The sequence below is a fragment of the Bifidobacterium sp. W8110 genome, from assembly GCF_016101375.1.
Lineage (GTDB): Bacteria > Actinomycetota > Actinomycetes > Actinomycetales > Bifidobacteriaceae > Bombiscardovia > Bombiscardovia asteroides.
On the sequence record NZ_JACFQO010000002.1, the window covers coordinates 1 to 230686 of the forward strand.

187 protein-coding genes, 4 tRNA genes and 1 pseudogene (1 of these 192 cut by a window edge) are annotated in these 230686 nt (G+C 58.2%); 122 read left to right on the plus strand and 70 right to left on the minus strand.

Features of this window, described 5'->3' with window-relative positions; translation table 11 throughout:
* Positions 1–378 precede the first annotated feature (378 nt).
* The 5 genes from H3T88_RS03195 (at position 379) to H3T88_RS08650 (ending at position 8234) form a co-directional block, all read left to right on the plus strand.
* The gene (locus H3T88_RS03195; protein WP_198203547.1) at positions 379–1044 is read left to right on the plus strand and encodes an NAD(P)H-binding protein; all 666 of its coding nucleotides are present in this window, start codon (positions 379–381) and stop codon (positions 1042–1044) included.
* A 189-nt stretch (positions 1045–1233) separates the two neighbouring features.
* Positions 1234–1986, plus strand: coding sequence for a tyrosine-protein phosphatase (locus H3T88_RS03200; protein ID WP_198203548.1), 753 nt, complete (start codon positions 1234–1236; stop codon positions 1984–1986).
* 685 nt (positions 1987–2671) lie between these two features.
* Positions 2672–6955 (plus strand): Ig-like domain-containing protein, encoded by a 4284-nt coding sequence (locus H3T88_RS03205; RefSeq protein WP_198203549.1) that lies wholly within the window; start codon positions 2672–2674, stop codon positions 6953–6955.
* 46 nt (positions 6956–7001) lie between these two features.
* A complete protein-coding gene (locus H3T88_RS03210) occupies positions 7002–7940 on the plus strand; it encodes an aldo/keto reductase (protein WP_198203550.1) in 939 nt (312 codons plus the stop codon).
* Between the two features lie 42 nt (positions 7941–7982).
* Positions 7983–8234, plus strand: a complete 252-nt coding sequence (locus tag H3T88_RS08650; RefSeq protein WP_015021186.1) for a hypothetical protein — start codon at positions 7983–7985, stop codon at positions 8232–8234.
* A gap of 31 nt (positions 8235–8265) precedes the next feature.
* Here H3T88_RS08650 and H3T88_RS03215 read toward each other — a convergent pair whose 3' ends face one another.
* Entirely contained in the window at positions 8266–9111 is an 846-nt protein-coding gene (locus H3T88_RS03215; protein WP_015021187.1) for a nitroreductase family protein, read from the minus strand.
* Positions 9112–9322: 211 nt separating this feature from the next.
* Positions 9323–9679 (minus strand): DUF4235 domain-containing protein, encoded by a 357-nt coding sequence (locus H3T88_RS03220; protein WP_232347116.1) that lies wholly within the window; start codon positions 9677–9679, stop codon positions 9323–9325.
* A gap of 64 nt (positions 9680–9743) precedes the next feature.
* On the opposite strand from H3T88_RS03220, the gene H3T88_RS03225 reads away from it, so the two are divergent.
* From H3T88_RS03225 to H3T88_RS03240, 4 genes are all read left to right on the plus strand, one after another.
* Positions 9744–10451 (plus strand): histidine phosphatase family protein, encoded by a 708-nt coding sequence (locus H3T88_RS03225; RefSeq protein ID WP_227028590.1) that lies wholly within the window; start codon positions 9744–9746, stop codon positions 10449–10451.
* A 699-nt stretch (positions 10452–11150) separates the two neighbouring features.
* Positions 11151–12005: a carbohydrate ABC transporter permease gene (locus H3T88_RS03230; RefSeq protein WP_198203552.1), complete on the plus strand. Its 855-nt coding sequence runs from the start codon at positions 11151–11153 to the stop codon at positions 12003–12005.
* Complete coding sequence (locus H3T88_RS03235) at positions 12002–12838, plus strand: carbohydrate ABC transporter permease (RefSeq protein WP_198203553.1); 837 nt, start codon at positions 12002–12004, stop codon at positions 12836–12838. The genes H3T88_RS03230 and H3T88_RS03235 overlap by 4 nt, the downstream gene beginning before the upstream one ends.
* A 173-nt stretch (positions 12839–13011) precedes the next feature.
* Positions 13012–14352 carry an ABC transporter substrate-binding protein gene (locus H3T88_RS03240; protein WP_198203554.1) on the plus strand — a complete coding sequence of 447 codons (1341 nt, stop codon included), beginning with the start codon at positions 13012–13014 and terminating at the stop codon, positions 14350–14352.
* A gap of 238 nt (positions 14353–14590) precedes the next feature.
* On the opposite strand, the gene H3T88_RS03245 is transcribed toward H3T88_RS03240, so the two are convergent.
* Both H3T88_RS03245 and H3T88_RS03250 read right to left on the minus strand, forming a co-directional pair.
* On the minus strand, positions 14591–17092 hold the full coding sequence (locus tag H3T88_RS03245; protein WP_198203555.1) for a glycoside hydrolase family 31 protein: 2502 nt from the start codon (positions 17090–17092) through the stop codon (positions 14591–14593).
* A 164-nt stretch (positions 17093–17256) separates the two neighbouring features.
* The gene (locus H3T88_RS03250) at positions 17257–18276 is read right to left on the minus strand and encodes a LacI family DNA-binding transcriptional regulator (RefSeq protein ID WP_198203556.1); all 1020 of its coding nucleotides are present in this window, start codon (positions 18274–18276) and stop codon (positions 17257–17259) included.
* A 211-nt stretch (positions 18277–18487) separates the two neighbouring features.
* Here H3T88_RS03250 and H3T88_RS03255 point away from each other — a divergent pair, with 211 nt between their 5' ends.
* The gene (locus H3T88_RS03255) at positions 18488–19090 is read left to right on the plus strand and encodes a YesL family protein (RefSeq protein ID WP_198203557.1); all 603 of its coding nucleotides are present in this window, start codon (positions 18488–18490) and stop codon (positions 19088–19090) included.
* Between the two features lie 189 nt (positions 19091–19279).
* Here the strand turns inward: H3T88_RS03255 and H3T88_RS03260 are convergent, their stop codons facing one another.
* Complete coding sequence (locus H3T88_RS03260; RefSeq protein WP_015021195.1) at positions 19280–21040, minus strand: glycoside hydrolase family 13 protein; 1761 nt, start codon at positions 21038–21040, stop codon at positions 19280–19282.
* A gap of 419 nt (positions 21041–21459) precedes the next feature.
* On the opposite strand from H3T88_RS03260, the gene dnaK reads away from it, so the two are divergent.
* The 6 genes from dnaK to H3T88_RS03290 all read left to right on the plus strand — a co-directional run bounded on the left by dnaK (position 21460) and on the right by H3T88_RS03290 (position 28420).
* Complete coding sequence (dnaK, locus tag H3T88_RS03265; protein WP_024627812.1) at positions 21460–23358, plus strand: molecular chaperone DnaK; 1899 nt, start codon at positions 21460–21462, stop codon at positions 23356–23358.
* A gap of 1 nt (position 23359) precedes the next feature.
* Positions 23360–24085 (plus strand): nucleotide exchange factor GrpE, encoded by a 726-nt coding sequence (gene grpE, locus H3T88_RS03270; protein ID WP_232339225.1) that lies wholly within the window; start codon positions 23360–23362, stop codon positions 24083–24085.
* A gap of 145 nt (positions 24086–24230) precedes the next feature.
* A complete protein-coding gene (locus tag H3T88_RS03275) occupies positions 24231–25235 on the plus strand; it encodes a DnaJ C-terminal domain-containing protein (protein WP_198203558.1) in 1005 nt (334 codons plus the stop codon).
* A 52-nt stretch (positions 25236–25287) separates the two neighbouring features.
* Entirely contained in the window at positions 25288–25818 is a 531-nt protein-coding gene (locus H3T88_RS03280) for a heat shock protein transcriptional repressor HspR (protein WP_198203559.1), read from the plus strand.
* A 199-nt stretch (positions 25819–26017) separates the two neighbouring features.
* On the plus strand, positions 26018–27667 hold the full coding sequence (locus H3T88_RS03285) for a DEAD/DEAH box helicase (RefSeq protein ID WP_232347158.1): 1650 nt from the start codon (positions 26018–26020) through the stop codon (positions 27665–27667).
* A 96-nt stretch (positions 27668–27763) separates the two neighbouring features.
* On the plus strand, positions 27764–28420 hold the full coding sequence (locus tag H3T88_RS03290) for a GntR family transcriptional regulator (protein WP_198203561.1): 657 nt from the start codon (positions 27764–27766) through the stop codon (positions 28418–28420).
* On the opposite strand, the gene H3T88_RS03295 is transcribed toward H3T88_RS03290, so the two are convergent.
* Positions 28408–30531 carry a transketolase family protein gene (locus H3T88_RS03295; RefSeq protein ID WP_198203562.1) on the minus strand — a complete coding sequence of 708 codons (2124 nt, stop codon included), beginning with the start codon at positions 30529–30531 and terminating at the stop codon, positions 28408–28410. The two genes, H3T88_RS03290 and H3T88_RS03295, sit on opposite strands and share 13 nt — an antisense overlap.
* 219 nt (positions 30532–30750) lie before the next feature.
* On the opposite strand from H3T88_RS03295, the gene H3T88_RS03300 reads away from it, so the two are divergent.
* Entirely contained in the window at positions 30751–32163 is a 1413-nt protein-coding gene (locus H3T88_RS03300; protein ID WP_015021213.1) for an MFS transporter, read from the plus strand.
* A 100-nt stretch (positions 32164–32263) separates the two neighbouring features.
* Positions 32264–33364: a mandelate racemase/muconate lactonizing enzyme family protein gene (locus H3T88_RS03305; RefSeq protein ID WP_015021214.1), complete on the plus strand. Its 1101-nt coding sequence runs from the start codon at positions 32264–32266 to the stop codon at positions 33362–33364.
* 1164 nt (positions 33365–34528) lie between these two features.
* On the opposite strand, the gene H3T88_RS03310 is transcribed toward H3T88_RS03305, so the two are convergent.
* The 3 genes from H3T88_RS03310 to H3T88_RS03320 form a co-directional block, all read right to left on the minus strand.
* Positions 34529–34601, minus strand: a tRNA-Ala gene (locus H3T88_RS03310).
* 76 nt (positions 34602–34677) lie between these two features.
* Positions 34678–35364 (minus strand): VTT domain-containing protein, encoded by a 687-nt coding sequence (locus tag H3T88_RS03315; protein WP_198203563.1) that lies wholly within the window; start codon positions 35362–35364, stop codon positions 34678–34680.
* 265 nt (positions 35365–35629) lie between these two features.
* On the minus strand, positions 35630–35977 hold the full coding sequence (locus H3T88_RS03320; protein ID WP_198203564.1) for a hypothetical protein: 348 nt from the start codon (positions 35975–35977) through the stop codon (positions 35630–35632).
* 742 nt (positions 35978–36719) lie between these two features.
* Between H3T88_RS03320 and H3T88_RS08655 the strand changes: the two genes are divergently transcribed.
* The 17 genes and pseudogenes from H3T88_RS08655 to H3T88_RS03385 form a co-directional block, all read left to right on the plus strand.
* On the plus strand, positions 36720–36917 hold the full coding sequence (locus H3T88_RS08655; RefSeq protein ID WP_227028591.1) for a hypothetical protein: 198 nt from the start codon (positions 36720–36722) through the stop codon (positions 36915–36917).
* A gap of 567 nt (positions 36918–37484) precedes the next feature.
* On the plus strand, positions 37485–37985 hold the full coding sequence (locus H3T88_RS08660; protein ID WP_232347117.1) for a hypothetical protein: 501 nt from the start codon (positions 37485–37487) through the stop codon (positions 37983–37985).
* A complete protein-coding gene (locus H3T88_RS08665) occupies positions 37982–38191 on the plus strand; it encodes an ABC transporter permease subunit (protein ID WP_332461008.1) in 210 nt (69 codons plus the stop codon). Before H3T88_RS08660 ends, H3T88_RS08665 begins: the two co-directional genes overlap by 4 nt.
* A gap of 3 nt (positions 38192–38194) precedes the next feature.
* Positions 38195–38338 carry a hypothetical protein gene (locus H3T88_RS08670; protein WP_232347118.1) on the plus strand — a complete coding sequence of 48 codons (144 nt, stop codon included), beginning with the start codon at positions 38195–38197 and terminating at the stop codon, positions 38336–38338.
* Positions 38339–38402: 64 nt separating this feature from the next.
* Entirely contained in the window at positions 38403–38600 is a 198-nt protein-coding gene (locus H3T88_RS03335) for a hypothetical protein (RefSeq protein WP_198203565.1), read from the plus strand.
* Positions 38601–38726: 126 nt separating this feature from the next.
* Entirely contained in the window at positions 38727–38939 is a 213-nt protein-coding gene (locus H3T88_RS08675) for a hypothetical protein (protein ID WP_232347119.1), read from the plus strand.
* Between the two features lie 136 nt (positions 38940–39075).
* A complete protein-coding gene (locus H3T88_RS08680; protein ID WP_033511970.1) occupies positions 39076–39258 on the plus strand; it encodes a hypothetical protein in 183 nt (60 codons plus the stop codon).
* A 41-nt stretch (positions 39259–39299) separates the two neighbouring features.
* Positions 39300–39869 (plus strand): hypothetical protein, encoded by a 570-nt coding sequence (locus H3T88_RS08685; protein ID WP_232347120.1) that lies wholly within the window; start codon positions 39300–39302, stop codon positions 39867–39869.
* A 329-nt stretch (positions 39870–40198) separates the two neighbouring features.
* Entirely contained in the window at positions 40199–40426 is a 228-nt protein-coding gene (locus H3T88_RS03345; RefSeq protein ID WP_198203566.1) for a hypothetical protein, read from the plus strand.
* A 95-nt stretch (positions 40427–40521) separates the two neighbouring features.
* The gene (locus tag H3T88_RS03350) at positions 40522–42045 is read left to right on the plus strand and encodes an alpha-L-fucosidase (RefSeq protein WP_198203567.1); all 1524 of its coding nucleotides are present in this window, start codon (positions 40522–40524) and stop codon (positions 42043–42045) included.
* 213 nt (positions 42046–42258) lie between these two features.
* Positions 42259–42525 carry a hypothetical protein gene (locus tag H3T88_RS03355; RefSeq protein ID WP_015021222.1) on the plus strand — a complete coding sequence of 89 codons (267 nt, stop codon included), beginning with the start codon at positions 42259–42261 and terminating at the stop codon, positions 42523–42525.
* 212 nt (positions 42526–42737) lie between these two features.
* Positions 42738–43046, plus strand: coding sequence for a hypothetical protein (locus H3T88_RS03360; RefSeq protein ID WP_198203568.1), 309 nt, complete (start codon positions 42738–42740; stop codon positions 43044–43046).
* Positions 43047–43910: 864 nt separating this feature from the next.
* Positions 43911–44924, plus strand: coding sequence for an ABC transporter permease (locus H3T88_RS03365; RefSeq protein WP_198203899.1), 1014 nt, complete (start codon positions 43911–43913; stop codon positions 44922–44924).
* A gap of 37 nt (positions 44925–44961) precedes the next feature.
* A complete protein-coding gene (locus H3T88_RS03370; protein ID WP_232347160.1) occupies positions 44962–45882 on the plus strand; it encodes a carbohydrate ABC transporter permease in 921 nt (306 codons plus the stop codon).
* Between the two features lie 87 nt (positions 45883–45969).
* Positions 45970–46641: a YesL family protein gene (locus H3T88_RS03375; protein ID WP_198203570.1), complete on the plus strand. Its 672-nt coding sequence runs from the start codon at positions 45970–45972 to the stop codon at positions 46639–46641.
* A gap of 97 nt (positions 46642–46738) precedes the next feature.
* Positions 46739–48361: an extracellular solute-binding protein gene (locus tag H3T88_RS03380; protein ID WP_198203571.1), complete on the plus strand. Its 1623-nt coding sequence runs from the start codon at positions 46739–46741 to the stop codon at positions 48359–48361.
* A gap of 476 nt (positions 48362–48837) precedes the next feature.
* Positions 48838–49023 (plus strand): annotated as a pseudogene (locus H3T88_RS03385) (class I tRNA ligase family protein); the annotation flags it as partial.
* A gap of 181 nt (positions 49024–49204) precedes the next feature.
* On the opposite strand, the gene H3T88_RS03390 reads toward H3T88_RS03385, so the two are convergent.
* On the minus strand, positions 49205–50761 hold the full coding sequence (locus H3T88_RS03390; RefSeq protein ID WP_033511991.1) for a dolichyl-phosphate-mannose--protein mannosyltransferase: 1557 nt from the start codon (positions 50759–50761) through the stop codon (positions 49205–49207).
* A gap of 226 nt (positions 50762–50987) precedes the next feature.
* On the opposite strand from H3T88_RS03390, the gene rsmI reads away from it, so the two are divergent.
* On the plus strand, positions 50988–51941 hold the full coding sequence (gene rsmI, locus H3T88_RS03395; protein ID WP_198203901.1) for a 16S rRNA (cytidine(1402)-2'-O)-methyltransferase: 954 nt from the start codon (positions 50988–50990) through the stop codon (positions 51939–51941).
* Here the strand turns inward: rsmI and H3T88_RS08690 are convergent.
* Both H3T88_RS08690 and H3T88_RS03405 read right to left on the minus strand, forming a co-directional pair.
* The gene (locus H3T88_RS08690) at positions 51905–52366 is read right to left on the minus strand and encodes a variant leucine-rich repeat-containing protein (protein ID WP_232347121.1); all 462 of its coding nucleotides are present in this window, start codon (positions 52364–52366) and stop codon (positions 51905–51907) included. The genes rsmI and H3T88_RS08690 overlap by 37 nt on opposite strands.
* A complete protein-coding gene (locus H3T88_RS03405; protein ID WP_052108385.1) occupies positions 52363–52839 on the minus strand; it encodes a hypothetical protein in 477 nt (158 codons plus the stop codon). The genes H3T88_RS08690 and H3T88_RS03405 overlap by 4 nt, the downstream gene beginning before the upstream one ends.
* A 397-nt stretch (positions 52840–53236) precedes the next feature.
* Between H3T88_RS03405 and metG the strand changes: the two genes are divergently transcribed.
* The 6 genes from metG to H3T88_RS03435 all read left to right on the plus strand — a co-directional run bounded on the left by metG (position 53237) and on the right by H3T88_RS03435 (position 64949).
* Positions 53237–55108, plus strand: a complete 1872-nt coding sequence (gene metG, locus H3T88_RS03410) for a methionine--tRNA ligase (RefSeq protein ID WP_015021232.1) — start codon at positions 53237–53239, stop codon at positions 55106–55108.
* 225 nt (positions 55109–55333) lie between these two features.
* Positions 55334–58354: an HAD-IA family hydrolase gene (locus tag H3T88_RS03415; RefSeq protein ID WP_198203572.1), complete on the plus strand. Its 3021-nt coding sequence runs from the start codon at positions 55334–55336 to the stop codon at positions 58352–58354.
* A gap of 226 nt (positions 58355–58580) precedes the next feature.
* Positions 58581–60419, plus strand: coding sequence for an ABC transporter ATP-binding protein (locus H3T88_RS03420; RefSeq protein ID WP_198203573.1), 1839 nt, complete (start codon positions 58581–58583; stop codon positions 60417–60419).
* 29 nt (positions 60420–60448) lie between these two features.
* A complete protein-coding gene (locus tag H3T88_RS03425; RefSeq protein WP_198203574.1) occupies positions 60449–62356 on the plus strand; it encodes an ABC transporter ATP-binding protein in 1908 nt (635 codons plus the stop codon).
* A gap of 114 nt (positions 62357–62470) precedes the next feature.
* Positions 62471–63538: a glycoside hydrolase family 43 protein gene (locus H3T88_RS03430; protein ID WP_232347122.1), complete on the plus strand. Its 1068-nt coding sequence runs from the start codon at positions 62471–62473 to the stop codon at positions 63536–63538.
* 52 nt (positions 63539–63590) lie between these two features.
* Positions 63591–64949, plus strand: a complete 1359-nt coding sequence (locus H3T88_RS03435; RefSeq protein ID WP_198203575.1) for a glycoside hydrolase family 27 protein — start codon at positions 63591–63593, stop codon at positions 64947–64949.
* 6 nt (positions 64950–64955) lie between these two features.
* Here H3T88_RS03435 and H3T88_RS03440 read toward each other — a convergent pair whose 3' ends face one another.
* Positions 64956–66536 (minus strand): glycoside hydrolase family 43 protein, encoded by a 1581-nt coding sequence (locus H3T88_RS03440; RefSeq protein ID WP_232347123.1) that lies wholly within the window; start codon positions 66534–66536, stop codon positions 64956–64958.
* Between the two features lie 211 nt (positions 66537–66747).
* On the opposite strand from H3T88_RS03440, the gene H3T88_RS03445 reads away from it, so the two are divergent.
* The 8 genes from H3T88_RS03445 (at position 66748) to H3T88_RS03480 (ending at position 78512) form a co-directional block, all read left to right on the plus strand.
* Positions 66748–68919, plus strand: coding sequence for a family 43 glycosylhydrolase (locus H3T88_RS03445; protein WP_198203576.1), 2172 nt, complete (start codon positions 66748–66750; stop codon positions 68917–68919).
* Positions 68916–69998, plus strand: a complete 1083-nt coding sequence (locus H3T88_RS03450; protein WP_015021240.1) for a LacI family DNA-binding transcriptional regulator — start codon at positions 68916–68918, stop codon at positions 69996–69998. Before H3T88_RS03445 ends, H3T88_RS03450 begins: the two co-directional genes overlap by 4 nt.
* Before the next feature lie 157 nt (positions 69999–70155).
* Complete coding sequence (locus H3T88_RS03455) at positions 70156–72996, plus strand: family 43 glycosylhydrolase (protein WP_198203577.1); 2841 nt, start codon at positions 70156–70158, stop codon at positions 72994–72996.
* Positions 72997–73134: 138 nt separating this feature from the next.
* On the plus strand, positions 73135–74127 hold the full coding sequence (locus tag H3T88_RS03460) for a glycoside hydrolase family 43 protein (RefSeq protein ID WP_198203578.1): 993 nt from the start codon (positions 73135–73137) through the stop codon (positions 74125–74127).
* A 229-nt stretch (positions 74128–74356) separates the two neighbouring features.
* Positions 74357–75676 (plus strand): ABC transporter substrate-binding protein, encoded by a 1320-nt coding sequence (locus H3T88_RS03465; RefSeq protein ID WP_015021243.1) that lies wholly within the window; start codon positions 74357–74359, stop codon positions 75674–75676.
* A gap of 112 nt (positions 75677–75788) precedes the next feature.
* Positions 75789–76739, plus strand: coding sequence for a carbohydrate ABC transporter permease (locus tag H3T88_RS03470; RefSeq protein ID WP_198203579.1), 951 nt, complete (start codon positions 75789–75791; stop codon positions 76737–76739).
* Entirely contained in the window at positions 76736–77617 is an 882-nt protein-coding gene (locus H3T88_RS03475; protein ID WP_015021245.1) for a carbohydrate ABC transporter permease, read from the plus strand. The genes H3T88_RS03470 and H3T88_RS03475 overlap by 4 nt, the downstream gene beginning before the upstream one ends.
* A gap of 163 nt (positions 77618–77780) precedes the next feature.
* Positions 77781–78512, plus strand: coding sequence for a hypothetical protein (locus tag H3T88_RS03480; RefSeq protein WP_198203580.1), 732 nt, complete (start codon positions 77781–77783; stop codon positions 78510–78512).
* Positions 78513–79021: 509 nt separating this feature from the next.
* On the opposite strand, the gene H3T88_RS03485 is transcribed toward H3T88_RS03480, so the two are convergent.
* Complete coding sequence (locus tag H3T88_RS03485; RefSeq protein WP_198203581.1) at positions 79022–80086, minus strand: glycoside hydrolase family 43 protein; 1065 nt, start codon at positions 80084–80086, stop codon at positions 79022–79024.
* Positions 80087–80284: 198 nt separating this feature from the next.
* Between H3T88_RS03485 and H3T88_RS03490 the strand changes: the two genes are divergently transcribed.
* The 3 genes from H3T88_RS03490 to gndA all read left to right on the plus strand — a co-directional run bounded on the left by H3T88_RS03490 (position 80285) and on the right by gndA (position 85316).
* A complete protein-coding gene (locus H3T88_RS03490) occupies positions 80285–81241 on the plus strand; it encodes a TatD family hydrolase (RefSeq protein WP_198203582.1) in 957 nt (318 codons plus the stop codon).
* A gap of 174 nt (positions 81242–81415) precedes the next feature.
* On the plus strand, positions 81416–83737 hold the full coding sequence (locus tag H3T88_RS03495) for a KUP/HAK/KT family potassium transporter (RefSeq protein WP_198203583.1): 2322 nt from the start codon (positions 81416–81418) through the stop codon (positions 83735–83737).
* Between the two features lie 112 nt (positions 83738–83849).
* The gene (gene gndA / locus H3T88_RS03500; protein WP_198203584.1) at positions 83850–85316 is read left to right on the plus strand and encodes an NADP-dependent phosphogluconate dehydrogenase; all 1467 of its coding nucleotides are present in this window, start codon (positions 83850–83852) and stop codon (positions 85314–85316) included.
* A gap of 178 nt (positions 85317–85494) precedes the next feature.
* On the opposite strand, the gene H3T88_RS03505 is transcribed toward gndA, so the two are convergent.
* Positions 85495–86529, minus strand: a complete 1035-nt coding sequence (locus tag H3T88_RS03505) for a LacI family DNA-binding transcriptional regulator (RefSeq protein WP_198203585.1) — start codon at positions 86527–86529, stop codon at positions 85495–85497.
* A gap of 215 nt (positions 86530–86744) precedes the next feature.
* Here H3T88_RS03505 and H3T88_RS03510 point away from each other — a divergent pair, with 215 nt between their 5' ends.
* From H3T88_RS03510 to H3T88_RS03525, 4 genes are all read left to right on the plus strand, one after another.
* Positions 86745–87998, plus strand: a complete 1254-nt coding sequence (locus H3T88_RS03510) for an ABC transporter substrate-binding protein (protein ID WP_198203586.1) — start codon at positions 86745–86747, stop codon at positions 87996–87998.
* Between the two features lie 102 nt (positions 87999–88100).
* The gene (locus H3T88_RS03515; RefSeq protein ID WP_198203905.1) at positions 88101–89024 is read left to right on the plus strand and encodes a carbohydrate ABC transporter permease; all 924 of its coding nucleotides are present in this window, start codon (positions 88101–88103) and stop codon (positions 89022–89024) included.
* Positions 89021–89878 carry a carbohydrate ABC transporter permease gene (locus tag H3T88_RS03520; RefSeq protein WP_198203587.1) on the plus strand — a complete coding sequence of 286 codons (858 nt, stop codon included), beginning with the start codon at positions 89021–89023 and terminating at the stop codon, positions 89876–89878. Before H3T88_RS03515 ends, H3T88_RS03520 begins: the two co-directional genes overlap by 4 nt.
* A 128-nt stretch (positions 89879–90006) precedes the next feature.
* The gene (locus tag H3T88_RS03525; protein ID WP_232347125.1) at positions 90007–90891 is read left to right on the plus strand and encodes a family 43 glycosylhydrolase; all 885 of its coding nucleotides are present in this window, start codon (positions 90007–90009) and stop codon (positions 90889–90891) included.
* Here the strand turns inward: H3T88_RS03525 and gnd are convergent.
* From gnd to H3T88_RS03540, 3 genes are all read right to left on the minus strand, one after another.
* The gene (gnd, locus tag H3T88_RS03530; RefSeq protein ID WP_198203589.1) at positions 90881–91759 is read right to left on the minus strand and encodes a phosphogluconate dehydrogenase (NAD(+)-dependent, decarboxylating); all 879 of its coding nucleotides are present in this window, start codon (positions 91757–91759) and stop codon (positions 90881–90883) included. The genes H3T88_RS03525 and gnd overlap by 11 nt on opposite strands.
* Before the next feature lie 86 nt (positions 91760–91845).
* Positions 91846–92523: a gluconokinase gene (locus tag H3T88_RS03535; RefSeq protein WP_232347126.1), complete on the minus strand. Its 678-nt coding sequence runs from the start codon at positions 92521–92523 to the stop codon at positions 91846–91848.
* Between the two features lie 36 nt (positions 92524–92559).
* Positions 92560–94005: a GntP family permease gene (locus H3T88_RS03540; protein WP_198203590.1), complete on the minus strand. Its 1446-nt coding sequence runs from the start codon at positions 94003–94005 to the stop codon at positions 92560–92562.
* A 231-nt stretch (positions 94006–94236) separates the two neighbouring features.
* Between H3T88_RS03540 and H3T88_RS08695 the strand changes: the two genes are divergently transcribed.
* A complete protein-coding gene (locus H3T88_RS08695) occupies positions 94237–95013 on the plus strand; it encodes a FadR/GntR family transcriptional regulator (protein ID WP_198203591.1) in 777 nt (258 codons plus the stop codon).
* Positions 95014–95042: 29 nt separating this feature from the next.
* On the opposite strand, the gene pgl is transcribed toward H3T88_RS08695, so the two are convergent.
* The 3 genes from pgl to zwf all read right to left on the minus strand — a co-directional run bounded on the left by pgl (position 95043) and on the right by zwf (position 98400).
* On the minus strand, positions 95043–95834 hold the full coding sequence (gene pgl / locus H3T88_RS03550) for a 6-phosphogluconolactonase (protein WP_198203592.1): 792 nt from the start codon (positions 95832–95834) through the stop codon (positions 95043–95045).
* A gap of 80 nt (positions 95835–95914) precedes the next feature.
* On the minus strand, positions 95915–96922 hold the full coding sequence (locus tag H3T88_RS03555; protein WP_198203593.1) for a glucose-6-phosphate dehydrogenase assembly protein OpcA: 1008 nt from the start codon (positions 96920–96922) through the stop codon (positions 95915–95917).
* Positions 96919–98400, minus strand: a complete 1482-nt coding sequence (gene zwf / locus H3T88_RS03560) for a glucose-6-phosphate dehydrogenase (protein ID WP_232347162.1) — start codon at positions 98398–98400, stop codon at positions 96919–96921. The genes H3T88_RS03555 and zwf overlap by 4 nt, the downstream gene beginning before the upstream one ends.
* A 233-nt stretch (positions 98401–98633) precedes the next feature.
* Here zwf and H3T88_RS03565 point away from each other — a divergent pair, with 233 nt between their 5' ends.
* A complete protein-coding gene (locus tag H3T88_RS03565; protein ID WP_198203594.1) occupies positions 98634–99299 on the plus strand; it encodes an HD domain-containing protein in 666 nt (221 codons plus the stop codon).
* Here the strand turns inward: H3T88_RS03565 and H3T88_RS03570 are convergent.
* The 4 genes from H3T88_RS03570 to H3T88_RS03585 all read right to left on the minus strand — a co-directional run bounded on the left by H3T88_RS03570 (position 99278) and on the right by H3T88_RS03585 (position 104073).
* The gene (locus H3T88_RS03570; RefSeq protein ID WP_198203595.1) at positions 99278–100159 is read right to left on the minus strand and encodes a hypothetical protein; all 882 of its coding nucleotides are present in this window, start codon (positions 100157–100159) and stop codon (positions 99278–99280) included. The genes H3T88_RS03565 and H3T88_RS03570 overlap by 22 nt on opposite strands.
* 82 nt (positions 100160–100241) lie before the next feature.
* Positions 100242–101267, minus strand: coding sequence for an ATP-binding cassette domain-containing protein (locus H3T88_RS03575; protein WP_198203596.1), 1026 nt, complete (start codon positions 101265–101267; stop codon positions 100242–100244).
* Positions 101264–102499: an FtsX-like permease family protein gene (locus H3T88_RS03580; protein WP_198203597.1), complete on the minus strand. Its 1236-nt coding sequence runs from the start codon at positions 102497–102499 to the stop codon at positions 101264–101266. The genes H3T88_RS03575 and H3T88_RS03580 overlap by 4 nt, the downstream gene beginning before the upstream one ends.
* Before the next feature lie 101 nt (positions 102500–102600).
* Positions 102601–104073, minus strand: coding sequence for a DHA2 family efflux MFS transporter permease subunit (locus H3T88_RS03585; RefSeq protein ID WP_198203598.1), 1473 nt, complete (start codon positions 104071–104073; stop codon positions 102601–102603).
* A gap of 160 nt (positions 104074–104233) precedes the next feature.
* Between H3T88_RS03585 and H3T88_RS03590 the strand changes: the two genes are divergently transcribed.
* The 6 genes from H3T88_RS03590 (at position 104234) to H3T88_RS03615 (ending at position 114383) form a co-directional block, all read left to right on the plus strand.
* Complete coding sequence (locus H3T88_RS03590; protein ID WP_198203599.1) at positions 104234–107728, plus strand: SNF2-related protein; 3495 nt, start codon at positions 104234–104236, stop codon at positions 107726–107728.
* Between the two features lie 220 nt (positions 107729–107948).
* Complete coding sequence (locus H3T88_RS03595) at positions 107949–109760, plus strand: sialate O-acetylesterase (RefSeq protein WP_198203600.1); 1812 nt, start codon at positions 107949–107951, stop codon at positions 109758–109760.
* A 544-nt stretch (positions 109761–110304) separates the two neighbouring features.
* Positions 110305–111237: a carbohydrate ABC transporter permease gene (locus tag H3T88_RS03600; RefSeq protein ID WP_015021270.1), complete on the plus strand. Its 933-nt coding sequence runs from the start codon at positions 110305–110307 to the stop codon at positions 111235–111237.
* The gene (locus tag H3T88_RS03605) at positions 111230–112129 is read left to right on the plus strand and encodes a carbohydrate ABC transporter permease (RefSeq protein WP_110416764.1); all 900 of its coding nucleotides are present in this window, start codon (positions 111230–111232) and stop codon (positions 112127–112129) included. The genes H3T88_RS03600 and H3T88_RS03605 overlap by 8 nt, the downstream gene beginning before the upstream one ends.
* 153 nt (positions 112130–112282) lie before the next feature.
* A complete protein-coding gene (locus tag H3T88_RS03610) occupies positions 112283–112876 on the plus strand; it encodes a DUF624 domain-containing protein (protein WP_198203601.1) in 594 nt (197 codons plus the stop codon).
* A 145-nt stretch (positions 112877–113021) separates the two neighbouring features.
* Positions 113022–114383 (plus strand): ABC transporter substrate-binding protein, encoded by a 1362-nt coding sequence (locus H3T88_RS03615; RefSeq protein ID WP_198203602.1) that lies wholly within the window; start codon positions 113022–113024, stop codon positions 114381–114383.
* Between the two features lie 57 nt (positions 114384–114440).
* Here H3T88_RS03615 and H3T88_RS03620 read toward each other — a convergent pair whose 3' ends face one another.
* Positions 114441–115454: a LacI family DNA-binding transcriptional regulator gene (locus tag H3T88_RS03620; protein ID WP_198203603.1), complete on the minus strand. Its 1014-nt coding sequence runs from the start codon at positions 115452–115454 to the stop codon at positions 114441–114443.
* Between the two features lie 410 nt (positions 115455–115864).
* Here H3T88_RS03620 and H3T88_RS03625 point away from each other — a divergent pair, with 410 nt between their 5' ends.
* From H3T88_RS03625 to H3T88_RS03635, 3 genes are read left to right on the plus strand one after another with little or no spacing between them, the layout of a single operon-like run.
* Positions 115865–117712 carry an alpha-glucuronidase gene (locus H3T88_RS03625; RefSeq protein ID WP_232347127.1) on the plus strand — a complete coding sequence of 616 codons (1848 nt, stop codon included), beginning with the start codon at positions 115865–115867 and terminating at the stop codon, positions 117710–117712.
* A 13-nt stretch (positions 117713–117725) separates the two neighbouring features.
* Positions 117726–119360: a glycoside hydrolase family 43 protein gene (locus H3T88_RS03630; protein ID WP_198203605.1), complete on the plus strand. Its 1635-nt coding sequence runs from the start codon at positions 117726–117728 to the stop codon at positions 119358–119360.
* A complete protein-coding gene (locus H3T88_RS03635) occupies positions 119357–120127 on the plus strand; it encodes an MIP/aquaporin family protein (protein ID WP_015021277.1) in 771 nt (256 codons plus the stop codon). The genes H3T88_RS03630 and H3T88_RS03635 overlap by 4 nt, the downstream gene beginning before the upstream one ends.
* 82 nt (positions 120128–120209) lie before the next feature.
* Here H3T88_RS03635 and H3T88_RS03640 read toward each other — a convergent pair whose 3' ends face one another.
* The 5 genes from H3T88_RS03640 to H3T88_RS03660 all read right to left on the minus strand — a co-directional run bounded on the left by H3T88_RS03640 (position 120210) and on the right by H3T88_RS03660 (position 125643).
* Complete coding sequence (locus H3T88_RS03640; protein WP_015021278.1) at positions 120210–120626, minus strand: hypothetical protein; 417 nt, start codon at positions 120624–120626, stop codon at positions 120210–120212.
* A gap of 236 nt (positions 120627–120862) precedes the next feature.
* Positions 120863–123775, minus strand: coding sequence for a Spy0128 family protein (locus H3T88_RS03645; RefSeq protein ID WP_198203606.1), 2913 nt, complete (start codon positions 123773–123775; stop codon positions 120863–120865).
* A 93-nt stretch (positions 123776–123868) separates the two neighbouring features.
* Positions 123869–124603: a hypothetical protein gene (locus H3T88_RS03650; RefSeq protein ID WP_198203607.1), complete on the minus strand. Its 735-nt coding sequence runs from the start codon at positions 124601–124603 to the stop codon at positions 123869–123871.
* Entirely contained in the window at positions 124600–124860 is a 261-nt protein-coding gene (locus tag H3T88_RS03655; protein WP_198203608.1) for a hypothetical protein, read from the minus strand. The genes H3T88_RS03650 and H3T88_RS03655 overlap by 4 nt, the downstream gene beginning before the upstream one ends.
* Positions 124861–124935: 75 nt before the next feature.
* Complete coding sequence (locus H3T88_RS03660; protein WP_198203609.1) at positions 124936–125643, minus strand: hypothetical protein; 708 nt, start codon at positions 125641–125643, stop codon at positions 124936–124938.
* 532 nt (positions 125644–126175) lie between these two features.
* On the opposite strand from H3T88_RS03660, the gene H3T88_RS03665 reads away from it, so the two are divergent.
* Positions 126176–127426 (plus strand): MFS transporter, encoded by a 1251-nt coding sequence (locus tag H3T88_RS03665; RefSeq protein ID WP_198203610.1) that lies wholly within the window; start codon positions 126176–126178, stop codon positions 127424–127426.
* On the opposite strand, the gene H3T88_RS03670 is transcribed toward H3T88_RS03665, so the two are convergent.
* The 4 genes from H3T88_RS03670 to H3T88_RS03690 all read right to left on the minus strand — a co-directional run bounded on the left by H3T88_RS03670 (position 127413) and on the right by H3T88_RS03690 (position 131174).
* On the minus strand, positions 127413–128117 hold the full coding sequence (locus H3T88_RS03670) for a hypothetical protein (RefSeq protein WP_146210901.1): 705 nt from the start codon (positions 128115–128117) through the stop codon (positions 127413–127415). The two genes, H3T88_RS03665 and H3T88_RS03670, sit on opposite strands and share 14 nt — an antisense overlap.
* An 88-nt stretch (positions 128118–128205) precedes the next feature.
* Positions 128206–128574 (minus strand): TIGR02328 family protein, encoded by a 369-nt coding sequence (locus H3T88_RS03675; protein ID WP_015021282.1) that lies wholly within the window; start codon positions 128572–128574, stop codon positions 128206–128208.
* Positions 128575–128686: 112 nt separating this feature from the next.
* Positions 128687–129427 (minus strand): SDR family oxidoreductase, encoded by a 741-nt coding sequence (locus H3T88_RS03680; RefSeq protein ID WP_015021283.1) that lies wholly within the window; start codon positions 129425–129427, stop codon positions 128687–128689.
* Positions 129428–129851: 424 nt separating this feature from the next.
* Entirely contained in the window at positions 129852–131174 is a 1323-nt protein-coding gene (locus tag H3T88_RS03690; protein WP_198203612.1) for an MFS transporter, read from the minus strand.
* 153 nt (positions 131175–131327) lie between these two features.
* On the opposite strand from H3T88_RS03690, the gene H3T88_RS03695 reads away from it, so the two are divergent.
* Entirely contained in the window at positions 131328–132323 is a 996-nt protein-coding gene (locus H3T88_RS03695) for a glycosyltransferase (protein WP_198203613.1), read from the plus strand.
* Here H3T88_RS03695 and H3T88_RS03700 read toward each other — a convergent pair.
* Both H3T88_RS03700 and H3T88_RS03705 read right to left on the minus strand, forming a co-directional pair.
* Positions 132296–134332: a DUF6541 family protein gene (locus tag H3T88_RS03700; protein ID WP_198203614.1), complete on the minus strand. Its 2037-nt coding sequence runs from the start codon at positions 134330–134332 to the stop codon at positions 132296–132298. The genes H3T88_RS03695 and H3T88_RS03700 overlap by 28 nt on opposite strands.
* 18 nt (positions 134333–134350) lie before the next feature.
* A complete protein-coding gene (locus H3T88_RS03705; protein ID WP_110416780.1) occupies positions 134351–135274 on the minus strand; it encodes a glycosyltransferase in 924 nt (307 codons plus the stop codon).
* A gap of 217 nt (positions 135275–135491) precedes the next feature.
* Between H3T88_RS03705 and H3T88_RS03710 the strand changes: the two genes are divergently transcribed.
* The gene (locus tag H3T88_RS03710) at positions 135492–136238 is read left to right on the plus strand and encodes an SDR family oxidoreductase (RefSeq protein WP_198203615.1); all 747 of its coding nucleotides are present in this window, start codon (positions 135492–135494) and stop codon (positions 136236–136238) included.
* A gap of 17 nt (positions 136239–136255) precedes the next feature.
* On the opposite strand, the gene H3T88_RS03715 is transcribed toward H3T88_RS03710, so the two are convergent.
* Positions 136256–136876: an isochorismatase family protein gene (locus tag H3T88_RS03715; protein WP_015021290.1), complete on the minus strand. Its 621-nt coding sequence runs from the start codon at positions 136874–136876 to the stop codon at positions 136256–136258.
* A 352-nt stretch (positions 136877–137228) separates the two neighbouring features.
* On the opposite strand from H3T88_RS03715, the gene H3T88_RS03720 reads away from it, so the two are divergent.
* On the plus strand, positions 137229–137999 hold the full coding sequence (locus tag H3T88_RS03720) for a GNAT family N-acetyltransferase (RefSeq protein WP_232347128.1): 771 nt from the start codon (positions 137229–137231) through the stop codon (positions 137997–137999).
* A 26-nt stretch (positions 138000–138025) separates the two neighbouring features.
* On the opposite strand, the gene H3T88_RS08825 is transcribed toward H3T88_RS03720, so the two are convergent.
* Genes H3T88_RS08825 through H3T88_RS03735 form a run of 3 tightly spaced genes read right to left on the minus strand, consistent with a single transcriptional unit; the run spans position 138026 to position 140732 of the window.
* Positions 138026–139852 (minus strand): ATP-binding cassette domain-containing protein, encoded by a 1827-nt coding sequence (locus H3T88_RS08825; protein WP_198203616.1) that lies wholly within the window; start codon positions 139850–139852, stop codon positions 138026–138028.
* A complete protein-coding gene (locus H3T88_RS03730) occupies positions 139828–140298 on the minus strand; it encodes a hypothetical protein (protein WP_198203617.1) in 471 nt (156 codons plus the stop codon). The genes H3T88_RS08825 and H3T88_RS03730 overlap by 25 nt, the downstream gene beginning before the upstream one ends.
* Complete coding sequence (locus H3T88_RS03735; protein ID WP_198203618.1) at positions 140295–140732, minus strand: MarR family winged helix-turn-helix transcriptional regulator; 438 nt, start codon at positions 140730–140732, stop codon at positions 140295–140297. The genes H3T88_RS03730 and H3T88_RS03735 overlap by 4 nt, the downstream gene beginning before the upstream one ends.
* A gap of 617 nt (positions 140733–141349) precedes the next feature.
* Here H3T88_RS03735 and H3T88_RS03740 point away from each other — a divergent pair.
* Together H3T88_RS03740 and H3T88_RS03745 are read left to right on the plus strand one after the other, a co-directional pair.
* Positions 141350–141799 carry a MarR family winged helix-turn-helix transcriptional regulator gene (locus tag H3T88_RS03740; protein WP_198203619.1) on the plus strand — a complete coding sequence of 150 codons (450 nt, stop codon included), beginning with the start codon at positions 141350–141352 and terminating at the stop codon, positions 141797–141799.
* A 63-nt stretch (positions 141800–141862) separates the two neighbouring features.
* Complete coding sequence (locus H3T88_RS03745; RefSeq protein ID WP_198203620.1) at positions 141863–143296, plus strand: MDR family MFS transporter; 1434 nt, start codon at positions 141863–141865, stop codon at positions 143294–143296.
* A 606-nt stretch (positions 143297–143902) separates the two neighbouring features.
* Here H3T88_RS03745 and H3T88_RS03750 read toward each other — a convergent pair.
* The 5 genes from H3T88_RS03750 to H3T88_RS03770 all read right to left on the minus strand — a co-directional run bounded on the left by H3T88_RS03750 (position 143903) and on the right by H3T88_RS03770 (position 149558).
* A tRNA-Ser gene (locus tag H3T88_RS03750) sits at positions 143903–143990 on the minus strand.
* A gap of 128 nt (positions 143991–144118) precedes the next feature.
* Entirely contained in the window at positions 144119–144790 is a 672-nt protein-coding gene (locus H3T88_RS03755) for an SGNH/GDSL hydrolase family protein (protein ID WP_232347129.1), read from the minus strand.
* A 48-nt stretch (positions 144791–144838) separates the two neighbouring features.
* The gene (locus H3T88_RS03760) at positions 144839–146224 is read right to left on the minus strand and encodes a sugar porter family MFS transporter (protein WP_015021297.1); all 1386 of its coding nucleotides are present in this window, start codon (positions 146222–146224) and stop codon (positions 144839–144841) included.
* Positions 146225–146351: 127 nt separating this feature from the next.
* A complete protein-coding gene (locus tag H3T88_RS03765; protein WP_198203622.1) occupies positions 146352–147794 on the minus strand; it encodes a catalase in 1443 nt (480 codons plus the stop codon).
* A gap of 321 nt (positions 147795–148115) precedes the next feature.
* Positions 148116–149558: an Nramp family divalent metal transporter gene (locus H3T88_RS03770; RefSeq protein WP_232347130.1), complete on the minus strand. Its 1443-nt coding sequence runs from the start codon at positions 149556–149558 to the stop codon at positions 148116–148118.
* Positions 149559–149733: 175 nt separating this feature from the next.
* Between H3T88_RS03770 and H3T88_RS03775 the strand changes: the two genes are divergently transcribed.
* From H3T88_RS03775 to H3T88_RS03790, 4 genes are all read left to right on the plus strand, one after another.
* A complete protein-coding gene (locus H3T88_RS03775; RefSeq protein ID WP_198203623.1) occupies positions 149734–150435 on the plus strand; it encodes a metal-dependent transcriptional regulator in 702 nt (233 codons plus the stop codon).
* Positions 150436–150689: 254 nt separating this feature from the next.
* A complete protein-coding gene (locus H3T88_RS03780) occupies positions 150690–152447 on the plus strand; it encodes a glycosyltransferase (RefSeq protein WP_015021301.1) in 1758 nt (585 codons plus the stop codon).
* On the plus strand, positions 152435–153379 hold the full coding sequence (locus tag H3T88_RS03785; protein ID WP_198203624.1) for a glycosyltransferase family 2 protein: 945 nt from the start codon (positions 152435–152437) through the stop codon (positions 153377–153379). The genes H3T88_RS03780 and H3T88_RS03785 overlap by 13 nt, the downstream gene beginning before the upstream one ends.
* 20 nt (positions 153380–153399) lie before the next feature.
* Positions 153400–155412, plus strand: coding sequence for a DUF6020 family protein (locus tag H3T88_RS03790; protein ID WP_198203625.1), 2013 nt, complete (start codon positions 153400–153402; stop codon positions 155410–155412).
* A gap of 4 nt (positions 155413–155416) precedes the next feature.
* Here the strand turns inward: H3T88_RS03790 and H3T88_RS03795 are convergent, their stop codons facing one another.
* Positions 155417–156577: an acyltransferase family protein gene (locus H3T88_RS03795; protein WP_198203626.1), complete on the minus strand. Its 1161-nt coding sequence runs from the start codon at positions 156575–156577 to the stop codon at positions 155417–155419.
* Between the two features lie 158 nt (positions 156578–156735).
* On the opposite strand from H3T88_RS03795, the gene H3T88_RS03800 reads away from it, so the two are divergent.
* The 7 genes from H3T88_RS03800 to rplI all read left to right on the plus strand — a co-directional run bounded on the left by H3T88_RS03800 (position 156736) and on the right by rplI (position 162417).
* Positions 156736–157575 (plus strand): ABC transporter permease, encoded by an 840-nt coding sequence (locus H3T88_RS03800; RefSeq protein ID WP_033511263.1) that lies wholly within the window; start codon positions 156736–156738, stop codon positions 157573–157575.
* Positions 157575–158849: an ABC transporter ATP-binding protein gene (locus tag H3T88_RS03805; RefSeq protein WP_015021306.1), complete on the plus strand. Its 1275-nt coding sequence runs from the start codon at positions 157575–157577 to the stop codon at positions 158847–158849. Before H3T88_RS03800 ends, H3T88_RS03805 begins: the two co-directional genes overlap by 1 nt.
* A gap of 571 nt (positions 158850–159420) precedes the next feature.
* Positions 159421–160491, plus strand: coding sequence for a dTDP-glucose 4,6-dehydratase (rfbB, locus tag H3T88_RS03810; protein ID WP_415873728.1), 1071 nt, complete (start codon positions 159421–159423; stop codon positions 160489–160491).
* 139 nt (positions 160492–160630) lie between these two features.
* Positions 160631–160927, plus strand: coding sequence for a 30S ribosomal protein S6 (gene rpsF, locus H3T88_RS03815; protein ID WP_015021308.1), 297 nt, complete (start codon positions 160631–160633; stop codon positions 160925–160927).
* A gap of 123 nt (positions 160928–161050) precedes the next feature.
* A complete protein-coding gene (locus H3T88_RS03820; protein WP_015021309.1) occupies positions 161051–161668 on the plus strand; it encodes a single-stranded DNA-binding protein in 618 nt (205 codons plus the stop codon).
* Positions 161669–161704: 36 nt separating this feature from the next.
* Positions 161705–161953 (plus strand): 30S ribosomal protein S18, encoded by a 249-nt coding sequence (gene rpsR / locus H3T88_RS03825; protein ID WP_015021310.1) that lies wholly within the window; start codon positions 161705–161707, stop codon positions 161951–161953.
* 14 nt (positions 161954–161967) lie between these two features.
* Positions 161968–162417, plus strand: coding sequence for a 50S ribosomal protein L9 (gene rplI, locus H3T88_RS03830; RefSeq protein WP_015021311.1), 450 nt, complete (start codon positions 161968–161970; stop codon positions 162415–162417).
* 154 nt (positions 162418–162571) lie between these two features.
* Here rplI and H3T88_RS03835 read toward each other — a convergent pair whose 3' ends face one another.
* From H3T88_RS03835 to H3T88_RS03845, 3 genes are all read right to left on the minus strand, one after another.
* Complete coding sequence (locus H3T88_RS03835) at positions 162572–162919, minus strand: phenylpyruvate tautomerase MIF-related protein (protein ID WP_198203627.1); 348 nt, start codon at positions 162917–162919, stop codon at positions 162572–162574.
* A gap of 109 nt (positions 162920–163028) precedes the next feature.
* Complete coding sequence (locus tag H3T88_RS03840; protein ID WP_110417105.1) at positions 163029–163535, minus strand: GtrA family protein; 507 nt, start codon at positions 163533–163535, stop codon at positions 163029–163031.
* A 78-nt stretch (positions 163536–163613) separates the two neighbouring features.
* On the minus strand, positions 163614–164951 hold the full coding sequence (locus H3T88_RS03845) for an MFS transporter (RefSeq protein ID WP_198203628.1): 1338 nt from the start codon (positions 164949–164951) through the stop codon (positions 163614–163616).
* A gap of 214 nt (positions 164952–165165) precedes the next feature.
* Here H3T88_RS03845 and H3T88_RS03850 point away from each other — a divergent pair, with 214 nt between their 5' ends.
* Positions 165166–165822: a histidine phosphatase family protein gene (locus H3T88_RS03850; RefSeq protein WP_015021315.1), complete on the plus strand. Its 657-nt coding sequence runs from the start codon at positions 165166–165168 to the stop codon at positions 165820–165822.
* A 75-nt stretch (positions 165823–165897) separates the two neighbouring features.
* The gene (locus H3T88_RS03855; protein ID WP_198203629.1) at positions 165898–166764 is read left to right on the plus strand and encodes a hypothetical protein; all 867 of its coding nucleotides are present in this window, start codon (positions 165898–165900) and stop codon (positions 166762–166764) included.
* Between the two features lie 51 nt (positions 166765–166815).
* Here H3T88_RS03855 and H3T88_RS03860 read toward each other — a convergent pair whose 3' ends face one another.
* From H3T88_RS03860 to H3T88_RS03870, 3 genes are all read right to left on the minus strand, one after another.
* A complete protein-coding gene (locus tag H3T88_RS03860) occupies positions 166816–167868 on the minus strand; it encodes a DUF805 domain-containing protein (protein ID WP_198203630.1) in 1053 nt (350 codons plus the stop codon).
* A gap of 178 nt (positions 167869–168046) precedes the next feature.
* Entirely contained in the window at positions 168047–168835 is a 789-nt protein-coding gene (locus H3T88_RS03865; protein WP_198203631.1) for an ABC transporter permease, read from the minus strand.
* Positions 168832–169848 (minus strand): ABC transporter substrate-binding protein, encoded by a 1017-nt coding sequence (locus H3T88_RS03870; RefSeq protein ID WP_232347132.1) that lies wholly within the window; start codon positions 169846–169848, stop codon positions 168832–168834. Before H3T88_RS03870 ends, H3T88_RS03865 begins: the two co-directional genes overlap by 4 nt.
* 400 nt (positions 169849–170248) lie before the next feature.
* On the opposite strand from H3T88_RS03870, the gene H3T88_RS03875 reads away from it, so the two are divergent.
* From H3T88_RS03875 to H3T88_RS03930, 12 genes are all read left to right on the plus strand, one after another.
* The gene (locus H3T88_RS03875; RefSeq protein ID WP_198203633.1) at positions 170249–171253 is read left to right on the plus strand and encodes a LacI family DNA-binding transcriptional regulator; all 1005 of its coding nucleotides are present in this window, start codon (positions 170249–170251) and stop codon (positions 171251–171253) included.
* 347 nt (positions 171254–171600) lie between these two features.
* Positions 171601–173997 (plus strand): anaerobic ribonucleoside-triphosphate reductase, encoded by a 2397-nt coding sequence (gene nrdD, locus H3T88_RS03880; RefSeq protein ID WP_110417106.1) that lies wholly within the window; start codon positions 171601–171603, stop codon positions 173995–173997.
* A gap of 69 nt (positions 173998–174066) precedes the next feature.
* On the plus strand, positions 174067–174789 hold the full coding sequence (nrdG, locus tag H3T88_RS03885; RefSeq protein ID WP_198203634.1) for an anaerobic ribonucleoside-triphosphate reductase activating protein: 723 nt from the start codon (positions 174067–174069) through the stop codon (positions 174787–174789).
* 56 nt (positions 174790–174845) lie between these two features.
* Positions 174846–176372: a glutamate--tRNA ligase gene (gltX, locus tag H3T88_RS03890; RefSeq protein ID WP_015021323.1), complete on the plus strand. Its 1527-nt coding sequence runs from the start codon at positions 174846–174848 to the stop codon at positions 176370–176372.
* Between the two features lie 68 nt (positions 176373–176440).
* Positions 176441–176513: transfer RNA gene (locus tag H3T88_RS03895), tRNA-Glu, on the plus strand.
* A gap of 41 nt (positions 176514–176554) precedes the next feature.
* A tRNA-Gln gene (locus H3T88_RS03900) sits at positions 176555–176626 on the plus strand.
* 315 nt (positions 176627–176941) lie between these two features.
* Entirely contained in the window at positions 176942–178117 is a 1176-nt protein-coding gene (locus H3T88_RS03905) for an NAD(P)/FAD-dependent oxidoreductase (protein WP_198203635.1), read from the plus strand.
* A 53-nt stretch (positions 178118–178170) separates the two neighbouring features.
* Positions 178171–178401 carry a hypothetical protein gene (locus H3T88_RS03910; RefSeq protein ID WP_198203636.1) on the plus strand — a complete coding sequence of 77 codons (231 nt, stop codon included), beginning with the start codon at positions 178171–178173 and terminating at the stop codon, positions 178399–178401.
* Entirely contained in the window at positions 178398–179450 is a 1053-nt protein-coding gene (gene cydB / locus H3T88_RS03915; protein WP_015021326.1) for a cytochrome d ubiquinol oxidase subunit II, read from the plus strand. Before H3T88_RS03910 ends, cydB begins: the two co-directional genes overlap by 4 nt.
* A gap of 61 nt (positions 179451–179511) precedes the next feature.
* Positions 179512–181482 carry an ABC transporter ATP-binding protein/permease gene (locus H3T88_RS03920; RefSeq protein ID WP_232347133.1) on the plus strand — a complete coding sequence of 657 codons (1971 nt, stop codon included), beginning with the start codon at positions 179512–179514 and terminating at the stop codon, positions 181480–181482.
* A 19-nt stretch (positions 181483–181501) separates the two neighbouring features.
* Positions 181502–183361, plus strand: a complete 1860-nt coding sequence (cydC, locus tag H3T88_RS03925) for a thiol reductant ABC exporter subunit CydC (protein ID WP_198203637.1) — start codon at positions 181502–181504, stop codon at positions 183359–183361.
* A 261-nt stretch (positions 183362–183622) separates the two neighbouring features.
* A complete protein-coding gene (locus H3T88_RS03930) occupies positions 183623–185116 on the plus strand; it encodes a cytochrome ubiquinol oxidase subunit I (RefSeq protein ID WP_015021329.1) in 1494 nt (497 codons plus the stop codon).
* A 250-nt stretch (positions 185117–185366) separates the two neighbouring features.
* Here the strand turns inward: H3T88_RS03930 and H3T88_RS03935 are convergent, their stop codons facing one another.
* Positions 185367–186326, minus strand: coding sequence for a polyprenyl synthetase family protein (locus H3T88_RS03935; RefSeq protein ID WP_198203638.1), 960 nt, complete (start codon positions 186324–186326; stop codon positions 185367–185369).
* 228 nt (positions 186327–186554) lie between these two features.
* Here H3T88_RS03935 and H3T88_RS03940 point away from each other — a divergent pair, with 228 nt between their 5' ends.
* Positions 186555–188036 carry a serine/threonine protein phosphatase gene (locus tag H3T88_RS03940; RefSeq protein ID WP_110416809.1) on the plus strand — a complete coding sequence of 494 codons (1482 nt, stop codon included), beginning with the start codon at positions 186555–186557 and terminating at the stop codon, positions 188034–188036.
* Positions 188037–188063: 27 nt separating this feature from the next.
* Here H3T88_RS03940 and H3T88_RS03945 read toward each other — a convergent pair whose 3' ends face one another.
* Positions 188064–188852 carry an IclR family transcriptional regulator gene (locus tag H3T88_RS03945; RefSeq protein WP_044090872.1) on the minus strand — a complete coding sequence of 263 codons (789 nt, stop codon included), beginning with the start codon at positions 188850–188852 and terminating at the stop codon, positions 188064–188066.
* Between the two features lie 151 nt (positions 188853–189003).
* Between H3T88_RS03945 and leuC the strand changes: the two genes are divergently transcribed.
* The 9 genes from leuC (at position 189004) to H3T88_RS03990 (ending at position 201171) form a co-directional block, all read left to right on the plus strand.
* Positions 189004–190407, plus strand: a complete 1404-nt coding sequence (gene leuC, locus H3T88_RS03950) for a 3-isopropylmalate dehydratase large subunit (RefSeq protein WP_110416811.1) — start codon at positions 189004–189006, stop codon at positions 190405–190407.
* 52 nt (positions 190408–190459) lie between these two features.
* Positions 190460–191146: a 3-isopropylmalate dehydratase small subunit gene (gene leuD / locus H3T88_RS03955; RefSeq protein ID WP_015021334.1), complete on the plus strand. Its 687-nt coding sequence runs from the start codon at positions 190460–190462 to the stop codon at positions 191144–191146.
* Positions 191147–191259: 113 nt separating this feature from the next.
* Positions 191260–192222, plus strand: coding sequence for a CPBP family intramembrane glutamic endopeptidase (locus H3T88_RS03960; protein WP_198203639.1), 963 nt, complete (start codon positions 191260–191262; stop codon positions 192220–192222).
* A 167-nt stretch (positions 192223–192389) separates the two neighbouring features.
* Positions 192390–195077, plus strand: a complete 2688-nt coding sequence (locus H3T88_RS03965; protein ID WP_198203640.1) for a CPBP family glutamic-type intramembrane protease — start codon at positions 192390–192392, stop codon at positions 195075–195077.
* Positions 195078–195180: 103 nt separating this feature from the next.
* The gene (locus H3T88_RS03970) at positions 195181–196233 is read left to right on the plus strand and encodes a CPBP family intramembrane glutamic endopeptidase (RefSeq protein ID WP_198203641.1); all 1053 of its coding nucleotides are present in this window, start codon (positions 195181–195183) and stop codon (positions 196231–196233) included.
* Between the two features lie 139 nt (positions 196234–196372).
* Positions 196373–197704 (plus strand): UDP-N-acetylglucosamine 1-carboxyvinyltransferase, encoded by a 1332-nt coding sequence (murA, locus tag H3T88_RS03975; RefSeq protein WP_198203642.1) that lies wholly within the window; start codon positions 196373–196375, stop codon positions 197702–197704.
* Positions 197705–197718: 14 nt separating this feature from the next.
* Positions 197719–198612 (plus strand): lysophospholipid acyltransferase family protein, encoded by an 894-nt coding sequence (locus tag H3T88_RS03980; RefSeq protein WP_198203643.1) that lies wholly within the window; start codon positions 197719–197721, stop codon positions 198610–198612.
* Between the two features lie 113 nt (positions 198613–198725).
* Positions 198726–199727 carry an NAD(P)H-dependent glycerol-3-phosphate dehydrogenase gene (locus H3T88_RS03985; RefSeq protein ID WP_198203644.1) on the plus strand — a complete coding sequence of 334 codons (1002 nt, stop codon included), beginning with the start codon at positions 198726–198728 and terminating at the stop codon, positions 199725–199727.
* Between the two features lie 295 nt (positions 199728–200022).
* Positions 200023–201171, plus strand: a complete 1149-nt coding sequence (locus H3T88_RS03990; RefSeq protein WP_198203645.1) for a D-alanine--D-alanine ligase family protein — start codon at positions 200023–200025, stop codon at positions 201169–201171.
* Positions 201172–201260: 89 nt separating this feature from the next.
* On the opposite strand, the gene H3T88_RS03995 is transcribed toward H3T88_RS03990, so the two are convergent.
* Both H3T88_RS03995 and H3T88_RS04000 read right to left on the minus strand, forming a co-directional pair.
* Positions 201261–202082, minus strand: a complete 822-nt coding sequence (locus tag H3T88_RS03995; protein ID WP_198203646.1) for a mechanosensitive ion channel family protein — start codon at positions 202080–202082, stop codon at positions 201261–201263.
* Positions 202083–202162: 80 nt separating this feature from the next.
* Complete coding sequence (locus tag H3T88_RS04000) at positions 202163–202615, minus strand: GNAT family N-acetyltransferase (protein WP_015021343.1); 453 nt, start codon at positions 202613–202615, stop codon at positions 202163–202165.
* 201 nt (positions 202616–202816) lie between these two features.
* Between H3T88_RS04000 and H3T88_RS04005 the strand changes: the two genes are divergently transcribed.
* The gene (locus tag H3T88_RS04005) at positions 202817–203488 is read left to right on the plus strand and encodes a sugar O-acetyltransferase (RefSeq protein ID WP_373637641.1); all 672 of its coding nucleotides are present in this window, start codon (positions 202817–202819) and stop codon (positions 203486–203488) included.
* On the opposite strand, the gene H3T88_RS04010 is transcribed toward H3T88_RS04005, so the two are convergent.
* On the minus strand, positions 203448–204263 hold the full coding sequence (locus tag H3T88_RS04010) for an ABC transporter ATP-binding protein (protein ID WP_198203647.1): 816 nt from the start codon (positions 204261–204263) through the stop codon (positions 203448–203450). The two genes, H3T88_RS04005 and H3T88_RS04010, sit on opposite strands and share 41 nt — an antisense overlap.
* Positions 204264–204656: 393 nt before the next feature.
* Between H3T88_RS04010 and H3T88_RS04015 the strand changes: the two genes are divergently transcribed.
* The 4 genes from H3T88_RS04015 to H3T88_RS04030 all read left to right on the plus strand — a co-directional run bounded on the left by H3T88_RS04015 (position 204657) and on the right by H3T88_RS04030 (position 209217).
* Positions 204657–205685, plus strand: a complete 1029-nt coding sequence (locus H3T88_RS04015; protein ID WP_110416820.1) for a helix-turn-helix transcriptional regulator — start codon at positions 204657–204659, stop codon at positions 205683–205685.
* A 124-nt stretch (positions 205686–205809) separates the two neighbouring features.
* Positions 205810–206004, plus strand: a complete 195-nt coding sequence (gene rpmB / locus H3T88_RS04020) for a 50S ribosomal protein L28 (RefSeq protein WP_015021347.1) — start codon at positions 205810–205812, stop codon at positions 206002–206004.
* Positions 206005–206105: 101 nt separating this feature from the next.
* Entirely contained in the window at positions 206106–208583 is a 2478-nt protein-coding gene (locus H3T88_RS04025) for an ATP-dependent DNA helicase RecG (RefSeq protein ID WP_198203648.1), read from the plus strand.
* Positions 208584–208599: 16 nt separating this feature from the next.
* Positions 208600–209217, plus strand: coding sequence for an RsmD family RNA methyltransferase (locus H3T88_RS04030; RefSeq protein ID WP_015021349.1), 618 nt, complete (start codon positions 208600–208602; stop codon positions 209215–209217).
* Here H3T88_RS04030 and H3T88_RS04035 read toward each other — a convergent pair.
* The 6 genes from H3T88_RS04035 to trmD form a co-directional block, all read right to left on the minus strand.
* On the minus strand, positions 209199–210041 hold the full coding sequence (locus H3T88_RS04035; RefSeq protein WP_015021350.1) for a DeoR/GlpR family DNA-binding transcription regulator: 843 nt from the start codon (positions 210039–210041) through the stop codon (positions 209199–209201). The two genes, H3T88_RS04030 and H3T88_RS04035, sit on opposite strands and share 19 nt — an antisense overlap.
* Positions 210042–210225: 184 nt before the next feature.
* The gene (locus H3T88_RS04040) at positions 210226–211206 is read right to left on the minus strand and encodes an N-acetylglucosamine kinase (protein ID WP_198203649.1); all 981 of its coding nucleotides are present in this window, start codon (positions 211204–211206) and stop codon (positions 210226–210228) included.
* An 18-nt stretch (positions 211207–211224) separates the two neighbouring features.
* Positions 211225–211800, minus strand: coding sequence for an AAA family ATPase (locus H3T88_RS04045; protein WP_198203650.1), 576 nt, complete (start codon positions 211798–211800; stop codon positions 211225–211227).
* 7 nt (positions 211801–211807) lie between these two features.
* Positions 211808–213160 (minus strand): MFS transporter, encoded by a 1353-nt coding sequence (locus tag H3T88_RS04050; protein ID WP_099327363.1) that lies wholly within the window; start codon positions 213158–213160, stop codon positions 211808–211810.
* 123 nt (positions 213161–213283) lie between these two features.
* Positions 213284–213946, minus strand: a complete 663-nt coding sequence (locus H3T88_RS04055) for a bifunctional 4-hydroxy-2-oxoglutarate aldolase/2-dehydro-3-deoxy-phosphogluconate aldolase (RefSeq protein ID WP_015021354.1) — start codon at positions 213944–213946, stop codon at positions 213284–213286.
* Between the two features lie 1126 nt (positions 213947–215072).
* Positions 215073–216020 carry a tRNA (guanosine(37)-N1)-methyltransferase TrmD gene (gene trmD / locus H3T88_RS04060; RefSeq protein WP_198203651.1) on the minus strand — a complete coding sequence of 316 codons (948 nt, stop codon included), beginning with the start codon at positions 216018–216020 and terminating at the stop codon, positions 215073–215075.
* 281 nt (positions 216021–216301) lie between these two features.
* Here trmD and H3T88_RS04065 point away from each other — a divergent pair, with 281 nt between their 5' ends.
* The gene (locus tag H3T88_RS04065) at positions 216302–217705 is read left to right on the plus strand and encodes an MFS transporter (RefSeq protein ID WP_198203652.1); all 1404 of its coding nucleotides are present in this window, start codon (positions 216302–216304) and stop codon (positions 217703–217705) included.
* 29 nt (positions 217706–217734) lie between these two features.
* On the opposite strand, the gene H3T88_RS04070 is transcribed toward H3T88_RS04065, so the two are convergent.
* Positions 217735–218817, minus strand: a complete 1083-nt coding sequence (locus H3T88_RS04070; RefSeq protein ID WP_015021357.1) for a YdcF family protein — start codon at positions 218815–218817, stop codon at positions 217735–217737.
* 291 nt (positions 218818–219108) lie between these two features.
* Between H3T88_RS04070 and H3T88_RS04075 the strand changes: the two genes are divergently transcribed.
* Genes H3T88_RS04075 through H3T88_RS04085 form a run of 3 tightly spaced genes read left to right on the plus strand, consistent with a single transcriptional unit; the run spans position 219109 to position 222130 of the window.
* Positions 219109–219927 carry a (Fe-S)-binding protein gene (locus H3T88_RS04075; RefSeq protein ID WP_015021358.1) on the plus strand — a complete coding sequence of 273 codons (819 nt, stop codon included), beginning with the start codon at positions 219109–219111 and terminating at the stop codon, positions 219925–219927.
* Positions 219924–221429 (plus strand): LutB/LldF family L-lactate oxidation iron-sulfur protein, encoded by a 1506-nt coding sequence (locus H3T88_RS04080; RefSeq protein WP_015021359.1) that lies wholly within the window; start codon positions 219924–219926, stop codon positions 221427–221429. The genes H3T88_RS04075 and H3T88_RS04080 overlap by 4 nt, the downstream gene beginning before the upstream one ends.
* The gene (locus H3T88_RS04085; RefSeq protein WP_015021360.1) at positions 221426–222130 is read left to right on the plus strand and encodes a LutC/YkgG family protein; all 705 of its coding nucleotides are present in this window, start codon (positions 221426–221428) and stop codon (positions 222128–222130) included. Before H3T88_RS04080 ends, H3T88_RS04085 begins: the two co-directional genes overlap by 4 nt.
* A gap of 106 nt (positions 222131–222236) precedes the next feature.
* Here H3T88_RS04085 and rimM read toward each other — a convergent pair whose 3' ends face one another.
* From rimM to ffh, 5 genes are all read right to left on the minus strand, one after another.
* On the minus strand, positions 222237–222842 hold the full coding sequence (gene rimM, locus H3T88_RS04090) for a ribosome maturation factor RimM (RefSeq protein WP_110416829.1): 606 nt from the start codon (positions 222840–222842) through the stop codon (positions 222237–222239).
* Positions 222839–223072, minus strand: a complete 234-nt coding sequence (locus tag H3T88_RS04095; RefSeq protein WP_015021362.1) for an RNA-binding protein — start codon at positions 223070–223072, stop codon at positions 222839–222841. Before H3T88_RS04095 ends, rimM begins: the two co-directional genes overlap by 4 nt.
* Before the next feature lie 35 nt (positions 223073–223107).
* Complete coding sequence (gene rpsP, locus H3T88_RS04100) at positions 223108–223566, minus strand: 30S ribosomal protein S16 (RefSeq protein WP_045923945.1); 459 nt, start codon at positions 223564–223566, stop codon at positions 223108–223110.
* 171 nt (positions 223567–223737) lie between these two features.
* On the minus strand, positions 223738–224700 hold the full coding sequence (locus H3T88_RS04105; RefSeq protein WP_198203653.1) for an endonuclease/exonuclease/phosphatase family protein: 963 nt from the start codon (positions 224698–224700) through the stop codon (positions 223738–223740).
* A gap of 30 nt (positions 224701–224730) precedes the next feature.
* Positions 224731–226347 carry a signal recognition particle protein gene (gene ffh, locus H3T88_RS04110; RefSeq protein ID WP_198203654.1) on the minus strand — a complete coding sequence of 539 codons (1617 nt, stop codon included), beginning with the start codon at positions 226345–226347 and terminating at the stop codon, positions 224731–224733.
* A 407-nt stretch (positions 226348–226754) separates the two neighbouring features.
* On the opposite strand from ffh, the gene H3T88_RS04115 reads away from it, so the two are divergent.
* The 4 genes from H3T88_RS04115 to H3T88_RS04130 all read left to right on the plus strand — a co-directional run.
* On the plus strand, positions 226755–228065 hold the full coding sequence (locus H3T88_RS04115) for an ABC transporter substrate-binding protein (protein WP_198203655.1): 1311 nt from the start codon (positions 226755–226757) through the stop codon (positions 228063–228065).
* Positions 228066–228096: 31 nt separating this feature from the next.
* A complete protein-coding gene (locus H3T88_RS04120) occupies positions 228097–229032 on the plus strand; it encodes a carbohydrate ABC transporter permease (protein ID WP_024627639.1) in 936 nt (311 codons plus the stop codon).
* A 20-nt stretch (positions 229033–229052) separates the two neighbouring features.
* Positions 229053–229934 carry a carbohydrate ABC transporter permease gene (locus tag H3T88_RS04125; RefSeq protein WP_198203656.1) on the plus strand — a complete coding sequence of 294 codons (882 nt, stop codon included), beginning with the start codon at positions 229053–229055 and terminating at the stop codon, positions 229932–229934.
* Between the two features lie 99 nt (positions 229935–230033).
* Positions 230034–230686, plus strand: partial view of a glycoside hydrolase family 172 protein gene (locus H3T88_RS04130; RefSeq protein WP_232347169.1) — the 5' portion only. It continues 472 nt past the right edge of the window; the window shows 653 of its 1125 coding nt (coding positions 1–653); it begins with the start codon at positions 230034–230036; its stop codon lies off the right edge, out of view.

Sequence of the window (230686 nt, forward strand, 5' to 3'; positions counted from 1 at the left end):
TCCGAACCCGGAAGCTAAGACCCAGCACGGCAATGGTACTGCACCCGGAAGAGTGTGGGAGAGTAGCACACCGCCGCCACTACACCTACATAGGGAGGTCTCTTCAGGAGGATAAACCTGAAGAGACCTCCCTTTTTCCATATCTTCTCAGACTCAGGTCCGGTAATGTTGCATCCGTGCGCAAAGCCTCACGGGAAATAAGCGGCCACGATCAGGCTGAGCAAGAGAGGCTGCCCCTCACCAGCAGTCTGCAATCGAAGATTTGCAGGCACGGGCGCGGAAGCTCAGGCCGGTTTTACCGCCTGTCGTTTATGCCCACAAGATCTAGAATGAGAAGCAGCCGAATCATATACGCAAACACATATGCGAAGAAAGCGGATGAGCATGGGCAAACGAATCATTCTTGTAGGAGCCACAGGCCGAGTGGGCGCATCGACCTGCGAGGACTTGGTAAAAGCCGGCCACGAGGTGGTCGCCTGCGCTCGGGGAGCCTCGAAGATTCCAGCAGGCCGGCAGGTGGAGCCCATGACCCTGGACCTGCATGACCCGCTCTCCCAAGTCACCGACGCATTCCGCAAGTCGAATGCGGACGTCGTCGTCTTCACCGCAGGCTCACGTGGCAAGGACATCAATCAGATCGATGCCCTGGGAGCCATGAAGACCATAGAGGCCGCTAAAGCGGTCGGCATCACCAGGTACATCATGCTGGGGGCCATGTATGCAGCGGACTGGCTGCGCTGGGAGCAGCCACAGGTCAAACCAGCCATCGACGCCTTAGCCGACTACTACGTGACTAAGAACATGGCTGACCAGTACCTGATCAGCTCAGGTTTGGACTACACCATCATCGAGCCAGGCAGCCTCACCGAGCAGGAAGGCACAGGAACAATCCAGGTGGAGCCAGACGGACCCGGGCCCATACCGATTCCCGACGTGGCACAATGCCTGGCCGACTGCGTCGATCTCCCCCAGACCGCGAACAGGATTTACAACATCGTCGGTGGCAGCACACCCATCAGGCAGGCCCTCACTGCAAAGCAGTGAATGAAACCCAACCGAGTTCCTCAGAAGAGCCTCCCGTTGACAGACTATGGCGTGTCTGCACAGCATGGGGGATGGTACCTTGGTTGCAATGCTTGTTGCTGTTGATTGCGCGCTGGCATACTGAGTTCCCGTGTCCCTTCTGAAGGCAGGGTTTGCTTGGAGGCAGGGCGGATCTCGAGGAGGTCATTGATGAATATCACCAATTTTCGTGATCTGGGAGGCACCCGGACCATCCACGGCCGTCAGGTCCGTCCCTACAAGTTCATCAGGTCAGGACAGCTGGTCGGCCTGGACGAGGAGACCAAACAAGAGCTCGTCAACCGTTATCAGGTGACCCAGGTCGTGGACTTCCGCAGGCCCTTCGAAATACAGGAAAGCCCGGATGATCGGATTGACGGAGTAACCTTCACCAACATCGATTTGTTGGAGCAAAGCGGCACCAACAGTGCCAGTTTGGACGATTTCGCATCGTTGGGTTCGGCGGATCAGGTCAACGGCCACATGCTGAATGTCTACCATGACCTGGTCATGAATCCTGCGGCCCAGCAGGGGTATGGGCGCTTCCTGCGCATCGTCGTGGGCAACACCCAGGGTGCCACGCTCTTCCACTGCTTCGCCGGCAAGGATCGAACCGGATTCGCCGCGGCTTTGGTCCTCTGGCTGCTGGAGGTAGACGACGACCAGGTGTTTGCGGACTATCTGAAGACCAACGTGGAGCGGGTCGAGGCTAACAATCAATTGCTGGATCTATTCCGCGCCAAGGGCTTCGACCAGGATTCACTGGATGCACTACAGATTGCGCTCTGTGTCAAGAAAGAATACCTGGCCCATGCCCAACAGACCATGCTCGAGGCTTACGGGGACGTCTTCACCTATGCCCAGAAGGCTCTAGGGTTCGGGGCAGACCAGGTAGATGCCCTGCGCAGCAACTTGCTGGAATAAACTTATAAGGCTGGATAAGTGGAGACTTCACCATAGTCCCCACTTTGTATATCTGAATAGACTGCCTTCCAAACATGTTGTTCCCATTCTGCGGACTGTCACCGTCTTACATCTGCAACAAAACTCTGTCCTCCTTCCTTGTTTATTGAGTTCGTACTTGGGGAATGGTGAATGGTTCCTAGGCACTGGTCTTATCCTCGTTACGTGCAACTACCAACTGCAACAGATTGAAAGTTATCTGTTCTGAAGTGTGAGGCATCATACTATATATGAGGTAGTGCGGTAATCAAAGTTGAAACCGCATTGTGCTAGTGACAGGGGCCAACCGGTTCATAACGAAGCTCAGAGGTGAACAGATATGAACGTAAGCGGGAATAATCATAGAAATGCAGCAGAGCAAGCTTATTTGTCTGTCATAGGTGAGTCATTGCGACGGAGAATCCGAATATTGCCTGCGATCTTGGCGGCATTGGCCACCTTAGCTGCGCTGGTGCTGACCGGGTTGATGGGGCCGGTTCAGGCTATGGCGGCGGAGCCGTCCAGTGCTGCTGGAAGATCCTCAGTCGGCGATGCGCGACCCTTTACTTCTGTAGGTGTGTCAAAGACCGGTAAAACCTATTACGTTGATTCAAGTTATGGCAATGATGCCAATGATGGATTGGATTCGACGCGGGCCTGGAAGTCTTTGGACAAGATATCAGCCACGACCTTCGCCCCAGGCGACCATATCCTTCTTGAGTCCGGGTCTACCTGGCAGGGGCAGATACGCCCGAAAGGGGATGGTAGCGACACAGGAAAGATCGTTCTGGATTTCTATACCCGCCAGACAGATGGGTCTGCCTCGTATGAGGCGGCACGACGACCTGTCATCAACGGCGGCGGGACCTATGGCTCGGGCTCCTTTAAAAGGTATGTGTCAGGAGCGGTACAGCTGACCAACCAGGAATACTGGACAATTAGGAACCTTGAAGTCACCAATTCACCGGAACAGAAAGACCTTGAGGGCTATAAAAAGCACAGTGACGCCCAGAGGGTCGGAATACTCCTGCTGGGGTTCGGGTTGGACAGAATGCTTGAATCCGATACGGTCGAGAACTGCTATGTCCATGATGTTCAATCAGAGTACTATCTGCAGGCCAGACGAGAAGGTAAGCCGCAGACCCTGAAGGCCGTTGGAGGAATCATCGCTCTGGGACACTGGGTTGATCCGGACGGGCGGACCTTAGACGACGGAGTGACCAATACAGGCTTCCATAACCTGACCATACAGAACAATATCGTTCGGCGTGTCGGCCTTGAAGGCATACGAACCAAGGCGGACAGTTCCAATGACTCATCCCCTGGGCTCTTTGAGAAGGTCACCATCAGGAACAACTACCTGGAAGATATTGCAGGCGATGCCATCGTCATCTCAGAGAACAAGGCGCAGGGGCTGGTTGAGGGCAATACCGTGGTGCGGGCCTGCAACGCGGACTATGGAACCGAGAACTACGCGGCCATCTGGGCCATGGCCAGCAAGGACGTCCTCCTACAGTTCAACGAGGTCTACGGCAATACCCATGGGTATAACGACGGCGAGGCCTTCGACATCGATATGGGCTGCGACCGAATCACCTACCAATACAACTACAGCCACAACAACGGTGGCGGCTTCATGCTCCTCATGAGCAACCAGACCAACTCTGTCATCCGCTACAACATCTCGGTGAACGACGGGGCGGGGAACTCGGGCACGAATGCAGCCGGACCTGGTCACGGCTCCTATGATTACAAGGAGCAGAGTCTTTTCCATTACTGGATATCCGATCCTGGTGCCAGCATGCCGCAGATATACAACAATACCTTCTACGTGGGTGACGGGGTCTCGACATCCCTCTTCGGGGAGGGCAACTCCGGCGACAACTCCGGCACCATCGCTTACTTCACCAATAACATCCTCTACAAGACAGGTTCGGGGAGTCTGAAGTTCCTGGCAGCCTATCCGCCGGACGGCAGTCAGCCCATAGAGCACAGCCTGCACAATAATGCGGGCGACTTCATCAAGCACAACCTGATCTGGCCCGATACTGTTCCGACCGCTGCAAGTGGCGCTACTGTCGATGAGTTGAAAGCAGCAGGAAACGTTTTCCAAGCTCCGAAGCTGGATATCGACAAGAACACGGACGCAGCTAAGATTATCCGGGATCAGCTTGCTACAATCCTCTCCAACCCTGAGACTTCCCTTCCCTGGTCCAATCAGGTCGATCGGATGCGCGAACGGGCTTCTCTCTTCAAAATTCAGACAGAGAGCCCTGCAGTCGCTGCTGGTATCAGAATGGAGGGTGCGCCTAGTCAGGATATGTTCGGAGGCAGTACCAAGGACCGCGGCATCGATATTGGAGCCAATCAGATATCAAACAATGAGATTACGACCAGATACGAGATTCCGGAGACCAGGGTCAGCACTTTTGCTGGAGTTTATCCCGCATTGCCGGAGACCTTGAATGTCACTGTCAAGGAGTCATCTGGCGGATCCAACACCGAGAAAGTGACCAGCATGCCGGCCACCTGGGACCAGCTCAGCCTCAAGCAGTTCAGTCAGGAGGGTGAGTTTACCGTTACGGGCAGGATCCAGGGGATTCCCGATCTGGCCAAGGCCACTGTGACTGTAACAGGGCAGATGGGTTCGGGCAAGCTCAGGGATATCAGGTCCTTGGCTGATCAAGCGGCCACGGTCGAGCGGGGCTCAAGCGAAGCACTGGGCGCCAAGCCTGGAACCTCATCCAAGGCCAATGGCGACAAATACCCATTCGGTGTCTCCTATTCAAACAAGCTTGCTCTGAAGCTGAAGAATTCGTCTTCGGCCTCATACAACCGCCGTTTCTATGTCAAGGTCGATCCCTCTGCCTATCCCGGCCAGACCGACCAGATCAAGAAGGCCAAACTGCGGGTCTACCTGTTCAGGTTCGACATCAACACCAGTGCGGGGAGCAGCGACGCGGAACGTTTGAACAATACCGCTTTCAGCATTGACGTATACAGGACCGATCCGGGATGGGATCAGAGCACCCTTACCTGGGCCAACGGTCCTCTCAATAGCGAGGTGACCGAGGCCAACCATCAGCCGCTGGGGACCGGCGAAAATATCCCCGACTATGTCCAACTCCGGCCCGGCGCCCACCAGGTCTTCACCAACAAGGAGATCATTGACAATGGGTATGCCGTCGACATTGATGTGACCTCGATCCTTCGGAGTATGGGTGGTTCTCATTTGACGGGGCCGATTAGTTTACTTGTCGACATCCCGATGAGCGATACCCCCAACTTCAATCGTGACAATGGCGGATTTGATGCTTTCTCGGTGGAGGGGGCCAAGCAGGCCTATGCCGACTTCCAAAGCGGCCTGTTGACCGTGCCCGCCGATGTGAGCAAACCTACCGATGAACACAGTCTGGCGCCGCAGCTGCTTATTTCCGATACCTATATCACTTCGGTGCAGGACGTTTCGGTTACCGTTAAGCCCGGGCAAGTCCCGGATTTGCCTGAAAACGTCTTGGTCGGTTATTCCGATGGGAAGTTCATTCGGAAGGCTGTGAATTGGAAGGTCGACCCGGCCTTGTTGACTCACGACGGCGTGTATACAGTGCAGGGAAGGCTACAGGACGATACCACCATGGTAAAAGCCCAGGTCAAAGTTGAGTCCGATCCGATTGTGTCCTTCGAATCCCTGCCCGCCATGGATAAGCCTGTTGGACTGGCGCGCCAGGAGCTGGGAATGCCCACGACGGTCAAGGCCAGCCTGGCATCAGGGAAGCAGGTGGATTTGACCGTGACTGGTTGGGATGACGATCCCTCCAACTACACGGAGAATAGTGACCCTGGCACCTATCACTTCCCTGGCGGTGTCAGCCTGCCCATGGGTGTCAGCAACCCCTCGAATCTGAAACCCATTCAGGAGGTCCGTACCCACCCTAGGCCTGAATCGATTGAGCTGAAGATGAAGCGGCCCGAGGTAATTCAGGGCAGGAATGCACAAATTTACTTCAAGGTCCACACAGCAGCCCCCTTCACTGAACCGGATGACTGGGGCAAGGAGATCAGATGGACTGTTGCCCCGGGAGCTTCTAGTCGGCAGTTGCGGCAGAACCTCCCCGTTGTCGACCAAAGCGGGCAGGTCCGAACCAATCAGGACACGCCTCTTGGGACATACAGGATTACAGCAACCAGCATCCGGAATGCGGCGGTTGCGGCATCTGTCGAGATTCATGTGGTGTCCCCGGCTGATACCGCTTCTCTGACGCAGAAGGTGAATCAGGCTAAAGCCGTCAAGCCTTCTGCAGGCCACCAGTTCACGGTTGCCAGCGCAGCTGCGTTGAGGACGGCCCTGGCTGATGCAGAACGGATCATCAACGATCCTGATGCTTTGCAGGCCGAGGTTAATGAGGCTCTTGCCAACCTGAACGCAGGACTTCTGGGGTTGCGGGAGGAACCTTTGGGCACGGATGGTGGCACGGATGGTGACACGGTTGGCGGCGTGGATGGCGGCGCAGATGGTGACACGGTTGGCGGCGTGGATGGTGGCACGGATGGTGACACGGTTGGCGGCGTGGATGGTGGCACGGTTGGCGGCGTGGATGGTGGCACGGTTGGCGGCGTGGATGGTGGCACGGTTGGCGGCGTGGATGGTGGCACGGATGGTGACACGGTTGGCGGCGCAGATGGCGATGAAGACCATACCTCCGATGCCACTCATCAGCTTTCTAGTCCAGACCATTCCTCCGATGCCACCCATCAGCCTTCTGGTCCAGACCATGGTCGGAAAAGTTCCACCAGTTCTTCATCAGACACCGGGAATACGGTCCTCAGCGCGACTGGTGCTTCAGTTCGCCCTGCCATCCTGATGATCCTGGCACTGTTTGTCTCCTCCCTAGCAACCCTGGTTACGGCTATCTCCTGGCGTGAACACAACACTGATGAGCGCGAATCGTAGGGGCGCGACGATAGGATTGCATCAGTTGAATTTCTAAGGAAGAAACATGAAATATATGAATATTGGGGTCTCGGGTGTAAAAGCCTCCCGGGTGGCCCTGGGAGCCATGCGGATTAATACCAAGTCGCCCGAAGAAGCCGCCAAGATTGTGCAGACGGCACTGGATGCGGGAATCGACTATTTCGATACGGCCGATTGCTACCATAACGGCGAGAGCAGCAGGGTGCTAGGTCGGGCCCTGAAGGATCTCGGCGTCGACAGGTCTAGTATTGGCATCCAGACCAAGGTCGGCATCTTCCGTAATCCTGACAACGATGAAATCACACGGTATGACTTTTCTGCCAAGCACCTGATTGCGGCTGTTGACCAGGAGCTCGAGAACCTCCATACGGACTACGTTGATTACCTGCTCCTGCACAGACCGGATACCTTGGTCGAGCTGGACCACCTGGCAGAGGCCTTCAACACTATGCAGACTTCGGGGAAGGTTCGCCACTTCGGTGTCAGCAATGTCAATCCCATGCAGGTCGAGCTCCTTCAGAGCGGAGTCAGCCAGAGGCTGGATGTCAACCAGATTCAGTTCGGGCTGGGCCATACCGGCATGATTCAGCAGGAATTCCATGTCAATATGATTGACGGGCCCAGCCTGGACCATGACGGTGGGTTGATTGCCTACTCCCGACTGAGGCAGATGACCATCCAGGCATGGAGCCCCTTCCAGACTGGGTTCTTCGAGGGGGTCTTCATTGACAATCCCAAGTTCCCGGAGCTGAATGAATGTCTGGAGAAGGTGGCCGGGAAGTACGGCGTCAGCAAGAGTGCCATCGCTGTGGCTTGGATTCTTCGTCATCCCGCCGGCATGCAGGTTTTGCTTGGGTCTATGACCCCTTCCCGTATTGCCGAGATGGCCGCCGGGGCCGATGTGGAACTTACCGCCCAGGAGTGGTACGACCTCTATCTGTCCACCGGGAATGACCTCCCTTAAGGCGATTTCGGCGGGTCAAGAGGTTCAGTATCAAGGTATTCCATGCATTATTTCACTCCCAAACGATGTTCCAGCACCTCGAAAATCATGTATCACGACAAGGCGAAGGCGTTGCGAGCTGCTGATCAAAGTCTGATGGAGCGGGGTGCCCGGCTCTGGGTGTACCGATGCCAGTATTGCGGTGCATGGCATCTGACCAGCCATGAGCCGGGTTCCTATGCCCGGGTGCCCTTCAACCAGCAGTTGAAACCGCACTCGCGGAAGAAAGGGTATAAGCCCAGGCATGTGAAATGAGGGGACTTCTGGCCGCAATGGCGCTAGCAGGTCATCGACTCATATCGAAGCCTTGTGCCTGGATGGAGGGGAGCATGGGTTCATGGCCCTCTTTGGGGCTGCAGGATTTGTCGGCCATGATCTGACTAAAGGCCTTGCGAGGAGCGTCCATATGGCGCAGGTCCCGGTAGTAGAGCTTGACCGTTTCGTCGAAGTCCTTAAGGGCCCGGGCGGCCTCACCAGGCCTGTCGGACTGGCCATAGGAGTCGATGAATATCTGCGCGGGCCGGGGCATGCGGGGCTTCATGGGCGGATCCTGGTCAGGATGGCCAATGGCCAGACCCAGCACCGGGTAGACTAGGCGGGGCAGGTCAAGCAGGTCGATCAGTCCGTCTACGTCGTTGACGACGCTGCCCAGGATGACGGCTCCCAGGCCCAGCGAGTTGGCGGCTGTCTCCATGGCATGCAGAGCAAGAACGGCGTCGTTCTGGGATTGCAGGAAGGCATACCCTGTATTGAGTATAAACGAGTCCGTATCAATATCGACGCCTTCCTGTCGGGCCAGGTCAGCATTCCGGCGCTGGTCTGCGAGGAAGATGTATAGGAGGGGTGCCTGGGACACGTAACCTTGGTGCGCCATGTCGGCAATGGTCCGGGCTTTGTCGGAATCGGTGATGCGGATGGCGGACCATTCATTGAAGTACCGACTAGTGGCGGCATGCTGGGCCGCCTCCTCCAGAATGGCTATCGTGTCAGGGTCTATTGCCTCATTGGTGAAGGCCCGGATGGTCCGGCGGTTAAGCAGGGTGCTGATGGTCTGGTTGGGGACGGTTCTCTCGGATTTGGCGGATTGATCGCTCTTCCCGGCATCAGCGGGGGTCTGAATTGAAGTAGTCATGATGTCATTGTGACCATCGTAGGCAGGGAGACACAAGAACTGAGAAGATAATCTTGCTCTGAGAATAGTGACATATATCCAATCGGGCAGAAGTATTCCAGGTGGATCTGCTCAGATTGGAGAGGTGATATGCCGAATTGTGGAAGCCAGTCCATGCGCTGCCTTCGTAAATACTCGGCGGGCAGGTTTGCGGCAGCTTGGTTGGAGTTGCCTACTTATGGCGCTTGTCGATCAGAGTCTGGGATCCGCGTTCGATCAGCCCTGAAGCCAGGGTTGTCACGGCCGCCGAAAGTACCGCAAAGAGCAACCCGGCCGTTGCGCTTTCTTGATCGCCCTCCTCGGTGTCCATGTCACCATTGCGCTTGCGTACCAGACTGCTCCAGAACGCTTGGAAGAGCTTGCCGGCCAGCAACCCTGCGATGCTGGGAAGAGCGAACTTCAGCAACTTGTCCATAAGAGTCTCCTGATCAGATTCGGCTAAAGAACGCATCTGGCCCACCTTTTCATCTATACGGCTGAATGCGCCGACCAGTTGATCGGCCTGATTGTTCGGTTCTCGTTTTGCCATGTCCATATGGCCATTATTCCACGCTTCCGGGCCTTAATACCGCTCACTCGTGCATGATAAAATCATGGCCATGGTACTTGCAGCGTTTGCATCAGGCAAGGATGCCCTTGACAATGGATATGCCGTACTTCTGCGCCACGGGCAGACCGCATGGAGCGAAACGGGTCAGTACACCGGCAGGACGAATCTACCCCTGACAGCTGAAGGCAGGAACCAAGCAAAGGCAGCAGGCGAGCGTTTGGCAAGTGCTTTTCCAGAAGGATTCGATCCTGGATTTATTTTTTCCAGTCCCTTGCAGAGAGCCCGGGAAACCGCTCAGCTGGCTGGATTTAATCGGCTTACTGATATGCCTGAAATTATGGAGTGGGATTATGGCCGCGCTGAAGGGTGCCGACCAGCGCAGGTAAGTACTGAAATGAGGAAGGACTGGCGTCTTTGGGTCGACGGCCCCCAGGCCTTGCGTCGCTTCCCGGTCAAAGACTGGGAGACTGAACTGCCCTCTGGCGAGCGTATCAAAGTCCATGTCACGGAGGGGGAAACCCTCAATCAAGTGGCCCGACGCACACGCAAGGTTGTTGATCGGATCGAACCTGTTATCCGTGCCGGTGGGCACGTTCTTCTGGTCGCCCATGCACATGTTTTGCGCATTCTGGTTACCCAGTGGCTGGATCTGGAACCGAACAAGGCCCAGCTTTTGCGCATGGATACAGCTCACTATGGTGTTCTAAGCATCTACCAGAATCAGCGTGTCCTCAAGCAATGGAATGTCTGAGTCGAATGTTCAAGAGCTACTTGCTGCACTTGAATCCTCTTTGGTGCATGAACTGATATGGCTCGGCACCTCTTGGGGGAGCTATTTTGGTGTATCAATCGCTGGCACTGTTGCTTGAATCTTAAGCGTCTTGGTGATGCAAGAAGTTCACTGTAACTTCCGTATTTGCTTCTCAATCGCAAATACCAGCATCTGATTCATATGACCTACAGTCTGCTGTATTTGCAAACGTTATACTATAATTGCTATTTTATATCCGGCATCGGGTCAACTTTCTAATTAATAAGCGGATTTACAAAATGCCATCGTTTGCTTTTTCGGTATTTTCATGCATAATTAAATTGATGATGCGAAAGAGTGCCAGACAGGTTCAGACACCTGTTTAGCTGCTCCAAAAAAAGAAAGGTCTGATATGTAGGTAGTCGGATTCACGGATTATAGGATTCTGGCGGATGCGTATGTTCATTGGAATATTCTGGTCCAGGCTGCCGGTTTTCGTATCCAGATGACAATATCAGTATCGAAGAAGTATTGAAAATTGTGTGCACGGGGGTTCACGCGACTTTTGATTCTTGCTAATCACCCTGTGCTGTCTTTGAAGATATATTCCCTGGCAGTTGGGATTTGTTGGCTTCAGTCAGCAGTACTTGGGCGATTTAGAGACGCTGATTCATATCTCAATGAGGAGTATGGCTAAGAATGATTTCAATGGCCGGGAAAGCAGTCAAGAGGTGGTGGGCGTTATTCGCCTTGCCGACTTTTATAGCTTTCATCATAGGTTTTATAGTTCCATTCCTGATGGGAGTGTATTTAAGCTTTACCAGGTTCAGCACCGTAACCGATTCCCAGTGGGTGGGTCTGAGCAACTATGCAGCAGTCTTCAGTGACCCTGACTTTATTCATGCGCTTTGGTATACGGTGCTTTTTACCATTGTCACAACGGTTGTCGTGAATATCGCTTCTTTTGCGATTGCCTATATGCTGACGCGCGGAATTAAAGGATCCAACCTGTTCAGGTCGGTTTTTTTCATGCCTAATCTGATTGGTGGCATCGTTCTGGGCTACATTTGGCTTCTCTTGCTTAACGGAGTTCTGCAGACGTGGGGGAAGTCGATCACCTTCTCCGGAACATATGGATTCTGGGGGATGGTGCTTCTTGTTTGCTGGCAGCAAATCGGCTATATGATGATTATCTACATTGCCGGCATACAGGCTTTGCCTGGCGATTTAATCGAGGCGGCCGCCGTTGATGGCGCCAACAGATGGCAGACCCTTTCCAAGGTCGTTATCCCCTTGATGATGCCGTCCATTACCGTTTGCACTTTTTTGACAGTCACCAATGGTTTCAAGATGTTCGATCAGAATCTGGCACTGACTAATGGCGCCCCATCAAATAGTTCTGAGTTGCTTGCGTTGAACATTTACAGGACCTTCTATGGCCGTGCAGGCTTTGAAGGTATCGGGCAGGCAAAGGCAGTGGTCTTCTTCGTGATTGTGGCAGTCATTGCATTGGTGCAAAACAAGATCACGACCAGCCGGGAGGTAGAGGCATGAACGCACAGAGAAAGCATAATTTGTTATGGACCCTCCTGTTTGCCGCCATTTCGTTGGTCTGGATCTTCCCCATTGTTCTTGTGTTTATCAATTCCTTTAAGCAAAAAGCCTATATCTCTAGGAATGCTTTTTCCATACCCAAGGGCAAAGCTTTTGTCGGTTTGGAGAATTATCGTACAGGAATTGAGCAGACCAACTTATTTGTGAGTTTCGGCTGGACCATTGTGGTCACTGTGGGTGCTGTCTTACTGATTCTTGTTTGTACCTCAATGTGTGCCTGGTGGATTGTCCGAGTGAACAACTGGACAGCTAAAACGCTGTATACCCTGTTTCTGCTGAACATGATCGTACCGTTCCAAATGGTGATGTTCACACTCTCCAAACTGGCTGACATGCTCGGGTTCAATACGCCTTGGGGATTGTGGTTCATATATTTGGGATTTGGCGCAGGCTTGGCTGTCTTCATGTTTACGGGAGTGGTAAAAGGGATTCCCAAGGAGCTTGAAGAGTCGGCCATGATCGATGGGGCCAGCGTTCCGAGGATATTCTTCAGTATCGTTGTCCCGATAATGAGACCATCCATAATTTCGGTTGCCATCCTTGAGGCCATGTGGATTTGGAATGATTTCCTTCTTCCGTATCTGACTCTTGACATAAGCAAATACAAGACGATGAGTATTGCCATCCAATACCTCAGAGGCGGCTATGGCAGTGTGGACATGGGCGCTATGATGGCCTGCCTGGTCTTGGCCATCATTCCAATCCTTCTCTTCTATTTGCTCTGTCAGAAGTACATCATCAAGGGCGTTTTAGCTGGTGCAGTAAAGGGCTGACTCCTCAGAAAGCCAGTCTTTGCTTCACTGTTGTATCTGCAGGGCTGGCTTGGTCGCAGTTCTCCGATCGGGGGAAGAGTACCGCGAAGACCCTTATATTCCTGCGTGCTGCTGAAACTGTAACGAAAACCAAGTCGTACCAGCGACTGAAAAAGAAAAAGATAGGAAAGAAAATGCAAAAAGTTCGGCAAATCATCATCACTGCCGTCGCCGCATCCTTATGCGTAGGAATGACGACCGCATGCGGCTCCGGCGGTGGAACATCAGATAAAAATGCAGATGGCAAGGTCTATTACCTGAATAAGAAACCGGAACATGCCAAGTACTGGGAGAAACTTGCCAAGCAGTTCCAGAAGGAAACAGGCATCGAGACGAAAATTACGACGAGCCCCAATTACGATGAGACGCTTCGATCAGAGATAGCCAAGAGTGATGCCCCGACTATGTTCCAGGTGGACGGCCCGCCCAATCTTGAACAGTGGAAAAAGTACGGTACCGACCTTTCCGACACCCAGGGGTACAAAGAGCTTACTGATAGCAAGTTGGCTCTGAAAGCTGATGACAAGCCAGTGGCACTTCCCTTTGCCATCGATGCCTATGGCCTGATTTACAATAAGGCAATCCTGAACAAGTACTTCAAGTCATCGTGGGCGAGCGTAAAGTCTCTGTCCAAACTTAACAATTTTGAAGCGCTGAAGACCGTCGCCGACGAGGTCCAGGAGCATAAGGATGACCTTGGCGTCAAGGGAGCCTTTACTTCAGCAGGCATGGACGATACATCGGGATACAGATTTAATTATCAACTGCCCAGTGGTCCTCTTTTCTATGAGTACAAAGACAACAACTGGGATATGAACACGACCGTTCCTGCGGTGAAAGGAACCTACGTGCCGAATATGAAGAAGATCTGGGATCTGTACATTCATGATTCGACCGTTCCCGTGTCGGCCATTTCGGGTAAATCCATGTCAGACGCCACTTCTGAGTTTGCTCTTGGAGAGGCATTATTCCTTCAGAGTGGCACCTGGTCCTATACCGACATCTCTGGCCAGAGCGTCGAGGATTCAGATATCGGTGTTTTGCCTATCTATCTTGATGTTAAAGGAGAAGAAGATCAGGGTCTGAATACTGTTACCAGCAATTATTGGGTTGTGAACTCCAAGGCTCCCAAAGCCAACCAAAAAGCAACTAAGAAATTCATTGATTGGCTGATTACCTCTGATGCCGCCAGGACTTCCATTTCGCAGGACATGGGCTTCCTCACGCCTTTCAAGACGTTCTCTGGCAAGAAGTACGCTCCCAAGAACCCGATTTATACCGAATATACGAAGCTGAAAAAGGAAGGAAAATACGACGTGTATGGTGTCTGTGCAGTGACGCCTTCCCATCAATGGCAGAAGGATCTGGGAAACGCGATGCTGAACTATGCACAAGGAACAGGTGACTGGGATGCCGTTCAAAAGGTGTTCAGCGACAATTGGGCCAAGGAATATAACCTGGTTTACAAGCAGTAAGGCATGAAAAAAGACGGTGCTGCGTAAAACCTTACCGGGCTGCGTAGCACCATTGAGCCTGTCTGTGCCCCCCCCCCCCTCCCCCTAGTTTTCTTCAGTGGCATGGTCGGCTGCGAATTATGGCTGGTCGTTCAGTTCGGCTAGTGCGTGGTTAAAATCTGACAGGCGAGGATTTAAAACGGTGCCTGCCCAATCAGTTTGGGCAGGCACCGTTCGTTTATATAGGTTTGGATGATGATTACCTGGCCCGGGTCAACACCTCGGTAAGGGCGCTGAGCACGGCTTGCGGTATCACCGGGCTGGCTCCAGTTTCTTGGTCGCGCCCCGAGGCCTTGTCGACTTCGCCTACCGACATGAGCGAGGCTATGGAACCGCCCTTTTCGGCTTTGATGATGGAGTAGGCTTCCTCTAAGGTGGTGTATGCGATTTGGGCATCACGCAGTACGGCGAATGACTCGCTCACCACCGATTTGGAGGCTATGATGATGGGCCTGTCCTTGGAGGGAAGAATGCGTATGGTTGATGATGCAGGAATCTTCTTCACAGAGATGGACAGTGTCTCGGTTGCCTCATCGTAGTCGATTGTAGCTGCGCGGTCATTTCCGTCAACTATCACCCTGCATGTGCCTTTGGTGACGCCCCTGAATCTGATGGTCCAGTTGCGTTCAGTCGGCAACGCTGCAAGATTGCCCTTGGCGCCTGCTATTCTCAGCTCTGTCAATTTGCCGTCTTCATTCGACCATAACGTAGTAATTGATGTAGATGCGGCATCGGATGCTTGAGGACTTTCACATCCAGAATCTTCAAGGATGGTTAAGTGGTTACTGGCACCCGGAAAGACCAGGATATCTAGATCAACCGGATTGTCGGTGTCGTTGATGTTGCCGGAGCCTGTCTGCAGTTTTTGCATAGGGATGATAGCCCCCGCTTTAGCAAAGACCGGTATGCGGTCCAGCCCGCGCCAAACCTGCATATATCGGCCTTGCGCCGATTTGGCCTCATACCTTGAACCATCAAAGAAATCAAACCATATTCCTTGGGGGAACCAGACATCAGTGTGGGCTTTCTGCACATCATGGCTCTGTGGCTCAGTGATGGGTGAGACCATGAGTTCGCTGCCGAACATATACTGATTCCTGACCTTGTAAGCGGCGGAGGTTTCTGGATTATCCCAATACATTGGCTCCACGATGGGCAGCCCTTCAATCGCAGCCCTCCAATTCATGGTGTACAGATAAGGAATCAGACGGTGCCTAAGCCGCAAGGCCCGTACCATCGACTGCATGATCTCAGGGTGGTAATTCCAAGGCTCCTTGCTGTTGAAACTGGAATCGGTTGAATGAAGCCGGTTGATGGGGCTGAATACCCCAAGCTGATACCAACGAGCTTCTAGTTCCTCATCACGGTAACCGAACATGTGCCCGCCGATATCGTGGCTCCACCATCCATATCCGATGTTGCTGGCCGTTGCAGTGAAGTATGGCTGGAAATTGAGCGATTTCCACGAAATGACCGTGTCGCCAGAGAAACCGATCGGATATCTGTGCGAACCGGGCCCCGCATATCTTGAAAAGGTCAGAGCTCTGGTTCCTCTGCGTGAAGAGTCAAGGTAATGCAGATAATTGAGAATCCATAGAGGATCCAAACCTTTCTGTCTGGTTACCCCGCCCTGTTGCCAATCAAGCCACCAAAAATCGACGCCCTCATCTTCGAGGTCATGATGCAAAGCCAGATAAGCATGGACGAAATCAGGATTGGTCAAGTCGAAATCAATGGTCTTCTCGTTCTTGGGATCCAGCCCCATCGACTTGGCTGCCTTGGCGTAACCCTGCTCGAAAGGCCTGATGCCATCCCTTGGGTGTACGTTCAAGGTTGTCCGAATGTTTCGTTTATGGAGCTCTTTCAGGAAATCTGCATGGTCGGGGAAGAGCTCTTGATTCCATGTGTACCCGGTCCAACCGGATCCGTACTTGGTATCAATATCCGTCAGGTGCCAGTCCATGTCGAGCACTCCGACTGCGAGCGGGATGCCCTCGGCGTTAAACCGATCCATAAGTCTGAGGTATTCATCCGCCGAGTATGGATAATATCTACTCCACCAATTGCCAAGAGTGAAACGCGGTATTAGTGGTGTTGGGCCGCATAGCCGGTAGAAATCCTGGACGGCCTCCTTGTATCTATGCCCATATCCGAATATGTACAGGTCGACATTGGAGTTGGCCCTTGGACGGATTGTGCCGAATGGGTTCGTTGTGGATTGCGATGAGTGCGTACTCGGAATAACTTCATTGCTCCTGGAATCGTCGAGTATGGCCCATCCGTCGAAGGACGCGACTCCTGGATCGAGCGGCGCCTCGCCATTGACTCCATCAAGTGTTCGTCTAGTGCCGAGTAGGTTGCCTTCCTGAATGTCCTGATAATGCCAGGTGTTGTTGTGCGTGATAGGAACATTTTTGACAGTTACGCTCAGTCCCTCCTTGCTGAAAGGCTTTTTGTCATAAACCAGATGCATCTTGGCGGTATCCACAATCAGCCTATCGCCCTCGACGGTGGAGGTGTAATGAGGCTTGGCATCCCAATTGCGGTTTACTACTATTTGTGTCATCTCATCTTCGAAGTTACCGGAATCAGACCATTCAAGTCGTAGCAGGGAATCAGTAATGATGCCTATCCGCCAATGCTGTCCGGTGATAGTCGAGTCGGGATCCATCAAGGGATGGAAGGACGAACGACGAGACATGCAATGCTCCTTTGCTCAGCAGTTTCTTTATATCTGTCATTTTCCAGCATACTATGCAAACATATTCATACACCAATAAAGCTATAAATATGCTTAATTAGTTAATATAATGCTAACGTTTGCTATTTGGTGTGTATTTCTTTATCCTGAGTGGACGTTGATTGTCATGTGCGCTTTTTACAGACTGCTGTCGTTTCACGAAGTAAGAGGCGAACGGGCGGTTTTTCGTACGGTTCTTCCAATGGATCACCTTCAATCAGCGCCATCGTCTTTTTGGCCGCAGACTGTCCGTTGATGAAAGGGTCTTGGTGCAGTGTCGATAGGCCGATCTCGTCGGCGTAAAGACTGTCATCGAAACCAAGTATGGAAAAATCATCGGGAACCTTGATGCCATATTGTCTTAGACGGAAGAGCACCGGTATGGCAGATCGGTCACTTTCGAAGAAAGCCGCTGTGCACGACCTAGCATCAGAGGTGAGACGGCCCAGAATAGTACTGGTCAGATCCTGCCCGGGGTCGACCTCAAGCACGTAGGGGTTGATTGATTCGCTACTGGATTTGCAGGATCTGAGGAAGGCCTTTTTCCTGGCTTCAGAGCTGAAATGTAGGTTCTTTGACTCGTTAAGTACTGTGACGTAGGCGATGTGACGATGGCCGAGGGATATAAGGTGCTCTACACCTGCTTTTACCGCTTTGGCATCATCAATGGAAACAGTTGCGTTAAACCCCTGCTCGGGTGGCGTATTGATGCCGATGACAGGAACATTCATCTCGCTCAGTTTGGCCACTTCTTCTCCGACAATGTTGAAAGAGCAGACGATGACGGCATCGACATTGCGCCGCATGGGGAGTTCCTCGAAGAAAGCCTTGCGGGATTCCCCGCTGTTGATCCGGTAAATGGATATGTCATAGCCGGCGGTATGGAATACGGAATCCAGACCAGCAAGAATTTGCGAATTGAACCACTCGGTTGTCGGATCATTGGTGAGCACGGCGATTCTTAGGGATTGTCCTGATTTCAGGGCTGTTGCGGACCGTGATATGCGAAAATTCAAGGCGTGGGCAGCTTGCATGACTTTGGCCTTGGTGCCCTTGGCAACCAGATCTGGTCTTGCAAACGTTCTAGAAACAGTGGATACGGAGACCCCTGCTGCATCTGCCACATTCTGTATTTTGACAGTCATATTGTGCCCCATTTTGTGCGCCTGCAAAAATTGATACAAGTAAATGTTAGTTCACGACCTGCGTGGTAGAGCAACGATCCATGGAAAAGGGTCGTTTATCGGGTTGCTGCCATGGGGCTCGACGGATTGAATGTTGCTACAAACGAGGATGTAATATGAAAACGTTGCATATCCTGATATCTGCATTGAGTATGACCAGGCAAGGAGTGGGATGGAGTTCCTGTCACCTGATTCAAAATTGATGCGAGGTCTGTCTGATCTGGTCGATGCCATATGGATCAATGTCCTGATGCTGATAACCTGTATTCCAATAATCACCATTGGTGCAGCTTTGACTGCGGCTCATGTTGCCTCACGACGCTCGTTGCAAGGCCAGGGAAAGGTTACGGTCAATTACTTCAGAGCTTTCAAGGAGAATTTTTTTCAATCCACCCTTTTATGGTTCGTTTTCGGCCCGCTTCTGGCGGTTCTGGTTGCATCTTGGATATTTCTGCAGATCACACCCCTGCTCATTCCCAAATTCGGATTAAGTATCGTATGGCTTGTCGCCTTTGATTGGGTCTGGCCCTTGCAGGCGAGGTTCACTAATTCTGTGGGGCGTACCCTGCTTAATTCCTTGGTTTTCGGGTTTGCCTATCTAGGTGAGACCGTAGCCATGGTGTTGATTGATGTTGTTTATTTCGGTCTCGTGGCAGCTTCCTGGTTCTTCATGCCCCAAGGTTTGATCCTGCTCCTGATCCTGGGATTTGGTGTAATCACGATGCTTCATGTCCCGCTTACCGAGAAGGTGTTCGTCAAGTATGTGCAGGCTTAGCCGGCCGGGGCGCTTCAGCCTTACCAGAGGGTGCGTGGAGAGCGACAAGACCGATATGCAGAGCAAGATACCAGCATAAAATGCTGGAGGTTCTTGAAAATGAGGGCAACCTTGTCGAAGCGATGTGCCGCCACTCAGATGAATTCCGGTCAATTGGTGGCGGCTCTTCTCTCAATATAGGGGTCTCGCTTAGGCTTTAACTAGCCAAACACAGGTATCGGTTGGAATTTTACCTCCGGCAAGCGGTTCCGAGGAGATGACAACGCGACCTTCAGGGGCGTCCACAGGTTGATGTGTAAAATTGGTGATGCAGACCAGATGACCAGGCTTGTTGTCAAGAAGGGCCGAGCGCGTATAGGTCAATACCCCGTGGTTTTGATTAATGGATTCTATGGTCTTGTTGCCTGTGGCCGTCAGAAGCTGAGCCCTCAGTATGATTGCCGTACGGTATAGATTGAGCATTGAGCTCTTATCGTGACATTCGACATCAACCGCGAATTTCTTGAACCATAGAGGCTGTGGAAGATGAGGATCGTCGGCAATGGTGCCATCAGCCTTGGTTTTGGGAGAAAAGCCGAATGAGGCACCCTGCCCAAAGTTCCTGTTCCAATCAGCTGGCTCCGGTGTATCCTCGGAATTCCAAGGCAGGGGGACCCTGCATCCATCTCGTCCTTTTTCAGTAAATTCCCTACTTGATCTGAAGGCGGTTGGATCCTCCAGACGGTCCCATGGGATGTCAGCAACTTCAAAGAGGCCAAGCTCCTCTCCCTGATAAATGTAAAGGGATCCTGGCAGAGCCGCCTCCATAAGGAAACCTGCGCGTGCGCGACGATTACCGACAGCGCGGTTTTCCTTATAAGTCTGACCGTTTCGGAGCAGCCAGTCCTTTCCCAGTTGCTGGGTATCCAGATCCTCCGCTTGAGGAAGCGCATACCGTGTGGCGGAACGGATAATGTCGTGGTTGTTCATGACCCATGTAGTCGTGGATCCGGATTCCTTGGCCTCCTGCAGGCCCTCTTTGATTGCCGCTGAAAACGCCTGGCAATTCCAATCGGCCTTGGCGAATTCAAAGTTGAAGACCTGTCCCAATTCGTCCTCAGAGGCATAAAGGTGCTGGTGCTCCGGCACAACCCAGGCTTCTCCAACGGCGAAGCGATGAGGTTCGTACTCGTTGAACACCTGCCGCCATTCTTTATATATGTCATGCACTTCAGGCCTGTCCCAGAGCGGGTGCTCGTAATTGTGACTGGCTGATTGCTGCTGCACAGGCCAAGCGTCGAGTTCGGACAGAGGTTTACTGTCGAGGTCCTTGGCCAGCCCATGCGCAACATCGATACGGAATCCGTCGGCGCCATGGTCGGACCAGAAGCGGAAGATATCCTTGAACTCCTCGTGAACATCGCGGTTCTTCCAATTGAGATCAGGCTGCTCCTTGGCGAAGAGGTGCAGGTACCATTCCCCGTCTTCAACCTGCTCCCAGGCGGGGCCGCCAAAAATGGACATCCAGTTGTTGGGAGGGAGCTCCCCGTTTTTGCCTCGTCCTTTGCGGAATATATACCGATCGCGCTCAGCTGATCCAGGGCGGGCTTTTAGTGCCTGCCGGAACCACTTATGTTTGTTGGAAGTGTGGTTTGGCACGATATCCACGATGATTTTGAGGCCGGCCTGGTGTGCCGCTTCAACCATGGCATCGAAATCCTCCAAGGTTCCCAGCCTCGGATCGACGTTTTCATAATCAATGACATCATAGCCGCCGTCGGCCAGATCCGACGGGTAGAAAGGTGAGAGCCAGATGGCATCGATACCCAGCTCCTGCAGGTAGCCAATTTTTTCAGTCACACCACTGATGTTTCCGATTCCGTCCCCGTCAACGTCCTTGAAACTACGAGGGTAAACCTGGTACACAACCGCTTGCTTCCACCAGTCCTCGCTCAAGTTGTTCGTTGTCATGATGGGCATCCTTCCTGAAGATATTCACCAACCCAGTCAGCAATTAACTGATAATGATAACGATAGCAAATAGGTCAATACAAGCTGAAAATAGAATATCCCTTGTATGATAAGCAATATCTACCCAAGATTCTCTTTTTCTTAAGCAAAATATTGTGAGATATATTGATTATTTGCATACGTTTGCAAATCAGTTTAGAATTTAGCGCCTATTGCAAAATCGACCTGTCTGAGTGGGAATAATATTTGCCAGAAGAAGTTGAGTGATGTAGGCTCAAGTTTCGGAGTGGTCATGATGGCTGCTTGCCCGGGTCGACGGAAGCCGGCCATCGGGACCACGAACGAAGCGCGAGCGGAGAACGTGAACGTCGAGGTGCGGGGTCAGACCCTACGCCCCATTTCATCAGGAGGTAACGAGTATGGCACGTGCAGTTGGCATCGATCTGGGAACCACCAATTCCTGCATTGCAACCCTGGAGGGCGGCGAGCCCACGGTAATCGTCAACGCTGAGGGCGCGCGTACCACGCCATCGGTGGTGGCATTCAGCAAGTCCGGCGAGATTCTGGTCGGTGAAGTGGCCAAGCGTCAGGCCGTCACCAATGTGGACCGGACCATCAGCTCGGTCAAGCGCCACATGGGCACCGACTGGTCCGTCGAGATCGACGGCAAGAAGTGGACCCCGCAGGAGATTTCGGCCCAGATCCTCATGAAGCTCAAGAGGGATGCCGAGTCCTATCTGGGCGAACCCGTCACTGACGCGGTCATCACCTGCCCTGCATACTTCAACGACGCTCAGCGCCAGGCCACCAAGGATGCCGGCAAGATCGCCGGTCTGAACGTCCTGCGTATCATCAACGAGCCCACCGCTGCGGCCCTGGCCTACGGTCTGGAGAAGGGCAAGGAGGATGAGCGTATCCTGGTCTTCGATCTGGGCGGCGGCACCTTCGATGTCTCCCTGCTGGAGATCGGCAAGGATGACGACGGCTTCTCCACCATCCAGGTCCAGGCCACCAACGGCGACAACAAGCTGGGCGGCGACGACTGGGATCAGAAGATCATCGACTGGCTGGTCAGCGAGGTCAAGAACAAGTACAACGTGGATCTGTCCAAGGACAAGATCGCCCTGCAACGGCTCAAGGAGGCCGCCGAGCAGGCCAAGAAGGAGCTGAGCTCCTCCTCGTCCACCAGCATCTCCATGCAGTACCTGGCCATGACCCCTGACGGGACCCCAGTCCACTTGGACGAGACCCTGACCCGCGCGCACTTCGAAGAGATGACCTCCGACCTGCTGGGCCGCTGCCGCACGCCTTTCAACAACGTGCTGCACGATGCCGGCATTTCGGTTCAGGACATCGACCATGTGGTGCTGGTCGGCGGTTCCACACGTATGCCCGCCGTCAAGGACCTGGTCAAGGAACTGACCGGTGGCAAGGAAGCCAACCAGACCGTCAACCCTGATGAGGTTGTGGCCGTCGGCGCTGCCGTGCAGTCCGGCGTCATCAAGGGCGACCGCAAGGACGTCCTGCTGATTGACGTGACCCCGCTCTCCCTGGGCATCGAGACCAAGGGCGGCATCATGACCAAGCTGATCGACCGCAACACCGCCATCCCCACCAAGCGGTCCGAGGTCTTCTCGACCGCCGAGGACAACCAGCCCTCCGTGCTGATCCAGGTCTACCAGGGCGAGCGTGAGTTCGCCCGCGACAACAAGCCTCTGGGGACCTTTGAGCTGACCGGCATCGCTCCGGCCCCGCGTGGCGTTCCTCAGATCGAGGTCACCTTCGACATCGACGCCAACGGCATTGTGCACGTCTCCGCCAAGGACAAGGGCACCGGCAAGGAGCAGTCCATGACCATTACCGGTGGCTCCGCCCTGCCCAAGGACGAGATCGACCGCATGGTCAAGGAGGCCGAGGCCCACGAGGCCGAGGACAAGCAGCGTCGTGAGGATGCCGACACCCGCAACGCCGCCGAGTCCGCTGCCTACCAGACCGAGAAGCTGGTCAACGACAACAAGGACAAGATCTCCGACGAGGTGGCCAAGGAGGTCACCGACAAGGTCAACGCTCTGAAAGAGGCTCTGAAGGGCGAGGATATGGACAAGATCAAGAACGCCCAGAGCGAGCTGATGACCTCTGCCCAGAAGATCGGCCAGGCCCTCTACGCCCAGCAGGGCTCCGCTGACGGTGCAGGCGCTCAGGGCGCTGCAGGTGCCGCCGGTGCTGCCTCGGGTGCAGGCTCTTCCTCGTCCGCCGATGACGACGTGGTGGATGCCGAGGTCGTGGACGACGACGACAAGAAGAAGGACGGCGAGTGACATGTCGGCCTTCGACAAGGATGATGCCGGGCCACTGAAGGGTGACCCGGCCGCCGCCGGCGGACCGGACGGGAACGAGGCCAAGGCCTCTGACGCCGCCTCGACGCCCGACCAGGAAGCGGCTCGCGGACGTCACGCCGACAAGGGCGCAGCAGACGGGAGCCAGGCGGCCGGACAGACCACGTCGGATTCCTCCGCCAAGGATGCGTCGTCAGCGGATGCTCAGGCTGATGACAAGACTGATGCCGACTCGGCCAAGGAGGAGAGCACCGACAAGGGATCAGACGGGCTGACTCCTCTGGGCCAGGCCAAGAAGGAGGCCGCCGATTATCTGGAGGCCCTCCAGCGCGAGCGGGCCGAGTTCGTCAACTTCCGCAACCGTGCCAAGAAGGAGCAGGACATCTTCCGCCAGCATGGCATCGTGGATGTACTGACCGCCCTTCTTCCGGCCCTTGATGACATTGACCGGATCAAGGAGCACGGGCAGATGGACGACTCCTTCCAGGCCGTGGCCAAGAAGATCGACAAGACCTTCGAGAAGTTCGGTGTTGAGAAGTTCGGTGAAAAAGGCGAGGACTTCGACCCCACCAAGCATGAGGCCATCCTGCACAAGCCGGACCCCGATGCCAAGAAAGAGACCGTTGACACAGTGGTCGAGGCAGGCTATCGGATCGGCGACAGGGTGATCCGGGCCGCAAGGGTAGTGGTGACCTCGCCCGGTCAGTAGCAGGGACGGTGATTGCGGACCTTCCGCAGGCTGAATCGGCGCCTTCGCATGCGGCGGCTGGTGGGTATGGTCCTGCCCGCCGCCGCACGCGAAAGGGCGGATTCCAATTCGATATATTCGTAGCTTATGAGGAAAGGAGACATGGATGGCTGAGAATGAATGGCTGAGCAAGGACTATTACAAGGTCCTTGGTGTCTCCAAGGACGCCAGCGAAGCGGAGATCACCAAGGCCTACCGCAAGCTTGCCCGCAAATACCATCCCGATCTCAATAAGACCAAGGAGGCCGAGGAGAAGTTCAAGGACATCTCCGAGGCCTACGACGTGCTCAGCAACAAGGAGCAGCGTCAGAAGTACGATGCCATCCGCCAGTTCGGCATGGGGGGAGCCCGGTTCGCCGGAGGCTCAGGCCAGGGTGGCTTCAACACCGATGCATTCTCGGACATCTTCGGCTCCATATTCGGCGGGGCCGGGGCGCCGGGAGGCACCCGCATCCGTTTCGGCGATGGTTCGGGACAACCCGACTTTGCTGACATCTTCTCCTCCTTCGGTGGGGGTGCCGGCGGTGGCGGTCGGACCGCTTACCAGGAGGCCAGGCCCAGGCCCGTCAAGGGCGAGGATCGCAATTCGAAAATCGGCCTGTCCTTCCGTCAGGCGGTCAAGGGGGCTACGGTCTCCCTGAGCGTGGGTGGCAAGCGTTTCAAGACGCATATCCCCGCTGGGGTTCGCAACGGCCAGCGGATCAGGTTGGCCGGCAAGGGTCGGCCCGGCAGGGACGGGGGCGCCAATGGCGACCTCTACCTGCAGATCAGCGTCCAGCCCAGCCAGCGGTTCACCATGAAGGATAGGGATCTGGTCATGACCCTGCCGGTGACGGTCTCCGAGGCTGCCCTGGGGGCCAAGGTCCAGGCCCGGGACATCGACGACCAGGTCGTCACCTTCAGGATTCCGGCCGGCTCCTCCAGCGGCGACGAGATTCGTATCGCCGGCAAGGGGGTTCAGGACAGGCGCGGCAAGGGCGACCTGGTGGGGCGGCTTGAGATTCGCATGCCCGGTCGGCTGGGTATGGCCCAGAAGAAGGCCATGCGCGACTTTGCCAAGTCCAGTGGCGACTTCGACGAACAGATCGCCGGAGAGCGCATGAAGATATGACGATCCGGATGCCGGATCAAGTCGGAGCGAAGAGCGGAGAGGAGTGATGATCATGGTCAGGGTGGATTCCGAGACCAGGCGGATCTATCTGGCCTGCGCTCGCGGCCTGGTGGCCGGGCACATCAGCCTGGATGCTGCCGACGATGCCGGTTTGGACATCGAGCTGCCGGTCTTCAGCGTCGGCCAGGTCGGGCAGTTGGCCAACATCCATCCGCAGACCCTGCGCCAATACGACCGGCTGGGTCTGATTGTGCCGGAACGCACCGAGGGGGGTGCGCGCCGTTACTCCCTGCGGGATCTGGACCGGCTGGGCCAGGCCCAGCATCTGAGCCAGGACGAGTCCATCAACCTGGCAGGTGTGACGAGGATCCTGGCCCTGGCCGAGGAGAATCGTCAGCTGAGGCGCCAGCTGCGCCGCTCCCATCAGTCACAGGGATCCAGTATGTTTGCCGCTGCCACCGATGGCCGGGTCGTCGAGGTCAGGCGGTCCAGCAGGGCCAGGCTCTGGCGGCAGGACACGACGCATGACGAGGCCGATCCGACTGATTCCAAATCGTTGATCGTCTGGAGCGTACGCTCCTGAAATGGGTGCGGGGCCTGTGCTATGGTGTACAGGTTGGCCGCTCGCCCAAGAGCGACGGCTGATTGTCGCCTGAATGCTTTGAGTACGGGGAAACCGCTTGCGCGAAATTCGTCATTCTCTGCTTTGCACGCGGCCTGCGAACTGTCGACCGACAGTACCGTTTTCCCTGTTGTGAAAGGTCATTGTGACTGCTTCATCCATGCCCGATTCCAATTCGTCCAATTCCGGCCAGTCTGCCGTAGAACCTATGACTTTTGACCAGCTGGGGGTGCCTGAGCCCTTGGTTCGCGTCCTGCGCAAGGACGGCAAGACCAGGGCCTTCCCCATCCAGCAGGATACCCTGCCTGATGCCCTGGCTGGCCGTGACATTCTGGGACGGGGCCGGACCGGTTCCGGCAAGACCCTGGCTTTCAGCATCCCTCTGGTGGCTCGACTGGCTGCCTGCGAAGGAGGACGGACCCGCCATGGCCGCGGTGGTGCCGCCGGTTCAGACAGTCTGCCCCGCCCACGCGGTCTTGTCCTGGCTCCCACCCGCGAGCTGGCCAATCAGATCGACGAGGTTCTCAACCCCCTGGCTCAGGCCTACGGCATGCGGACCTGCACCGTCTACGGCGGGGTGGGCCAGGGTCGTCAGGTCGATGCCCTGCGGCGCGGGGCCAAGATAGTGGTGGCCTGCCCGGGCCGTCTGGAGGATCTGCTCCGCCAGCGCAAGCTCAGTCTGGGGGAAGTGGAGATCGCCGTGTTGGACGAGGCCGACGAGATGGCCGACATGGGCTTCTTGCCAGCTGTGGAGCGGATTCTGGCCCAGGCTCGTCCGGGTGGTCAGCGCATGCTCTTCTCGGCCACCCTGGATCACGGTGTGGATGCCGTGGTCAAGCGTTTCCTCAAGGACCCCAAGATTCACGAGGTGGATTCCGCTACCCAGCATGTGGATCTGATGACCCACCACATCTTCCGCACCACCCAGGCAGCCAAGCACGATCTGGTGCGCAGGCTGGCCTCGGGTACAGGACGGCGCATCCTCTTCACCCGGACCAAGTTCCAGGCCAAGAAGCTGGCCAAGAACCTGATCGACAACGGCATTCCGGCTGCACAGCTGCACGGCAACCTTTCCCAAAACCAGCGCGATCGCAACCTGGAGGCTTTTTCCCGGGGTGAGGTGAAAGTCCTGGTGGCTACCGACGTGGCCGCCCGCGGTATGGATATCAGCGACGTAGACCTTGTGGTCCAAGTGGATCCACCGGCCGATCCCAAGTCCTTCCTTCACCGGTCAGGGCGCACGGCTCGGGCCGGTCGTTCCGGGGACGTGGTCACCCTGGTTCTTCCCGACCAGTGGCGTGACACCAGACGGATGCTGCGCATGGCCCATATCGATGCCAAGCCGGTTCAGGTGACTGCCGATTCGTCCGAGGTTACCGAGCTCGTAGGACCCGTGGCCAAGCCGGTACACGGCTGGTCCTTGCAGACCGAGCAGCCGCAGGCTTCCGCTGGTCGCCCTGCTCGTAGCGGGCGTGGCGGCCGCAGCGGACATCGGGGCCGTTCCCGCGCAAACAGGCGCTTTGATCGCGGCGGCCAGGCCCGGGCTGCAGGTCGAGATCGGGATCGCCGGCCTTCCCGTTCCAGGCGGTCAGATGACCGATCGGCATTCAATCGTGAGGATGGTCCCTTGGATGGCCGGACCAGAGGCCATCGTCATGCCGACAGTAGCGGGCGTGTCCATGGTCATGATAATGGACACGGCAACGGTCGCGCCGGCTCCCGTTTTGATGCAGACCGTCGGGGATTCCGCCGCGGTCATCGCCACCATCGCCGTGACGATAATCCTTTCCGCTCTGCTTCCCGGCGCTGATCCGTTTAGCGGCAATCATGATTCCCAAGCCTCGGTTGGCATAAAATCGGTATTGACGGCGTGCCTGGTCTCCAGCAGGGAAAAGAGGAGGATCCGATGTCAGTAAGTAAGCGCACGTTGGCCTACGATTACCTGCGCGATCAGATCGTCTTCTGCAAGATGAAACCTGGTGATCTGATTGACGAAAAGGCTGTGTCGGCCCAACTGGGATTCAGCCGCACACCTGTACGCGAGGCTATCAATAAGCTGGCTGAGGAGGGTCTGGTCCAGGTTTTTCCGCGCAAGGGGATCATCGTCAGCCAGCTTTCTCTTAAAGACCTCAATGACATGCTCGATAGCAGGATGCTGGTCGAGCCTTATCTCATGCATCAAGCTTTCGCTCATCTGGATGCCCAGACCCTGCGGAGCTACCGTGCGGCCGCCAATACCAGGCTGGAGCGTGGATCAGTCAAGCCGGTCTCCATTCAGGATGACTTCGATTACACTTTTCACATGTATTTCGCCAGGCAGGCAGGGAACAAGTACCTGCTTGCCTTCATGAGCACCCTGCTGGCATTGAGCCAGCGCACCCGTGTTTTCCTGCCTTATCAGGAGGGGAGGGACGAGGCTTCCTGCCAAGAGCATATAGCCATCATCGATGCAGCGCTCAATGGTGACGAGGAAGGCGCGGTGGAGGCCATCCGCGCCCATCTGAACAATTCGCGAATCAGCTATCTACAGGCCAGCAGGGTTCATGCCGATTACTTCCGCTGATAGCATCTTCTTCCGCACCGTCCGACCTTAAGCAGGGACGCGTGTGCTGCATCCACTACATGGTCAGCGGTGATGCCGTAGTCTATGAGATTGCTTTCGCCGTCTCCCTGAAGTCCGAAGTCCTCGACTGAAACAGCCTTGCCTGCGTCTCCCAGATACTGTTGCCAGGACAGGGCGAGTCCGGCTTCGACGCTTACTCGTGCTCGTATCTCCTCCGGCATGACCCAGCTGCGGTAATCCTGGTCCTGTTGCTCGAACCATTCCATGCAAGGCACGGAGACAACGCGGGCGCCGATGCCTTCGATCGCCAGGCGGTTGGCTGCCTCCAGAGCCAGCTGCACCTCAGATCCTGATGCCATGATCAGCATGTCCAAACGGTTCTCGGGCTCTTGGAGGATATATGCTCCACGGGATACACCTTGGCGGGCTCGAGCTGCGGTTGCAGCCAAGTTGGGCAACGGTTGTCTGCTGAGCACTATGGCCGTGGGATGCGTGTCGCTTTTTTCGAAGATGTGTCGATAGGCTTCTGCCGTTTCGAATTCATCGGCAGGGCGGACAACAGCCAGACGGGGGATGGCCCTCATGGCAGCAAGATGCTCGACTGGCTGGTGTGTCGGGCCATCCTGTCCAAGGGCGATTGAATCGTGGGTCCAGATGTAGATATTGGGAATGTCCATCAGAGCGGCCAACCGGACCGCCGGCCGCTCATAGTCGGCAAATTGGAAGAAGGTGCTGCCAAAGGGCCTGGTGTCCGAGTCCAACAGGATGCCGTTGGTAATGGCCCCCATGGCGAATTCTCGGACGCCGAAGTGGATCTGTCTGCCATAAGGATTGGCCTTTGGGAACTGGCGAGTGGCCCGACCGGCGGGAGCGAAGGAGTCCGCTCCTTCCAGATCAGTCATGCAGGCGCTGCCCAGGTCAGCGGATCCGCCCCAGAGTTCAGGCATGATCGGGGCGATGGCGTTGAGCACGCGCCCTGAAGCCTGTCGCGCCGGCACGGAATCTCCCACATGCAACTCGTTTTCAAGTTCATCGATGGCGCTGTCGAGCTCCTTAGGCGACTCGTGCCTACGGATGCGGTCGTAGAGAGCGGCCCGCTTGGGATTGTCCTTTCGCCACTGTCTATAGCGTTGATCCCAATCAGCGTGGGCTCGAACCCCGCGTTGCGCAGCCTGTCGGGCGTGCGCCAGAGCCTCCTCGTCAATGGGGAAGTCCTCATTGGGATCAAATCCAAGAAGGCTCTTCAGGTCAGCCAGAGCCTTTGCGCCCAAAGGCGAGCCGTGGGTGGAGGCATCATTGGTCAAACCTGGGGTCGGCCAAGCAATCAGGGTGTTGACCTTGATGAACTTGGGGCGATCGGTGATCTCGCCTGCTTGATCCAGGGCGCGGGACAGCGCAGACAGGTCTTCTTTGTAGCTACCGTCCGGCTGGACAAAATCGATGGAGTCGGTGTACCAGCCGTAGGCGCGCATACGTGCGCATACATCTTCGCCTAGGACCATGCTGGTGTCGCCTTCAATCTGGATATGGTTGGCGTCATAGATGACGGTCAGATTGTCCAAGGACTGATCTCCGGCTAATGAGCAGGCCTCTGCGCTCACGCCCTCCTCCAGATCGCCTTCTCCGCATATGGCCCAGATTCGATGATCAAAGGGAGAGGAACCCCTGGGGGCATCAGGATCCAGCAGGCCGCGCTGATAGCGCTGGCCATATGCGAAGCCTACGGCCGAAGCCAACCCCTGTCCCAGCGGACCGGTGGTCATCTCCAGACCAGGGGTGACACCCAGCTCGGGGTGGCCTGGAGTCCGTGTGTGGGCGCCGGACCGGTAGTTTCTCAAATCATCCAGCGTCAGGCCGTAGCCGGCCAGGAAGAGCTGAGTGTATTGAGCCAGGGATGCATGGCCGCCGGAGAGGATGAACCGGTCGCGGCCGGGCCAATGGGGGTCGGTCGGGTCATGCGTCAAATACCGCTGATAGAGGGCGTAGACGATTGGGGCCAAGGATATGGCCGAACCCGGATGTCCATTGCCGGCCCTCTCCACCGCATCAGCCGTCAGCACCTTGGCCATGTTGATGGCTCGTCGATCCAAATCATCCCAAGGCTTTTGCATGATTCTTTATCCGCCTTTCCAGGTGTGTTCGTGCACCGTTGGTCGTCTTCTGTGGTCAGCTTTCGCCAAGCCTCTTGGACGGCCCAAATTGACACCGCTGTCTTTCGCCTTTAATATATCAGTAATATATCAGTTACGCAATGAAGCACTGATTCTGGCATCGGGCAGGAGAACAGTCAATGGGCTCAGACCGAGCGCCGGAGCGAACAAAGGAGTCCAATGACGGATTTATCAATTTACCAGACCCTTGACAGGGCCAAGGCCATTCTGGACAGACAGGAGGCCAAGCACTCCTCGAGGGCCGGTTGGCTCATGGTGACGGCTCTGTTGATCGAATCCTGGGATATCTACTCGATGTCGTTCATCATGACCCACCTCAAGGATGTCTTCCACCCCAGCAGCTTTCTGCTTGGATTCGCGGCAGCCGGCACCCAGCTCGGTGCCATCGTCGGTTCCATCCTGGGCGGCTGGCTGACCGACCGGTTTGGGCGTCGCAACATCTTCTTGGCTTCCATGAGCATGTTTGCGGTCTGTGCCGTTCTTCAGGCGCTTTCGCCCAACATGTGGGTTCTGGCAATCATCCGCTGCTTTGCCGGCCTGCCTGTAGGGGCCGATGTGGCCAATGGCTTTACCTATATGATGGAGATCCTGCCCAAAGGCAAGCGCGAGATCATGGGCAACCGATGGCAGTTCATGTTCTCCCTGGGGATTTTATGCGCCATTCTGCTGGTCACCGCCTTTGAGCTGAGCAAGATGCCGGCCAACCTGACCTGGCGGTTCATCCTGGCTGTGCCCGCCATCCCTGCCGGCCTGCTTCTGCTGGTCAGGTCCGGCCTGCCCGAGACCCCCGTCTGGCTTGTGGAGCATGGTGATTTCGTCAAGGCCCGGAAGGTGGCCAACGAATACTATGGCAAGGATGTTTTGGCTGGCGTTTTGCCTGATCATGATATGCATATTCCCCAGCCCTCCTGGCGTGAGGCCATCTCGGACCTTTTCAGCGACAGCTTCAGTCGCAGGAGCACCATATTCGCCTGGATATCCTGCTTCGTCCAGGCGTTCGAGAACTATTCGTTCTCCTTCTATCTGCCTACCATCCTGGCCGGCCTGGGCATAGCGACCCTCGTTCAAAACAATATGGCCATGTTCGCCGTTTACCTGCTGGCCTCCATCTCCGCTTTCGTAGGACCTCTTACCCTGCCCAAACTGGGGCATAAGGGACTGAGCGAATGGGGCTTCGGCCTGGTGACCATCGGCATTCTGGTCATGGTCTTCGGCATCACCCGGACCAGTATGGCCATCATCATCACCGGATCGGGCATCATGCTCTGGGGCCATTACTGGTCTTCGGAGAGTGGAATGACCATCGCCTCGTTGGTGGCCAAGCCGGCCTATAGAGGAGCCGCTTCAGGTATTGCCTATGTCTTCGTCAAGCTGGCCTCCTTCCTGACCCTCTGGGTGTTCCCGACCCTTTATGACCGGCTGGGCGTGCCTAAAGCCACCCTGCTGATCGCTATCGGTCCTGTGGTGGCCTTCCTGGCCGCGGTCTTCATTCTGCCCGAGACCTTCGGTCACGCGGTCAATGCGGAGACCATACAGTCGGCAGAAGCCAAGGCGACCGGATCTAAAGACTGATTCGCTGATTGGAACGCTTTGTCTGTAAAGGATGGGCGCGTTTGGATCAACATGCGATGTGACGCTATGAAAAGGCGTCGATAAGAAAGGAATTATCACCATGTTCCAAGTACCGAAAATCAAGAAAATAGAACTGACGACCGCCCGGGTTCCGTTGCCGGAAGGCCCATGGGGCGACCAGATCCACCATGTCGAGAACATAGAGGTCGTCGTTGCTGATGTCACGGCAGACAATGGGATCACCGGCACGGGGTTCAGCCATACCTCCGGCTGGTGCGGGGCCACCATCGCCGCTCTGGTGAGGGAGATGATCCCCGATGTGATTGGCCTGCCCGTATCCCCTCGCGCGCTTTGGCTGCGCTCGTGGAAGTACATTCACGATGTAGGTGGGGCCGGTGTAACCACCCACGCCCTGTCCGCTTTGGATATCGCCTATTGGGATCTGCTCGCCAAGTCCCTTGACGTCTCTCTGTATGATCTGCTGGGCAAGGTGCGCGATCGTGTCCCGCTCTATGGGTCCGGCATCAATCTGAATCTATCGGCGGATGAGATTGTGGATCAGGTCAAGCGTTGGAAGGCCAAGGGATTCATCGCCGCCAAGGTCAAGGTGGGCAAACCCGACATCGAAGAGGATGTAGAGCGCCTGAAGGCCATCCAGGAGGCTGTGCCAGGCTTCCCCCTGGCGGTGGATGCCAACCAAGGATGGGATTTGCCGGCCGCCTTGCGTGCCTTCAAAAAGTTCGATGATCTGGATTTGCTTTGGATCGAGGAGCCATTGCCTTCAGACGATATTCTGGGGCATAGGATTCTACGTGAAAGGGTCAATACCCCGCTGGCCATGGGCGAGAACATATACAACCTCAATCAGTTCAATCAGTATTTTGAGCAAGGTTCCTGCGACTATGTTCAGGCGGATCTGGGCCGCGTGGGCGGTATCACCGGCTACCTGGATATTGCTGCAGCGGCCAGGGCCCACAATCTGCCCATGACGCCGCATTTCGTCTTCGAGCTCAGTGCCAGCCTCCTGTCGACCATTCCTAACATCTATGCTTCCGAGGTCACGGATGGCGGCACTTGGACGGATCTGCGGATCTTCAAATCCTCGGGGCATGTGGATGAGGATGGCTTCTGGGTGCCTCCCACTGGTCCTGGACATGGCATTCAGTTGGACAGGGACTATCTGGAGGATCATCGCTTCTGACGGCATCGTATGTTCTGTGCCAAGATAACGGGGATTCGCCCACGATGACCGAGCGTCATCTTGGGCGAATCCCCGATGTCCTGCCCAGTGACTTAATAGAACCATTCACGCTTTTCTTGTATGCAGACCCCGCGTGCCTGTGCTTAGGGGAAGCCGGCGGATTTATGCCAAGGTCTGACAAATAGCGAAAGAAGGCCCGAAGGCTGATGGGGATAGCCGTAAGCCTGATTTTTAGGCGTGAGGAGCCTGGCGACAGAATCTCACGTGAGTGCAAGCGCCGGTCGCTTGCACCTGAGCCAGCTTCATTCAGCCGATTCGCGCTTTGACAAGTATTCTCGTTCATTGGCCGGATCTGGCCCGATCTCCTGCGGTGAAGATACAGACAAAGCGGAAAGTTGAAGGACTCAACGGCGATTTCGTCTGCGGCCTGAGCCGCTGTGGCCTCAAGGGTATCCCTATGAAGGAACGTCGGTGGTTGGTGATTTGCCGTCTCTCGTCGGCCTGGCGAAGGATATCATCTCAAGTAAGCGGTCGGACCAACTTTCGCCTGGCCCTGAATCCTGTGTTGACGATGACTGTGCTCGAGAATGTTCTTATTTCTGCCCAGTTTGCTGGTTTGGGCATTGATGTGAGGCGAGCCGGATTTATTTTGCAGCTGCCGGGCCTTGCTAATTACTTGCTGATTGTATTCATGACTTTGTTCTGAATTTGTCTGGAAGGCAACAACTGAGAGCCGCTGTAGTGCATGTGACTCTACCTCCAGCCCAGGATTGTCTTCGCGGACGAGCCGATTGGAACTCTTGATTCGGCAAACGTTCCACTCGTCATTGGGCAACCGCGATTTCTGGCCAAGCGTGTTTCTGTTGCAATAATCGTGACACGCAGTTTGGATGCCGTAAGCGCATTTGACCCCCCCCCACCCTTGGTGGTTCATGAGGTCGTTTGACTCATCAGATTATGCAGCCCAGGGAGTATGAGCTTGGCTTTGCGTCGGCACATCGTCGTCCTTGCAATCTGTATGCCTAGCAGGGCAGAAAATGCACGCCTTTCAATAAGGGAGTCGGTTTGATGTGAATTAGGCAAGCACCTGCTGCAGGAACTGCCCAGACTCAAGGTCAATGCATGTGGAAAGCAGATTTACTACAGCGGAATCTCTTGCGAGAGTGGAGCTGAGGGTAGTCGAAACCCCGACCTCTTCGATGCGAACGAAGCGCTCTACCAACTGAGCTACAGCCCCATTCGTTGCCCGACCGTAGCCGAACAACAGAAACTCACTTTAGCGTGTGCCCTGGCCAAACGCAAAATATCACAGGTCAGACATCAGTCCGCCGTGGAGCTGGTTTTTCTGAGGGAGCTTTATGACCGAACCTGGCCTTGAGCAGACCGATGACCGTGGGCAGGACCGAAATGACCAGAATCAGGATGATGACCAGCTCGAAGTGCTGCTGGACTGCGGGGATGCCGCCGAAGAAATAGCCCAGGAGGGTGAAGAGGGTGGACCATATCAGGCCGCCCAGGATGCTGAATGGGGTGAAGCGCCTCCAGCGCATTCCGGAAATGCCCGATATGAAGGGCATGAAGGTCCTGATGAAGGGAAGGAAGCGTCCCAGGACCACGGCCAGGGGTCCCCACTTGTCGATCAGCCCCTCGGTCTTGGCGATTCGTTCGGGGGTCAGTGACTTCACGCGGCCGGAACGGACGATGGCCCGGCCGAAGAAGTGTCCGATGAAGTAGTTGCTCTGGTCGCCCAGGATGGGGGCCAGCCAGACGACGGGAAGGAGCACATCCAGGGCCATCCCGCTGGACGGGTCATGGGCGAAGACACCGGCGGCGAAGAGTAGGGAGTCTCCTGGCAGGAAGGGCATGAAAACCACGCCGGTCTCGATGAAGATGATCAGGAAGATGAACGCATATGTGGGTACCAGTCCCATGGCAATCCACCCCGCGATGGCGCTGCGCGGATCTTTGAGCAGGTTGATGAGCCAGTGTATGAATCCCATTTGTCAAAGACCGTCCTGTTGTATTGAAACGCAAACCGTTCCAATACTGTAGCAAGACTGCTCCACGGCAGGTAGGTCTCCAGTAGACCCTTGCGAGGAAGACACAACTGTGGCCCATAACGGCTGATGCGCAGACAATCCATATGAAGTGTGCCTTTGACATCAAGAGGGCCGGTGGCAGGGTGATGGCACCGTCCTGGCCGTGCCCTGCACATATTCCGTGTGGAAAGGGGGAGGCCAGCCATATACCTATTTCCTCACAGCCTTACAGGGAACCTTTCTTGTAAGTAGTTTTGGCGTCGCCCCTGGTTCCGCGCTCGAAACGGTCGAAGGCCTGCAGATAGATCAGTGATTTGACTAATGCCAGTCGGGAAAAGCCGAAGATGATGGCCGGGACCTGCAGGAAGGACGCGGAGTAGATGAGGAAAGCGAAGACCACGTAGATGGCCAGGAGGCAGATGGCGTAGAACGGGGTACCTATGGGAATCTCGACACAGAGTTTGAAAACCCAGTCTGTATTGGTGTAGCGGGATTGTAGGGGGTAGAAGAACTTGTATGAAAGGACTAGGAGCGCGATCCTGATGATCAGGATGATGAGGGCAAGGTAGGTCACTACCCCCCCCCCCCCCACCCAGCGTCGCGTGGATGATGAATGCGATGATGGACTGTCTGACCACCCGGACGAGGAGTTGCGGGTACTGCCTGCAGAGGAGGATGTCCTTGTGGTTCTCATCGCAAGACCGCGCCGTAGAGGGCGCTGCGGGCGAGGCCTATCGAGACCAGGGGTAATGCAGGTGAGGACGAAGAACAGGTTCAGGGTTGTGAATCTGAGTAGGGTGTTCAAGGAGAGTCAGAAGGGGCTTTCGAGGTTGAAGTGCATGATCCGCCTTTCCTCCCTGCAGGGTTGGCGACGTGCAGGCAGGCGAATGGGCCCGGCCATCCCGTGTAGCGCTGTCTCCTGCTCGGTCGGCTATAGGACCGTCTGCTGGACATGCCTGTCAGGAGGATAATCGTCTCTGACCAACCCTGGACAATCTGTCTGATTAATGGGCTGACGGTCCAATCCTGCCTCGTGTAGTGACATGCTTGGCAGCGGGCTGCGGTTTGACGGCTTTGTCAAATCGACGTACCAATCTATTTACAAATGTATAAATAAGACAACTATGATCTGCGCGGTGCCGAGACGTGGTAGAAATATGAGGTGCTGGCTGGTAATGCAAGGGAGCGGGCTTATGGGAAAAGACAGAAGGGTAGTATGTCAACTGTCGACATTCATTGAAAGCCACCCGGCGGCGTAAGACTAAACACCAAGGGACATAAGCGGCAGGAAGAAACACAGCATCAACCTTTTCCTCTTGACCGTCCCCTTTCTGATACTGTTCGTCCTCTTCAGTTACTATCCCCTGCTCGGCTGGGTATATGCCTTCTATGACTATCAGCCACCCATCCCACTGTCGGAGAGCGAGTTCGTCGGCTTCCAATGGTTCAAGATGATTGTCCAGAACCCTGCCCAGTTGCACGCGGTCGTCCAGGTCCTGACCAACTCTGCCTAACTTCATCAGCCGGGTCCTGGTCCACGCCGTGGCATTCGCCATGTTTTCCTCCGTTGGCATGGTCAATGAGCTCTTGCAGAACATCCGCCCGATTTCATAGCCTATCCATTTCCTGGATTCCGACAGCGGGGCCTACATCAAGATGCTCCTGTGGAGCCTGTGGAAGGGTCTGGGCTGGGGCTCATATCCGGCATCGACCCCGAGCTCTACGAGGCCGCCAGGCGGATGGAGCCAGCCGCTTCCAGCAGATCATCTATGTTACGGTCCTGTAGCTCATACCCACCTACCCAGTAATGCCGATGCTGAGCGTCTCCAACTTCCTCAGCAACGGGATGGACCAGTACTTCGTCTTTCCGCAACACCTTCAACCTCAAGCACATCCAGGTGCTTGGCCTCTACGTCTACAACACGGCATGGGCGAGAACAGCCTCTCTCTGGCTGCAGCCAAATCCATGCTGAAATTCTTGGTCAGTGTGGTCCTCCTGTTCCTGGTCAATTGGACCTCGAAGCGGAACCGTGGCGAGTCAATCATCTGGGTGTGAGGGGAAAACAACCATGAGAGACAGCATGACAATCGAATCGGAGGGCATCTCTCCTCTCCTGCGGCGGACCAGGGATAAGAAGATGTTCAATGTCTTCAACATCGCCTTCTTCATCCTCTTAGTCTTCATCTGCGTCCACCCGTTCTACTACCTGATCATCAACAGCATCTCCGACAACACCCTGAGTGCCGCCGGCAAGATAGCCGTCCTGCCCAAGGGAATCAACTGGAGTAACTATGCGGAGGTCTTCAAACAGGAGTGCCTGGGCACAGCCGCCATGGTCTCCCTGGGACGTACCGTGATCGGTGCCGCCCTGACCGTACTGGCCAGTGCCTTCCTGGGCTTCCTTTTCACCCAGGCGAGCATGTGGCACCGTAAGTTCTGGTATCGCTTCATCATCATGACCATGTACTTCAATGCTGGTCTGATCCCCCTGTTCATCGTGATGAAGAACCTGGGTCTGACCAACAACTTCTGGGTGTACATTCTGCCGACCATCGTGCACCTTTCAACATCATCCTGGTGAAGACCTGCATCGAGTCCATCCCCTCCTCCTTCCCGGAGGCGGCCGAAGTGGACGGCGCCGGCACTCTGACGGTCTTCTTCAAAATCGTCTTGCCCATCTGCACGCCGATTCTGACCACGGTGGCCATCTTCTCGGCCGTGGGGCAGCGAAACTCCTTCCAGGACACTTTGATATACATGACTGATTCAAAGCCTTACTTCCTGTAGTACTTGCTCTATCAGTACATCAACCAGGCAAGCTCTCTGGACACCCTGCAGACCCCGTCGTCGATCAGGATGACTGTCTCGGTCATCGTGGTCCTACCCATCCTCTTTATCTATCCGCTCTTCCAGCGTTACTTCGTCAAGGAGTGATCGAGAGGAGGTGCAATCCCGCCACCGTACGGGTCTGATTCCACGCGGTGGCCAGGAAGTGTTCATGTCGATTCATCAAGGAGGACAAATCGATGAGAGATGCAAGGCCGACAGTGGTCCCTTCAGTCCGCAGAAAATCAACCACTGGGTTGACCATCACCGCTGCCGAAGTCGTCGGCGGTGGCAGATTATCCGACCGCAAGTCGGCGGGCAGGGCCTGGAGGCCGGAAGCGTGGACCAGGAGGATCACGCAGGCCGTTGAGACAATCATATGAGCCATAAGGACGTAAGCGGAAGTCGGTACCATCCCGATGATCTGCGGTCCGCCGGCCTGCAGAAAGTGACAGGACGGGCCCGGGAGCCGGACAGTGTCTGGAAAGGGGAAACAATGCGAGCCAAGAAGCTGGCGGCGGTGGCTGCCGCTGTCTTAACCATGTCCATGGCCTTGGCGGGCCGTGGCGTCCGAGACAATTCTGCCAACGAGAAGGACGACGGGTCGCTCATGCAGGTGGAAGTCTTCGATGGGCTGGCAAACTACCAGGGCATCCAGAAAGGCTGGTTCGCCAAGATGGTCAAGGACATAAGTTCAACCCCAAGTTGAACATTGTGGCCCCCAATGTGGCGGACGGGGGCAACTCCCTCTTCAATACCCGTTCAACAGCCGGGAACCTGGACGACATCATCATCGCCGGCTCTGGCCAGGCGCCAAGCCGGTCAAGGTCCACCTGATTGAGGACATGACGCCGTACCTGAAGAATGCCAAGAAAATCAAGAAGTATAAGTCCGTCACCGATGCCCTCAACAAGGCGGCCGGGCAGACCGGCGGGGTCTGGAGCCTGCCCGGGTCGGTCACTTCTCTGCCGCCCCACGGAGACCTCCGAGGGGCTGGAGCCCACTTTCGGCCCTTATGCGCGGTCTGACATCCACAAGGAAATAGGCTATACCAGGATTGCCGACCTGGATGACCTGGTCAAGGCCCTCTAGTTCCTTTAGCAAGGCCAACCAGATGGGCCTGGCCGACCCCCAGTCCTCCACCCAGCGCTACGACTCCAGCATGTGGAAGTCCACCATCGACCGGTTCAGTAACTCCGCCCTGGACAAGGATCGGTCCGAGCATATGGACAGGGCCAAGACCTCCATGCAGTGTCTGGAGAAAGCGATCAAGCTCATGATCGCCCCAGGCTCCAGCTTCACCCAGTCCGATGAGTCTTCTCAGATCTCCACCTTGCGCGGTCAGGTGAAGACCGAAATCATCAACACCTCCTGGAAGGCAGTCTTCGCCAAGGAAGACAACGAGTTCAACGGTCTTATGGATGAAATACGCTCCAAGGTCGACGGACTGGGCTTCAAGCAAGTCCTGAATGTGGACATGAAGAACGCCAAGGATCAGAACACGGCCCATGTCAACGTCAAGAAACGGCTCACCAACTGCAGGCGTCGGAAAGCAGCTGATTCCACGCCAGACGGTAGGGCAGGGCAGCCTTGGCGACCCCTGCCCGCCGTCATGCATGTACTTCTGGGGAGCGTGTAGCCGGGCGGTGATCAACCACCTTCCGTCGCGCTCCCTTGCCATGCCGGTGGCACGACGGTTGGTTCCCCGGTCACCGCTTATGAATGCTGCCTCGGTCCCGATTAGGAGCCATGCCGCGGATGGCGGAGAAAAAATAGAGAAGGGAAACGGGGTGCGAGAGCGGCATGCTCCCATTTGGATAGAATTCGAGGATCGTCTTCTGCGGGGACTCGGTCACCGATGACAACCGTGGTTGCAAGGCCGTCCCCGTCAGCTGGGATTCCTTCGGCGGCGGCTATGCCAACCCGGTCCACGCCCTTCTTGCTACTGCCTACCACGACAGGGAACTTATGATTTTGAACGACGAGGTCAGCGGGGATGACATCGAGTTGATGGCAGCCCGATGGGACATGGACGTGCTCGACATGAAGCCCAACAGGAATGATTCGATGAGGGCCATGGTCGACCGGTATGCCGAGGTGGCCAGGCAGGTGGCTGACAACCACGGGGACACCTACGTGGACGACCAGGCCGCCATGGACAACTTTCTTGAGAAACTGAGTAGCTATATACTTTAGCGTGGATTGTTGCAACCTCAGAATCGAGGGGCATATGCTGGTGGCCAGGATTTCGCTCCAGGCCGTCGGCTTCGACTGGGAGAGGACCACATTCGATGACGAAAAGTGAACAGGAGCCCCGTCCCCTGCGTGAAGACGTGGTTGGGGCCGACGACCTTTCGCGGGTGGATGACGAGATTAGCCGTGGCGCTTTCAAGGCCGATTGGGCCTCTTTGTGCGCCATGGAGCCCCCCACTTGGTTTACCGATGCCAAGTTCGGCATTTTCACCCACTGGGGCCTGTACAGCATTCCCGCCTATCATAACGAGTGGTACTCGCGCAACATGTACATCAAGGGATACCCGGAGTTCGACCACCATGTGAAGACCTACGGACCCCAGAAAGAGTTCGGCTACAAGGACTTCATCCCTATGTTCAAGGTGGAACGTTTCGATTCCGACCAGTGGCTGGATCTTTTTCGCCGGGCTGGCGCCCGCTACTACATGCCCGTGGCTGAGCATCACGATGGATTCCAGATGTACCGCAGCGACCTGTCAGAATGGAACGCCTACGACAAGGGGCCACACCGCGACCTGATCGGTGAACTGCGACGGGCCACTCTGGATCAGGGCCTTCACTTCGCCCTGTCCGACCACCGGGCTGAGCACTGGTGGTTCATGGGCCACGGGCAGGAGTTTGATAGCGACGTGTGTCAGCCAATGAAGAAGGGCGACTTCTACTGGCCCGCCATGCCCGAGCCTGACGACCAGGATCTCTTTAGCAAGCCCTATCCCAGCAAGGAGTACCTGGACGACTGGCTCCTGCGGGTCTGCGAGGTGATCGACGCTTATCGGCCCGAACTCCTCTACTTCGATTGGTGGGTTCAGCACGAGGCGTTCAAGCCCTATTTGCAGCGCTTGGCCGCATACTATTACGACCGGTCCGTCGAGTGGGGTGTTCCGACCGCTATCTGTTACAAGATGGATAGCATGGCCTGGGGTTCAGGCATTGTGGATGTGGAACGCGGCGGCTTCGCCAACCCCACCCCCTTCGTCTGGCAGACGGACACTGCCATCGCCCGTAACTCCTGGTGCCATACGACCACCCTGGACCACAAGTCGGTGGCTGAAATCCTGGCCGCGCTCCTCGACGCGGTCAGCAAGAACGGCAATCTCATGCTCAACGTGGGTCCTTGCGCCGACGGATCCATCGATCCTGAGGAGGCGAGGATGTTGGAGTCCATCGGTCGGTGGATGGATGTCAACGGGGAGGGGATCTACGGGTCCCGCCCCTGGTGGGTCGCCCAGGAGGGCCCTACCCACCCGGCAGCGGGATCCTTCGCGGATCAGACTGAGGCCGTCTTCACTCCCGAGGATTTCCGGTTCACCTCGGCGTCAGGTGCCATCTACGCCTACCAGCTCAAGCCGTCCGCAGATGGACGGGCCCTGATTAAGGCTTTCGCCCCACGGGGAGAGGAGGGACCGATATTTCAGGGGATTGTCCGACAGGTCAGCCAGTTGGGTGCAGGACCGGTCAGTTATGAGCTGACAGACCGGGGGCTGGAGGTTCAGGGCCTCAAGGACCCCGCTGGGACCATGGCCACCGGCCTGCCCCTGGGCATCCGGATCGATGTGGAGTGAAATCCCTAGAGGGTTTCCGTCACCGGCCCGAGGACATAGTGACCGACAATAACAAGGAAAGATAGGAAAACAAGAAGTTCCTCAAGGGGGGAATGGCTGGTGCGCGACGGTTTCGACATCAAAATATGCGGCTAATATTTACCGTGCAGACGTCGAAGAGAAGAGGCTGATTCTCTACCCCCCCCCCCCCGGGGGACAATCAGGGACCCCGGCTTGATTGAGGTCGGCGAAGGTCTGGTCGACTTGGTCGTCCCTCTTGAAGCGCTCAAGGAGGGCGTGTGCGGGTTTCTTATTGATGATTCCCGCCTTGGCGGGGTTATCTGGGTCCTCCCACTTGTCTTCCTTATATCGACTCCGAGAACGACCTGCTCAGGGATGGTCATGGAGCAGGCCTACGACTCCTCTGAGGCCAACCAGTTCATCTATACGACCTGTACGGGGACGGATGCGGACGGGCACAACCTCCTCTTCTTTCCCTGATTCTGCGCCAACAATGTCATTTTTAATGCCCGCAGGCCGGAGATGGTCAAGCTCTTCTCTATCCTGAACGGAGAGGCTCTCAGCCTTTCGCACCCAGCCCACCGCTATTTCATAGGTCGCAACCAGAAGTTCTGGCAGACCATCAAGTCACTGAACTGGTGCCTGCCCAGAGGGTACGACCTGGGCCGCTCCCACCCATGTGGATGCTGTGCGTGTCGGCCATGGATGGCTTGCAGTACCGCTGGCTAGCCGACGGGTCAGCCGATCCGGTGGTCGAGTGGCTTGCCTTCTCCGACGAGCTCTTCTCCCCGGAGAAGTGGCATGGGTTTATGGACCCCAAAGACATCGACCCGGACTCAGAAGAATGCCTGGCCTCCTTCAGCCTTATCACGGGTGGGGGGGGGCAGTCGGTTCAGGACCGGCGGCTTCGACCAGACGACCCCTGCGGTGGAACAGCGGTCACCGAGGATGTCCACCGGCCGGAGGGAAGCAAATGGCCGCAGGCGAGAAAAGCGCCATGAATATGAAAGAAATGAAAGAGAGCATCAGCATGGGTCAAGAGGGCAAGTTCACCTTCCCGTCCGATTTCATCTAGGGAACGGCCACGGCCGCCTTTCAGGTGGAAGGGGCAGCACATGGGTATGGTAGGACGGATTCCATCTGGGGCGCATGAGGACCTCGCCGCCAAGAAGAGGGCCGACCTCTTCACCGACGAGGTCTTTCTGGCCCATGCCGGAAGGTTCCTTATCCGGAAAATGCCAGTCAGGCGGGGGGGGGGGCACTGACCGGTGCTTCGTGCAGGATGGTGACCTGGAGGCCATCCATCCGGTCTGCGGTCGGCAACGGCTCCGTGTAATCTGTGGGCCGCCCGCCGACCCTGACCATTTAATCAGGTCGGCAGGAGGGTGACTCTTCCCGTCGGCCTGATTGATGTGTTTGCTTTCCGGATTTCTGGATCCCTCATATCTGGCTTGGCGGTCACGTGTCAATTTGTCAGAACCCGTAAGGGACCTGAAAGGTCATCCATAGGGACAAGAAGAGGAGGGAGGCCAGCACGATGAGGCCTGGGATGATCGCCTACCAGCATCGATAGGTGGTCCATCTTGCAATCCGCACGAGCCAGTCGGCCTTGTAGCAGATGGCCGGCACCATCCAAGGAAGGATGACCCGCCTAAGTGGAGATGCTCCTGGTGGTGACCGGGTTCGTCGCTTTCCGCAGACGGACGCTTTCCATGTACACCTACAGGCGTCAAGGATTGAATTGACTTTTTTTACAACGTTAGATAAACTAACTTTGTCATGACGGCACAGTTGCCGAATGTGGATTCCTTCAGGTTCAAGGATTGAGCCGGATGGGAGCAATACTAGTCATAGAAGGGCTGAGCATGAACGGAACCGATGCAGAAGTCGACCGTCAGGCCAAGACTTCCGGTAAAACCGCGCGTCTCGCCTCCTCCAAACCCGCCAAGGCACATAAGACTCTTTCTCGCGGGGGGGGGGGGTATAAATCTTCCCTGAAGCGCTGTTGGCCCTTATGGGTCATGGTGCTTCCAGCCATGCTGTTCGTGGCCGTATTCAACTACGGCCCTATGTACGGCATTCAACTGGCGTTCAGGAAGTATGATTTTACCAAGGGCCTCACCGGAGGCGACTGGGTGGGCTTCCAGTATTTCAAGCAGTTCTTCGCCTCACCCATGTTCAAGCCCCTCATGGTCAACACGATCAGGATCAGTCTGTGGACTCTGGTCATGGGCTTCATCGCCCCCATCATCCTGGCTCTCCTGATTAACCAGATTCATTCCACCAAGGTCAAGAGCTTCGTACAGACCATCACCTACATGCCGCACTTCATATCTACGGTGGTGATTGTGGCCATGATCAACCTCTTCCTGACCCCCTCCACAGGTCTGCTCACCCGTTTCCTCTCCTTCCTCCACGTCGACAACGCCAACTTCATGGGCAGTCCCAGCACCTTTACGCCCATCTACTGGATCAGCGAGGTCTGGCAGCATATGGGCTGGAACTCGATTATCTACCTGGCCGCCCTCAGTTCGGTCGACGTGGCCCTCTATGAGGCAGCCAAGATGGACGGGGCAGGCCGTTTTCAGCTTATTCGTTACATCGATATACCCGCAATTTTGCCCACGGCCGGCGTCCTCCTGATCCTGAACATGGGCGGTGTGCTCAACGTAGGCTTCGAAAAGGTCTTCCTCATGCAGAACACCCTGAACCTGCCAGCCTCCGAGGTCATATCGACCTACACCTACAAGATCGGCATCCTGCAGAATCAATTCTCGTATTCCACAGCCATCGGCCTGTTCAACATGCTCATCAACTTCGTCTTTCTGGTCATCGCCAATCAGATCTCCAGGAGGGTGTCTCACACCGGCATCTTCTGAGGGGAAGGAAGACAACAATATGGAAAACACGCAAGACATGGCACGCTCCGGGGCCCGCAGGGTCAGACGGCTTATCGGGGGGAAGACGCTGGGAGACTGGCTGGCTGACCTGGTCATCGTCCTCATCCTGCTGCTGATAGTGGCCTCCATCCTCTACCCAATCTGGTTCATCATCATCGCTTCGGTCTCGGATCAGACCCTGGTCAACACAGGCCAGGTCACCTGGATTCCCAAGGGCATTTCGGCCTACGGCTTCCAGCAGATTCTCGGGGATGACAGGATCTGGAACGGCTACCGGAATACGTTGATCTACACTGTGGCAGGCACCGTCTTGAACCTGGTGGTCACCATGCCGGCGGCCTTCGCCCTCTCCCGGCCCGAGTTCAAGTGGCGCCGCCTGATCATGCTCTTCTTCACGATTACCATGTTCGTCAACGGCGGTCTGATCCCCACCTACCTCCTCTACAAACAGCTTGGTCTCCTGGACTCCTGGGCGGTCTTCGTCATTCCCCAGGCCCTGAATGTCTACAACCTGATCATCGCCCGGTCCTTCTTCGAGAGCTCCATCCCCGAGGACCTCCACGATGCCGCTCAGATCGACGGGGTGGGGTACTTCCGCTACTTTACGCGGATCGTCATCCCCCTGAGCTCCGCCATCATCGCCGTCATCGGCCTGTATTACCTGGTGCAGCACTGGAATGACTTCTTCACCGGCTTGGTCTACATACGCACCTACGACAAGCAACCCCTGCAGATCGTCCTGCGTGACATCCTCCTGTCCAACCAGGCTTTCCAGGGGGGGTCGGGCTCGACGGCCGGTGCCGGATATGGGCAGGAGTTCGCTGACCAGATCAAATACGGGGTGATCATCGTCTCCACCCTCCCTCTCCTGGTCATCTACCCCTTCATACAGAAGTACTTCAACAAGGGGGTCATGATTGGGGCGATCAAGGGCTGACCGCACCGGACCGTCCTACTGACGGGGAGCAAAGACAAGACGGATATGGGCCGGACAGCCATGGCTGTACCCGGGAAAGGAGGAAGCATGCAAAGATTCGCCCTCGGATACGAGCAGGCGGCCCGTTTGGTCCTGGTGGCCTTCATCACCAACCTGGCCCTGCTGGCACACACCATCATGGGGCTTGTCCTACTAGGCTTCTTCCCCTCCCTGGCCGCAACCTGCGGGGTTTTCAGAAGGTGGCTGACAGATGAGGACAGGGAGTGGGGGATCGCTCAGACCTGGCGGACCTTCCATCGTCTGTGGAAGAGGGAGCTCAGGGGGGCCAACATTTTCGGCTGGGCACAGGCGGCCATCTGGGCCCTCCTGCTGGGGGATTATTGGATCGTCAACTTTCACCGGACAGGCAGGGTCGGGGTTTTCGTCTCCGGCATCCTCTTCTGCCTCATGGTCTTCATGATTCTGGCCACTGCCCTGTCCTGGGTCCTATTCGCCCTCTACGACCAGGGGGTCGGTTGGATTCTGGTCAGGTCGGTCCAGATGGTTCTGGCGCGTCCCTGGATGAGTGTGGTCCTGGCTTTCGGTCTGGCCCTTATGGCCTTTGCCTGCTGGTCCTGGCCCGGCCTGGCCGTAGTCTTCGGGCCTGCCCTACCCTGCCTCCTGTCGTCGTCGGCGGTCTGGTTCTACGGCAGGCTCGACGGTTTTTCCGTCCGGATGCGCCGGGGCGCACAGGGCGAGATGGCAACGAAAGGAGAGTGACGGATCCGTCATTAAGTACACCGCCTGGACCGGTGCGATCGGCGCATGGGCCCGGGGTAAGCAGAGAAGTTCAATGTCGAACAAGGAGAAGCGAATCATGAGTTCGTTCGGGAAACACAGGTTCAGGAACCGTCTGGTGGCCATAGGGGCCATGACGATGGCCATGTCGATGATGCTGGCCGGTTGCGGCGGTTCCAAGGAGCCCACCACCAATGCCCAGGGCCAGCCGATCATCACGATAGCCGTAGCCAAGCACCCTCTGACCAAGAAGATATCCGAGATGAAGTGGCCCAAGCAGCTGGAGAAGGAGTGTGGCTGCGAAATCCATTGGCAGGAGGCGAGCTCGGACTGGGACCAGAAGAAGCAGGCCATGCTGGCGGCCGGCGATGTGCCCGACCTCATTCTCAAGGGGATCAACCTGGCGGACATAGCCACTTATAGCACGCTCTTCGAGGATCTGAGCCAGGACCTGGACAAGATGCCGAATGTCAAGAAGATGTTCAATACCGACCCCACGGCCAAGCAGGTGGTCTCCATGCCGGACGGGAAGATCTACATCCTGCCCGCCGTCAAGAAGGGTATCTGGCCCAAGGCCGTCAGCCACATGTACATCAACAAGCAGTGGCTGGACACGCTGGGCCTGAAGGTGCCGACCACCTGGGATGAGCTTGAGGAGGTGCTCAAGGCCTTCAAGACCAAGGACCCCAATGGGAACGGGCAGGCCGACGAGATCCCCTTTGACTTCCAGTCTCCCGGTACCGGGGGTTTCGGTGACTATCAGCCGACCCTCCTGCTGGGGAGCCTTGGCATCGTGACCTCGGTAGGTGGCGGCCAGGGCTACTATGCCGACAAGGGCAAGGTCAAGTCCTTCCTGACCGATGACCGTTACAAGGAGCTGATTCAGTACCTCAACAGGCTCTGGGGGGAGGGGTTGATCGCCAAGGACGCTTTCACCCACGACTACTCCAAGTCCCAGTCCACCGCGCGAGGACAGGGCGACAAGGCCAAGATCGGTTTCACCTGGGGGTGGACGGCCTCCGATCGCTTTGGTGACAAGTTGGCCAGTCAGTATGTGGCCATGCCCCAGCTGAAGGCCAAGGCCGACCAGAACCCGGATGAGCTGGTCTACGACACCCAGGGGGACCGGTTGGACTACAGCGAGTTCGCACTGGTGGTCTCGGCCAAGAGCAAGAACAAGGAGACCGCCATCAAGGTGGCTAATGCCTTCTACGGGCAGGACATGTCCCTGCAGATGCTCTGGGGTGATCTGGGCACGGATGTGCAGAAGACAGGGCCGGACTCCTATAAGGTCCTGCCGCCTGCTGACTCCACCAAGGACCCCTCCACCTGGAAGTGGACGGAGACCCTGGCTGATGACTCTCCCTACTGGATACGTCCGAATCTCAAGATCGAGCTGCCGGCGGATCTCGAGGAGGTCAAGGGCCAGGAGCAGCCTCTTGAGCCGGCTCTGGCCCATGTGGATCCCAAGTTGGATGTCATTCCGGGTGCCCTCAAGTATTCCTCCGAGGACCAGACCACCATGCAGAACAACAACACAACCCTGATGAACACCGCTATGACCAAGTTCGCCCAGTGGGTGACCAAGGGTGGTGTGGACCAGGATTGGGACAACTATGTGCAGACCCTGAAAAAGGCCAATTTGGATCAGAACATCAAGTTGGTGCAGAAGGCCTACGACCAGTATTACTCCAAGAACTGACGGATGCAGGCGTACCCTGGAGTCCTCCAGTTATCCAAGGAGAGTCTCCAGGGTCCGTCGGAACCCCGGGGCCACCAACTACACGATATGGTCCCCGGGAGGGCCGATGAGGCGGCCGGGTTGGCGACAAACCGCCGTCTGAGTTCAGGGCCGCCTCAGGCCATCCGTCAAAGCTCGGCTGTTTCTGTACACGGGTCTATGGCCGTCAATAGTCCGGATTCTCCGGTTCTTCTCTGGTTCCCCTCCGGTTGGACACTACCTATCCGATGCAGACTGAGGGCATGCATGGCATCCCCCCCCCCCCCCCCCCCAGAGGCTGTCGGATTCACGGAACAGGGGGGGCTGCCCGCCGGGCTCTGCCTTCTCCCGGTGGGTTGCCCTCTTGCGCCATTGGCCGACTGCCAGCGTTTTTGCTGGAGTGATCATGACCGGCAATCTTGGGAAGGTGATCCAGGAGCTCTTCCGCCAGTACCGGGGCCAACCTGGCTTTGCTGAAGACCCGCAGCGCCTGGCGCAGCAATGTGCTCAACTTCTCCCTGGGGCTGTTCAAGGAGGTCAAGCCGCGGGTCATCACGCGCGACATCGACTGGGGCATTCCCGTACCCGTGGACGGCTGGGTCGATGCTGTCATCGGCTATTTGTCGGCATCCATCGAATGGGCTCTGGTCTGAACTAAACGCTTTGGGCTGATCAGACGACTATGAAACCCAGGAGCGGATCTGGAAGGATTGCGGTCCGGGGTACGCGCAAATCATCAGCGATCGAGCTGTCTGAGTATGACGGTATCCAAACGCTGTTGCAAGGCGGGTCGGGCATCCTTGTCCGACCCGCCTTGCCTTTGTCTTAGATCCAGCTGGACAGCCACATGTGCATGCGCCAGAAGTCATAGGGGATGGGCATGGCGGTCCATAGCGGGTAGAAGAAGGCTGAGGTCAGGCCCAGCAGGGTTAGGCCCATGATCATGGTCTGCCGGTAGAGGACGCTGTCCGAGTTCTGCCGTAGCCAGTTGGCCACATAGCAGATTGCCAGGATCATCCAGGGCAGGATGACGATGGAGTAGAAGGTGAAGGTGGTCCGGTTCATGTATTGCATCCAGGGTAGCCAGCCGGCCAGCAAGCCTGCCAACACCCCCCAGATGCGCCAATCACCGTGCTTGACCACAACGGCGATGAAGATGGCCAGAATCACGCAGATGCTGCCCAGCCACCAGGTCAGGGGATTGCCCAGGGAGGTGACGGCGGCTACGCAGGGGGAGTCCTTGGCCAGTCCGCACAGGCCGGGGAAGCCCGTGATCTTCTGCCAGTAGAAGCTGGTGGGCCTGATCTGCAGGGGCCAGGTCAGGGGGTTGGCCATGTATGGGTGGCGGGTATGCAGGGTGGTGTGGAAGTGCCACATCTGCCGGTGGTATTCAGCCAGGGACCGTAGCCCCTCAGGCAACCAGGTCAGACCCTGGCCAGGGTGCTGGGCCGCCCAATTGTGCATGAAGGAATCGCCGTGCAGGAACCATCCCGTCCAGGAGGCCAGATAGGTTCCCGCCCAGACGGGGATCATAAGCAAGGCCGCCGGCAGCCCGTCCCTGAACACTGCACTCTGCAGCCAGGATCCATACCCTGCCTGATGGCGCTCCCATCCGTCCCAGAGCACTGAAATCAGGGCGAAGACGGCGAAGAAGTAGGCCCCTGACCACTTGGTGCCGGTGGCCAGCCCCAGCAGCAGGGCGGCGCCGGTACGCCACCAGGACCAGGCGATGAAGGGGCCGGTAGTGGCCACGGGCAATTCGACACGGCTTTCCTGCCCTGGATGCCCCTGTGACTGAATGACCTTCACCCGGTAGTGCAGACGGAAGTCTGCCTGATCCTTGGCCCAGGATTGTCGCAGCCTGGCCCGAGCCCAATCCCGATGGCCCATCAGGCACAGCCAGGCTCCCAGGACGAAGATCATGATGAAGTTGTCCAGCAGACCGGTACGGCTCATGACGATGCCCAGACCGTCGATGGCCATGAGGAAGCCGGCTGTCAGGGCGATGGGCAGGTTGTGGAAGAGGCGCAGGGCGACACGGCATAGCAGCAGGATGGCGATGGTGCCGGCCAAGGCAGTGGCCACTCGCCAGGCGAAAGGATTGCCGGCTCCACCGAAGAGCTTGAGACCAAGGGCGATGCACCACTTGCCTACCGGTGGGTGGACCACGTATCCGGCCTGGGGCAGCCAGCCGCTGGTGTGTCCCTGGGCGAAGATCTGGTCTATGGGAAGATCAAGCGGGCCGGCTGTTTTCGGCCAGTTGCGTGGCTCGCCGGTCATCAGCATGGTCCAGGCGTCTTTGACGTAATATGTCTCGTCGAAGACAATGGCGCGAGGACTGCCCAGCCGCACAAACCGCAGAAGCCCGCCCAGAAGCGCCATAAGTATGCAGGCCAGCCAGCCGCTTTCCCGATGGGAGAGCCGGGGAATCCAGTTGATCCCTCTCTTGGTATGCTGACCTTTGGGCCCGCTGAAGATGGACAGCATGGCAGGGCGACCGGACCGGTGGGCGGCGTGCCTACCGTGTCTGGAGGAGCGATGCTGCGAAGAAAGCCCTACCAAAGATGTCATCACCCCTAGATTAGGCCATACTAAAGGCATGAGCAGCATGAATGGCCGGAGCGATGGACATACACCGGGCGGAGAAAGTCATGAGGAGACGATTTCGTCCGGTGTTTCACGTGGAACAGTGGTGCTGGCGGCCACGCCAATAGGCAATGTTGGCGATGCCTCGACACGCTTGGTGGAGCTCCTGCAGTCGGCGGACCTGGTGGCTGCGGAGGACACGCGGCGGCTCTATGATCTGGCCAACCGGTTGGGGGTGCGCGTAGGCGGCAGGGTGTTGGCTTATCACGATCACAACGAGCGGCGAATGGCTGATCCCATCCTGGACCAGGTTCGCGACGGAGCCTGTGCGCTGGTGGTTTCGGATGCTGGCATGCCCACCATCAACGATCCGGGCATGGCCATCGTCAGGCGGGCCATCGAACGAGGCATACCGGTCACCTGTGCGCCCGGCCCCAGCGCCGTGCTGGATGCCCTGGCCCTCTCCGGTCTGCCCACTGACCGCTTCTGTTACGAGGGGTTTCTTCCCCGCCGACACCAGGAACGGCTGCGGCATCTGCGCACCCTGCGCAGCGAGGAGCGGACCATGGTCTTCTACGAAACGCCCCACCGCATTGATCAGGCTATGCAGGACCTTCAGGAGGTCTTCGGCCCCGACCGGCTCATGGCCCTCTGCCGGGAGTTGACCAAGGAGCATGAGCAGATCCGGCGGGGCACCATCGGCGACATTGTGCACTCCCTTCAGGAGGATCCTCCCAGGGGCGAGATGGTCCTGGTCGTGGCCGGCGCTTCCGCCCTGGAAGCCAGACGCAACGATCCGGATGCCATGGATGACCGGCAGCTGGCAGTCCTGGCTCGTGACCTGGCCCGATCCGAGGGCCTGCGGCTCAAGGAGGCCATCGCCAGGATAGCTGTCGAGCATCCCTTGGCCGATGGCAGCCTGCCCGATCGCAAAAGGATTTATGCCTTGGCCGTTGAAGAGGATAAAGAGGACTGATCCCCTTTCCCCTCTTCCAGCAGTACCTCCAGTGCCCTGCGTACACCAGGCCCGCCCAGCTGGGAGACGGCCTCCAGCAAGGCTGGCGAGGCGGCGGGATTGGCTACCAGCCATCGACGCAGCCGGGGCTCTTCCCGGGCGATGGCCCAGAGGATGCTCGGATCGGTCTCGGGGTCTGTGGCCATCAAGGCCGTTGGCACCAGGGGAGGCTCTGGCGGTGGGGTGTGCACCTGGGCCATTGGTTCCAGGCTATAAGGCTCGTCTTGGCTCAAATTGTCTTCTGCCGCGAGGTGCGACCGGTTACTGAGGGCGGTCATGAGTTGGGCCATGCGTTCAGCGGCGGAGAATCCACGACGGCCCCGATTCCGTTCCCGGTGTCGAAGATGGCCATGCCAGCGTCGGTCACCCCTCATCTCCTGATTCATAGAATCGCCCTGAGTCGTCTTATGGTCTCCAGTCCTTGGGCGTGGCCAGGCCAGCGCGGATTGGAGGATAGAAGTTCCTCGCAGGATCCACAGCTGACCTGATACCGCTCCATGAGCTCATGCAAAACCGCCATGGTCTCCTCCCCGTTGCATTGGCCCGAAGAATCGCAGGCCAGATCACAGGCCGTCCAGAGCGGCGAAGTCACCCAGAGCTTCCCAAGCTTCATCAGGTAACGGGCATCCAGCTGGCGCTGGTGGGGCCGCAGAGGCCTGCCGTGAACCGGAGTGCGGAAGTGGGAGTTGGAGATGATGTCCAGCGTATCGGGGAATTGGCCGTTGATCCATATCCAGAGCGCCAGCCCGCCGCATGCCGCTGCACCGTATGGGACCATGGGCGTGACGATGGAGGCGCGACCGTAGAGTCCCTCCGCCTGTTCGTTCAGGTAGCAGCATGATTGGTCCAGACAGGTCACGATTCCTTCATTCACCAGCAGCCTAAGACTGAGCGGACCGGGCAGATCCTCCGTTCGGATCAGACTGGGCAGCGGTTCGGGTTCAGGGGCTGGGGCCGCCAATTCGGGAGTAGTCGGACGGCCGCGGGTGTGTGTCGGCGCTGCCCCGGCTTGTAGTGGTCGACTTGGCGGCTTGGTAGTAGCTCTAGGGGGGCGGCTGGCGCCAAGGGCACTGGTAGGCGTCCACGTCGCTCCCCCGAGCGCGTGTTCTCGATTCATGGTTCGACTGTAAATGGTTGTGCCCGGGTTTGCCTGAGGGAGGGCCAAAATTTGTGTACTTGTGGATAATTTCCTTGCTCGGCTGCAGCCCTGTGGACGAGCAGGGGGATTGTAGGCCTGAGTCGATAATCTTGCTGGTATGAGTCATATCCTTGTTTCCGTCGCCTGGCCCTACGCGAATGGGCCCCGTCACATCGGCCACGTCGCTGGGTTCGGCGTCCCCTCGGACGTCTATGCACGCTACGAACGCATGAAGGGCAATGATGTCCTTATGGTTTCGGGGACTGATGAGCACGGCACTCCCATTCTTGTGGAGGCCGATGCCGAAGGAGTGGGCCCCCAGGAGATCGCCGATCGCTACAACCGGGTCATTGTCAAGGATTTGTGTGATCTGGGGCTCAGCTATGACCTTTTCACCAGGACCACGACCGGCAATCATGAGAAGGTGGTCCAGGAGCTCTTCCGCCAGTGCCGGGCCAATGGTTACATCTATGAGGGCCAGCAGAAGGTGGCTATCTCGCCTTCCACCGGCCGAACCCTGCCGGACCGCTATATCGAGGGGACCTGCCCCATCTGTGGCGCCGATGGCGCTCGCGGCGACCAGTGTGACAACTGCGGCAACGAGCTGGATCCGGACGAGCTGATCAACCCTGTGTCCAAGATCAATGGGGAGACGCCACGGTTTGAGGAGTCCAAGCACTTCTTCCTGGATCTTCCCGCTCTGGCCGAGGCCAACCTGGCTTGGCTGAAGACCCGCAGGGGCTGGCGCAGCAACGTGCTCAACTTCTCCTTGGGGCTGTTCAAGGAGGTCAAGCCCAGGGCCATCACGCGCGACATCGACTGGGGCATTCCCGTGCCTGTGGACGGCTGGGTCGACGACCCCAACAAGAAGCTCTATGTCTGGTTCGATGCCGTCATCGGCTACCTGTCGGCATCCATCGAATGGGCCCGCCGTCAGGGCGATCCCGAGGCCTGGCGCAAGTGGTGGAACGACCCCAAAGCCCTGGGCTACTACTTCATGGGCAAGGACAACATCACCTTCCACTCGCAGATCTGGCCCTCGGAGATTCTTGCATACAACGGCCAGGGCTCCAAGGGCGGGCAGCCGGGAGCCTACGGCGAGCTCAACCTGCCTGAGCAGGTGGTGGCCAGCGAGTTCATGACCATGGAGGGCAAGAAGTTCAGCTCCTCCAGGGGCATCGTCATCTATGTCAAGGACATCCTGGCACGCTATCCGGTCGATGCAGTCCGCTACTACATTTCCATCGCCGGACCGGAGACCTCGGACTCGGACTTCACCTGGGCGGAGTTCGTCCGGCACAACAACGAGGAGCTGGCCGCCTCCTGGGGCAACCTGGTCAATCGCGTGGCCAACCTGCTCAACAAGGACTTCGGCAGTATCCCCGCCGTCGAGCAATCCTGGCTGACCGAGGAGGATGGTGCCCTGCTGGATCGCAGTCTGCAGGCCTTCGATACTGTAGGATCCTTGATCGAGCACCATCGTCAGAAGGCCGCCCTTGTCGAGGCCATGGCTCTGGTGGGTGACATCAACAAGTACATCTCTGCCCAGGAGCCCTGGAAAATTAAGGATGACCAGAATCGACTGGCTGCCGTTCTGCATACTGCCGCCCAGGCCGTACTGGATGCCAACACGATGTTGGCCCCCTTCCTGCCCCATGCCTCTCAGCAGGTCTGGGAGACCATGGGCGGCAAGGGCACTTTCTCGCCCCTGCCCCGTGTCGAGGAGGTTGACGACCTGGATCGGTCCGACTTCCACTATCCCATCATCACCGGCGACTACCGGCTGGGGGAGACGGTCCATCCTTGGGCGCGCGAGCCCCTCAGGGACGGCACGCCGATCGATCGACCCACACCTATCTTCCCCCGCATTCCCAAGGAGGCCGTGCAGGAAGAGCTGGATCGCTTCCAGGAGCAGCTTGACCGCCGCAAAGCCAAGGAGCGCGCCCGGTTCGAGGCTGAGCAGGCTAAGCTGGGCGATCAGGGTAAGTAACAGTCGACACGCCTGGGACGGTATCCGTGATTCACAGAAAACTTTGAGGTTTTCGGGCACTTCCTCCAAGGTAGCGCTGGTTATATTTGTTCTGTCGGTTGAGGTACTGGCCGATGGGGGTCATGCGGCCCCGATAACTGAACCCCTTCTTCTCTCTCTTCTCGCCCGGCGGTTCTCAGAACCGCCGGGTTCTTTCGTCATGGAAGACTCATAGGATGAGAAACCATGAAAGTTGCCCAATTCGCCTGTGTGCTTTTCGACTTGGACGGGGTGCTGGTGCCCACGACCATCCTGCACAAGGCCGCCTGGAAGGCATTGTTCGATCAGGTCCTGCCCGGGAACGTCCCGGCCTATACGGAGCAGGACTACTACGCTTACGTGGATGGCCGGCCCCGCTATGACGGTGTCGACGCCCTGCTGCGCAGCAGGGGTATCGAATTGGACTGGGGCAGCCCCAATGACGATCCGCAGCTCGACACCGTCTGCGGATACGGCAATCGCAAGAACGTGACCTTTGAGCGGATGCTGAAGCAGAAGGGCATCGATCCCTACCCGGACACAGTGGATCTGCTTCGGCACCTGCGCGCTGACAAGAAACGTCTGGCTGTGGTATCCAGTTCGCGCAACACGGCCGAAGTCCTCCAGGCTGCTGGAATCGCCGGATACTTCGACACTGTGGTGGACGGCAATCTCAAGGACGAGATGGGTCTTCAGGGCAAGCCTGCCCCGGATACATACGCCTATGCGGCCAAGGTGCTGGGCCTGCGCAATGAGGATGCCGTTGTGGTCGAGGACGCCCTCTCTGGCGTGGCCGCGGGTCACGCGGGCAGGTTCGGACTGGTCGTGGGCGTAAACAGGGGCGCCGGCCGCGAGCAGCTGCTCAAGGCGGGTGCGGACCTGGTGGTGGATCAGTTGATCGAGCTGATCGACGACGATGCCAGCGAGCGTGGGCAGGGGGAAGACCCCAGTCTGGATGAGAATCGCTTCCCTGTGGAGGAGTGGGGGCTCAGCGAGGTCGGTCGGCCTGATGCGGTCAGTGCCACAGTCTTCTCGGTCACCAACGGCTCCGTCGGTGTCAGGGGCGAAGGCGGCGGGGAGCGGTGCCTGGGCAACGGCACCTTCCTAAGCGGTTTCCATGACACCTTCCGGATAGCCCATCCCGAAAGCGCCTACGGATATGCCAAGGTTGGCCAGCTGATTCAGGGAGTGCCCGACGCTTCGGATTTCACCCTCAAGGTGGAGGGGTTGCCCTTGGGTCGACCGGAGAAGACCACTCAGCGTCTGGACTTCCGAACCGGAATCGCGACCACCGCCAATCTGTATGATCTGGGCCATGGCATCCATCTGAAGACCGTGCTCACCCGCATGGTCTGCCTCTATGACCGCAGCCTGACCGTTTGCACGCTGACTGTTGAGTCACCCGACCGGGACATGGCTGTGGTGGTCGAGGGGCCGGTCAACGCCGACAACCCCCGACATGTCAATTCCAGCGACCCCCGCAAGTCGACCTTTGTGGACGGCTGTGGAATTCACGAGGTGCTGGACAATGCGGTCTACGGTGAGCTGAGTGCGGATTGCAGGGTCTTTCGCTGTAATAATTCACGGCTCAGTCTGGCCCTGGGCGTCCGGCAGTTCAGGGACGGCCGACCTGTCGAGGGATCCGGCTGGCGTATGGATGTGCCCAAGGGCGGTTCCACCCGTCTGGTCCGTTACGCTGTCTACCGCAGCCACCCCATTCTTCCGGCTGGTACCAGCGGCAACGGTCTGGTCGTGCAGACCCGGGGCGAGGGGACCAGGAATCTGGTCGAGGACTGCCGTGATCGGTTGGAGGAGGTCAGCACCCTCTCTCTGGATGAGCTGGAGCATCGCCAACGGGAATGGCTGGATCGGTTCTGGGAGCGGCAGGATATCCGCATCCAGGCCGATGATGGCGGTCGTACCCAGCAAATGGTGCGCTGGGAACTTTTCCAGTTGGCCCAGTCAACGGCCCAGATCGAGAACGGTGTGGGCGCCAAGGGTCTGAGCGGATCCGGCTACAGCGGCCACTACTTCTGGGACACCGAGATCTACATCCTCCCCTTCCTGATCTATTCGGCGCCTGCTCGGGCAAGAGCCGTCCTCCACTACCGCTACCTGATGCTGCCAGCCGCCAGGCGCAGGGCCTGCGCGCTCAACCTGAACGGCGCCCTCTTCCCATGGAGGACCATCGATGGCGAGGAGGCCTCCGCCTACTTCCCTACGGGCACGGCCCAATACCATATCGATGCCGACATCGCCTACGCGGTGGCCCAGTATGTGCAGGTCACCGGCGATGAAGACTTCCTGCAGGCCGAGGGCATCGACATCCTGGTTGAGACGGCCCGTCTCTGGATGAGTCTGGGGCGTTACAAGGAGGACGGCCGTTTTCACATCCACTGTGTGACTGGCCCTGACGAATACACGGTCCTGGTCGACGACAATCTCTACACCAATCAGATGGCCCGGTTCAACCTTCTGGCTGCTTACAAGGCCTACCGGCACCTGCTCGAGAAGCACTCCGACCTGATTGGCGCCATCCGTGAAAGGTTGCACTTCGACGACGCTGAGACCGACAAGTGGTCTCGTGCGGCCGAGGCCATGTTCGTCCCCTTCGACGATCAGGAGGGTGTCCATGCCCAGGATGCCCAGTTCATGCAACGCCCCCGCTGGCACTTCGGCCAGTTCACGGCCAGGCCCCTGCTGCTGCACTACCATCCGCTGGTCATTTACCGGCACAAGGTGCTCAAGCAGACCGACGTGGTCATGGCCCTCTACCTGCTCAGCTCCTGGTTCACCCCGGAGCAGAAGCTGGCTGACTTCGACTACTACGATCCGCTGACCACCGGGGATTCGACCCTGTCTGCAGCCTCCCAGTCCATCCTCGCCGCCGAGGTGGGGCATGATCAGCTGGCCATGCAGTACTTCCGTCGGTCCTTGTTTACGGACGTGGACGACCTGCATGCCAATACGACCGATGGCATCCACCTGGCCGCCTGCGGAGGCGTCTGGTCCAGTCTGGTCTGTGGTTTTGGAGGCCTGCGCGACACCGGTGGGACCGCGCTGAGCATTAATCCCCGCCTGCCTTCTTCTTGGCGCTCGCTGACCTACGAGCTGGAGGTGCGGGGCACCAGGTTCCAGGTTGCTGTAACGACAGACGGTGTCGATCTGAAGCGCTTGTCGGGACCGGAGCTGGACCTTCTGGTTCAGGGGCATCCCCGCCATATATGACCTACGGATTCCGGGCCTAGACACGCCCGGAATCCGGGGTTGCATCTGCTCCGGGCTCCAATAAAATAGGCAACGCTTGACGAATCCAGGGCGGACATGCGCGGCGTTGCAGAGGCGGGGAACATAGCCGGGCGTCATCATCGGTCAGTCACTCTCCCGGACGGTCACGGCAATGAGAAGAGACCAGATCAGCGAAGTTCAACAGGGAACGTGAGGGTGTCCTCCAATGTATGTCGATTCTGCGAAGAATCAGCACAGCAACAACCTTCGATGGATCCTCCCCTACTGCAGGCCGGACGCCGGTAGAATAGCCGCCGCCCTCCTGCTCTTTGCGGGGGATAAGGTCCTGGTCATGCTTATGCCCATTTTGGCGGGCATGATCGTGGATCAGGTCATCGGCCAGGGGCACGAGGACCGGCTGCCCAGGCTTTGTTTCGCCATGATAGCCGTCACCCTCGGGCGCAGCGTCTGCCGCTACGGCTATCAGATGTTCATGGAGCGTTTCGGTCAGAACACCATCTATCGACTGGTCAGCGACGAGTACGAGAAGCTCCACGACATGGACTTCACCTACTTCAATCACACCCGCAATGGCGACATCATGAGCCGGATGACCTCGGACACCGATGCCATCCGCCACTTCGTCTCCTGGGTCTCCTACAACATCCTGGATGCCGTCTGCCTCTTCGCCGGCTCCTTGGCCGTCATGTTCACCATCGAATGGCGGCTGGCCCTGGCCCTGCTGGCCGTGACGCCGTTCCTCTTCTACTTCACCTGGCAGCTTTCCAAGCACGCCCACCCGCTCTTCTATGCCATCCGCAACTCCCTGGCATCCCTTAATTCCATGGTCGAAGAGAACATCGAGGGCAACCGGGTGGTCAAGGCCTTCGTCCGCGAGCCCTATGAGACCGAGAAGTTCGATCGGCATAACGATGACTATATGCAGCGCAACATGGACTCCGCCCGCAACAGCCGCACCTATATGCCCTGGCTGGACGGCTGCTCCTACATGCTCCAGCTGATTACCCTGATTCTGGGTGGCTGGTTGGTCATCCGTCAGCAGATGACCCTGGGTGCCCTGGTCTCCTTCAACAGCTTCCTGTGGATGATTGACGGCCCGGTGCGCCAGTCCGGCTGGCTTATCAACGATGTGGAGCGTTTCAACGCCTCCTGTGTCAAGATCCGTCGGCTGCTGACGGCCGAGCCCAGGATCGTCGAGCGCAAGAACGCCCAGGCCGGTGTGGTCCAGGCGGCCAAGGTCCGCGCCAAGGTCAACGGCGAGCAGACCGGTGACCCGGTCAGGATTCGCGGGGACATCCGTTTCGACCATGTCAGCTTCGCCTTCCCTGACGACCCGGAGACCCCCATCCTCAAGGACATCGACTTCCACGTGGCGGCCGGCACCCGGCTGGGCATACTGGGGGAGACCGGATCGGGCAAGTCCACCCTGGTCAGCCTGGTGGCCCGCTTCTACGACCCAACCGTGGGCCATGTGCTCATCGATGGAATCGACGCCAGGCAGTGGCCTTTGGACCTGCTGCGGCGGCAGGTCAACATCGTGGCACAGGACACCTTCCTCTTCTCGGACACCATCGGCGACAACATCGCCTTCGGAGCTCACCGCGACGACGAGCAGTACGTCAGGACCATGGCCTCCATGGCCGGCGCTGACTCATTCATCAACCGGATGCCCGAGGGCTATGACACCGTGGTGGGCGAGCGCGGGGTTGGCCTGTCGGGTGGACAGAAGCAACGGCTCAGCCTGGCACGGGCCCTGGCTGACGACCCGGCCATCCTGATCATGGACGACACCACATCGGCCGTCGACATGGAGACCGAGGCCACCATCCAGCGGCATCTGCAGGAGATGGAGGGCACCAGGACCATGGTCACCATCGCCCACAGGATCTCCTCCATCAAGGATTCCGACCTGATCCTGGTCCTGGACCACGGCAGGATCGTGGAACGCGGGTCCCATGAGGATCTGGTCCACGCCCACGGCCGCTACTACCGGATATACCGCAAGCAGTTGGGGCTGCAATCCGGACAGTCGGCAGGATTCTGACACATCAGCAGGTTTGACAAGGTGAGACGATGAAGCAGCAAGAGCAACGTTCAGCTGGCACCGCTCGCAGGAACACCTTCCGCGAGGACGAGGACCTGGAAGAGCAGATCGACTTCGGTGACATCAAGCGCATAGGGGCCTATCTGAAGCCCTACCTGAGCCAGGGGGTGATCATCCTGGCGGCGGTCCTGTCCATGAGTGCCATCGCCGTGGCCATTCCCTACATGACCAAGACCATGATCGACACGGTCATCCCTTCCAAGGATCCGGTCCGGCTCTTTGCCTTGGGCGCGGTCTTCCTGCTGGCAATCGTTGTCTACGAGCTTCTCCTGCGCTACCGGACCGTGGCCATCACCCAGGTGGGCCAGCTCATGCTCAAGGACATGCGTAGGGACCTCTTCACCCACATCCAGACCCTGCCCTTCTCCTACTTCGACTCCCGGCCCCACGGCAAGATCCTGATCCGGGTGGTCAACTATGTCAACACCCTCTCGGATACCCTGAGCTCGGGTCTGATCAACGTCATTGCGGACATCTTCACCTTCCTGCTGACCCTGGTGGTCATGTTCGTCATCGACTGGAGGCTGACCCTCTGGTCCCTGGTCCTCATGCCCCTGCTGGTGCTCTACGTGCTGGTCCTCCAGCGCTTCCAGCGGCGGGCCTTCCAGCGTCTGTCCAACAAGCAGAGCAATCTGAACGCCTACATCCATGAGTCCATCGCGGGGGTCAAGACCACGCAGACCTTCGTCAGGGAGCGCGAGCAGTTCCGCACTTTCCAGGAGCAGCAGGGCCAGGTTCGCAGCGCCTGGATGCGGGCCGTGCACATCCAGTACCTGATGTGGCCAGGAGTGCAGAACATCTCCACCATCACCATCGCACTGATCTACTATCTGGGGGTCACCGGCCTGGGTGGTGTGCAGGTGACCACGGGCATGCTGATCGCTTTCGTCGGCTATGCCAACAACTTCTGGAACCCCATCATCAACATCGGCAACTTCTACAACCAGCTGATCACCTGCTCGGCCTACCTGGAGCGCATCTTCGAGACCTTGGACGTCCACCCGGAGATCGAGGACCGCCCCGGGGCCAGAGAGCTGCCACCGATCAAGGGCAGGGTGGACTTCAACGACGTGGTCTTCAAGTACGAGCCCGGAGGCCGCAACATCCTCAACCTGGTGGACTTCCATGTGCCGGCAGGCAGCACGGTCGCCCTGGTAGGGCCCACGGGCGCCGGCAAGACCACCATCGTCAACCTTCTCTCGCGCTTCTACGACGTGACCGAGGGCAGCGTCTGCGTGGACGGGCATGACGTGCGCGACGTGACCCTGGCATCCCTGCGCCGGCAGATGGGGGTCATGCTTCAGGACACCTTCATCTTCACCGGCAACGTGCGCGAGAACATCCGTTACGGCCGCCTGGATGCGACCGACCAGCAAATCGAGGAGGCCGCCAAGGCCGTCCATGCCCACGAGTTCATCATGGAGCTGCCCGACGGCTACGATACCAAGGTCGAGGAGCGCGGATCCACCCTCTCCGCCGGTCAGCGGCAGTTGATCGCCTTTGCCAGGGTCCTGCTGGCCGACCCCCGCATCCTGATCCTGGACGAGGCGACCAGCAGCATCGACACCCGCACGGAGGAGGCCCTCCAGGCCGGACTGGCCCATCTGCTCAAGGGGCGGACCTCCTTCGTCATCGCCCACCGGCTGTCCACCATCGAGAATGCGGACCAGATCTTCTATATCGATCACGGGCAGATTGTGGAGCACGGCACCCATCAGGAGCTCCTGGACAAGAGGGGCGCCTACTATCGGCTGCACGAGTCCCAGTACGCCATGATCCGCACAGCCAACGGCGATCAGGCGCAATCGGCACAGCCTGGCGATGATGCAGGACAGGATAACCAGGTTCGACAGGATTCGGCTGCCTCTGCTCAATAGCAGGCTGACCTATGTGTTGGTTCTGGTCTCTAGCTAGCAGAATTACATCGTTATAAAATCAGTAGCGACAAGTCAAAGCCGACAGGATCGGCAGCCAGGGCAAAGGAGCAGACCTTGAGCAATACGGTTCATAAGGACGTCGAAGGAGCCGACCCCTACGGGTATCTGATGGTGCACTTCATCGAAGACCCCCAGGGGTATGCCGAGCGCCTCTACTTCGACCTGTCCCGGGGTGACGACCCTCTGAAGTGGGATCCGCTGTACGGGGGCAGGCCGCTGCTGACCTCGAACCTGGGCACCACCGGTCTGCGGGATCCCTACATGGTGCGTGATCCGCGCAACGGCCGGATCTATGTCATGGCCACCGATCTGCGGGTGTTCGGCGGCGATCAGTCGCAGGGTAGCGGTTGGGAGCACTGGTCCCGCCATGGCAGCACCAAGCTGATGATCTGGTCCACTGACGACCTGATCCATTGGTCAGGTCCCTGGCCCTTGGATGTGTCCTTGCAGCAGGACGGCAGCAGGGTCCCGCTGGGCATGGCCTGGGCGCCGGAGTGCCTATGGGTGCCCGATTATGAGGGACCGGGACAGGGGGCCTTCGTCCTCTACTGGTCATCCAAGCTCTTTGACCAGGATGATCCTGACCATGCCGACCCCTCGGTCTACGACCGGGTGCTCTGGGGCTCGACCACCGACTTCAGCCAGGAGCATTTCCGCTATGGGGGAGTCCTTATCGATACCGGTCGTAATGCCATCGACACCACCATGGTCCAGTGCCCTCTGCCTGGGGGCGGCCTGCGCACCTACCGGGCCACCAAGGACAACGGCTTTGGCAGGGGCATCTGGCTGGACAGCACCGACGATCCTCGATGGTGGCTGCCACAGGCCCGGTGGACCACCATCCAGGAGCGAATCGGCGCCGGCTGGTGCGCCGATGGCAACCCCTCGGGTGTAGAGGGTCCGGCCCTCTATGCCGACCATGCCCGTAACCGTTGGTATCTGCTGGTGGATGTGATTCCTTCAGTGGGCTACAGGCCCATGGTCAGCGACGATCCGGACACCGGGTTCGACTATGCCCGGGAGCAGGACTTTCATCTGCGCCCCCATACCAAGCACGGCGGAGTCCTGTCCCTGACCCGGCAGGAATACGAACGTCTGCGCCCTCTGGCGCAGCAGAACTGAAGCAAAAGAACTGGGAAAGGAGCAAGATATGGACAAGGCCTGGAGACCACCTATGGGGTGGAATAGCTGGGACAGCTACGGGACCACCGTCACTGAGCAGGAGGTGCTGGACAACGCACAGGTCATGCGCGATAGGTTGCTTCCGGTGGGCTGGGATACGGTTGTCATAGACATCGCCTGGTACGACCCGACCGCCAGGGCCCATGGCTACAATGCCAAGGCGCCTCTGGTCCTGGACGACTACGGCCGGCAGCTGCCGGATCCGGTCCGGTTCCCATCGGCGGCCGAGGGTCAGGGGTTTGCCCCTCTGGCCGCTCGAATCCACGATCTGGGGTTGCGCTTCGGCATCCACGTCATGCGGGGCATACCCAGGCTGGCGGTCGAGCGGAACCTGCCCGTCCTCGGAACCTCTTATACAGCCGCCCAGGTGGCTGACACCACCCACGTCTGTGCCTGGAACCCCGACAATTACGGCCTGGACCAGTCCCATCCGGGAGCCCAGGCCTGGTACGACGCCCAGGTTGACCAGTTTGCCCGTTGGGGAGTGGACTACCTGAAAGTGGACGATATGCAGGCCCCCTTCATGGACCGTGAGATCGACGCCTATGCCCGGGCCATCCGCAATGCCGAGCAGGCCCATGGGCATTCCATGACCCTCTCCCTGTCCCCGGGTACCCGGGTGCCCACCACCCACCTTGGTTTCCTCCAGGATCATGCTCAGCTCTGGCGGATCTCGGACGATCTCTGGGATCGTTGGCAGGATCTTTATGCCCAGTTCGCCCGTCTGGCCCGCTGGGCTCCGCTGCAGAGCACAGGTCACTGGGCCGATGCGGACATGCTGCCCCTGGGGCATATCGGCCTGCGGGCCGAGCGGGGCGGGGACCGGTCCAGCCTTCTGACAGCCGACGAGCAGCGCACCATGCTGACCTTATGGGCCATGGGGCGTTCGCCGCTGATGGTGGGCGGCGACCTTCCCAGCAGCGATGAGGCCACCCTGTCCTTGCTGGACAACCCGGTCCTGCAGGAGGTTACCGCCGGCTCGGCCGACAACGGTGAGATCATCCGGGAGCCGGTCGAGGGCGGGGACGGCCAAGACAAGAAGGTCTTAGGCGAGGAGATCGTCTGGAGGGCTCTGGCCAGCGACTGGGCTGACGGAACCCCCTCGGCCCATGCCGACGGGGTCTATGCGGCTGTCTTCTGGACCGGGGATCGCCCCCGGCGGATCAGGACGGCCCTGTCCTCCCTGGTGGGACTGGATAAGGCGGACGGAGCCTGGACCCCGGTCGATTTGTGGCGGGACCGAACCACCGAGCCTGCCCAGATCAGCCTGGAAGGACAGGGTGTCGATCGGGAGCTGGTGGCTCTTGTGCCCGCACACGGCGTGGTCTGGGTGGCGCTGGATCCCCGCTGAGACTGCTCAGCGCTTGGAACCCCAGATGCAGACGTTGTCGCCCAGGGCGCTGAAGGTCATGACCGTCCGGTGATCCTTGTCCCTGGGTAGCCGGGCGAAGACCCCCTGGTAGGTCACGGTCCCGTCCTCCTCCTTGAGGTCCATGGACAGCCGTCCCTGGTCGTCGACCTGCCAGTGGCCCTGTCGCGCTCCGGTCACCTGGCCGCCGGGCTCCAGTCGGATGTCCACGGCCTTGACCACGCCCCGGTATCGGGTGCTGTGAGTGTCGGTCACCTTGCGCGGCCCCTTGAAGAAGATGGTCGGATCATGCTCCACCAGCTCATAGGTGCCGGCCTCGTCCTTGGCGCTGTATGGGCCGCCGGCCTTGGTGCCCATATACTCATAGGGGGCAGCCACCAGCCACCCGTCCGCTGTGGACATCAGCTGCCGGACCCGGATCTGATGCTCCTCCTTGCGGTCGGAGAATCTGGTGTGGTAGACCACGTAGTCCCGGCCGTCCTTGTCATGCAGGGCCGTGTTCCCGCCCTGCGAGACCTCGATGTCGCTCTTCTTGTCCCCGCTCCACTGGTAGGAACCCATCAGGCGGATGCCTGTCTTGCTGGTCCAGTTGTCGGCCTCGCCGCTGGTGGCGATGGCCGGGTTGCCCTGCTGATCCATGTAGGGGCCGGTAATGGAGTCCGAGCGGAACATCCGCATCTGGTAGCCGCCGGTCTGCACCAGCTTGCCATAGGAGAGGAAGAGGTACCAGTGGCCGTTGGTGTGCAGCAGCGCCGATCCTTCGCCTGAGTTGCCGAAGCCTCCGGCGAGTTTGTGCCCGTAGTAGGCGTCGGACTGGTTGGCCTGGGTGGGGTAGGTGGTGGAGTAGTCGCGCAGCCCGGTCTTGGGGTCCAGGCGGATCATCCAGATGCCGCCGAACCAGGAGCCGAAGCTCATCCACAGGCCACCCTGCCCGTCATCCTTGACACAGGCGTCAATCGCATTGATGCCGGTATCCGTGTAGGACTGGTAGCGGTCCAGCTTTGGGTCAGGGCCCAGCACCTTGGGAACGTCGGTGCTCATGTAATTGGCCCGGGTGAAGCCGGAGTAGACCACTGGTCCCACATAAGTCCAATCGCCGTCCACCCGGTCGGCGGTCAGCAGGACGATGACCGAACGATGCTCTGCCCCGTTCAGGCTCAGGTACATGCACCACTTCTTCATGGTGGCGTTGTAATAGACGTCGGGCGCCCACATGTTGCCGGTCACATCCGGATTGGAGGACTGCTTGGGCCAGTCCTTCCATATCTGTGCAAAGATCTTCTTGTAATCGCGGCTCAGATTGTTGGTGAAGGGGGTCCAGTTGACCAGGTCGGTGCTGCGGGCATAGGCCCGATGCGAGCCGAAGACGTAGTAGTTCTTGCCTGAGCGAACCACGGAGGGGTCGTGGACCGAGACGCGCTTGGGCTCCTGGGTGGCGGCATTTGTGCCGCTGGCCGATGGCTGCTGGTTAGAGCAGGCGCCCAGCGCTCCTGTCAGCAGCACCGCCAGACCCGCCGTCAGGGCAGTCAGGGCCTTCATGGCCCGTCCGGTGCGTTTGGGTCTTCTCATGGTTCCTCGCTTTCCGTGGAGGCAGTCCGATCGACATCGATGACGACCCGCGGCGTATGGCCGACCTTGCGGCTCGGTTCGAATGAGCGAACAACCCGGCCTCATCCATGCGGGCGTCGGGCGTCGGGGACTGATCTCCATGTATAATTTCTATCGTTAGAAACGATAGTCGTCGGCGTTGAAGCCGGCAAGCCGGATGGAAGGAATCGTCATGGGTGAGGATGCTCTGGACGGTGGACGAGATTTCGGGGATGGGGTTGCACTCATGTGTTACACCCGGCATCCCACTGATCGGCAGGAGGCCAACAACGAGGATATCGCCCTGAGCATGCACCTGGCGCTGCGCTCGCAGGCGAATGGCCATTGGGAACCCCTGAACGGCGACTATGGCATCTTCTTCGCTGCGGCTGTACCCACCAAGGCAGTGCCGGATAGTGCCCGCGGGGCCTGCACGGCCGGGGCCGCCCTGCCAGGCGAGGAGGCACCGCAAGAGGGCGAACACAATCCTGGACTGGACGCTCACCAGGCATCGCAGGCGGCCCAGGAACTTGCGGTGGTACCAGGGCAGGATCTGATCCTCAAGAGTCTGATCGACCCCTTCCTGCTGCCGCTGAAGGACGGCACCTTCGTAATTTTGGCCACTAGAGTGGCCAGGGGCGGTCAGCCGGACGGCTCCCAGGCTGACTCCTTCCTGATGGCTCTTTCGCCGGATCTGTTGACCTATAGACGACTGCCGCAGGTCCATATCCTGGGCGCTCATGGTGTCCACCGGCCCAGGGCGCGGCTTCTGGACGATGGCCAGGGCTGCCGGCTCTACTGGGACGACGACCGCGGACGGCTATGCACGGCCACGGCGGACGACCCGACGCGGATGGGCACAGTGACCGGCGTGAAGGTTCTGGAGGATGACGATCCCCTGGCCCAGGGCGACCCCCTGCCCCTGGATCGGCGGCGCGCCCTGGAGGAGGACTGCGGCATGAAGGGCATTCTGGCTGGCAACGTCGTGTCGGTCAACGCCGATTGCGAGCGTGGCCTGCTGGAACGCTTCGGCCGCATCTACAACACCGGCGTGAAGGTGGATCCGGTTCAGGTCCGTCGGGGCGACGGCCTGGAGTCGGTCCGGCAGGCCCGGGCGCGGCTCCTCTACAGCGACGGGTCCACCGCCTTGCGCGGGGTGGACTGGGACCAGGGCCAGTTGGATCGTCTGGCCGGTGACCTGGCCCAGGGTCGTCTGAATCCTGGAGCGACCAGGCTGATCGGCGGACGGGTCCGGCAGACGGCCTACCCTGTACCCTTCGCCCGGCAGCGTGCCGATCCCTCCATTTTCCGCTGGTCCTGGAGGGGCGAGCGCCTGTTCATGTTCATCGCCACTGAGGATGCGGATGGCAATTGTGTCGACCCCTTGAACGGGCACACGCACATGCCTCTGCGGGTTGCTGACACAATCGAGGGTCTGAGCGATCAGGCCGGGGGCCATGAAAAGGAAGTGGACCTGCTGCGCAGGGGCGATCGCAACAGCGAGGGCCGGGTCATGACCGGCTGCTTCTGGGCTCCGGAGATTCACCTGATTGGCGGCAGGCTCTCCATCCTCTTCATGCCTTGCTTCGATGGTCCGCAGACCAACCCGGACGGGACTGCCAACGATCGGGCCGGAAAACCGGACATGTGGACGGGCTGCTGCCACATCATGCAGTTGCGCCGCGACGACCAGGGCCGGGATCTGGACCCTCGCCGGCCTGAGAACTGGGACAGGCCCCGACCCATCCTGCGGGCTGAAGGCACCCCTCTCAACCCCATCCAGCGCATCAGCCTGGACATGACGGTCCTGCATGATACCGGCCGCTGGTATTACGCCTGGCAGCAGCTGGGTTCGGTCTGGATCGCCGCCTTCGACCCGGCCCGCCCCGACCGTCTGACCAGCACGCCGCGCCAGATCATCGTCCCCGAGTTCGCCTGGGATAACATGATTGCCGAAGGGCCCAACGCCGTGGTTCATGACGGCCGGATCTTCCTGATCTATTCCGGCTCCCTGGTGGGCATCGACTACACCACTGGACTGGTAACTGCACCGGCCGGAGTCGGCGCCGATCTATGCGATCCCGGTGTGTGGAAGAAGCTGGACTACCCATTGCAGAAGTCCGGGAAGTACAATGGTCACTGGCAGCTGGGCACCGGCCACGGCATGTGGTCCCAGGACGAGGACGGCACCATGATCTACGTCTTCCATAATGCCGAGCATGACCAGGACCGCTACCTTGGCCGCGACAGTCAGGTACGGCGGGTACATTGGTCTACTGAGGGGATGCCCGTATTGGATATGCAAACGGATGAGGAGCTCGACCCCACCCGCGCCACGGTAACCTTGGAGGTCAGGGTCTTATGAGTTTAGCCGCTTCCCCCGGCACCGGACGTGGTTCCACCCCGACCATGAAGGATGTGGCCCAGGCTGCAGGAGTGTCGGTCAAAACCGTTTCCAACGTGGTCAATGATTACGAATTCGTCTCCGAGGCCACCAGGGGCAAGGTCAATAAGGCCATAGAGGAGCTGGGCTACCGGGTCAACGTACCGGCCAGAAATCTGAGGCTGGGCTACACGGGAATGATCTCCCTGGCCATACCTGATCTGACCATGCCCTACTTCGCTCAGCTCTCTTCCCTGGTCATCGAGGAGGCCAAGAAACTGGGCATGAGGGTGCTGGTGGAGCCCACCCTCTACTCACGTGAGGGTGAAATTGAGTCCCTGCACGGCTCCCAGCGGTCCATGATCGACGGCCTCATCTACAGCCCACTGGAGCTGGGCATGGAAGACCTGGACCAGCTGCGGGTGGACTACCCCTTGGTGGTCGTGGGGGAGCGGATCTTCAGCGATCAATTTGATCATGTGGCCACGGAGAATGTGGAGGGTGCCAAGCACGCCACCGCCTATCTGATCAATACCGGCTGCCGTCGTGTGGCGGTCATCGGCACCCACCCCGGCGAAAAGCTGGGGTCGGCCGCTCTTCGCCTGGAGGGGTACAGGCAGGGTCTGGAGGAGGCAGGCCTGGACTACGATCCCCGGTTGGTAGCCCCATCGCGCATGTGGCACCGTATCGACGGGGTCAATGCCATGAACTCCTTGCTGGACCAAGGCATCGTCCCCGACGGGGTGGTGGCCCTGAATGACATGCTGGCGGCAGGGGTTCTGCATTCCATACAAATGCACGGTATGTCGGTGCCGGACGACATCTCGGTCATCGGCTTCGACAATTCGGACGATTCCCAGTATCTGTCGCCTTCGCTGACCAGCATCTCGCCCGGGCTCAAGGCCGTGGCAAGGCTCTCCGTCCGGGTCCTCAAGGACAGAATCAATGGGGTGCGTCCGCTGAACACCAAGGAAGGCCAGCACGTCTTCCGGAAGGTGTCCTCCTCGCTGGTGGTCCGTAAATCAACCCGTGCCTTGCCCGGAAACGAAATCGCCGTCTGAGTGCTGACGCTCTTTTGCGGGTTCTCTGGGTTTCTTGATTTCTAACGTTGTAATATACTGAAGAAGATCTCGAATAATTTGAGGCAGCATCGGCGGACCATGGAGGCCTGCCGGTCGGAGCGCGGTCGCTTCGATGCCGATATGGAAAGGTGTGAGCATGCGTCATCAATCGTCATCAGACGCGGGACGACGAAGCCGAGGAGGGGTTGCAGCGGCGGCCCTCGTGGGCATGGGCATGATACTGGCGGGCGGTACAGTTGCATCTCCAGCCTGGGCGGATCAGTCCCAAGCCGGCGGCGGAGCCACAGCCACGATGCCGACCAGTCAGCCGCAGCCCCTGCTTGGCTATGATTTTTCAGCTCTTGCCCCAGAAGCCAGGGAGGCAAAAAATACCGTCTCAGGCTCATCCTTTGGCCCGGCCCGCATCCTGGACGCCGATGGTCGGCCGGCCGGGGCGGTCAAGGCCGACGATGCGCTCCTGCTCGATGGATCCACCTATGTCAAGCTTCCTGATGGCATACTGAGCGGACACGCCAGCGCCACGGTGTCCATCCGCGTGCGCAACGACCGATTCAATGCCTCAGGCCCCTGGACTTATCTCTGGTCACTAGGGGGGACCGGCCAGCGGGCTGTCGGCTCCTGGACCGCCTCCACCCACACCTCCCTGTACACCTCCATCACTTCCAAGGCCAACGGCCAGGGTGAGACCTATCTGCCGGCATCCAAGAACCTGCCCGACAACCGCTTCTCCACGCTGACGGCCACCATCGATGGCAAGGACAACATGGTCCGGCTCTATATCAACGGTCTGCAGGTGGCTGAGGGCAAGGCCACGGTCAATCCAGCCGCCTTCGGCGACCACCATCACAACGTAATCGGCCAGTCCCGATACCCTGGCATAGGCGACGCGCTCTTCCATGGCGCAGTACAGTCATTCGCCGTCTACCCGCAGGCCCTGGATGCCGATCAGATCGCTGCCACGCTGCCCTCGGAGGACCTGGGCGAGCTGATTGACCAGCAGGCCACATCGCTGGCGGTCCCAGCCGCTGTGGACGGTGATTTCAACCTGCCGGTCTCAACTACTGTTGCCTCAGTGGTGTGGACCTCGTCGGCTCCCGGAACAGTCAGTGTCGATGCAGCCACCGGCAGGGCCCATGTGGTCCGCGGCAAGTGGGATGTCCCCGTTACGCTGACGGCCCGGCTGCAGGCGAGCAAGGCCTCGGGGCCCTCCCTGGACGCTGAGGCCATCCAGCAGGACTATCGGCTTATTGTCAGGGGCACCTCCAAGGACGGTCAGAATGCCTACTCGCGCGTCTCCGTGCATGACCCTTCCGTGGTCAAGGCCGGTGGGCGCTACTACATCTTCGGCTCCCACCGGGCCTGGGCCCGCAGCACCGACCTTAAGCATTGGGAGCCCTTCACCAACAATCTGAGCCGGGATTACCAGCGCATTCTGGATCCCATCTGGAAGGCATGGCCCAAGCAGTCCTCCAATCCGGATGTGACCGGCAACATGTGGGCGCCCGAGGTCTACTACAACGCCACCATGAAGAAGTGGTGCATGTACCTGAGCCTGAACGGGGGAGGATTCCCCTTCCAGAAGTCGGTCATCGTCCTGCTGACCGCCGACGACATCGAGGGGGACTGGAGGCTGGTGGGCCCGGTGGTCTACTCCGGTTTCCAGAAGTCCAACGTGGCGGCGACCGACGTTCCCAAGGTGCTGGGCCCCAATGCCGATCTGTCGCGATATGCCAGCCTCACGGATACGGGTATCAATGCGATTGACGCCTGTGTCAAGGATGACAGGCAGGGGGGCCTGTGGATGAGCTTCGGCTCCTGGTTCGGCGGCATCTGGATGATCCGCCTGGATCCCAAGACCGGGCTGCGCGACTACTCCACCACCTACCCCACCCAGGCCAACCAGTCCGACGCCTACTACGGGCACAAACTCGCCGGCGGCTTCGGCAACTCAGGCGAAGGAACCGCCCTGGTCCATCAGGGCGACTGGTGGTATCTGATGCTTTCTTACGGCGGACTGGGGCAGACCGGGGGCTATCAGATGCGGGAATTCCGATCCCGTTCCATCACCGGCCCCTACCTGGATCAGAATGGCAAAACGGCCGTCTACGAGCGTGAAATGAATGATCTGGATGCCAACCGGGGTCTGCGGATCGACTCCTCCCTCGCCCAGCCCGGACAGGAACAGGTGCTGACCTCCCAGGGGGGCAACGCACTTTTGATTGACGAAGATCGCGTCTTCAACGTCTACCACACTCGCTTCGTGCGCGCTGAGGGCAATCTTGAAGAGCACCAGGTCCGGGTCAAGCAGATGGTGCAGACCCCTGACGGCTGGTTGGTCATGACGCCCTTCGAATACCGGGATTCGGTGGGCAGGGTCTCCTCCAGCCAGGTGGTCGGCGACTACCAGGTGGTGGTTCATGACCCAGTCCATTACTATGCGGGATCTGGCTTGTCCAGTCCGGCCATCTACCGGTCGGTGTCAGTGAGTCTGCTGGCCGACGGTCGGCTGGGCGGCCAGGTGCAGGGCTCCTGGACGGCGACCGGCGGCGATCTGACCATCAAGGTGGACTCGGCGGATCCGGGCACTCTGTTGCATGGTCTCTATCGGGCCAGACTGGGCCGACAGCTTGATGAGCAAGGCCATCCGGTCGTCTTCTTCTCAGGGCTGGGCGGCGATGTCTTCACCGATGCCGGTGCCGATGTCTCCAAGACGGCAGGCGCCGCGGCCATCTGGGGTTCGCGTCCCCTGACCGATGCCAAGGTTCAGGAGGAAGTCGACAGTGGCAACGGTCATGCGACTGTTCCCGCCTCGAAGTCCACTCGTAAACCCGCAGGCTGGTCCGGCAAGGAAGGCAAGGCCGGTCGCCTGCCCTCGACTGGATCGGCCCTGTCGGCTCCCGTCGCGGCCGCATCTGCGGCCCTTGTATTGGGTCTGGGAGCACTGGTCTTCACTGCAATTCGCCGAGCCCGGGGCTGAACCCGAACGGGCGCTGCCGAAGCCGTCCTCCGCCTTCGCCTTCGATCGCCCCGGCGGAGGGTGAGCCGTCCAATAATATTCAACGTTGTATATTGGTCGTACAGACCAGTACCTTCGTCTTCGTGATAGGAACACATGATGAGCGCATACCACAATCCCCTGGTACTCCAGAGGGCCGATCCTTGGGTCATCAGGCACAAGGGCCTCTACTATTTCACCGCCTCCTACCCGGCCTATGACAGGATCATCCTGCGTGCCGCCGCCAGGCTGAACGACCTGCAGGCCGCACCTGAGCGCACCATCTGGCGCAAGCACGAGTCCGGCCCCATGAGCAAGTACATCTGGGCACCTGAACTCCACCGGATCAACGGGGCCTGGTACATCTACTTCGCGGCAGCCGAGCAGGACTTCGGTTCTGCTGATCTGCCCACCCACCGCATGTACGTACTGGAGAATACCGGCGAAGATCCCATGGATGGCGAGTGGACCGAGAAGGGGCAGATCCACACCCCGATCGATTCCTTCTCCCTGGATGCCACTACAGCGGTGATCGGGGGCAGCCAGTACCTGATTTGGGCCCAAAAGGATCCGGCCATCGAGGGCAATTCCAATCTCTACATCGCCCGCATGGCCAACCCCTGGACCCTGGCCACCGATCCCGTCCTGCTCTCCAAGCCCGAATACGACTGGGAATGCATTGATTTCAAGGTCAACGAGGGGCCGGCTGTCCTGCTTCACCAGGGTATGATCTACCTGACCTACTCGGCATCGGGCACCGGGGTCCCTTATGCGGTGGGCATGCTGACCGCCCGTGAGGAGGCCGACCTGCTGGATCCGGCCTCCTGGACCAAGAGTGACCATCCCGTCTTCAAAACGGCAGAGGAGAACCATCAGTACGGGCCCGGCCACAACTGCTTCACAGTCAGCGAGGACGGCCGCCGGGATCTGATTGTCTATCATGCCCGCAACTACACCCAGATCGAGGGGGACCCCCTCTTTGATCCCAACCGCCATGCCAGGGTGGGGCTGGTCACTTGGACCGACCATGGCCCGGACTTCGGGCGGCCTTTGCCTGACGACCGATGGACCCCGACAAGTCGTCAGATTCTGCCTCCCGACGGTAGTCATTGAGCGGCATTGCCGGGCCATGCCCGACACGCTTGTACATCGTTGGAGAAGCGAGTATTATATAATTTGCAACGTTAGAAAGATGTCGGTTTACAAAGGCGTGGGCTACGTTCACGTATCTGGGAGCGTGACCAAGCGATGCAAGCCATTGGACCAGATGGGCAGGACATGGCTGTTCAGGCCGCCATCGGTTCCTTTGTAACCGTTGCTTGATGTCGAAAGGACAGAGACAATGAAGGCAATCAGAAAGGCTGCGGTAGCCGCAATCGCGCTCGCCACGCTCAGCACCGTAGGGCTCTCGGCCTGCGGTTCCGGCAGTGGAGGCAAGGATGCCAAGGGCAAGGACGGCGTCACCAACATCGTCATGTGGCACGGATTCTCCGAGGCTGATGGCAAGACTTTGAAGAAGATCGTCGAGAACTTCAACAAGTCCCAGAAGCAGTACCACATCGATGCCCAGCTTCAGCCCTGGAGCACCATCGGCGAGACCATGGTCACCAAGGTCACCTCGGGTGACGGCCCCGACTTCGTCACCACCGGTGCCGACAACGGCCAGGGCTGGTCCATCGACGGCACCTTCCAGTGCGTGCAGGACTTCTATGACGATCCCTCCAACGAGACCAAGAACTACCTGCCCAACGTCACCAAGCAGACCGAGTTCACCATTGACGGCAAGAAGCAGCAGTGCGCGGTCCCCATGGGCTACGCGCCCTCCACCGTCTGGTACAACACCGATATGTGGAAGGCCGCTGGCCTGACCGAGCAGGACTATCCCAAGACCTGGGACCAGCTCCTGGATGTGGCCAAGAAGCTGACCAAGGGTGACGGTTCCCAGTACGGTATGGCCCTGTCCGACTCCGGATGGGCGGCCTTCATGAAGGGCAACGGCACTGGTCTATACGACACCAAGGGCAAGGTCACCATCAACTCCGAGCAGAACAAGGCCTTCCTGCAGAAGATGCGCGAGTTCTACAAGGGTGGTTATTCCAAGACCGGCATGGATGACACCGCTGCACGCGAATCCTTTGAGTCCGGCCAGTCGGCCATGGTCATCGTCGGCCCCTGGGAGGACCAGGCAGCCACTGACAAGGGCATCAAGCATGATCTGTTCCCCGTGCCCAACGGGGACGGCACCTATGTCTACCCCGACGGCAGGAAGGGCTCCAACACCGGTTCCACCGGCCTGTATTGGTGGGTCACCTCGCAGGTCAAGGACGAGGCCAAGAAGAAGGGTATCTACGCTTTCTTCAAGTACTACAACAACCATGATAACCAGGTCATGTGGTCCCTGGGCTCCGCCTATCCGCCGAACAACAAGACCGTGACCACCGAAGAGCTCTCCAAGCGCCCCCTGATCGCCAAGGTCTCCGAGAACACGGACAACTCCTACATCGGCATCGCCGGCCTCAAGGGCGGCTTCGGGGATATCTCGGCCACCCTGGATTCGGTGACCCAGAACACCGCTCGTACCAACGATGACATTTCCGCCTCGCTGTCCAAAGCCTCCAACAAGATCCAGAAGTATCTGGACGAGTACAAGGCTGAGGACTGATTGACCATCCACCCCTGAGGAACCGGTTTGGCGGCCAGTAGTGCCGCCGGCCGGTCCTCTCATGGCTGACCGTCGCCCGGGCCCGGCGTCCGGGCGGCACTTTGGAGTACTTATGTCCACTACCACTGGGATCCCACCCGCGCAGGGCGCCGACGCGGTCATCAAGGACAACAAGAAAACCCTTTCAAGGCGCAATATCCGAATCGGGCTGAGCTTCATAGCCCCGGCCCTGATCGTCCTGTCGGTCTTCGTTTTTTACCCGACCATCAAGACCTTCTTCACCTCGCTGACTACAGACCGCATCAACCGCAAGGGCATCTTTGTCGGTCTGCACAACTACGCCGAGCTTTTCACCAACGCGGACTTCTGGACCGACTTCCGCAACACGGTCGTCTACGCGGTCGTCTACGCGCCGCTGGTGGTCATCGTGGCCCTGGCCTTCGCCCTATTGCTCAATCGCAAGGACATCAAGGGGGTCGGCTTCTTCCGCACCTGCCTGTTCATGCCCTACATCATTTCGCTGACTGTGGCGTCCATCGCCTGGAGCTTCCTCCTCTCGCCCTCCCTGGGTCTGATACCCTACTGGGGCAAGGTGCTCTTCGGCATCCAGCACATGGATCTGCTGGGAACCAAGTCCACGGCCCTGGCCACCATCATCTTCATCACCGTATGGAAGAACTTCGGCTATTTCATGGTCATCTTCCTGGCCGGTCTGCAGGGGATCAACCCGGACCTGTACGAGGCGGCCTCGCTGGATGGGGCCAACGCCTGGCAGCGTTTCCTGCACATCACACTGCCCGGGTTGATGCCCACATTCAACTATGTGGTCATCTTCGGACTGATCGGATCCTTCCAGGTCTTCGACCAGGTCTTCATTCTGACCTCCGGAGGCCCCGACCGCGCCACGGAGACCATCGTCTATCGCATCTACACCGAGGCCTTCGGCAACGGCAAGATGGGCTACGCATCGGCCCTGTCCTATGTCCTGCTGATCATGACGCTGATCATCGGCATTATCCAGCTGGTCTGGAACAACAAGCATGAGAAGGAGGAAATCGGATGAGCCAGTCGACTCCTACCGCAATCGAGCACGATAAGTTGCTCAAGAGGGCCCATGCCCGACACATGGTGGCAAGGGTTCTGACCTACTTCCTGCTGATCCTGATGACGGTGATCATCATCTTCCCGCTGTTGATCGTGCTCATCACCTCCTTCACGCCCAACAAGCTGACCCAGACCTGGCCGCCCAAGGTGATTCCTTCCTCATTCACCCTGGACAACTACACCTCGCTCTTCCAGCGGATGCCTATCGGCAGGCAGCTGATGAACACGGTGATCTTCGCCGGAGCCGTGACGGTCTTCTCGGTCTTCTTCGACTCCCTGGCCGCCTATGGGCTCTCCAGGATCGACTTCAAGGGGCGCGGGTTCCTGCTGGGAATCCTGATCGCCACCATGATGATCCCTGGCATGGCCCTGCTGATCCCGGTTTACAAGTTGCTGGCAAGCATGGGGCTGGTCAACTCCTACTGGGGCATCATCATCCCCAGGCTGGCTGATGTGGGCGGCATCTTCCTGATGCGTCAGTTCTTCATCTCCCTGCCCAAGGATCTGGACAACGCGGCCCGCATCGACGGTGCCGGCGAGTTCCGCATCTTCTGGCAGATCATCCTGCCCAACGCCAAGTCCTCGGTGCTGGTGGTGACCATGTTCAACTTCATGGGCAACTGGAATGATCTGCTCTGGCCGTTGATCATGACCAGCCGCCCGGAGACCAGGACCATCACCGCCGGGCTGGCCATGCTGACCGGCCATGGCTCCTCGGTCACACCTTACGGCGTGGTCATGGCGGGCGCCCTGATCTCGGCGCTGCCCCTGCTGATCATCTTCTTCTTCATTCAGAAGAGCTTCGTGCAAGGCATCGCCATGACGGGCATCAAGTGACCGACGAGGCCGTCATCATCGGCACCAGGTACAGGGTTCCTTGAGGATGGACCTCTCTGTCTGGCGTCCAAGGGGCCGACGGGGGATAAGCAACCTCCGTCGGCCCCTTGTTCGTTCTGGATTTAGACTGGGCTGGTGAACGTCGCGGACGGGGAGGTCAGGCATGGATGAGCGTCAGGACGATCAATATGGGCTGAGCTCCGAGCAGGAGGATGCCCTAGGGGTTCTGGCATCGGCGGATCCTCACGCCGGACAGTCCAAATGGTCCATCCTCAGGCAATTGCCGCCGGATAAGCGTTGGCCCTACTTCGCCCAGCACTTCCTTCCTGGTATTCTCGCCGCTGTTCTGGTGCTGGCCCTTGTGGTCAGCCTGGTCGTCACCAGACTGACCAGGCCGCCGGACCCGCTTATTTCAGTGCAAGGCTTCAATATGAGCGCCCATGAGGAGGGGTTCGACCGTCTCAAACAGGGATTCATGCGCGACCGGGGAATCAAGGATGGTCGGCTGGTGGACATGGAGGCGACCATGACGCTGAACGGCCAAGGCTACGACGATTCGGCCAAGGCCCTGACCCGGGTCAGCGCAGGCCAGATCAACATGGTGATCGCCCCCGTGGGCATCTTTCCGACTCTATGCAAGCGCGGGCTGGTGGCCAAGCCCTCGCAAGGATTGAAGGGCGACGATCTGCGTCGGTTGGCTGGCCAGGGTGTTCTGGTGGATTCCAATGGCCGACAGGTATCGAATCCGTCCCATGCCATGGGTCTGGATCTCTCCCGCTCATCGCGCTGGCGGCAGGTGCCTGGTCTGCCCGATCATGCCATCCTAGGGCTGAGCAAGGTAGCCGACACCATAACCTACGTCCGGGCCTTCGTTGACTATATGGATTTCGACTGAGTTCCCGGATCCCTTTGAAGCGTGTTTGTGGTATGAATTCCCAGGGCGGATTCCCGCGCTAGCAGGTGGTAGCCCACGATCACTGCGCGAGGGGTTCGGCCCGAATCTTCCTGTCTTTCCTGCTGACGGACATGATCCAGCATCATGAAGATGGCCATCCGCACCATCTCAGCGAAAAGTGAAATCCAAGGCCACGATGGTCAGGGTGGGGAGGGAGTGGGCTCCGGTTCAATCCCGTCTCCGCAGGCAGCCAATTCGGGTGAATCTGCTGCTACGCCACCGAGGCTTCGTCCACTGGCGTGACCTGGGCTGTGCCCTGCCAGTGGGGGCGCCGGGAGGAATGACCTCTCCGGAGCGGATTGTGGACAGACACCGGGTGCTGCGCTGCCGGACATCGGACTCCATGACATGCAGAGGCATATAGATGGGGAGGAGGATTGCCTTTACCCTCATGTGGGCAAGGCTGACTGGTATGGAGCTGTATATGTACGAACCTGCAAAGAAGCGAGTCAGCGGGTCAGAGTCCGCTTCAGAATCCGATACTCGCTCTCGGTGATGGGCATAATGGAGCCGTGGCGCTTGGTCAGTCGGCCGAAGTTCATGTCGTTGACCAAGGTCCAGTCCTGCTGCCGTCGGGATGACAAATCCGCCGAGCGGAAGGGCAGGTAGCCCCGGCCCTCGGCGAACTGGTCGCAGATCAGGCCGAAGGGCATGGTCCGACCGTCGGGTACGGCGGCATCCGTATCGTTGTAGAGGAAGAGCTCGGGTCCCTCCAGATAATGCGAGGAGTAGCGTCCTTGGCCGAAGATGTCGGTCAGATTGGATAAGTAGGACCAGGCCTGGTCGTCGTCCGTACGCACCAGCTCATGGGTTACCGCATAGGGGTTACGGGTGCGTTCCAGGGTGATCTGGTCATCCTTGGAGGCCCGGTACCACCAGCCGTCGGGCGCCTTGAGCATGGTTGTGTCGATGATTCCGTTGCTGCGGTCGATCCACTTGACTGGACGTGAGAAGGTGATCAGGCCAGCGCTGGTGGCGTAATACATGTTGATGCCGTCGCCCAGCTCGTTGACCAGGTCGGCCGCGGCCGGATCCTCGGTGCTGTCGGCGGCAGCCGTGGCCCAGAAGACTATCCATCGCTTCCTGTCGGCATCCCAGCAGGCCTCCGGCGCCCAGGCCATGCCGGCCTTGGGAATGGCCGAGGCCACATCAACCAGGCGGGGTCTGCCCCAGTGGGCCAGGTCAGGCGAATCCCAGATGACCAGGCCGGTGGATCCGTCCACGGTGGCCCGGCCCTCCTGCCAGCCGCCCCTGTGGTAGACGGACAGGTCGGTGGCGATGATGTGGAAGAGACCGTCTGGTCCCCGGACGACATAGGGATCACGCACGCCGCCCTCGCCTTCGCTCCAGGTCAGCACCGGGTCTCCCTGGGCCCGCAGGTCATGCCAGTGCAGGCCATCGCGGCTGAGGGCGAAGTAGAGCTGCTCGTCCGTCTCGGCCTGTTCATGACCGGTGAAGTGGACGAAGAGGTAGGCGCTGGTAGCTTCGAACGAAGGTTGCCAATCCGTAGACATATTCCACCTTTCCTGCTTACGGCAACGGTACCGCGGCGGCGGGGGACTGGCGGACGGACGGCGGATGCTTCTTCGCTCTTCCGTTCCTGCCGTTCGAGGGCCGCCATGGGTGATTTTAGCTGCCGGCGTTCCCTTTGTCGGCGCCACCCACCCGGGCGGGTCGTGGTTTGGGTCGCACGGGACTCTAGACTGTGGACCATGAGCAGGCATCATCGCGACCGCAGCTGGGCTCCCGACCCGGAGCCCCTGCCCGAAGGCATTGGAGTCATCGACGATCACACCCACATGGCCTCTGTTGTTCCTTTCGCCCAGGAGATGGACCGGCAGGCCAGGGAGCGCGGGCAGGATCCGGTCCCCGTCCGCACGGTCGACCAGCAGCTGGAAAGGGCTAGGGCCGTGGGCGTGGTCGGGACCATCGACGTGGGCTGCGAGCTGCCTAACCTGCAGACGGCTGTGGACCTGGCCCTGGCCCATCCCGGGGTGGTTCACGCAGCTCTGGCCATTCATCCCAATGAGGCCGTTCTGCATGGTCATCGAGGGGTGCCGGGACCGGACGGACTGCCACTGAAATATCAGCCCTGGCATGAGGTTTCTTTCGAGCAGGCGCTTGAAGAGGTCGCCCGCCTGGCTCGCGCATATCCTGACCAGGTGGTGGCCATCGGGGAGACGGGCATGGACCTCTACCGGACCGGTCAGGGGGCCGAAGAGATCCAGCGGCAGGCCTTCCGCGACCACATCGCCCTGGCCAAGGAGCTGGGTCTGCCCATGCAGATCCACGACCGCGATGCCCATCGGCAGGTCATCGAGACCCTGTTGGAGGACGGCGCTCCCGAGTGCACGATCTTCCACTCCTATTCGGGGGATGCGCAGATGGCCCAGGTGGCCGCCGAACACGGTTGGTATCTGAGCTTTTCGGGAACGGTTTCCTACAAGGGCAACGAGGGAATCCGCCAGGCCCTGTCCGTGGTCGGCATGGACCACATCATGGTGGAGACTGATGCACCCTACCTGAGTCCTATGCCCTACCGGGGACGCACCAACTCCCCATACATGATTCCTTATACCCTCCGAGCCATGGCCGATGCTTTGGGTTGCCCCCTGGCCCAAGTGGCCAAAGCGACGGCGGCCACCACGCGCCGGGTTTATGGCTTGTGAGGGATGTCCGACGGACGCTGCCAGGCGGTATTAAGCTAATGGTGTGTCGCGGTCTGAATCGCCCCTGCCGAGTGTGGGGGGAGAGTGCTACGGTTGTCGTCGCACGTGTGCGCGAACAGCAACATACGGCACCCGGAAGTAGATGAGTGAAGGCATTGGCCGATGGAGGGCTCTATGGCGGATGAGCGGCATGAGTTGGCGGCTCAGGATGATGGCAGGGGCGCTGACGAACCACCCCGGTTATCCAGCGAAAAAGCGGCGAAGCCGACGGCGGCCTCCCGTAAGGGTCGGCTGACGAAGGAGTCGATACTTCCCCCGGAGAGCTTTACCAAGGCCCCAAAGATCTCGGCCAAATCCCGCACGCGCGAGGAGGAGAACGAGCTCAAGCGGGTCCGGCGCGAGGCCCAGCGTGCGGCCCAGCGTCGCCGCACCCCGCCAAAGGGCCCTCTGGGCCGCTGGTGGCGACGGGTGCAGTCCTCGCCTGACAGGATCAGCCTGGGCATGTGCATCGTGGCCCTGGGTGTGGTCTACGGCGACATCGGCACCTCGCCCCTGTACACCATGCAGGCCTTCGTGGCCGGGCAGGGCGGCATGGCCCGTGTGGACAGGGCTGCAGTGCTGGGCATGCTCTCCCTGGTCTTCTGGTCCATCACGCTGATCACCACGGTCAAATACGTTCTGGTGGCCATGCGCATCGACAACAAGGGCGAGGGCGGCATCTTCGCCCTGTATACCCTGGTCCGGCACTACGGCAAATGGCTGGCCATTCCTGCCATGGTCGGTGGCGCAGCCTTCCTGGCTGACTCGGTGCTGACTCCGGCGGTCTCCATATCCTCGGCAGTCGAAGGCCTGAAGACCATCCCCGTCCTGACTCCGATCTTCCGCGAAAACGGAAACCTGACCATGGTCATCACCTTAGTGATCATCCTGATTCTGTTTGCGGTCCAGTCGCGCGGAACGGAGCGGATCGGCAAGGTCTTCGGAAGCGTGGTCATGGTCTGGTTCGCATTCCTGGCCCTGATCGGCATCTACTGCATAGGCAACGACTGGTCCATCTTCGAGGCCCTGAATCCGGTCTACGGGATTCGCTTCCTCTTCAGCCCGCAGAACCCGGTGGGTCTGACCATCATGGGCACGGTCTTCCTGTCCACCACGGGAGCCGAGGCTCTCTATTCCGACATGGGTCACGTGGGTCGGGGCAACATCTATGCCACATGGCCCTTTATCAACGTCGCCCTGGTCTTCAACTACTTCGGCCAGGGGGCCTGGATCCTGCGCAACAGCGACAATAAGGCCCTGCAGGGTGTGGACGGGCTCAACCCCTTCTTCCAGATGATGCCCACCACCGTGCGTTACGTGGCTGTCCTCCTGTCGGTGACGGCCGGCGTCATCGCCTCGCAGGCCCTGATAACGGGTGCATTCACCATGGTCTCGGAGGCCACCGGCCTCAACTGGATGCCGCACCTGCAGGTGCGCTACCCGGCGCGGACCCGTGGCCAGCTCTATATCCCAACCATCAACTGGGTCCTGTGCGCGGCCACGCTGACGGTGCTGGCCATCTTCAAGGATTCCGAGCACATTTCTGCCGCCTACGGATTGGCCCTGACAGTGACCATGATCACCACCACCGTTCTGCTGGCCGACTATATCTGGCACGACGGCAAGCGGGCGCTCTCCCTGCTCTTCGCTGCTGTCTTCCTGGCCATCCAGATCCTCTTCTTCATGGCCTCCATGGCAAAGTTCATGCACGGCGGCTGGTTCACCATGCTGCTGACCGCGGCCATCCTCTACATCATGTACACCTGGGATGTGGGCACCAAGGTGGAGCGCTCACAGCGTCGGCATATGACGGCAAAGGAGTGTCTGCCCGCCCTGGAGATGCTCCACAACGACTTCCGCGTCCCCTATTACGCGGACAATCTGGTCTATCTGACCTCGGACGCGGAGATGCGGCGGCTGGACACCGATATCTTCTTCTCCATCTTCGCCAACCGGCCCAAACGGGCTCGCGCCTGGTGGGCGGTCTCGGTCCAGACCACGGATGCTCCCTACACCCGCAAGTATTCGGTGGAGAATTTCGGCACCAACTACCTCTTCCGTGTGCGCATGAGGCTGGGCTTCAAGGTTGACCAGAATGTGGCCACCTACCTGCACCAGATCATGCATGAGCTGATCGACAGCGGCGAACTGCCCAAGCAGCCATCCATCTACCCCAAGGTGGACGAGGATCCGCAGATCGGCACAGTCACCTACGTGCTGGTCCACAAGGCTCTGATGCCCGAGTCCAAGATCGACTCCCGCGGTGCCTTCTCGCTGAAGGTCAAGTACGCCATCCGTAAGGTGGCGGGCTCGCCGATCAAGTGGTTCGGTCTGGCTCCCTACAACCCCATCGTGGAGGTGCAGCCCCTGTTCGTTTCCACCAGGGCGGTTCCCAAGCTGACGCGAGTGGTTCTGCCTTCCCGCAAAATCAAGGGCGGCAAGCATCACAAGGACTGAGTGAGTGGAATCTCACCCTATGGATCCTGGCCCAAATCGGGTCCGGGCCATAGAATTGACGGCATGGAACCTGGTGCCCGGCCTTTCCGGGCTACCGTCGAAAGGTGATGTGATGACACAAGCTCAAGCCAATATCGGAGTCGTGGGTCTGGCCGCCATGGGCGCCAGCCTGTCCAGGAACCTGGCACGGCACGGCAATACCGTAGCGGTTTACAACCGTCACTATTCGCGCACCGAGACCCTGATCAATGATCATGGCCAGGAGGGGCGGTTTGTCCCGGCCAAGACGTTGCAGGAGTTCGTGGCCTCGTTGACCAAACCCCGCACCGCCATCATCATGGTCAAGGCCGGTGATCCCACCGACCAGATGATCAACGACCTGGCCGACCTGATGGAGCCGGGGGACATCATCGTCGACGCCGGCAATGCCTACTTCAAGGACACCATCCGCCGGGAGAAGGCCATCCGCGCCCGTGGATTGCACTTTGTTGGCTGCGGTGTCTCCGGCGGCGAGCAGGGCGCACTCCTGGGGCCCTCCATGATGCCCGGTGGAACCGATGAGTCCTGGAAGACCCTGGGACCCATCCTGGAGTCCATCGCCGCCAAGGTCGACGGCGAACCCTGCGTCACCCATATCGGCACAGACGGTGCGGGTCACTTCGTCAAGATGGTCCACAACGGCATCGAGTACTCCGATATGCAGGTGATCGCCGAGTCCTATGACCTGATGCGTCGCGGTCTGGGCATGGAACCCGAGGCCATCGCCCAGGTCTTCGAGGAGTGGAACAAGGGGGATCTGAACTCCTACCTGGTGCAGATCACCGCCGAGGTACTCCATCACACCGATGCCGCCACCGGCAAGCCCTTCATCGACATCGTCACCGATCAGGCCGGCATGAAGGGCACCGGTACCTGGACTGTGCAGACCGCACTGGATCTTGCCGTGCCCGTGACCGGCATTGGTGAGGCCGTCTTCGCCCGGGGACTTTCCTCTTCGCCTGAGCTGCGCAGCCAGGCTGCACAGGAGGGACTGAAGGGTCCGCAGCCCAAGGCCGTCATGGCCGATCTGGCTGCCGACCCCGAGGCCCGCAAGTCCTTCATTGAGGACATTCGCCAGGCCCTCTATGCTTCCAAGATCGTGGCCTACGCCCAGGGATTCAACGAGATGCAGGAGGGAGCCCGGGTCTATGGCTGGAAGCTGGACATGGGCGCCATCGCCCGCATCTGGCGCGGCGGCTGCATCATCCGGGCCAAGTTCCTGAACCGGATCTCTGATGCCTACGCCTCTGGCCGTGAACCGGGCTCCCTGCTCTTCGACCCCTTCTTCAAGCAGGCGGTCGAGCAGGCCCAGGATTCATGGCGGCGTGTCGTGGCCGGCGCCACCCAGGCCGGCATCCCCATCCCCGTCTTCGCCAGCTCCCTGTCCTACTACGACGGACTGCGTTCCGATCGGCTCCCCGCCGCCCTGATCCAGGGGCAGCGCGACCTCTTCGGCGCCCACACCTATGGGCGCGTGGATCAGCCGGGTGTCTTCCACACCCTCTGGGCCGAGGACAAGTCAGAAATCAAGCAGGAATGAGTAGCAGAATGTCGGCATTTCCTGTGGATTGATCCCGTCATGAGCGATTGCCAATCATAGGTCAGGGCCTCGGCTCAGGCAGCGCTCTGGTTTCGGATGCTCCCCTGGCTCTCTTCGGAGAACCAGGGGAGCATCCGTGTTGCGATGGATATGCGTGGAGTGTGTGCTTTTCGGACTCTTACCGGCCAAGCATGGTGGATTCGCGCACTTCCAGGTTGAACTTGGCTGTTTCTCTCCTGGGTTTGGATTGTCTGTCGGGATGGTTGAGATCATGTAGCAGAATGGAGACCGCCTTGCGGGCCAGATCCTCTCGATCCGTGCTGATTGTCGTTAAGGAAGGAATATAGGAAGCGCCTTCGTTGATGCCATCGAAGCCAATGACTGCCACATCTCTCGGAACGGAGATTCCGCAATCATACAGTCCCCGAATCATGCCCAGAGCCATCGAATCCGTCAAGCAGAACACCCCATCGAAGGGGAAGTCGCCCTGATCGGCCAGGTTATGGGCCAAGGATCTGGAGGCATTTTCGTCCCAGGGACTTAATCCTATGAATGCATCCGGAGACAGCATCCTGCCACTAGCTTCAAAGGCTTCCTGACAACCGATCAATCTTCTGGCTGCAACGGAGTTTTTCATGGAGGGTTTTCCGAGAACGGAAATGTCTGCTCCTACCACTCCAATGCGTCGGCATCCCTGGGCGAGCAGATGGGTTATGGCCGTCCTTGCGCCTTCCCGGCCGGCGGTCTCGACACTATCGAAGATGGGATGGGCCGAGTGATCATCAAGCAAGACTATCGGCTTGCCGTGGATCAAGGCTTTCATCTCCTCGTTTGAGACATTGCCTGGACTGAATATGGTTCCATCGCAGAGTTGGCTGGTGACCCGCTGCAGAATAGAAACCTCGTCCTCTCTGGAGTTAGTGGTCTGTTGGATGATGGCTTGCATTCCGTGTGCGTTGATTTCCTTGGAGATTGCGGCACTCATCTGGGAGGGGTAGGACTTGTCCAGTTCGAATATCGCAACCCCGACAACCCCGTTTCTTCCGGACCGAAGGCTTCTGGCTGAAAGATTGGCAGAATAATTGAGTTTCTTCGCGGCGGCTATGACCTTCGACCTGGTTTTTTTCGTGATACGGCTATCGCCTCTGAGGGCATATGAGGCAGTGGCTCGCGACACATCGGCCTCCCTGGCCACGTCACTCATTGTTACCATGTTGCGCACCATTCCAGTATTTCCGGTTTCACATTTGTTTCAACGCATAAAAGTGAACCGTGTTATGCCATATAGCAATGGTAGTACATTCATGATTTGACACGATTCAATTCAAATGATATATCTTTTTGTAGCGGAATTGAATCGTGTCAAAAATGCTGGTTTCGGAGTTGAATACCACAAGGATTGCAGAAGATTGATTACAAGGAGGAATCATGAAGCTGAGCAAAGCACTGAAGCAATTGACAGTTGCGGCCCTGACCGGTGCCATGGTGGCGGCGATGGGAGCCTGTGGTGGAGGAGGTGAATCCAATGCCGGCAAGACCAAGCTGTCTTTCCTGTCATGGAGCAATGAGCAGACTATGAGACCGTATATTGACGAGTTCGAGAAAGAGAATCCTGATATCAAGGTTGATTTCAGCTATTCGCCGCCGACCCCGGAGTATATTCAGACCCTGCAGACCAGACTTGTGGGTAATCAGGCTCCTGACGTGTTCATTATCACTTCCGAGAACAAAGCTGATCTGATCAAGAACGGGTATGTACGTGACCTGACAGATGAGCCTTTCATGAAAAACATATCGCAGGCCAACAAGGATTTCGTCAGCCACGACAAGAAAGTCTACGGCATGTCCCTTTCCTCCTGGGCGTCGGGCATCATCTACAACAAGGAGCTCCTGGCCAAAGTCGGCGCTAAGAGTGTTCCCGACAACTGGGATGATTTCCTCAAGCTCTGCGAAAAGCTCAAGAAAGCCCAGATCACCCCATTCTTGGAGACCATCGCTGATGGTCCCAGCCGAATCCCTGATGCTTTTCTGGGCTCCGAATTTGCTCAAAACAACGTTGATGTCACTTCACTGATCGACAAGCGTCCTCAAACCCCGGGCGCAGACCAGAAGGAGGCTGTCAAGGCGTGGATGAAACTCTACGATGAAGACTTGGTCACCAGAGATACTGTGGGCATCAGCGGGGATGACATGAAGACACAGTTCGTCAATGGACAGGTGGCAATGATCTGCACCGGTCCATGGGATATTCCTTCTTTTTCTGAATCTGACATCAAGTGGGGCATGGCCCCAATGCCCATGCTTGTCAAGGGGCAGATAAACTACGCGCAAGGATCTCCCTCGCCTGCCTTTGCCATCTACTCCAAGCTGTCAGCTAGCAAACTCAAGGCAGCTCGTAAGTTCTTGACTTTCCTGGAAGGGGACTGGGCGCTCAAGGAAAGGGCAAAAAACGGTGATGCCGTTACTGTCGAGGGTTTCAAGTCAACGGTTAAAAAGGAATACCAGACCGTGTACGAGAAGAACGTCAAGACAGGTCGCTACTTCTTGGTCATGAATTTCTATGCCAAGCCCGATGTGCTGACTACGGTCCGGCAGTCGGAGACGCAGCAGCTGGTGCAGGGTTCTATTTCAGTGGATCAGTGGGCCAAGGCCATCGACGACAAAATGGCTTCAGTGAAATGAAATCCGAGTTGGTGAAAGTTGAAACAGTTGGTCCGAAATGGGTGACTTATGGTCCTTGATGATGAAATGCCAGTGGTGCGTGCCACGGCTGATAGTTTGAGTATGGATGATCGGCGGGAACGTGAATATGCTCATCGCAAGCGTATCCAAGGGCTGCGGGAAGATCTCACATCGTTTTGGTTCCTCCTGCCCATCCTGGCCGTTTTCATTATTCTCTTTGCAGTGCCCTTGGTGCAGACCATCATCTACTCGATGACCGACTTCAACGGCTACAGCATGAACATGCATTATGTGGGTTGGGAGAACTACCGTAGCGTGTTCACTGATTCCTCGACCATACAAGGCCTGGTGTTCACCATTCTGTACGCTGTGGCCCAGACGGTCCTGGTGACCATCTTCGCCATCCCCTTGGCCGTCACCCTGAACCGGAAGTTCTGGGGCCGCAACTTCGCACGCTCACTGTTCTTCTTCTTCAGCGTGCCATCGTTGGCAATCATGGGCATGGTCTGGAAGTACATTTTTTCGCCTATGAAGTCAGGTGTCATCAACACCATCCTGGGCGTCTTCGGCCTGGGGCCGGTGCCCTGGCTGTCCAACTCGACCCTGGCCCGGTGCTGCGTCATCTTCATCGCCGTCTGGGCACAGATCGGCTGGCATGCCACCCTCTACCTGGCTTTCCTGCAGTCCATTCCCGGAGACCTCTATGAGCAGGCCACAGTGGACGGGGCCAGCAGCCGCCAGCAGTTCGTCCACATCACCCTGCCCCAGCTGATTCCGGGCATCGTCACCTCAAGTTTCCTCCTCATGTCAGGTGGCCTCAAGGTTTACGATCTGCCCTACACCATGACCAAGGGCGGCCCCGGGTACTCCACCTATACGGTGACCCAGTCCATCATCCAGCAGGGCATCGGCCAGTCCCAGTACGGGTTGGGCTCGGCCCTGGCGGTTTTGTTCACCTTGGCTACGGCCCTCGTGGTCTTCGCTCAGATGGGTGCCGCCAGCCTGATTTCGAGGAGGTTCCAATGAGCAGCAGCAAGAGCTCGACTCTGACACTGAGCCAGCGGGAGCGGCGGCGTTCGGTGGTCAGGAGCGTGGTGGTGCTGATCATCGCCCTGATCTGTGCTGTGCCCCTCTGGTACATCCTGATCAACACCTTCAAGACCGTCCCCGACATGGCCACCAATCCCCTGGGCCTGCCCAAGCAGTGGACGTTGCGCAACTACACGCGGGCCTTCGCCACGGTGCCCATCGTCCGCAGCCTGGTCAACACCCTGATCGTCACCTTTTTCGGAGTCCTCTTCCAGGTGCTGATCGGAGCTTTGGCTGCCTACGGGATGATCCTGCGCAAGTCGATCTTCACCTCGGTCATCGGGGTGATCCTCATGATTGCCTTCGTCATTCCCGCCCAGTCCACTCTGATTCCCCTCTACCGGATGGAGTCCAGCGTGGGGCTTGTCAACACGCTCCTGGGTCTGATCGTCATGTACCTGGGCGGGGCGGTCTTCTGCTACTTCCTGATCGTGGGCTACATGCAGTCCCTGCCCTTCGAGCTCATCGAGGCCGCCAGGATCGACGGTGCCGGCCCCTTGAGGATCTTCTGGAGCATCGTGCTGCCACTGATCAGGCCCATCCTGACTACGGTGGTGGTCTTCCAGACCATGTCGACCTGGAACGACTTCATGACGGCCAACGTTTTCATCAGCAGCTCCAACCTGCGCACCATCGTCCTGCAGGTCTACAACGCAGTCGGCCAGTTCACAACTGATTGGCCCAGCTTCATGACCATTACGGTCCTGGCCCTGATTCCGGTCTTCATCTTCTTCATCTTCTGCCAGAAGTGGATCGTTTCCGGGCTGGTTGCCGGAGCGGTCAAGGGGTAAGGCGCCCAGTCGAAAGGTCGTAGTCAATGGCGGCGGTCGGAGGTTCCGGCCGCCGCACTCATGAAGGATCGGAGTCATAGTCCATGGAGGAATTCGCAAGCGCACATCAAGGATCGAAGGGGACGGGATTGGCGAGCAACCCTTTGCATCGCTACTGCGCGGACCCGGATCTGGTCATGATCGGGGACCGCTGGTACCTCTATTGTACCGAGGACGGTCTAGCTGGTTGGTCCTCGCACGCCTTCTACGTCTATGAATCCGGAGATCTGTGCCACTGGACTCGCCGAAAGATCTTGGACCTGGACCAGGTCCCCTGGTGGCATGGGAGGCAAGGTGCCTGGGCTCCCTGTCTGCTGGTGCGCCAGGAGCGCTGCATCCTGTATTTTGTGGCAGACGGGCAAATCGGCCAAGCTGTCGCTCCCGGCCCAACCGGCCCCTTCCGGGTGGCCCAGGAGCCATTCATCGCCCGAGGGGACTATGACTGCGTGCCCATTGATCCCTCGGTCTTTGTGGATGACGACGATATACCCTACCTGCTCTGGGGCAATGGCCGTGCCTACATGGCGCGGCTGAGCTCGGACGGCATGTGCCTGGAAGATGGCTCGGTGCGCTCCGCAGTACCCGACAATTTCCGCGAAGCCATCACTGTTTGCCGACGGGGAGACACCTACTATGCCTCCTGGTCGGAGAACGACACCAGGGATCCGAACTACCGGATCCGCTGGTCCAACGCGCCATCGCTGGATGGGCCCTGGACCGCACCCCAGATCCTGGTCAAGGCTGATTATGACAAGGGGATTCTAGCCACGGGGCACCACTGCATCACCCGTGTGCCGGGCCGGGATGATTGGATCGTGGCCTACCACAGGTTCGCCAGGGACGGCCAGGGCGACGGCTGTCATCGCGAAATCGTCTTTGCCCCCTTGGATTTCGCTGATGACGGTGCCATGGTCCAGGTCCGTCCGCAGGTGGGATCCTACTGGTACCCGGCCCGGGACCAGGTCACTCCCTGACGATGGGGTGGCCGCCGAAGGCGCTGCGCAGAGCGGAGACCACCTTCATGGTCATGGGATCCTCAATCTTGGAGGACTGACGGGCGTAGAGGGCCGAGGTGATGGCCGGTGTGGGCACCCCCAGCTCCAGGGCGTCCGCAATCATCCACTTGGTCTCACCGGTCTCATCGGCCTCGCCGGCGATCCCGCTCAGGTGCGGATCCTCCTTCAGGGCCTGGGCCAGCAGGTCCAGCAGCCAGGACTGGATGACCGAGCCCTTGCGCCAGGACTCCACCACTTCGCCTGGCTCCTTGATCAGGTCGGAGGCCTCCAGGACCGCATACCCCTCGGCCAGGGCCTGCATCATCCCGTACTCGATGCCGTTGTGGACCATCTTGGCATAGTGGCCCGCGCCGGTTCCTCCAGCGTGGACCAGGCCGTAGTCGCCCTCGGGCTTCAGGGTGTCAAGAATGGGCTGGATCCGGGCCACGTCCTGGTCAGATCCGCCGACCATCAGGGCGTACCCCTTCTCCTTGCCCCAGATGCCGTTGGAGGTGCCCACGTCCACCAGGCCTATACCCTTGGCGGACAGGGCTTGGGCGTGCTCCTGGTCCTGGGTGAAGCGGGTGTTGCCGCCATCCACGACCAGGTCGCCACGTTCCATCACCTCGCCCAGCTGATTGAGAGTGGACTCGATGGGCTTGCCGGCCGGGACCATGACCCAGATCACCCTGGGGGCCTCCAGCGCCTGGATCAGGGCCCCAAGGCTGCCGACATCCCTGCCCGAGTTCGGAGCGATGTCGTAGCCGATCACCTGGTGGCCGCCGGTACGTAGGCGGTCTGCCATGTTCTTGCCCATGCGTCCCAGGCCAATCATGCCAATCTTCATAGTGTCAGTTCCTCTCCTTGACTGCAACAGTGTGAAGTTGACCGCGGCGGTTGGTTCTCGGCCGCGGTCGGGCCGAATCGTCGGTGCTACTGGCGGGCTGCCTGCCGGGCACGCTCGGCCTGAACCTGGGCGGTGTGCGCCTTGACGTAGCTCTGAAGGCCTAGGGTGTCGATGACCTCTTCGGCCTCGATCTCAGGAGACATGCGCAGACCCACGTCGATGGTCAGGTGGACTTCGTCCGGTCCCAGGGGTTCCAGGTCATCGAACTGGGAGCGGAGCATCTGCGGCTTCATGAAGTGGCCCTTCCGCTTGGAGAGCCGTTCCATGATGGAGTCGTAGTCCCCGCTCAGGTGAATGAAGACTACCCCCGGCATCCGCAACCGTTCACGATAGATCCGCTTCAGGGCCGAACAAGTGACCATTCCGGGCACTCCTCGCCGCATGTGGTCCTCGATCCAATCATGGATACTGTCCAGCCAGGGCCATCGGTCCTCGTCGTTCAGGGGGATGCCGCGAGCCATCTTGTCGATGTTGGCCTGGGGGTGGAAGTCGTCGGCCTCGGCCATGTCCCAGCCCAGCTTGTTGCCCAGGTGCTCGTTCATGGTGGTCTTGCCGCAGCCGGCGACCCCCATGATGACCAGAATGGGGGTGCGGCCTTGGAAGTAGTCCGGGGAAACCGTGTTGTCCACTGCTGAGGGCACCTGCGGCTCAGGGTGTTCTTCTGCGCTCAGCGCGTCGGAGTTCTTCAACGTTGTGTCGACCATGTGTAACCTTTCTGAAAAGTGATTTGACAATGACGCTCAGGCAGTGATGGGCACAAAGATGCTGGCGACCATGACCAGGACCAGGACCACTACCGACAGCAGGCATTCAAGAACCGACCAGGTCTTCAGGGTCTCGCCGACACTCAGGCCGAAGTACTCCTTGATCAGCCAGAAGCCCGCGTCATTGAGGTGGGAGAGGAAGATGGACCCAGCGCCGATGACGATGACCAGGAGGGTAGTGGCCATGGAGCCTGCATGCATCATGGTCATGGCGTTGCTGAGGATGCCGGCCGTGGTCAGGATGGAGACGGTGGCCGAGCCTGTGGCGATGCGCACGAAGACGGCGATGACCCAACCCAGAAGGAAAATGGAGATGTTGGAGTTCTCTACAAAGGTACCGATGATTTTGCCGATGCCGGTGGAGACCAGAACGCCCTTGAAGCCGCCGCCTGCGCCCACAATCAGCAGGATGCCTGCCACGGCGGGAAGCGAGGCTCCCAGGGAGTCATTGACGGTCTTCCAGGAGATGCCCGAGGCTGCCTTGAGGACCAGCATGGAGACAATCAGCGCTATGGCCAGGGCCATGACCGGGTTGCCGATGAAGTTGATGGTCTGTGCCAGGCCGTCCGTGCGGTCCATGAACCCGGGAATGGCAATCTCGAAGATGGAGGTCAGCAGCATGAGGACTGCTGGCAGTAGGATGCAGCAGACCGAGAGACCGAAGGAGGGCAGCCGGGTCTCTTCCTTGCCCGCCTGTTCGCTCTTGGCCACGAAGTCAGCCGGGGCTTCGATGGGCACCCAGCGGGAGGCCAGTCGGGAGAAGGCCGGGCCCACGACGACCAGGGTGATCAGGGCGAAGGGGATGCCGAACATCATGGTCAGGCCTACGTTGCCGGTCTGCTTGAACTGGCTCAGGGCGGCCAGGGGACCAGGGTGAGGAGGCACACAGGCGTGCATGATGGACAGGCCTGCCAGGGTGGGGATGGCCACACGCATCAGTGGAAGCTTGGTGCGGCGGGCCACCAGAATGATGACCGGGACCAGAATGACCAGGCCAACCTCGAAGAACATGGGCAGGCCGATCAGGGCGCCGATCAGGGCCATGATCCAGGGGATGGTTGCGGGCTTGGACTTGGCGACCAGGGTGTTGACCACCTGGTCAGTGGCTCCAGTGTCCATGAGGACCTTGCCGATCATTGCTCCCAGGCCGATCAGAATGCCCACCGAGCCCATGGTGGAGCCGAACTCGCCAGTGAAGCTGGCCAGGGTGGCCACGGGACCGTAGCCGGAACCGATGCCGACCACCAGGGCGGCACCCAGCAGGGAGACAAAGGGATGGAGTTTGACGACAGTGACCAGGAAAATGAGCACCACCAGGCTGAGCACCAAGCTGATGCCCAATTGGGTGGTGTTCAGGGAAACGGCCTGACTCGCCGCCAGGGTTAGGTACCCGTCGGCTGTCGGCTGCGACGCTAAAAGCATGGCTACCTCTTCTCTGAGGGTGCGAACCATTCGGCATTATCAGCTTTCCGGCTCTTTTTTTGCATTACTTAATATCGACAGCGTGATATTAAGTATGCCTTAACAAACAATATCCTACACGAATCTGGGACGGATTGGAAGATGGCATGCTGAAAGCAGGGTTGAGCCTCTACTTGTTTGCTGAATCGTCTGATCGTTCTGAATACGGGACCGATTGCTAGAGTGGAATCCGTGGAAAGCGCGAGTAAGCCTGATGACGAAACGGCTACAGAAGGCACCCTGCATGACCGGCTGCTGGACCAGTGGGGGGCGGCCATCGTCGATGGCACTATCGCACCGGGCGACAGGCTGCCCTCACCGGATCTGGATAGCCAGAGGCCTTCGCGCACAGTGACTCGGGAGGTTACCAGTGTTCTTGAGGCCATGGGTCTGGTCACTGTCAAGCGCAAGGTCGGTGCCACAGTCAATCCTTGTCAACACTGGAATATTTATGATCCACAGGTGATCGAGTGGAGGCTGCGCGGACCCGACCGGGGGCGGGCCCTGCATGAGCTGTCCGAGCTCAGGGCATGCGTGGAGCCCATGGCTGCCCAGCTGGCGGCCGGCCATGCTGATCAGGATCAATGGGCGAAGCTGACGCGGGCCGCTATTGATATGGTGGCCAACGCTGACCGGGCCGACGGGCCGGACTATCTTCGGGCTGACGAAACCTTCCATCGAACCCTGCTTGAGGCATCGGGCAACGCTATGTTCGCGGCGCTGGGCGATGTGATTGCCTCAGTGCTGTCCGGGCGGACCCGGCATGAGCTTATGCCCAGGAAGGCCGATGAGAAGGCTCTTCGGCTGCACGGCGACGTGGCTGCGCTGATACGTCGGGGCGATGCAGAGGGGGCACGGCATGCCATGGAGTGGATCGTCGACGAATCCGACCGGGCTGTCGAGCAAATGACGAGAAAGGACTCCGAAGATTCCGTCCGTGCTGCGGGTAAGGAATCTTCGGAGTCCTGAGATCCGTGGAGGCTCTTGGTGCAGAAGGCTCAGTTCAGTTTCGAGGCGGCATCAGCGTCCAGGAGCCAGAGGGTCTCTCGGGTGCCCCTGGCATAAGAGGAGGGGACATGGGGATCGTCTGTGGTTCCCAGGGCGGCAGCGACGGCCGAAGCCTTCTCGGCAGTTGAGGTGAACAGCCAGACCTTGGGGGTCCGGTGGATGAATGGCGTGGTCATGGTGACCCTGAGCGGGGGCAGCTTGGGGGAGTTGTTGATGCCCGTCACCAGCAGATCGTCGTCCTGCAGCCTGACCTCGGGGCGGTCGGGGAAGAGGGAGGCATAGTGGCCGTCGGGGCCTACACCGAAGACGGCCAGATCCATCCGGCCCTCAGGGCCCAGTTGGTCGATGATCTCCTGCTGATACGTGGCTGCTGCCTGGGTCAGAGCCCGTTCGTTCTCCTCCTGGTCGGCGGCTTCAACCTGAGCTGGGCTGCGAGTGTCCACGGGCATGGAATGCACGTTGGCCTGCGGCAGCAGCCCCTGGTTGATCAGCGAGCCATACCAGGCCCGCCGTGCCTGTTCGTCGTTGCGGTCCGGGTCTTCCAGGCCCACGAACCGCTCATCGCTCCACCAGAGGTGGACCCGGCTCCAATCCACACTCCGGCTCAGGGGATCAGCGCCCATCAAGGCATAGACATCCGCAGCATCTCGTCCGCCGGTCAGCGCCAGGTCGGCCCTGTCCTGACGGGCCAGGAGGTCTCCCAGCTCCAGCAGGATGCGGGCTGCTGTAGCTTGGTTGAGCAGCTTGGTTGTGGCATAGGTAACGATTCGACGCTCGGTCATCTGATCCTCCTCGCATGCAGGTGATGCTTGCCTCAGCCTACACCCCTGCGTTTGCATATGAATTGAGTCGCTGCTGGGGTCTACTGGTGGTCGACCATTCCCCAGCCGGTGTGGATGACCTCCTGATAGACCTCATCAGGGTCCAAACGACCCAGTTCCTCGCTCATGCAGTCCACAGCGGTGCGCAGGGGCATGGAGATGGTCTGTGGGGCTTGGTCAGGCTGGTTGATTCGGGCCTGATCGTCATTGTGGCGCTCCATGCTCATGACTCCGTCAGGACGTTCGAAGTAGACACCGGTGACGGCCCGGGCCTGCGGGTCACGCTCAACGGTGACCGGCACCTTAAGTTTCAGTGCCAGCCAGGAGGCCAAAAGCTCCAATGGCAGGTAGTGGGCCTGGCCGGTCACCCTGACCGAACGGATGGGCAGATGGGGCGGCTGCTGCACCATGGATGTCAGCTGTGCCCGCCAGATGGTGATCCTGGTCCAGGACAGGTCCACGTCCTGATCGCGCGAATGGGCCAGCAGTCCAGCGAAGGCAGCCTGGCGATCGTCGGCTTCCATGGCATCGGTGATTCTGCTTGCGGCCATGGTCCCGATGGAATCCTGCGAGGGATCCAGGGGCGGATTGGTTGGCCACCAAACCACCAGAGGGGCATCAGGCACCAGGAGGGGGATGACCAGAGCATCGGAATGGTCCAGCAAAGCCCCCACTGGTCGCAAAACCACCACCTCGCCGGCGCCGGCATCCGAACCGAAGCGGATTTCGGCATCCAGTGTGCGCTCGCCGTCATGGTCGGTGTTCTTGTAGGAGACGCAATCTTCAGAGGACTGCGCTGCAGCGAACCTCTGGTCCGCTTCCTGCTCGGCCTGATGGTCTTCGGCGTCGGTCACCATGGCGATGACCCGGCAGGGGTGTTCACGGCTTGCTGCGTTCACGGTTTCCAGGGCCGTCTCCAGATGGGCCTGCTCGGTGACGATGACCAGGGTCAGCACTCTTCCCTGGGCGGCCTCTCCCCGCTCCACGTGGAGCTCGTCAATCTCCCGGGCGATGGCGGAGGTAGTGGTGTTGTTCAGTCTGACGATCATGGCATCCTCCAGTGGTATCCGTCGCGGGCCAGCATCAGATCTGCCTCCCGCGGACCCCATGTGCCGGCGCGGTAGGGCTGGGGCTGGCCCTGTCCGGCCCAGAACTCCTCGATCGGGTCCAGGATCTTCCAGGACAGATTGACCTCCTCGGTGGTGGGGAAGAGGGGCGGGTCTCCCAGGAGCACGTCCAGGATCAGCCGCTCGTAGGCCTCCGGGGAGGCCTCGGTGAAGGAACGCCCGTAGGAGAAGTCCATGTTGACGTCGCGAACCTCCATGGCCGAGCCAGGGGTCTTGGCCCCGAAACGCAGGGTCACGCCTTCATCGGGCTGTACGCGGATAACCACGGCGTTGGCGCCCAGTTCCCGGGTGGCCGTGGCCTCGAAGGGCAGGTGGGGGGCACGCTTGAAGACGATGGCGATCTCGCTGACCCGCTTGCCCAGGCGCTTGCCTGTGCGCAGGTAGAAGGGGACGCCGGCCCAGCGTCGGGTGTCTACATCCAGTCTGATGGCCGCATAGGTTTCGGTGGTGGAGGAGGGATCGATCCCGTCCTCGTCCAAGTAGCCGACCACGTGCTGGGAGCCCTGCCAGCCGGCCGTGTACTGGCCTCGGGCGGTGTGGGCCGCCAGATCCTTGGGAAGATGGACAGCGGAAAGAATCTTCGTTTTTTCAGCCGTCAGATCTGAAGCCGAGAAGGAGACCGGCTCCTCCATGGCCGTCAGGGCCATCAGCTGGAGGAGGTGGTTCTGGATCACATCCCGGGCTGCTCCGATTCCGTCGTAGTAGCCGGCCCTGCCGCCGATGCCCATGTCCTCGGCCATGGTGATCTGCACGTGGGAGACGTAGTTGGAGTTCCAGACCGGCTCGAACATCATGTTGGCAAAGCGCAGGGCCAGGATGTTCTGCACGGTCTCCTTGCCCAGGTAGTGGTCGATGCGGAAGACCGAATCCGGCTCGAAGACCTCGGAGACCACGCGGTCGAGCTCCTTGGCCGAGGCCAGGTCGTGGCCGAAGGGCTTCTCGATGATGACGCGGCGCCAGGCCCCCTGGGTTGAGTGGGAGAGCCCCGACTCGGCCAGCTGACGGGCCACCTGGGGGAAGGCCTTGGGTGGCACCGACATGTAGAAGGCATGGTTGCCACGGGTGCCCCGGACCCGGTCCAGCTCCGAGACGGTGGCCGACAGGTTGCGGAAGGCCTCGGCATCGTCGAAGCTGCCCTTGACGAAGCGCATGCCCTGGCTCAGATGTCGCCAGGTGGACTCGTTGAAGGGGGTGCGGCAGTGGGCGCGGACGTTCTCCTCCGCAAAGGCGACGAACTGTTGGTCGCTCCAGTCGCGCCGTCCGAAGCCGATCAGTCCGAAGCTGGCCGGCAACAGCCCCCGGTTGGCCAGGTCATAGACGGCCGGCAATAGCTTTTTCTTGGCCAAATCGCCGGTGACGCCGAAAATGACCAGTGAGCTGGGTCCTGCGATGCGCGGCATGCGCAGATCGCGCGGGTCCAGCAGGGGATTGTGCCAAGGCGCCTGTCGGCCGCCGCCCTCGTCGGGGGGAGTGGGCTGGTCGGCGGAGCGCGCAAGTGGTGAAGTGTCCATAGTGCTCCTCGTGAAATACCGTGGCTCCCAGTCTACTGTCGGCAGTAGAAGGGCAGGGCTGAATATCCGCTGAAGTGTGCATAAGCGTCGCAAAGGTCACATTTACGGATGGAATCCCTAGAATGGTCCGTATGATTCCCAATGTTCCCATGGCCGAGGCCCTGCACCGTCAGTACGCGCCCTCCCAAGCCGCCTATGAACTGATACACACCCACTGCCAGATCGTCGCCGCCCTAGCGGTGCGTATGGTCGATCAGGTCAACGAACACCTGTTGCGTGATGATGACCCTGAAAGGGTTCTGCCCGAGCGGCCCCTGGATCGTGATCTGGTACGCATAGGCGCCCTGTTGCACGACATCGGCACCTATCGGATCCTCAAGGATGACGGCTCCCAGGGTCGGCCCCTGACCTTCCAGGGCGATCGGTACATCGAGCACGGGTTGGAGGGCTACCGCCTGCTGCTGGGTGCTGGCGTGGACGAGTCGGTGGCCCAGTTCGCCCGCAACCATACCGGGGTGGGGCTGACCCGTCGCCAGGTGGAGGAGGAGCATCTGAACCTGCCCCCGGACGACTACCTGCCGGTCAATCCTGAGCAGGAGGTGGTCATGTATGCGGACAAGTTCCACAGCAAGCACCAGCCGCCTATCTTTGTCTCCGAGCCCACTGCCGCCAAGCGCACGGCCAAGTATGGTCCCGACAATCTGGCCCGGTGGAGGCAACTGGTGGCCCGGTATGGGGTGCCGGACCTGCAACCCCTGGCCAATCACTATGGCATGACCATCGTCTGATCCGGCTGTACCGGACCCCAGGAACTGCGGAAGCGACCGCCGAATTCCCGCAGCATCCACGGGTCTGGTTGATAAGGGTCGACTGGATTGGTCCGGCATGCCGCAACGGCTTTCAGGAAAGAGATCATCCCCTGCGATCCGTAAGCGTAAGGGGCTGCGCACCAGACCGGGTTTCCTTCCAGAACGAGAGGTCGATCCGATCCACGGAGGAAGGCCAGATCCACGCTGATCGGAGCAGGAGATTGACCCTCGGTTGCCTGGAGGGCGCAGTCCTCGGCGATTCTTCGATGCCTGGGGTTGAAGACGGCACCGTCAAAGACCGTGGTGATGGTCCGAGAATTTTCACCCTCATGCAGACAGTATCCGCTGGAGGCCGCAATCCGGTCCTTGTCGATGATGACCCGCCACTCCTCATGAATATCCGACAAGTGGGTCTGGATGCGAATCAGCGATTGCGCAGGTGCTGTTCGTAGGTCATGCTGCAGGTCTGCAAGGGTTCGTCGGGCTGCAGGAAGGCCCGATACCCGTCCGGCAGCCAGTTGCGACCAGGGGCGCTGTCCCAAGCCCGATGGCAGTCGGCGCCAGGTCAGGATGGTTTCGGCCGTCACGGTCAGAATCCTGCGTCCGGTCAGGGATTGATCCAGCTCATCCAGCCACAAGGTCGGTGGGGATGACAGGACCCAGGAAGGACGGCCATGCGAGGCCAGCCAGACGTTCTGGGCGATCAGCAGCCCTGGGGTGATCCATATGGCTTCCTTGACGCCGACTTCCTGAATGGGTCCGAATCCATGGTGATGATGCAGAATGACCCCTTGTTGCGGGCGTGGGCCCTTGCTGCACAAATTGATTTGCTCGGCCACGACCCGGGGTATCCACTCCTCATGGGTGATGACGGAACAAATCAGTGCAGTGCCGTCCGTCCCCGGCCCGGAAGGTTGGGGCTCAATCGACGATGAACCGGTCGTCGTAGGTGCCCTCGTCTACAGTGTCCGAACCGCCCGAGGTCAGGATGATCACGGTGCAGTCATGACGGCGGGAGACCCGTTTCAGGGTGGCCAGCAGGGTGTCCCAGTCACCCGGCTCAAGCCCCTCGGTGGGTTCGTCGGCGATGAGCACATCGCACTCGCAGCACAGGGCACGGGCCACGGAGGCCAGACGGAAGTCCAGGTGGCCCAGATCAGCGGTCGTCTTGTCCTGCAGACGCTCCGGGAAGCCCACCTCGTCCAGCAGGTGACGGGCCAGATTGTCCTTGGGTCCCAGGAAGGTGCGCCCGCTGGCATCCATGGTGTAGACAAGGTTCTGCACGGCGGTCAGGTCGTGCCTCAAGGCATCGGTGTCAAAAATGGCCCCGATCTGGTGGCCGCGATAGTCGGAGGCCAGCAACTGGCGCAGGTCCGTGCCTCGGAAGAGCACGCTGCCCTGCGTGGGGGCTCGCAGACCGGTTATCAGAGCCATCAGTGCGGCCCGTCCGGAAGGCGAGGTGGTCTCCACTGAGTAGATGCGGCGGCGCTGGAAATCCAGATTGACATCGTCCAGAATCTGTTCGGGGCGACCCTGGACCTTGCGCGTGTAATCCACGTGCTTCAGGGAAAGCACCGGGTAGCCGCCAGGAACCAGCACCCGTTGGTCACCGGTCTTCAACAGCGGGTCCTCTTCCTGGTCGCCATCAGGATCTTCGGCATCTTCATGCTCGATGACCACTTTGAAGGCAGCCAGCGAGACATCTTCTTCCGAAGAATCACCCTCCTCGGACTTTTCGTCTGTCAGGGTGGCTGCTTCTTGCTCGGATTCGGGCAGAGGTTCGGCGCCGGTGTTCTCGTCGGCTTTTTGATTGGTTTCGGCCCTTGTCTGAGCAGCTTGCTTCTGATCGGCCTGCTTCCGATCAGTCTTTGCCTGGTCAGCGGTCATGGTCGCAGCCTTTTCCTGGGACTCTTTGTTAGGTTGCTGGTTCGATGTCTTTTCGCTCATGCCTCGTCCTCCAGGTCGTTGGTGTATAGCTGGGCGGTTCTGAAGGCCGCTACCCGGGCGGCTGCGGCCAGAGCGAGAACCAGGCAGACGGCCAGGCCGATCAGGATCATCTTCCAGATCAGACCAGCATCAGGCATGCTGGCCAGGTTCCCCAGCCGGAAGAGCGACCGGCCCAGCGGCCGACTGATCAGGGTGCCCAGAGCCAGGCCCAGTGCCAGTCCGGGCAGGGTGAGCAAGAAGGTCTCCAGGGCGAACTGCCAGCCCAGCCGGGCTTTGTGGACTCCGATGGTGACAGCCATGCCGATTTCGTTGGCACGGCCGCGCAGCATGAGGATCAGGCAGCCCAGCAGAATCAGCCCGCCCAGCAGGCAGACCAGGATGATGGTGGTTCGCGCCTGGTCGGCAGCCTGGTGGACCGGCTCCATCCGCCGCTGGTAGTCCTTCAGGCCGGGGGAGTCGATGTCGTACTGCGAGGCTTTGAGCCCGTCCTTGCGCAGCTCCTTGATGAACTTTTGGTAGGTGCTCGGCGAATCCAGGACGAAGGCCACCAGCAGCTCATGGCCAGGATCACCGGGTTTGCTGGCCGTATCCAACCCCAGCATGGCAAAAGTGGGATAGGCCGTGTAGATGGCACGGTTGGCTGCCTGGTCGGCGGCCTTGCGGTAATGATAGATGCCCGAGACGGTCAGTTTGACCTGTTGATCCTGCTGGCGGGGATCCTTGATGGTCAAGGGATCGCCCACCTTGAGCTTGTTGGACTGTGCCATCTGCTTGGAGATAAGCACGGTCTGGGTGCCCGAGGCATTCTGTGAAGCGTAATCCAGCCCCTTGCCCTGGTCCAGTACGAAGGGGCCGTGAGGCAGGGTGGGCTCGGCCTGCTTGTCGGAAACACCCACCAGGGAGTAAGTGCCTGACTGGGGCAGTCCCTCCGGGCTGATGTCGGCGGTCTCATGGAAGTAGGCCTTGTACTGCATGCCATCCATCTGCAGGCGCTGGGCATACTTGGAATACTCGTTCCAGCCCAGGGGAGAGGCCTTGGTTCCCTTGCGCGGGCTGATAACGGCATCCACCTGTTGGGATTCGTAGTCTGTGGTACGTGCCCTGGTGTCAGCCTGGAGCACGGTGGCCGCCGTCGTGGCCGATGCCGCCACGACCAGGCAGACCAGAACCATGACCAGGCTCCGCGCCGCATGCCGCCTGATGGTGAACCAGGCGTTCTTGAGAACGAACATGACACCCTTCCTGATAGCGTTCCAGGGATGACCGGGCGGCCCGCGCTGACGGGCCTTGAGTCCGGTCGCCGTCCTCCAGTCTAACCAAGGACGTTCCCAAGCTAGCGGTGCGAACTTGGAGCTTGCTGAATGTCCTGTTCGGTCTCTGCCAGGTCGGCATGGGAGAAGTTGCGCACCTTCAGGGAGACGGCCAGAGCAGCCAGAATCAGCACCAGGGTGAAGATCAATCCGTAGTGGGTGCCCCTGGTGAAGGCCTGTGCTTTATCAGCTCCGGATGCCTGCCCCTCACCCATGGCCAGCAGGGAGGTGGTGATGGCCGTGGCCACGGCTCCTACGATCTGTTGCATGGTGTTGATGATGGTGCTTCCATCGCCGGACTGCGGGCCGCTCAGAGAGTTGAGCGCGTAGGTCTGGGCTGGTGACATGGCCAGGGGGCAGCCGATCATGAGGATGATGTGGGCTGCCACCACCAGGGCTACAGGGGTGTGGGGGCCGGTGAACAGTAGGATGACGGTTCCAAGCAGAGCGACGATGAATCCGCAACGGACGGGCATCCGGGCTCCAAAGCCGTCATAGAGCCGGCCGGCGAAGGCTGAGACCAGGGCGTTGATGGCGCCGCCGGGCAGCATGAGGATGCCGGTCATGGCTACGGGCAGGAGCAGTCCCCGCTGCAGGAACTGGGGCAGCAGATACATGGAGGAGAGGATGACTGCGAAGTCCAGCATGACCAGGGTGGCGCCGTAGCGGAAGGCTGGGATGGAGAAGATGCGCAGGTTGAGCACCGGGTGCTCCAGGTCCAGCTGACGACGAATATAGAGGACCAGGGCAGCCAGGGCCACAACCAGAATGATCAGGGTGACCGGGGAAAGCCAGCCGTACCTGCTGGCCAGGCTGACGCCTGCCACCAGTCCGCCGAAACCGACAATGGATTCCAGAATCGAGGCCAGGTCGGGCCGTTGGTGGGTGATGGTCCCTACATTCTTCAGGAAGCAGACGGCGAAGATCAGGGCTACAACCAGGAAGGGGGTGAAGAACCAGAAGATCCAGTGCCAGGTCAGCTTGCCCAGGATGATTCCGGTCAGGGTCGGGCCGATGGCGGGAGCGAACATGATGACCAGGGCGCACATGCCCATGACCGTGCCCAAACGGGCCGGCGGGAAGATCAGCATGGCCACGGTGAACATGAGCGGCAGGATCAGGCCGGTGCCGATGCCTTGAATCAGCCGTCCTGTCAGAAGGACGGGGAAGGTGGGGGCCATGGCCGAGATCACCGAGCCCGCCAGGAAAGCGACCAGACCGAAGATCACGGTCTGCCTGGTGGTGAACCACTTGGAGATCAGGCTGGAGAAGGGCAGGACGATGCCGATGACCAGCATGTACCCCGTCACCAGCCATTGCACGGTGGCAGCGGGGATTTGGAAACTCTCCATCAGGTTGGGCAGGGCGATATTGAGCGAGGTTTCACTCAGCATGCCCACGAAGGCCCCGATCATCAGCGCGGCGATGGCCGGCCAGGGGTGGGGGACGGCCGGGCGTGACCGGTGAATGGAGGCAGAGGTGGACGTGTTTTGCACGATAATGATCTCCTTCTTCAGACAAACAGCACGCCATCTTAGGGAGGCGGCACTTTTTTCGTAAGCCGGCATGTCTACTCGCTTCGCCGAAGGCGTGCCGCCTCGGGACGGAAAAGGTTATGCTCGGGAATGGTCGTCAGAGACCATAAGGAGGGTGCGTGTGGATTGGCATGCAACGGTCTACGGGTCAAGAGCCGGCGGTTCGGGAGGCCATGGTTTCTATGATCCGGGCGACGAGGAGGAGGGACGGATCTTCGGCGACCCGGACACCATCTCTGACGCCGCTCTGCGTCGATTGGGCGGCAAGGCCTACTTTCGTGCCCATCAACTGCTGGATGACCGCCGCTTTACAGACCTGCGCCTGCGGCACCTGGGGGCTTTGACCGTCCTCAAGGGACGTGTGCCCGCCACCTATCAGCCGGATGGCGACTGCATGGTTCAGGCTCGGCTGGACGAGCAGGCCCATCGGGTCATCGACTCCTCCTGCACCTGCCGGTCCTTCGGGCGCCAGGGTCCTGCATGCAAGCACGTAGTCGCCTTGATCATGGCCTACAACGAGTCCAGCCAGGCCTTTGCGGGATCGGATGACTGGGCCGGTGACCAGGGTCGATCGCGGTCCGCCCGGTCGACTTCGGGACCCCTGGCGGCTTATATGCACCGGCAGGAGGGTCGGCGGCGGCAGGCCTTTCGTGACCGCCAGCTGAGCCTGCTCAAGCAGGAGAACGGTCCGGTCGGCGGTCGTCACCTGCCCATCGGTTCGGTTGGGCTGATCCCTGATCTGACCAGTGAACGCGGCGGGTGGCAGGTCCGTCTGCACATCACCCTGTCCTCCCACGGTGTCGCCTACCTGGTCAAGGACCTGCCGGCCCTGTTGCGTGCCGTGGACCAGGGCGAATTCATGTCTTACGGACGGCGGCTGGCCTTCATCCATTCTCGTGACACCTTTGATGACCGGGCCCAGGCTCTGCTGACCATTCTGGAAAGGGCCGGCGCCATCCGACGCAGCCTGGCCGAACAGGAGGGGGGCATGCGCCGCCGTCTTACACGTGCAGGATTGGCGGGGATTCGGCTCAGCGACGACGAGGTGGCGCAGATTCTCGATCTGTTCGTGGATTCCGGGCTCACCCTGGACTACACGCCTCCCGAGGACTCCTTCCTGCAGACCATGCCTGCCCCCGTGGTCGACGGAGACCCAGACCCCGGCATCGCGGTCCGCAAGGAGGCGGATGGCTACCGAATTACCCATGCCCTGGCCGTGGAGCGCTTCATCGTAGGTCAGGCCTCTTCCTTCGTGATTGTGCGCCCTTCGCAGCCCGGCTTAGGGCTGGATCCGGGGCCGGTCATCCACCGTTGCAGCGCGCGTTTCATGCGGCATCGGGACCTGTTGGAGACCCTCTGCCGCCCTGGCGAGGATCGGGATCTGCATCTGGATGCCGACGACCTGGATCTTTTTGCCCGGACCGTACTGCCCGACCTGGATCAGGGTGCCCAGGAAGGATCCGGGCTCTCCGCCAGTCTGCCCGAGGAGTTGGATGCCCGGCGGCGGCCGCCCTGTAGGATCGAGCTTTACCTGGACAGGGATCGGCAGGGGGTCAGCTGCGATCTCAAGGCCCGTTATGGGGACCGTCTTCTGTCTGTAGGCACCGACCCTGCCTCGGAGGATGAACCCGGCAGGGATCGGGAGAGCGAGTCTTTGGCCCGGCAGACGGTCCGCCACTATTTCCCTCTGATGGAGGAGGGACTGGCGCGCATACCAGAGGAGAACGAGGAGGCCATCCATACCCTGCTGACCCGGGGCCTGCCAGTGCTCAAGGGTCTGGGACGGGTCTTCTCCACCCCGGCCTTCGACGGACTGAGCGTCGTCTCTCATCCACAGATCCGCGTGGGCGTGCGGGTGCGATCCGGACTGGTCGAGATCTCGCCCATCGCCGATGAGGTACGGCCTGAGGAGGCTGCCGCCATTCTGGCTGACCATCGCCGTCGTCGGCGCTTCCATCGTCTGCGCAATGGGGCCTTCGTCGAGTTGGCTGATCTGGATACCGAGGCAGTGGACACCCTGGCCCAGGATCTGGGCATCGACCCGGCTGATCTGGCCAAGGGGCCGGTCCGGGTGCCTGACTTCCAGCTCGGCTACCTGGATGCGCTGGTGCCCGAGCAGGACCGCGATTCCAGCTTCCGCGACTACCTGAAGGAGCGCAGGCCTGACCCTCAGGGGTTCAGGGTCCCCGACGGGCTGCGTGGGCAGCTCAGACCCTACCAGGTCGAAGGGCTGCGTTGGCTGTGTACCCTGAGCGATCGCGGATTCGGCGGCATCCTGGCCGACGAGATGGGCCTGGGCAAGACCATACAGATGCTGGCCTACCTGCTCTCCCGTCGGGATCAGGTCAGAGATCGGGGACCCTCGCTGATCGTCTGTCCGGCCTCCCTGGTCTACAACTGGGAGGCCGAGTGCCGCCGCTTTACGCCGGATCTGCGGGTGGCGGTCCTGGCCGGAGGGCGCAGCCAGCGTCAGACTCTGCTGGATCAGGCCAGATCCTACGATCTGCTGATAACTTCATATGATCTGCTCAGGCGGGACCTGGACCGGTATCGGCGGCTGCCCTGGTATGCCTTGGTCTTGGACGAGGCCCAGTACATCAAGAACCATGCCACCAAGGCGGCCCGGGCCGTACGCGCTCTGGACAGCCTGCACCGGTTCGCCCTGACCGGTACGCCCATTGAGAACCGGCTGTCTGAGCTTTGGAGCATCTTCGACTTCCTGATGCCGGGGATGCTGGGCCCCTACTCCCGGTTCCGGGACCGCTTCGAAATGCCCATACTCAGCGGCGCTCAGGATGCCCAGTCCCGGCTCCAGGCCCTGGTTGGACCATTCATTCTGCGCCGGCTCAAGTCACAGGTGCTGACGGATCTGCCCGAGAAGATTGAAAACGTGATCAGCGTGCCCCTGCAGGGTCGTCAGCGCAAGCTCTATGCGGCTCTGGAGCAGGAGCTGAGGGCCACGCTCAACAAGGAAAGGGATCAGGAGTACGAGGTCGGTAAAATCCAGGTGCTGGCCCAGCTGACCAGGCTGCGGGAGGTTTGCTGCGATCCGCGTCTGGTCTACCAGGATCAGGGTCGGGACCGGCGCGGCGAGTCGGCCAAACTGGATGCCATCGAGGATCTGGTGGTCTCCTGCCAGGATGCCGGGCGTAAGATGCTGATCTTCTCCCAGTTCACCTCCTACCTGGACCTGATAGCACAACGGCTCCGTCGGCTGGACGTGCCTTACGACCTGATCACCGGCGCCACATCCAAGAAGAGGCGGCTGGAGCTGGTGGAACAGTTCAACAGGGATGCCACGCCGGTTTTTCTGATCTCCCTGAAGGCCGGCAATACCGGGCTCAACCTGACCGGAGCCTGTGTAGTCGTCCATGCGGACCCCTGGTGGAACGCCGCAGCCCAGGAGCAGGCCAACGACCGCGCCCACCGGATTGGTCAGACCCAGGACGTCAACGTCTACCAGATCGTGGCCAAGGACACCATCGAGGAACGCATCCTCAACCTGCAGCACAGTAAGAGCGACCTGGCATCGCGCTTTGTCGATTCGGCCGCCTCCACCGGCGCTTCCAGCGTGGCAAGACTGAGCAGAAAAGACCTCCTGGCACTGCTGGGCTGAGCGGCTTGGACTGGGTGTTGGTAATCTTGAAATTGTATATGGCTTCATACTCTGTGCCGTTGATGGTGAGGTTGATGGATACCAAATACAGGTGCAGGAAAGATGACTTTCATACGATGAGGTGTTCTCCATGCGTTTGTCGTCGGTGTTCAGCAATGGAATGGTGCTGCAGCGTGATGTTCCCTCTGTGATTTGGGGATGGTCCAGACCTGGAACCCGAGTGGATGCATCCATTGCGCATTCCAAGGGGAGCGCTCTGTCTGACCGCTCCGGTCTCTGGCGGATTGTTCTGCCTGCGCATGCTGCTGGAGGCCCATATGCGCTCCATGTGACCTCAAGAACACAGTCCGGGGTTAGTGAAGAGAAGATCGTCATCGATGATGTCCTCTTTGGGGATGTCTGGATTCTGGCTGGCCAGTCGAATATGCAGCTCTGGATGGGACGATTAAAAACCAAATATCACGATGAAATCGATATGGCCAATGACGATGGCATACGGTTCTTTCTGGTTGGCGAATCTGCATCGCCCTGTGAGCCCTCCATCGATTTGCCTGGGGGGCGCTGGCAGGTCGTCGGTTTGGACGATATCACCAATTTGTCCGGCGTAGGCTACTTCTTCGCCCGGAGGATCAGGAAAAGCCAGGATGTGCCTCTCGGCTTGATTCAGATAGCCATTGGCGGTACGCCCATCGAGTCCTGGATGAGCGCTTGTCGGTTGAAGAACCTGGGGTATCTTCAGGCGGATCCCATGGATTTTCCTTCCAAAGACGGCCTTACGGCCTTTCAACAATCAGAGCATGACGCTGTTCAAAAATATCGGCGTAGCCTGGATCAGGCCGATCGCGGTCTGGCTGGCAATTGGTACGAGCGGGACTATGATGACTCGGACTGGAAGCCTCTTGCACTCAGCCAGGCATGGTACCTGCATGATGCCTTCGCGGGTCCAGGAGTTGTATGGATGCGGTGCAAGGTGGAGGTTCCGCCCTTGTATCAAGGACATCCCGCTGTGCTGGATCTGGGTACTCTGGTCGATTCGGACCAGTGCTATGTTGATGGGCAATTAGTGGGTGAGACTGGATATCGATATCCTCCTCGGTTGTATCCCGTCGGACACTTGGGCGCTCAAATGCAGATAACGGTACGGCTTCGCATTGACACCGATCAGGGGGGTGGGTGGACGCCGGGCAAGCGCCATTGCCTGAGAATCGTCGATATGGATCAGGCGCAGATTGATTTGGATGCTTCTGGGTCGTGGCGCTGTCGGAGGGGTCTATGGGCGCCGCCGGCTCCAATCGAGCACTATCCTACGCGGATGCCGGCTGCGTGTTTCAATGCCATGGTGGCGCCACTGGCTGGTTTGCAAATGTCAGGCGTTCTGTGGTATCAGGGCGAATCAAATGCTTCTCGTTCGTCAGAGGGGTATGGCAGAAAATTAATTGGTTTGATCCAGGATTGGCGACGCCTTTTCCATCGGCCGGATCTTCCATTTATATATGTGCAGTTGCCGAACCTGAAAATCGAAGGTCAGCAATGGCCTCGTCTGCGTGATGAACAGCGCAAGGCATTGGTCCTTGACCATACTGCAATGGTGGTCTCCTGCGGCTTAGGCGAGGATAACGATCTGCATCCGCTGAACAAAAAAGCTGTGGGGGAGCGATTGGCCTATGCGGCACAGTCCATTGTCTATGGTGCCGACCATCCGGCAATGGGCCCGCGGATCAGTCACGCGGAGCGCAGGGAGGAGGGCATCGTCCTCCATTTCGCTGAAGCCGGGTCCGGTCTGGTTGCAAACGGCCCGCTGAAGTTTGACCTGGTCGATTCTTCATCTGGCGGAGTACCTGAATCCTTACGCGGAATCATCGCTTCTTCTGACACGATTCTCGTTCCTTTGGATTCGGACCGGGCTCTGGGCAATCCGGTCTTTGTGCGATACGCCTGGGCGCACTCGCCTCGTCTGCCTCTGGCCGGCGAGGATGGTCTGCCGGTTTCCCCCTTTGAAGTCCCGCTGGATCAAATTCTCCCCTCCCGGTGAATTTCGGGGCGGCGTATGCCAGTCTTTGCCTGATGGACCTGTTTGGTAATGGATCTCTCATCAGATTGCGAAAACTAGTCGAAATTGTCGTTCATTCGAGCGAGAAACATACTATCAATCTCTTCTGATGCTTGCTGAAGTGAAGATTGCAGGTGACACAAAACCGTGAAAAATGCGAATGCTTCCTTAGACGGATTGTGACCTGTCCCGATATCGCTATCTTATAGACTTTCTATCTTTGAGAAGCGTACATATGAGCCTTTAGGCAGGTATTTATTAGGTGGGGAATATCCGATCAGGTAGTACGAAAATTTAGATATAAATAATGAAAAGATTAGGTTTTTCCCTTAAAAACTGATACACTGTCTTTGGTTGCTGAGCAACAAAGAACCTGACGGAGTTGTCGAACGACCATGATCGGTCTTCGTTCAGTTCTCACTCTTTCCAGGAAAGGACGGCAAGGGATGATGGTAGGTCTTCGCGCTGGAGGTGGGTTGAAAGAAATTCGACAACACATGTATTCAGTGAAAGGGGATGAACGGCTGTGAGCTATGCCGCTGAGTTCGCTTCATTGGTGAAGGACAGGGAAAGGGAGAAGCGGAAGCATCCTGACAATAAGGCAGCATGTGCTTTTATGGCCCCATGGGTCATCGGGGCTGTCTTTTTGTCGCTTATACCGATGATCGCTTCCGTTGTCTTATCGTTCACCAAATACAACATGCTGACCAGTCCAAAATTTGTGGGCCTGCAGAATTTTGCCACCCTGTTCAAGGATATAAGATTTCAGCATTCGCTACGAGTCACCTTCACCTATGTCATTGTGTCTGTGCCGCTACAGCTTTTGGCTGCGCTGGCACTCGCAGTGATCTTGGATCGCGGAATGAAGGGGTTGACATTTTATCGCTCCGCCTTCTATTTGCCTTCAATGCTCGGCGGTTCCGTGGCCATAGCAGTCCTATGGAAGATGGTGTTTGGTTCGGAAGGACTATTTAACAATTTCCTGAATATGTTCGGCCTTCACGTGACTCAGTCCTGGATAGGAAATCCCGCCACTGCAAATTGGACCTTGGTGGCTTTGCATGTCTGGCAATTCGGTTCCGCCATGGTGATCTTCCTGGCGGGATTACGGCAGATTCCCCGGGAGCTCTACGAGGCCGCGAGTGTCGATGGGGCGGGAAAGTGGAGGCAGTTCCGGTCAATTACCATGCCGATGCTGTCGCCCATAGTCTTCTTCAACTTGGTCATGAGCATCATCAATAGTTTTCAGACCTTCACCCAAGCATTCGTGGTCTCCGGAGGCACGGGTGGACCATCCGACTCCACGCTGTTCTACACCCTGTATCTCTACCAACAGGGTTTTGGCCAGCTGAAGATGGGTTATGCTTCCGCAATGGCTTGGATCCTGGTGCTCATCGTGGCTGTATTTACACTGATCAATTTCGCTCTTTCAAAGTACTGGGTGTATTACGATGACTGATTCGCACAAAAATCTGAAAACAGGCTCTCCGTCCGCTGCTCTTCCCGTTTTTGGTCATCGGAGCGCGGATATATTCAAGCAGCTTATCAAGCAGATTCTCCTGTTTGTCTTTGCCCTTGTCATGCTTTATCCAATCTTGTGGATGATAGCTTCAAGTCTGCGCGGGCAAAATGAGATTTTCAAGAATATGGGGCTCTTGGTAACCCACCCAATCTGGTCGAACTATGTCAAAGGCTGGAATGCGCTAAGCTACCCGTTCAGCAAGTATTTCATCAATTCATTCATCATTGTGATCTTTGCCATCATTGGCAACATCATCACCTGTTCGCTGACCGCCTATGCTTTTGCACGATTGGATTTCAGCTTCAGGAATATCATGTTTGGCTTTATGCTGCTCATGCTGATGGTCCCAATCCATGTCATTGTGATTCCGCAGTACATCATTTGGAATTCCCTGGGCATGATCAACACGATCGTGCCGCTGGTCCTTCCCAAGTTCCTGGCCATGGATGGGTTCTTCGTCTTTCTGTTTTATCAATTCATACGAGGCATACCCCGGGATTTGGATGAAGCGGCGAAGATCGATGGAGCCGGTCATCTGCGGATATTCTTCCAAGTGCTTCTGCCATTGATGAAACCGGCCATCGGGACAACTGCCGTATTCACCTTCATGTGGACCTGGAATGATTTCTTCAGTCAGCTCATCTATCTGACCAAACCACAGTATTATACGGTCCCCATTGCTCTCCGTACTTTCATCGATGCCCAATCACAGTCATCCTATGGCCCCATGTTTGCCATGAGCGTCCTGTCGATTGTCCCGCTCTTCCTGGTCTTCTGCTTCGGACAAAGATATCTGGTCGAGGGCATTGCAACAACCGGCGGCAAGTAGCGATATCCGTGTCGAGCGTGGAGGAATGCGGTCTGCCCGGAGGGCAGGGAGGTAGACGTGAGCATGTTGCGGTACCAAGATGCATCACAGTGGCGAGGCGGTAAACGCTCAGATGCCCAGCCGTTGACAGGTATAAGACAGCTGGTGCATGTAATGGCAACAAGGCCGTGGCAGCTTATCCAGGCGAGCCTGGTCTTCACCCTCGCCTGTCTGCCAATAATCACCATACCCTTGGCCTGTTCAGCCCTGTGCCGGATTTGCGATATGCTCATGCAACGCCGGATCTGCAACCCCTGGCATGATTTTCCAAGGGCCATGATTCAAGATTGGAAGCGCGTCATGTGCGCAGGATGGACGCTGCTGGCATTTCAGGTGGTTGCTTTCACGGGGATTGTCTTCTGCGCCCGGGCTGGAGGCCCTGGCGGCGACATAGCCATGATGGGATTCATCCTTATATTCGTCTTGTTCTGCATGGCTGCCACTTATGTTTTTCCACTCATATGGGCGACTGATTTGCATTACCGTAATCTGGTCCGCGATTCCCTGTTATTGACCATGGTCAGGCTGCCCCGGAACATGTTGGTTCTCCTAGCGGGGCCTTGCCTGATCGTGATCACGGCCCTTCTCGTTCCGGATCTGCTCTGCATCCTGCTTCTGCTTGCCTGGGGTCCGTTGGCTCTTGTCCATGTATGGAACGCATCTGAAGGCATCAGGCAGTATGTCATCGTTGGACGAACTTCCGCATGAAAGGAGGTGGAGTTCAATTGACGATGCCTCAGCCCAGTGGTCATAGCCCAGGATTTGCTGCTGGAGAAGGCATCGTCCGGAATACGCGCTTCGAGCTGGTTTTTATGAAGACGGGTGTGAAACCCTGTCTGCTTTTCAAGGAGGAATGGCAATGAAATACAAAAGTACGCTGATCGCAGCCGTCGCTGCCGCTTCTGCTGTGGTTATGGCTCTGTCGGGCTGTGGTAGTTCAGTCAGCGCCAGTGGTGGCGGCGATGACCCGATTTTGGCCCCCAAAGGGGAGAAGGTCTCTATCACGCTGAACTGGTGGGGCTCCGACGCTCGCGTTAAGCTGACCGAATCCGCAGTGAAGCGATTCGAACAGGCCAATCCCAACATTCACGTAGATATGCAATACTCCGATTGGGGTGGATATTGGGACAAGCTGGCAACCTCGGTGGCTGGGGATAACGCTCCTGACGTGATGCAAATGGATGAAAGTTATTTTTCCTCCTATGCCTCGCAAGGATCGCTCTATGACCTTTCCAAGGTTTCGAAATACCTGGATCTGGGAAACATGGCTGTGGAAAACAAGAAAGCCGGACAAATCGATGGAAAGCAGTATGCAGCCGAAACAAGCGTCACTTTGATTGGCGTAATCGTCAATATGGACATACTGGAGAAATTGGGCATCACCCTTCCTGACACCTCGAAGTGGACCTGGAAGGAGTATGAAGATGTCTGTCAGCAGGTGGTCGATAAGTCAAATGGTCAGTATGTGGGCACCCAGCCTACCTTCGGCGGCTATGACTTCCAGCTTTGGCAGCGCCAACATGGCAAGAGAACAATGTTCACTGGCAACAAGGTCACCATCGATAAGAAACTGATGTCAGACTACATGCAGAAAGCCTATGACTGGACCCATGGCAAGAACCCCATTGCCGGCAGTCCCGACAGGTGGAGTGAACAGTTCTCTGCAGTAAACGGAACCCTCCAGGATTCGGATATGGCCAAGGGCAAGCAGGCTTTCTCGTTCGGATCAGGCGGCCTCTCATCCCAGCTGGCTCAGTATGCAAAGGCACTGGGAACTGAAAACTTCAAGATAGTTCCCATGCCTGCTGACAAGTCGGCGAGTAAGAAGTACTATTACATGAAGCCGGGGATGTACTGGTCGATGTCGGCGAAGACCAAGCACCCCGCAGAATCTGCCAAGCTGATCGACTTTCTGATCAACGATGATGAAACCGGCAAGGAGTTTGGCACGGACCGTGGCATCCCCTCTAACAAGAAAATTCGCAAGGAACTGGACAGCGTTGCGAATCCGCTTGATAAGCAGCTGTTCGCGTTTGTGGATCAGATGAGCAAGATCTCTGGTCCCAATCCAGACCCGACCCCTAACGGAGCCAGTGGGTTTACCAACGCCTTCCTACGCAAGCTTCAGGATGTCGTCTTTGATAAGTCCAAGCCTGATAAGGCTGCAGATGAATTGATCAGCGAAATTCAGAATTCGGTGGATACCGCATCCTGATAAAAACCGCTGGAATTCAAGGGTGGGAGCAGCAGAGCGGTATGCCGCGATGTTGCTTCACCCCTTGTTTTCACATGCTGGCGCCGTGCTGTTCCTGACAATAAGTTTGGTGGGAAACACGTTTTCGTTCTCCACCTTTTGCCCATCCTTCATTTGCAGAATGAGTTTAACGGCATGACGGGCCATCTCGGAAATCGGCTGTTCAACCGTGGTCAAGGCTGGACCCAGGTATTCCGAGGTTCGGATGTTGTCGAATCCGACTACGGACAAATCGCCTGGAATGCTGATGTCCAACTGTCGGGCCGCTTCATAGATGCCCATGGCCTGAAGGTCATCACCAGCAAAGATGGCTGTTGGCCTATTGTCCATGGAGAGCAGGGACAGGGCCTGTGCGCGACCGTCGCTTTCGGTGAATTGACCTGAACGCTTCAAGGCGGGATCCACAGGAATGCCCGCCTTGGCCATGGCTGAGCAGTATCCGTCATAACGTGCCATGGAACAGGTCATGTCTTTCGGACCAGTGATGATTCCGATCCGGGTGTGCCCCAGGGAGATTAGATGTCTGGTTCCCAAAAGTCCACCAGTCCAATTGTCCGCCCTGAGCGTGATGGAGTCCTGTGCGACTTCGCCTCGTGCATCCACTGTGACGAAAGGAATATTGCGGGATGTGAGCAGGCGTCTTTCCTTCTTGTTGCCTTCCAGGAGCACAAAGATAACCCCAATTGGACGCCGTCCCAGAGTCCCGTAGACCCAGGAATGATTGTCGCTCTCGTCACCGGTCTTGGCCATCGTCAGAGTGACGCTCAGGTCGTTTTCCTGAGCCATTTCGCTCACCCCTTGGAGGATCTCCAAGGACCATACGGTATCGATTCGTTCGAGAATGACTTCAATCGAATTGCTGTTGGCGGTCTTGGTCAGCGATTTCTTGTATCCTGCCGAGTCTAGCAGCTTCTCGATATGGTCGCGTGTGGTCTTGGCTACATCGGATCGTCCATTGACGACCTTGGAGACAGTGGCAGTGGAGACTCCGGCCTCTTTTGCAATGTCAGCGAGTTTCACAACTTTCCTCATGATTCGGGAGCCTTTCCGAGTAAGTGTGCGATTGAATTCATCGAAACTTTCTAAGTAATTACTAGATTACTGCTCACCTGTGTCTAATAGAAAGGTAGTGGACTCTTTTGTGTCGTCTAGGAAACTGTCTGGGAATCATTGTACAAGGTACGTATATAATAAAATTACGAAGTTAGTAACGAAATTTACGTTATCAACTATGCCAAGTCTGCAGCGAAGAAGGAATGAGCATGTTTGAGCCCATGTGGCTATCGCCAAAAGTCATAAGACCCATAGTCGGCACCCGCAGGTTCTATATTGAGGGTCTTGATTTTCAAGATCCTGTCGCGACGCGCATATATAGAGAACTGCTTGATTTCTTCGGGGCTAGCCAAGCGGCTGACCGGCAGTGCGCGGATTTGGTCTTCATAATGAATTCCGCTGCATTACCCGCGGAACAGGACGGGGCCTATCGCATCCACACAGAGGGGGATTGTGTCTGCATCGAAGGCAATACGGCCACGGCCCTCCTCTATGGCCTCTACGGATGGGTGCGCAGAAAGGCATGCGGGCAGCAGATCGATGACTTTGAGTCAGTGCCGAATCAAGCATTGAGAATGATCGACCACTGGGATCAGACGGATGGTTCGGTTGAGCGCGGGTACGCAGGCGAATCCATCTTTTTCGGCGTTCTGGGTTCTAATAGCCGTGCTGATTTCCGCAATTTTCCTGATCGGCACCAGGACGATCCCTTCCGAGGTGATCTGGCAAGGGTGACCGCCTATGCCCGTCTTCTGGCATCAATCGGTATCAATGCCATAGCTTTGAACAATGTGAATGTGCGAGGCCAGGCCAAGAAACTGATTGTCGAACCATACCTCGACCGGGTTGCAGTGCTCGCGGGCATCTTCGGGCAATTCGGCATTCGGGTCTTCCTGTCGGTGAACTTCGCTTCGCCCATCGATGTCGGAGGTCTGTCCACGGCGGACCCCCTTGATGATGAGGTGTCGGCTTGGTGGGAAAAGACAGTCGATGATATATATGAGCGCATTCCCGCCTTTGGCGGTTTCCTGGTCAAAGCGGATGCTGAAGGAGAGCCGGGCCCCATGCGGTACGGGCGCACCCACGTCGATGGGGCCAATATGCTGGCTCGACCCCTGTCCAGGCACGGTGGCCTTGTCATATGGAGGGCCTTTGTCTACGACTGCAATCAGGACTGGAGGGATAGGAGCCTGGATAGGGCCAAATCCGCATACGACAACTTCATTGGTCTTGATGGGCTGTTTGCCGAAAATGTCGTTCTCCAGGTCAAATTCGGCCCCATCGATTTCCAGGTCAGCGAGCCTGTCAACCCCTTGATAGGTCGCATGACCCGTACGAATCTTATGATCGAGTTCCAAATCACCGCTGAATACCTAGGTCAGCAGATTGACGTCAACTATGTTCTGCCGCAGTGGCTGGCAATGACCAATTGGGATACCTGTGCCCCACAGACTGATGCACGTGTCAAGGCCGTGGTGCCGAAGCTGTGCCTGGTTTCCGCTCATACGGGTTTCGCAGGAGTCAGCAATGTGGGCATGGATGACAACTGGACAGGAAACACCCTGGCTCAGGCTAACCTTTACGGGTTCGGTCGTATGTGCTGGGATCCCGATGCCACGGCTGGCTCCATTCTGGATGAATGGATGACGCTCACCTTTCCTGATTTGCGCGGCCCGGCAAGGGAGGCCGTCAGTGAGATCATGCTCACTTCGAACAAAACCTTCAAGAACTACACCGCTCCTCTGGGTGTAGGGTTCATGGTCAAGCCCGGTTTGCACTATGGCGTGGACGTGAACGGATATGAATACGACCGGTGGGGCACGTATCATTTTGCTGACCGAGACGGAATCGGCGTGGACCGAACGAAATCAACCGGGACAGGCTTTACGGCCCAGTATCATAAGGCTCTTGAGGAGCGGTTCGAACATGCGGAGACAACCCCGGACGATCTGCTGCTCTTCTTTCACCATCTGCCTTATGACCATGTGCTTCATGATGGGCAGACGCTCATCCAGCACATCTACAGCTCCCATTTCGAAGGCGTAAAGGAAGTTGAGCGATATATAACGCTTTGGAAGAAAGTCAAGGGCTCGATTCCCCAGGCTGACTGGGAGAACGTGGCCGACAGACTCCAGGCGCAGAAAGCCGACGCAGTCGAATGGCGCGATCAGATAAACACATACTTCCATCGCATGAGCGGAGTGCCCGACAGGCTCGGCCGCAAGATTTACGCATAAGGGGGAAATACAGATGATCATTGACAATCCGGTGTTAAAGGGCTTCCATCCTGATCCATCCATGATTCGTGTTGGGGACACCTACTATATAGCCACTTCCACATTCGAGTGGTTTCCCGGCGTGCGCGTCCATTCTTCACGTGACATGGTCCATTGGCAATATGTGACCAGCATCCTGAATTCCGAGAGAATGGTCAATCTGCGTGGCGACCCCTCCTCGGGCGGCGTCTGGGCTCCTGACCTCTCCTATTCCGATGGACGGTTTTGGCTGGTCTTCTCGGATATCAAGACCGTCACGGGCACCTTCAAGGATGGCACCAACTATCTGACCAGCGCCGAGCGCATAGAAGGACCCTGGACCGATCCAGTGCCCATCAACTACGTGGGATTCGACGCATCCCTCTTCCACGACGATGACGGCAGAAAGTATCTGATTCAGCAGACCTGGGATCATCGTGAGTATCATCATCACTTCGACGGAATAACACTGACTGAATTCGACACATCCACCATGCGGCTGTTGCCTGAGACATCCAGAACCATATGGAGGGGAACGGATGTCAGGTTGTCTGAAGGCCCTCATCTTTACAAGATCAATGGGTGGTACTACCTGTTCGCGGCCGAGGGGGGCACGACTTTCTCTCATCAGGAGACCGTCTCTCGTTCGCGGACGCTTCAGGATGACTCTTTCGAAACCATGCCGGGCGATGAACCCTTCCTGAGCAATTTCGATACCCCCCGGTCCTACCTGCAGAAGCAGGGGCATGGATCGCTGGTGGACACCCCCACGGGAGAGTGGTATTACGCATCGTTGTGCGCTCGTCCCTGGCACCGACCCCAGGAGTCGGTCGTGGATCCTCGAGGGTGGTGCACCTTAGGTCGCGAGACATCCATCCAGAAGGTGGAGTGGGACGAGGACGGATGGCCGCACATCAAGGGAGGCCACGGAGGCAGTCGGTATGTGGAGGCTCCCAGAGATGCCCCAGTGTCTTCGCAAGAGCAGAAGGAGGGCCATCAGCATGATGATTTCGAATCGGATACGCTTGGTCCGGATTGGTGTACATTACGGGTGCCCTTCAATGAAAAAATGGGCTCAGTGGGTGCAGGCTCCCTCCGCTTGAGGGGCCAGGGGTCGCTGCATAATCTTTTTGACTTGTCTCTGGTGGCCAGACGCTGGCAGGCCTTCGACTTCGACGCTCAGGTGCGGATGGATTTTGAACCGAGGTCCTATCAGGCTATGGCGGGGTTGACCAACTATTACAGCGACGCAAATTTCAGTTGGATATTTGTCACCTGGGATGAAAGGCGTAGCACGCGGGTGATTGAGGTCGCCCAATCTGATGGAAATCGTTACGTCTCATACCTCAAGGATGAAGCAATTCCTGTGCCTACGGGCGCTCATGTCTGGTTCAAAACCAAAGTCCGCACTTCGTCCTACTCCTATCAATACTCGTTCGATGGTCGTCACTGGGCCACGGTTCCGGTTATCCTGGATGCGGCAGTCCTTTCGGACGACCATGTGTATAAGCAGATTGACGGTTACTTCACCGGTGGTTTTGTCGGCTTGGCAGCGGTTGATTATTCGGGTTATGGGAGCCTGGCCACTTTCAGCTCCTTTGATTACAGGGAGCTAAAGGAGAGAGCATGATCAGCGGTGTGCAGATGTTCTGCTCGGAGTTCATGGGCACCGCCCTTATGATGGCCATCGCGGTCATGGTTGCCGCCAGTAGGTCGCTCCCCAAGACAGGGGCCTATCGAGCCGACTGGATCAACGCGTCGTTGGGCTGGGGTCTTGCTGTCTATGTAGGCGTATATGCGGGGTGGAGAACGGGCGGCCATCTGAATCCGGCGGTGACCCTGGCCAGGGTGGTCGGTCACTGGATTGACCCACAAGCAACCCTGAACGGCTTGGCAATGGGCAAGGGTGGCATTCCGGTCACCATGGCCAATGTGGCCATCTTCATTTCCGCCCAGTTCCTTGGGGCTTTCTTAGGTTCCTGTCTGGGCTACCTGGGCACTCGCAAGCATTTCGAACTTTCGACCGATACAGATACCAAACTCATGATTTTCTGCACCAAGCCGGCCATACGTTCGAATTTCTGGAATCTGACATCGGAGGCCATCGGCACGGCCATCCTGGTTTCCTGGGTTTTCCTCAATGGTGGAACTCCTACACAGGTCGGGCCGCTGGGCGTGGCCCTGGTCATCACGGTTCTGGTTATGGCCCTGGGAGGGGTTTCTGGTGCGGCCATGAATCCTGCACGTGACTTTTCCGCCCGATTGGCTTACTGCCTTCTGCCCATGTCCGGCAAGAAGGATGCGGACTGGAGCTACGCCTGGATACCCTTTGTCGGGCCGATCGTCGGAGCCTGCATCGGTGTGCTAGCTCCTGCCTGGATGGGGCTTCTGCCTTGATCGACGACATGGAAAAGCCCCTGGCCCTGTCAGGGGGTTATTACGACAGAACCGGGGGTCGAGTTAGTTAGGTAGCTCGAGCTCAGTAGCTGGCTGAGGTGGGCTCCTGGAAGCGGACTGTCAGCCCGCGGCCGTGGTGAAGGAACATCTCTGCACCGTGGCGGTCGACGTCGCGATGGGTGAAGAGCATGCGGATGGCGAAGGCTGTCTGGGCATCATCAGGCAGGTCCAGGAAGGCCTTATGCGCATCCCAGCCATCAGCTGCGACAGCCTTGTTGGGTACGTAGGCATATCCATAGCCGTCCTCGTCCACGTAGCCCAGGAAAGGCAGGTCCCATGCCTGGTGGTAGCTCAACTGATTCTTGTAATCCTCGACCTTCTTGAGGGCCTCGTCGCTGATACCGTACTTGCGGGCGACCTCGTTGGCCTTGGCGGTCTTCGCGGCGGCATCTTTTCCGAACATGGAAGTATCAACAACAATGACTGTATCGTCTACCATGACTGACCTTTCTGTGTGACGGCCTGCACGTGTGACAATCGACGTCATGACCGTGCAGGGCCATGACCGTTCAGGTGACCGTCCATCGTCGACGGTGACCTCTGGATGCAAGATTCCTTCCACTTGCAAGAATACCAAATTTCGTCTGCAGATAGGGGCAGGGAACCGTGAGGTTCGCCATAGGCGCCTGTCATCAGTGAAGAAGAGGCCCAGCTGTGTTCTCATGCAGGGAACGATCAGCCCAGGTCAGTATCCTGATCCCTGCGATGCCGCAACAGGCACATCAGTGCCAGGCCTAGTACGGCAGTGCCGACAGTCAGTGCTACAGGCATGACTATGTCTGCGCCGGAGGCGGCTAGGGCCTGGGAATTCGTAGAAGATTTCGCTTGGTCACTAGAAGACTGGTTTCCTGGTGCCGGTTTTTGGCTATTGGAACTAGTTTGATCTGTTTTGTTGGGCGCATTATTAGATTCGCCCGGCTTGCTCGGTTCTACCGGTTGATTCGGCTTGTCGTGTCCTCCAGAGTTGTCAGGGTTATCGGGGTTATCTGGCTTATCAGGCTTGGCCCGGTAGGTGTTGGTGAAGGTGGTGTCCTTGCTGGTGACGGCGGCTTGGAGCTGGCCGTTGAGGCCGTCGGTGACGTGGATGTCGACCGTGGCCGCGTGCTGGTCGTAGGTGATGCCGGGCAGGCTGCCCTGGTCCTCGCGGATGGTGTAGTGGTAGTCGCCGGGCTGGTCCAGGGCCAGGTTGGTGAAGGCGATCCCGCCCCGGGCGTCGTTGGATGCCGAGCCCGCTTCATGGCCGCTCTTCCCGTCGTACAGGTGGAAGGTGAACTCCCCGGCCTCCAGGTCCCGGCCTTCCAGGTGCTTGAAGGCGGTGAGCCTGACCGTGGCCGGCTTGGCCCGGTAGGTGTTGGTGAAGACCGCCGTGTCTATCTTGCTGCCCTCGTTGTCAGTCCACTGCGCAGTGGCGATACGGTGCAATTGAGCTGCATCGGTTGTCAAAGTGATGGTCAGGGTTGCAGTGCTCTGATCATACGCCAGACCAGGAATGGAGCCGGTTTCCTGGTGTATATGATACTCGTAGCTGCCATCGTCGGGCAGAGCAGACACGTTGACAGGCACCTGGGTATTTTGGTTGTCGGCGTCTATGGTGATTTGACTGGGCAACGCTGCGGACGGTGCGCCACGCAGGGGGTCGACAGCCAGTGTGAAGGAGTCTGAGTTGAGCCAGTTCCTGCCTTGGATCTGTACTTTGACTCCGGCAGACACTTCATTGGTGTCCATTGTTCCTGCCAGGCCGCAGTTGTTGAAATCCAAGGATTGGCTGGCCGTGTCCACCATATCCTCGGCCTTCTGGAACTCAATATCGTTGATGACGGCACCTTTCATGGTTCCGACTTCCAGTATGTCGCTGGCTGAGGAGTTTTCGCTCGGGCTGGCTCCGCTGGCCTTTTGGATTGTTGTAGTCAGGTGGGTCCAGTTCGTGTTCGGAGCGGGGTCGAAGCGCAGGTGGAATTTCCCTGCCGGTATATTGGTCAGTTCGTACTTGCCCTGGGAATCAGATTTTGTGCTCAGATCATCATGTGGGGTGACGACCGACTTGGCGGGCTTGTTGTCAATATCGTCGAGCAGGGTCACTTTGACATCTTTAAGCAGAATATCGTCCGAAGAGCGGGTGCTGTCCCCATTGATGTCGTACCATACGATACCACTGATGGAACGTTGAACAACCATGGCCTGGGCAGGCATTTGGTTCAGTGCATTGCCCCAGCGATTCCGATAGAGGTCGCCGGAGGAGTTGTTTCCGGGATTTATATGGAAAGTAATGTCATAGCGGAATTGGTTGGGCTGCCCATCGATGATGAAAACCCAGGCGACCACGTTTTCAGGCATTTTCGCTTCGCCACTTGTTGTGTTGAAGTCAGCCTCGTTCCAAGAGAGGTAATCCTGGGATTGTATGGAACTCGTGTCATTCACCCGCCATCGAGAATCTGTGGTGTAGCGGATGGTGATTCCGCTCAGACTAGCCCCCGCCGAAGCTTTTACGTTCATATCGGCAAAAGTAGGCTCCCCGTGGAAGTCGGGTTTGCCACTTGTCTGTTTGTACGGCATGATGTCGATGGCATAGTGATGCTGCTTGCCACTGCCCGAGGTGCTGCTCAGCATGTTGGTGAAGCCGATTGGTGCACCGGCTTCATTAGTATCCTGTACGGCCGAGGTGGAAAGGCTGGTTGTGTTGGTTCGCCAGGCGTGGATGGTGAAGGAATCGGCAGTCTTCAAGTATGTGTTGGGCTGGGACATATTCTGTTTTGACTGAACTGTGGCAGAGGTCGTCAGATCTTCGTTGGAACCGATGTCTTTGCTGGGGTCAGTCAGGTCACCCAGGGAGGTGGAGAAGTGGATGACGCGGTTGTTGCCGGCCACAGGGATGTTGGTCAGTGTCCAGGACAGAGTGGTGATTCCGGTTACGGGGTCCGTGCTCACTGATGGCTCACAGGCGGTTCCGCCCTCTATGTGGCCCATCTCAGGCGTGGCTTCCGTATATGTGCCGCCCAATCGGGCGCTGCCGGGGATGTAGTGGAGCTTTGCCGGTAGTTTGTCGGTGATGTAGAGTTCGGTTTTGGCGCCCTTGTTGGCTTGCGAAGCTGAAGTGCCGGTGTTGATGGTTAGCCGCCAGTCAACGAACCGTTGATCGCTGTCTATGTCAAAGTATTCTTTGGGTTTGGAATTGGTGCTTGTTTGTGCTACGGCGTTGGAGATGGTGTTGGTTTCGCCGGCTACATAGAGGCTGTCCCCGTGTTCATTGCCGCCGGTGTCTCCGCCCAGGTAACCGTTTATTTGGTCATAGCTGGCCTTGGTATAGCCTCCGGCGGATGTGGCTAAGACGGGAGATTTGATTTTGGCCAGCTCGTAGGGGTTCTGTTGCTTGGCCCAGTCCTCCCATTCCTGATCGCTGGAGTTCTCGGGGCTCAGCCCGGCCATAGCTGCTAATTGGCTGCGGGTGAAGGTGCGCGAAACTGAAGTCAGCTGGGCTACAGAACCTACTTTGGCGTCGGGGAGGACGTTAATCACAAATCCGCCGAAGCCGAATCGGGAATTCACTTCGGCAAAGCTGGTGGGCGCGGCAGTGCGCCCGCCCAGCAGCATGCCTACAACCGTGCCATGCTTCTTTGCGTCCTTCTGCGTGCTATAAAAGTTCAGATCCTCTATGTCGGCATTGGCTTGCTCAGTGTCGTTTTTCTAGTCCTTTCCGTCGGGTTTGGTGGCGTACATGACCAGTTCCTGTGACGGGTTTTGATCGCTCGTTGACTCGTATTTATCGTATTTGCCGTTCTGCCAGATGCCATTGACCCAGGGAATATCCAGACTTGCGGGGTCCGGCAGTCTAACGACCTTTGGGTCGATCTTGACCAAGGACATTCCCAAAAGAGGCAGATCGGCCTTGCTGGTTTTGAAGTTAAAACCGGCCGTTACCCGCACTTTGGTCCCTGCGACTGCTGAGTCGGTCCCCCGTAGGTTGTCAGGAGCAGTCCACCACCCGCAGTCCACGCCGTTATCAAAAAAGTTGGAAGCCGTCATGCAACTGTACTGAATGATGTTGCTGATGCCTGCCTTTGATGTGCTGGAGCCTAGCGCGAAGATAGCGTTGTGCCACATATCATCGGACTGGTCGGCTTGGTTTGACGTGTCCGTGGGGCCGGTGGCAGAGGGTAAAGACTGGTTTGATAGCGATTTCGCACTCAGGTTGCCGTCGTCGACCTTGCTCTGCAAGCTGAGACCGGTCTGTCCATAGTAGTTGGCCACGTCCTTGTCGCCGATAGTGGAGGGGTTGAAGACATATAGGTAACCAGTGGAGATTTCGGCCACTTCCTGTCGCGTGCAGTCAGTCGAGGCCAGGGCAGTCGTGCACTTGGCGTCTGGTGCGTAGGTGTGTCCCAGATAGGGGAAGGGGTCGTTGGTTTCATAGTCCTTCAAAGTAGGTCCAGCCTGAGGCCCTGGCTGTTGCGCTGTTCAGCCACGGTGTAATGACCATTGCCTTGGACTCGGTCCTTCCCAGCCGTGCCACCCGTGGATCGGGCATAGCCATAATTGCTGAGAGTGGGTCTCCAGCCCTGATTGCCGGTGTTGCGCCCGCTGTTGTTGAAGTCGCCGTCGATGGTGCCGATGTCCCAGAAGTAGGGTTGCAGATCCTCTATCTTCGGATAGGCATCTCCTCCAGCGGTCTGCCACAAATTGCTCAGCGATAGGGAAAAGGTTATGGGGCCAATGGGAACCTCCAGACCCTTGAGACCCTTGGTTCGATCGGGTCAACGCATGTCAACGGCCCAGTTGAACTTGCTGATGATCCCCTTGCGTTTACCCAGCTCATGGTTGGGGTAATTGCTGGCGGCTGGGGTGTTGAAGTCGAAGGTTTGGTTGCCGGAGCCTTCATTGGTTCCGCCAGTGATTCGCAGGTTCAGATTGAGCTTGGCCGATACGGTGACAGGCTCGGACGTGGCCGAAGCAGGATCGGTCTTGGTGGTGGCATCCGGAGCGCCCCAGGCTTGGACCTCGGGGGCGAATTTGCTGCCATTGGGCATGCTTCGGACCCGAAGGACCAGAGTGACGCTGGAGGATCCCGGAATAACGGTAGGCAAATTCTGTGGGGCGGTGAGTAGCCTGTAAACGGTGAGCACCTGTGTCGGATGACCGTCGATGGTCTCTGTAGTTTGCCTTGGCAGGTATCCCTGCGTATTGTCCACCCAGCCCATGGAATCCACATCAAAGGTGACCTGGTCCTCAGGCTGGCTCAGTTTGAATTGGAAGCCTATTCGGCCTCGGCGATAACTGGTTGTCTCGCTGCGGGTATTTACGGCAAAAGAGTAGGTGTAGGACACCTTATCGAAAGTGCGCACTATGTCATTGTCTGCATCGTGGTCGTCGCCGGGGCTGTTGTCGTTGTCGAAAGGAGCCGTGCCGGTGGAGCGGGATGCCTGGGATAGTGTGGTGACCACGGCGTCGTCGGTGTCCAGCATCTCCTTGATTGCCGATTTGGAGGTCGGCCTTCTGCTGGGTTGTATGGGCGCGGCTTGGTTCGGGGGGGTCGACTTCGACTTCTGAGTGGTTTGGGCTGCCCCGGACGCGGCAGTGTCTGACTGTGGAGTCGAGGTTTGGGTCGACGTGGATGACACATGGTTTGTCCCAGTCGCCTGTTGTGCATGTGTCGTTGTAGATGTTGATGTGGAGGTGGTGGTCTGGGCATTAGCTGTCTGCCCACCATCGGCTATGGCCATGGTGGGTATCAACATGGCCATAGCCATCAGGCCGGCCAGGACTTTTCCGCTCAAATTACCCTTTGCCACGTTTCTCCTTTTGAGCGCCGACGACCGACTGGGGCGTCGGGCCGAGGCATCCCCTTCAAGTCATCCGGTCGACTGTCTACGATGGTTCTCGAGTCATTAGATACTAGTTTTATAGAACAGTATAAAAAGTCATTGATTATAATTCCGCTATTGATATGCGCCTCCGGAGTAAAGGGCCAACTATGGACATAACAGGGAGGTCTGCATGAGTGAACGGGATCATCATGAGCTATCGGTTGCCGATTTTCCGGGTCACGGAATGCGGGAGCGGTTGGCTGTCTACGGGTTCTTCATCATCATGAGCATCGGTACTTCGGCCTGGATTTCTCGACTGCCAACAGTCAAGGCCAGCCTCGGTCTGCAGCCTTCGGGCCTGGCTCTGATGACCATCCTGGGCGGCTGCGGCGCTCTGGTCGGCATGCTGGTCTCAGGAGTGTTGACTGATCGGCTGGGCGTGCGGCGGGCCATGCTGCTGGCGGCCTCCACCTGGTGCCTGGGCATGGTAATCGCGGCCTTGGCTGTCACTCTGCGATCAGTGCCTGGGGTGGTTTTGGGTTTGCTCTTTAACTCGGCTGGGATTAGCCTCTGGGGAACGGTCAACACGGTCGAGGCCGGGGCGGTGGAGCGCTTCTCCTCTCGGTCGATAATGCCGCGCTTCCATGCTTCGTACAGTCTGGGCATGTTTCTTGCCCTGGGGCTGGGCTCGCTACTGTCTCATCGGGGTGTGGCCATAGGCGTGCACCTGGCTGTCAATGCTTTGATCAGCCTGGCTCTGGTGGTCGCCTGCGTCCTGCTCTGCCCGGCTCAGCCTCTAGGGGATTACAAGGGCGGCGCTGACGACGAACGTTCGGATCAGCAGGCGGGGTCGGAGCAATCATCCTCCTTGGGCAAGCAGTTGGCTGCTTGGGGCGATGCACTGGTTCTCATGCTTGCCCTGATCAACGTGGCCTTGGAGGCCAGTGAGGGTGCCGTCAATGACTGGAGCGGAATCGGCCTGGTCGATGCCTTCGGTGTCCCTGAGTCTCAAGCCGGTCTTGCTCCCATGATCTTCGCTGCAACCATGATTGTCTCAAGGTTGCTGGGTACGCATCTGATTGAACGACTGGGGAATATGCGCTCGTTGGTCCTGACCCTCCTGGTCTCGGCTCTGGGCATCCTGGTCTATGCTCTTTCGCCCTCTTTTGTGTTTAGTCTTGTGGGCACTGGGATCTGGGGTGTCGGAGCCGCTCTGGGCGTGCCCATTGTCACCACTTTGGCAACCAGGGATCCAGCCGTGGCGGCCCAGCGTGCTTCGGTAATCTCCACTGCCTACTACGGGGTCTCCTGGATCATTCCTCCGGCTATCGGATTTTTGGCCGACCATACCGGTGTCAGGCCTGCTCTGCTGCCCTTGGCGTTCTTGCTGGCGGCGGTTACCCTCTTGGTGCCCACGGTGTCCAGGCTCACTCGGGAATGACGCCCTTCGGTTTGCAAAACTCCGCCAACCGGTCGTCGGGCGAATACAAGAGATGGAGACCGGCAGCATGGTCTTTGGGCAGATACTCGGATTCAAACAACCGTTCCCAAATATTGCCGTACACGTCAGTGAATTTTATGGCTACTGCATTCAGCCGGCACCGGTCCTGAGGATCGTTTTTGTCTAAAAAGCGGGGGGATTCAAAGATGTTCCCAGGGCAGATGGTAGGCAGGCTCCAGGTAAATCGTGAATCTGGATCCATCGAGATTATCCAATCCGCTGTTGGCAATGTCCGCCATGCGTGATGATGGCCGAATCCAGGGACCCTGTAATAGTTGATCGTATTGTTTTTAAGTTTGATGGGCCGTAAATGGGAATTCTTCAGCAAATCCCAGTGAACCAGGATCGAAACCTGGCGTATGGTGCCCTCGCTGTGGTTGGTGATGATCAGGTGCTCGTCGCTCCCTTCTTTCTGTTTATCTTTCCAAGATGTCTTGGACTCCCAGACATCAACGCGGGAGGCCTGTTTGAGCATGGTCTGGTAGAGGTCATAGCTGCGACGTTCATCGTCCTTGGCGAATGTTCTTCTCGTCTGCCGGGCGGAGTACACGATGGTCGCAGGAATAGCCACAACTGTGGCTATGGCTGTAGTGGAGTTAATGATGAGATTGATAATGTCGATAATGGGCATGGACACTCCCCTGAATATCTGCAACATAGTCCCAAGCATGATCGTACATCTTTGCCATAAGTGATCCTATACCTTCTAGAGGTGACCATCAGATGGTCAGATGGATGCCTTTCCCTGCCAGATTCTCCAAGCACTCCTGCAGATAGGATGCATCATGCTCGGGGTAGATGGGGTCCGTCAACGGCTCTACAACCAGATCCTCATAGGGAGGGCAATGTCTGCCACGGTAGAGCGGGTCATACCAGGCGGGATCAGGATGATAGCCGCGCTCGCGCATCGTTGCCATGACCAGAAGATGAAATTGAAAGAGCTTGTATGGGCAGTGGTGGAAGACGTAGTCAACGGTGGCATGCCGTCGACCCCACCCCAGGCCCCGCAGTGCAGTGATCTCCCGATGCTGGCCCAGCAGCTGCTGTCTGGGAAGCAACGGGATCAGATCCTGATGCCACAATCGCATGACGACCCCCTCGTTGGGGTCATAGATGAACCCCTCCTTCAGCCTAGCCGCTTGCATCACTGTAAGCGGACTGGCAGAGGGAGGGGTTCCGGCAATTCCTTACTGGAATTCCTTACTGGGCGATGAATCCACCGTCCACAACAAATTCGGCACCCAGCGCGAACTTGGATTCGTCGCTGGCCAGATAGACGCAGATTTCTCCGATGTCCTGGGGCTCTCCGATATGGCCCAGAGGCGTCAACTTGCTCATCCTGTCCTCAAGGCTCTGGCTGATCAGAGGGGTCTTGATGAATCCGGGATGGACCGAGTTGATGCGAACACCGTAATTGTTGTTGGCGGAATCCAGGGCGGCGGACTTGGTCAGTAGCCTGGTACCGCCCTTGCTGGCGTTATAAGCTCCGGCTCCGCTCAGGCCTACGAAGCCCTCGATGGAGGAGATGTTGATAACGGATCCACCGCGACCCTTCATGACCCGCATGCCATGCTTGGTGCCAAGGAAGGTTCCGTTGAGATTGATGGCGATGACCTTTTTCCAGTCCTCGTAGCTCTCCTGGTCCATGGTGGCCCCGCTGCCGCCTATGCCGGCATTGTTGACCACGGTGGTCAGTTGGCCCAGCTCCTTTTCAACGGTGTCGATGGTGGAGACCCACTGGTCCTCGTCCGTCACGTCCAAGGTGTGGAAAACGACCTGCCCGGGGTGCTCCTGCATGAAGCTGCGTGAAGCATCGCTCTCCTTAATGTCGGTAAGGGCCACCTTGGCTCCCTCGCGGACGAAGCATTCGGCTATACCCACGCCCATGCCGCCGGTTCCTCCGGTGATAATGGCTACCTTACCTTGTAGTCGATCAGTCATGTCCACTCCTTTATAGAGATGTGCTGTCGTATTCCATCCTATGGGATGGCATGCCCACGCTGATGACCGACGTATGGATGACTCTGGTCCCGCCAACGTTTCGAAGTTGTCCATGAGGTGCCGACGGTTCCGCGGGGGTCACAATATATTCCCCGCTGAAGCAGCGTGCCTGTTCTGCTGACTGTGTTGCGCTTAGACGTCGAGCAGATGACGGTAGAGTTCATGATCCACAGGTCGGTCAAGACCGAGGTTGGTGATGGTGACAGGTACTCGGCCCTTGCCGTCCGGCCCTGGTTTCTCCGCGGCTCGCGATGGCCCCATCGCGCTGACATGACCAAGATAGTAGTAGCGAAGGTATTCCGCCTCCTAACGACGCATGACGGAAAGCGGAGTGGTTGTGAAGGCTGTCAGTTGCAGGGCCAGCTCAGGCGATCTGATCGGTCAACTTGCGCGTACCTTTCAGGGGGATAATGCCTAGGAACAAGGCCACAACCATGATCAGGATGCTCAGACCGAACATGATGATGTAGCCGTGGGGCTGGTCAGCGATGGCGCCCCAGAAGAGAGCTGCGAAGGCCGAGGCTAGGGACCCAACCATCTGGATACGTGCATAGATGTTGGTGTAGTCGCGCGAGCCGAAGACCGCTGTAACCAGGATTGGTGTCTGCACAGTAGTGCAGGCGTAGACCAGGCCGAAGGCAAAGGCTCCCAGCAGGAGGAGCACGGGCAATCCGGGGAAGGCGACCATGAGGCAGACGCCGAGGATGCCGCCGCCGATGCCCAGACAGAGACCGCCCACGATGCTGCCGTCGTTGACCATGCCCAGGATGATCTTGCCGATGGCCTGGCCGGCCATGCAGGAGGAGGCGATCAGTCCCGTGTAGGCTGCCATGGATGGCAGGGATGCCGCGTAGGAGGGCAGGAACTGGTAGATGGTCTGATTCATGGTGATCAGACCGCAGAAGAGCGCCAGTGCCCAGAAGGCAGGGGAGCGCAAGGCCTGGGAGACGGTCATGCCTACGGTTGACGCTGCAGGCTCAGGACTCTTTTGGTCTTTGCTCTCGGTGTCTGCACTATTGGTGGCCGTCTCAGCTGCATCAGGCTCCTGGTCGGCGCCGTAGGGATGCAGACCCATCTGTTCGGGTGTGCTGCGAATGACGAAAATGGTGAAGGGCAGGGTGACCACCAGGATGAGAATAGCGAAAACCAGATATCCCCGCCTCCATCCATCAGGGGCGGATCTGATGATCACGGTGCCTATCTGGTTGAAGATCACGCCGCCTATGCCGGTGAAGGCCATGCACAGGCCGATGAAGAACCCGACCCGCTTGCGGAACCAGGCGTTGATGAGTGTTGGTACTGACAGATAGAGGATGGCCGGCATGCCGATTCCCAGAACCACTCCGCATAGATAGAACTGCCACATGGCGGATGATCGGGACATACCCAGGCAGCCCAGTCCAGCCAGGACGGTGCTTGCCGTCAGTACGATGCGCAGATCGTAGCGGTGCATCAGCCATCCGGCCACCGGCAGGAAGATGACCATGGTGATGCTGAATATGCTGAAATATCCGGTGAATGCGGCCTTGGGAACATGGAAGTAGCTGCTGACAGGCGTGAAGAAGATACCTGCGCAACTGCAGACCAGCGACACCGGGATGGCCGTGAAGACGATGCCCGACAGCACGATCAAGTACGGGTAAACAGCCTGTTTTCGTGATGATGGCTGTGTCGGTGTGGTCGACATGACTGCGACCTTCCTCTCGCGGAATCGGGACTGGCCAACTGCTGCTTGGTTTGTATGCTCCCATTGTTCTGTGGTTTGTCTGCTTTGAATGTCCACTATGGGGAATTTAAGAACTAATTGTAGTTCAATATTTGACCCTCACCTATCGTTACAATGCAGACTATGAGGTTTTTTGTCGTCGCTGTTGTTGTCTCCTACAACCGCTCCAAACTCCTTCAGGAGTGCCTGGATGGCATAAGCGGCCAGTCCCGCAAGCCTGATCAAGTCCTTGTCGTAGACAATGCCAGCGAGGACGGACCGGTGGATGTGGTTTTGTCGCACCCCTCGAAACCTGACTTGGTCCGTTTGCATCACAATATGGGCGGTGCGGGGGGATTCGTAGCTGGCATGGCAGCGGCCCTGGCGAATATTCCTCCCCGGTGTGAAGCTTACCTGTGGCTGATGGATGACGATGTGGTGCCGCAGCCTGATGCTCTGTCTGGTTTGCTGGATGCTGCTTCCGAGGCTCATACCGACAATGGCTCTTGGCCGGCCCTTTTGGGCTCTGAGGCTGTCTGGGTCGACGGCCGGGTGCATGGGATGAACAAGCCCCGTCGACGTCTGCCGATCAGGAACGGCAGGCCACAGTTGCAGGTCAGCGCTCATGCTTACCAGGTGCGCTCCTTGTCTTTCGTCTCCTGCCTGGTGAATGTCAGGGCCATCCAAGCTGCAGGAACTCTGCCGCGTGCCGCCTTCTTCCTTTGGAATGATGACTTCGAATATACTTCCAGACTGCTAAAAACGGGTATCGGCTATTACGTTCCTGCCAGTCGGGTATGGCATAAAACCAAGGTCTTCGGCTCCAGCGATGCCGACCCGGGTTCTCGCTTCTTCTATGAGGTGCGCAACAAGATATGGATGTTCCGATTCAGCAGGGGCAATTTCACAACGATTGAATTTCTGGCACTGCTCGTTGCTACTGGCAGACGGTGGCTTCTTACCTTTGTCAGGGCGCATGATCGGCGGCAGATCTTGCATTGCTTGTCTCGTGGATTTAAAGCCGGCCTGGCTACACGCCCTAGCAGCAACCATGATCTGTTTGCCCGGGAACCCGAGGTTCAGGCACTGATCGACCGTGCCGATCAGGGACGGCAGGCGGTGATCCGGTAGAGCTTCGCCCGGCCTTGGCTGTCAACCAGTTGAAGGGCTTGCGGAACGGGTTGGAGTCCATTGAAGATCTGATGCTGGGGATCGTTGGCAACGTATGGTCCGCCCATATCCGCATACCAGTCAATGTGATGAGCGGTCAGGATCCTGCACACCTGCGGGTCTGAGTCTATGTGTTCGAAGTTTGTGGCCAGGTAGGCATGGTCATGGTCCCAATTCATGTACAAGTGGGCGTAGAAGGGTGTGGTGCCGCCAATAGCCAGCATGTATCCGCTGCCATTCCATGGATCGGACAGGACTTGCTCGCGATCTGATACATGGCGGCCCATTCTCTTCATCAGCAGGAATTCGTCAGTTGACAGCATCGGAGCATCGGCATTGTTGGCTGCGAAAGTATATGTTGAGCCTAAAGTCTTCTCCATGGAGTCCAACTGCGGATTCACGGTGCAAATCAGCACGGCTACCGTGGCTGCCAACATCATAATTGGCATCGATATCATCTTCTCGGCCTGCGGCGTATACCTTTTCAAGGCCTCGATGCCATGTTCCAAGGCCATGCCCATGATGGGTATGGCTACTACAGGCCAGGCGGAGAAGAGGCGGCGTTGATCCTTGTACCACAAGGCTGTAAGGATCTTGGCCCAATCGGCATGGGTGCCCGCGCAGGCGACGAAGACCAGGCCCAGCAGCAGGAAGGATGACACTAGGAGCATGTCCTTTCTGCTGTGGTGCAGACAAAGCACAATCAGGGCCAGGATCAGGGCCAGAGCCAGGGGCCAGTATACCGGTAGTCGACGGTTGCCTGAATCGATGGGCTGTCCCAACAGGAAGCGCACTATGGCGGATGGCAGGTCTTCCGTAGGCTGTGCCGGGCCGCCGTTGAGATGATCCGATATTTTCCGGGCAGGACCCTGCAGGTACAGATTATGGAAGATCTTCAGGCCTATAGCCAGCAGGACCAGGAAGCCTGCAGTCAATACACCGGCGGCCACATGGAAACGATGCTTGTTGGTTTGGGCCAGCTGCCTCCCTGCCCTGATCAGCCAAGACAGAATCACTGGCAGCACAAGAAGAGCACCGGTCATCATGACTCTGAAATGGCAGAAGGAAACGGCGACGACGCTGAGGAGAATCCAGACAAGGCCGACTACGGATTGGCGGCTTTCCCGCCACCCGTCTATACACCAGGACCAGGTAAGCGCGACGAAGACGGGCAGTATGACCTGGCCGGCGAACATGGAATATAAGGTGCCCCAATCCAGCAGGAGGAAGGGGAAGCCCGCGCAGCATGAGGCGAGTACCGGTGTGAGCAGATCGCTCCAGGCATGTCTACCCAGCAGGGTTCTGACCAGAAAGAGCATGGAGACCGGCCAGATCAGAGCGGCGAAGACCAGCCAGGTGCAGGTGACTGCGCTGACTGCTGTGGCGGGCCTATGGGCCATTGCTCCCATGGCAGCGAATTCCTGAAAAGCGATGGGGTATATTTCCCTGATGGGCGGAAGAGCGTGCAGGGATGAAGCCTGACCGGTGAGCACAATTCGTGCCACAATGTTGTAGTGGAAGACCGAGTCGTAATTTTGCGTGACCTGATCCGGCGAAGGCGCGGCATGCATCAGCCTGATGCCGATGTTGCAGGCGGCTATTGCTGTGCCGATGACTGCGGGAAGGAAGAGCTTCAATCGAAGTTTGGTTTTTCCGTCATTGCTTGCCAGTGTCGAGGATTCTCGGCCAGCTCCATCAGGATTACGAAAATGATTGAAGAGCTTACGCGCCAGAAGAATGATGGCAATGAGTGCCATGGCCGAAAGCCCGTAAGATCGCCAGTTCCAGGATATGCCGAAGAGCTGGAAGAGCACGCCATCGATGCCCGCGAGTGCGATGGAGACCACAGGGCCAAGTGCCGTCACGAAGATGGGTTTGCGGCTGCCCAGTGCTGTCACCAGCAGGCAGCCAGGCAGATACAGGGCTGCGATGATGAACAGCAACAGTGGCCAGGATTGTTGCCAGGTCATCAGGGTTGATTGCATGAGTCACTTCTTTCGGCTGTCATTCACCGACTTCCCATGGAACCGGTTGAGCAGGGTGGTCATGATGGCGTACAGACAGCTGCGGACTTGGTCGGGCAGCAGACGGTAGCAGGCGCGGATGAGGATGTTTCTGACATATTGTATAGGGCTGATGAAGCCGTCATGCAGAAAATCCTTTTGTAGACGCAGCTCGTCACGAAACATGCGCATGCCGCCTCTGCGGTGATACATAGCCGTATCAGATCGATAGAGGACCAGGGGTTTCTTGATATTTCCGATATGCTCGCCGGCGACCAGCATGGTTTCCCAAAGACGGTAATCCTCAAAGCGCCCGGATCCCTCCGGATAACCGCCAACCCTGCACACGCTGGTCTTGCGAAAGGCCACACTAGGGTGATGCAGTGGGGAATGCAGGGTGGCGTATGTTCGAAGCTCGGATCCTCCGCTCGGCAGATAGCGGATCCGGCCGGGGGTGTGCTCGTCGTTTGAAAACTCCTGGATGGCGCTACCCAAGGCGTCTAGACCCGATGAGGCCAGCAGGGGGATGAGAACGCTGAATCTTGATGGCCGGGAGATGTCGTCGCTGTCCGCCCGGGCCACCAGTTCGTACTTGCAGGCCTTCAACCCGAAATTCAGTGCGTGGGCAAGGCCTTTGTTGGTCGGCAGCCGCACGATCGTGAACTCGGGCATTTCCTCGGCTCTATTGGCATGGAGCAACTGTGCCTTCAGCTGAGCCGGATATTGATCAATCAGCTGAGCCAGTTCTCTGCTCAATGGACCGTCGCGCACAATGACGACCTGATTGGGCATGAGGGTTTGTTCGATGGTGTCGGATTTCAATGCGCGGGCAACGAAGGAGGGCGTGTCCCCGGCATAGACAGCCATCAGGAGGGAAAACGGAGTGTGACTCTGGCTCCTTGCGCTCATGGCAGTGCCGCCGCCTTTCTTCATGGATTACTGCGTCGATTCTACATGTGCCCATGCTGGCGTGGTCCGGTCTGATCTTTCCTTGTCAAAAGGCTCAGCCCCTACCTCGTATTTGATCATGGTTGTGGATGTGGGTCTGGTTGTAGTGAAGACTTGCACCTCCAGCGACTCGAGGTTGTACCATCGGGCCGACCGAAGATCGGGGAAAGGTGGAACTATGACAGTTGCTAATAAGACAGTTCTGATCACCGGAGCTTCGTCCGGCATCGGGGAGGCCACGGCGAGGCTCTTGGCGCAGCGAGGGGCCAGGTTGGTGCTGGGCGCTCGCCGCAAGGATCGGCTGGATACAATCGTCAACGACATCGTCCAGGCGGGTGGCCAGGCAGTCTCCATGGCTTTGGATGTGACGAATCGACAGGCCAATGAGGACTTCGTGGCTTTCGCCAAGAAGCAGTTCGGCGGTGTGGACGTGGTATTCCTCAACGCTGGCCTCATGCCTAACTCGCCTCTGTCGGCTCTGCATGTGGACGAGTGGGATCGAACCATTGATGTCAACCTGAAAGGCGCACTATACGGCATTGCTGCGGCCCTTCCGGAGTTCACCGGGCAGCGACACGGACAGTTCATCGCCACCTCTTCGGTGGCTGGACTCAAAGCCTATCCGGGTGGAGCGGTCTATGGGGCAACCAAGTGGGGTCTGCGCGACCTGATGGAGGTGCTCAGGATGGAGTCCGCCCAAGAGGGGACCCATATTCGCACCTCTACCATTTACCCGGCGGCCATTCGAACCGAGTTGCTGGACACCATCACGGACAAACAGACCCTGGCCGGTATGAATAAGACCTACGACAGCTACCAGATCGATCCCGAACGGGTGGCCCAGGTGGTGGCCTTTGCCATCGATCAGCCTGAGGATACCAATGTATCGGAATTCACCGTAGGCCCTACCATTCAGCCCTGGTGAATTCCTCTGCCACTGCCTTAGTCGCCCTTGGAGGAAAGAAGATGAATGCCTGCTTGGGCCATGGCCTTTCGAGCCTCGACGCCCTGATCCTCACTGACAGGGACGGTCAGATCCTCGAAGACCGTGACCTGGTAGCCAATTTTTGCAGCATCCAAGGCCGTCTCCTTGACGCAGTGGGATTCGGCGATGCCGACTACGTCCACCTGGTCGACGCCAGCTTGCGCCAGGGCGTCGGCCAGGGTGACGCCTGATGATTTGGCCGCAGCGAACTCCTCCCTGCTCTGGATCCGATCAGTGTTGTCCTCGATGCCCTCAAATCCGGAGTAAGCGGCTGAATACTGGCCTTTTTTGAAGTGGTGGACGATGTCCAGCTCCCGAATCCTGGGATGAAGCTCCGCACCAGGTGAGCCAGCCACGCCGTGCTTGGGCCAGGTGTCCACAAAATCAGGATGGTCGGACCAATGAGATCCAGGTTCGATGTGCCAATCCTGGGTGGTGGCCATGTAGGCGTAGTCCCCGGCATGGTCGTGGACATAGTCAGCGATTTTGCTGGCTGTGGCATTGCCTCCCTCGACTCCCAGCTCACCTCCTTCGCAGAAGGTCGGTTGAACATCCACGACAATCAAAGCCTTGGACATGATGATCACTTCCTTGGTCGATGCTGACGGTAGGCAGAGGGAATACCGGTTGAAGCTCGGCGAGCATTCCTCTTATGCATCAGTCTAATTCTCGCGGAGCCGTCAGTTCTTCGGCTTCTGCCCATGTGGATAAATATGCCTGAGAATCTGCATCGTGTGCTCAGGATGACCAGGAAGGCAGCAAAGAGGATTGAATGTGGCCGTTTGTGGTTGTACCTATGCGGATTTCCAGGGTGTTTGCTTGGTATCCTGAATGCAAGGATTATGTGCAGTTATGACAGGTGATTCTTTTGTCCTGTCTCTTTACAACGAAGGCGGAGCCAAGCATCATCCCAGAGGAGGAGATGCGGATATGAGAATCAATGAGTTCGAACAGCCCATCGGTGATGTGGTCTCGTTCGCGGGGGCTATGATGCCGGAGCCTGCCAAGTTGATAGGCAGGACGGTTCTGGTGACGCCCTTGGATGCGAACCAAGGCGATGCCTTCTACGAGCGGATTTTTGGCCCGGATTGCGACGAGTCCATCATGACCTACAGTAGCCATGACCTCTATCTTGATAGGGCCTCGTTCGACTTGGGTTTTGCTTCCATGACGGCAAGCCGGGATCCACTCTTCTTTGCTATTCTGCGTAAGCCGTCCGCATCCGATCTTTGTGTTGGCCAGCCTGCGCGTGGGAAGAATTCGGATTTACAGGAGCCGGTGAAGCTTCATGATTCGTCGGATCTGTTGGGCATGTATGCTTTGATGCGGATTCGGGCGGATATGGGAAGCGTCGAGATGGGACACGTTATCTATACCCGAGAGTTGCAAAGAAGCAGGCAGGCTACCGAGGCCCAGTATCTGATGGCTCGGCATGTCTTCGAGGACTTGGGCTATCGCCGATATGAGTGGAAGTGCGACAGCCTCAATGCGCCCTCCCGGGCGGCTGCGCTGAGGCTGGGATTCAAGGCTGAAGGCCGGTTCAGAAACGATATGGTCTACAAGGGCCGCACTCGGGATACGGATTGGTTTTCCATATTGGATAGTGAATGGCCGGCCGTAAAAGAGCGTTTGGAGACCTGGCTGGACGATGACAATTTCGACCAGGATGGCAGGCAGAAGCGCCGTCTGCAAGATTGCTGAACTCTTGCTGATCTGAATGCAGCAGCCTATGGTTGCACCGCGGCTTCCTTGATAAAGCCGAAATAGGTATTCATGGCTTGGGCCGTAGGAGTGTCATTGCGGCACATCAGTGCAAGCGGAGTTCCTTCAAACAAGACCTTGCCACCCGCGCTTCCGGCTCCTGGGCCCATATCGATCACCCAGTCGGCCTGACCGATGAAGCGCAGGTTATGCTCTATGGCGACAACAGTCAGATTTTTATTGGTGATGAGTTTGCGCAAGAGGGCAATCTGCTGCAGGATGTTGGATTCATGCAGGCCGCTGGTAGGCTCATCCAAAATCAGGGTCTCATGAATTCCGTCTTTGAGCAGCTTGGCCAGCTTGAGACGTTGCAACTCACCGCCCGAGAGTGTATCGAGAGCCTGCCCAAGGGATAGATAAGACAGCCCGACATCTTCCAGGGCTATCATGGCTGGGCCCAGCACCTCACGATATCGATTCACGGCCTCGCTGGCAGTCAATTTCAGCGCCTGAGCGATGCTGAGGCCGCGATATCTGGCAGACAGAGCCTGTGTTGAATACCTGGTTCCGCGGCAGCTTTCGCAGACAGTGCTGGTGTCGCACAAGTAGGCAATATCCAGGGTGACAACCCCCTTGCCCTTGCAGACCGGACAGGCTCCGGCGGCGTTGAACGAGAAGAGCGAAGCGGACTTGCCCGTGGCCTTGGCAAAGGCCTTGCGAAGCGGGTCGAAGACACCCAAGTAAGTCAACAGGTTGGAGCGTCCGCTGGCCTTGATCGGCTTCTGATCCAGGAGTATGGCATCATGCTGAGCCATGAAGCCTTCCCTGATCAGCGTGCACTTACCTGAGCCGGCCACTCCGGTCACCACAGTAAGCATTTGCAGGGGTATCTTGGCGTGGGCTTCTCTGACGTTGTGGGCAGTGACCTTGTCTATTGCATAGAAGCCATGCGAAGGCGCCGATGGTTCGTTTACCACGCCTGGATCTGACAGGGCTCTGCCAGTCGCTGTGCCGCTTCTCAGTAGAGACTGATAGTTCCCCTCAAAGATGATCCGTCCGCCTTCACTGCCTGCCCCTGGCCCCATGTCGACGATATGGTCCGCAATGGCGATGAGCTCGGGGTCATGATCCACGATCACCACCGTATTGCCCTTGTCCCGCAAGCCCTCAAAGATTTTCTTGATCCCGGTCAGGTCACGTGGGTGCAGTCCAATGCTTGGTTCGTCGAAGATGTAGAGAACGTCATTCAAAGGGCTGTTCAGGCAGTTGGCGATTTTCAGACGTTGCCCCTCTCCTCCGGAAAGCGTAGAGGTGCCACGCTGTAGGCTCAGGTAGCCCAGACCAACCGTTATCAGGTTGGCTATCTTGCGCATTAGGTCCTGCAGAATGGTCTCAGCTTGATCGTCATGAATCTTCCCGAGCCATTCCTGCAGGTCTGCCACGCTCATAGCGGAGCAGTCAGCTATGTTCAGTCCGTCGATTCTGGCTGAGCGCACCTTGGCGTTGACCCTGGCCCCCTGGCAGTCGGGACACTGGGTGATTCGCGTAACCTCCTCCAGCTCATGCTGGTACTTGTCGTTGCTCTGATTCATGAAGGTCTTGGTGATCCGGGGCACCAATCCTTCATATCTGGCCGTCTTATGCCAGGCGGGGCCAGGGTGTGCCGGTTTTTGCTGCTTGCCGTGGAGCAGAAAGTCGAGGTCGCCGCTGGTCCACTCCCGTAAGGGCATATCGTTGTCAAAATAGCCTGAATCCGTATACCTGGTCAGCCTCCAGCCGCCCGGCTGAAAGGTGGGAAAGTTGATGGCTCCCTGATTCAGCGAGAGATTCACGTTGAGCAGGCGATCAAGCACCAGACTGCGTACAGTACCCAGGCCCTGGCAGGTCGGACACATCCCCCAGGATTGTTGAAAGAATACGTCATGGAGTACCCGATGAAGGGCTGGGCCATGCGGGAGAACAGCAGACGCAGGGCGGTGTAGATGTCGGTATAGGTGCCCACGGTCGAGCGGGCGTTGCCCGAGAGCTGTTTCTGGGTGACGACAATGGAGAAGCGCAGGTTGTCGATACGCGCAACTTCCGCAGGTTCATACTTGGGCAGGAGTTGCTGAATGTAGGTGCTATAGCTGCGGTTGATCATGCGCTGTGATTCGGCAGCCAGAGTGGAAAACACGAGAGACGACTTTCCCGAACCCGACAGGCCGGTGACCACAGTGATGGCCCGTTTGGGTATGGACAACGAAATCTGCTTGAGGTTGTGCGTGGAAGCTCGATCAATAAGAATGCACTCGGTCCTCATTGGGCGACTCGCTCCTGGCGCAGCTTGGCGATAAGCCTGTTGGCAAGAGCTGTGAACTCTTCCTGCTCGTCTTCGGACCAGACCTGTCGGGCATCCTCCTCGAGCGTCTTGTGCTGTTGATCGATGATGCCGAGCATGTCCCGGCCATCCGGGGTCAGGCTGGTTTCCAGCTCGCGCCGGTCATGAGTATCGGGCGTTTGTTTGATATATCCGAGGTCGCGCAGCGTGCTCAGGTTCTTGGAGATCTTGGATCGGCTCATGCCGAGCCGTTGGCCAATCTGTGAGGGCGTGGACGCTCCTGTGCGCAGAATGGTGAGGATGTCGAACTGTTGCCAGGTAATGTTCCCCGGATTGACCCTGTTGCGTTCTGCTACGAATTCGCACTGCAGATACATGAGCGCAGCGTAGAGGGAGGACGGCTTATTTGATTTCATTATAGAAACTATATCATGTTGGAAACTATTTATCTCCCAGATAGGCAGCTACGCTCTGGCTTCGGTATTGTCTGACTGTATCGGACCGATGAAGTCGGGTCTCAGGAGGTTCGATATTCGCTGTGTTTTGTTGAAATAGCGCAGGATATTTCATGGAACGCTTAATCGGACCTTTCTGTGCAAAGGACGCTCTTCCATGCCTCCATTGCTGCTCGAAAGAGCTTCTTGCATGAGAGTAGGCGTGTGTTTGCCGGGTGGATCCCTTGAGGCGGGTTAGCGGTTCTTTGTATCGGTCGCTCCAAGGCAAAGAGGGGCTGTGGGACTCAAGGCTCGTGATTTGTTGACAGGGGGTGGTGGGACGGAGTGTCAACTTATCGCCCTATCAGTTTTGCTTAGTCGGTCGGTTATGCAGAACGATGATACTGACACCTCAATGCCAGGTAAGCCAGCATGTCCACCGGTCGGAGAGGCTGAGCTATGGCTCTTCTTTGGCTCGAGCATCCCCTCGTCTCCTGTATTGCGAACGTTGTTGGATAGGTTTTGTAGTTCCTTGATTTGACAGCCAGGCTTTCTTTGTTAATAATGTAGCACGCTACATTTTAGGGAGGCGGTAACTTTTGGAACTCTCGGAGAAGCGGCCAGAGGGACTGGTCAAAATAGCCAACACTCTGCTGGAAAAGCACATGAATGAGTGTGTGCGGAGCATCTTTCCCAATCTGACTGGTCCCCAATTTGTCATGGTTTATTACCTGTTTGAGCATGAGGGCCTGGAGGTGACGCAGAAGACTGTGGGCGACAGGTTCCGTTTGAGCCATCCCACGGTTCGGGGAGTTGTCAAACGGCTGGTCAAGGCAGGATGGCTGACGGCAAAGCCGCAGAGTGATGACCGACGTCAGATGGTTCTTGAGCTCACCGGGCAGGCGCGGAAGGAGCTGAACGCCCACCAGGTCGAGATCCGGCATGTATTAGAGACCACGGGCGAGCTTGCCTTGAAAGGGTTCGATGAGCAGGAGAGCAGACAGCTGGTCGGCTACCTGGAACGAATCATTAGAAACATGGAATCCTGATCTGCTTTTAGTCGGATCACGCAAGCTTTGGCCCGAGCCGGTGAAGGACGGAGAGGATGCGATATGAATAAGGATGGCGCCAAGGGGGAAGGCAGCCAAAAAGGGGCTGAGGGAAGTCGCACTGCGATGATGGGCACGCTTTTGGCAGGGGCTTTCCTGGCCTTGATGGCGGAGACTTTCCTTAACAATGCTCTGCCCACCATCATGGCGGAATTCCATGTGTCCCAATCCACTGCTCAGTGGCTGAGCACCTCCTACCTGTTGGTGGTGGGGCTGATGATACCCGTATCGGCTTGGGTGTTTTCCAACTTCCGATCCAAGCACACCTTCATGGTCATGATGGCTATTTTTCTGACCGGCTCCCTGGTCTGTGTCCTCTCCGAAGGGCATTTCGCGCTGTTGTTGGCGGGCAGGATCATCCAGGCTGTGGCCGCTGGATCGTTGATGCCTTTCATTCAGAATGTGGTGCTGCTGCTTTTCCCGCCGGATAGGCGCGGTGTGGCCTTGGGCATGGTGGGCCTGGTGGTGGCCTTAGGTCCTACGGTTGGCCCCACGCTCTCAGGGTTTGTTTTGGAGCACTGGTCCTGGAGGGCTTTGTTTGTGCTGCTTGCTGCCTTGAGCGCTGCGATTCTGGTGGCCTCGTTCTTCTTGGTCTACACGGTCAACCGCCAGGTGAGAACCCGGCTGGACACGCCTTCCGTGGTTTACTCCTGTCTGGGTTTCGGGCTCATTCTGTACGCCTTGTCCGACATTGGGGAGGCGGGCGGTGCCTCAGTGCTTGACCTCGGATTGCTTCTGGCCGGCTTGCTGGTGGTGGCCCTGTTCTGTCGGCGTCAGCTGCTTCTGGAGTCTCCGCTGGTGAATTTGCGTGTCTTCACGAACTTCACCTTCAATCTGACCAGCCTGCTGAGCACCCTGAGCAACATCGCCATGGTCGGGGTGGAGCTGGTCCTTCCTCTTTACTTGCAGAATACGCGCGGGTCAAGCGCGCTCATCTCTGGTCTGGTCATGTTGCCGGGAGCCATTGTCATGGGCATATTCAACCCTCTCTCCGGGATGATCTACCAAAGAATCGGGGCGAGGAAGATTTCCCTTTTGGGATATGCGGTGCTGTTGGCCGGAACCTTGCCGATGATATGGTTCGGCACCGCTACCAGTCTTATCGTTATCGCCTCCTGTTATGCTCTGCGCCTGGCAGGAGTGGCACTGGTCATGATGACTACTTTCACCGAGGGCATCAACGCTCTGCCGACGGAACTTACGGCTCATGGCAACGCGGCTGCCTCGACTGTCCGTCAGGTGGGCGGTTCGCTCGGTACGGCCGCCGCTATGATGATCGTAACCATCGGTGCCCAGCGTGGCAGTCTCAGTGGAGCCACGACAGCCCAGGCTCTCGACCAGGGCTACCAATGGGCCTTCATCTTCCTTGCAGTCATAGCCCTGATCGGCCTATGCGGCTCGCTCTTCCTTAAACCGAATAGAACTGCGACTGAGTAAGAAAGGTGTCTTTTCGCTTTCAAAGTAGGGACCGTTTCTGACATCGATTGGCTCATGATGCCAACGAGCAGGGATACAGGCATCGGTCATAATTTGATACTTAAAAAGGTATGACGCTTATATAGATGTTCGAAATGGAAATTGATATGATGCCGATCATTACATTTGCAGATCGTATAACCTTCAGTCTGCTGTGGACGCACTCAGCGCTCAGACCAGAAGAGGCGCCTATCAGCCTGTCCAGGAAACGACCGGTGATTCGCTTAAGTAAGATCACCCGTCGCAAAGATCTATGGGTGCCAACTTGTAGCTGGTGACGGGGCTGAGCGTATCCTCTCTCACATTTGCCGTAAGTCTTCAACGGCATGGCCTTGAACTTTCTTTGTCTCGCTCTGCTCGCAGCGTCTTGTCGCCTCCAGACATCCCTGTCTTGCCAAGTACTTAGGTGATCAGGCGCCTTATCGTAACAAGACCGCCTAGCTCACTATAGTAAACGACCTGCTAAGACCAGACATAGTGGAAAGGAACAGGATAGACAGCGCAAAGGATGGTGATGCCGATATTGCGCATACAAAAAGAGTCTTGGGTCACTGTCCAAGACTCTGCTGGCGGAGGATACGAGATTCGAACTCGTGAGGGCGTGAACCCAACACGCTTTCCAAGCGTGCGCCATAGACCACTAGGCGAATCCTCCAGGTGCTGCAAAAACCATTGGCTTTCGTAGCGGCACAACAGAAAACTATAGCATAGGCGGCGGATCTTACCGCTCCTGGCGTGTGGGGTCATTGGAGCCCGATTAGCCTGGGCTCCAATGACCCATGTTCACAACAGATACGGCAGCAGCAGGCCGGTAATCCGGCGCCCGAGCCGTTGGTAACCCTCCTGGCTGTAGTGCAGGCCGTCAGGCATGAAGCGTTCATGTCCCTCTATGAAGGGGCTGATGCCGCTCTGTGCAAACAGATCGACGACCGGGATGCAGTAGCTGGCGCATATCTCCTTCATCCTCTGTACATAGTCCTCCTGCAAAAGATTGCAGGCGTTGTGTTGACGGGTGTTGGGGTAGTTCTTGGTCGGGTGGACGAAGTTGTTCTGCGTGGCCGTAATGATGACCAGGTTCTGTGTGGGATACATCTTCAGCAGACCAGTCAGCATGACATTCAAGGCACCTGAGAATGTATGGCTGTCCGTGCTGTTTTCCTCGCCCAGCGGTACATCATGTTGGAAGTCATTGACTCCGCCGAAGACTACAACATCGTCCGCCTCAGTGTCCATCTGCTCGAACCGTTCGATGAAGGAATCGTCCCTGTCCTCGCAGACGGCGATGCGCGACCCGCAGACACCGTAGTTCCTCACCTTCTTGAAAGGTATGAGCCGCTGGAGGGTCTGGGTCCAGGAGATGCTTTGCCCTCCTGAATCCAGACCGTTATCGCCCCAGGTCGTCGAATCTCCGAAGCAGTTGATGATCTTGTCCTTGAAGTAATCCTCAGACAGCATCATGTCTTGTCTTATTCCCTTTCTTTTTCTTTCCTTGCCTGATCGGGTTTACTTCTGGAATTCGGCCTGGATTTCCTCCAGGGTCTTGCCGTTGGTCTCGGGCAGGACGTTCCTGGCGAACCATGCCATGACAAGGCAGAAGAGGGCGAAGATGATGAAGGTCCATGTGGCTCCGATTCCATTGAGCATGATCGGGAAGCCCTGTCCAACGAAGAAGGAGGCCAAGAACATGGTCAGGGAGCAGAGGGACTGCGCGCGGCCACGAATGCGGGTCGGGAATACCTCAGACATGATGACCCAGGCGCCGCCGCCCCAGGACAGCTCATAGAAAGCGGTGTGGGCGAGAATCCCGATGACGATCAGGATGTTCATGAGCGTGTTGAACTTGCCGATGGAGAAGAAGAGTGCCAGGGCCAGAAGGGCGCCGGCCATGGCCACTGCGCCCCAGGTCAGCAGCTTCTTGCGGCCCAGCTTGTCAATGTAGACCATGAAGATGGCCACAAAGATGATCTTGACCACGCCGATGCCGATGGTTTCGATCAGGGAGGCGTTGGCGCCGATGCCGGTCTTCTGGAAGATGATGGGAGCGTAATACCCGACGGCTATGGTGCCAGTGAGCTGCTGGAAGGCGGCTGCCAGGAGGGCGATGAGCAGGGCGAAGCGGATGCCGGGCTTAAAGAGTTCGCTGAAGAGGCCCTTCTGCTCGGTCTGGACCGTCTTGCTGATCAGGTCTACCTCGTCCTTAGCGGATTTGGCGCCGTTCATGCGAGTCAGGACCTTCATGGCCGTCTCGGTGCGGCCCTTTTCGATCAGGTAGCGCGGGCTCTCGGGAATGATAGGCGTCAGGACGAAGAAGATGATTGCGGGAACCATGCCTGAGCCGAACATGAACCGCCAGCCCCAGGCGTTGTTCCAGTCAGGCGGGTTCAGGTTGGCAATGGTGGCATTGACTATGTAGACCACGGTCATGCCGATGGCGAAGGCCAGCTGGTTGGCGCTGACCAGAGTTCCGCGGATCCTGGCTGGTGCAACCTCGGAAATGTAGAGCGGGACGATGGTCGAGGCCATGCCGATGGCGATGCCGGATAGGATGCGGCCGATGATCAGTACCGTCACCGTCGGCGAGACGGCCATGGTCAGGCTGGAGAGTGTGAAGAGCAGGCCCGCAACGATCATGACGGGTTTACGGCCTACATGGTCGCTCATCCAGCCGGCGATCAGGCATCCGGCCATGGCTCCCAGAGCCAGCACGGCCGATACGAATCCCACCTGGGCCTGGGACAGTTTGAAATGTACCGAGAAGAAACTGATGGCACCGGATATAACACCCTGGTCGTATCCGAAAAGCGAACCGCCAATGGCTGCTATCAGTACGACGAATATGACATATTTGGAACCGCTGGTTTCCTTTTGCTCTGAGTATCCTGTGCTCACGCTGACTCCTTTATCAGGCATACACTTTCATACACTAAATGTGATATATCTGACATTTTTTAATCTCAGTAGTTGTTGCCAGACTTTGCACTCATAAAGGAGTCAGCGTGAACAGGGATTGAAGAACCTACTTGATCTGATCCATGGAAAGGCCAAGGGCCTCAGCCACCCGCTGGCCATAGTCAGGGTCGGCCTGGTAGAACTGCCTGGTCTCAAGGATCTGGATTTCCTGGTCATCAACGGATCCCAGGGTGTTCTTGATGGTCTGGATCAGGCGGTCCTTCTCCTCCGGGCTCATCAGCCTGTATAGACGGCCGGCCGCGGAGTAGTAGTCCTTGTCATAGGGGCGGGAATATTCGGTTTGCCCCTGGACGGCATCGCCGTGCATACGGGCATCGTTATCCTCCACGGGGCCGCCCTTGCTGTTGGGCTCGTAGTTGACTGATCCGTCCTGCCCCTGGGACATGAACCCATCCCGCTCGTAGTTGTGGACCTCGTTGACCGGTCGGTTGATGGGCAGCTGTTCGTAGTTGGCGCCCAGACGGTAACGCTCTGCATCCTTGTATCCGAACAGGCGGCCCTGCAGCAGCTTGTCGGGCGAGGGCTCGATGCCGGGAACGAAGTTGGCGGGGGAGAAGGCCGCCTCCTCCACATCATCAAAATAGTTGGTCGGGTTGGTGTCCAGCACGAACTCGCCTATTTCAATGCGCGGATAGTCCTTCTTGGAGACCACCTTGGTCACGTCGAAGATATCGTCCTTATAGTCCAGGCCCTCCTGATAGGGCAGGATCTGTACGCAGACCTTCCACTTGGGGTAGTCGCCCCGGTCGATGGCATCGTAGAGATCATGCAGGAGGAAGTCCGTGTCCTCGGAGGCGACCTTGGCGGCGGTCTCGTCGGTCATGTTCTTCACGCCCTGCTCGCTCAGGAAGTGGTACTTGACCCAGAACTGCTCGCCCTTGGCATTGACCCACTTGAAGGTGTGGCTTCCGTAGCCGTTCATGTTCCGATAGCTGGCCGGGTTGCCCCTGTCGCCCATCAGGTAGGTCACCTGATGCACAGACTCTGGTGAGTGCGACCAGAAGTCCCACTGCATCTCCTGGCTGCGCAGGTGGGTGGCCGGGTCGCGCTTCTGCGAGTGGATGAAGTCGGGGAACTTCAGGGGGTCGTTGACGAAGAATACTGGGGTGTTGTTGCCCACTACGTCATAGTTGCCCTCCTGCGTGTAGAAGCGCAGGGCGAAGCCGCGGACGTCGCGCAGGGTGTCGGGATAGCCGGATTCACCGGCCACCTGGGAGAAGCGCAACAGGATGGGCGTGGTCTTGCCGGCTCCGTTGAATACGTCGGCCTTGGTGTAGGCGCTCATGTCCTTGGTCAAGGTGAAGCTTCCCTTGGCTCCGGCCCCCTTGGCGTGTACTACGCGCTCTGGGATGCGCTCGCGGTTGAAGTGGGCCAGCTTTTCGAGGAGCTGGTAGTCCTGCATGAGGATGGGCCCGCGGGTCCCCGCCGTCTGGCTATGGTTGTTGTCTGCCCAGGGCTGCCCTTCGTTGGTGGTGAGTTTGTCGTTCATGTCTGCTCGATTCATCTGACATCTTTGATTTTTGCGATTGACGGTCCCATGCGAGCCAGGTCTGCGACCTTACTCCTGGTTAACCGCTCGATCGCTGATAGCAAGACCCTTGATAAAATCCTGCTATCATCCACCGTATCTGACAGGCAACGGAGTTGGTGGATATGCGCGCTGAGCGAGAGTCAGATATCTCACTAATCAAGCCAGTGCTTTATGAACCCTAAGGGTGATGGGTCTGATGCAGAAAGAATTATAGGAAAGCCGCCGGCACTGCCTCATTCATTCGGCAAACGGCGGCGGCTCTCATCAGGGCATTGGCGCTCAGAGCATCTGTATCAGTTCGCCCACATCCTGGATGACCAGTTGGAGGTTGAGCCCGGTCAGGACGGCTACGACAATCCAGGCCAGGAAGACCATCCATCGAGGGTTGGCGTACTTGCCCATGATCTTCTTGGAGGAGGTGAACCAGACCAAGGGGATCATGGATATGGGCAGGGCCACGCACAGGAAGACCTGGGAGTAAACCAGCAGGCTATCCAGGGCGGACTCCTTGCCGCCGAAGGCTATGGTGCAGATAAGCACGGGGATGATGGAGATTACACGGGTGACCAGCCTGCGCAGCCAGAGAGGAATCCTCATGCGGATGAAGCCCTCCATGACGATCTGCCCGGTCAGGGTGCCGGTGATGGTCGAGTTCTGACCTGAGGCCAGCAGGGCTACGGCGAAGAGGGTGGAGAGCAGCCCGGAGGCGACCGGCCCGGCGATGGTCTTGTCGCCAAGGGCGTTGTAGAGGGCCGTGAAGGTATCCAGCCCCTCGCCATGTCCGAAGAACATGGCCGCACCCAGCACCAGCAGCAGGCAGTTGACTACGAAGGCGGCGGACAGCTGGATGTTGGAATCCCAGGTGGCGAAGCGGACCGCGTTGGCAACCTGACGGTCATCGCTTCGGTCGAAGTCGCGGGTCTGGACGATGGATGAGTGCAGGTAGAGGTTGTGTGGCATGACTGTGGCGCCCACGATGCCCAGAGCCATGGTCAGCTGGCCGTTGCCCAAAATGGCCTTGTCGGGGATGAAGCCGCGGAAGACTGCAGGCATATCGGGCTTGGCCAGGAAAACCTCGTAAAGGAAGACCGCCATGATGACCAGGATCAGGGTGGCCACGATGGCCTCGATGCGTCGGAAGCCGATCTTGGTCAGCAGCAGGAGGATGAGCACATCCAGGACGGTCAGCGTCACGCCCAGGATCAGCGGAATGCCGAAGAGCAGCTTCAGGGCGATGGCCCCGCCGATCACCTCGGCGATGTCGGTGGCCATCACAGCCAGCTCCGTACAGATCCAGAGGGCGAAGCTGAGCCGACGGCTGGTGTGCTGGCGGGTGGCCTGCGCCAGATCCAGACCGGTCACGATTCCCAGCTTGGCCGACATGTACTGCAGCATCATGGCGATCAGGCTGGAGATGAGGATGACGCTCATGAGCAGGTAGCCGTACTGGGCGCCGCCGCCGATGGAGGTGATCCAGTTGCCGGGGTCCATGTAGCCGACTGCCACCAGAGCGCCCGGGCCGGAGAAGGCTGCCAGGTTCTTCCAGAAGGAGCTGGTCGAGTTGGGCACGGAGACCGTGGCGTTGATCTCCTCCAGGGAGCGTCCGTTGGCCGTTTCGATGATGGGATGGGATTGGTGCTGCCGACCGGATGGCGGATTCCTGACTTCGGATCCGGCTGGACTGGCGGACCCTGAAGCGGGTCGGGTCTTAGTGTTCGGCATGTCACCTTCCTTGTTTCTGGACCTTGGCGGTCGTACGGCTGGCTATAGACTTCGACCCTTCGAAGTCTAATGGCGCTTGACGAAGAATACCAGAGGTGATCTGTGACAATGTCGAAATATGCCTGCTGGGTTACCTGCGGGTCGTGCCATGGAGCTGTGCTATAGACTGTGGAACATGGGAATTGCCGAACTGTCCTCCAGCGCCCAGGATTATCTCAAGGTCATCTGGGATCTTCAGGAATGGGACAAGGGGCCTGTCCAGCCCACTGCGGTGGCCGACAGGACGGGCATGAAACAGTCGACGGTATCAGGCGCGCTGGGCCGTCTGGTCGATGCCGGTCTGGTCACCCACAGGCCTTACGGCAAGGTCGAGCTGACCGAGACCGGTCGTCGCTACGCGGTCACCATGGTCCGGCGCCACAGACTGCTGGAGACCTTTCTGGTGCAGGTCCTCGGTTACGGCTGGGATGAGGTGCATGAGGAGGCTGACAGCCTTGAGCACGCCGTCTCCGATAAAATGATCGACCGCATTGACGACTATCTGGGACACCCCACAGCTGATCCACATGGTGATCTCATACCCTCGGCCGCAGGGAATCTCCCCCCTATGCCCACAGCTACAAGGCCCCTTTCAGAAGTATCCTCCGGTTCGAAGGTACGTGTGCAACGAGTCAGCGATGAGGATCCACGAATACTGCGCACGCTCGGCAATTACCATATCGGACCTGGCTGTCTGGTGTGGGTGGAAAGTCGGCAGGCTGATGATGAATTAGCCATAAGTCGGACGGATATGCCTTCCACAACCAGCTCCACTTCGGGGGACTTCCTAGTGCTGTCCAAAAAGGAGGCCGCACTGATTCAGGTCAGTCTTGACTGAGCAAAGAACCACTCGGTGATTTGTCGTACTGAACAGCGTTACTGTTCACTGTGGTCGGCCTCGTGTTGTCTGTGCGCTATGCGAGTAAATAGCCATCGGGTTATTGCTGGAGATATTTCAGGGGTTCTTCGTGAGTTGGATCCGTCTGTAATTGTCTGCGATACAGCATGATGAGTGCATGACTGTAGCGACTTTATTGGATAAATAACATATAGCGAAGTGTGGTGTGAGTATTTCTTGGGATTATGAAACTTATGGGTAATAGCGAGTTACATATCAGAACTGCGTACCACGCTCAAGTTACTATTAACCACATGCAGAAGCTATTTGAAACCGGACCTGATATCTGGAAGCAACTTAATGGCTTGAGCAAACGGCAGTGTCGTTTGATTATTTCCGCAGTCAACTACCATTCATTGATGCAGCCCAACCGAGAACTCCTCTATCGGATCTACATGGGTGAGGACTGGCAGTATCCCCGCTTAACCGATACCTCGACCCTGAATGGTTCGCTGACCAAGGATGCTGGTCTTAAACCAATGATCGAGTTCAAAGCCAGGTCCGTATCCAAACCCAAGACGGCCTTCACGCCTCATTACTTTGACCTGCATCATCAGATAGTCGACTGGAATGAGCGCTACATACTTTTGACTCCGGACGATGCTACGGATATGACGGTCAAGAGCCGGCATCTATCATCCCGACTGCCTATGCGAAACCAGATTTACAATTACTGTGAGTTCCATTTCCCTCTGCTGTTCGATCAAATACGTGAACTGCTCAGGAAGATTCGTGAAAAGGCGAGCTATAAAGATATTAGGGTATATCATCCTGAATCAATTAACGAGTTGTTCGCTCATAAGGCCATACATCACCCCTATCAGCCTGTTGAACCAAGCCAACCGGATTCTTCGGCTCCCAAAGCTGTAATCATAGCCATGCATTGGCTACAGCCCGGAGGAGCTGAGCGTTGGGCCATGGAAACAGTGGCTCTTGCCCGTAAGGCAGGGTTCTTGCCCATCGTCATTACCAATAATGACAGTCATCAACCTTGGATTGTAAGTAAGGACTTGGATGATGCCCTCGTCATTAATCTAACCTTTCCGGCACAAGAAAGTATTGGCGACGTACCGCTGCTCAGGGCATTGTTTGAGCAATACAATATTCGCGGAGTTATGATTCATCACAATCAGTGGATGTACGACCGTCTCTGGTGGATTAAGCGGTATTATCCGAGTACGTTCATTGTTGATTCTCTGCATATTCTTGAATACCACGATCGGGGTGGGTACCCGAACCAAAGCGTGAGCCGCGACCCATATATTGATTTGCACCATGTCATTTCACCCCAGTTGCAAAATTGGTTGGTAAATCGTCATGGAATAGCAGAGGAAAAAGTGGTCATGGCACCTTTGGTCGGTCTAACCGCCGACCAAATGCATCCGAGGTATAAGGATCGGGTGCAGCGGGATGTCTTCCACGTGGCCTTCGTAGGGAGAATGACCAGGCAGAAGCGACCTGAGGCTTTTATCAACGTTGCCAGAACACTAGAACGTCATCATCCCGGCTGTTTCCGATTCATCATGCATGGCAGTGGCGATATGGATTCGGAAGTGTCCAAGCTTCTCAAGAAGTACGGCCTGGATAATGCCGTAGAGCGCCGTGATGTCTCTCGGCCGGTTTCCGAAACTTATGATTGGGCAGATGCCCTGCTCGTTACTTCGATTAACGAAGGCATTACCCTTACGACCATTGAGGCCATCAGTCGGGGTATGCCTGTGTTGAGCGCCGATGTCGGCTCACAGTCGACCTTGGTTCCATCTCAGGGGCTGTTGCCACGACAATCGCTGGAGCTGGTCAGGCAGGCTGATCGATCCTTGCGACGGATGGATGATAGTGAAGAGGACCGCAGGCGGTTGTGGGAGGTTGAGCTGGAAAGGCTCCAGGAGTTTTCGAGGAAGGAATCAGCTGACTCCTTCTTCACGCGAATGTTGGGAGAATGGGCAAAGTGATAAATACTCCAGTTAACCAGCAGAATGTGGCCGCCGTTGTTGTCACTTTCAACCGTCTTGCGAAATTGAAGAAGGTACTTGCCTCCTTGGAGGCGCAGACCCTTCTGCCCAAGGCCCTGATCATCGTAGACAATGCTTCGACGGACGGGACAGCGGATTACTTGGATGAATATAAGAATTCATTTCCGCTAGAGGGCAGGACAGAACTTCGTATTGTCACTCTGGCGGAAAATGTCGGTGGGGCTGGTGGTTTCTCTGCGGGCATGCGCGAGGGATACCGAATGGGTGCGGATTACGTCTGGATTTTCGATGACGATGGCTATCCCGCCCCGGACGCCTTGGAGAAATTGCTTCAGGGATATGAGCGTGCCGCTACGGCCTTCAGCCCAGATATTCCCTTTGCGTGCTCCTTGATCAAATATATTGACGGAACCATCTCGGAAATGAACAATCCTGAGCCAACCTGGGATTGGGGCAGGCTCCGCGCTATGGGGCTTAGGGATCTTGTGCTGATCAATCAGGCATCTTTTGTATCGGTACTCATACCACGTTGGGTCATGGAGGCTTACGGTCTGCCCTACAAGGAGTACTTCATCTGGTTTGACGATGCCGAATATACACGGCGCATCAGTGGAGACTGCCCCGGAGTTCAGGTTCTCGATAGCGTAGTGGTGCACGATATGGGCGAGAACAAGGGAGTCAATTTCTCGATGATCAACGAGAAGAATGCCTGGAAATTCGCCTATGGTATTCGCAATCAGGGATCTTATAGATTGCATCACAAGAGTCTGGTGCATTATTTGCTCTTCTGCGCCCAGGTTAGGTATGCCATGCGCTTTGGGGGAGTTGATAAGAAGTTGCGTTGTCAAATGTACAAGAAGATGGTCGAAGCAATACGGTTCAACCCTTCGATTGATTATCCGCAACTATAAGCGGTCCAGAGGGAATTTACATGGCTTTGGTGGAGGATAGAGCGCGATTCGGCAAAACGCGATGTCTTTTGTCTGTGGGCATTGGAATCCTTGCGGCCCAATCCCTGACGTTTAGGAACGTGGATTCTTCGGCTTTCGATAATTTCGGCAATCTGGCGGCACTGGGCTTAGACTCCATTGCCCAGGTTGGCCAGGTGGGTTCTGCCGCACTTGCCGTGGGAATAGGGTTTTTATTTTACAAACTTTATCCTGAATTTGAAAAAGCAGAAAGGCGGAATCGTCTAACGGCTTCCATCGTTGCCTGCTTTTTGGCTTTCACTGTTGTTCTCCCTCGGCTAATGAAGCAGGCAATCACGCCTTTTAACTCCTATCCAAACTATTTGGGCGGTGTACCTCGATGGCAAGAACCTATTTTTTGGTTGGTGGCACTTGTTCAAGTGTTGTCTATAGGTTCCGCACTTGCTGTCGGCATTTGTTGGTTAATGCACAAGGCGGCTGATTTAGGTGAATCCGGAAAACCCGAGGATGGGGATGCCATTACTACTCCAGGGCACGACAGTATCTGGGGAAGAGGGGCCCGACTATTTGATGGTGCATCTGGTCATTTGGTTTTAGCCACTGTTGCCATGGTCCTTTGTTGGACACCAATGCTAATAATCCAGGGGCCCGCGAAACTTGGCCTTGACACTATGGTCCAATTGATCCAGTTTCGTACCGATCATGTCTGGGATCCCATAATGATGGTTGAATTGCCAGGGTATGCGGGACAGGATCATCATCCTTTTGCGGATACCTACTTGTATGGGTTTTTTGATGAGCTTGGATTGTGGCTTGGCCATGAGATTCTCGGCTTTTGCTTTCTGATTGTGCTGCAAAGTATTGCAACCGCATTTGCTCTTGTGGTGTCTTTCATCTGGCTTAGAAAGCGCACTAATCTTCCGGACTCCTGTGTCTGCATCTGCTGGTGTCTAGCGGCTTTTTTGCCGGCCTTCCCCATGTATATGAGTACGATAGTCAAGGACTCGACCTGGATTCCAATCTTTTTGTTGTGGCTTGTCGCTTTTTTTGAAGCTCTCTATCGATGCGGCAATCATCAAGCAATCGGTTGGAAATTGGTGACGTGCCTGATAGTGCTGGGCGTGCTTTCTGGACTAACTAAAAAAACTGGTATTTACGTCACAACCCTGTCGCTCTTGCTGCTAATTATTTTTCTAAGAAAACAAATCATTTCCTTGTTTCTGTCTATGTTAGTTCCAGCTGTGCTGGTGATGGGATTTGTGCCGATGGTGGTCCTTCCTGCCTTGGACATCGCACCTGGAGGGCCTCAGGAGGCTCTTTCTGTTCCTATTCAGCAGCTGTCGAAAGTAGCAATGGTCCATAAAGATGAATTGTCCGAATCTGACCGACAGGCAATCGATAAAGTTGTGGACATTAAGCGTATGGAGCCGCAATGGAGGGACAGCTCAGCCGATTACGCCAAGCATTATGGGTACAAGATAAATTCGAGCTCTGAAGACAGGATACAATTCATCAAGACTTGGGTCCGGCTTTTCTTCCATTACCCCAAGGATTACATTGCCGCAGTACCGTACTTGGTAGATTCATTTGTTTTTGGTGATACCTATTATTACAGCGGCCCTGTGCGTTGTGGTTGGTGGGAAGCCGGTGGCTATAAGATACTTCCGGGGTACTCTGAATGCAAGCCCAGTTATACGCAGGAAAAGATCGGCATTCCTTTAAATGATGCTTTGAATAAGCTACCCCCATTCTCCTTCCTGGGCAGTGAAGCTTTATATACGGTATGGCTGCCTCTGATGGCTATGGCGCTTATTGTGGCGAACAAACGGTACCGAAACATGCTGTATCTAATTCCCAGCGTTGTGAACTGGTGCAGTCTGCTGTTATTGGCTGCGAGTAGTTCCAGATATTCGCTCTGCTTCCTTTTCATGTTTGCGCTGACGATTGCAGTGCCATTCGTCAAAGTGGAACGTCATGAGTTGCATCTTGAGCATGCAACACCAGCTAAAAAATGACCTATCAGCTCTTATGGTCAGGTCCTTGAATTCGTTGAACCTTGCCAATGATGAGATTCCGCAAAGGGTAGGCAAGCATTCGGTCAATGAGCATGGCTATTGCATCAAGAACTGCAAAGGTCAACAGGCCAGTGATTATGAAAATCAGGATTTGGCTGATTTTGCCTGATATGTTTGGTAGCCAAGAGGCGACGACACCCCAGATGAATCGGAAACCGAATGTGTTCTCATGCAGGAGGTAGACACCGAAGGTCCCTGCTGAAACCTGCAGTAGGAAAGTGCTCCATCTGTGCGGGAGGCGGAGCTGCGGAAGCCGACAGGCTGCCGCAAAAAGGCAAAATGCGATGCAGACAGGCAGTATTTGCAGGCCCTCATGGATTTGTGCCGTCCAGGTCAGTCTCTGTGCCCAGTAGGATTCCGACAAGACAAAATGATTGAACCCCAGCATGAGTGCTGTGCATAAGACCGTGCAGATGGCCAGCGCACCATTTGATATGGCGTGCAACGAATCTCGGTAGGTCTGGATATAAGCGCCGATGATGTATCCCAGAACGGCATATACTACGTTGTTCCAGTGATTGGCTCTGCCGAAAAACAGGGGCCATGTACCGATGAACATGAGAAGAGCGATCAGCGCAAGAATCTGCTTCCGGGACATGTGCGCATATACAGTATTGATGAATGGGCTAAGAAGCAGCATGAGAATATATGCATCTATAAACCAGTAGCTGTTGTACAAAAATGGGAATAAACTCCATAGGACTGTATCCAGGGTCTGGGAACCAGATAGCAGCTCATTGGTGCCAAAGGGCAGGGGTCGGAATTGCTTGGCAATAATTGCAATTACCAGGCATAGAGCTGCATAGAGAAACATCTGGAACCAGGTCGAGAAAATTCGCCGCCATGAAAACTGCTTCTTGACAAGGAAATATCCTGAGATCATAAAGAAGATTGAAACGCCAACCTGACCGTACTGTACGATGGTGAAGCTGATCGCGGATTTCCATCCTGGAAACATGGGTAACACGATGCGTGAGGTGCCGTTGGTGAAATCAACGTGGATGATCATATGACAATAGACGACCAGCAGCATTGCCAATATGCGCAGGAGTTCGATATTGAGGTTGCGGGCTGATCGGCCTGTTACCTTATCCGGTTGAGACATCACTATGATCTCCCGTCGAGCTGACATGAATATGTCACAGGATAATGCTTGGTGCCTACCTGAAGCAGTGACTGAAAAGTGTCAACAAGCCGTTGTTATTTGTGAGGATGCAGAGATGGAAGGATATCTTTCACGGCTGTTTGGTAGTCTGTACGTTTGTGAGAAGCATCGTAGATAGATTACGCCAGCGATACCACTATTCGTTGGTTATCCTGCGTGAACTTGTCAAGACCGATTTCAAGCTCAGGTATCAGGGATCCTTCCTTGGCGTGGCCTGGTCGGTCCTGCAGCCCTTGATGCTCTTCGTGGTCATGTATCTGGTCTTCGCCAAATTCCTCAGGATGACCGATGGCACGCCGACCTATCCCGTCGTGCTGCTTCTGGGCATAAGCTCCTGGCAGTTCTTCAACGAGTCAACTTCCATAGGCCTGCGTTCTATTGTGGATCGTGGCGACCTCCTGCGTAAGGTGCATTTCCCCAATTACATTGTGGTCGTGTCGGCCACCATGGGGGCGCTGATCAGTTACGGCATCAACCTGATCGTGGTTCTCATCTTTGCCATCTTCTGCCGGGTGCATTTCACTTGGAGGGTTCTGTTGCTGCCCATTAGCGTATTCCAGCTGTATATTCTGGCTTTGGGCTTCACGCTGATCATGGCTACCATGTACGTCTACTTCCGTGATGTGTCGCATATCTGGGACGTTTTGCAACAGGTGATCTTCTATTCCATTCCTGTCATCTATCCTCTGACAGCGGTGTCGGGAATCCACCATTGGTGGGGCCCCGTCGTAGCCAAGCTGCTCCTGCTCAACCCCATTGCGCAATCCATCCAGGATATCCGGCATTCGTTCATCGCTCCGGAAACCACTCCGACTGTGTGGAATCAGGTCGGCAATCCATACATAACCATGATCCCCATCCTGCTCACCGTGATCATGGTGGTGCTGGGTGTATGCGTATTCCGTAAGTACAATCACAAATTCGCCGAGGTGATGTGATGAGCAAGGCTGGGGAAGCAATCCGTCAGAAAAAAGACGATCGGCCCGTGGTCCTGTCAGTGGAGCATGTGGACAAGGTCTTCCGGCTGCCTACCGAACAAGCCACAGGACTCAAACAGGCCTTTATCAACTGGACCCGAGGAATCAAGGGATACAAGGAGCAGCAGGTGCTGCAGGACGTGTCCTTCCAGGTGCGCCGGGGCGACTTTTTCGGAATTGTCGGACGCAATGGCAGCGGCAAGTCAACCCTGCTCAAGCTGATTTCGGGCATCTACTATCCTGAGCGCGGCCATATCTCTTATACAGGCAAACTGGTGCCCTTTATCGAATTGGGCGTGGGCTTCAACCCGGAGCTGACTGGTCGCGAGAACGTCTACTTGAACGGAGCGCTGCTGGGATTCACCCGCAGCGAGGTCGATGACATGTACGATGACATCGTGGATTTCGCTGAGCTGGGCGAGTTCATGGATCAGAAACTGAAGAACTACTCCAGCGGCATGCAGGTGCGCCTGGCTTTTTCCGTGGCCATCAAGGCCCAAGGCGACATACTGATCCTGGACGAGGTCCTGGCGGTCGGCGATGAGGCCTTCCAGCGTAAATGCGATGATTACTTCACCGAAGTCAAGAAGGATCCCAGCAAGACGGTCATCCTCGTCACCCATGACATGGGCGCCGTGAAGAAGTACTGCGACAGGGCAATCCTGATCAAAGATGGCCATGTGGTGATCAATGGCGACAAGGATGATGTAGCCAATCGATACACCTTGGAGAATCTTAAGAATACGGACCAACAGTCCGATACTGATAAGTTGGGTGAGAACGAGTATCCAACTGGTCTTAGCGCCCAGGTCCCCACCCTGCGTTCCTACCCGGTATCATCGTCGGTCTGCAAGAGTTCAGATATCCTCCGCTTCGATGTGGAATACGAATGTGCACAATATGACCATCTCTATATGGCTATTGCCATGCACGACACCCGACGCGGCGGTATTGCCTATGACACAGGTTCCATTCCTTTGAAAGGTTGTGGTCATCGAATAGTGCATTGCTCGATGCCATTGAACATTTTCAACAATGGCGAGTTCCGTCTTGTCGTTTCCTTGCGCGTCAATGATTCCGGACAGACGGATAAAGATGCTCCGACGCAGATGATCGCATTTACTAGCGATGAAAATTCGTGTGTCTTTGCCATTCGTGACAAGCGGAATAGGGACTATGCGATGCTGAGCGATCGCGGTCTGCAAATCAAAGTGCTGGGCGGGGAATCCCTATAGCTGATTGTCATGTGTGCCTCTTTCTCAAAAGTCAGGAATTTATAGGCTGATATGGGCCGAGCAAGCATGGATACTTCTGATAAGGTCTGCTCTCTAATCCTGATTGCCGACGTATAGGGTTGCGTACATTGTCTGATTGCTTATGGTTCCTGCTGACCTCTATACCTTTGGCCTCTATGCCAGAGCTTCAGTGAGAATGCCGTCATTATGGTTCCATGGTGTGGATGTGCAAGGTTCCATGAATGTGTGAAGGATTTATCAGTGGGCACGAGCTGACCCAGGTCTGGTTTGGCATGTCTGGCAGTGTCATCGGCTTCGAACTCGCTCATTGCCGACCTCTACACTGAGACGAGCAGTACGAATTTGAAAAATATTGGAAAATATTTGTTTTATTCATAAGGTTCCCATGTGCAGTGAGCCGAATGTATGATCGATCTCGGTAGGATTAATGCAGAGAATAATGGTAATTCCGTCACCGTAGCACGTGAGAGTTCCTGTGACTTGGCAGTATAGGCCACAGATTGATACATCTATGCGTTGCTCTCAGACGAGTGGGAACGGGTACTTGGTGATGAGCGAGGGTAAGAAGTTTGAACGTCATGCGGACAGAGTCGGCGGCTGTGAATCAAGCGGTCCCTCATGCCTGATGGTGACGGGGGGTGCCGGATTCATCGGCACGAATTTTGTGCGCTATGTGCTGGCCCGGCATCCCGACACGCACATCGTGGTGTACGATCTGCTCACCTATGCAGCCAAGATGGACAACCTCCATGGCCTTATTCCCGATCGGATCGACATGGTCCATGCCGATATCTGCGATGCCGAATCCGTGGATCGTGCCATCCGCCGGTTTCGTGTTGATGCCATCGTTAATTTCGCAGCCGAATCGCACAATGACAATTCCATCCAGGATCCGGCGCCCTTTATCAGGACCAATCTCTATGGCACCTATGTTCTGCTGGAGGCGGCCCGTCGCCACGACCTGCGCTTCCATCAGGTGTCCACTGACGAGGTTTTCGGCGATCTCGACTTCGATGATCCGGACCGCTTCACTGAGACCAGCCCCTACCGGCCATCGAGCCCATATTCGGCCACCAAGGCTGGGGCTGACCATCTGGCGCGAGCTTGGTGTCGCACCTATGGGACCCGGGTCACCATCTCCAACTGCTCCAATAACTACGGCCCCTATCAGCACATCGAGAAGTTCATTCCACGGCAGATCACCAACATCCTGTCAGGAATCCGTCCGCGGATTTATGGGCATGGTCGAGCGATCCGGGATTGGATTCACGTGGAGGATGATTGCCGGGCCATTTGGAGCATCCTGGTCCATGGAGCGCCCGGATCGACCTACCTTATCGGCGCAGATGGCGAGTTGAGCAACATGGAGGTGCTCAGGATGATTCTGCGCCTCATGGGGCGCCGGCCCGACGAATTCGATTTGGTGGCAGACCGCCCTGGAGGTGATCGTAGGTATGCCATCGATGCCGGAAAGATACGGTGGGAGCTCGATTGGCAGCCTCTGCACCGAGATTTCGAGCAGGGTCTGGCAGAGACAATCGACTGGTATCGTCGTCACCGCAGGTGGTGGGCGGATGACAAGCAGGCGGTCGAGGCCCGCTATCGGGAACAGGGACACTGATATTTGTGGCTGTACCACCCCTGGATGTAAACTAGCCGCGTTACCGTCGTGGTCAGAGGATTGTTCTGCCACTGGTGGCGTGCAATACACCCTCCTGTCACGGAAGGTCCGTGACCTGTAAGTCCAAAGGAGGTGGGTGATGTCTGCGCATAAGTATGAATTGATGTTCATTGCCGATCCGGCCATGGATGAGCGCTCGCTGAAGAAGCTGACCGACCAGTATCTCGAGGTGGTCACCAAGGAAGGCGGCTCCGTCGACAACATCGACGTCTGGGGCCGTCGCAAGCTGGCCTATGAGATTGACAAGCACAAGGAAGGCAACTACGTGGTGGTCGAGTACACCTGCGAGCCTTCCGCCAGCGCTGAGCTTGATCGTGTGCTCAACCTGAACGAGTCCGTCATCCGCACCAAGATTCTTCGCAAGGATGACAAGTAAGCAAATAACAAAAGGACGTCGAAGCGTCGGCTGACATTCACGCCCCGCGTCGAAGGTCCAAGGGTGCGGGATTCGCCCCAGCAGGCCCATTCCCAAGTCCTCATTCCGAGGAAAGGTCGTGACATGGCGGGAGATACATACATCACCGTGGTGGGTAATCTCACTGCGGATCCGGAGGTGCGTACGACCTCCAACGGAGGCACGGTGGCCAACCTGACCATCGCGTCCACGCCCAGGCAGTTCAACAGGAACTCGGGGCAGTGGGAGGACGGCGACTCGCTCTTCATGCGTTGCTCGGCCTGGGACTCCACATACAGTCCCATGGCCTCCAACATTCAGGCCAGCCTGACCAAGGGCATGAGGGTGATTGCCCAGGGTCGTCTGGTGCAGCGCTCCTATCAGGATCGTGAGGGCAACAACCGCACGGTCGTGGAGCTGCGTTTGGACGAGATTGGACCCGCACTGACACGGAATACTGCCCAGGTCACCAGGAACGCCAACACTGGTGGCGGTGGATCCCGTGGAGGCTTCGCCGGCTCCAACAACGGCGGCTACCAGGGTGGGGCATCCTACCAGGGTGGCGCCGGCGCGGCATCGGCCCCCATGGGTCGTCAGCAGCCGGCGCAGAACCAACAGGCTCCCGCTCAGGATCCATGGTCATCGACCGGATCCGGCGATTCCTTCGGATCCTTCGGGTCCACCGGCGAGTTCGGTGGTTCCGGGGACGAACCCGAATTCTGAAGTTTCATAGCGTCATCATTCATTTAAGGAGTACCAATGTCACGTAAAAGGCCGCAACCGCCGGTCAAGCCCTTCAAGAAGAAGCCAAATCCTCTGAGGGCCGCCAAGATTCATACCATCGATTACAAGGACGTGGCTCTGCTGCGCAAGTTCATCTCCGACCGTGGCAAGATTCGTTCCCGCCGTATCACTGGCGTCACCGTCCAGGAGCAGCGTGAGATTTCCAAGGCGATCAAGAACGCCCGCGAGATGGCCCTGCTGCCTTACGCCACCAACGGTCGCTGAGGGAGGTCCGGATTATGGCAAAGGAAACCAAGGTTATTCTGACCGATACCGTGACCGATCTGGGCCACAAGGGCGACGTTGTCGCCGTCAAGCCTGGTTATGCGCGCAACTTTCTGATTCCTCAGGGCCTGGCTTTCGCCTGGTCCAAGGGCGCTGCTGCGCAGATCGAGTCCCTGCAGCGGGCCCGTCGCGCTAAGTCCATGGCCACCCGTGAGGATGCCGTGGCTGCTAAGGCCGCCATTGATGGGCAGACCGTCGAGATTGCTGCCAAGGTGTCCGATTCGGGCAAGCTCTTCGGCGGCATTTCCAACGATGCCATCGCCCAGGCTCTTCGCCCCCTGGCCGACGTGAATCCCCGCGCCATCTCCGTGGAGACCATCAAGGCCACCGGCGAGTTCCCGGCCACCGTAGCCCTGCATCCTGAGATTTCGGCCGCTTTCACGGTCAAGGTCGTCGCAGAGTAGCAAACCTGGGGTCGGTGTTGGTTTCCAACTCGCCGACCCCGATCATCCCCATAGCGATTCTTTTGAAATAGGGACCAGGGCTTAAGCAGAAGGCCTTCCCGCAGCAGATCATGCGCGGGAAGGCCTTCTTATGTATTACAGCGGATTATTCAATTTAGAAATTGCCGCCGTTCCAGCCCCAGTCAGTAGTGGCCGTGTAACGGATGTAGGTGCGGTCCTTAGGAATGGACAGTTCCGATTCCAGCGTGTCCATGATGGTCTTGGTCAGGCTTTCCCAGGCGGTCTTGGGCACGTCGCTGCCGAAGACGTTGACCTCCACATATGCTGCGGGCTTGCTGTCGTCACCACCGAAGTAGATGGGCATGTCCGACTCGAAGGGACACATGAGCCAGCCTTCGGACTTGCCGGGGACGGCGGTGATGGCCTTGCCATAGGCGGTCTTGATCCGCTCGCGCTGTTCGGCGGTGATGGGTGTGCTCACATGAGTGTGGATAACGGGCATGATGCTTCCTTTCCTGTCCGTCAGGCATGATTAATCAGAATGATTCGATCCGCCTGACGGATGGCTGACTATTCCCGTCCCATAGTAGCCTCGACCGGGTGGAACGAGCTCAGCGCCAGCCGAAGGGACGATGACGCAGGGACCAGGCTCCTAGACGATGGGCCACCGAACGCTTGTTGACAGGTTTGTCGGGCGCGGGTGCGTCCAGCAGCCACTTGCGGATCAGGAAGTTCCAGATGGCCACTACCACGGTGGCCGTGATTTTGGCGATATTTGAGTAGAGCAGATAGCGGGCGTGCATGGTGGTGATGGCATCCGATGGCAGCATGGCGGTACCCAACCATAGGATCACCTCGTTGATTCCCAGACCGATGACCGAGGAGACCAGGAAGACCGTCATCTCCATCCACCGGGCCATGTCCTCCCGATGTTTGAAGACGTAACGCATGCTGGCCAGATAGTTGAAGACCAGAGAGATCAGGAAGGAGATGGCTCCTGCCAGGACATTGTTCAGGTGTGGCCCCATGATCAGCAGGTTCATGATGCCGATGTCAATCAGAAAGGCGATGACGCCCACGATGCCGAACTTGAGCAGCTGTCCGATTAATCTACGCACGGTAGCCCATTCAATCATTCCTCCTGTGCTGTCAGGGTACCAGGAGCCGCTTGTGTGCAAAAGCCTTACGTTACGCCCTCAGGCGGGCAGCTCGGTCAGAATGGGCTCCTCGGTGCTGTTGCGGATCTGACGGAAGCCTACAAAAGCGATGGCCAGCGAGGCCAGAGCCAGGGTAGTGACTACACCGAATCCGCCCTGGGATCCGTAGCGGTCGATGAACTGCCCGGCCACAGCCGAACCGGCCGAAGACCCGATTGAATTCATGGCGCTCAGCCAGGCCATGCCTTCGGTGAAGCGGATGGGTGGCACCAGGTGGAGCATGAGCTGGTTGCCGTTGATCCAGGTTGGTGCCTGGCAGACCCCGATGATCAGATAGATGACCATGATGGTCCACAGATTCCTGGCGAACATGAAGGTTCCGATGCCCAGGTTGACCACCAGCAGGCAGAAGTAGAAACGCTTCCAGAGGGGGATGGTCCAGTTTTTGGCCCCGTACAGCAGGGCACCGACCAGGGAGCTGAAGGAGAAGCAGGCGAAGACGAACCCGGTCATCTGCTTCATCCCCTGCTCGGTGGCGAAGGCGATGATGGAGATGGATGCTGCGCTCTGGAAGGCTCCCAGACCGAACCAGGTGGCGCAGACGGCAATCATGCCGGCGCTCCAGAAGGCGCTGCTGCGGTCGTTCCTGCCCTCCTGTGCCCGCAGATGAGACACCTGCTGAGCCTGCCGCTCCCGGTACTCCTTGCGGGTGATCCCTTGGGCGCGGGCCATGTCCGTCTGCGAGGGCGGCTCGGTTTCCCGGCAGGAGAGAAACATAAAGGCTCCGACCAGCACGCAGATCCCGGTGAAGGAGAAAGCCAACACGCCTGAAATGACCGCCAGTATGGAAGCCAGTGGATTACCGATCACCCACATGGCCTCGTCGAAGACGCCTGAGAGGGACAGGGCCTGGTTGGTGGCCCGGTGGTCGCCTCGCAGCAGATGTGTCCACCGGCTGCGGCTCATGGCGCCCCAGGGCGGAATGGCTGCCATGAAGGGGGTGACCAAATAGAGCACCCAGGTGGGAGCGTGGGCGGTGATGGCTGTGATCAGGACCGTGGCGGCCACAACCCAGACCAGAACCGTGGGGATGGAGACCTGTCGCTGGCCGAACTTGTCAACCAACTTGCCCAGCATGGGGCTGACCAGGGCCAGGGCCACGGCTTGGATGGCGGTCAGTGCTCCGGCCAGGGAATAACTGCCGTAGTAATGCTGCACCGAGATGGTGATGGTCATGCCCACCATGGGGAAGGGCATGGAGGCAATGACCGATCCGACTGCGAACCGCGCCGTATGAGGCAGTCGCAGAAGCGCTGAGTATCCTCCGAAGACTCTGTGACCGGCTTCGACCAGAGCCGCCTTCAGTTGCCGTGGCATGGGCTGTTCGTCTCGCTTTCCCTGGGTGTTTTCACGGTCCCGAAGCATGTTTTCCACAAGACCTTCTAGACGCACGAAAAGGAAGTGGGGATGCTGGGGGGACTGCTACAGTGGTAACCATATTGGCGCCTGATCGGTGCCATTCGGATAGTGATAATTCTACCCCCCGCCATGGTCACTTAAGGGGCCCGTCGGGGAGCTTGGGAGGTGGGTCGTGCCTGCGACGACCATTCATTTCGTCCGTCATGGCCAGGTTGATAATCCCGATCATATTCTCTATGAGCGATTGCCGGGATTCCATCTGTCTGACAGAGGCAGGGCCATGGTCGATGCGACAGCCCGCTTTATGGCCGAGGCTCCCGGCATGCGCAATCTGGAAGCCGTCTATTCCTCACCACTGGACAGGACCAGGGAGACCACGGACATCCTGCTTGAGCAGATCAATCCCGCTCGTGTCCGGCACGGATTGAAACCGTTGGAGCCTATCTACGACCGTCGTCTGATCGAGGCTGGCAATGAATTCCGCGGCAAGCGCGTCGGGCACGGGCAGGGGGCCCTCTGGAGACCCTCCAACCTGCGGCTGATTCTGGATCTGCGCCGTCCCAGCTGGGGGGAGTCCTATCGGCAGATCGCCCGGCGAGTGGGGGATTTCGTCCGGCAGGTGGTCCGCAGCCATCCTGACGCACAGGTTCTCGCCGTCTCGCACGAATCGCCTATCTGGTCGTATCGTCATCTTTTGGAGACCGGCCATCCCGAGCACAATATGCTCCTTAGAGCCACTGCCTTGGCTTCGGTGACCTCCATTACCCTGGACTGTGAAACCGGCAAATTGCTGGGAATCGCCTACGCGAACCCGGCGGCAGGCGTGTAAAGACCGCTTGAGCGGCCTAGGATAGCTGGGGATACTGTCGTGGATGACTGTCCGAGAACCCGATGAAGGAGTGTGATGATCATGGTGGATGTACAGGCGGGCGCGGATGCAATAGCCGGACGGCCCACTGTGGCCGAGGCGGCTGAACAGGGGGCCAGGCTGGTCGACCTCTGGCCCTTGACGAGTGCCGAGCATCTGGCCAACGACGCCAAATACGCGGAGGACCTGCAGGTGCGCATCAGCATGGTGCTGGCACAGCTGATGACGGGTGAGGATGTGACCATCCCCGACGCTGAATATGTCTATGAGGGCGCTGAGGATATCCCCGGTCGTCCCCAGGATTTAGTGGATGCGCTCATGGCGGCCAACGATGCCATCGAGGCGGCTTCACAGGCGCAGGACGACCAGTCCCGGATGCTTGCGGATTTGGCCGAAACCTTGGGCAGCGGCTGGGACCAGGCTCGGCGGCAGGATGTGGTTGCGGGTGCGGCCAAGGCTGAGCAGTCCCTGGACGATCGGAACAAATCTCCCGAATCCCCTCAGAACAAGGAGGGGGTGGCCCAGGCCCTGGCTATGGGTCTGGAGATATGCCGGGACTTGCTTCAACGCGCAGGCGCTGACCCTGACCATGCTGCAGCCGCCGCGCCGGTCCTGGTCTATGTCAATGAGCTCAACGAGCGACTGGGCATTCCCCGGGCCTTCCTGTCTGACGAGGATGTAGTCCGTGCCTTGAAGGTGCTGGATGATCCCCAGGCTTTCGCCGACCTGCTGGCCCCTCTCGTGGGCGCTGAGTGGGACCATCATCGTCAGGAGGTGCTCTGGGACCCCGAGGAGGCCAAGCGCAAGGCCAAGGAGGACGACGAGCGTAAGAGCCGTGAAGCCCTGCAGGCCAAGTTCGCCCATGTGCCCGAGGATCCCAACAAGCCTCCTGTGGAGCTTTAAGACCTCCTGCCCTTCGCCTTGGCATCGGTCAAGGCGAAGGGCAGGGTGGATTCAGCGATCGAAACGGGCTCCTCGTGGATCGCTGGGTCGGGCCAGCAGAATGATCCCGGCGACTGCTCCGGCGATCATGATCAATGCGCCCAAGCCAAGCAGGGAGAGCGAGGACCCTGGATGTCCGTCGATGATAGCCACGATGGCGAAGACCAGAGGGATGCCACCCACCAGCTCGCTTATGAAGGGCAGGAGTATCCAGAATCCGGACATGTTGGTGTCGTGAAGTCGCCGTATGCCTACGGCCAAATTCGGTATGAAAAGTCCAAGGGCGACCAGGAAGGATAGGATCCGTCCCACAAAGACGGATCCTGAGGTGATGATCGAAATCGCAAAGTCGATGAGGAAGATCATTAGAAAAACCCACCAGAATTCCCCGCGGGAGGCCCTCCCGGAGAAGACGGAATATTTGACGAAGAAACGCTTGCAGGCGTTTACGAAGTCAATGCCGTACCAGGGTGCGTTCAGCGGAGGCTCGCCGTTGAAACCGGCATCCGCATAGGGATAGGCCGGATACTGAGGGACCTGAGGTCCGGGATGGTACCCTGCCTGATATCCCGATTGGTAGCCTGCCTGCGACCAACCTTCAGGCGATTGATAAGAGTTGTCCGATGCATAGCCAGACGGCGGGGTCGTACCATTGGGCTGGCCATTGGCCTGGCCGGGATTCGGAACTTGACCGTAGGGTGCCTGCTGCTGTCCGTAGTACTGCTGTTCATTGGACTGTTGACCATAGGGTTGTTGCTGGTTGTAGCCTGACTGTTGAGCCTGTGGCTGTTGACCGTATGGCTGCCCTTGATATGGCTGTTCCCGGCGGTAATCGTCGGCAGGTCTTTGCGTTTCCTCGATCGGATGGTAGATGTTGCTCTGATCCGAGGCTGCCGGCGCATAGCCGGATTGTCCTGGTTGGGGCTGGTTCGGGTAGGCTGTGGGTCCTGAGCCGGATCCGTCTGCGGGATTGTTCCGGGGCCAGCCGTAGCCCGGACCCTGATCAGCTGAACCCTGGTCATTGGGGGCCTGGTTCACACTGTTCGTATCGTCTGTATGGCTCATGGTATCGTCCCTCTCATCTTCCGTTAATTATTCCGGATCTGACTTCTTCGTATATCCCTATTATGGCAGGCCTGCTCTTCTGCTTGCCGGTCATGGATAGCTCAGGGGATCGGGAACTCGTCACATTTACTCGGACCGGTCTGTCGGATTCGGTATGTGATTGCTGTTGCAAGACTCTTCACTCGTCGTCCGGATTGACCATATGGTCGTCGCCGGCATCGCCCAGAAGTAGCCGCTCGGTCAAGGTGATCAGGCCCAGCAGGAGGGCGGTCAGCAGGATGATGACCAGGGTGGCCGAGAAGATCAGCGGGGTTCTGAAGGAGTTGAAGGCTGACTGTAGCCATATGCCCAGGCCGTTCCTGGCGCCCAGATACTCCGAGGTGGCCGCGGTGGCGAAGACATAGGCGGCGCTGATGCGCAGACCGCCGAAGATCTGCCCAGCGGCAACCCTCAGCTTGACGTGCCAGAGGGTCCAGGTCCGGGTTGCCCCGCAGTTCAGCGCCACGTCCTGATAGAAGCGGGGCACGGACTTGAGTCCCCGGTAGGTTTGGACCACTACGGGAAAGAGGGCGAAGACGGCCACGATGACCACCTTGCCCAGGGGTTCGAACCCGAACCAGATCACAAACAGGGGAGCGATGGTGATGAGAGGGATCATCTGGGCGCCGGCGATCAGTGGGTAGAGGGCATCGTGCAGGGTTCGCCAGCTATAGAGGGCCAGGCCGACCACTATTCCCAGGACTGAGGCCAGGAGGAAGCCCAGCAGGCCCTCAAGGGCGGTGATGGCGGTAGCGGGCAGCAGGTCCTCACGGGACTGCGCCGTTGCAACCAGGATTCGACTGGGCGCTGGAAGAACCTGTTCGCTGACTCCGCCCAGGCGGGCGGCAAGTTCCCAGATGATCAACAGCGTCAAGAGGGTGAGAGTCGGAGGCAGCGCCCGGGTTCTGCTCTGCTTCCGCACACTCATCGACCGGCTGCTTCCCGAACGTAGCGATCGGTCCACAAGTCCGTGGCCTGAGGAGCCTTGTTGGGGTCGCCCTTCTTGGCGTCCCGATAGGTGCCCGCTTTGAACTGGAAGTCCAGATAGTCCTGGGCATCCTTGACGTTGATCAGTCCGGTAATGCTTCTTTGATCTGCACTGTCAACCCAGTATCCCTCCTTGACGATGCTCTCCATGGAGCGCTTGGCCAGGGTCGGGTCGATGGCCGATCCCTTGGTCTCCTTGACCAGGATGTCCGCCGCCTGGTCGGGATGGCTCAGGGCGTAGTTGTATCCCTTCAGGCAGGCCTTGACGAATGCCGTCAGGGCGCGACGGTGGCCGGCCTGCTGCAGCCAGGAATTCTTGACCACGAAGCCCAGCTGGTCGGGGTTGCCGGGAACTCCCCAGTCGGCCTGGGTGAAGCAGTGCAGTGCCGGACCCTTGAGTTCGCTCTCCACGCCCTCCCAGTTGGCGTAGAAACCGGCGAAGTCGCCCTTGCCGCTGGTCAGGGTGGCGAAGGTGTTGGTGCCGCTGGTCACCCGCTTGAAGTCACCCTTGCCGCCTGCATAGCGGATCATTTGCTTGACCACAGCCGTCTGCTCGGCCGAGCCGAAGCTGACGAAGGTCTTGCCGTCGAAGTCCTTGGGTGTTTGGATGTCGGTGCGCGAGGCCAACGAGCACCAGCGCGCCACGGAATGCTGGCCTATGTTGAAGACCTGCCGCAGGTCAGATCCCTGGGAGTTGAAGGTGGCCAGGTTGCTCAGCTTGGAGAAGCCGACGTCGGCGACCCCGTTCTGAACGGAGGTCTCTGCCCCTGCCTGAGCCGTCGGCAGGATGGTAAGCTTCAGGCCGGCCTTGTCGAAGTAACCCAGGTGCCGGGCCACGTAGATGCCCACATGATTGGTGTTGGGCGTCCAGTCCAGCATGAAGGAGAGCTTGGAGCCATCATCGGCCTTGTCGTCTGCCCCCCTGGTCCCGCAGGCTGCGCTCGTAGCTGCCATACAGAACGCTGCTGTCAGGGCGAGCGCCCGTACAATCAGTTTGTGGCCGGGAATTCTCCTGAAGCCGCTGTTCTCCGACATGCTCATCACTGTCACCTTGCCTCTCCGGCACCCCTGGTGCCCATCCGCATCGGGGCCGCTACGGGAAGGTGAGGAGCCCGCGCGACGATCCGGTACGGTCTTGACCGATGGAATTCTGCGATGTGTGCTACGGCTGCTGCCACCAGCCGCGCGAACAAGACCACTCTAGTCCAACCCAGCCGGTCCTGCCTGCCGTGATGAAAGGTTGCATCATTTGCCCTTATACTGGAGACTCACGAGAGGTCCGTGCGGGCCGACCGCTGTCGGTCTCGTCCGGAGCAAGACGACCGATTTCGGTAGGGTTCGACGGAGGGTTCCCATGTCGGTGACCATCAGTGATGTGGCCAAGCAGGCGGGCATGTCCGTATCCACGGTCTCCCAGGCGCTCAACGACAAGGGGCGCATCTCCCCGCCCACCAAGGACAGAGTCCGCAGGGCGGCCATGGAGCTGGGATATATCCCCGACAGCCGAGCCCGTTCCATGCGATCCTCGCGCTCGCATGCCGTAGGCCTGCTGGTCCCCGACATCCGCAACCCCTATTTTTCCGAGCTCGTCTACGCCGTCCAGGACCAGCTCTATTCGGCAGGCTATGCGCCCCTGATCGGCGTGTCCTCTTGCCGGGCCAGCAGGCAGGAGGACTATTACCGCACCCTTCTGTCCCGGCATATGGACGGTGTCCTGGTTGTTCCTGACGGGCCAACGTCGCCCATGCTGCGCACCATGCTGGCAAGGGAATTCCCTGTGGTCTTCGTGGACCGTCCCGACCGGACCCTGCCCGGTGTCCCTCTGGTGGATTCCGACCCTGTGCCCGGCCTGGAGGCGGCCTTGGACGCTCTGGCAGCCAGGGGATGCAGGCGAGTGGCCTTTGTTCCGGGCCCGGAGAGCCGCTCCTATACTTTCCGCGAGCGTGAGCAGGCTTTTCTGTCCGGCGTGGATGCCCGTCAGGGGCTGACGGGGTTGGTGGTCCGCCAAGGATTCGAGGACCGTCCCCGGGCGGCCGCGACCATGCGCCGCCTGCTCGGTCAAGGGGTGGACGCGGCCATCTTCGGCTACTCGGCCGATGCCATCAAGGCCGTCGCTATGGAGTGGGACAGCGACCAGCGTTCGCGTGTGCCTCTGGTCTCCTTCGATGACCTGGAGGTCTTTCAGCTGGTCAGTCCCCAGGTTTCGGTCATCTCCCAGCAGGTGGATCGCATGGGCCGGCAGGGCGTTGACATGCTCCTGTCCATGATTGAGCCGGGGCGGCAGGCTCCGGAGGGCATGAGCGTGGATCGCCGGCTGCGCACTCAAACCCTTTTCGTGCCACGGGGTCTGCTGGCTTAGGCCGGTTCCCGCCTGATGCAGGGGTCGGGTCTCGACAAAATATGTGCGTGTCGGCTGGTTGCCTCCTTCCTGTAAATGACCTCTACCGGCCTTTCGGCCATTTGCCGCCCTTGTCCAGACCCCGCTCTTTGTGACTCAGGTCACAAAACCTGGGAATTACTAGATGTGGGAAACGAATCATTCTCGGGCACTACATATGGTGGTCACGACGTGATAGAGTGAGTCTTGTCATTAAGAATGACATCCATGTGATTCGCCGTTCCCAGTACGGAATTTGGGAACGCCAAAGTAACCGCACATGAGTAACCGCATGAACCGTATGAGGAGTGACGATGGATACTGAGGTCATGACCGATAGCGTGAAGGAGCGTGGCATTTCGGATCGCGATGCTGTCGATGGCATTCTGGTCGAGAAGCGCGACGGCCGGATCGTCGATTTTGATCCCGTCAACATCATGAATGCCATCGAAGCCGCCTTCAAGGATGTCAAACACGAGGTCAGCCCCGAGGATCGTCAGCAGATCCGGGGTATGGCCCTGACCGTTCAGTCCGAGATCACCGATCGCTACACCAACCCGGTCAAGATCGAGGACATCCAGACATTGGTCGAGCATGCCCTGGTCAATGCCCATCTTTATGAGATTGCGCGCGCCTATACCTCATACCGTTTAGACCGTGACATTCAGCGGGCCAAGGCCACCGATGTCAACGAGGCCGTTCACCGCCTGACCAGCAAGGACGAGACTCTGGTGCGCGAGAACGCCAACAAGGACGCCAACGTATACGCAACTCAGCGCGACCTGCTGGCTGGCGCGGTCTCAAAGGCCTCGGCCTTCGCCATGCTGCCCAAGGATGTCTCCAACGCTCATATGAAGGGCGACATCCACTTCCACGACGCGGACTACTCGCCCTTTACGGCCGAGACCAACTGCTCCCTGCCCGACTTCGGCGATATGCTGGCCCACGGTTTTGAGCTGGGCAATGCCATGATGGACTCGCCCAAGTCCATCGGTACGGCCGCCACGCAGATCACCCAGATCATCAAGGACATCGCCGGATCCCAGTACGGTGGCCAGACCGTCAATCGTTGCGACGAGATGCTGGACAGGTACGCGCGTCTGGACTACAAGAAGAACTATTCCATGGCTGAGGCCGTCCTACCGGACGAGGAGCCCATTGACGTGGCCAAGGATGTCGTCCGCGGCCTCAAGGCCCGGGAGGCCGACTGGCTCCACCTGGATGATCGTGCCCCTATCGGCGAGGACGCCCCCTTCGATCTGGACGCTCCGCAGATTGTCCGGTTGCGTCAGGTCTATGCCAAGATCCTGACCCGCAAGAACATCTACGATGCCATGCAGACCATGGAGTACCAGATCAACTCCAACCGTGTCTCCAACGGGCAGACCCCCTTCGTCACCGTGGGATTCGGCCTGGGCACATCCTGGTTCGCCCGTGAGATTCAGCGGGCCATCTTCCTGATTCGTATCCGCGGACTGGGCAAGGACCGTCACACCGCCATCTTCCCCAAGCTGGTCTTCACCATCAAGCATGGCCTCAACGCGGACGAGGGCGATCCCAACTACGACATGAAGCAGCTGGCTCTGGAGTGCTCGACCAAGCGCATGTACCCTGACGTGGTCTTCTACGAGAACCTGGTCAAGATCACCGGTTCTTTCAAGGCCCCCATGGGCTGCCGCTCCTTCCTGCAGGCCTGGACCAACCCTGAGACGGGCGAGGATGAAGAGGACGGCCGCATGAACCTGGGTGTCGTCACCGTCAACATCCCCCGCATTGCTCTGGAGTCCCGAGGCGACAAGGATCGCTTCTGGAAGATCTTCGACCAGCGCATGGAGGTGGCCCACCACGCCCTGCAGTTCCGCATCATGCGCTGCAAGCAGGCTACGCCCATCAACGCACCCACCCTCTACCAGTACGGCGCCTTCGGCAGGTTGAAGCCGACCGACAGTGTGGACACCCTCTTCCGCAACAGCCGCTCCACCGTTTCGCTGGGCTACATCGGCCTTTACGAGGCCACCAGCGTCTTCTACGGCAAGGACTGGATGAAGGACCACTCCTGGGATCCGGATGGTAAGGAGTTCGCCCTGAGCATCGTTCGCCGGATGAATCAGCTCTGCAAGCAGTGGGAGAAGGCTGAGGGATACCACTATTCGGTCTACTCCACTCCGGCTGAGTCGCTGACTGACCGCTTCGCCCGGATGGACAAGGAGAAGTTCGGCGTAGTCGACGGAGTCACCGACCACGACTTCTACACCAACAGCTTCCACTACCCGGTCTGGCTGCGACCCACGCCCATGGAGAAGCTCAGCTACGAGCGGGACTTCCCCTACCTGGCCTCCGGCGGGTTCATCAACTACTGCGAGTTCCCCTCCATGCAGCAGAATCCCAAGGCCCTGGAGGCGGTCTGGGATTACGCCTACGACATCGGCATCGGATACTTGGGCACCAACACCCCCATCGACCACTGTTTCGTCTGCGGCTACGAGGGTGACTTCGAGCCCACCGAGGAGGGTTTCAAGTGCCCCGAGTGCGGCAACGACGATCCTGATAAGTGCAACGTGACCAAGCGCACCTGCGGTTATCTTGGCAACCCCGTCCAGCGGCCCATGGTCCACGGCAGGCACGAGGAGATTGCCCACCGCGTCAAGCATATGGAGGGCGAGACCGGCCACGTGGTCCTCAAGGATGGATCCACCAAGGAGTGGTTCGACGACAAGGCCGAATAGGCTCTGACAAGGCGCAGTTAATGGCGGGCCGGGTAGTTTGCGGCCCGCCATTGTCATGAGGAGGATCAGATGACGGACAAACAGGGAGCCATGAGAAAGACAGGCGGCCACCGTGACTTCGCCGCTGATGAGCAGGGGCGCGGTCCAGGGGTTCCCTCCGCGCTGACCAACAATCCCAAGGCCGGCCAGTGGGACGGTCGTCGGCTCAGTCGGGGAATCGTGGCGGACTACAAGCGTCTGGTCATGACCGACGGCGAGGGGATCCGCTGCTCCCTCTACGTCAGCGGCTGCCCCTTCCGCTGCCAGGGGTGCTACAACGCATCCATCTGGGACTTCGGCGCCGGACACCCCTATACCCAGCAGCTTGAGGACCGCATCGTCAAGGATCTGTCGCTGTCCTATGTGCAGGGCATTACCTACCTGGGTGGTGAGCCTCTGCTCAACACTCCCTTGCTGCTCGGCCTTTCTGAGCGGATCAGGCGTGAGTTCGGCCATGAGAAGGATATCTGGTGCTGGACCGGCTACACCTGGGAGGAGCTGAACCGGCCGGGGGAGACCCCGGACAAGGCTCAGCTGATCTCCTACCTTGATGTGCTGGTGGACGGACGCTACTTGGAGAATCGGAAGAACAGCCTGCTCCAGTTCCGGGGCTCGGACAACCAGCGGATCATAGACGTGCCGCGTTCCTTGGAGCAGGGCCGGGTGGTCATCTGGCCCAAGCTGCATGACCAGACCAGGTTCATTCCGGAGACCTACAGCAAGGACCGGCAGCAGGAGCAGCAGCGGGGCTGATACCAGTTCCGGCTCTGTATTGTCCTACGTCGCCTTGCCGGGGCACAATGGGTGTCATGACTGATGAGCATGATCACGACGCCAAACCCGACCTGCCTAAGGATCTTAGGGTCCGCTTCTGCCCTTCGCCGACTGGCACCCCGCATGTAGGCATGGTTCGAACAGCACTCTTCAACTGGGCCCAGGCCCGGCACTCGCATGGCACCTTCGTCTTCCGCATCGAAGACACCGATGCCCAGCGCGACAGCGAGGAGAGCTACAAGCAGATCCTGGAGGCCCTCAAGTGGCTGGGGTTGGACTGGGATGAGGGCGTGGAGGTCGGCGGCCCGGATGGCCCCTATCGACAGTCCGAGCGTGGCGACATTTACCGCGATGTGGCCCGGCAGCTGCTTGATGCCGGTTATGCCTATGAGTCCTACTCCACCGCTGAGGAGATCAAGGAGCGCAACCTGGCTGCCGGTCGCCCGGCCGCTTTTGGCTATGACGGCTACGATCGCGACCTGAGCGACGAGCAGCGTCAGGCCTTCCGCGATCGGGGCCGCAGTCCCGCCCTGCGTATTCGCATGCCCGACGAAGACATCGCCTTCGACGACCTGATTCGCGGGCATATCGAGTTCAAGGCCGGGTCCGTGCCCGACTACGTGATTGTGCGCCCCAACGGCGATCCCCTTTATACTCTGACCAACCCGGTCGATGATGCCCTGATGCACATCAATGTGGTCCTGCGCGGCGAGGATCTGCTCAGCTCCACCCCCCGGCAGATCGTCCTCTACCGGTACCTGATGAAGCTGGGCATAGCTCGGGCTATGCCTCTGTTCGGACACCTGCCCTATGTCATGGGCCAGGGCAAGAAGAAACTGTCCAAGCGCGACCCTGAGTCCAACCTCTTCCTGCACCGGGAGCACGGCTTCATTCCTGAAGGCCTGCTCAACTATCTGGCTCTTCTGGGCTGGTCCATCGGCCCAGACCGGGATGTCTTCTCCATGGAGGAGATGGTTGAGCACTTCGACATCCGCGACGTCAAAGCCAATCCGGCGCACTTCGACATCGACAAGGCCGTGGCCATCAACGCCGAGCACATCCGCATGCTGGAGCCACAGGACTTCTTGAACCGGTCCCTGCCCTACCTCAAGCGTGACGGGCTGGTGAGTGCCGTGCGCTGGCAGGACCTGAGCGATCGGGAGCAGCGGATTCTGAGTGCTGCCGCCCCCCTGGTCCAGCCTCGCGTACGTCTGCTGGAGGAGGTGTCCGGGATGGTAGGCAGTCTGCTCAGCCAGGAGGAGTACCTCGAGCCTGAACCGGATGCCCGTAAACAGCTCAAGGATTCGGCCGGACAGGTTCTGGATTTGGCCACTGCCGCCCTGCAGAATGTGTCCGAGCAGGATTGGAAGGCCGATCACCTGCACGACCTTCTCACTCAAGCGCTGGTGGATGAGGGCGGCTATAAGCCCCGTCTGGCCTTCGGCCCAATCAGGGTGGCGGTCTCGGGAAGGCGGGTATCGCCGCCCCTGTTTGAGTCCCTGGAGATCCTAGGCAAGAGCACAACACTCCGAAGGTTGGCCAACTTGCGCCAAAACCTATGAGCGGGTATATTTCTTTTTTGTTGTGCTACTGACCTGTTGAACCGGGTTCGTACGCGGCGAAAAGTGAAGCCCCCGTCGTCTAGCGGTCTAGGACTACGCCCTCTCACGGCGCCAACACCGGTCCAAATCCGGTCGGGGGTACGACATGTGGCAACCGTCCAAGCGATTGTCGCACAGCCAATTGGGGTATGGTGTAATTGGCAACACAGGTGATTCTGGTTCATCCATTCTTGGTTCGAGTCCAGGTACCCCAGCAGTAGAGACATAGAGTCCCAGGGAGCGGAGCACCGACACGGTGTTCCGCTCTTCTTATTTAAGCATTACCATGGATTCTAGGAATGCCTCTGGTTTGCAAAGCGGCGGCCAGTGGTATCCACGAGAGTTACTCACGGTGTGAGCAAGCAAACAAAAAGAGGAGGCCTGGCAAACTGCTATGTCAGAGTTTCCGATGATGGAATCTGATACTTTGAGCATAGAAGCTTGAGTGATGAACCCAATCATCGGCTGATCGGGCAACATCACCCGGTATATGAATCATTGTACGATTTTTTCGGTAAAGGTGTGTGATTATGACGACAATCATGGTGTTGGGAGCTGGTTATGCGGGTCTTCGCGTGGTCAAGAAGTTGGCTCATGCAAAGACTGATGCCCATATAGTCCTGGTCAATCAGAACGAGTACCACTACGAGTCCACCCAGCTGCATCAGGTGGCGGCTGGGACCAAGGAGCCGGCGGACGTGGTCTTCGACCTGCGCAAGGCCCTGCCTGATTCGGTGGAGCTGATTGTCGACAAGGTGGTCGGCATCGATCAGGATAACCGGCGTGTCAGCCTGGAACATCATGACCCTCTGTCCTACGACTACCTGGTCAACGCCCTGGGCTTTGAGTCCGAGACCTTTGGCATCAAGGGGGCCGATGAATATGGATGGCCCCTTGTCGACGTGGACACTGCCTTGGCGGCCCGTAAGAAATTGGAGCAGACGCTGGCTCGCTATCAGACCAGCCATGATCCGCTGGATTTGAGCATCGTGGTCTGTGGCGCGGGCTTCACCAGCATCGAGTATCTGGGCGAGCTGGTCTACCGGCTGCCTCAGCTCTCGAAGCGCCTGGGCTTCCCCATGGATCAGGTCAAGGTGGACTGCATAGAGGCATCGCCCAAGATTCTGCCCATGTTCAGCCAGGATCTGGTCGACTGGGCTGTGGATTACCTGCGCAAGCGGGGGGTCAACTTCCACACCTCGACTCCCATCACCGAGGTCAAGCAGGATGCCGTGGTCTCCAATGACCAGGAGTTCAAGGCCCATACGATCATTTGGACAACGGGTGTGCGTGGGAGCCACGTTATTGCCGATTCCGGGTATAATCAGAAGCGTAACCGTGTAGTGGTCAGGGATGACCTGTCGGTGGAGCAGCATCCAGAGGAGTTCCTGGTGGGTGATGTCAGTGCCGTTCCCGACCCCCAATCGGGTCGGCTCTACCCAACCACTGCACAGATTTCGATGGCCCAGGCTGATACCGCGGCCGCGAATGTCCTCGCCAGAATGCGGGGGCAGGAGCCCCAACGGTTCACCTTCCGAAGCCTGGGGACCGTGTGCTCTCTCGGTCCTCACGCCGGGGTTGCCGAAATCGACCGTATGGGCACGCTGAAGCTCAAGGGCAAGGTGGTCTCGGTCCTGAAGTGGATCGTGAATGAGCGGTCGGTCCTGGAATTGGCCGACGTGCGTACCATGTTGGAGAGCAACTGAACCAGCGTCTCAAGGACGCAAGGGGCTAGACGATGAGGAAGAGGAGGACGAACATGATTCAGGTCATGAGGATGTGGAGCATGTTCGTCCATTTCCAGCCTCGGATTGGATCGTTGTGGGCGACGATGGCCATCGGCCCTGTGTTCGTCGACATCATTGACTACCTCCTGCTCCTCCTCATTCCGACGGAAACAGCGGCTCATTGTCGCTTCCGTCCGGATGGCGGAGATTCCCGTGCCAGTACGCGGATCGGCAGGAGCGAGAGGAGAGTGGCATTAGCATGAGTTTTCTACAAGGTTTATGGTTCTTTGTCATCGGCCTGCTTTTTGCGGGATTCCTTCTGCTTGAAGGGTTCGACTTCGGCGTTGGCATGGCCACCAGGTTCGTGGCCCGTGACGGTGATGAGCGCGCCACCTTCATGAGGGCTATCGGCCCCCACTGGGATGGCAACGAGGTCTGGCTGATTACAGCCGGCGGTGCGATGTTTGCTGCTTTCCCGCTCTGGTACGCCTCCCTTTTCTCGGGGTATTACCTCTTGCTCTTCCTGGTGCTGGTCTCCCTGATTCTGCGTGGCGTCTCATTCGAGTTCGCCTCCCATGCGCTGACCAGCCGCGAGCGTGGTGTCTGGCAGTGGGCCAACTTCATCGGTTCGCTTTTCGCGCCATTCTTCCTGGGTATGATGCTGACCAGCCTGATCCAGGGCATCCCTATGGATAAGAACGGCGATGCCTGGCCCGGGTTCTTCGACGTGTTCAACTGGCTCTCTGTAGTCGGCGGTATTGCTGTAGTCTTCTTCAGCTTTGTTCATGGCCTGCACTTCCTGAGCCTGAAGTTGGGTGCCATGGATTCCCGCCGGATGCTCAACGTCAGCGAGAAGGCCTACTGGATTGCCTATCCGGCCCTGGTCGTCTTCGTGCTCCTGGCCATCTTCAACACCGACTTCTACAAGGCACGTCCCCTGTCCACCTGGCTGATCACCGTCATCATCCTGGCATCAGTGATCGGAGGCCACGTTGCCGTCTTCAAGAAGCACGGCGGCTACGCCTTCACCTGCTCGGGCATAACCCTTATGGCCATCATCGCCTTTATCTTCAACGGGCTCTTCCCGCGGGTGATGATTGCTGACGATCCGGCACACAACCTGCTGATCCAGGATGCCTCGGCCTCGCCGCTGACCATGAAGATCATGACTGTTGTGCTTTGCATCTTCCTGCCTATCATGCTGGCCTACTTCATCTGGAGCTACTTCATCCAGCGCAAGCGGCTGGACACCGATGGAGCTCATCTGACCTCACCCGTGGCTCCTTCGGCCACCGTGGCTGAGACCGTCTGAGAGCCAAAGGAGGCAGGGGGGCAGTGCTGGCAGGACCGGAGCGCATCCGGAGGGTAATGCATTGATTGACAAAAATCTCTTCCGTTTCGACGGAGTCCGGTCCACCTTGGGCCTGCTGGCTGCCCTGTCCCTGGTTCAGGGAATAGGTGTGGTGGTTCAGGCCTATGGGTTGACTTTGGCTCTGGTGCGCATTTGGCACCTTCAGAACCTCAAGCTGCTGGTGGTGCCGGTGCTGATTTTTTTGGCAGCCTACACCTGTCGACAGCTCTGCGACGTGGCCAAGGATCGTATCGCCACCGACCGTGCAGATGCCATCGTAGCCGAGCTGCGGCCCCGTATTCAGGACAAGGTCTTCTCGCTGGGGCCCTCGGCACTGGCCCGGCGTGGCACGGGCTCGGCCGTCACCATGCTGGTGGATGGGCTCGATCAGGTGCGCACTTACGTGCTGACGGTCCTGCCAAAGATGATGGATCTCATCTTTATTCCCCTGATTGTCCTGGTTGTGGTCTGGATCCAGGATGCAGGTTCCGGGCTCATCCTCATGCTTATGCTGCCCCTGCTCATCTTCTTCATGGTCATCCTGGGTCTGGCCGCCAGGGATCGCTCCAGTCGGCAGTATGCTCAATTCCGCAAGCTCAACACCAGGTTCATGGATACGGTCCTGGGTCTGCCGACCCTGAAAATGTTGGGCATAGACAAGGAGTACGAGGACGAGATCTATTCGGTCTCGGATCGTTTCCGCAAGAGGACCATGAGCGTTATCCGGGTCGCCATGACCTCCACCTTTGCTTTGGACTTCTTTGCCACCTTGGCAATCGCCATCATGGCCGTTTTCTTGGGCAACAATCTGATCAATGCCAAGGTGGAGCTCTTTCCAGCCCTTTTGGCCCTGATTCTGGCCCCTGAGTACTTCATGCCCATCCGCCAGTTCGGAGATGATTTCCACGCCACGCTGAACGGCAAGAACGCCTTGGATGACATCGCGGATATGCTGGACCAACCGGAGCCCAAGCGCTTGGAGGAACTGGACTGGTCCGGGTGGAAGGAAGACAGCCACCTGCGTCTGGAGGGAATCGACTTCTCCTATCCTGGTCCCAAGCCGGTAGAGAGCAATGCTTCAGCCGGGGCGCAGATGGATGCCATGGCAAAGTCCGAGAGTCAAAAGCCCAGCAAGAAGAGACGCAAACCCAAGGCATCCAAGATTCATGACGGTGATGGGACGTCGGCTTCGGTGGGGCTCGGTTCCACGGTATCGAAGGGAACCGGAGTCGAAGCTGCTGCGGATTCACAGGTCAGCTGGTTTGACGGGGGCTCGGAAGAGCAGCCCCTTGCCCTGAATGGACTGGACTTCGACCTGCACGGCTTTTCCAAGGTGGCTGTTGTCGGCCGCTCCGGTGCCGGCAAGTCTACGCTGATGGATCTGCTGGCCGGATTTGACCAGCCCAAGGCAGGCACCATCGACCTGGATGGTCATCAGCTGGAGCATTGCAACGTCGCTGCCTGGCAGCGACACATCAGTTACATTCCGCAGAACCCCTTCATCTTCCACGGCACAGTGGCCGACAATATTCGCTTCTACAATCAGGAAGCAGACGATGCCGAAGTAGCCCGTGCAGCCGATCGGGCTGGACTGACCGACTGGCTGAAAACATTGCCTGACGGTCTGCACACCCAAATCGGAGAGGGCAACCGCGGCATCAGCGGCGGCCAGGCCCAGCGGATCGCCCTGGCCAGGGGCATCCTGGATCCCTCGCGCGAAATCCTGTTCTTTGACGAGCCCACAGCCCACCTGGACATCGAGACCGAATACGATCTGAAACAGACCCTGCTGCCCATCATGGACGGGCACCTGGTCGTCCTTGCCACCCACCGGCTGCACTGGCTGGCCAACATGGACTGGGTGATCATGCTGGAGCATGGACGAATTGTGGCCCAGGGCGATCCGCATGAGCTGATTGGACAAGGCGGACCCTTGGACGCGCTGATCGATGAGATGGGAGGGAACCAGATTGCCGACTACCAGCAGGACTGAAACCGCCGGAAGAGACGGCATGGGATCGCCTAAGGCCTCCCGCCGCGGCCGCGGACTGTCGGGCTACATGCATATCTGGCACCGGGACCATTGGTTCTGGCCCTACCTGCGTCAGAACAAGGGGCTGCTTGCCCTGATCTTCTTCCTGGGAACCATCACCTTCGTATGCGCAGCCGGGCTGATGTTCACCTCAGGCTTCCTGATCAGCAGGTCTGCCCGTCATCCCTTCAACATCTTTGCCGTGTATGTGCCGGTGGTCCTGACCAGGGCCTTTGGCATTGGACGGCCTACATTCAAGTACCTGGAGCGCATCAAGAGCCATGACTGGGTGCTCCGAGTGGTTTCCAAGCTACGGGTTCAGCTTTACCGCACCCTTTCGAAGGACGCAGCTTTCCTGAACGAGCATGAGCGTACAGGCACGGTACTTGGCATGCTCTCGGACGATCTGGACCACTTGGAGAACTTCTATCTGCGCACCATCTTCCCCACGGTAGTGGCCTACATGATGTGGGTGGTGGTCACCATAGCTGTAGGCGTCTTCTCCTGGCTGACCTCGCTCCTACTCTTCCTGCTTTTCGCTCTGATCCTGATCCTGATCCCGCTGGTCTCGCTGGCTTATTCAGACGGGCGTTATGACATGGAGAAAGCGCGGCGGCAGGACCAGTACACTGCAGTGACCGAGAGCTACATGGGCCTGGGGGACTGGGTGATCACTCGCCGTCGTCGGCGTTTTGTGGATACGGCGTCCGGCGACTTCAACGATATCGCCACCGGCCGCAGAGAGCAGAAGCGATTTGAACGCTGGCGCAACTGTGGTATCCAGATGATTTTCGCCCTTATGGTGGTGGCCCTGATTGTGGGGGCAGATCTGCGTATGACCAGCTCCACTTCCATAGCTGACTTCGCGGCAGCCGTGGTCCTGGCGGTTTTCCCCTTGGTCGACTGCTTCATCGTGGTCTCGCAGGCAGTGGCTGAGGTTCCCCTCTACACAGATTCGCTGGACCACCTGAATGATCTGACCGAGCGGGTCGAGTCCCGGCAAATTGCGCCAAGTCCCCAGACCAAGCTGGAGGGGCCGATCAAGTCAATCGTCTTCGATCATGTCAGCTTCTCCTACGGACCTGATGACCCCCTGTTGCTGGACGACTTCAGCCTGCGGATTGAAGGTGGGCAGCGGGTGGCTCTGCTCGGTCCCAGCGGAGAGGGCAAGACAACGGTTCTTCAGCTGCTTTTAGGCGATCTGCGCCCCACCAGTGGCCGCATCCTCATCAACGACATACCAGTCGACGCACTGCAGGATCAGCGTCCTGAGCTCTTCGGCTACCTGAACCAGCAGGCATTCCTCTTCAACACCACTATCGCCTCTAACGTGCGTCTGGGGGCCCCACAGGCTGATGATGACCAGGTTCGTCAAGCCTTGAAGGCTGTACAGCTGGATCAGGTTGTTGCTGACATGCCGCAGGGAATCGACACGCCGGTTGATGAAGCTGGCGGTCGTCTTTCAGGCGGGCAGCGCCAGCGTCTGGCCCTGGCCAGGATAGTGCTCAAGCGTACTCCAATCATCCTTTTGGACGAGCCCACCATCGGTTTGGATCCCATAACCGAGCGCAGGCTCATGGCCATGATCTTCAAGGTCAGCCAGGATCGTACCCTTCTTTGGGTGACCCACCACCTGCAGGGGCTGGAGGAGGCCGACCAGGTCATCTTTATGCAGGACGGGCACATCGCCATGCAGGGTCGGCCTATCGACCTGTACCGGGAGAACGCCCGTTTCCGTGAACTTTATCGCATGGACGTCTCGGACGTGGACAAGGGTGCCGGTCAAGGGATATACTTAAAGAAGCAGTCAGATTCAGATGGACGGAACCCTGTTGAATGACCATCAGGCTGTTTCCCGAGCAATGAATTTTGCACGGTTGTCGGGTCGCCGATCTTGGCGGATGGCTTCTCGACCGGTCACCGTGCGCCGTCGGTTCATGGACTGGACGGTATGGAAACCGGAGCCCGTGGAAGCGACCAGGTCGCGAAGTCGGGGAGAGCTGAAAGGTTCTCGTGGGCATAAGCCTGGTCATATCTGAATCCGTCCGGATTCGACCCGTGTACCCGCGCCCGACGAACCCTGCAGAGATTGGGAGGAACGATGTTCACTGTATTGGGATTGTCTAGATTCCAGTTCGCCATGACGACGATATTCCACTTCTTCTATGTTCCTATGACCATCGGTCTGGCCCTGGCGGTCGCCATCATGGAGACCGTCTATGTGGTGACCAAGAAGGATGTCTACAAGAAGATGACCATGTTCTGGTCCAAGATCTTCCTGCTCTCCTTTGCGGTGGGTGTGGTAACCGGCATCATCCAGGAGTTCCAGTTCGGCATGAACTGGTCCAATTACTCCAGGTTCATGGGTGACATATTCGGCGCTCCACTGGCCATTGAGGCCTTGGTGGCCTTCTTCCTGGAATCAACTTTCATTGGCGTATGGATGTTCACCTGGAACCGTTTCAAGCCGGCCGTGCATGCGGTCTTCATCTGGCTGACCTTCCTGGGTTCCTCCATGTCGGCCATCTGGATTCTGGCTGCCAACAGCTTCATGCAGCACCCGGTTGGATTTGAGATCAACCAGGCCACCGGCCATGTGCGGCTGCGCAGTTTCGGTGACGTCGTATCCAATCCCCAGCTGTGGATTGAGTTCCCCCACGTCTTCTTTGCCGCTGTCTGCACAGGGGCCTTTGTGGTCATGGGTTGCAGTGCTTTCAGCCTGCTGAGGATGCATATGGGAAACAAGGACAAGGCCGTGGCCGCTGTCGAGGCCGACTCCGAGAAGCAGGCCAAGGTCAACTTGTTCACCAAGTCAATCCGTCTGGCCGCTCTGCTCGGACTTATCGGTTCCATCTGCGTGATCACCTACGGTGATTTACAGGGCAAGTACATCGTGACCGATCAGCCTATGAAGCTGGCTGCCACCGAGGCCATCTATGAAGACACCGGTGATCCCGCCCCCTGGAATGCTGTGGCTCTGATCAATGAGAAGGACCATAAGATCGAGGGGTCCGTCGAGATTCCCGGAGCCATGTCGCAGCTGGCTTACGGCAAGAAGACAGGTGCCGTCAAGGGCATGAACACCGTCAACAAGGAGCTGCACGAGAAGTATGACGCCAAGTTTGGCAAGGACATGAACTACTACGTGCCGGTTACCACCCTATTCTGGGTCTTCCGTCTGATGGTCGGAATCGGGTTTGCCTTTGCCCTGATATCCGCATTGGTGCTCTGGTTCACACGTAAGAAGAAGAACACACTGTTCACCTCGCGTTGGAAGCTCTGGATTATGGGTATTTTTACCTTTGCTCCCTTCGCTGCGACAACCAGTGGCTGGCTGGTGACTGAGCTTGGTCGCTATCCCTGGCTGGTTTACGGTTATCAGACCATTGCCGATGGAGTTTCGCCCACCAGCACGGTGCCGAACCTGCTCTTCACCTGCATCGTCTACTTCCTGCTCTTCCTGGTTCTGGGCGGAGTTATGGTCTTCTACACCAGGAGAACCCTGCACCAGGGACCCTTCTATAAGCCGGATGACGGCAATGGGCCGCAGCCTGCCAAGGTGCATGGAGCACCGGCTCGAGTAGCCTTGGCCTGATGGTCGTCTGACCTCAAACCTTTCCTTCCCCTTCGGCAAATCCCCCGCTTCGGACCGTATGGTTCGGAACGGGGGATTTGCTGTCTTAAAGGTTTGCCATCAGTGGCGAGCGGCTGTGAGATTCAGATCAGAACAGAGAGCAATGGCGAACATGATGCGACAGAGGTTATGTATGTTCGGCATAGAGCTGATACCAGGCTGGCTTCACTCATTTTGGTTTTGTTGCTTTGGTTCTGTTGCACCGATTCGTTCAGACCTGGGCGGTCAGCTTGGCTGTAATCCTCTGCAACAAGTCTCGCACCCCTTTGTCCATTGGGGAACCCTCAAGGTTGTACGCAGCCTGTTGCAGATAGTCCCTGGCGGTTTGCCGACTGCTCTCCATCAGTTGGGGATGGGATCTGAAGTAGTCGACCACCTGGTCGGGATCGTCCTGCTGGACTAGGGTTCTGAAGTTCTCATCCTTTTGGAACCCCAGCAGGACCGGCAGAGTGTAGATTCCGTCGCGAATATCCTCCAGCTTGGGCTTGCCGGTGTCGCGATCCAGATCGAAATCGTTGATGTCATCGATGATCTGGAAGGCCATGCCCAGATTGCTGCCGAAGTCTCTGGCGGTACGTTCCAGGGCCGTGTCAGTTGGCTGGCCATCAAGGCGGATTCCAGTCAGGCAGGCCAGTCGGAAGAGTGCTGCGGTCTTGCCCGAGATGGCCCGGTCGTAATCGTCAATGGTTATATGGGTGTGGTGACGGTCTGACTCCTGGTAGAGCTCGCCACCCACGATCTCACAGACCGTGCCGGCTTGCTCGCGGATAAAGGCTGTGTCAGGGGCGATGGAGGCCATAATCTCCATATAGCGTGAAAGGATCAGGTCTCCTAGATAGATGGCGGCCTTGTTGCCCCGGATGGTGTGGACCGTGGGCTTGTTGCGGCGTATGGGGGCATTGTCCAGAACGTCGTCGTGGACCAGGGTGGCCAGATGAAGCATCTCGATGGCGGCGGCGCCGGTGATGACGGTATCGTCCAGGCGCCCTTTGTTTCGTGAGCCGGCCCGGGCAAAGAGGATCACCATGGCGGCGCGAATCATCTTGCCGTGGTTATCCAGCAGTCGACGGTAATCCTCCTGATAGGGAGCCACATGGGTACGTTCCTGGTGCAGACGGTTGACAACCCGCTCAAGATCCTTGCGCAACAGGAGCTCTTGTCCTTCTGCCATGGAGGTACGCTCCCTCTATCTCGTTAAGAACCGCAACGTATCCAATATACCAAGACCGGGGCCAGGCCTGAAGATTGTCGCCCCTGTCCTGACTATCGCCGTAATCACTGTGGTCAAGCTCACATCAAAGTGTTGTCGTACTGTGATGATCCTGAAGCCTGAATCCGATTCGTAAGGGGGCTGCATAGATGGGCCCAGAGGCAAAGGCCGGTGAAGTAGGCTAGATGTATGAGTCAGCATTACAACGCGGATCGGGTTTCCCCACAAGGCGGCGAGGGAGAGCATGATCGACCGCTGTCCGTTTCAGCTCGGCTGGGGCGGCTTCAGTTCCATTACTCGGGCAAGTTCAGACTTTTGCAGCTGGCCGACGTCCAGGAGGGGCCTAAGGTCTCTTCGGACACAATCAGACTGATAGCCGCGGCCTGTGATGCAGCAAAGCCTGATCTGGTGGTCTTCTCGGGCAACCAGGTGGCCGGTTACGACACGGCCTATGAGCGCACCTTCCGTAAAAGGCGTTGGAGCACCCCCCTGGATGGCATCTACTCGGCTGGTCTGAGCATGGGCGGCGCCCTGGGACTTGGGGGAGCCTCCCTGAAGCGCTCCTCAAAGATTCAGGATGGCCAATCTGCTGCTGACCGCAGGGAGCTGAGTCGCAGGGAATCGGAGCATCAGGCGGACGACAGGGATGCCGAGCGTGTACGTCGGCAGAACATCAAACACACCGAGGACCTGGTTCGCAGAACCGTTGGCCTGATCACCGGCCCACTGGTTGAGCGCGGGATTCCTTTCGTCGTCACTTATGGTAACCACGATTTCCAGTGCGGCCTGGACACCGATCAGATGGATGCCATCTATCGGGAGGTGCCCGGCTGCCTGAACCCGGAGGCTACGGTCGCCCATCCTGATCGGGTTCATGCGCTGATCGGATCGGCCCTGCCCTCCCAGACCGCATTCGTCTGTGCTCCGGGCACTTTCGCCCTGCCTGTGGCGGATTGCGACGGTCACGGGGTGGTCATGGGCCTGGTTCTGGTGGACTCCGGCGACTATGCCCGTGCAGGCGGTTACGGCTCACCTTCGGCCCAGGCCCTGGATTTCCTGGCGGCTGCTCCTGACCTTCTGGGCAACCGATCCATAGTCTTCCAGCACATGCCCATTCCCCAGTTCTATGATCTGCTCAAGCCGGTGCCGGCCACCACAGCCTATGCGGTCCAGGGCTACCGGAGTTTCGACTCCCGCTGTTACATTCTGGACGAGTCGCGCACCTGCCCGGGCTCCTACTTGGGCGAAGGAGTCTCCTGTCCGGACGAGGACAGCGGCGAGTATGACCTGCTTACCCGGAACCGGGGCTATTTCGCCCTCTTCGCTGGGCATGACCACCGCAATGGCTTCGTCGGACGCAGCGGTGAACTGACTCTGGGGGCTACGCCCACATGCGGATTCGGCTCCTACGGTCCGGTGCCCGGCAAGCGGGCGGCACGGCTCTTCGAATTCGACATCCGTCATCCCCATCATCCTCGCACTCAACTTTTGGAGTTCGGGCAATTGGTGGGGCGGCCCGGATCCCACAAGGTCTACACCTTCGCCATGAGCCATGTGCCTACCTCTACTGGGGATGCAGTCAACCTCCTGCGTCGGCCTGGGTTCTTGGCTGGTGGCCTGACGGCCCTGGCAGGGCTGATCGCCTCCTGGGGCTCCACCCGACGGCGGTAAGGATGGCGATAAGGGCCAGGAATGCCCTCAGACCCTACGACGGGTAGGGGATGAGGCTCGTAGCAGGGCTTCGGTCAGATATTTGCCAGCGGCCATGACCAGGGGGGCGTAACGTCTTCCAGGCGTGGTGGACATACGGTTGACCGGCCCGGAGATGGAAATGGCGGCCATGACTTGCCCGGATCCGTTGCGGATGGGAGCCGAGATGGAACAGACGCCCTCTTCCCGCTCATTGATGGACTCTGCCCAGCCGCGTTTGCGTACAGTGGCAAGGGTTGCTGCGTTGAACTTGGCGTGTCGCAGACCCTGATGGAGGCGTTCGGGTTCCTCCCAGGCCAGCAGGATCTGTGCCGCCGACCCGGCCTCCATGGACAGCAGGGCGCCTACGGGGATGGAGTCGCGCAGGCCGGAGGCGCGTTCCACCGCGGCGATGCAGACCCGGACCTCGCCTTGGCGGCGGAAGATCTGGGCCGATTCGCCCGAACGGTTGAGCAGTGTATGCAGAATGGGCCCCGAGGCGGTCAGCAGACGATCCTCGCCGGCGGCGGCGGCCAGTTCGGCGAAGCGGGAGCCCAGAACGAAGCGGCCATGCACGTCCCGCAGAACGAAGCGGTGGCGCTCCAAGGCGATGGCCAGTCGGTGGGCGGTGGGGCGAGCCAACCCGGTTGCGTTGACCAGCTGTCCCAAGGTCATGGGTCCGGTCTCCAGGGTGTCCAGAATTCGCACCGTCTTGTCCAGAACGCCGACGCCCGAATGAATCTCCTCCTGATGCATGTTCGGATCATTTGCGGAGGGGTATCTGTCGTCGTCGTTCATAGAAAGCGTGTCCATGCTTGAATTATGCCATCTCAGTATATGAAATGCAAAAGTTCATAACGGTTGGGCAGTTCCATACTCGGTGGTAAGAGGCCGGCGGGGTGCCGATGAGGTTGGCGCCCCGGCCGGTCGTAGGCTTTCAGGAGGCGATATGGGACGCACAATGGCGGAAAAGGTCTGGACCGATCATTTGGTCAGAAAGGGCCAGGGAGGCGAACCCGATCTGATTTACATCGATCTGCAACTCATGCACGAGGTGACCAGTCCACAGGCCTTCGAGGGTCTGCGCCTGGCAGGCCGGAAGATCCGTCACCTGGACCAGGTCATCGCCACTGAGGACCACAACACCCCTACCATCGACATCGATCGGCCCATCGCAGACAAGGTCTCGGCCCTGCAAATCTCCACCCTGGAGCGCAACTGCCGCGAGTTCGGAGTCCGTCTGCATCCATTGGGGGACGCGGACCAGGGCATTGTCCATGCTTTTGCACCCGTCCTGGGATTGACCCAGCCCGGCATGACCATCGTCTGCGGTGATTCGCATACCTCGACCCACGGGGCTTTCGGGGCCCTGGCTTTCGGTATCGGCACCTCCGAGGTGGAGCACGTTCTGGCCACCCAGACCCTGAGCCTGAAGCCTTTCAAAACCATGGCCATCACCGTCCGCGGTCAGCTCAAGCCCGGCGTGGGCGCCAAGGACGTCATTCTGGCCGTCATTGCCAAGATCGGCACGGGTGGCGGTCAAGGGCACGTTCTGGAGTACCGGGGCGACGCCATTCGACGCATGTCCATGGACGCGCGCATGACCATCTGCAACATGTCCATCGAGGCCGGGGCGAGGGCCGGGATGATCGCGCCGGATGAGACCACCTTCGCCTACTTGGAGGGCCGGCCGCATGCCCCCAAGGGAGCCATGTGGAATCAGGCCCTGGAGTACTGGCGAACCCTCCCCACCGATTCGGATGCAGTCTTCGACAAGGAGGTCATCCTGGATGCCGACCAGCTGACCCCTTACGTGACCTGGGGCACCAACCCCGGACAGGGTCTGCCCATAGGTGCTGATGTGCCTGTGCCAGAAAAGATCGCCGACCCGGCCAAGCGCCAGGCGGCCCAGGAGGCCATCGACTACATGGGTCTGAAGCCGGGGATGCCCATCCGGGACATCGCTGTGGACACCGTCTTCATCGGCTCCTGCACCAACGGGCGCATCGAGGATCTGCGCGCAGCAGCGGCCATCATGAAGGGGCACCACAAGGCCAAGAACCTGCATCGCGTCCTGGTGGTTCCGGCCTCTTCGCGAGTTCGCATTCAGGCCGAAAAGGAGGGGTTGGACCGTATCTTCGAGGACTTTGGAGCCGAATGGCGCAACGCCGGCTGCTCCATGTGCCTGGGAATGAACCCCGACCAACTGGTGCCTGGCGAGCGTTCCATTTCCACATCCAACCGCAACTTCCAGGGTCGTCAGGGCAAAGGCGGCAGGACGCATCTGGCCTCGCCCGAGGTGGCTGCAGCCACCGCCATCAGAGGGACCATTTGCTCCCCGGCCGATCTGTAGGCCTATCGAGCATACGTCATCGTCATCGCCATCCAGCAGTCAGGAGGTCATCATGGAGCCACTTTCCGTTGTAACCGGGGTCGGGGTGCCCTTGCGCCGCTCCAACGTCGACACCGATCAGATCATCCCCGCAGTATTCCTGAAGCGGGTGAAGAAGACCGGCTTCGAGGATGCGCTCTTCTACGCCTGGCGAAGGGATCCGAATTTCGTGCTCAACCGACCTGAATATTCAGGTGCCCGCGTCCTGGTGGCCGGGCCGGACTTCGGCATCGGATCCTCGCGCGAGCACGCGGTCTGGGCACTGCGGGACTACGGCTTCCGCGTGGTCATCGCTCCCCGTTTCGCTGACATCTTCTATGGGAACACCGCCAAGAACGGGGTCCTGGCCGCCATCATGCCCCAGGAATCAGTGGAGTTGCTCTGGAAGCTCCTGGAGGAGGACCCCGGCACCGAGATGACCGTGGATCTGGGCGCTCGCACGGTCACCTGCGCGGATGTGACCCTGCCCTTCCAGGTAGACGACTACGTGCGATGGCGGCTCATGAACGGCTACGACGACATCGATCTGACCTTGCAGCACGAGGATGACATCCGTGCCTATGAGCGCATGCGGGCTGAGCGCTTCCCCTTCAAGCCGCGTACCCTACCGGCCCAGCACATGCCCGAAGAGCCGGTCACTTCAGCCAGAGAGGGCCAAATCGACTGGCCTGGGCCCCTGGCTGACCGCGGCATCATCTGACCGACGGGCCGTGCGCCCTCATATGAGAGTCTTCCGCTCCTTTTTCGCTTACCATGGAAATGACAGTCATTGGCCGACTGTGACCGGTTGGCGAGCGAAGAGGGGCGGTTATCATGAGGCACAGCAGCGGCGATGTGCACGACTGGGGCGTTCGACGGGCAGTGAATGCCCTTAGTGCTTTTGCTTTCATCTATGTGGCCATCGAGACCCTGGCAGGTCTATTGGGAGGCAAGGTGGTTCTGCCCGTCCTCTTCCCACATGCGTCCAAGGCGCAGCTCAACGGTCCTTTGTCGGACTGGACAGTGGTTATCGCCGTAGTGCTGGCCCTGCTGTTTGCCTTGATCAGTCAATGGCCGGTCATCGTAGGTCGTGAACGGCATGGCCAGGACCAGGTGCGTTGGGTTACTGCGCGCCGATTCAGCCTGCTGGCGTTGATTATCGCCCTGGCCTGCTTCTTCCTCAGTCAGTTGGTGGCCAGTGCGGCTAACTCTGGACTGAGCGCTATCCTGTCCGGCACGGGGCTGCATCCGCCGACCGCACCTGACGATGGCGGCGGCCTGGAAACGCCGATCATGCTCTTCTATGGCATTCTTCTGGGACCCTTTGCCGAGGAGTTGGTCTTTCGTGGGGTCATCATGAACGGCCTGCGCCGCTTTGGTCGAGTCTTCGCCATTATTACCTCTTCCCTGCTTTTCGGCTTCATGCATGGCTCCTTGGTCCAGGGTCTGTTTGGTTTCATTTCCGGCCTGGTTCTGGGCTATCTGGCCATGGAATATGGGCTGGTCTGGTCCCTGCTGGTGCACATGCTCAACAATGCCTTCTCTTCAGGTCTGCTGGCCAAGTACATGCCCCTGGCACCCGAGGTGGTTCGCATCGGCCTAGGCCTGCTTATGATCCTGGTGCTGTTGATCGGTGTCGTCGGGCTGCTGTTCAAGATCAGGACTCTCCGTGATTACTGCCGCGGCAATCGCGCTCCCAAGGGGATCTACGCTTCATGGAGGGCGCCCTGGTTCCTGCTCTTCTGCCTGGCATGCCTGCTGATGGCCCTGAGCGAATTCGTACCAGGGCTGGCCTGACCGAGCAGTCGATGTGCCGGCTCATTGTCGGGATTCTGTCGAGGAAGGGCGGGGTCGGGCTAGACTCGGATATGTAGTGTCATGATATGAACGCGGGGAAAGGTTCGTGTCGCTGGACGCCCTTGACGGTCGTACGGTAGTGCATGAAGGGGAAGGATCATCGACGGATGAGGGATGATGAGGATCGCGACAGCGGCAGCGAGTCTGCCGATGCCCAAAGCGATCAGGGGCGCTGGAAGGTGTCGCGCTCCTCTATCGCCCTCATGACTGCAAGCCACAGTGCCAGCAAGGACTACGCACGCCACTGGGATTATGAGGAAGGGTCCATCGACCTGCCGCCTTTGAGCCTGCCGGGGGAGGCCGTGGATGATGGTTTGGCCTATCCGGGACGAATAGCCCATAGGAAGACTGCGCTGCTGAATGATGAAGGAGCTGGCGGCAAGGGTGCCAGGCCAGTCGGTGAACGACCCTCCGTGCTTCCCGGATCCTATGATTTTTTGACTTCGGTCACTGTGGCCAATCAACCGGAAGTCCCCACATTTCCTCCGGCAGACCTGCCATCTGACGGGCATACTGGAAAGGATTCCGGCCAGGAGCCATCCCCGCGGCGCGTGGTGGCTCGCCGAGAGCTGGAGGATTCCAAGGCCGCAGAGATCTCGTCACAGCCGAAGCAGCCTGCGGCCAAAGTTGTCTGGTCCTGGACCAAGCCTGAGGTGGACAATGGTCCGGTCTTCTCTTGGAATATGCGCAAGCGTCGTAAGCCGTCCGCAGGGGCCCGCGCAGGCAAATCCGCAGCTTCCATAGCCAAGACCACATCTGTTTCCGCATCCTCTGTAAAGGCTGTCGATTCCACCGTTCCGGCACCTTCCAAGATTGAGCAGAAGTCTTCCAAAGCTTCTGTTCCCGCTGCTTCTGCAGTTGAACCAGTCGGAACCAAGCCAGTGACCAAGGCCGGGGCACCCTCGGCTTCCGGCTATGAGGATTCGACGTCTGCGAAACCGAATCCGGGGGTCTCTGCGCCTACAACCTCTGTTCATACGTCAGCAAACCCCGTGGTATTCGCCGACCGACCGGTTGTTGTCAGTCATTCAGATGTCGACCGGGATTCCTCGGTAACTGGTTCATCGGCTCCAGGGCAGAGCAATGCTGTGTCGCAAACTGTGGCCAGCGAAGCCGATCATCAGGGGCGTCGGGTCTGTTCGACTCCACGTGTAGTTGCCCATTCTGCTGCAGTCGCCGGTGACGGCACCGGTGGTCGCGTCGTTTCGTCAAAGGCTATTGGCGGACAAGGGACGGCGCTCGCGCAGAAGGATCATGTCGGTCAGCCCTTGCAGACCGGCCAAGAAGGCATTGCCGTTCAGACTGCCCCCTCTAAATCTTCAGAGGCTGTGAACGCATCTCCAGGGACGCAGTCGGTCGTCCAGTTTGCCTCTTCGCCCACATCCGTATCCTCTCCAGGCGCTTCTGTGGCCCTTGCCGCCAAGGCTGCAGAGGCTGCTGCAGCTGCCGTGGCCGCCAAGACCGAGTCCGCCGAGACTGGGGACGCCGCAAAGAACGCAACCAAACCGACACGTTCTTCGCGTGGTCCTCGCAAACGTGTTGGTGGCCTTCATCTCGGTCTTTTCGCCAGAGGTCAGGAAGGGAGCGAAGGAGCCCGTCGGTCGTCCAAGCGGCGGTCTGCTCAAAACCGTACCCGTACTTCAGTGGAGGCGGCAGCGCCCAGGGTCGTTTCCAATGCTTCGGAAGGACCCGGCGCAGGAGCAAGCCGACCGGTACCGGCCAATTCGCAGTCGATTGTTGCTCCCAGTGAACTTGACGCTGTCACGCCAGCTGCTGCAATTGCGGCTCAGGCCCAGCCCCAGGCTCAGTCGCAGACGACTAAGCCCGCTGCGCAAAAGTCCACCACCTACACAGCCAGTTCGGGGGTACTCCACGCCGTCAATGGCCAGGCTGCCTTCGCCTTTGTCTATTTGGCCATATCGGTTCTGGTGCTCATGGTCGGTTCGGGGATGATCCTGCCAGTCATCATGGAGCAGGTCAAGGATCCCAGATCCATCGCTTTCCTGTCCGATGGAATAACCCTCCTGTCGGTTCTGCTGGCGCTGACATATGCCTGCATCTCAGAGTGGAGCGTTATTCGAGGTAAGAATCAGCGAGGGCGGGACGCTGTCCACTGGCGAACAGACAGAAGAATGACGCTGGCGGCTCTGCTGGCTCTTGTAGCGGTGCTCCTGCTTGGCCAGGGGATGGTTCATGAACTGAACAAGTTCTTCAACCACTTCTGCCTACTTCTGCACATCCCCTCCCTGGCCTCGCGCAGCCTGCTGGTCACCGGCGCTTCCTCGCCGACGATGGCCCTGTACGCCCTTCTGGTGGTTCCTCTGGCTGAGGAGCTGGTTTTCCGTGGCATCATTCTCAACGGGTTGCGTCGGTATGGCCGGGTCTTTGCCATCCTGACCGCATCCCTGCTCTGCGCCCTGCTCCAGTGTGATCCGGTCTCTGGGCTTTGGATCTTCCTGCTGGGGCTGGCTCTGGGCTACTGCTCCCTGGAGTATGGTCTGATCTGGGCCATCGGGGCCCGCGTGGTCGGCGATCTGCTCTTCAGCGGCCTGCCCAACCGTTATCTGATGAGCGCCCCGAGAACTGCTCGTCTGTCGATTTTGGCAGTGGCACTGGTCTTGGTTCTGGCTGGGTTGGTCATGTTCTTCCTGCACCGCGCCAGTCTTTTGGACTACCGACGGCGTTATCGGGCCCCTAGGGGAACATACGTTTCCTGGAGGCAGCCTTGGTTCCTGCTCTATTTGCTGCTGTGTCTGCTGCTGACAGTCTTCAAGTTCGTACCCGGTCTGCTCTAGCGCATAACGCATTGGGTCTGCCGGTGGTGGCGTAGACTTGGACAAGCTGGAGGACAATGCCGGATGGCCAAACCTGCAGAGGATCATGAAAGGGCATGGTGACATGGGGCAGACAGCGACTGCGGCCGACGCGCCAGGGACTGGGCAGACTCATAAGCCCAGACGAGGTGCGGCGGATCGCGCATGGATGAGTGCGGCCAGGGGAATGCTCAACCGTCAGGCCGCCCTGCTGCTGGTCTATCTGCTTATCATCAACAGCGTCGGCCTTCTGTTCGGTGTTCTGGCTCAGATGGAGTGGAATGCCGTGTTTGATCCGGTGCCTGCCCACTCGGGATTTATGTATGTGATCGTCCATGCTGACAAGGAGTATGGAGGCATCATCAACCTGATTTCGGCCTGCACAGGCCTCTGTTTCCTGGTCTTCACTCGGCGTCGGCAGATCTGCGATTCCGGCCCTATGGGCATATTCCACACTGATCTGCATCCCATGACCTGGCAGGTTTTGCTGGGGTGCTTTGCGCTGACGCTGACAGGGCAGACCCTGGCCGGCTGGTATCAGTCAGGCATGGACTGGACCACGGCGCAGTTGGGAGTGCAACAGTCCTGGACCACGACTGAGCAGATTCAGCAGGCCTCGGGTACCATACCCATGTTCATTTACGTCAGCCTGCTGGCCCCCGTCATCGAGGAGCTGGTCTTCAGAGGTGCCATCCTGCACGCGCTGAAGCCTTACGGCCATGTCTTCGCCATCGTCACCTCCGCTGTCATGTTCGGCTTCTTCCACGGCGATCTGGGCCAGGGGTTCTTTGCTTTCATCATGGGTCTGCTCCTAGGCTATCTGGCCTGCGAATACTCCATCTTCTGGTCCATGGCCCTGCACGTGTTCAACAATCTGGTCGTCAGCGACGGGTTGCAACTCCTGCTCGGGTTTATGAGCGACAATATGTCCTCCTACGTCAACGTGCTCATGATGCTGGTAGGCATGCTGGCAGCCGTGCTGGTCCTCTACCTGGGCCGTCATCGGATTATCGCGTTTCTGCAGGAAAACCGCACGTATTCGAACGTCTATGGTGCCTGGGCTTGCCCATTCTTCGTCATGTTCCTGCTGATCATGGGCTTCACGATGCTGACCCCCTTCGTTTCAGCAGGCGCCTGACCAGCATCTGACTGGGTGGACGCTCTATGCCCGAGGCGACAATTCACGGTGTCCCCACACCCCCTGTGGCAGACTTGCAATAAGGGCCGATGTTGTGCCAAAGCCCGGCTCTGAGCGGATACGAGAAAGAAGCCGATAAATGCCCAAGGTGAATACACAGGATGATGTACTGCATGTGGTGGGCGGCAGGCCCCTGCATGGCACCATACAGGTCCGTGGGGCCAAGAACTTCGTCAGCAAGGCCATGGTTGCCGCCCTGCTGGCTCCTGGTGTATCAGTGCTCAAGAACGTGCCTGAAATCCGCGACGTCCAGGTGGTCTCCGACCTGCTGAGGCTGCATGGTGTCAAGGTGGATGTCCGTCCACAGGAGGGCGTGGTCACCATTGATGCCAGCCATGTGGAGCTGGCCGACGTGGCCGATGTGGACACCCTGTCGGGCTCTTCCCGCATACCCATCCTCTTCTCCGGGCCGCTTCTGCATCGGATGGGAGAGGCTTTCATTCCCGTGCTTGGCGGCTGCCGCATCGGCAGCAGGCCCATTGACTTCCATCTGGAGACCCTGCGCAAACTGGGGGCCAATGTCGACAAGGAGCATGAGGCCGGCATCCACATCACAGCGCCAGACGGGTTGCATGGAGCCAAGATTCACCTGCCCTACCCCTCGGTGGGTGCGACGGAGCAGACCCTGCTGGCGGCTGTCCTGGCTGAGGGGCGTACTGAGCTGTCAGGGGCGGCTACTGAGCCCGAGATTATGGACCTGGTGGCGGTTCTGCAGAAGATGGGCGCGCAGATTTCCGTGGACGTGGATCGAACCATCCGCATCGAGGGTGTGCCCTCCCTGAAGGGCTTCACACATACCTCCCTGCCCGACCGAATCGAAGCCGCCTCCTGGGCCTCCGCCGCCCTGGCCACCCATGGCGACATCATGGTCAAGGGCGCCCACCAGCCTGACATGATGACCTACCTGAATGTCTTCCGCAAGATCGGCGGCCAGTTCGATGTGCGCGACGACGGCATCCGCTTCTGGCATCCGGGTGGCGACCTGCGCCCCGTGGCCATCGAGACCGACGTGCACCCCGGGTTCATGACTGACTGGCAGCAGCCCCTGGTGGTGGCCCTGACCCAGGCCAAGGGTCTTTCCATCGTTCATGAGACCGTCTACGAGAATCGTTTCGGCTTTACCGAGCCGCTGATTCAGATGGGTGCCACCATCCAACTCTATAAGGAGTGCCTGGGATCTCTGCCCTGCCGCTTCCAGCAGCGCAACTTCAACCACTCGGCCGTCATCTTCGGGCCCACCCCGTTGACCGGCCAGGACATCGATGTGCCCGACCTGCGTGGCGGCTTCAGCCACCTGATTGCCGCGCTGACGGCATCCGGCCCCTCCAACGTTCACGGCATCTCCCTGATTGACCGCGGCTACGAGGACTTCCGCGACAAGTTGCTGGCCCTGGACGCGCAGATCGACTGATCCGGCAGGTATAGATGGCTTCTAAAGGCAAACCCTCCCCTCGGTCCGCTGTTCCAGCCCTGCCCGATCAGCGGGTGGCCCTGCTGGCTCAGAGGCACAGGTTGGTGGATCCGACTCGCTATTATCCCACTGGTCACCGCACGCCGGACCTAGACGAGATAGACGGTCAGCATCCGGTGGGAACCACCCGTTTGCTATGGGGGGTCTCCCAGGTGGTGCGAGACTCCTGCCGGGTCTATGCCTGGGGGCTGGAGCGGGTGCCGCAGACCGGCCCCTTCATCACTGCCGCCACCCACGTGACCCAGTTCGACGTTTTCATTCCTATGATGGCCCTCTTTCACCAAGGGCGTCGTCCCCGCTATATGGCAAAGGCCGAGATGGCCCATTGGCCCCTGATCGGCAGCTGGTTCCGCATGGTCGGCATGCAGCCGGTGGAGCGCAAGTCCGGCAAGGCCAGGTCGATTGAAGAGGAGTCGATCAGCATCATTACCTCGGGCAGGCCTTTGACCATCTGGCCTGAAGGGACTGTGACCCGTGACCCTTTGAAGTGGCCCATGTCGCTCAAGCCCGGGGTCGGATTCATCGCCTTAGAGGCCTCGCGGCAGCTGGGTCGCATGGTTCCTCTGTACCCCAGCATCACCTGGGGGGCGGCTTCAATCAATCACAAGTGGCCCTGGCCGCGGAAGAACGTGGTCATGTGCTATGACAGGCTCCTTGACTATTCCGACCTACTGGAAGACATGGATCAATGGGGTGCGGAACCACCCAAACAGTCCGTGCATGCCCTCTGTGTCCGCCTGCGAAACCGGATGGAGGAGGTCATGGCTGAGATTCGTGGCGAGGAGCCCCCGGCGGCTGGATACTTCGACTACGTAACCATGACTCGTCGGCCCAGAAGCGAGCAATAAGGCCGGAACGCACCTCCAATTCCCCCTGCCTGGCGGCGGTGTCATAGGATGGTAGAGATAAGAATGAGGCTGCTGGTCGGCGTTCCCGTGCGCACGGCATTATGCAAAGGAGAATGATGACGAAGATCGCGGTATTGGGAGCAGGCGCATGGGGGACCGCTTTTGCCCAGGTATTGGCCGACGCAGGCAATCAGGTGGTCATGTGGGACATCGATCTGGATGTCGTGGACGAAATCAACAGTAAGCATTCGAATACCCGCCGCCTACCGACTGTGGAGAAGCTGCCCGATACCATCATCGCTGAGGGTGATCGGTCCAAGGCCGTCTCGGGGGCTGAAATCGTTGTCGTGGCCATTGCCGCTCAGCATGCCTGTGAGGCTTTGACTGAATTCAAGGGTCTGCTGGGTCATGATGCCATTGCTGTTTCTCTGATGAAGGGGATTGAACGGGGTACGGACAGGCGGATGGACCAGGTGGTCTGCCAGACGCTGGATTTGGATTCAACCAGGTTCGCAGCCGTCTCAGGCCCCAACCTGAGCAAGGAGGTGGCCGCCCGCGAGCCGAGCGCCACAGTGGTCGCCAGCGCTAATCCAGATGCCGCCATGAGAGTGGCCCGTGCCTGTACGACCGACTATTTCAAGGCCTTCGTCTCGGACGATGTGATCGGCCTGGAAATGTGCGGGTCGTTGAAGAACGTCACTGCACTGGCTGTTGGGATGTCACGGGGGGCGGGATTCGGGGAGAACACGGCTGCCATGATCCAAGCCAGGGGGCTGGCTGAGCTCACCGCTCTGGGGGAGGCCTGCGGGGCCAAGTCCAAAACCTTCGCCGGTCTTGCCGGGGTAGGCGACCTGGTGGCCACCTGTGGATCGTCCCTGAGCAGGAACTACACTTTTGGCTTTAATTTGGGCCAGGGCAAAAGTATTGAGGAAGCCACTCGCGTCAGCAAGGGTGTCGCTGAGGGCGTGCCTACCACCGATGCTGTCGTCGCCCTGGGTAAGCGCTACCAGGTGGCGACCCCGCTGGCTACGGCCATGAGCCATGTACTGGATCAGGGTCTGAGCTGCCGGGGGATGATTGACGAGCTGTTCGGCGGACAGATCACTACAGAGTGAGTCTGGCGGCCGTCGGAAAATTCTGAAGGCTATAGGTGTGCGAAGACTGTGAAGCGGGCGCTATCAACCTTTTGCTCGGCAATGAACGGTTTTCCGAGTCAGACAGTATGTCTGTCTCGTCTGGTGCCTGCGTCAGCTCCATCATGCCTGTGTTCGTGCCAAGCTTGTGGATGAGCGCCCCTGACCAGTCTCTGCCGCCCGTCAAGGGGATATTCTGCTGTCTTGAGTGATGTATCTGCCCGGGCAGGTGCATGAGGTTGGAATTCATGTCCAGGATGAGGAAAGCCGAGGGATGATGGTCAGGAAACGTGTTGTGGTGCTCTATGGTGGGCGTGCCGACGAACATTCCATATCCTGCGTGTCGGCTGCCGGCGTGCTCAATGCCATTGATGCCGACCGATACGAGCCCATCCCGATTGGCATCACCAAGGACGGCCGATGGACCATCGGCGGCCAGGATCCCAGGCAGTGGGGTCTAAGCGATGCCAGTCTGCCAACCGTGCAGATAACCGAAGGCAGCCGTCCGGTCATCCTCGACATGGCCCGTGGCAGGGATGGGTTTCTGATCGGCGACCATGCCGACCTGGTCTCTGGAGCCGAGCCTTCGAGGACGGCGGGTTCCTTGGAGCCTTTGGGGCATGTTGACGCTGTTTTTCCAGTATTGCACGGCCCCTACGGTGAGGACGGCACCCTGCAGGGTCTGCTTGAAATGATGGGTCTGCCCTACGTCGGATGTGGTGTCTTCGCTTCTGCTGCCTGTATGGACAAGCACTACACCAAAATCCTGCTCAGCCAAGCCGACATACCCGTGGCTCCCGGTATCACCATAGACTCCCGTCAACAGCAATCCGGAGCCGACTTACTGGCCGCTGTGGAGAAGGCAGGGCTCCATTACCCGCTCTTCGTCAAGCCCTCCCGTGCAGGATCCAGCTTTGGTGTGGTCAAGGTGGAAGAGCCTCAAGCCGAAGTCCTGGTTGCTGCGGTCGCCGAGGCCGCGAAGCATGACTGGCGGGTCCTTATAGAGGAGGGCATTGAAGGGCGGGAGATTGAATGCGCTGTGCTCGCCTCGAGCAGGGACAGAGAGCCTCGTACAGCCTGGCCTGGCGAGGTGGTGCTGGATAAGGCTGATCAGGACGAGGCTTTCTACGACTTCGACAGCAAGTATGTGGACTCCTCCGCATCCCACGTGGAGGTTCCTGCGAACCTGCCGGAGGAAACTCTTCAGAAGGTTCGCGACCTGGCTTCCAAAGCCTTCAAAACCGTGGACGGTGCCGGTCTGAGTCGTGTCGACTGCTTTGTGACACCCGAGGGCAGGGTCATCGTCAACGAGATCAACACCATGCCTGGCTTTACGCCCATCTCCATGTATGCCAAGGCGTGGGAGGCAACGGGGATCACATACACCGATCTGATTACTGATCTGATTGAGGGTGTATCAGCCTGACGCTGGAGTCTCTTCCGTAGTTTAGGCATCTCGGGAGAGGGAGAGATGCCGCTTTTGCACTTCTCCCGCAGGAGGAGAAGATCATCCGGTTAATGTTCAATGTCTTTTGTCTGGAGCTCGGCCTCCTGAACCAGGTAGTCCTGGCCGGCCAGTGCGCGGGTGGCGGCATCCTGCATATCGGCGGCGATGACACCCTGCTTGGCGAACATGACCACTTGGCCCTTGATGCCATAAGGGGTGAAGCCCTGGAGCTGGACAATGGGCGGGTTGGATTGCATGGCCATGCCCTTGGTTGCCTGGGCCACCGCCTGTGCAATGGAGCGGGAGGACTTGGCTATATCGGCATTCCCTCGCAGGGTGAAGGGAACCGTGGTGGCAGCCTCGCCGGCCTCGGTGATTTTCTCGAGCGCCGTGGTGTTGAGGATGGAGTTGGGGATCAGCAGTTGGTTGCCGGTCCTGTCGATGACGATGGTATGGCGCCAAGTCACGTCGCGGACGGTTCCGGTGGTGCCCTGGATGGTGATGATGTCGCCGGGCTGGACCACCTTGCTGACCATCAGTCCGAAGCCGCCGACGATGTTGGCAATTGTATCCTTCAATCCGAAGGAGAGCGCCAGGCCGCTGACGCCCAGGGCGGCGACCACTGTGGATGGGTTGATCCCAAAGACGGGTTGCAGGACTGTGGCAGCAGCGAAGATCCAGATCAGGGCGCGGACGATGTTGACGAAGATGGAAGCACTGGGCAGGTTGGTCCGTTCCAGGGCACGCCGCATGGCCGCCGCTACGATCTTGGAAATCAAGGCAGCGCAGACAGCCACGACGATCAGAAGAATGATCTTTCCGAAATTCTGGCGGAACCAGTAGATGATGGCATCGCTGAAGCTGGAGATGGCCTGTTCCGACCTTCCCATGGGGTCCTTGTCCTGATTGGCGCTTGTGATGCTTGTGCTGGCTAGTGCAGGAACTTCGCTGGTAAAATTGACGGTCAGATTCATGAGGCCTGGTCCTCTGCCTTGTTTCCGGTGCCGACTGTTAGGGGTTTGTCCATCCACATGTGTGGGCATCCCTCGTCCTGGTCGTGAATGCCCATGTCCCTATACCCCAAGGACTTATAAAAGCCCTCCACCCGTTCCTGGGCATGGAGCGTGAGCCGGTCAGCCCCGTGGCTCCGAGCGGTTTCCTCAGCCTTGGCTACCAAATAGGCGCCCAGGTGCTGACCGCGGTAAGGCTTCAGAACGGCCAACCGACCAAGGGTCCATGTCTTGCCCCGGTCGGGGAAGATTCGGCATACCCCGACGGGTTCATCCCCGTCATAGGCCACAATATGGAGGCTGGCATCGTCGGTTCGATCGAACTCGTTGTGAAAGCCTTGCTCCTCTACGAATACGGCCTTACGGATGGCCTTGGCATCCTCGGGAATGGCCTTGTTCACCTCATACCGCATGCTTCCTCCTCGCCAGGGTCCTCCGCTGCCTCCAATCTACCAAGTTTGACCCTTGGCGTGAACGGATATCCGCAACAGAATGACGACCGCTACGTGCGGCTGTCTGCTGTCTGACCCAGACGATTATATGGGTGGGGAATCTGCAAGCAGTGCAAACTTGCAGAAGTGACATTGAAGTGACGCGGGAACGATTGGATGGCCATGGACAAGGACTCAAAACTGACAGGTGTTGTTGGCGGAGCCGGTAAAGGTGCTTGGCGCTCGCAGAGGGAGCGGATGCTTGCTGGCGAGCTCTATGATGCCTCGGATCCCGAACTGGGCCAGCTGCGGGTCAAGGCCCACGAACTTTGCCGTCTTTTCAACGCATCTTCTGAGCAGGAGCGGGACCTGCGTAACCGGCTTTTGGACGAGCTGGTGCCCGAACATGGTCAGGATGTTGACTTTATGGGGCCTATCTATTTCGACTATGGATGCTTCACCAAGCTTGGCTCGCGCATCTTCGCCAATTTCAACTTCACTGTCCTGGATACCTGCCCTGTGCAGATTGGCGACGATGTGATGATCGGCCCCAATGTCACCCTGGCCACCCCCCTGCATCCCCTGCGGTGGCAGGAACGGAACCTGAGGCGCCATGAGGATGGCTCCCTCTACGACTACGAGTTGGCGGCTCCGATCACTATCGGATCCAACTGCTGGCTGGCGTCAAACGTGACTGTGGCCGGGGGAGTGACCATCGGCGATGGTGCGGTCATCGGTGCCGGATCCGTGGTCACCCATGACATTGCCCCTGACTCCCTGGCTGTGGGTGTGCCCTGCCGGGTAATTCGTACCATCACCGAGGCTGATCGGATGGAACTGCCAGAGGAGGGCTGAAGGCCTCCTCGTTTGGGACAGCATCCATGCTGGCCAGCTGCTGGGCTATGGTCTGCGGGTCTCCGCCCGGGCATGCTGCCTGAATGCGTCCGTCCTGGAGGAAGATGACGCGGTGGGCCCGGGCGGCGACGTTGGGGTCGTGGGTCACCATGAGGATGGTCTGGCCGCTGCGGACGGCCAGATCGAAGAGGTCCATAACCTCCCGCGAGCTATGGGTGTCCAGGGCGCCGGTAGGTTCGTCGGCCATGATGATTTCCGGGCTGGCAGCCAGGGACCGGGCGATGGCCACGCGCTGCTGCTGGCCACCACTCATGTCGGCCGGATAGGTGTTGGCATACCCCTCCAAGCCGACGTTCGACAGGGCAGACAGGGCCGCTTGGGCGGAGATTTTCCTGCCGCCGAAGAGGCTGGACAGCATGGTGTTCTGCAGGCAGGTGAAGGCGTTCACCAGGTTATAGTCCTGGAAAACGAAGCCGATATGATCGCGCCGGAGCCGGGTCAGCTCCCTCTCTTTCATTCGCGTCAGGTCCTCACCGGCGATGGCCACACTGCCCTGCCTGACTTGGAGCAGTCCCGCGGCGCAATAGAGAAGGGTCGATTTGCCGGCGCCTGAAGGACCCATGATGGCCGTCCAGGTCCCAGCCTGACATTCCAGACTGATCTCGTCCAACACCCGGGCGCCCTGCTTCTGCCGCCTTCCGTAGTCATAGCAGATCTTGTTCAGAATGAGTGGGGTCTGTGCGTATGGATCCTTAACCATCCGATGCTGCATCATTGCCTTCCTTTCGGTCGTTTCCTACCCGGCCTCTACCTCTATAAGACCATGGCGAGAGTTCCTGTCAGGGTGTTTTCAGGGTCGAATCGGGGACGATTCAGGGTGGAATCAGCAGGGTTCCCATTCCCTCCTGAAGAGTATGTATCGTGTACGTAGAGGAGTCGCATCTCTTGCCGGAAGGGGGAATGATGGGCGGGTCGTCATCAGGATGACAGGGATTCAGTGATCGCTTATTTCCTTGGAATTGCAAGGATGCAACCGTCGGTTGACGGCAAATATCGGTGTCTTTGGCCGGATGCAACCCAAAGCTGGTGGCGGTCGGAGCCCCGCACGTTTCATCATGGCCTCGTTGCTGGTTGAATCGGCAATCTGCCGATCGGGAGAAAGAACAATATGAGTTTCAGAACCAACGTGCAGTATCTGCGTTCGCAGCGCAACATGACTCAGGAGCAGCTGGCCATGCTGGTGGGGGTGTCCCGTCAGGCGGTGTCCAAGTGGGAGTCGGACAAGGCATATCCTGAGATGGACAAGCTCCTGGCCATCTGTGACCTCTTCGGCTGCACCCTTGATGACCTGGTCCTGGGCGATGTTCGGCATCCGGGTTCCGGGCAGCGTGCATCCAGGCCGGACCATCAGGAAACCACCCAGGCGACTCCGCCAATCCATGCGACTATGCCGCCTGTCCCGTCTGCTATGGAAGACGTTACCGGCTATGCCTCCTTCAGCAATGTCTACAGTCTTCGGATGGCTTTCGGAATTGCCCTTATCATGCTGGGACTGGCTTTTGGTGGTCTTTTCGCCGGAGTCAGTCAACCGACCGACGCCCAGAATGGTCTGGCCTTTCTTGCTCTGATGATCGGCATCGTCCTGGGCTTGGCCTGTCTCATACCGGCGATTTCCACCAGGAAGGACTTTCGCCGCAGGCATCCCTATGTGGCGGATTTCTATACCGATGAGGAGCGCTCGCGAGTTTATCGGCAGACTACCTGGGAGTTGGTCTGCGGTCTGGCTGTCGTGCTCCTGGATGTGGGTATCAACTCTGCCGGATACCTGATCTGGGGCTGGTCCGATCAGGTCAGAGGGTTTGTCTTCTTCCTTCTTCTGGCTCTGGGGGTCTTCCTACTGGTCCACGCTGGAACAAGCCATAGGATGATGAACCTTCGTGCCTACAACAGGCAGGTTGATTCCGTCGATGACGGTCGCTGGGATACCTATCGTTACGAGCACCGGGTAAGCAATGCCATCAGCGGAACCGTCATGGGCCTTTGCACGCTGGTGGCCCTGACCATGCTCTTCTCGGGCAATTATGACAACCTCTTCGGTTGGCGGATCCCATTCTGGGCCATCTGGATCATCGGCGGGGTGTTCTGCGGAGTGCTCCAATCACTGATTGGCATCTTCCGCAAGCCTCCGCGTGCCTGAGACCGTTAATTTGCCTTACCTAACGGAATGTAGTAGTCTAACAAAGTTGTGTGTTCATCCGTAGCCTTGTGTTGCGGGCAAGAACACCTGGGACGACTTGGAAAACAACGTAAAGGAAGTCATCATGGCAGCTCGTTGCGCGGTGTGCGGCAAGGGCCCGCAGACCGGTTACAGTGTTTCTCATTCGCATATCCGGAACAAGCGCATCTTCCGCCCCAACCTGCAGTCGGTGCACACCACCGTTGATGGTCAGAACGTGCGTCTGCGTGTCTGCGTCAAGTGCCTCAAGGCCGGCAAGGTGCAGCGCATCGCCGCCTGAGTGCGGTTCGTCGGTCGTGTTTGGACCCCCGGGGGCATAAGCTCCGGGGGTTCTTGTCATTCTGAGGGATGTTGGTCGGCGCTTGCTGGAGGTGATCGGGTATGTCGGCAGTGGCTCGTGTTGGTCTGCACAGCACCGTGGCCTCGCTGGTGGTCAACAGGCGTCGGGTGAGCGCTCTCAAGGCTCTGGGTGTGGTCACGGTGGGGGATGCGCTGACCTACTATCCTTTCCGCATCACCGATCCCATGCAGGTCACCACTATTGCCGGCATTCGGCTGGGTGAGCCCTGTGCCTTCGCCGCCCGGGTGGACCAGGTGCGTCTGGTGCCTCTGAGCGGTCACCGGGGCTTCCGGCTGGACGTGATGGTGGACGATGCTGCCTTCGTCAGCGGTCGGGGCGGTACTCCGCTTGCGGTCAGGCTGGTCTTCTTCTCTCATAAGAAGCCCTATATGGACTGGATGGTCCGTCGGCTGCAGGTAGGGGCGGATCTGGTCGTGGCCGGTGAGCCCGGTGTCTACATGGACCAGCTCCAGTTCACCCATCCTGAGACCCTGGTTGTTGCTAATGCCGATCAGGAGGTTTCTGCGGACGCATCTCGGCCCGATGCGGCCAGCCTTGACGAGGCTCTGGAGCGCGTTCGTCGGCCGCGGCCGGTCTATCACGCCAGCTCCCGCATTTCCTCGGACCATATTCACGACGTCATTCTGGGTTTTCTGCGTCTGCTGGCACATGCCGATGATGCATCTGGCTCTGTCCCTGCAGTCGGAGCTGTCGAAGAGGGGCAGCCCAGTGCCGATGTCCGCATCGATTTAGAAGCGCTGAGCCGGGCCATACCTGATGTGTTGCCCGAGCAGGTCCGTGTCGACCAAGGGCTGATGCATCGTGCCCGTGCCCTCTTGGGTATGCATGCCCCCGACAGCCCTGACGACTTCGCTGCGGCGCGCAAGACCCTGCGCTATGAGGAGGCCTTCGTCTCGCAGACGGCGCTTCTGCAGACCCGTCGCCAGACCCAAGAGCAGCCCACTTACCCATGCGCGAATTCGGGTGCCGACCGTCCGGATACCCTGCCCGCCCGTTTCATCGACTCTCTGCCATTCCAACTGACCGATGGCCAGCGTCAGGTCATTGACGATATAGGCGTCGACATGGCCAAGGATCAGCCCATGCAGCGACTTCTGCAGGGCGAGGTTGGCTCCGGCAAGACCGTGGTGGCTCTGGCGGCCATGCTTCAGGCGGTCCAGGCTGGCCATCAGGCTGTCTTGGTGGCTCCTACCCAGGTGCTGGCCGAGCAGCACTATGCTTCCATCGGCGCCATGCTCAAGGCCATGGGCACCGATGTGACCGCCACTGCCGTAGCGGGCCGCCATAAGCCTGTGGATAACGTCATCATGATCCGTATGACGGATCAGCTGGTCCTGCCTCTGGTACTGCTGACCGGAGGTATGAGACTGGCCCAGCGCCGCTCCGCCCTGGCTGTTTCGGCCTCGGGCCGTCCCTGCATCGTCATCGCCACCCACGCGGCCTTCTCCAAGACCTTCCAGGCTCCCAACCTGGCCTTGACCGTTATAGACGAGCAGCATCGTTTCGGGGTTGAGCAGCGCGAGGAGCTACGTCGCAAATCCGAGCGAGTTCCCCACCTGCTGATCATGACCGCTACGCCCATCCCGCGTACAGCCGCCATGACCTGGTTCGGCGATCTTGACATCTCCGCCCTGACCGAGCTGCCCAGCAACCGCAAGCCAGTCCGCACGCACGTCATCGCCGAGTCTGACGGAGCGACCATGGGCGCTATGTTCCTGCACCTGCGTCGACGGATCGAGGCTGGGGAGAGGGCCTACGTGATCTGTGCCCGTATTGATGATGAAGACGACCCTTCGGCCTCCTCGGACCGCCCCGGTCAATCCGGTGGGTCTGACTCCCAGCCTGAACTGCTGGTTGAGGAGGGCCAAGGTGACGGCCAGCGTCCGCCACTGCATTCGGTGGCTGAAATGAGTCAGCGACTGGCCGCCTTGCCGCAGTTCCAGGGCATCGCCATGGCCACGCTGACCGGGCGAGACGACGATGCCACCAAGAACGCCGTCATGGCTGACTTTGCCTCGGGCCGCACGCCCTTGCTGGTGGCCACCACTGTGGTGGAGGTGGGGGTGGATGTGCCCCAAGCCTCCTGCATTGTCATCTTCGATGCCGATCGGTTCGGACTCTCCCAGCTTCATCAGCTGCGCGGCAGGGTGGGGCGCGGCGGCACTGACTCTTGGGCCTTCCTGATCTCACGCGCCCCTGCGGATTCCCCGGCTGCAGAGCGGCTTAATGTCATTCGCGACACCACCGATGGGGCCAAAATCGCCGAGGAGGACATTCGCATCAGGGGAGCCGGCGACGTGCTGGGCGATGCCCAATCCGGCGGTCATTCCTCGCTGAAGCTTCTGCGGGTGGTCACCGATGCGCCCATGATCTCCCGTGCCCGCATCCAGGCCGGTCAACTCCTGGAGTCAGACCCTACCCTGGCCGGGCAGCCCGAGCTGGCTGGCGCCGTTCTGGACTTCATGAGGGGCAACGAAGGTTTCCTGGTCTCCAGCTGAAAGGACAACGGACCATATGCACATCATCGCCGGCCGATTCAAGGGATTCCCCATTCCCGCTGCCCTCAAGGGCACCCGGCCTACCACCGATCGGACCAAGGAGGCCATATTCTCCCATCTGGAGGCTCTCGGTGCCTTGGACGGAGCCAAGGTGCTAGACCTATATGCAGGTACTGGAGCTCTAGGGTTTGAAGCCTTGTCACGTGGAGCTTCCTCCCTGGAGTCTGTTGAGTCATCCGGACGTGCCGCTGGGCTTTTGTCCAGATCAGCAGCCAAGCTGGCCCATCATCCCGCTTGGAATTCAGATATGGATATACATGTGAGCAGAATCAAAGTGGAACGCTTTATTAGGCCTTTTGAGACCAGCATGAATACCGATTTCTCCGCCGGTCAGTCATATCCAACGAAAGGACCTTATAACCTTATATTTATGGATCCACCATACGATCTACCTACAGAAGACTGTCAGGAGATTATGAATGGCCTGGTTGAAAGACAATTCGTCAGCTCCAATTCAATAATGGTCCTGGAACGTTCCGGTCGTTCGAATCCCCCCGAGCCGCCTGTTGCCTGGGTTATATCCCAATCCAGGTCCTACGGTGAAACCTCGGTTTACTACATCGAATCAGCCTGAGAAGTTGTTTTCTTTATTTCCCCATCGTTTGGGGCTGCGAGATGGAGTGGGATGCCTGTTTGCATGATTTTCTCAGCGACTGCATTCTCTATCCCTTGGTCTGTGACTATGTGGTCGACTTGATCGAGACTGCATACTTTGGCCAAAGAAATTGAGTTGTATTTGGTTGAATCGGCCAGCAGTATTGTTTGAAAGGCGTTGCCGAGCACAACCTGTTTGAGTTGCGAACGTTCGATGTCAGGCGAAGTCACCCCATATTCAAGAGACCATCCCGGGGTTGACATGAAATAAATGTCGAAATTGATGTTCTGCACTGCGGAGATGGCTATGGGACCGACTGAGCTCATGGTCTGATTGTCGATTTCGCCACCTGTATGAATTAGATGGAAGTCACTGGAAATGAGGTTATTGACGATTATAAGATCGTTCGACACTACTGTCAGGTTCTTTTTGTGCCTTATATAAGGGATCAATTCATAAGTAGTTGTACCAGGGTCCAGATAGATGATCGAATTATCGTTGATAAAGCGTGCGGCGACTTCTGCGATGCCCTTTTTCAAGGATATGTTGATGTTTGATCTATTAGATCGCTTCAAAGGAGCTGGAACCGGTTTTCCGCTTTCGGACAAGGTCACCCCGCCGCGTATAGGAGTAACCTTGCCTTCTTCGATCAACGTCGCAATGTCTCTGCGGACCGTCATATGTGAAACATTGAGTAATTCTGTGAGTTTTTTAATGCTAAGGATGTTTTCATGCGAGAGATAATTGAGTATTTTTTTGTGACGCTCTGCAGGAATCAGCGCTTCACTTTTCTTTTTTCGCATATCTTCAATAATAGGGGTCAGCTTCTATTTATTGTCAACAAAGATACTATTTTGTAAAAAATAGTGATTGTTTGTGATTATCGGGATTGAATTTCATTGCCTTTACGAGGTATTCGGCTGTTTCTAATTCTGAATGTGAGCGATAGAAGTGCCGGAGAGTCTTTATATCCCCGGCACTTTCTGCTTACTTGGTCGCGTGCGCTATCAGGCTGTGCAGGGGATTGTCCGGCTCAATATAGCCAAGTTGCCTGGCTCCGGACAGTGGGTCTCCAATAGGATCGATGATGGTGGCATCAGGCACCATGGAACGAATATACATGGTGAAGTGATTCGAAATGAATCGTGAATTAAATACGCTGCCGCGACCGCTGACTGCAATGTCGGGATATTTATCCACACCCGCTTCTCTTAAAGCTGTATATGCGGATATTGCCAGTTCCTTTGAAGCTTTTGAGCAGATTTCAAAGGCAACGGCATCTTCACCGGCCAGCCTGGTCACGTCTTCAGCCATGCTTCCCAGATGCTTGGTGCTTTGGTCATCCGAATACAGCTTCAAATATATTTTGTCAAGTCGTCCGAAGCGCTCTTCAGCTACCTTAGTTAGCCCAGTCTGCGGTCCGCGACCGTCGTAAGCACGCATGGCCGCTTCCAAGGCGAGCTTGCCCATCCAGCTAGCGGCGCCGGCATTTCCAATCATCCATCCCCAGCCGTCCACACGTTTGGTCAGGTGGGGACCAACCCCACGAGTGACCACGCCGGTTCCGGCGCTGACGACTGCACCATAGCGCTCATGTCCAAGAGCTGCCAGATAACCCGTTACCGAATCATGTGCCATGAAAACTTCTGATATGCCCAAATCCGATACCCCATCCAGGAAGTCCTCTGCGCGGCAGTCTTTGGGAAGACCGGAGGACCCTACGCAGATTGAGCGAATTTTGGTGTCTTTGCCGATGTTCATTGGTTCATTCTGATATCTCGAAAACATGCGGAAAGCATCGTGGGTCCGTTCAATTAGCTGAGGAATCAGAGGATGGCTGTTTTTTATGCCTGGCTTCTCGGGTAGGTCTATTCGCTCCTCGCTGCCATCGGGCTTGGGAATACCAATACAGGCTCTTACTCCGGTTTGACCGGCATCCAAACACAGCACTGCTGCCTTTTTATTCATATTGCTCTCCTTTGAGTTTTAAACGGAATCTGGAAATATGCTAGAAATGAGAGTTTTCGGCTTGGCCTCTGCATCGTTGATGTAGCGAATGAGTTGTGAACCTGCCCATTCCGGTGGCGGGAGCGCGCTACCTTCCCAATACCGATCCCAGTTTTTGAGTTTCCAGGAATCTCTGTTCAGATTTCTGGTTCTCATTCTTTTTTGGAGTTCAGATTTGGTGGTTTCGACGTAGACGACGTAAGACTCCACCTGTTCGGGCCATTTATGTTTCTTTATGACTTTGTCGAGAAACTCTCTATCTTTCAAATATGGTGTGAACGGTGCGTCGAATATGACATCTTGGCCAATTTGAAGGTTGGATGATCCCACTGCCAACAGAGACGAGTATTCGAGTGGCCTGACCACATTGGTGTAGTAATGGCTCTCGTCGCGGGCGAATTCGGGCTCGCCGGCCAGGATCATTATGCGCCTGGTGAATTCGCTCACCATAGTGTCCTTGTCCAGGTAAACAGCTCTGGCTTTATGTGCCATAGCAAGAGCCAGAGTTGTCTTACCCGAACAAGCTCTCCCGAGGATGAAAACGGCCTTGGTCATCGTCGCTTCACTCTCCTGCAACAGACGCTGTGCGACGGTCTTTGACCATAACCCCATAGAAGAAGGCTCCGAGAATCAATGCAATGGCTCCTACAACGAAGACAAGGTTGAAGCTGCCGCCCGTTTTAGTCAGTATGTAGCTGGTTACTATTGGTGCAACAGCAGCTCCTAGGAAGCCACCGAAGTTCTGTATAGATCCCAAAGAGGCAACCTGGTTGCTGTCCGCCACGTCAGCTGCGAGAGTCCAGATGCATCCGATGGGAACTTGGGCTCCGAAGTATCCGATGCAGAGAAGAACCATTGATAGCCCGAAGGAATCAACATACGCGATTGGTGCCACGGCGCAAGCTGAAAGTACGGCTCCGCCAACAATGGGAATTTTCCTCGCGACAATGGGTTTCATTCCTCTTGTGATGAATCTTTTGCTGATCCAACCACCAAAGAGAACGCCAAGGATGCCAAAGATATAGGGAACAGCCGCAGCCCATCCGGTACCCTTTAGAGAAAGACCACGGGCCTTTTCCAGATAGCCGGGAAGCCAGGTTATATAGACCCATACCGTGTAGAAAATCATGAAGCAGCCAATGGTCATATACCAGGTATTGGGCAGTTTCCACAGGGATAGCCACTCCCTGACGGCGTGCTTGCTCTTTGAGGGTGTCTCTGCCTCATTTTCCTCCTCTGAACCCGACATGATGATCTTCTCTTCTGCTTCGGAAGGATCCCGATAGAAGAACCACCAAAGTATGGCAATCACAAGTCCGGCCACGCCTACAATGATGAACATGGTTCTCCAGCTGAAAGCGACCAGAAGGGCGGTCAGCAAGGGCGGGCCGATTGCGTTGCCGATCTGAGAGCCAGTATTGATCACGCTAACGGGCATGGATCTGTCCTTGGCGTTGAACCAATACTGAGCCGCTTTCAGCCCCGCGGCGAAGAAGGGAGCCTCGGCGATACCTAGGAAGACCCTGGCAATGTAGAAGGAAACGAAACTAGAGACGAATCCAGTTAAAACAGCAACGATTGACCACCCGGCAATACATCCCAGAAATACTTTTTTGGGGCCGAACCTATCAATAAGGAAACCTCCTGGTAGGTTGGCCAAGGCGTATGGCCATGAAAATGCCGATAGGAGCAGGCCCATCTGGATGGTTGTGAAGCCTAGCTGGCCCTGAATAGTTGTATTGCCGATGGATAGAGTGGAACGATCAAGATAGTTGATGACGCCGCCCAGGGTGATGATGGCCACCATCCACCATCCGTAGGTTTCGAGTTTCCTGCGTCTTGCTTGAACATCTATTTGCGCGCCGGATGTTTCGTCTGTTGTGAGTGCAGGAGACTGGTGATTTTGGTTTTGCATGCTTTCTTTCACTTCCTTATGAAATTAGCAATGTGGAATTCCCCCGCGGATTCCATCTATTCCTTCATTTGGTGTTGGAACGCTACAGTCATCTGTGATTGCAAGTTCCATACACTTTTATGACTATTGCTGGCTGTTTTGCTCTTCCTTTTTTGCCCTCCAGTCTTTGACTGCGGTGATAATTCGCTTTGTTGCGAGGGAAGCCTCGTCCAAGGATGGCGCGTTGGTGATGTACCCCCCGATACCGGCGCAGACAGCTCCCGCATCAAGCCATTGCCCGATATTGTCCGCATCGACTTTGCCTGTGGGCGAGATTGGTATCTGGGGAAGTGGGGCATGGATGGACTTGACATAAGCGGGTCCCAAGGATTCTGCAGGGAAGAGCTTGACTATGTCCCCGCCCATGGCCAGTACCTTCATCATTTCCGTCGGAGTAAAGGCTCCTCCTATTGACACGCATTGGAACCGTTCAGCCACTTCCATGACTTCAGGAACTGAATATGGGCTCACCAGGAGTTTTGCTCCGTGATCAACAGCCGCAGCGGCGCCATGGTGGTCAATAACTGTCCCTGCTCCAATTAGCACATCCTCCGATGGGTACTTATTTGCTAACTTTTCGATTACTTCTAGTGCATCGGGTGTCCCGTAGGCGATTTCAACTGCTCGCAAGCCACTGTCGATAGCGGTGCTTGCAATCGCATATGCTGACTCCGCAGACGATTTCCGCACAATGAGAAAAGCTCCGACCGCTTCGATGTCAGAAATTCTATGTTGCTTTATATCCATAACAGCTCCTTTACTGTGTGATTACTTGTTAAAGATATCACAATCTTTCACAACACGATACTTTGTTTTCTTAACCTCATACATGAAGGGTGGGCACATTGGAGGAGAGCGGGCGGTCATTTCCATAGCCGTAGCTAATAACGGAGGTTCTGATATCGAAACGGAATATGAGATGTAGCTTTTTGATGTATCGCGGGTAAGGCGATGATCCTAATTTCGATTGAATAGTCAGGTTTCCAGACCTGGTGACATGGCCGTAATAGAGTCTTGGCGGATGTTGATTGGACGCCAGGGGGGGGGGATCGGTATTTGAAAAGGAACACACGCACACTTCTAGAGGTGCTTACGCGGGGGCACAGATAGGGATAGTAGAGTTAAGAAATTATCGTTGTCATAAAGCCGACTTGCGGACTTTATGCAGGTGGGGGGGATATGGTCTGCGAGCAAATGCACCAAGTCCAGGTTGTACCGCTATATCCACTAAAGAGACGACAACTCGCAAGAATGCGATCAAAATATGCAATGATGTCGAAATGATAATAGGCGGCTTGGTTAACGTGTGCATGTATGTGCAGATAACAGTTCTGCACGCCATGATGTTGCAAAGCAAAGAAAAGGAAGCTATCTGACTGAGCAACAATATCTGGAAGGACTTCTTCGACAACGATGCCATAGGGCTCTCTCTAAGGCCTTGACCGCATTGACTTTACGCTGTTCCTAAGGACGGGCATTGTTTTTTACGTTTCACAACGAGTGTCGAGGGAACCCAAAAAAGAACAATTTTAAACATTATTATAGTGTCCTTGACGGAGACCGTCTGCCTTGCTGCCAACAGTTCAAGAGCTGGTAACCGCAATCGGGTACACAGCTGTCTTAGTCTGGCAGATCACCAATTCAAGTTGCGAGGGTACCATCAGCCTTACTAGATAATGATTCTGAGTTGGAAACAGACTGGTACCAGAGTCAGGATGGAAAAAGGGCTAAGACAGCCTAGCAAATATGTTAATTTGTATGTTTTATGCTTCCTGGAACCTCCGGGTAACTTACCTCTCGGATTTTTACCGAAATCATGAACCCGTTAAGACAATTTTTGGGTATGAGTTTGCTGTATCAGCTGAACGTCTTCCTATTCATTCGTACCCTGTCGGACCGGATGGGTTCCAGAAGCTCGCCAACCCAGGTCTTCCAAGAGACGGCGGTCATGCTTATCGAGGGTGGTGCAGTCCAATCGGGCGATCAGGTCGGGACGAATCTGACTGGTTCGTCTGATGGCCTCGTCGCGCCGTAACCGGTCCACCTTTCCGTGGTCGCCGCTGGTCAGTATCTCGGGCACGGCCATGCCACGCCAGGTGGTGGGGCGTGTGTACTGGCGATATTCCAGCAGGGGTTCATCTCCTGTGTAGGACTCTTGCACGATGGATTCAGGATTGCCCATGAAGCCGGGCAGGAGCCGGGTGATGGCCTCCAGCATGACCGAGACGGCCACCTCGCCCCCATTGAGCACGTAGTCGCCAATGGAGTACTCACGAACGTCGACCCCTTGATTCCGGTAGTAGTCGGGGATGCGCGCGTCATAGCCTTCGTAGCGGCCGCAGCCGAATATCAGCCTCTTCGTCCGTGACAGCTCGGTCGCGTCGGCCTGGGTGAACAGAGGCGCGGATGGGTTGGGGAAGATCAGGATTGGTCCGGCCAGGCCCGCCTCGTGGCTGTTCGCAGATGAATCCGCCTCGGCTACTATGCCATCGCTTTTGTCGCCGGAACTCTTCATTGCTTCTTTTTGTTCTTCAGCATCAGCGGTGCCGGCTGTCTGGTCCGTGGACGGCTGTTGCTGAGTCGATTCGTCTGGCATATCCAGCAGGTCGTCCAGGCACTGGCCCCAGACTTCCGGTTTCATGACCATGCCAGCTCCGCCGCCTACCGGGGTATCATCCACGGAGTGGTGCACGTCATGGGTCCAGTCGCGTAGATTGTGGGCGCGTATGGTCACCAGCCCTTTCTCCTGGGCCTTGCCTAGCAGACTGAGTCCAGTTACGCCAAAATACTCGGGGAAGACAGAGACGATATCGATTTGCATGTCACCAACTCTACCCAAGCCTGTTCAGGTCAGGCGTGTGCACGGATTGGTACGCCAGTGGGTGCTACACTAACTGGGTCTTCAAAGGTTGTGGATGTAAACAGGCTCTTCTCGGCATGTGGTTGTCAGCCCGGCGCCACCTTGGAAGATGTCATCAACGCAGCCAGAGAGCTATAACCGTTGCGCAAACAGCAATGAGAGTGGCATCGGATGATGCCATGCCGTACGGATCCGTGGAGATGGCTATGTGAACAGTCTGATGCGTTAGGAGCGGACGGTCCATGGTCGACCATGTTGATAAGAGAACAAAACTGCTGATTACCGGCACTGCCGGGCTCGCTTTCTGCGGGGTCCTTTTGGAGACCTCGCTCAACGTCACTTTTCCGGAGATGACGCAGTACTTCAAAACAGGACTGGGCACAGTCCAATGGCTGACTACCGGCTATCTGCTGGTGGTGGCCTTGACGGTTCTGGCCGCCGCCTGGCTGGAACATTCATTCACGACCCGCGCATTGATTCTGGCCAGCGTGGGAATATTCCTGGGCAGCGACCTGATGTGCATCTTCGCTCCAAGCTTTCCTGTTCTTATGGTGGGGCGCCTCCTGCAAGGCATCAGCACCGGTATCGCTCTTCCCTTGGTGTTTTCGTTGATCATGAAAAAGGTTCCTCTTCACATCCAGGGTCGTTACGTGGGCAGCGCCGGCATGGCTGTGGCCCTGGCACCCTCCCTGGGCCCGACCTTTGGTGGAGCCGTTATCCAGGCCCTGTCCTGGCGGGCCATCTTCCTGATTGTGCTGCCCATCGAGCTGGTCTTCGGAATCATCGCACTCATCTCAGTTGACAAGGAGAGCGCCCATGTCGGCCCCTTCGCATGGCTCCAGTTCCTTCTTCTGGGCGTCTTTCTGACTGGGCTGACCCTGGGGCTGAGCACCCTGGATGTTCATGGCCCTGTTACCTGGCTGTCCTTGTTCATTGGTGTTCTGGCCCTTGCTGCAGGAAGCTGGACCCTTGCGCATCAGCGCACCAGGCTGATCAACATCGCGGTCTTCCGGAACCGTACCTTCACCCTTGCCCTGATTCTCTACTTCCTGGTTCAGTTCGTTCAAATTGGCCTGACATTCATCCTGCCCAACATGGCCCAGTCCGTCCTGGGGGAGACCTCTACCGTGGCTGGCTTGCTTCTGCTGCCGGGAAGCCTGCTCTCCGCCCTCTGCCAGCCCATCACAGGCGGCTACTTGGATGGCCATGGTCTGCGTGGACTGCTGGCGGTGGGAAGCGTCGCCTTCTTCCTCTCGGCCTCAGGCTTCCTGGTCTTCAGCCGACACTTGTCCGTTCCGCTGATGATTCTTCTCTACGCCTGCTACATGGTCGGTCAGGCCTGCGTCTTCAACAACCTGCTTACAGTTGGGCTGCAACATATCCCAGCCAAACTGGTGCCTGACGGTAATGCGCTCTTCAACACCCTTCAGCAGTATTCAGGTGCCGCCTCGACCGGCGTTCTGGCCGCCATAATCACGGGAGTGCCCAAGGCCAGAGGGATTCATGCCGGCGCTCAGGCCTTCCAGTTCGGAGCCGTTTGGGCTTTCGTTTTCGTCTTTCTCATCGTTCTGGTCATCCTTCTGGTGGCCTGGTTCTTGGAGCGCAGCCTGGCCCGTCAGGATAAGGGCGAGGTTCAGGTTGTATGACCTCTGATTCCCTCTGGAAGGCAGTGGTTTTAATTCAGCAGTGAGATGCCGACCCAGGCGGCCCAGCCTAGTGCAAGGACCAGGTAGGGCCACCAGTGCATGCGGGTGATGGCAACGAACTCCCGGATGAAGGCAGTCGGCCAGTAGTAGCCCTTGGTGTGCGAGCCGATTCCATCAGCATTCAGTCCGACCTTGCTGGCGTATTCGCTGGCTCGGAAGACGTGGTAGTCGCTGGTGACCAGGGCCACCCGGTAATGCTCTGGTCCGGTGCCCTTCTCGTAGCGGTTATCCAGAATCTGCTTGGAGTAGCGCAGATTCTCCAGGGTTGTTGTCGACCTGTCCTCCATGATGATGGTCTCGGCTGGTACCCCACAGGAGTTGCGCAAATATTGAGCCATGGCCCTGGCCTCGCTGATGACCTCGTCGGGACCCTGACCGCCGGAGACTACGAAGCGCCCGTTTCGTCCCTGTCGTTTCCAGAGGTCCACAGCCTTGTCCAGTCGTCCCCGGAGCAGAGGCGTGGGCTCTTCGCCGCGCAGGCCTGCTCCGTGGATGATGATGTAATCGTAGCGACGCTTGCGGGGCAGCATCCTGTAAAAGTTGGAATAGAGCAGCAAGGCCAGGAAGGAGAAGAAGAACCAGGTGGCTTCCAGGTCGATCAGCCCGGCCAGCTTCTGCAGCCATGAGGGGGCGCCAAACCCAGCCAGGAGGGGCGAAAGAATCATGTAGGCCACCACGGCCAGTGCCAGCAGTCCGGGCAACAGAGTGGTCAGGGAGACCCCCTCGTGTCGGATGACAATGACCGTGTTGGCCAGCAGGAAGCAGATCACCAGCAGGGGGGCGGCGATGAGAAGGATGATCAGGGGCAGGATCAGCCAGCGCATCCCGAACTGCAGAAGGAGCGCTCCGCCCAGGGTCAGCAGCAGGAGCAGGAACCAGATGGCATTGCGGAACTGTCGTGGTTCTTTGTGCAGGTCCCAGAGGAAGAGCAGACCGAAGATGATGGCGGGTGCATAGAGCAGGAGGAGTTGCAGGTGGTTGGACATGCGCCGATTGCCCCTTTCACGAGAATGGCCGCGCAGGGTCTGACTCCACTGTAGCGAATCGGCCAATCACCTACCATCCTTGACATGCCAAAGATTCCCAGACCGCAGTGGTAGCATAGATGTGGTAAATCTCACACGTTCAAAAGCTGAGGGCGGGCGATTCCCTAGGGTGCGAATTCCAGGTCGAGACCATGATAATGATGGGTCCTTTCAGGATTGCACATCGGTGTCCGCGTGGGCGGGTCGGTCGCAAGGCAGCGATGCCCTGGAAGGATTAGGGGTTCAAGTGATGTTGGGTTTCTCCGCGATCCGGAGATGATTCGGACCTGGGGTACAAGGTTGTAGAGAGGTGCGGTAATGAAAGTAGTGATATTCTCCACCTGCGTGGTGGACCTCATGTTTCCGAACGTGGGGAAGGCCATGGTGGAGGTGCTGGAGCGGTTCGGCTGTGACACCTATCTACCCAAGGAGCAGATCTGCTGCGCCCAGCCCACATTCAACAGCGGGTATGTCAAGGAGAGCATGCAGGTCATGCGCAACGAGGTCGATGCCCTGCTGAGCGTGGATGCCGACTACATCGTGGGTCCGGCAGGCTCCTGCGTGAATATGCTCAAGGAGCTGCCCTTCCATTTGCGGGCCGACCCGGTCTATGCAGCCAAGGCCCAGACCATGGCTGACAAGACCTATGAGTTCTCGCAGTTCCTCTACCGGGTGCTGGGTGTGCTGGATGCCGGCGCCGAACTCGACGCTGTGGCCACCTACCACCGCTCATGCCACATGACCCGGCTGCTGGGGGAGCGGACCAGCCCCTTCGTTCTGCTGGACCATGTCAAGGGACTGACCATGGTCCCCCTGCCCCACATCGAGAACTGCTGCGGATTCGGCGGCATGTTCTCCATGAAGGAGCCCGAGATCTCCAAGCAGATGGTCGATGAGAAGGTAAACGACGTGCTCAGCACCAAGGCCAGCGTCCTCATCTCCTGCGATCCGGGCTGCCTGATGAACATCGGCGGTCGTTTCAACCGGCGTGGCGAGAAGATCACCATCATGCACCTGGCTGAGGTGCTCAATCACAACGTGGACATGAGTCGCGTCAAGTATGTGGAAGGCCGCTCTGCTGGCGATGGGGCCGTGGGCTCCGACAGGGCTGCCAAGAAAGAGGGGGCTCTGGTATGAGCAGCATGGTCAACGGCAAGAAGGCCGCGCAATATCTGAGGACCAGCAAGGCTCCCTTCCTGACCAGGGTCAAAGAGTCCGAACAGGATAAATTCGCCCAACAGGCCGTTGCCAAGGCTCAGGATGCGCAGTGGGTCAAGCGGGAGGCCGCCCGTCAGGAACTGGGCAACTGGGAACAATGGCGCGACCTTGGAGAGCAGATTCGACAGCACGTCATCCGTTATCTGCCTGACTACCTGGAGGAGTTCGCCGATAACGTGGAGAAGCGCGGCGGCCATGTCTTCTTCGCTCAGACCGACGATGAGGCTGCCCAGTACATCAAGCAGATCGCCATAGAAAAGAAGGCCAAGCACGTCGTCAAGAGCAAGTCCATGGTGACCAGCGAGATCAACCTGGACCCCACGCTGATGACTGTGCCCGGTCTGGAGGTGCTTGAGACCGACCTGGCCGAGTTCATCCTGGAGGAGGATGACTGGGATCAGCCCACACATCTGGTCTTCCCCGCCCTGCACAAGAATCGCGAGCAGGTTCGTCAGGTTTTCGAGAAGAAGCTGGGTTACAAGGGCGACAACGACCCTCAGCACATGGCTCGGTTCTCCCGCAAGGTTCTGCGTAAGCACTTCCTCGAGGCTGACATGGGCATCACCGGTTGCAACTTCGCTGTGGCTGACACGGGCATGATCAACCTGGTGACCAACGAGGGCAACGCCGACCTGGCCATGTGCATCCCCAAGACCCAGGTTGTGGTCATGGGTATGGAGCGCCTGGTGCCGACCATGAAGGAGGCCGAGACCATGGACAACATGTTGGCCCGGTCCGCTGTCGGCCAGAAGCTGACATCCTACCTGACCTACACTGCGCCACGCACCGGCCAGGAGTCGGACGGACCGGACGATGTCTATGTGGTCATTCTGGACAACGGGCGCTCAAACGCCCTGGGAACGGTCTTCGAGCCCATCCTCCAGTGCATCCGTTGCGCCTCCTGCCTGAATGTCTGCCCCATTTACCGGCACATCGGCGGTCACGGCTACGGATCCATCTATCCGGGTCCGGTGGGTTCGGTGCTCTCGCCGGTGCTGGACGGTGGCTACGACGACTTCGGAGATCTGCCCTACGCCTGCAGTCTGTGCGCAGCATGCACGGCCACCTGTCCGGTCAAGATTCCCCTGCATCAGCTCATGATTGAGCACAGGCGGATCATGATGGACGACCAGTCCAAGGCCAATCTGATTGACGACACGGTCATGAGGGTCATGGGTCTGGGAACCGGCCACTCCTCGCTCTTCCGCACTGCCCTGGGGCTGGATCACACCATGCTGACGCCCATATCCAAGAAGCAGCCGGAGACGGCCAAGAACCTCTTTGCCAGTGACCGGCATGTGGAATGGATGCCTTTCGTCTTCGGCGGATGGACCAAGGTGCGTGATCTGCCGGATCCGCCCAAGCACGGGCAGAACTTCCGCAGTTGGTTCGCTCATCACAAGAAGGAGCAGCAGGCATGACCGATCGTGAGGTATTCCTGGACTATCTGGCCAAGAAGAGCGGACGGCCCCGCCACCAGCTCAAAGATCATCCTCTGGTGCCGGTCAACGATTTACCGGAGACCACCCTGTCTGGCCACACCCAGGATGAGCTGCTGGAGATCGCCCGGAAGAGCAGCGAGGCTGTCCATGTGGACTTCCGCACCTGCACCAAGGCTGAGCTTCCCACTGCCCTGAATGAGTTCATCGATTCGCGCAAGGACGACAGCGACCATGTAATGCTGCCCACTTCCGACTTGTTCGCAGACTTCGGACTGGAGGAGTGGAGGGATGGCCTGAACCCGCCTGCCACTTTCTGGAAGCCGGGGGCCAGCCGCGAGGAGAACATCAAGACCGCCGACGAGTCAGGTACGGCCATCGCCTTTGCGGACTTCCTGCTGGCTGAGTCAGGCACCATCACCGTGGCTACCACCCCGGGTCAGGGTCGTGCCTTCCACTTCCTGCCGGTGCACTATCTGAGCATCATTCGCAAGTCCAAGATCCTACCCCGAACCCGGCAGGCCATGGACTACTATGATCCGGCCCTGGTCTCAGGCGAGCTCAAGACCTCCAACATCAACTTCATCACCGGCCCCTCCAACACCGGCGACATCGAGATGGTGATTGTGGTGGGCGTGCATGGCCCCCTGGATATGACCTATCTGGTGGTCGAAGACATGTAGCTCAACAAGATTTCCTGCTTAGGCAGGCGCATTTCCCGTAAGTGGGGAGTCAGCGGCTCGAAGATGGACGCTGACTCCCCACTTACGGTTTTGCTAAAAGATGGGTTCAGTCCAGTCCGGGCAGAAGTCCCCCAGGCGGATCGATGGCCACATACCCGTTCTCAATGTCAACCCGGGGCACCAAGGCTTCGACGAAAGGTATCAGCCCTTCCGCCTCCTCGTCGCTCTCTTTGGTGGTCATGCGGATCTGCAGCTGCTGCTGGGCTACACCGTCCAGCACGTCGCTGACTTGGCCGACCACTCGTCCGGATGGTTCACCCAGAGAGTTGCCCGGGGCCATGCGAACCTCAAGTCCAATCAGATCCTCGGGATACCAGGCATCCTCCTGCGCCAGCTCCTCGGCTGGATCAGCCTGGACATATAGTTCGAGGCCGTTCAGTGCTTCGGAGGCGTTCCTGTCTTCCACTCCTTTGAAGAGGACGATCCAACGCTGTTTGAAGCGGCGGGAGGAGACGACTGTGAAAACCTGTTCGTCCTTGGTCTGCAACCGGGAGCCGGGGGCGAAGCGCCGCTCGGGCTCGTCGGTGTAGGCATATACGTTGACCTCGCCCTTGAGTCCTTGGGCGCGGCCGATACGGCAGACCCTCAGCAACCTTCGTTGCTGAGGGTCCGGACCCTGCGGGTCGTGATTGGTGGACCGGCTGGGGCTCACCGGCGCACGTCCATGATGTCGACGCGCACCTTGTGGTCGGCCAGCGCTTGGATCACGGTGCGGATGGCGTTGGCGGTCCTGCCGCCCCTGCCGATCACGCGGCCGATGTCCTCGGGGTTGACCCGCACCCGCAACAGTTCTCCGCGAGAGTTCTCGTGGGACTTGACCGACACGTCATCGGGAAAGTCCACGATGTTCCTGATCAGGTGCTCAACGGCCTGTGCAAGCATGATAGCCGGTCCTTCCAATCCTTGATGAATGTGCCTTACTCAGCTGCCTGCTCGGCCTGGGCGGCATCTGCCGACTCATCGGCCTTGGGGGCTTCCTTCTCCGCCTGGGCCTTGGCCTTGGCGTCAGCCTCGGACTTGGCAGCCTTGAGCTTCTGAGCTTCGTTCTGTGCCTGCTCGATGCGGGCCTGGGCATCGATCTCGGCCTGGGGCACCTTCAGAGTGCCTTCCTTGCCGGGCAGATCCTTGAACTTCTGCCAGTCACCGGTGATCTTCAGAAGGTTGAAGACAGGGTCACTTGGCTGAGCGCCTACACCCAGCCAGTACTGGGCGCGCTCGGAGTCGATCTTGATTGAAGAGGGCTGGGTGTTGGGATCGTAGGTGCCGATCTCCTCAATGACCTTGCCATCGCGCTTCTTGCGGGAATCGACCACGACCACGCGGTAGAAGGGGTAGAACTTCTTGCCCATTCTCTTCAGACGAATTCTGGTTGCCAAAACGGCTCTCCTTGGTACTTGGTGTGCCCGGCGGCGTCTCCATGTGGGGCATGGTGGCGCTCCTGGCGTGTTCCTCACGACCGTCGGAATGAGAGGGCTCCTCCGGACATGAATAACAGCAAAAGTATACCTCACCCTTGGGATATGGCGGGTGGCGAGGCTGCATGGTGTTCAGAGCCGACGCGGCAGAGCCAGATGGGCCACTAGAGCTCGGTGGTCGCTGCCTAAAATTCGGAGGGCACGCATGGATTGTGGGACCAGGTTGCCGTCCGTCAGAATATGGTCGATTTCGATCAACGAGGGCAGCGCGCTTGCCGAGGGGAAAGTCAGGTGGCTGCCGGCTTTCAGGTGCAAAGAAGCGTCATGCAGCCCGGATTCGGCCAGCATAGCGCGGAAGGTCGGATGCTGCAGGGTGGCGTTGCAATCGCCCATGATGATGGTGGGCACGGGCGGATGGGTCAGCCTGGCCAGGGCAGCGATGCCCATGCCCCACTGTCTGGCGCCTCGTTGGGGTGATTTGGGATGGACGCTGGCCACTCGGATCGGTCCGGAGCTGGTCTTGAGCTCGACCAGGGGTACTGCGGCTGCCGGAAGGTCGAGAGCCGAAGGCGAGGCTTTAACGGGTTGACGGGCCGAGAAGATAACGTTGTAGCCGCCGTTGTCGTCAGGGCTCGCAGTCCCCTGTGTCAGATAGGGCAGGAGCTGATTCAGGCCTGCAGCCTGAAGTGATTCCAGCAGCTTCCCCTTTACCTCTTGCAGGGCCAGAACCTCTACTCCGTAGGCGCGCACGCAACGTACGATTTCCTCAGGATCGGCCCTGCCGAAGCGGCAGTTCAGAGTCATGACGCTCAGCCCATGGCCAGAAGATGATTGACTGGTCCGGTCTGCTGGAGGTAGTCGGTAGCGCAGGCGCTGGCAGCTGACCAGAGTAAGTTCAATCAGCGCCAGCAGGCATTGGGGCCATGCGCCTGCGACGACCGTCCATATCAACATGACCAACAGGGGAGCGGTCAGCAGGTCGATCAGAGCGATCAGCTCTACCAGAGGGCGGTGCCGGTCAGCTCCGGCAGGCAGGAAGCGCAGTGCCATCCACAAGGCGATGAGCCCCAGGAGAATCCAGAGAAGGGTGTTCACGTGCCATTGTCTCCTGCAGGAGGGAGGGGGTTATCGGCCGCCGAAGAGACCGCCCAGTCCGCCGCCCAGGTTGGGGGGCAGGTCCGGCAGGCCCTCGGGCATCTGCGGAGTCTCGGGGCGCTTGGCGAAGGCCGAGCCGCCGGAGGATTTGCCCTTGCCGGAGAGGCGCTCGCGTAAAGCCCTCTCTTCGGCCTCCCGCTTCATGGGATTGCCTGAGCGGGAACCCTTGCGGCCTTTCTTGCCCTTTTTGCCCTTCTTGCCGCTGCCAGCGCCCATGCCGCCCATGCCGGGGATCGAGCGGCTGCCATTGGTCATCCGCTTCATCATCTTGGCAGCCTGCTCGAACCGCTGTAGCAGGCCGTTGACTGCAGAGACCGTAGTGCCGGCGCCATAGGCGATCCGGGCCCGTCGTGAGCCGTCGATGATGCTGGGGTCGCGTCGTTCCTGGGGAGTCATCGACTGGATGATGGCCTGGGTCCGGTCCACCTCCTTTTCATCGAACTGCTCAAGCTCCTTGCGATGCTGGGCCATGCCTGGGATCATACCCAGGATGCTCTTGAAGGAGCCCAGCTTGCGAACCTGCTGGAGCTGCTCCAGAAAGTCGTCCAGGCCGAAGCTGCCCTCGGACATCTTCCCGGCGGCCTTGCGGGCCTCCTCCTCGTCGAACTGGCGTTGGGCCTGCTCGATCAGGGTCAGGATGTCGCCCATGTCCAGAATGCGGGAGGCCATCCGGTCAGGGTGGAAGACCTCGAAGTCCTTGAGGCCCTCGCCGTTGGAGTCGAAGAGAATGGGCTTGCCTGTCACTGAAGCCACCGACAGGGCCGCGCCGCCGCGGGCGTCGCCGTCTAGCTTGGACAGGACCACGCCGGTGAAGTCCACGCCCTGGTCGAAGGCCTTGGCTGTGGCGACCGCGTCCTGACCGATCATGGCATCGATGACGAAGAGGATCTCGTCCGGATGGACGGCGTCGCGGATATTGCGGGCCTGTTCCATCAGCTCCTGATCCACACCCAGCCGTCCGGCCGTATCAATGATGACCACGTCGTAGAGCTTGTCCTTGGCCACCTTGATCGAATCGGCTGCCACCTTGACCGGATCGCCCGTGACCTGTCCTGGGGCCGCCAGCTCGGATCCGCTGGTCTGCACGCCTGGCTCGGGTGCGTATACCGGCACTTCGGCGCGTTCACCGACTACCTGGAGCTGGGTGACCGCGTTGGGCCGCTGGAGGTCGGCAGCCACAAGCAGGGGGGTATGGCCGGCATCCTTGAGCCAGTAGCCCAGCTTGCCGGCCAGCGTGGTCTTGCCTGCACCCTGCAGCCCGGCCAGCATGATGACTGTGGGCGGGTTCTTGGCGAAATTGAGTGGTCGATCCACTCCTGCGCCCAGGATGCTGGTCAGTTCGTCGTAGACTATGGAGACCACCTGTTGGGCCGGGTTCAGAGCCTTGGAGACCTCCTCGCCCAGGGCGCGTTCCCGGATGCGTCCGGTGAAGGAGCGCACCACGTCCAGGGAGACATCAGCATCCAGAAGGGCGCGCCGGATCTCACGGATTGTGCCGTCGATGTCGGCCTCGGTCAGTTTCCCCTTGGAACGCAGATGGGTGAAGGCCTGGGAGAGCCGATCGGTCAAAGATGAAAATGCTGCCATAATGTCCCAAGTCTACCTGTCAGCCGGGAGATTGGCTCTGGTTTCAGCAAGGCCTGTGCCCTGAGCCGACCAACCGTAGGCAGTTGCGGAAAATTCGATACTGCTGGGCAAACGGCTGTACTGCTTTTGGTGTGAGTAGTTCGGCAATAATGACTGAACATGGGCGTGGGGATTATTGCTCGGGGAGTGAGAGAGTTTGTGAGGCTTGATAAGAGAAGACATGAGCCTTATATTGTGTTCTCTTGACATGACCCATGACAAGCTTCTATACTAAATCGAAACGATTCGACATCTCGGGTGCATCGACGGAGATGGTCAGTGCCCTGCAATCCGCCCGAAGTCGAAACCTTTCGACACGTTGAATCGCGGTAGATGGATGCAAGGATGCAAGGAAGTTAGGAGCCATCATGAAGATCAGAAGAGGGATCGGAGCGGCCTTGGCCTTGGCCATGTCGATCCTGCCGCTGGCGGCCTGCGGATCGGGGGGCGATGCTCCCCAGGAAGCCCATCCGTCCAGCATCAAGATCTGGTACTACGAAGAGCCCAGCAGCGGACAGGCCCGGGGCTGGCTGAAGGCTGCCGATATCTTTACCCGGCAGACGGGCATCAAGGTGGACTTCGAGGTCAAGTCTTTCACGCAGATCGCCCAGAATGGCAGCCAGTTCCTCAACTCGGACGACGCTCCGGACGTCATGGAGTCCAATCGCGGCAACGGCTCGGCTGGGGTCCTGTCCACCCTGCAGCTGCTGACCGACCTGAAGCCCTATGTGCAGAAGTACGGCTGGGACAAGAAGGTGCGCGGCCAGGCAGCAGCAGTGGGCAAGTACGACAAACGCGGCGTCATGGACGGGGATACCTGGTACGGGGTTTCCTCCTACGCGGAGATGCAGCGCGTCTACTACAACAAGGACCTCTTCGCCAAGTACAAGATCCCCATCCCGCAAACCTTTGACCAGTTCGTGGCAGCCCTCAAGGCCTTCAAGAGTCATGGGGTCACGCCCATAGCGGCCGATGCCCAGGAATACGGGGTGCTGTGGCTCTGGTGGCAGCTGGCCATGACCAAGGCCGATGCCCGATTCGTCGATGACTGGCAGCTCTACAAGCATCCAGTCAACTGGCGCAGCAAGCCGCTGACCTTCGCCACCAACACCATCCGCGACTGGATCGACAAGGGATACATTTCCAAGAACGCCACCGGCATGAAGGCCGAAGACACGACCACGGCCTTCATCAAGGGGACCTATCCCATCTACCAGACCGGTACCTGGAATCAGACCCGCTTCATGGAGCAGGTCAAGGCCTTCGACTGGACGGCATCCATCTTCCCAGGGGCCAGGATGGTCGAGGGTTGTGCGGGCAACCTGCTGGTCATTCCGCAGAAGTCCCGGCGCAAGGATGCCGCAGCCCGTTATATCAACGTGGTCCTGTCCAAGGAGGTTCAGAACTACATCGGCAACAAGGGCGGCGTGCCAGTGGCGGCTGATACGGACGCCATCACCGACCCCAAGAGCCGTGACCTGGTCAACGAATACACCAAAGCCTCGGACGCAAGCCGGATGAGCTACTACCCCGACTACCCTGCGCCCAACCTGACCGACGCCATGCCGGCCGCCTTCCAAGAGCTGGTCAACGGCACCAAGAGCCCCGACCAGGTTCTGGACACCCTGCATAAGAACTACGACGACGGCGTCGCCCAGCTCGATCTGGATGACGACTGAGTTGCGTCAATCCGCCAAGGAGAGTAGAAGCATGTCTGACACACATAGCAGGAAGAAGGCGCAGTCCCGCATACCGGGCAGTGCGCCCTCGCGGTTCGTCCCTTATCTGATCCCCGGTCTGATAGGCATCGTGGCCATCGTCATCGTGCCCATCTTCTGGAACATCTACCTGAGCTTCACCCGTTGGAGGGGGGTGGGGCCGACCAAATGGGTGGGTCTGCGCAACTGGCGACGACTCATGGGCGACTCGACCTTCTGGGTCTCCTTCGGGCACACCCTCTGGATCATCGTGGCCATCGTCATCATTCCCACGGTTCTGGGTCTGCTGATCTCCTCGGCCCTGACCGATGTGATCCAGAAGAAGTTCGGCCCCCACACCTCTTCGACCCTGCGGGCCCTCTATTACCTGCCCCAGGTCCTGCCTGTGGCCGTGGCCACCATCATCATGGGCTGGATCTTCCGGCCTGAAGACGGAGCGGTCAACGACCTGCTGACCAAGATCGGCCTGGGTGGCCTGGCCCATAACTGGCTGGGTTCGACCACCACAGCCCTGCCCATCCTCATGGTTATCCTGATCTGGATCCAGCTGGGCTATCCCATCGTCATCTTCATGTCCGGACTGCAGCGGGTGGATCCCGAGCTCTACGAGGCGGCCAGCCTGGACGGGGCCAACTGGTGGCAGAAGTTCCGCGTCATTACCCTGCCCTCCATCATTCCCGAGCTGCTGGTGGTCATCCTTACCTCCACCATCGGCGCCCTGAAGACCTTCGCTCCGGTCTATCTGCTGACCAAGGGCGGGCCCGGCACCTCCACCATGGTCCCCTCCTACTACTCCTACAACCAGTTCTTCCAGGTGCAGCAGGTGGGCTACGGCGCCGCAATCTCGACATCCCTGACCGTGGTCATCGTCATCTTCTCCATCGTCTTCACCATCGTGCAGAAGCGCGTGCAAAAGAGCATCGCCTGAGGAAGGCTAGGAAGCACATCATGAATAATCAAGCTACACTGCAAGCCGACGCCCGGGTGTCCTCCCGGCACGCCCGTAGAATCCGCACCTGGGGGAACTGGGCCGGTCTGATTCTGTTGGTCGCCGGAGCCCTGGTCATGCTCTTCCCACTGCTGATCCTGGTCCTGAATGCCTTCAAGACCACGGCTGACTACAACGCCACGGGCCCCCTGTCCGTGCCCGCCCACTTCAGCATGGACGGCATCATCTCCTTCTGGAACAAGAGCAATTTCCCGCTCAAACTGGGCAACTCCCTGCTGATTTCCCTGGTGGTTGCCGTGGTCGGGGTCCTGCTTTCGGTCCTTAACTCCTTCGCCCTGGGCATCGGCAGGGTCAAGGGTAACACGGTCATCCTCCTGTTCATCATGCTGGCCAACATGGTTCCCCAGGAGGCCCTGCTTTACCCGCTCTACGTCATGTTCAAGTGGATGGGCTTCTATAACTCCCAGTGGTCCATCATCATCATCTTCACCATCATCCAGAGCGCCTACGGCACCTACCTGCTTTCCTCGGTCTACGGGACCTTCCCCCAGGCCATCCTTGAGGCGGCCACCGTCGACGGGGCCTCGCGCTGGCAGATTCTGCGCAAGATCGTACTGCCTGTGTCCTGGTCGACCATTAGCGTCCTCTTCGTCTTCTTCTTCATCTGGACCTGGAATGAGTACATGATCCCCATGGCCTTCCTGATGAGCGAGAAGACGCAGACCATTCCACTGGCCTTGGCCACCATGCAGGGGCAGCACACCATGGCTGCCACCGATCTGGCCTCCGCCTCCCTGCTCAGCATCATTCCCACCATCATCTTCTTCATCTTCTTCCAGAGGAAGCTCTCGCAGGGAATAGTGGCGGGCGCTGTCAAGTAACCGCCGCTGCACAAGTACACTGAACATGGCCGCCCGCTGCAAGAAGGCAGAGGAGGGGAGCGGGCGGCCCGAATATGAAAGGCAACCACAACCATGGGTATGACCATGCCGAACATCACCAACGGTCTTGAGGCGCTGACCCGCCCATCCACAGACCGCACCCGCTGCATCAACGCCGAGAACCCCCGAGGTGGCAAGGGCAGAGCGGCCATGACGGCCAGCAATCTCGGTCCATCCAGAAAAGGGACCCCCTGTCTCAAGAACATTCCTCCAGGGCAGGACGTGGTCCTGGCCGATCTGTCCGGCGCGGGCGAGATCCGTCATATCTGGATGACCGTGACCGATGCCACCTCGCCCACCGGGCCCAACGTCCTGCGCAATCTGATCCTGGAATGCTACTGGGATGGCGAGCAGACACCCTCGGTTTGCGTGCCCTTGGGCGACTTCTTCTGCTGCGGTCACGCCCAGGCCTGCAGGGTGGAGTCCGTGCCTGTGGCCGTCTACCCGCGCCGGGGCTTCAACTGCTATTGGCCCATGCCCTTCCATGACGGGGCCCGGATTGTCCTGCGCAACCGGCACAACGAACCCATTGAGGCCTTCTTCTACCAGATCGACTATGTGGAGAAGGACGAGCTGCCCGAGGAGGTCATGACCTTCCATGCCCAGTGGCGCCGTCAGCGGGTCACCGAACTTGGCCAGGACTATGTGATCCTGGATGGGGTGCATGGCCGGGGCTCATACGTGGGCACCTA

Bases quoted from the DNA above. Each gene is read 5' to 3' on its own strand.
- H3T88_RS03980 (WP_198203643.1), top strand. From the start codon at position 197,719: ATGGCTTCTAAAGGCAAACCCTCCCCTCGGTCCGCTGTTCCAGCCCTG.
- H3T88_RS03605 (WP_110416764.1), top strand. From the start codon at position 111,230: ATGACTGATTCGCACAAAAATCTGAAAACAGGCTCTCCGTCCGCTGCT.
- H3T88_RS03820 (WP_015021309.1), top strand. From the start codon at position 161,051: ATGGCGGGAGATACATACATCACCGTGGTGGGTAATCTCACTGCGGAT.
- H3T88_RS03865 (WP_198203631.1), bottom strand. From the start codon at position 168,835: ATGAGTGTGCGGAAGCAGAGCAGAACCCGGGCGCTGCCTCCGACTCTC.
- H3T88_RS03315 (WP_198203563.1), bottom strand. From the start codon at position 35,364: ATGGGATTCATACACTGGCTCATCAACCTGCTCAAAGATCCGCGCAGC.
- H3T88_RS03490 (WP_198203582.1), top strand. From the start codon at position 80,285: ATGAGCAGGCATCATCGCGACCGCAGCTGGGCTCCCGACCCGGAGCCC.
- rpsF (WP_015021308.1), top strand. From the start codon at position 160,631: ATGTCTGCGCATAAGTATGAATTGATGTTCATTGCCGATCCGGCCATG.
- H3T88_RS04120 (WP_024627639.1), top strand. From the start codon at position 228,097: ATGTCTGACACACATAGCAGGAAGAAGGCGCAGTCCCGCATACCGGGC.
- H3T88_RS04040 (WP_198203649.1), bottom strand. From the start codon at position 211,206: ATGAATAAAAAGGCAGCAGTGCTGTGTTTGGATGCCGGTCAAACCGGA.
- H3T88_RS03965 (WP_198203640.1), top strand. From the start codon at position 192,390: ATGAGGGATGATGAGGATCGCGACAGCGGCAGCGAGTCTGCCGATGCC.
- cydB (WP_015021326.1), top strand. From the start codon at position 178,398: ATGAGTTTTCTACAAGGTTTATGGTTCTTTGTCATCGGCCTGCTTTTT.
- H3T88_RS03700 (WP_198203614.1), bottom strand. From the start codon at position 134,332: ATGACCTGGCAACAATCCTGGCCACTGTTGCTGTTCATCATCGCAGCC.
- H3T88_RS03390 (WP_033511991.1), bottom strand. From the start codon at position 50,761: ATGGCGCTTCTGGGCGGGCTTCTGCGGTTTGTGCGGCTGGGCAGTCCT.
- H3T88_RS03640 (WP_015021278.1), bottom strand. From the start codon at position 120,626: ATGGTAGACGATACAGTCATTGTTGTTGATACTTCCATGTTCGGAAAA.
- metG (WP_015021232.1), top strand. From the start codon at position 53,237: ATGAGTCATATCCTTGTTTCCGTCGCCTGGCCCTACGCGAATGGGCCC.
- H3T88_RS03515 (WP_198203905.1), top strand. From the start codon at position 88,101: ATGGATGATCGGCGGGAACGTGAATATGCTCATCGCAAGCGTATCCAA.
- gltX (WP_015021323.1), top strand. From the start codon at position 174,846: ATGACTGATGAGCATGATCACGACGCCAAACCCGACCTGCCTAAGGAT.
- H3T88_RS03520 (WP_198203587.1), top strand. From the start codon at position 89,021: ATGAGCAGCAGCAAGAGCTCGACTCTGACACTGAGCCAGCGGGAGCGG.
- H3T88_RS04010 (WP_198203647.1), bottom strand. From the start codon at position 204,263: ATGATGCAGCATCGGATGGTTAAGGATCCATACGCACAGACCCCACTC.
- H3T88_RS03555 (WP_198203593.1), bottom strand. From the start codon at position 96,922: ATGATCGTCAGACTGAACAACACCACTACCTCCGCCATCGCCCGGGAG.
- H3T88_RS04000 (WP_015021343.1), bottom strand. From the start codon at position 202,615: ATGCGGTATGAGGTGAACAAGGCCATTCCCGAGGATGCCAAGGCCATC.
- H3T88_RS04125 (WP_198203656.1), top strand. From the start codon at position 229,053: ATGAATAATCAAGCTACACTGCAAGCCGACGCCCGGGTGTCCTCCCGG.
- H3T88_RS03985 (WP_198203644.1), top strand. From the start codon at position 198,726: ATGATGACGAAGATCGCGGTATTGGGAGCAGGCGCATGGGGGACCGCT.
- H3T88_RS03630 (WP_198203605.1), top strand. From the start codon at position 117,726: ATGATCATTGACAATCCGGTGTTAAAGGGCTTCCATCCTGATCCATCC.
- H3T88_RS03200 (WP_198203548.1), top strand. From the start codon at position 1,234: ATGAATATCACCAATTTTCGTGATCTGGGAGGCACCCGGACCATCCAC.
- H3T88_RS03795 (WP_198203626.1), bottom strand. From the start codon at position 156,577: ATGTCTCAACCGGATAAGGTAACAGGCCGATCAGCCCGCAACCTCAAT.
- H3T88_RS03995 (WP_198203646.1), bottom strand. From the start codon at position 202,082: ATGGGAAGGTCGGAACAGGCCATCTCCAGCTTCAGCGATGCCATCATC.
- H3T88_RS03620 (WP_198203603.1), bottom strand. From the start codon at position 115,454: ATGAGGAAAGTTGTGAAACTCGCTGACATTGCAAAAGAGGCCGGAGTC.
- cydC (WP_198203637.1), top strand. From the start codon at position 181,502: ATGGGATCGCCTAAGGCCTCCCGCCGCGGCCGCGGACTGTCGGGCTAC.
- H3T88_RS04035 (WP_015021350.1), bottom strand. From the start codon at position 210,041: ATGCGAAAAAAGAAAAGTGAAGCGCTGATTCCTGCAGAGCGTCACAAA.
- H3T88_RS03250 (WP_198203556.1), bottom strand. From the start codon at position 18,276: ATGACTGTCAAAATACAGAATGTGGCAGATGCAGCAGGGGTCTCCGTA.
- H3T88_RS03935 (WP_198203638.1), bottom strand. From the start codon at position 186,326: ATGGCAGAAGGACAAGAGCTCCTGTTGCGCAAGGATCTTGAGCGGGTT.
- H3T88_RS03460 (WP_198203578.1), top strand. From the start codon at position 73,135: ATGAGCGCATACCACAATCCCCTGGTACTCCAGAGGGCCGATCCTTGG.
- H3T88_RS03785 (WP_198203624.1), top strand. From the start codon at position 152,435: ATGGGCAAAGTGATAAATACTCCAGTTAACCAGCAGAATGTGGCCGCC.
- H3T88_RS08675 (WP_232347119.1), top strand. From the start codon at position 38,727: ATGCGAGCCAAGAAGCTGGCGGCGGTGGCTGCCGCTGTCTTAACCATG.
- H3T88_RS04065 (WP_198203652.1), top strand. From the start codon at position 216,302: ATGGTCGACCATGTTGATAAGAGAACAAAACTGCTGATTACCGGCACT.
- H3T88_RS03230 (WP_198203552.1), top strand. From the start codon at position 11,151: ATGATTTCAATGGCCGGGAAAGCAGTCAAGAGGTGGTGGGCGTTATTC.
- H3T88_RS03695 (WP_198203613.1), top strand. From the start codon at position 131,328: ATGCAGACTATGAGGTTTTTTGTCGTCGCTGTTGTTGTCTCCTACAAC.
- H3T88_RS03345 (WP_198203566.1), top strand. From the start codon at position 40,199: ATGATTTTGAACGACGAGGTCAGCGGGGATGACATCGAGTTGATGGCA.
- H3T88_RS03510 (WP_198203586.1), top strand. From the start codon at position 86,745: ATGAAGCTGAGCAAAGCACTGAAGCAATTGACAGTTGCGGCCCTGACC.
- grpE (WP_232339225.1), top strand. From the start codon at position 23,360: ATGTCGGCCTTCGACAAGGATGATGCCGGGCCACTGAAGGGTGACCCG.
- H3T88_RS03285 (WP_232347158.1), top strand. From the start codon at position 26,018: ATGCCCGATTCCAATTCGTCCAATTCCGGCCAGTCTGCCGTAGAACCT.
- H3T88_RS03940 (WP_110416809.1), top strand. From the start codon at position 186,555: ATGAGTCAGCATTACAACGCGGATCGGGTTTCCCCACAAGGCGGCGAG.
- H3T88_RS03665 (WP_198203610.1), top strand. From the start codon at position 126,176: ATGAGTGAACGGGATCATCATGAGCTATCGGTTGCCGATTTTCCGGGT.
- H3T88_RS03745 (WP_198203620.1), top strand. From the start codon at position 141,863: ATGAATAAGGATGGCGCCAAGGGGGAAGGCAGCCAAAAAGGGGCTGAG.
- H3T88_RS03415 (WP_198203572.1), top strand. From the start codon at position 55,334: ATGAAAGTTGCCCAATTCGCCTGTGTGCTTTTCGACTTGGACGGGGTG.
- H3T88_RS03970 (WP_198203641.1), top strand. From the start codon at position 195,181: ATGGGGCAGACAGCGACTGCGGCCGACGCGCCAGGGACTGGGCAGACT.
- H3T88_RS03275 (WP_198203558.1), top strand. From the start codon at position 24,231: ATGGCTGAGAATGAATGGCTGAGCAAGGACTATTACAAGGTCCTTGGT.
- H3T88_RS03215 (WP_015021187.1), bottom strand. From the start codon at position 9,111: ATGACTACTTCAATTCAGACCCCCGCTGATGCCGGGAAGAGCGATCAA.
- H3T88_RS03505 (WP_198203585.1), bottom strand. From the start codon at position 86,529: ATGGTAACAATGAGTGACGTGGCCAGGGAGGCCGATGTGTCGCGAGCC.
- H3T88_RS03235 (WP_198203553.1), top strand. From the start codon at position 12,002: ATGAACGCACAGAGAAAGCATAATTTGTTATGGACCCTCCTGTTTGCC.
- H3T88_RS04080 (WP_015021359.1), top strand. From the start codon at position 219,924: ATGAGCAGCATGGTCAACGGCAAGAAGGCCGCGCAATATCTGAGGACC.
- rsmI (WP_198203901.1), top strand. From the start codon at position 50,988: ATGAATGGCCGGAGCGATGGACATACACCGGGCGGAGAAAGTCATGAG.
- H3T88_RS04025 (WP_198203648.1), top strand. From the start codon at position 206,106: ATGTCGGCAGTGGCTCGTGTTGGTCTGCACAGCACCGTGGCCTCGCTG.
- H3T88_RS03790 (WP_198203625.1), top strand. From the start codon at position 153,400: ATGGCTTTGGTGGAGGATAGAGCGCGATTCGGCAAAACGCGATGTCTT.
- H3T88_RS03805 (WP_015021306.1), top strand. From the start codon at position 157,575: ATGAGCAAGGCTGGGGAAGCAATCCGTCAGAAAAAAGACGATCGGCCC.
- H3T88_RS04075 (WP_015021358.1), top strand. From the start codon at position 219,109: ATGAAAGTAGTGATATTCTCCACCTGCGTGGTGGACCTCATGTTTCCG.
- H3T88_RS03240 (WP_198203554.1), top strand. From the start codon at position 13,012: ATGCAAAAAGTTCGGCAAATCATCATCACTGCCGTCGCCGCATCCTTA.
- H3T88_RS03930 (WP_015021329.1), top strand. From the start codon at position 183,623: ATGTTCACTGTATTGGGATTGTCTAGATTCCAGTTCGCCATGACGACG.
- H3T88_RS03350 (WP_198203567.1), top strand. From the start codon at position 40,522: ATGACGAAAAGTGAACAGGAGCCCCGTCCCCTGCGTGAAGACGTGGTT.
- H3T88_RS03690 (WP_198203612.1), bottom strand. From the start codon at position 131,174: ATGTCGACCACACCGACACAGCCATCATCACGAAAACAGGCTGTTTAC.
- H3T88_RS03425 (WP_198203574.1), top strand. From the start codon at position 60,449: ATGAAGCAGCAAGAGCAACGTTCAGCTGGCACCGCTCGCAGGAACACC.
- H3T88_RS04005 (WP_373637641.1), top strand. From the start codon at position 202,817: ATGGACAAGGACTCAAAACTGACAGGTGTTGTTGGCGGAGCCGGTAAA.
- rplI (WP_015021311.1), top strand. From the start codon at position 161,968: ATGGCAAAGGAAACCAAGGTTATTCTGACCGATACCGTGACCGATCTG.
- H3T88_RS03450 (WP_015021240.1), top strand. From the start codon at position 68,916: ATGAGTTTAGCCGCTTCCCCCGGCACCGGACGTGGTTCCACCCCGACC.
- H3T88_RS04095 (WP_015021362.1), bottom strand. From the start codon at position 223,072: ATGCTTGCACAGGCCGTTGAGCACCTGATCAGGAACATCGTGGACTTT.
- pgl (WP_198203592.1), bottom strand. From the start codon at position 95,834: ATGACCGAGCGTCGAATCGTTACCTATGCCACAACCAAGCTGCTCAAC.
- H3T88_RS03475 (WP_015021245.1), top strand. From the start codon at position 76,736: ATGAGCCAGTCGACTCCTACCGCAATCGAGCACGATAAGTTGCTCAAG.
- H3T88_RS08650 (WP_015021186.1), top strand. From the start codon at position 7,983: ATGCATTATTTCACTCCCAAACGATGTTCCAGCACCTCGAAAATCATG.
- H3T88_RS03290 (WP_198203561.1), top strand. From the start codon at position 27,764: ATGTCAGTAAGTAAGCGCACGTTGGCCTACGATTACCTGCGCGATCAG.
- H3T88_RS08680 (WP_033511970.1), top strand. From the start codon at position 39,076: ATGACGCCGTACCTGAAGAATGCCAAGAAAATCAAGAAGTATAAGTCC.
- H3T88_RS03455 (WP_198203577.1), top strand. From the start codon at position 70,156: ATGCGTCATCAATCGTCATCAGACGCGGGACGACGAAGCCGAGGAGGG.
- H3T88_RS03375 (WP_198203570.1), top strand. From the start codon at position 45,970: ATGCAAAGATTCGCCCTCGGATACGAGCAGGCGGCCCGTTTGGTCCTG.
- H3T88_RS03485 (WP_198203581.1), bottom strand. From the start codon at position 80,086: ATGTCTACGGATTGGCAACCTTCGTTCGAAGCTACCAGCGCCTACCTC.
- H3T88_RS03870 (WP_232347132.1), bottom strand. From the start codon at position 169,848: ATGGCAGCTACGAGCGCAGCCTGCGGGACCAGGGGGGCAGACGACAAG.
- H3T88_RS03225 (WP_227028590.1), top strand. From the start codon at position 9,744: ATGGCCATGGTACTTGCAGCGTTTGCATCAGGCAAGGATGCCCTTGAC.
- H3T88_RS04045 (WP_198203650.1), bottom strand. From the start codon at position 211,800: ATGACCAAGGCCGTTTTCATCCTCGGGAGAGCTTGTTCGGGTAAGACA.
- leuC (WP_110416811.1), top strand. From the start codon at position 189,004: ATGGGACGCACAATGGCGGAAAAGGTCTGGACCGATCATTTGGTCAGA.
- H3T88_RS03680 (WP_015021283.1), bottom strand. From the start codon at position 129,427: ATGACTGATCGACTACAAGGTAAGGTAGCCATTATCACCGGAGGAACC.
- H3T88_RS03370 (WP_232347160.1), top strand. From the start codon at position 44,962: ATGGCACGCTCCGGGGCCCGCAGGGTCAGACGGCTTATCGGGGGGAAG.
- H3T88_RS04085 (WP_015021360.1), top strand. From the start codon at position 221,426: ATGACCGATCGTGAGGTATTCCTGGACTATCTGGCCAAGAAGAGCGGA.
- zwf (WP_232347162.1), bottom strand. From the start codon at position 98,400: ATGCCGCGCATCGCAGGACCCAGCTCACTGGTCATTTTCGGCGTCACC.
- H3T88_RS03365 (WP_198203899.1), top strand. From the start codon at position 43,911: ATGAACGGAACCGATGCAGAAGTCGACCGTCAGGCCAAGACTTCCGGT.
- H3T88_RS03260 (WP_015021195.1), bottom strand. From the start codon at position 21,040: ATGACAACGAACAACTTGAGCGAGGACTGGTGGAAGCAAGCGGTTGTG.
- H3T88_RS03660 (WP_198203609.1), bottom strand. From the start codon at position 125,643: ATGCTGGACACCGACGACGCCGTGGTCACCACACTATCCCAGGCATCC.
- H3T88_RS03960 (WP_198203639.1), top strand. From the start codon at position 191,260: ATGAGGCACAGCAGCGGCGATGTGCACGACTGGGGCGTTCGACGGGCA.
- H3T88_RS03720 (WP_232347128.1), top strand. From the start codon at position 137,229: ATGAGAATCAATGAGTTCGAACAGCCCATCGGTGATGTGGTCTCGTTC.
- leuD (WP_015021334.1), top strand. From the start codon at position 190,460: ATGGAGCCACTTTCCGTTGTAACCGGGGTCGGGGTGCCCTTGCGCCGC.
- rpsR (WP_015021310.1), top strand. From the start codon at position 161,705: ATGTCACGTAAAAGGCCGCAACCGCCGGTCAAGCCCTTCAAGAAGAAG.
- H3T88_RS03765 (WP_198203622.1), bottom strand. From the start codon at position 147,794: ATGAACGACAAACTCACCACCAACGAAGGGCAGCCCTGGGCAGACAAC.
- rfbB (WP_415873728.1), top strand. From the start codon at position 159,421: ATGAGCGAGGGTAAGAAGTTTGAACGTCATGCGGACAGAGTCGGCGGC.
- H3T88_RS03295 (WP_198203562.1), bottom strand. From the start codon at position 30,531: ATGCAAAAGCCTTGGGATGATTTGGATCGACGAGCCATCAACATGGCC.
- H3T88_RS03495 (WP_198203583.1), top strand. From the start codon at position 81,416: ATGGCGGATGAGCGGCATGAGTTGGCGGCTCAGGATGATGGCAGGGGC.
- H3T88_RS03540 (WP_198203590.1), bottom strand. From the start codon at position 94,005: ATGCTTTTAGCGTCGCAGCCGACAGCCGACGGGTACCTAACCCTGGCG.
- H3T88_RS04050 (WP_099327363.1), bottom strand. From the start codon at position 213,160: ATGCAAAACCAAAATCACCAGTCTCCTGCACTCACAACAGACGAAACA.
- H3T88_RS03195 (WP_198203547.1), top strand. From the start codon at position 379: ATGAGCATGGGCAAACGAATCATTCTTGTAGGAGCCACAGGCCGAGTG.
- H3T88_RS03635 (WP_015021277.1), top strand. From the start codon at position 119,357: ATGATCAGCGGTGTGCAGATGTTCTGCTCGGAGTTCATGGGCACCGCC.
- H3T88_RS03860 (WP_198203630.1), bottom strand. From the start codon at position 167,868: ATGAGCCATACAGACGATACGAACAGTGTGAACCAGGCCCCCAATGAC.
- H3T88_RS04115 (WP_198203655.1), top strand. From the start codon at position 226,755: ATGAAGATCAGAAGAGGGATCGGAGCGGCCTTGGCCTTGGCCATGTCG.
- H3T88_RS03220 (WP_232347116.1), bottom strand. From the start codon at position 9,679: ATGGCAAAACGAGAACCGAACAATCAGGCCGATCAACTGGTCGGCGCA.
- H3T88_RS03380 (WP_198203571.1), top strand. From the start codon at position 46,739: ATGAGTTCGTTCGGGAAACACAGGTTCAGGAACCGTCTGGTGGCCATA.
- H3T88_RS03565 (WP_198203594.1), top strand. From the start codon at position 98,634: ATGGTCCGTATGATTCCCAATGTTCCCATGGCCGAGGCCCTGCACCGT.
- H3T88_RS03335 (WP_198203565.1), top strand. From the start codon at position 38,403: ATGTCGATTCATCAAGGAGGACAAATCGATGAGAGATGCAAGGCCGAC.
- H3T88_RS03990 (WP_198203645.1), top strand. From the start codon at position 200,023: ATGGTCAGGAAACGTGTTGTGGTGCTCTATGGTGGGCGTGCCGACGAA.
- H3T88_RS03735 (WP_198203618.1), bottom strand. From the start codon at position 140,732: ATGAAATCAAATAAGCCGTCCTCCCTCTACGCTGCGCTCATGTATCTG.
- H3T88_RS03770 (WP_232347130.1), bottom strand. From the start codon at position 149,558: ATGCCGAACACTAAGACCCGACCCGCTTCAGGGTCCGCCAGTCCAGCC.
- H3T88_RS03480 (WP_198203580.1), top strand. From the start codon at position 77,781: ATGGATGAGCGTCAGGACGATCAATATGGGCTGAGCTCCGAGCAGGAG.
- dnaK (WP_024627812.1), top strand. From the start codon at position 21,460: ATGGCACGTGCAGTTGGCATCGATCTGGGAACCACCAATTCCTGCATT.
- H3T88_RS03465 (WP_015021243.1), top strand. From the start codon at position 74,357: ATGAAGGCAATCAGAAAGGCTGCGGTAGCCGCAATCGCGCTCGCCACG.
- rpmB (WP_015021347.1), top strand. From the start codon at position 205,810: ATGGCAGCTCGTTGCGCGGTGTGCGGCAAGGGCCCGCAGACCGGTTAC.
- H3T88_RS03845 (WP_198203628.1), bottom strand. From the start codon at position 164,951: ATGCCACGGCAACTGAAGGCGGCTCTGGTCGAAGCCGGTCACAGAGTC.
- H3T88_RS03755 (WP_232347129.1), bottom strand. From the start codon at position 144,790: ATGCTGTCTGAGGATTACTTCAAGGACAAGATCATCAACTGCTTCGGA.
- H3T88_RS03300 (WP_015021213.1), top strand. From the start codon at position 30,751: ATGACGGATTTATCAATTTACCAGACCCTTGACAGGGCCAAGGCCATT.
- H3T88_RS03780 (WP_015021301.1), top strand. From the start codon at position 150,690: ATGGGTAATAGCGAGTTACATATCAGAACTGCGTACCACGCTCAAGTT.
- H3T88_RS03905 (WP_198203635.1), top strand. From the start codon at position 176,942: ATGACGACAATCATGGTGTTGGGAGCTGGTTATGCGGGTCTTCGCGTG.
- H3T88_RS03440 (WP_232347123.1), bottom strand. From the start codon at position 66,536: ATGAGAAGACCCAAACGCACCGGACGGGCCATGAAGGCCCTGACTGCC.
- H3T88_RS03280 (WP_198203559.1), top strand. From the start codon at position 25,288: ATGGTCAGGGTGGATTCCGAGACCAGGCGGATCTATCTGGCCTGCGCT.
- H3T88_RS04015 (WP_110416820.1), top strand. From the start codon at position 204,657: ATGAGTTTCAGAACCAACGTGCAGTATCTGCGTTCGCAGCGCAACATG.
- H3T88_RS03710 (WP_198203615.1), top strand. From the start codon at position 135,492: ATGACAGTTGCTAATAAGACAGTTCTGATCACCGGAGCTTCGTCCGGC.
- nrdD (WP_110417106.1), top strand. From the start codon at position 171,601: ATGACCGATAGCGTGAAGGAGCGTGGCATTTCGGATCGCGATGCTGTC.
- H3T88_RS03715 (WP_015021290.1), bottom strand. From the start codon at position 136,876: ATGTCCAAGGCTTTGATTGTCGTGGATGTTCAACCGACCTTCTGCGAA.
- gndA (WP_198203584.1), top strand. From the start codon at position 83,850: ATGACACAAGCTCAAGCCAATATCGGAGTCGTGGGTCTGGCCGCCATG.
- H3T88_RS03625 (WP_232347127.1), top strand. From the start codon at position 115,865: ATGAATTCCGCTGCATTACCCGCGGAACAGGACGGGGCCTATCGCATC.
- H3T88_RS08660 (WP_232347117.1), top strand. From the start codon at position 37,485: ATGACAATCGAATCGGAGGGCATCTCTCCTCTCCTGCGGCGGACCAGG.
- H3T88_RS03420 (WP_198203573.1), top strand. From the start codon at position 58,581: ATGTATGTCGATTCTGCGAAGAATCAGCACAGCAACAACCTTCGATGG.
- H3T88_RS03775 (WP_198203623.1), top strand. From the start codon at position 149,734: ATGGGAATTGCCGAACTGTCCTCCAGCGCCCAGGATTATCTCAAGGTC.
- H3T88_RS03470 (WP_198203579.1), top strand. From the start codon at position 75,789: ATGTCCACTACCACTGGGATCCCACCCGCGCAGGGCGCCGACGCGGTC.
- H3T88_RS03855 (WP_198203629.1), top strand. From the start codon at position 165,898: ATGATCATGGTGGATGTACAGGCGGGCGCGGATGCAATAGCCGGACGG.
- H3T88_RS04055 (WP_015021354.1), bottom strand. From the start codon at position 213,946: ATGGATATAAAGCAACATAGAATTTCTGACATCGAAGCGGTCGGAGCT.
- trmD (WP_198203651.1), bottom strand. From the start codon at position 216,020: ATGCAAATCGATATCGTCTCTGTCTTCCCCGAGTATTTTGGCGTAACT.
- H3T88_RS03580 (WP_198203597.1), bottom strand. From the start codon at position 102,499: ATGTTCGTTCTCAAGAACGCCTGGTTCACCATCAGGCGGCATGCGGCG.
- H3T88_RS03945 (WP_044090872.1), bottom strand. From the start codon at position 188,852: ATGAACGACGACGACAGATACCCCTCCGCAAATGATCCGAACATGCAT.
- H3T88_RS08690 (WP_232347121.1), bottom strand. From the start codon at position 52,366: ATGAATCAGGAGATGAGGGGTGACCGACGCTGGCATGGCCATCTTCGA.
- H3T88_RS03435 (WP_198203575.1), top strand. From the start codon at position 63,591: ATGGGGTGGAATAGCTGGGACAGCTACGGGACCACCGTCACTGAGCAG.
- H3T88_RS03245 (WP_198203555.1), bottom strand. From the start codon at position 17,092: ATGTCTCGTCGTTCGTCCTTCCATCCCTTGATGGATCCCGACTCGACT.
- H3T88_RS03835 (WP_198203627.1), bottom strand. From the start codon at position 162,919: ATGCCCGTTATCCACACTCATGTGAGCACACCCATCACCGCCGAACAG.
- gnd (WP_198203589.1), bottom strand. From the start codon at position 91,759: ATGAAGATTGGCATGATTGGCCTGGGACGCATGGGCAAGAACATGGCA.
- H3T88_RS03730 (WP_198203617.1), bottom strand. From the start codon at position 140,298: ATGAGGACCGAGTGCATTCTTATTGATCGAGCTTCCACGCACAACCTC.
- H3T88_RS03675 (WP_015021282.1), bottom strand. From the start codon at position 128,574: ATGCGATTGTGGCATCAGGATCTGATCCCGTTGCTTCCCAGACAGCAG.
- H3T88_RS03610 (WP_198203601.1), top strand. From the start codon at position 112,283: ATGGCAACAAGGCCGTGGCAGCTTATCCAGGCGAGCCTGGTCTTCACC.
- murA (WP_198203642.1), top strand. From the start codon at position 196,373: ATGCCCAAGGTGAATACACAGGATGATGTACTGCATGTGGTGGGCGGC.
- H3T88_RS03575 (WP_198203596.1), bottom strand. From the start codon at position 101,267: ATGAGCGAAAAGACATCGAACCAGCAACCTAACAAAGAGTCCCAGGAA.
- H3T88_RS03535 (WP_232347126.1), bottom strand. From the start codon at position 92,523: ATGGTCGACACAACGTTGAAGAACTCCGACGCGCTGAGCGCAGAAGAA.
- H3T88_RS03910 (WP_198203636.1), top strand. From the start codon at position 178,171: ATGATTCAGGTCATGAGGATGTGGAGCATGTTCGTCCATTTCCAGCCT.
- H3T88_RS04030 (WP_015021349.1), top strand. From the start codon at position 208,600: ATGCACATCATCGCCGGCCGATTCAAGGGATTCCCCATTCCCGCTGCC.
- H3T88_RS03875 (WP_198203633.1), top strand. From the start codon at position 170,249: ATGTCGGTGACCATCAGTGATGTGGCCAAGCAGGCGGGCATGTCCGTA.
- H3T88_RS03305 (WP_015021214.1), top strand. From the start codon at position 32,264: ATGTTCCAAGTACCGAAAATCAAGAAAATAGAACTGACGACCGCCCGG.
- H3T88_RS03255 (WP_198203557.1), top strand. From the start codon at position 18,488: ATGGAGTTCCTGTCACCTGATTCAAAATTGATGCGAGGTCTGTCTGAT.
- ffh (WP_198203654.1), bottom strand. From the start codon at position 226,347: ATGGCAGCATTTTCATCTTTGACCGATCGGCTCTCCCAGGCCTTCACC.
- H3T88_RS03705 (WP_110416780.1), bottom strand. From the start codon at position 135,274: ATGAGCGCAAGGAGCCAGAGTCACACTCCGTTTTCCCTCCTGATGGCT.
- H3T88_RS08685 (WP_232347120.1), top strand. From the start codon at position 39,300: ATGACCTGGTCAAGGCCCTCTAGTTCCTTTAGCAAGGCCAACCAGATG.
- nrdG (WP_198203634.1), top strand. From the start codon at position 174,067: ATGACGGACAAACAGGGAGCCATGAGAAAGACAGGCGGCCACCGTGAC.
- H3T88_RS03645 (WP_198203606.1), bottom strand. From the start codon at position 123,775: ATGCTGCTGGGCGGGCGCACTGCCGCGCCCACCAGCTTTGCCGAAGTG.
- H3T88_RS03615 (WP_198203602.1), top strand. From the start codon at position 113,022: ATGGCAATGAAATACAAAAGTACGCTGATCGCAGCCGTCGCTGCCGCT.
- H3T88_RS03445 (WP_198203576.1), top strand. From the start codon at position 66,748: ATGGGTGAGGATGCTCTGGACGGTGGACGAGATTTCGGGGATGGGGTT.
- H3T88_RS03210 (WP_198203550.1), top strand. From the start codon at position 7,002: ATGAAATATATGAATATTGGGGTCTCGGGTGTAAAAGCCTCCCGGGTG.
- H3T88_RS03670 (WP_146210901.1), bottom strand. From the start codon at position 128,117: ATGCCCATTATCGACATTATCAATCTCATCATTAACTCCACTACAGCC.